Annotated in this window: 152 protein-coding genes, 1 tRNA gene, 1 other RNA gene, 1 pseudogene and 1 riboswitch; of the genes and pseudogenes, 95 read left to right on the top strand and 60 right to left on the bottom strand. The window is 58.6% G+C overall.

Features of this window, described 5'->3' with window-relative positions; all coding sequences use genetic code 11:
- Positions 1 to 7: 7 nt before the first annotated feature.
- Positions 8 to 81: transfer RNA gene (locus tag MK208_RS14710), tRNA-Cys, on the bottom strand.
- Between the two features lie 260 nt (positions 82 to 341).
- On the opposite strand from MK208_RS14710, the gene MK208_RS14705 reads away from it, so the two are divergent.
- The 3 genes from MK208_RS14705 to MK208_RS14695 all read left to right on the top strand — a co-directional run bounded on the left by MK208_RS14705 (position 342) and on the right by MK208_RS14695 (position 3449).
- Positions 342 to 995: a protein-L-isoaspartate O-methyltransferase gene (locus tag MK208_RS14705; RefSeq protein ID WP_294117867.1), complete on the top strand. Its 654-nt coding sequence runs from the start codon at positions 342 to 344 to the stop codon at positions 993 to 995.
- 42 nt (positions 996 to 1037) lie between these two features.
- A complete protein-coding gene (locus MK208_RS14700; RefSeq protein ID WP_294117864.1) occupies positions 1038 to 2450 on the top strand; it encodes a TolC family outer membrane protein in 1413 nt (470 codons plus the stop codon).
- 72 nt (positions 2451 to 2522) lie between these two features.
- Complete coding sequence (locus tag MK208_RS14695; RefSeq protein WP_294117862.1) at positions 2523 to 3449, top strand: hypothetical protein; 927 nt, start codon at positions 2523 to 2525, stop codon at positions 3447 to 3449.
- A gap of 90 nt (positions 3450 to 3539) precedes the next feature.
- Here MK208_RS14695 and MK208_RS14690 read toward each other — a convergent pair whose 3' ends face one another.
- Positions 3540 to 3860: a DUF6280 family protein gene (locus MK208_RS14690; protein ID WP_294117859.1), complete on the bottom strand. Its 321-nt coding sequence runs from the start codon at positions 3858 to 3860 to the stop codon at positions 3540 to 3542.
- A 219-nt stretch (positions 3861 to 4079) separates the two neighbouring features.
- Between MK208_RS14690 and efp the strand changes: the two genes are divergently transcribed.
- Together efp and MK208_RS14680 are read left to right on the top strand one after the other, a co-directional pair.
- On the top strand, positions 4080 to 4643 hold the full coding sequence (gene efp / locus MK208_RS14685; RefSeq protein ID WP_294117858.1) for an elongation factor P: 564 nt from the start codon (positions 4080 to 4082) through the stop codon (positions 4641 to 4643).
- 82 nt (positions 4644 to 4725) lie between these two features.
- The gene (locus tag MK208_RS14680) at positions 4726 to 5199 is read left to right on the top strand and encodes a GNAT family N-acetyltransferase (protein WP_294117856.1); all 474 of its coding nucleotides are present in this window, start codon (positions 4726 to 4728) and stop codon (positions 5197 to 5199) included.
- On the opposite strand, the gene MK208_RS14675 is transcribed toward MK208_RS14680, so the two are convergent.
- Entirely contained in the window at positions 5196 to 5939 is a 744-nt protein-coding gene (locus MK208_RS14675; RefSeq protein WP_294117854.1) for a folate-binding protein, read from the bottom strand. The two genes, MK208_RS14680 and MK208_RS14675, sit on opposite strands and share 4 nt — an antisense overlap.
- 73 nt (positions 5940 to 6012) lie before the next feature.
- Between MK208_RS14675 and MK208_RS14670 the strand changes: the two genes are divergently transcribed.
- The gene (locus MK208_RS14670; RefSeq protein ID WP_294117852.1) at positions 6013 to 6699 is read left to right on the top strand and encodes a TIGR04283 family arsenosugar biosynthesis glycosyltransferase; all 687 of its coding nucleotides are present in this window, start codon (positions 6013 to 6015) and stop codon (positions 6697 to 6699) included.
- Positions 6700 to 6705: 6 nt separating this feature from the next.
- Here MK208_RS14670 and MK208_RS14665 read toward each other — a convergent pair whose 3' ends face one another.
- Positions 6706 to 8580: an ABC transporter ATP-binding protein gene (locus MK208_RS14665; protein ID WP_294117849.1), complete on the bottom strand. Its 1875-nt coding sequence runs from the start codon at positions 8578 to 8580 to the stop codon at positions 6706 to 6708.
- A gap of 158 nt (positions 8581 to 8738) precedes the next feature.
- Between MK208_RS14665 and MK208_RS14660 the strand changes: the two genes are divergently transcribed.
- Positions 8739 to 9935, top strand: a complete 1197-nt coding sequence (locus MK208_RS14660) for an aminotransferase class V-fold PLP-dependent enzyme (protein WP_294117847.1) — start codon at positions 8739 to 8741, stop codon at positions 9933 to 9935.
- Positions 9936 to 9940: 5 nt separating this feature from the next.
- Here MK208_RS14660 and MK208_RS14655 read toward each other — a convergent pair whose 3' ends face one another.
- Positions 9941 to 10126, bottom strand: coding sequence for a hypothetical protein (locus MK208_RS14655; RefSeq protein WP_294117846.1), 186 nt, complete (start codon positions 10124 to 10126; stop codon positions 9941 to 9943).
- Between the two features lie 91 nt (positions 10127 to 10217).
- Positions 10218 to 11321: a pyridoxal phosphate-dependent aminotransferase gene (locus MK208_RS14650; protein ID WP_294117844.1), complete on the bottom strand. Its 1104-nt coding sequence runs from the start codon at positions 11319 to 11321 to the stop codon at positions 10218 to 10220.
- Positions 11322 to 11442: 121 nt separating this feature from the next.
- Here MK208_RS14650 and MK208_RS14645 point away from each other — a divergent pair, with 121 nt between their 5' ends.
- Positions 11443 to 12234, top strand: a complete 792-nt coding sequence (locus tag MK208_RS14645) for a crotonase/enoyl-CoA hydratase family protein (protein WP_294117841.1) — start codon at positions 11443 to 11445, stop codon at positions 12232 to 12234.
- A 15-nt stretch (positions 12235 to 12249) separates the two neighbouring features.
- On the opposite strand, the gene MK208_RS14640 is transcribed toward MK208_RS14645, so the two are convergent.
- The 3 genes from MK208_RS14640 to MK208_RS14630 form a co-directional block, all read right to left on the bottom strand.
- Positions 12250 to 12576 (bottom strand): DnaJ family domain-containing protein, encoded by a 327-nt coding sequence (locus MK208_RS14640; RefSeq protein ID WP_294117837.1) that lies wholly within the window; start codon positions 12574 to 12576, stop codon positions 12250 to 12252.
- Positions 12577 to 12615: 39 nt separating this feature from the next.
- Entirely contained in the window at positions 12616 to 15783 is a 3168-nt protein-coding gene (locus tag MK208_RS14635) for a valine--tRNA ligase (RefSeq protein WP_294117835.1), read from the bottom strand.
- Between the two features lie 328 nt (positions 15784 to 16111).
- Positions 16112 to 16549, bottom strand: coding sequence for an Lrp/AsnC family transcriptional regulator (locus MK208_RS14630; protein WP_294117832.1), 438 nt, complete (start codon positions 16547 to 16549; stop codon positions 16112 to 16114).
- Positions 16550 to 16656: 107 nt separating this feature from the next.
- Here MK208_RS14630 and MK208_RS14625 point away from each other — a divergent pair, with 107 nt between their 5' ends.
- The 3 genes from MK208_RS14625 (at position 16657) to MK208_RS14615 (ending at position 21208) form a co-directional block, all read left to right on the top strand.
- Positions 16657 to 17787, top strand: a complete 1131-nt coding sequence (locus MK208_RS14625) for a type III PLP-dependent enzyme (RefSeq protein WP_294117829.1) — start codon at positions 16657 to 16659, stop codon at positions 17785 to 17787.
- Between the two features lie 78 nt (positions 17788 to 17865).
- The gene (locus MK208_RS14620; RefSeq protein ID WP_294117827.1) at positions 17866 to 20163 is read left to right on the top strand and encodes a xanthine dehydrogenase family protein molybdopterin-binding subunit; all 2298 of its coding nucleotides are present in this window, start codon (positions 17866 to 17868) and stop codon (positions 20161 to 20163) included.
- Entirely contained in the window at positions 20138 to 21208 is a 1071-nt protein-coding gene (locus MK208_RS14615) for a DUF2235 domain-containing protein (RefSeq protein ID WP_294117826.1), read from the top strand. Before MK208_RS14620 ends, MK208_RS14615 begins: the two co-directional genes overlap by 26 nt.
- Before the next feature lie 7 nt (positions 21209 to 21215).
- Here the strand turns inward: MK208_RS14615 and MK208_RS14610 are convergent, their stop codons facing one another.
- From MK208_RS14610 to MK208_RS14580, 7 genes are all read right to left on the bottom strand, one after another.
- Entirely contained in the window at positions 21216 to 21887 is a 672-nt protein-coding gene (locus MK208_RS14610; protein WP_294117825.1) for a nitroreductase, read from the bottom strand.
- Between the two features lie 18 nt (positions 21888 to 21905).
- Positions 21906 to 23012 (bottom strand): TFIIB-type zinc finger domain-containing protein, encoded by a 1107-nt coding sequence (locus tag MK208_RS14605; protein WP_294117823.1) that lies wholly within the window; start codon positions 23010 to 23012, stop codon positions 21906 to 21908.
- 71 nt (positions 23013 to 23083) lie between these two features.
- Positions 23084 to 24223: an SPFH domain-containing protein gene (locus tag MK208_RS14600; RefSeq protein WP_294117822.1), complete on the bottom strand. Its 1140-nt coding sequence runs from the start codon at positions 24221 to 24223 to the stop codon at positions 23084 to 23086.
- A gap of 36 nt (positions 24224 to 24259) precedes the next feature.
- Positions 24260 to 25180, bottom strand: coding sequence for a DUF2927 domain-containing protein (locus MK208_RS14595; RefSeq protein ID WP_294117820.1), 921 nt, complete (start codon positions 25178 to 25180; stop codon positions 24260 to 24262).
- Complete coding sequence (locus tag MK208_RS14590) at positions 25177 to 26373, bottom strand: toxic anion resistance protein (protein ID WP_294117818.1); 1197 nt, start codon at positions 26371 to 26373, stop codon at positions 25177 to 25179. The genes MK208_RS14595 and MK208_RS14590 overlap by 4 nt, the downstream gene beginning before the upstream one ends.
- 35 nt (positions 26374 to 26408) lie before the next feature.
- Complete coding sequence (locus MK208_RS14585; RefSeq protein WP_294117816.1) at positions 26409 to 27287, bottom strand: 5-bromo-4-chloroindolyl phosphate hydrolysis family protein; 879 nt, start codon at positions 27285 to 27287, stop codon at positions 26409 to 26411.
- Positions 27288 to 27485: 198 nt separating this feature from the next.
- Entirely contained in the window at positions 27486 to 28364 is an 879-nt protein-coding gene (locus MK208_RS14580) for a pseudouridine synthase (protein ID WP_294117814.1), read from the bottom strand.
- Between the two features lie 61 nt (positions 28365 to 28425).
- On the opposite strand from MK208_RS14580, the gene MK208_RS14575 reads away from it, so the two are divergent.
- Positions 28426 to 28875 carry a nucleoside deaminase gene (locus MK208_RS14575; RefSeq protein WP_294117813.1) on the top strand — a complete coding sequence of 150 codons (450 nt, stop codon included), beginning with the start codon at positions 28426 to 28428 and terminating at the stop codon, positions 28873 to 28875.
- 4 nt (positions 28876 to 28879) lie between these two features.
- Here MK208_RS14575 and MK208_RS14570 read toward each other — a convergent pair whose 3' ends face one another.
- The gene (locus MK208_RS14570) at positions 28880 to 29575 is read right to left on the bottom strand and encodes a metal-dependent hydrolase (RefSeq protein ID WP_294117811.1); all 696 of its coding nucleotides are present in this window, start codon (positions 29573 to 29575) and stop codon (positions 28880 to 28882) included.
- A gap of 77 nt (positions 29576 to 29652) precedes the next feature.
- Between MK208_RS14570 and MK208_RS14565 the strand changes: the two genes are divergently transcribed.
- The 10 genes from MK208_RS14565 to MK208_RS14520 all read left to right on the top strand — a co-directional run bounded on the left by MK208_RS14565 (position 29653) and on the right by MK208_RS14520 (position 37780).
- Positions 29653 to 30330 (top strand): ceramidase domain-containing protein, encoded by a 678-nt coding sequence (locus MK208_RS14565; RefSeq protein WP_294117809.1) that lies wholly within the window; start codon positions 29653 to 29655, stop codon positions 30328 to 30330.
- Positions 30331 to 30479: 149 nt separating this feature from the next.
- Positions 30480 to 30767 carry an Asp-tRNA(Asn)/Glu-tRNA(Gln) amidotransferase subunit GatC gene (gene gatC / locus MK208_RS14560; RefSeq protein ID WP_294117807.1) on the top strand — a complete coding sequence of 96 codons (288 nt, stop codon included), beginning with the start codon at positions 30480 to 30482 and terminating at the stop codon, positions 30765 to 30767.
- A gap of 65 nt (positions 30768 to 30832) precedes the next feature.
- Positions 30833 to 32320, top strand: a complete 1488-nt coding sequence (gatA, locus tag MK208_RS14555; RefSeq protein ID WP_294117805.1) for an Asp-tRNA(Asn)/Glu-tRNA(Gln) amidotransferase subunit GatA — start codon at positions 30833 to 30835, stop codon at positions 32318 to 32320.
- Between the two features lie 35 nt (positions 32321 to 32355).
- Positions 32356 to 33198: a hypothetical protein gene (locus MK208_RS14550; RefSeq protein WP_294117803.1), complete on the top strand. Its 843-nt coding sequence runs from the start codon at positions 32356 to 32358 to the stop codon at positions 33196 to 33198.
- A 2-nt stretch (positions 33199 to 33200) separates the two neighbouring features.
- Positions 33201 to 33866, top strand: a complete 666-nt coding sequence (locus MK208_RS14545; protein WP_294117801.1) for an N-acetylmuramoyl-L-alanine amidase — start codon at positions 33201 to 33203, stop codon at positions 33864 to 33866.
- Between the two features lie 33 nt (positions 33867 to 33899).
- An RNA gene (gene rnpB / locus MK208_RS14540) (RNase P RNA component class A) lies at positions 33900 to 34275 on the top strand.
- 72 nt (positions 34276 to 34347) lie between these two features.
- Positions 34348 to 35022, top strand: a complete 675-nt coding sequence (locus MK208_RS14535; RefSeq protein WP_294117799.1) for a lysoplasmalogenase — start codon at positions 34348 to 34350, stop codon at positions 35020 to 35022.
- A 48-nt stretch (positions 35023 to 35070) separates the two neighbouring features.
- Positions 35071 to 36165: a signal recognition particle-docking protein FtsY gene (gene ftsY, locus MK208_RS14530; protein WP_294117797.1), complete on the top strand. Its 1095-nt coding sequence runs from the start codon at positions 35071 to 35073 to the stop codon at positions 36163 to 36165.
- A gap of 79 nt (positions 36166 to 36244) precedes the next feature.
- Positions 36245 to 37150 carry a DMT family transporter gene (locus tag MK208_RS14525; protein ID WP_294117795.1) on the top strand — a complete coding sequence of 302 codons (906 nt, stop codon included), beginning with the start codon at positions 36245 to 36247 and terminating at the stop codon, positions 37148 to 37150.
- A gap of 9 nt (positions 37151 to 37159) precedes the next feature.
- The gene (locus MK208_RS14520) at positions 37160 to 37780 is read left to right on the top strand and encodes an inner membrane-spanning protein YciB (RefSeq protein ID WP_294117794.1); all 621 of its coding nucleotides are present in this window, start codon (positions 37160 to 37162) and stop codon (positions 37778 to 37780) included.
- 41 nt (positions 37781 to 37821) lie between these two features.
- On the opposite strand, the gene MK208_RS14515 is transcribed toward MK208_RS14520, so the two are convergent.
- Both MK208_RS14515 and MK208_RS14510 read right to left on the bottom strand, forming a co-directional pair.
- Positions 37822 to 38517, bottom strand: coding sequence for a glutathione S-transferase N-terminal domain-containing protein (locus MK208_RS14515; protein ID WP_294117793.1), 696 nt, complete (start codon positions 38515 to 38517; stop codon positions 37822 to 37824).
- Between the two features lie 36 nt (positions 38518 to 38553).
- Positions 38554 to 39465: an alpha/beta fold hydrolase gene (locus tag MK208_RS14510; RefSeq protein ID WP_294117791.1), complete on the bottom strand. Its 912-nt coding sequence runs from the start codon at positions 39463 to 39465 to the stop codon at positions 38554 to 38556.
- 120 nt (positions 39466 to 39585) lie between these two features.
- Positions 39586 to 39663: riboswitch (SAM riboswitch) on the top strand.
- Between the two features lie 64 nt (positions 39664 to 39727).
- Here MK208_RS14510 and metZ point away from each other — a divergent pair.
- The 4 genes from metZ (at position 39728) to MK208_RS14490 (ending at position 45422) form a co-directional block, all read left to right on the top strand.
- Positions 39728 to 40915: an O-succinylhomoserine sulfhydrylase gene (metZ, locus tag MK208_RS14505; protein ID WP_294117790.1), complete on the top strand. Its 1188-nt coding sequence runs from the start codon at positions 39728 to 39730 to the stop codon at positions 40913 to 40915.
- A gap of 178 nt (positions 40916 to 41093) precedes the next feature.
- A complete protein-coding gene (gene folE2 / locus MK208_RS14500; RefSeq protein WP_294117788.1) occupies positions 41094 to 42194 on the top strand; it encodes a GTP cyclohydrolase FolE2 in 1101 nt (366 codons plus the stop codon).
- A 127-nt stretch (positions 42195 to 42321) separates the two neighbouring features.
- Positions 42322 to 43770 carry a TrkH family potassium uptake protein gene (locus MK208_RS14495; RefSeq protein WP_294117787.1) on the top strand — a complete coding sequence of 483 codons (1449 nt, stop codon included), beginning with the start codon at positions 42322 to 42324 and terminating at the stop codon, positions 43768 to 43770.
- Entirely contained in the window at positions 43770 to 45422 is a 1653-nt protein-coding gene (locus tag MK208_RS14490) for a thiamine pyrophosphate-binding protein (RefSeq protein WP_294117786.1), read from the top strand. The genes MK208_RS14495 and MK208_RS14490 overlap by 1 nt, the downstream gene beginning before the upstream one ends.
- A 73-nt stretch (positions 45423 to 45495) precedes the next feature.
- Here MK208_RS14490 and MK208_RS14485 read toward each other — a convergent pair whose 3' ends face one another.
- Complete coding sequence (locus MK208_RS14485) at positions 45496 to 47277, bottom strand: trypsin-like peptidase domain-containing protein (RefSeq protein ID WP_294117784.1); 1782 nt, start codon at positions 47275 to 47277, stop codon at positions 45496 to 45498.
- A 165-nt stretch (positions 47278 to 47442) separates the two neighbouring features.
- Here MK208_RS14485 and MK208_RS14480 point away from each other — a divergent pair, with 165 nt between their 5' ends.
- A complete protein-coding gene (locus MK208_RS14480) occupies positions 47443 to 48372 on the top strand; it encodes a glycine--tRNA ligase subunit alpha (RefSeq protein WP_294117783.1) in 930 nt (309 codons plus the stop codon).
- Positions 48373 to 48377: 5 nt separating this feature from the next.
- Here MK208_RS14480 and MK208_RS14475 read toward each other — a convergent pair whose 3' ends face one another.
- Positions 48378 to 49016: a MarC family protein gene (locus MK208_RS14475; protein WP_294117781.1), complete on the bottom strand. Its 639-nt coding sequence runs from the start codon at positions 49014 to 49016 to the stop codon at positions 48378 to 48380.
- A 107-nt stretch (positions 49017 to 49123) separates the two neighbouring features.
- Between MK208_RS14475 and MK208_RS14470 the strand changes: the two genes are divergently transcribed.
- The 8 genes from MK208_RS14470 (at position 49124) to glmM (ending at position 59986) form a co-directional block, all read left to right on the top strand.
- Positions 49124 to 49651 carry a DUF6446 family protein gene (locus MK208_RS14470; RefSeq protein ID WP_294117779.1) on the top strand — a complete coding sequence of 176 codons (528 nt, stop codon included), beginning with the start codon at positions 49124 to 49126 and terminating at the stop codon, positions 49649 to 49651.
- A gap of 5 nt (positions 49652 to 49656) precedes the next feature.
- Complete coding sequence (gltS, locus tag MK208_RS14465) at positions 49657 to 50868, top strand: sodium/glutamate symporter (protein WP_294117777.1); 1212 nt, start codon at positions 49657 to 49659, stop codon at positions 50866 to 50868.
- A 9-nt stretch (positions 50869 to 50877) separates the two neighbouring features.
- The gene (glyS, locus tag MK208_RS14460; protein ID WP_294117775.1) at positions 50878 to 53103 is read left to right on the top strand and encodes a glycine--tRNA ligase subunit beta; all 2226 of its coding nucleotides are present in this window, start codon (positions 50878 to 50880) and stop codon (positions 53101 to 53103) included.
- Positions 53104 to 53238: 135 nt separating this feature from the next.
- Positions 53239 to 55731 (top strand): putative PEP-binding protein, encoded by a 2493-nt coding sequence (locus MK208_RS14455; protein WP_294117876.1) that lies wholly within the window; start codon positions 53239 to 53241, stop codon positions 55729 to 55731.
- 147 nt (positions 55732 to 55878) lie between these two features.
- Positions 55879 to 56523 carry a cell wall hydrolase gene (locus MK208_RS14450; RefSeq protein WP_294117774.1) on the top strand — a complete coding sequence of 215 codons (645 nt, stop codon included), beginning with the start codon at positions 55879 to 55881 and terminating at the stop codon, positions 56521 to 56523.
- A gap of 129 nt (positions 56524 to 56652) precedes the next feature.
- Positions 56653 to 57591, top strand: coding sequence for a dihydroneopterin aldolase (locus MK208_RS14445; RefSeq protein ID WP_294117773.1), 939 nt, complete (start codon positions 56653 to 56655; stop codon positions 57589 to 57591).
- A 39-nt stretch (positions 57592 to 57630) separates the two neighbouring features.
- Positions 57631 to 58650: a dihydropteroate synthase gene (gene folP, locus MK208_RS14440; RefSeq protein ID WP_294117772.1), complete on the top strand. Its 1020-nt coding sequence runs from the start codon at positions 57631 to 57633 to the stop codon at positions 58648 to 58650.
- Entirely contained in the window at positions 58640 to 59986 is a 1347-nt protein-coding gene (glmM, locus tag MK208_RS14435; protein WP_294117770.1) for a phosphoglucosamine mutase, read from the top strand. Before folP ends, glmM begins: the two co-directional genes overlap by 11 nt.
- Positions 59987 to 59990: 4 nt before the next feature.
- Here glmM and MK208_RS14430 read toward each other — a convergent pair whose 3' ends face one another.
- The 3 genes from MK208_RS14430 to ilvC form a co-directional block, all read right to left on the bottom strand.
- A complete protein-coding gene (locus MK208_RS14430; protein ID WP_294117767.1) occupies positions 59991 to 60911 on the bottom strand; it encodes a DMT family transporter in 921 nt (306 codons plus the stop codon).
- Positions 60908 to 61261: a hypothetical protein gene (locus MK208_RS14425; protein ID WP_294117765.1), complete on the bottom strand. Its 354-nt coding sequence runs from the start codon at positions 61259 to 61261 to the stop codon at positions 60908 to 60910. Before MK208_RS14425 ends, MK208_RS14430 begins: the two co-directional genes overlap by 4 nt.
- 133 nt (positions 61262 to 61394) lie before the next feature.
- Positions 61395 to 62417 carry a ketol-acid reductoisomerase gene (gene ilvC, locus MK208_RS14420; RefSeq protein ID WP_294117762.1) on the bottom strand — a complete coding sequence of 341 codons (1023 nt, stop codon included), beginning with the start codon at positions 62415 to 62417 and terminating at the stop codon, positions 61395 to 61397.
- 131 nt (positions 62418 to 62548) lie between these two features.
- Here ilvC and MK208_RS14415 point away from each other — a divergent pair, with 131 nt between their 5' ends.
- The 3 genes from MK208_RS14415 to MK208_RS14405 all read left to right on the top strand — a co-directional run bounded on the left by MK208_RS14415 (position 62549) and on the right by MK208_RS14405 (position 64674).
- A complete protein-coding gene (locus MK208_RS14415) occupies positions 62549 to 63004 on the top strand; it encodes an Lrp/AsnC family transcriptional regulator (RefSeq protein WP_294117761.1) in 456 nt (151 codons plus the stop codon).
- Complete coding sequence (locus tag MK208_RS14410; protein WP_294117759.1) at positions 63001 to 63456, top strand: Lrp/AsnC family transcriptional regulator; 456 nt, start codon at positions 63001 to 63003, stop codon at positions 63454 to 63456. The genes MK208_RS14415 and MK208_RS14410 overlap by 4 nt, the downstream gene beginning before the upstream one ends.
- A 99-nt stretch (positions 63457 to 63555) precedes the next feature.
- Entirely contained in the window at positions 63556 to 64674 is a 1119-nt protein-coding gene (locus tag MK208_RS14405; protein WP_294117757.1) for an aminotransferase class V-fold PLP-dependent enzyme, read from the top strand.
- A gap of 106 nt (positions 64675 to 64780) precedes the next feature.
- On the opposite strand, the gene MK208_RS14400 is transcribed toward MK208_RS14405, so the two are convergent.
- From MK208_RS14400 to MK208_RS14385, 4 genes are all read right to left on the bottom strand, one after another.
- On the bottom strand, positions 64781 to 65479 hold the full coding sequence (locus tag MK208_RS14400) for a M50 family metallopeptidase (protein WP_294117755.1): 699 nt from the start codon (positions 65477 to 65479) through the stop codon (positions 64781 to 64783).
- A gap of 3 nt (positions 65480 to 65482) precedes the next feature.
- Positions 65483 to 66685 carry a UbiH/UbiF family hydroxylase gene (locus MK208_RS14395; RefSeq protein WP_294117753.1) on the bottom strand — a complete coding sequence of 401 codons (1203 nt, stop codon included), beginning with the start codon at positions 66683 to 66685 and terminating at the stop codon, positions 65483 to 65485.
- 62 nt (positions 66686 to 66747) lie between these two features.
- A complete protein-coding gene (locus tag MK208_RS14390; RefSeq protein ID WP_294117751.1) occupies positions 66748 to 66954 on the bottom strand; it encodes a hypothetical protein in 207 nt (68 codons plus the stop codon).
- Positions 66955 to 67171: 217 nt separating this feature from the next.
- Positions 67172 to 67816 (bottom strand): pyrimidine 5'-nucleotidase, encoded by a 645-nt coding sequence (locus MK208_RS14385; RefSeq protein WP_294117749.1) that lies wholly within the window; start codon positions 67814 to 67816, stop codon positions 67172 to 67174.
- Between the two features lie 126 nt (positions 67817 to 67942).
- On the opposite strand from MK208_RS14385, the gene MK208_RS14380 reads away from it, so the two are divergent.
- A complete protein-coding gene (locus MK208_RS14380) occupies positions 67943 to 68581 on the top strand; it encodes a GntR family transcriptional regulator (RefSeq protein ID WP_294117747.1) in 639 nt (212 codons plus the stop codon).
- Here MK208_RS14380 and MK208_RS14375 read toward each other — a convergent pair whose 3' ends face one another.
- The 3 genes from MK208_RS14375 to carA all read right to left on the bottom strand — a co-directional run bounded on the left by MK208_RS14375 (position 68582) and on the right by carA (position 71805).
- Positions 68582 to 68731, bottom strand: a complete 150-nt coding sequence (locus MK208_RS14375; protein WP_294117745.1) for a hypothetical protein — start codon at positions 68729 to 68731, stop codon at positions 68582 to 68584.
- A 240-nt stretch (positions 68732 to 68971) separates the two neighbouring features.
- On the bottom strand, positions 68972 to 70537 hold the full coding sequence (locus MK208_RS14370) for a glycosyltransferase family 2 protein (RefSeq protein WP_294117741.1): 1566 nt from the start codon (positions 70535 to 70537) through the stop codon (positions 68972 to 68974).
- Positions 70538 to 70650: 113 nt separating this feature from the next.
- Positions 70651 to 71805, bottom strand: coding sequence for a glutamine-hydrolyzing carbamoyl-phosphate synthase small subunit (gene carA, locus MK208_RS14365; protein ID WP_294117739.1), 1155 nt, complete (start codon positions 71803 to 71805; stop codon positions 70651 to 70653).
- Between the two features lie 182 nt (positions 71806 to 71987).
- On the opposite strand from carA, the gene MK208_RS14360 reads away from it, so the two are divergent.
- Positions 71988 to 72458: a GatB/YqeY domain-containing protein gene (locus tag MK208_RS14360; RefSeq protein WP_294117737.1), complete on the top strand. Its 471-nt coding sequence runs from the start codon at positions 71988 to 71990 to the stop codon at positions 72456 to 72458.
- A gap of 62 nt (positions 72459 to 72520) precedes the next feature.
- Here MK208_RS14360 and MK208_RS14355 read toward each other — a convergent pair whose 3' ends face one another.
- The 4 genes from MK208_RS14355 to MK208_RS14340 form a co-directional block, all read right to left on the bottom strand.
- The gene (locus MK208_RS14355) at positions 72521 to 73111 is read right to left on the bottom strand and encodes a hypothetical protein (RefSeq protein WP_294117736.1); all 591 of its coding nucleotides are present in this window, start codon (positions 73109 to 73111) and stop codon (positions 72521 to 72523) included.
- 88 nt (positions 73112 to 73199) lie between these two features.
- A complete protein-coding gene (locus MK208_RS14350) occupies positions 73200 to 74006 on the bottom strand; it encodes a phytanoyl-CoA dioxygenase family protein (protein ID WP_294117734.1) in 807 nt (268 codons plus the stop codon).
- 64 nt (positions 74007 to 74070) lie between these two features.
- The gene (locus tag MK208_RS14345) at positions 74071 to 74895 is read right to left on the bottom strand and encodes an IclR family transcriptional regulator (RefSeq protein WP_294117732.1); all 825 of its coding nucleotides are present in this window, start codon (positions 74893 to 74895) and stop codon (positions 74071 to 74073) included.
- A gap of 165 nt (positions 74896 to 75060) precedes the next feature.
- Positions 75061 to 76713, bottom strand: a complete 1653-nt coding sequence (locus MK208_RS14340; protein WP_294117730.1) for a long-chain-fatty-acid--CoA ligase — start codon at positions 76711 to 76713, stop codon at positions 75061 to 75063.
- A gap of 191 nt (positions 76714 to 76904) precedes the next feature.
- Here MK208_RS14340 and MK208_RS14335 point away from each other — a divergent pair, with 191 nt between their 5' ends.
- The 3 genes from MK208_RS14335 to MK208_RS14325 are packed head-to-tail and all read left to right on the top strand — an operon-like array spanning position 76905 to position 81253.
- Complete coding sequence (locus MK208_RS14335) at positions 76905 to 78989, top strand: 3-hydroxyacyl-CoA dehydrogenase NAD-binding domain-containing protein (protein WP_294117728.1); 2085 nt, start codon at positions 76905 to 76907, stop codon at positions 78987 to 78989.
- Between the two features lie 4 nt (positions 78990 to 78993).
- Complete coding sequence (locus tag MK208_RS14330) at positions 78994 to 80181, top strand: acyl-CoA dehydrogenase family protein (protein WP_294117727.1); 1188 nt, start codon at positions 78994 to 78996, stop codon at positions 80179 to 80181.
- A gap of 1 nt (position 80182) precedes the next feature.
- A complete protein-coding gene (locus MK208_RS14325) occupies positions 80183 to 81253 on the top strand; it encodes an acyl-CoA dehydrogenase family protein (protein WP_294117724.1) in 1071 nt (356 codons plus the stop codon).
- A 49-nt stretch (positions 81254 to 81302) separates the two neighbouring features.
- On the opposite strand, the gene MK208_RS14320 is transcribed toward MK208_RS14325, so the two are convergent.
- Entirely contained in the window at positions 81303 to 81758 is a 456-nt protein-coding gene (locus MK208_RS14320; protein WP_294117721.1) for a YHS domain-containing (seleno)protein, read from the bottom strand.
- Positions 81759 to 82013: 255 nt separating this feature from the next.
- Here MK208_RS14320 and MK208_RS14315 point away from each other — a divergent pair, with 255 nt between their 5' ends.
- Both MK208_RS14315 and MK208_RS14310 read left to right on the top strand, forming a co-directional pair.
- Entirely contained in the window at positions 82014 to 82202 is a 189-nt protein-coding gene (locus MK208_RS14315; RefSeq protein ID WP_294117719.1) for a hypothetical protein, read from the top strand.
- A 3-nt stretch (positions 82203 to 82205) separates the two neighbouring features.
- Positions 82206 to 82778: a transporter substrate-binding domain-containing protein gene (locus tag MK208_RS14310; RefSeq protein WP_294117718.1), complete on the top strand. Its 573-nt coding sequence runs from the start codon at positions 82206 to 82208 to the stop codon at positions 82776 to 82778.
- A gap of 70 nt (positions 82779 to 82848) precedes the next feature.
- Here MK208_RS14310 and MK208_RS14305 read toward each other — a convergent pair whose 3' ends face one another.
- The 3 genes from MK208_RS14305 to MK208_RS14295 form a co-directional block, all read right to left on the bottom strand.
- Positions 82849 to 84051, bottom strand: coding sequence for an acetyl-CoA C-acyltransferase (locus MK208_RS14305; protein ID WP_294117716.1), 1203 nt, complete (start codon positions 84049 to 84051; stop codon positions 82849 to 82851).
- A 74-nt stretch (positions 84052 to 84125) separates the two neighbouring features.
- Entirely contained in the window at positions 84126 to 84608 is a 483-nt protein-coding gene (locus MK208_RS14300) for a MaoC family dehydratase (protein WP_294117714.1), read from the bottom strand.
- Positions 84609 to 84807: 199 nt separating this feature from the next.
- On the bottom strand, positions 84808 to 85815 hold the full coding sequence (locus MK208_RS14295) for an adenylate/guanylate cyclase domain-containing protein (RefSeq protein ID WP_294117712.1): 1008 nt from the start codon (positions 85813 to 85815) through the stop codon (positions 84808 to 84810).
- A 204-nt stretch (positions 85816 to 86019) separates the two neighbouring features.
- Between MK208_RS14295 and MK208_RS14290 the strand changes: the two genes are divergently transcribed.
- The 7 genes from MK208_RS14290 (at position 86020) to uvrC (ending at position 93418) form a co-directional block, all read left to right on the top strand.
- Positions 86020 to 86532 (top strand): carbon monoxide dehydrogenase subunit G, encoded by a 513-nt coding sequence (locus MK208_RS14290; RefSeq protein WP_294117709.1) that lies wholly within the window; start codon positions 86020 to 86022, stop codon positions 86530 to 86532.
- 164 nt (positions 86533 to 86696) lie between these two features.
- On the top strand, positions 86697 to 87620 hold the full coding sequence (locus tag MK208_RS14285; protein WP_294117707.1) for an ABC transporter ATP-binding protein: 924 nt from the start codon (positions 86697 to 86699) through the stop codon (positions 87618 to 87620).
- Complete coding sequence (locus MK208_RS14280) at positions 87617 to 88378, top strand: ABC transporter permease (RefSeq protein ID WP_294117706.1); 762 nt, start codon at positions 87617 to 87619, stop codon at positions 88376 to 88378. The genes MK208_RS14285 and MK208_RS14280 overlap by 4 nt, the downstream gene beginning before the upstream one ends.
- A 113-nt stretch (positions 88379 to 88491) precedes the next feature.
- The gene (locus MK208_RS14275) at positions 88492 to 89289 is read left to right on the top strand and encodes a S49 family peptidase (protein ID WP_294117704.1); all 798 of its coding nucleotides are present in this window, start codon (positions 88492 to 88494) and stop codon (positions 89287 to 89289) included.
- Positions 89290 to 89461: 172 nt separating this feature from the next.
- Entirely contained in the window at positions 89462 to 90412 is a 951-nt protein-coding gene (locus tag MK208_RS14270; RefSeq protein WP_294117701.1) for a calcium/sodium antiporter, read from the top strand.
- A 17-nt stretch (positions 90413 to 90429) separates the two neighbouring features.
- Positions 90430 to 91182, top strand: a complete 753-nt coding sequence (locus MK208_RS14265; protein ID WP_294117699.1) for an SDR family oxidoreductase — start codon at positions 90430 to 90432, stop codon at positions 91180 to 91182.
- A 361-nt stretch (positions 91183 to 91543) separates the two neighbouring features.
- Positions 91544 to 93418, top strand: coding sequence for an excinuclease ABC subunit UvrC (uvrC, locus tag MK208_RS14260; protein ID WP_294117697.1), 1875 nt, complete (start codon positions 91544 to 91546; stop codon positions 93416 to 93418).
- Between the two features lie 134 nt (positions 93419 to 93552).
- Here the strand turns inward: uvrC and MK208_RS14255 are convergent, their stop codons facing one another.
- Positions 93553 to 93882 carry a hypothetical protein gene (locus tag MK208_RS14255; protein WP_294117695.1) on the bottom strand — a complete coding sequence of 110 codons (330 nt, stop codon included), beginning with the start codon at positions 93880 to 93882 and terminating at the stop codon, positions 93553 to 93555.
- 153 nt (positions 93883 to 94035) lie between these two features.
- Here MK208_RS14255 and pgsA point away from each other — a divergent pair, with 153 nt between their 5' ends.
- From pgsA to MK208_RS14240, 3 genes are read left to right on the top strand one after another with little or no spacing between them, the layout of a single operon-like run.
- Positions 94036 to 94695 carry a CDP-diacylglycerol--glycerol-3-phosphate 3-phosphatidyltransferase gene (gene pgsA, locus MK208_RS14250; protein WP_294117692.1) on the top strand — a complete coding sequence of 220 codons (660 nt, stop codon included), beginning with the start codon at positions 94036 to 94038 and terminating at the stop codon, positions 94693 to 94695.
- A 5-nt stretch (positions 94696 to 94700) separates the two neighbouring features.
- A complete protein-coding gene (moaD, locus tag MK208_RS14245; protein WP_294117690.1) occupies positions 94701 to 94946 on the top strand; it encodes a molybdopterin converting factor subunit 1 in 246 nt (81 codons plus the stop codon).
- A 10-nt stretch (positions 94947 to 94956) separates the two neighbouring features.
- Positions 94957 to 95400 carry a molybdenum cofactor biosynthesis protein MoaE gene (locus tag MK208_RS14240; RefSeq protein WP_294117689.1) on the top strand — a complete coding sequence of 148 codons (444 nt, stop codon included), beginning with the start codon at positions 94957 to 94959 and terminating at the stop codon, positions 95398 to 95400.
- A 138-nt stretch (positions 95401 to 95538) separates the two neighbouring features.
- Here the strand turns inward: MK208_RS14240 and MK208_RS14235 are convergent.
- A pseudogene (locus tag MK208_RS14235) lies at positions 95539 to 96738 on the bottom strand (aminotransferase class V-fold PLP-dependent enzyme).
- 231 nt (positions 96739 to 96969) lie between these two features.
- Between MK208_RS14235 and MK208_RS14230 the strand changes: the two are divergent.
- Positions 96970 to 97299 carry a metalloregulator ArsR/SmtB family transcription factor gene (locus MK208_RS14230; protein WP_294117687.1) on the top strand — a complete coding sequence of 110 codons (330 nt, stop codon included), beginning with the start codon at positions 96970 to 96972 and terminating at the stop codon, positions 97297 to 97299.
- Positions 97300 to 97371: 72 nt separating this feature from the next.
- Here the strand turns inward: MK208_RS14230 and MK208_RS14225 are convergent, their stop codons facing one another.
- The 3 genes from MK208_RS14225 to ubiA form a co-directional block, all read right to left on the bottom strand.
- Complete coding sequence (locus tag MK208_RS14225; protein ID WP_294117686.1) at positions 97372 to 97698, bottom strand: hypothetical protein; 327 nt, start codon at positions 97696 to 97698, stop codon at positions 97372 to 97374.
- Positions 97685 to 99874 (bottom strand): OmpA family protein, encoded by a 2190-nt coding sequence (locus tag MK208_RS14220; RefSeq protein WP_294117684.1) that lies wholly within the window; start codon positions 99872 to 99874, stop codon positions 97685 to 97687. The genes MK208_RS14225 and MK208_RS14220 overlap by 14 nt, the downstream gene beginning before the upstream one ends.
- 61 nt (positions 99875 to 99935) lie before the next feature.
- Positions 99936 to 100901 (bottom strand): 4-hydroxybenzoate octaprenyltransferase, encoded by a 966-nt coding sequence (gene ubiA / locus MK208_RS14215; RefSeq protein ID WP_294117683.1) that lies wholly within the window; start codon positions 100899 to 100901, stop codon positions 99936 to 99938.
- A gap of 12 nt (positions 100902 to 100913) precedes the next feature.
- Here ubiA and MK208_RS14210 point away from each other — a divergent pair, with 12 nt between their 5' ends.
- The 4 genes from MK208_RS14210 (at position 100914) to MK208_RS14195 (ending at position 104654) form a co-directional block, all read left to right on the top strand.
- Complete coding sequence (locus MK208_RS14210) at positions 100914 to 101732, top strand: 16S rRNA (uracil(1498)-N(3))-methyltransferase (protein WP_294117681.1); 819 nt, start codon at positions 100914 to 100916, stop codon at positions 101730 to 101732.
- Positions 101729 to 102568 (top strand): GNAT family N-acetyltransferase, encoded by an 840-nt coding sequence (locus MK208_RS14205; protein ID WP_294117680.1) that lies wholly within the window; start codon positions 101729 to 101731, stop codon positions 102566 to 102568. The genes MK208_RS14210 and MK208_RS14205 overlap by 4 nt, the downstream gene beginning before the upstream one ends.
- A gap of 142 nt (positions 102569 to 102710) precedes the next feature.
- Positions 102711 to 103220 carry a hypothetical protein gene (locus tag MK208_RS14200; protein WP_294117678.1) on the top strand — a complete coding sequence of 170 codons (510 nt, stop codon included), beginning with the start codon at positions 102711 to 102713 and terminating at the stop codon, positions 103218 to 103220.
- A 63-nt stretch (positions 103221 to 103283) separates the two neighbouring features.
- Positions 103284 to 104654, top strand: coding sequence for a glutamate--cysteine ligase (locus MK208_RS14195; RefSeq protein ID WP_294117676.1), 1371 nt, complete (start codon positions 103284 to 103286; stop codon positions 104652 to 104654).
- 26 nt (positions 104655 to 104680) lie between these two features.
- Here the strand turns inward: MK208_RS14195 and MK208_RS14190 are convergent, their stop codons facing one another.
- From MK208_RS14190 to MK208_RS14155, 8 genes are all read right to left on the bottom strand, one after another.
- Entirely contained in the window at positions 104681 to 105121 is a 441-nt protein-coding gene (locus MK208_RS14190; RefSeq protein ID WP_294117674.1) for a hypothetical protein, read from the bottom strand.
- A 124-nt stretch (positions 105122 to 105245) separates the two neighbouring features.
- A complete protein-coding gene (locus tag MK208_RS14185) occupies positions 105246 to 105686 on the bottom strand; it encodes a hypothetical protein (protein ID WP_294117672.1) in 441 nt (146 codons plus the stop codon).
- A 135-nt stretch (positions 105687 to 105821) separates the two neighbouring features.
- Positions 105822 to 106133 (bottom strand): hypothetical protein, encoded by a 312-nt coding sequence (locus MK208_RS14180; RefSeq protein WP_294117670.1) that lies wholly within the window; start codon positions 106131 to 106133, stop codon positions 105822 to 105824.
- A 206-nt stretch (positions 106134 to 106339) separates the two neighbouring features.
- Positions 106340 to 106795, bottom strand: coding sequence for a hypothetical protein (locus MK208_RS14175; protein WP_294117669.1), 456 nt, complete (start codon positions 106793 to 106795; stop codon positions 106340 to 106342).
- 160 nt (positions 106796 to 106955) lie between these two features.
- Positions 106956 to 107411 carry a hypothetical protein gene (locus MK208_RS14170; protein ID WP_294117667.1) on the bottom strand — a complete coding sequence of 152 codons (456 nt, stop codon included), beginning with the start codon at positions 107409 to 107411 and terminating at the stop codon, positions 106956 to 106958.
- Positions 107412 to 107547: 136 nt separating this feature from the next.
- Positions 107548 to 107988, bottom strand: a complete 441-nt coding sequence (locus tag MK208_RS14165; RefSeq protein ID WP_294117665.1) for a hypothetical protein — start codon at positions 107986 to 107988, stop codon at positions 107548 to 107550.
- Positions 107989 to 108095: 107 nt separating this feature from the next.
- Positions 108096 to 110468 carry a 1-deoxy-D-xylulose-5-phosphate synthase N-terminal domain-containing protein gene (locus tag MK208_RS14160; protein WP_294117663.1) on the bottom strand — a complete coding sequence of 791 codons (2373 nt, stop codon included), beginning with the start codon at positions 110466 to 110468 and terminating at the stop codon, positions 108096 to 108098.
- A 69-nt stretch (positions 110469 to 110537) separates the two neighbouring features.
- Positions 110538 to 111752: a methionine gamma-lyase gene (locus MK208_RS14155; protein WP_294117662.1), complete on the bottom strand. Its 1215-nt coding sequence runs from the start codon at positions 111750 to 111752 to the stop codon at positions 110538 to 110540.
- 118 nt (positions 111753 to 111870) lie between these two features.
- On the opposite strand from MK208_RS14155, the gene MK208_RS14150 reads away from it, so the two are divergent.
- Complete coding sequence (locus tag MK208_RS14150; protein ID WP_294117656.1) at positions 111871 to 112326, top strand: Lrp/AsnC family transcriptional regulator; 456 nt, start codon at positions 111871 to 111873, stop codon at positions 112324 to 112326.
- On the opposite strand, the gene uxuA is transcribed toward MK208_RS14150, so the two are convergent.
- Positions 112321 to 113526, bottom strand: coding sequence for a mannonate dehydratase (gene uxuA / locus MK208_RS14145; RefSeq protein WP_294117654.1), 1206 nt, complete (start codon positions 113524 to 113526; stop codon positions 112321 to 112323). The genes MK208_RS14150 and uxuA overlap by 6 nt on opposite strands.
- 663 nt (positions 113527 to 114189) lie before the next feature.
- Here uxuA and uxaC point away from each other — a divergent pair.
- From uxaC to MK208_RS14075, 14 genes are all read left to right on the top strand, one after another.
- Positions 114190 to 115605, top strand: a complete 1416-nt coding sequence (uxaC, locus tag MK208_RS14140; protein ID WP_294117649.1) for a glucuronate isomerase — start codon at positions 114190 to 114192, stop codon at positions 115603 to 115605.
- A gap of 792 nt (positions 115606 to 116397) precedes the next feature.
- Positions 116398 to 117546, top strand: coding sequence for a polysaccharide biosynthesis/export family protein (locus MK208_RS14135; RefSeq protein WP_294117647.1), 1149 nt, complete (start codon positions 116398 to 116400; stop codon positions 117544 to 117546).
- Between the two features lie 3 nt (positions 117547 to 117549).
- Entirely contained in the window at positions 117550 to 118293 is a 744-nt protein-coding gene (locus tag MK208_RS14130) for a 2-C-methyl-D-erythritol 4-phosphate cytidylyltransferase (protein WP_294117646.1), read from the top strand.
- Entirely contained in the window at positions 118286 to 118990 is a 705-nt protein-coding gene (locus tag MK208_RS14125) for an SDR family oxidoreductase (protein WP_294117645.1), read from the top strand. The genes MK208_RS14130 and MK208_RS14125 overlap by 8 nt, the downstream gene beginning before the upstream one ends.
- 3 nt (positions 118991 to 118993) lie before the next feature.
- Positions 118994 to 120295 carry a hypothetical protein gene (locus tag MK208_RS14120; protein WP_294117643.1) on the top strand — a complete coding sequence of 434 codons (1302 nt, stop codon included), beginning with the start codon at positions 118994 to 118996 and terminating at the stop codon, positions 120293 to 120295.
- A 180-nt stretch (positions 120296 to 120475) separates the two neighbouring features.
- Positions 120476 to 121678 (top strand): hypothetical protein, encoded by a 1203-nt coding sequence (locus MK208_RS14115; RefSeq protein WP_294117641.1) that lies wholly within the window; start codon positions 120476 to 120478, stop codon positions 121676 to 121678.
- Between the two features lie 10 nt (positions 121679 to 121688).
- Entirely contained in the window at positions 121689 to 122456 is a 768-nt protein-coding gene (locus tag MK208_RS14110; protein ID WP_294117639.1) for an ABC transporter permease, read from the top strand.
- Positions 122457 to 122458: 2 nt separating this feature from the next.
- Positions 122459 to 123109 (top strand): ABC transporter ATP-binding protein, encoded by a 651-nt coding sequence (locus MK208_RS14105; protein WP_294117637.1) that lies wholly within the window; start codon positions 122459 to 122461, stop codon positions 123107 to 123109.
- A complete protein-coding gene (locus tag MK208_RS14100) occupies positions 123109 to 123966 on the top strand; it encodes an endonuclease/exonuclease/phosphatase family protein (RefSeq protein ID WP_294117635.1) in 858 nt (285 codons plus the stop codon). Before MK208_RS14105 ends, MK208_RS14100 begins: the two co-directional genes overlap by 1 nt.
- A gap of 193 nt (positions 123967 to 124159) precedes the next feature.
- Positions 124160 to 125158, top strand: coding sequence for an aldose epimerase family protein (locus MK208_RS14095; protein ID WP_294117630.1), 999 nt, complete (start codon positions 124160 to 124162; stop codon positions 125156 to 125158).
- Positions 125155 to 126603, top strand: coding sequence for an NAD-dependent succinate-semialdehyde dehydrogenase (locus MK208_RS14090; protein WP_294117628.1), 1449 nt, complete (start codon positions 125155 to 125157; stop codon positions 126601 to 126603). The genes MK208_RS14095 and MK208_RS14090 overlap by 4 nt, the downstream gene beginning before the upstream one ends.
- A 184-nt stretch (positions 126604 to 126787) precedes the next feature.
- Positions 126788 to 127294, top strand: coding sequence for a sulfopyruvate decarboxylase subunit alpha (gene comD / locus MK208_RS14085; RefSeq protein ID WP_294117623.1), 507 nt, complete (start codon positions 126788 to 126790; stop codon positions 127292 to 127294).
- Positions 127291 to 127845, top strand: coding sequence for a sulfopyruvate decarboxylase subunit beta (gene comE, locus MK208_RS14080; protein WP_294117621.1), 555 nt, complete (start codon positions 127291 to 127293; stop codon positions 127843 to 127845). The genes comD and comE overlap by 4 nt, the downstream gene beginning before the upstream one ends.
- 174 nt (positions 127846 to 128019) lie before the next feature.
- Positions 128020 to 129600: an ABC transporter substrate-binding protein gene (locus MK208_RS14075; RefSeq protein WP_294117619.1), complete on the top strand. Its 1581-nt coding sequence runs from the start codon at positions 128020 to 128022 to the stop codon at positions 129598 to 129600.
- Positions 129601 to 129678: 78 nt separating this feature from the next.
- Here the strand turns inward: MK208_RS14075 and MK208_RS14070 are convergent, their stop codons facing one another.
- A complete protein-coding gene (locus MK208_RS14070; protein WP_294117616.1) occupies positions 129679 to 131862 on the bottom strand; it encodes a thiamine pyrophosphate-dependent enzyme in 2184 nt (727 codons plus the stop codon).
- A gap of 265 nt (positions 131863 to 132127) precedes the next feature.
- On the opposite strand from MK208_RS14070, the gene MK208_RS14065 reads away from it, so the two are divergent.
- The 5 genes from MK208_RS14065 to MK208_RS14045 all read left to right on the top strand — a co-directional run bounded on the left by MK208_RS14065 (position 132128) and on the right by MK208_RS14045 (position 135246).
- Positions 132128 to 132628: a hypothetical protein gene (locus MK208_RS14065; RefSeq protein ID WP_294117613.1), complete on the top strand. Its 501-nt coding sequence runs from the start codon at positions 132128 to 132130 to the stop codon at positions 132626 to 132628.
- Positions 132629 to 132754: 126 nt separating this feature from the next.
- The gene (locus tag MK208_RS14060) at positions 132755 to 133450 is read left to right on the top strand and encodes a hypothetical protein (RefSeq protein WP_294117610.1); all 696 of its coding nucleotides are present in this window, start codon (positions 132755 to 132757) and stop codon (positions 133448 to 133450) included.
- An 88-nt stretch (positions 133451 to 133538) separates the two neighbouring features.
- A complete protein-coding gene (secE, locus tag MK208_RS14055) occupies positions 133539 to 133736 on the top strand; it encodes a preprotein translocase subunit SecE (protein ID WP_294117608.1) in 198 nt (65 codons plus the stop codon).
- Positions 133737 to 133918: 182 nt separating this feature from the next.
- Positions 133919 to 134455, top strand: coding sequence for a transcription termination/antitermination protein NusG (nusG, locus tag MK208_RS14050; protein ID WP_294117605.1), 537 nt, complete (start codon positions 133919 to 133921; stop codon positions 134453 to 134455).
- Positions 134456 to 134628: 173 nt separating this feature from the next.
- Positions 134629 to 135246: an isoprenylcysteine carboxylmethyltransferase family protein gene (locus MK208_RS14045; RefSeq protein ID WP_294117603.1), complete on the top strand. Its 618-nt coding sequence runs from the start codon at positions 134629 to 134631 to the stop codon at positions 135244 to 135246.
- A 33-nt stretch (positions 135247 to 135279) separates the two neighbouring features.
- On the opposite strand, the gene MK208_RS14040 is transcribed toward MK208_RS14045, so the two are convergent.
- Positions 135280 to 135858, bottom strand: a complete 579-nt coding sequence (locus MK208_RS14040; RefSeq protein WP_294117602.1) for a TetR/AcrR family transcriptional regulator — start codon at positions 135856 to 135858, stop codon at positions 135280 to 135282.
- Between the two features lie 137 nt (positions 135859 to 135995).
- On the opposite strand from MK208_RS14040, the gene MK208_RS14035 reads away from it, so the two are divergent.
- From MK208_RS14035 to rplA, 4 genes are all read left to right on the top strand, one after another.
- Positions 135996 to 136559 carry a carboxymuconolactone decarboxylase family protein gene (locus MK208_RS14035; protein ID WP_294117599.1) on the top strand — a complete coding sequence of 188 codons (564 nt, stop codon included), beginning with the start codon at positions 135996 to 135998 and terminating at the stop codon, positions 136557 to 136559.
- Between the two features lie 121 nt (positions 136560 to 136680).
- Positions 136681 to 137142: a GNAT family N-acetyltransferase gene (locus MK208_RS14030; RefSeq protein ID WP_294117597.1), complete on the top strand. Its 462-nt coding sequence runs from the start codon at positions 136681 to 136683 to the stop codon at positions 137140 to 137142.
- Between the two features lie 161 nt (positions 137143 to 137303).
- Positions 137304 to 137729, top strand: a complete 426-nt coding sequence (gene rplK, locus MK208_RS14025; RefSeq protein ID WP_294117594.1) for a 50S ribosomal protein L11 — start codon at positions 137304 to 137306, stop codon at positions 137727 to 137729.
- Positions 137729 to 138427, top strand: a complete 699-nt coding sequence (rplA, locus tag MK208_RS14020) for a 50S ribosomal protein L1 (protein WP_294117592.1) — start codon at positions 137729 to 137731, stop codon at positions 138425 to 138427. Before rplK ends, rplA begins: the two co-directional genes overlap by 1 nt.
- Before the next feature lie 65 nt (positions 138428 to 138492).
- On the opposite strand, the gene MK208_RS14015 is transcribed toward rplA, so the two are convergent.
- A complete protein-coding gene (locus MK208_RS14015) occupies positions 138493 to 139122 on the bottom strand; it encodes a hypothetical protein (protein WP_294117590.1) in 630 nt (209 codons plus the stop codon).
- A 141-nt stretch (positions 139123 to 139263) separates the two neighbouring features.
- On the opposite strand from MK208_RS14015, the gene MK208_RS14010 reads away from it, so the two are divergent.
- The 3 genes from MK208_RS14010 (at position 139264) to MK208_RS14000 (ending at position 143453) form a co-directional block, all read left to right on the top strand.
- Complete coding sequence (locus tag MK208_RS14010) at positions 139264 to 139500, top strand: hypothetical protein (protein ID WP_294117582.1); 237 nt, start codon at positions 139264 to 139266, stop codon at positions 139498 to 139500.
- Between the two features lie 319 nt (positions 139501 to 139819).
- Complete coding sequence (locus MK208_RS14005) at positions 139820 to 142195, top strand: methyl-accepting chemotaxis protein (protein WP_294117581.1); 2376 nt, start codon at positions 139820 to 139822, stop codon at positions 142193 to 142195.
- A 223-nt stretch (positions 142196 to 142418) separates the two neighbouring features.
- Positions 142419 to 143453: a fatty acid desaturase gene (locus MK208_RS14000; protein ID WP_294117579.1), complete on the top strand. Its 1035-nt coding sequence runs from the start codon at positions 142419 to 142421 to the stop codon at positions 143451 to 143453.
- 65 nt (positions 143454 to 143518) lie between these two features.
- Here MK208_RS14000 and MK208_RS13995 read toward each other — a convergent pair whose 3' ends face one another.
- Positions 143519 to 144430: an aldose 1-epimerase family protein gene (locus MK208_RS13995; RefSeq protein ID WP_366011077.1), complete on the bottom strand. Its 912-nt coding sequence runs from the start codon at positions 144428 to 144430 to the stop codon at positions 143519 to 143521.
- Between the two features lie 339 nt (positions 144431 to 144769).
- Between MK208_RS13995 and rplJ the strand changes: the two genes are divergently transcribed.
- Both rplJ and rplL read left to right on the top strand, forming a co-directional pair.
- Complete coding sequence (rplJ, locus tag MK208_RS13990) at positions 144770 to 145288, top strand: 50S ribosomal protein L10 (RefSeq protein ID WP_294117576.1); 519 nt, start codon at positions 144770 to 144772, stop codon at positions 145286 to 145288.
- Positions 145289 to 145359: 71 nt separating this feature from the next.
- Positions 145360 to 145737: a 50S ribosomal protein L7/L12 gene (gene rplL, locus MK208_RS13985; RefSeq protein ID WP_093323523.1), complete on the top strand. Its 378-nt coding sequence runs from the start codon at positions 145360 to 145362 to the stop codon at positions 145735 to 145737.
- An 850-nt stretch (positions 145738 to 146587) separates the two neighbouring features.
- Here the strand turns inward: rplL and MK208_RS13980 are convergent.
- Together MK208_RS13980 and MK208_RS13975 are read right to left on the bottom strand one after the other, a co-directional pair.
- Positions 146588 to 147568, bottom strand: a complete 981-nt coding sequence (locus MK208_RS13980; RefSeq protein WP_294117565.1) for a murein L,D-transpeptidase catalytic domain family protein — start codon at positions 147566 to 147568, stop codon at positions 146588 to 146590.
- A 128-nt stretch (positions 147569 to 147696) separates the two neighbouring features.
- Positions 147697 to 148947, bottom strand: coding sequence for a flavin-dependent oxidoreductase (locus MK208_RS13975; RefSeq protein WP_294117564.1), 1251 nt, complete (start codon positions 148945 to 148947; stop codon positions 147697 to 147699).
- Positions 148948 to 149451: 504 nt separating this feature from the next.
- Here MK208_RS13975 and rpoB point away from each other — a divergent pair.
- From rpoB to MK208_RS13960, 3 genes are all read left to right on the top strand, one after another.
- Positions 149452 to 153588, top strand: a complete 4137-nt coding sequence (gene rpoB, locus MK208_RS13970; RefSeq protein ID WP_294117562.1) for a DNA-directed RNA polymerase subunit beta — start codon at positions 149452 to 149454, stop codon at positions 153586 to 153588.
- A gap of 55 nt (positions 153589 to 153643) precedes the next feature.
- A complete protein-coding gene (rpoC, locus tag MK208_RS13965) occupies positions 153644 to 157891 on the top strand; it encodes a DNA-directed RNA polymerase subunit beta' (RefSeq protein ID WP_294117560.1) in 4248 nt (1415 codons plus the stop codon).
- A gap of 164 nt (positions 157892 to 158055) precedes the next feature.
- Positions 158056 to 158937, top strand: coding sequence for a DMT family transporter (locus MK208_RS13960; RefSeq protein ID WP_294117870.1), 882 nt, complete (start codon positions 158056 to 158058; stop codon positions 158935 to 158937).
- On the opposite strand, the gene MK208_RS13955 is transcribed toward MK208_RS13960, so the two are convergent.
- Positions 158913 to 159710 carry a putative rhamnosyl transferase gene (locus MK208_RS13955; protein WP_294117869.1) on the bottom strand — a complete coding sequence of 266 codons (798 nt, stop codon included), beginning with the start codon at positions 159708 to 159710 and terminating at the stop codon, positions 158913 to 158915. The genes MK208_RS13960 and MK208_RS13955 overlap by 25 nt on opposite strands.
- Positions 159711 to 160055: 345 nt before the next feature.
- Here MK208_RS13955 and rpsL point away from each other — a divergent pair, with 345 nt between their 5' ends.
- From rpsL to fusA, 3 genes are read left to right on the top strand one after another with little or no spacing between them, the layout of a single operon-like run.
- On the top strand, positions 160056 to 160427 hold the full coding sequence (rpsL, locus tag MK208_RS13950; protein ID WP_054000841.1) for a 30S ribosomal protein S12: 372 nt from the start codon (positions 160056 to 160058) through the stop codon (positions 160425 to 160427).
- Positions 160428 to 160442: 15 nt separating this feature from the next.
- The gene (gene rpsG / locus MK208_RS13945) at positions 160443 to 160913 is read left to right on the top strand and encodes a 30S ribosomal protein S7 (protein ID WP_132861092.1); all 471 of its coding nucleotides are present in this window, start codon (positions 160443 to 160445) and stop codon (positions 160911 to 160913) included.
- Positions 160914 to 160934: 21 nt separating this feature from the next.
- Positions 160935 to 163052, top strand: a complete 2118-nt coding sequence (fusA, locus tag MK208_RS13940; protein WP_294117537.1) for an elongation factor G — start codon at positions 160935 to 160937, stop codon at positions 163050 to 163052.
- The last annotated feature ends 109 nt before the right edge of the window (positions 163053 to 163161 follow it).

The following is a 163161-nucleotide window of genomic DNA, read 5'->3' as shown; positions in this document are numbered from 1 at the left end:
GTTTTATTGGAGGCGAGTACCGGAATCGAACCGGTGTACACGGATTTGCAATCCGCTGCGTCACCACTCCGCCAACTCGCCATCCGTGGTGCTCTGAAGTGATGCTCCAGAGTGGGCGCATAAATGGTATGAATCTTGGGAAGGTGCAAGCCCCTTTTTGAGGGCGTTTTGCAGACGGGCATCTCAATGACGTTTCGGCAAGGCTGGACCTTAGGCGGGGCAGGGGCTTGATATGGCGCGTAGAGTTGTCACATTCAGGGAAAAGACAGGCGCTGACCGTTGCTGAGCACGCGCGGTTGTGGCAAGAGAACGCAACACGAGTCTGAGCACATGAGAAATCGATGACCGACTATGCCACCCTCCGTACCACTATGGTTGATACGCAGATCCGCCCGTCGGATGTGACCAAGTTCACTGTCATCGAGGCCATGCTGAACGTGCCGCGCGAGGCCTTTGTGCCTAACAGCCAGCGCGACGCGGCCTATGTGGACACCTGCGTGACGCTGGAGAAAGGGCGGGTGGTGCTGGATGCGCGCACCTTGGCAAAGATGCTGGACGCGCTGGATATTCAAAACGACGAGCTGGTGCTCGATGTGGGCGCGGGGCTTGGCTATTCCTCTGCTGTGATTGCGCGGATGGCGGAAGCGGTGATTGCCGTGGAAGACGACGAAGGCCGCGCGTCTGAAGCGCAGATCACGCTGAGCGAGCAAGGTGCGGACAATGCCGTTGTGCATCAGGGGGACCTGGTGAACGGTGCGGCAGAGCATGGCCCGTATGACGTGATCCTCTTGCAGGGCGGGGTTGAGGCGCTGCCTGAGGGGCTTCTGGCACAACTCAAAGAGGGTGGCCGAATTGCCGCGCTGTTTGTGGAAGGCGCTTTGGGGGTTGTGCGCGTCGGCTATAAACTTGATGGTGACATCAACTGGACCTTTGCGTTTAACGCAATGGCCCCCGTGATGCCCGGGTTCGAGAAACACCGGGCTTTCCAATTATAAGGTCCTGATAAGCGGACCAACGACACGCAGGAGGCAGCAGCCATGTTCCAAAAGGTACACAAAGCGGTTCGACACGGTGCGCTGGCACTGACGGTTTCGGCGGTTTCATTTGGAGCGGCGCAGGCGCAGACGCTCTCGGATGCCCTAGCCACGGCTTATGAGCACAGCGGCTTGCTGGAACAGAACCGGGCGCTGTTGCGGGCGGCGGATGAAGATGTGGCGGTCACGCAAGCACTGCTGCGGCCGATCATCAACTGGTTTGGCAACGTCAACTATGATTACGGCCGCTCCACACAATCAAATGCAGCGGGGACCTCAGGTTGGACACCTTATGCCAACATCGGTGTGTCTGCGGATCTGCTGTTGTTTGACAACGGCAACTCCAAGCTGGCCGTGGAAGCCGCCAAAGAGACCGTTTTGGCGACGCGTCAAGGTTTGGTGTCGGTTGAGCAGACCGTGCTGTTCAATGCGGTGCAGGCGTTTATGGATGTTGTGGCCGACGATGAACTGGTGAAGTTGCGGCTCAACAACCTGCGTTTGCTGGAGCGGGAGTTGCAGGCTGCGCAAGACCGGTTTGAAGTTGGTGAAGTGACACGGACCGACGTGGCACTGGCGGAAGCCCGTTTGGCCGGCGCGCGAGCGCAATTGGCGGCGGCCCAGGGTGACTTGGAAGCCAGTAAAGAGTTCTACGCAGCAGCCGTTGGTGAGCGTCCGGGCAACCTTGTGACGCCACGCAGCTTGCCAAAAGCGGCCGGATCTCTGGATCAGGCAAAAACCGTGGCGGTGCGGTCGCACCCACAGATGTTGCAGGCGCAGTACCAGATTTCGGCCTCTGAGATTAACGTGCAGCGGGCGCGGGCGGCAATGGGGCCAACTGTGACTTTGAAAACCAACATTGGTACGCGTCGCGATTTTGATTCGTCGGTCTTTTCAGATTCTGCCCGAGTCGGTGTCGAGTTGGGTGGCCCGATTTATCAAGGTGGCCGTCTGTCGGCTCTTTTGCGCCAGTCCATGGCACGGCGTGATGCAGAGCGGGCGAACCTGCATGTGGTCCGTCACAACATTCGCCAAAACGCGGGTACCGCTTGGGCGCGGTTGATCGCCGCGGGTGCGCAGATCCAGGCGAGTGCCCGTCAGGTGGAAGCAGCGCGGATCGCCTTTGAAGGCGTACGTGAAGAAGCCAAGCTGGGCGCCCGGACCACATTGGACGTATTGACTGCTGAGCAAGATTTGCTGGACGCGGAAGCCGATCGCATTGATGCGCAAGCGGTACAGATTGTGGCGGCCTATGCGGTTTTGTCTTCCATGGGGCTTCTGACCGTGGATCACCTGAACCTGCGGGTGGAGCGTTATGATCCGGAAGCCTACTTCAACATGGTGAAAAACGCACCGGCCCTGCGGTCTGAACAAGGTAAAAAATTAGACCGTGTGCTTAAAGCAATTGGGAAAGAATAACATTTTTCCTATCTGTTGTATGGCTTAGCGGCAGAGGCTACACTCTTCGTGAGGTAAGAGTGGTGAATTTCTATGTCCGATCCAGTGACCAACACGGAAATCGAAGATGTTTTGACGTCTATCCGCCGGCTTGTGTCGGAGAATCGGCCTTTGCCAGACGCGGTTAAAGACCAGGCACCGGCACGTCCCGTGGCCTTTGACACGTCTTCAGCGCAGGACGAAAGTGCAGAAGATGAGACCCCTGTGGCGGAAGCGCCATTGGCTCTGGTGCTGACACCTGCGCTGCGGGTTGAGGACGCGCCTGACGCCGAGGGTGATGTCGATGCTGATGAACCGCAGGACGTTGTCGACGAATCGGATGATTTGGACGAAGTCGAGATTGACCCATCTGTAGATGTCGACCAGGTGGCAGCGAAGGTTGAGCCTGATGCTGTGGAAGCCGTCGACGCCGAGCAAGATCAGGTTTCCGTTGAATCTGAAGAGGTTACGCTGGAGGGTGCCGAGGCCTCACTGGATGAAGTGATGGTCGAGGTGGGCTCTGGAGATGAGGCTGTTGTGTCTGAGGACGAGGCGCCATTGTCCTTTGAGGCAGTGAGCGATACCGCGCCGGAAGAGGCGATGGATGAAGAGCAGCCGTTTGATTTCAAACAGGTGCTGGAAGCCCGGATTCATCAGTTCCGCGATGCCACCTCAACGGACGATGTGACTTATGATCCGGAGGTCGATGCGGCACCGGATATGGCGGATGCGGTGATGGACGAGCTGCGCGCGCATATGCCGGAAGAGATTGCCGACGCAGCAGAGATTGTGGACGCCGAAGCGCTGTCTGAGGCGATGGAAGAAGCCGCCGAAATTGACGAAGCGATGCTGCGTGAAATGGTGGCCGACATTGTGCGCCAGGAGCTGCAGGGTGCGCTGGGGGAGCGCATCACCCGCAATGTGCGCAAGCTGGTGCGGCGCGAAATTCACCGCGCATTGGCGGCGCACGACCTCGGATAGGTTAACGCGGTCGCGGCTATACAGACATTCAGACAACAAAAAACGCGCCCGTTTGGGCGCGCTTTTTGTTAGGCAGCTTGCAGAAAGTGCTTAGGCAGCTTCGGCCTGTGCAGCGGCGTTGCGGCGCTCGCTTTCTTCGCGCGACAGCGCAACAGAGGTGCGGACACCTTTGCCAACAAATTCCATCAGGCCTTCGACCACACGTTCGTTTGGGTCAATACCTGCGCAGGACAGCACTTCGCGACCGTCGCGGGACCGGGCCCAACGGGCAATCTGTTCCGGGCCGTTGCCGTATTTCTTGTCATCCGCAATGGCATCGTCCAAGGCCGCGAGCACCACAGCTGCGAACAGCTTGCGAGCACGGTTGCCTTGTTCATTGTTGTATGCCGCTGCATCAACGAAATGGGTCATCTCGTCGTCCTTGTGTTATTGCTCTTGTATTTTCGGCGTGGCGCTCCTTATGACGCATCCAAGCCGATTCGGATAGTCCTCAGATGCATAGCTTCTATGCGGAATTTGCATAGCATTCTGCGGATTTTTCCCGCGACAGGTTGTCTTGCCACCTGTCGACTGGGCAGATATAGGAGGCTAAACACTCCGATCAACCTTTTTTGCTTAGGTTTTCTTAATATGCCCAAGATCAACGGTAACGAAATTCGCCCCGGTAACGTGCTGGAGCACAATGGTGGTCTTTGGGCCGCTGTGAAAGTGGACCATGTGAAGCCCGGCAAGGGCGGTGCATTTGCACAGGTCGAGCTCAAGAATCTGCGCAATGGATCTAAGCTGAACGAGCGTTTCCGGTCTGCTGACAAAGTGGAGCGCGTGCGTCTGGAGCAGAAAGACCAGCAATTCCTTTATGAGGATGACGGCATGCTGATCTTCATGGACACTGAGACCTATGAGCAGAACCAGATCCCTGCGGACCTTTTGGGTGATCGTCGTCCGTTCTTGCAGGATGGCATGACCATTGTTGTGGAATTCCACGAAGCTGAGGCATTGAATGCGAGCCTGCCGCAGAAAGTGACCTGCAAGATTGTGGAGACCGAGCCTGTTGTGAAGGGCCAGACCGCGGCGAATTCGTTTAAGCCAGCGATCTTGGACAATGGCGTGAAGGTTATGGTGCCTCCGTTTGTGGGCCAGGACGAAAGCATCGTCGTGAACACCGAGACCATGGAATATTCTGAGCGCGCATAAGTCGCGCCCGGACATGTATCCCCGCGCAACTTGCCGGGGATTAGATTGAGAAACCTCCGGTGACATCACTGGAGGTTTTTTTGTGATTAGATTTTTGAGAACGGATGAAGTTGAGAAATTACTGCCCCTGTCGGCGCAGGTGAATGCGCTGCATGAGGAAGAGCATCCGGAGCAATATCGCGGTGATGCTGCGCCGGAAGAGGTGACGGAGTTCTTCAAGCAGCGGCTGGGGGAAGGTGCGCAGGTGTTTGTCGCCGAGGGGCCGGATGGCGGTTTGACTGGTTTCTTGCTCGCCGTGCCTGTGGTGCGAGAGGCGTCGCCGTTTCTGCATCCGGCCCGGTATGTGGAGCTGGATCAGATATGCGTCGATGAAACCTGCCGGGGGCAGGGCGTTGGTAAAGCTTTGGTGGCCGCTTTAGAGGCGTGGATGCGCGACAATGACTTCCAACAATGGAAGTCGATGGTGCATGGCTTCAACATGCACTCGCAACACCTCATGAGCCGGCAGGGCGCAGAGGTGCTGGGGCTGCGCTATCGCAAAATGTTAAGCGACTAGGCCGGGTAGCTGATTTTGGCGTCGCCGGCAGTCATGTCCTCGCCGGCGCGGTCAAAGCGCAGGTAGGCCAGGGCCTTGTCTCCCGCACGGCTGTGTAGGGTGCCAACTGGTCGATCGTCTTTTAGGATCGGAGTGCCGGCCTCAGCGTCGCCGGTGATGCCAACCTGGGCGAGACCTTTGCGAAGCTCAGTTTTGTGCTTCATGCGGGCAGTGACTTCTTGTCCGACGTAGCAGCCCTTTTTGAAGTCGACGCCGTTGAGCCGCTCAAAGCCCATTTCGAGAATGAAGCTGTTTTGGTCGAGCTCTAGCCCGGCGTTGGGCACCTGGTTGGCCACATAGAGTGCGGTCCAGTCCGTGGTGTCGTCTTCCTGAGGCGCGTCGCGGTAGGCGCGCCAGCCAAGGTTTGGGGAGCGTGGGTCGACGGCGCCGTCTTCCGGAATGTCGCCGAAGCCACGATGCAGGTGCAGGGTGGTCGGCTCAATGGTGACATCGGCGCGCAGTTTGTACATGGTCAGGCGCTGTTGCAGCGCAGAGGCCTGTGTTGCGTCGGCGTCCAGCAAAACGGCGTCTCCGTCGCGTTTCAGGAAGAAATCCGCGATGTATTTGCCCTGGGGGGTCAGGAAGGCAGCGTAGAGCAGTCCATCGGTTAGGCGGGTCATGTCGTTGGTGATGAGACCTTGTAAAAAGCTCTCGGTGTCACTGCCGGTAAGGCGGAAAATGCTGCGATCTGACGTGGACATGTCGCTGCTCCTGTTCTTGCGCTCTCCTGTCATATAGAAGCGGTGTCGCCGTGCAACAGGGCTGGAGTAAGAAATGCGTGCACCTGTGAGTGTTGTGATCCCGACATTGAATGAAGAAGCGGGGCTGCCTGCTTGTTTGGGCGCGTTGTTTGAGGGCGTGTCTGCGGGCGTGATCCGCGAGTTGATCGTCGCAGATGGCGGGTCCAGTGATGGCACGCTGGCGATTGCCGAAGAGGCCGGGGCGGAGGTTGTGCGCTGTGCCGCGTCGCGGGGCGGACAGCTGCGGGTTGGCGCGGCCAAGGCGCAGGGCGATTGGCTGTTGTTTGTGCATGCGGACACGGTGTTGTCCGAGGGTTGGAGTGCTGCCGTGGAGGCGCATTTGGCGCAGGCGGATGTGGCTGGATACTTTGCGTTGCGGTTTGAGAAAGGCGGAGTCGCGGGGCGTCTGGTGGCGGGATGGGCCAATCTGCGCAGTGGCCTGTTTGGGTTGCCCTATGGGGATCAGGGGCTACTGATCTCTCAGCGGCTTTACGAGGAAATCGGCGGGTTTGCGGACATTCCCTTAATGGAAGACGTTGCAATTGCGCGGCAACTGGGGCGGGCGCGATTGGCGCCGTTGGACACGCAGGCGATCACCAGCCCGCGCAAGTATCAAGCGCAAGGTTGGCTGCGCCGAGGTGGGCGCAACCTGTGGACTTTGCTGCGGTATCTTCTGGGTATGTCGCCTGAGAAATTGGCGGCAGCGTACCGCCGCCAGTGATCTGCGTTATTCGCGGCCCGCGAGACGGCCGAAGATGCGTGACAGAATGGATCGCTTGGGTTGCGGTAGGGCGGCGTCCAGACCTTCGATTGGCTGCAAGGCGCGGGCCTCGGCGGTTTCGCCTTTGGTTTTGAATTGCAGCTCGTAGAGATCGGCGTAGATGCCGCCACGGGCGAGCAACTCGTCATGGGTGCCTTCGTCCACAACTTTGCCTTTGTCCATTACGAGGATCTTGTCGGCGTTGCGGACGGTAGACAGCCGGTGGGCAATCACCAATGTGGTGCGGCCCGAGGAGAGCTTGTCCAAAGCCGCCTGCACCACGGTTTCGGAGCGTGTGTCCAGCGCGGAGGTGGCTTCGTCCAGCAGCAGGATTGGGGTGTCGCGTAGCAGGGCGCGGGCAATCACCACGCGTTGACGTTGGCCTCCTGAAAGATTGGTGCCGCGTGGCCCCACTTCGGTGTCCAGCCCGTCGGCCAGTTTGGGAAGGAAGTCGGAGACATGAGCGGCTTTGAGCACTTCTTGCAGGCGTTCTTCGCTGACGCCGGTTTGATCGAGCAGGATGTTTTCGCGGATCGTGTCGTCAAATAGCATGGCTTCTTGCGATACGACGGAGAACAGGCCGCGCAGGTCCGGCAAGCTCATGTCGCGGTTGTTGACGGTGTCGATCAGGCTTGTGCCGGTTTGCGGGTCCACAAGGCGGGTGAGCACGTTGAAGATGGTCGACTTGCCAGCGCCCGACGCGCCGACGATGGCGGTGGTTTTGCCGGGTTCCGCGACAAAACTGGTGCCGTCCAGAACTGTCACGTCGCCATAGGCCAGGTTGACCTTGTCCATGGTGATGCCCGGCGTGCCGGTTGGGGCGGGCAACGGATCTTTAGGGGACAGGATGGTGGGAACGGTCTCGATCAGCTCTTTCAATCGTTCGATTGCCGAGGCGGCGACTTGCCAGCGGCCAGAAAGTCCCGCCAGGCGACGAAGAGGTTCAAACATCATGCCAAGCGCAGTGAAAAAGCTCATAAACTGCCCAATGGATTTTTCGCCTGAAACAATTTCGCCGCCGCCATAGATCAGAACACAAAAAAATCCGAGGCCAGCCGTGAAGTCGACCATAGCTGCGATTGAAGCTGTACCCGCAGTTGCGCGGACTTCAGCGCGTACCAATTCGCGGGTTGAGCTTCCGAACTTGGTTGTTTGGTACTTTTCTAGCAGGTTGAGCTTGGTTGGGATGATGCCGTGGAAGGTCTCGTCCAATTGTGTCGCAATTTTTGCACCGAGATCCCGGGCTTCGCGAGCGCGTCTACGTACGAACCGCTGCGCCACCAAAGACGGCAATATGAGAAGAGGTGTGCCCACACAGGCGACAATGGTCCAACGCCAATCGACGCTTACAGCAACACCAACGAGTGCAATAAGTGAGATGAAGTCTCGGCCCGCACCGGTGATAAAGGAGCTCCAGACGCCGTTGATCGCGCCAACATCCGATTGGGTGCGCTGAATGAGATAGCCCGGTGGGTGGGTTTGGTGGAAAGCGTTGTCTTGCAGCATCATCCGGCCCAACAGGTCGATGCGCAGGTCGGCGGAGGTGCGCTGGGCCGCCGTGGTCATCATCACCTTGTGACCGATGCTGGTGATCCCGCGGGTGAAGAAAATCCCGGCAAACACCAGTCCAACGCCCCACAAAGCAGATATGCTGCCTGCCGAGAAGGCAGAGTCAAACATGGGTTCCATCATCCAGGCGATGAGACCCAGCGTGGAGCCTTCGATCGCCATAAGAATGGATGAGCAAATCAGCAGCCACTTGTGACGGTGAAGGTATTTCCGCCAAAGCCAGGACAGCAGATAGCCTTTGTCTTTGGTGGGTTTAACGTCTGTGTCAGTCACGATCTGTGCCTTCTCCGACCTTTGAAGTGACTTTGACCTTTACAGGTGGCCGCGTCGCAAAACCAGAGCCAATGGCGTCGTTTCGCCGGTGCAGACAGGCGATTGACGTTGCATTCCTGCGCGTTAGGGTGCCGTGAGGTGTAGCAGGGGACGCAATTATGAAACTTACACAGGGACAGACCTATCTCGCGATTCCGGGGCCATCTGTGATGCCGGAGGCGGTGTTGCGCGCGATGCATCGGGCTGCGCCCAATATATATGAAGGCGAGTTAATCGACCTGACCTATGGGCTGTTGCCGGACTTGAAGACGGTGGCGGGCACCCAACACGATGTGGCGATCTATATCGGTAATGGTCATGCGGTTTGGGAAGCGGCGCTGGCCAATGTGATTGAACCCGGTGACCGGGTGCTGGTGCCAGCCACGGGCGCGTTTGGTCATGGTTGGGGCGAAATGGCCGCTGGAATGGGTGCGGAGTGCGAGGTGATCGACTTTGGCCGCCGTTCTCCGATGGACCCGGCCAAGGTCGCTGAGGCTTTGGTGGCGGACAAGGACCATTCCATCAAGGCAGTTCTGGCGGTGCATGTGGATACCTCGACGTCGGCGCGCAATGACATCGCGGCCCTGCGCGCTGCGATTGATGAGACTGGTCATCCGGCACTGTTGATGGTCGATTGCATTGCCTCTTTGGGCTGTGACCGATTTGAGATGGACGCCTGGGGTGTGGATGTGATGATCGCAGCCAGCCAGAAAGGGCTGATGGTCCCGCCAGGTGTGGCTTTTGTGTTTTTCAACGACAAGGCGGCCGCGCGTCGAGCGGCGTTGCCGCGGGTGAGCCGCTATTGGGATTGGGTGCCTCGGGCCAAGCCGGAAGCCTATTATCAGCTGTTCTGTGGCACGGCGCCGACGCATCACCTCTACGGCCTGCGCGTTGCGCTGGATATGATCCTGGAGGAAGGGCTGGAGCACGTCTGGCAACGCCATGAGGTGCTAGCGAAGGCGATTTGGGCAGCCTGTGACGCGTGGAGCGCAGACGGTCCACTGGAGCTCAATATGGCGGAGGAGGCGCATCGCAGTCGGGCAGTGACTTCTCTGCGGATTGGCAAGGAGCACGGCACGCGGCTGCGGCGGTGGTGTCAGGATCAAGCGGGTATCACCTTGGGTATTGGTTTGGGCATGGCCACAGAGGACGATCCACAAAGCGACGGATTCTTCCGTTTTGGCCATATGGGGCATGTAAATGCGCAGATGATTATGGGACTGCTGGCGACGGTGCAGACAGGCCTGATCGCGCTGGATATTCCGCACGGTCCAGGCGCCATAGAAGCCGCAGCGCGGGTGATAGCGAAGGCGTAACCTGGCTAAGCGCGTCGATCCAGATGAGAGCGCAGGCGGTCAATGCCTGCGTTCAGGATCACGGCCAGCACCATCACGGCTGGCAAACCCCAGAGTAGAAACACAAGTACAAAAACCCAGAGCAGGTTCACAAAAGCCATGACCAGGCAGGTGGTGGTGTAGTCTTGGACAGGTTGCACAGGGCGGGACATCGCGGACACTCCTCAGTCGCAGGATAGCTCTGATTCGTGTCACAAGACGGAAAAAATTTCGTGAACGGCCCGCGGGTTGCGGGGCGATGTCTTAGGAAAGCTCTGTGAGAACCTCGCCAAGCGCGGCGTCCAGCAGGTCTATTTCTCGTTTCGGGGCGCAGCTGATGCGGATGCAGCGGTTTTGCGGGGCCACAAACGGCATACGTACAAAGATGCCGCGAGACACCAATCCGTCGAGTATGGCTTTGGCGTAGGCCCCATCTTTGCCGCAGTCGATGGCAACAAAATTGGTGGCGGAGGGGAGTGCCTTGAGACCGTGTTTGGCGGCCACCGCTGCGATGTGCTGACGCGAAGCTTCGACTTTGGCGCAGGTGTCCGACAGCCACGATGCGTCGTCCAATGCGGCGAGCGCGCCCACTTGTGCTGCGCGGTTCATGCCGAAGTGATTACGGATTTTCTCAAAAGCACGAATGTTTTGAGCCTCGCCCATGGCGTAGCCTACGCGTGCGCCTGCCATGCCGTAGGCTTTGGAGAAGGTGCGCATGCGGATCACGCGGGGATCGTTGATGGCGATCTCCGGTGCTGTGCCGTCGGGGGCGAGCTCGACGTAAGCTTCATCCAGCAGCAGCACACAGCCGTCCGGGATTTTGTCGAGTTGGGCGACGATGTCTTTGCCAGCGCACCAGCTGCCCATTGGATTGTCGGGGTTGGCGAAGTAGACAAGTTTGGCGTCCACTTCGGCGGCCTTGGCCAGTAGAGCAGGCAGGTTTTCGGCATCGTCACGGTACGGCACTTTGTGCAGCGAACCTCCAAAGCCTGCGACGTGGTAATTGAAGGTGGGGTAGGCGCCCTCAGACGTGACCACCGCGTCTCTTTCGCCAACCAGCAGGCGGACGAGATAGCCGAGCAAGCCGTCGATGCCTTCGCCCACAACCAGGTTGTCGGGCGCAATGCCATGGTGGGCGGCCAAGGCGTGGCGCAGATCGTAGCTTTCTGGATCGCCGTACATCCAGATGTCACCGGCGGCCTTTTGCATCGCTTCAATCGTTTTGGGCGAGGGGCCAAAGATGTTTTCGTTGGCACCGATGCGGGCGGAAAAGGACTGGCCCATGGCGCGCTCTTGTGCTTCGGGGCCGACAAAAGGAACGGTGGCGGGCAGGCTTTCAGCCAGTTTGGTATAGCGAGGTCCGGTCATGCGCGGAAAGTGACGCAAGGACGGTGGCGGCACAAGAGCAAATGCCCTCACGTTAGGGTGGATTTCCCGCCGTAGGGCGCGGAGTGTAGGATCAAGAAAACCCATCTGTGAGGAGGCTGTTATGGCCCGTGTATCGGTAGAGATCAAAGACCACATTGCCCATGTACGGCTGACCCGTGGCGACAAGATGAACGCGCTGGATCAGGCGATGTTTGATGGCATAATCGAAGCTGGTGAAGGCTTGATAGAAAACGACGATGTGCGGGTTGTGGTGCTCTCCGGCGAAGGCAAATCCTTCTGCGCCGGGCTGGATGTGATGAGCTTTGCCGCCTTGGCGGGGCAGGACCCGGTGGCGCGGATTATCCCGCGCACCCATGGCAATGCGAATGATGCGCAGCAGGTGGCGATGGTGTGGCGCAAGCTGAAGGTGCCGGTGATTGCGGCGTTGCAGGGCGTGGCTTTTGGCGGTGGTTGTCAGTTGGCGTTGGGGGCAGACATTCGTTTTGCCGCGCCGGACACCAAGATGGCGATCATGGAGATGAAATGGGGGCTGATCCCGGATATGGGCGGGATGACGTTGCTGCCGCATCTGGTGCGCTCGGATGTGCTGCGGCAATTGACTTATACGGCGGCGCCAGTTGAAGCGGAGCAGGCTTTGGCTTGGGGGCTGATCACCGAGATCGCTGAAGATCCATTGGCGGCGGCGATGACTTTGGCGGAAGAGATTGCAGGCAAGAGCCCTTCGGCTGTGAAAGCGGCCAAGGCGCTGATCGGCTATGCGGAAGAGCATATGGACGATGTGGACGCGGTGCTGCTGGAAGAGAGCCGGGCGCAAGCGCGTTTGATTGGCAAACCGCATCAGATGGAAGTGATTGCGGCGAACATTCAGAAGCGAAAGCCGGTGTTCAAATAAGGAGTTAGCTGAGGCCTACTTCAGGAACTTGCGGTAGGCCTCGCGCTCGACATTGTAGTCGAGTTCCAGTTTTGCAATCTGCGCCATCAGGCGCTTTTTCTCATCTGGATCAGAGGCTTGTTGCCAGTCGCGTTTGGCGGCCTCGAGCTGCTCTTTGAGTTTGAACTCGCGTGGCAGAACCCCGGCGCGCGCCATGATGGAGTGGCCCACGGCGGTGGCCGGGTCTTCAATTTCGTGGCGTTTGGGGAGGGGTTTGCCTTCGCCCTCAAGGCCAGTCAACTGGCCTTCAGCTTCGGCCTTTTTGATCTGACGTTCGATGAGGTTTCGAAAGGAGCGCATCATGCCCCCAATATGGGCATGATGCTTGTGTTTGCAAGGCGCTTAGTCGAGCTCTGCGAGCTTGGCGAGCGCCGCCTTGATCTTGTCCTCTTCTTCCTCGCGGGCGGCGAGGTTTTCCTTGGCTTCAGCCACAACCTCATCCGGTGCCGAGGCGACGAATTTGGGGTTGTTCAGGCGCCCACGCAATCCGCCGAGTTCTTTGGCCAATTTGCCTAAGCCTTTCTCAAGACGTGCTTTTTCGGCGTCGATGTCGATGATGTCCGCCAGTGGCAGGCCAAAGGTCGCGCCGTCGACCGCCACAGTGGCGGTGCCTTTCGGGAAAGTCTCAACCTCTTCCAGCGACACCACGCGGGCGATCTTGAAGATCAGGGCTTCGTTGCGCTTAAACGCTTCGCGGTTCTCATCGGTGATCTGGCTCACCACCACGTCGATTTTGGCACCGGCATTTACCCGCATCTGCGCGCGCACGGAGCGAATTTGGTCGATCACGGAGATCACCCAGTTCATCTCGCGGTCGGCTTTTTCATCCACGAATTCAGCGGCTTGGTAGGTTGGCCAATCGGCGTGCACCAGCATTTTTGCGCGGTCGCCCAGCTCGCCCCAAAGCTCTTCGGTGATGAAAGGCATGATGGGGTGCAGGAGCAGCAGACATTGGTCGATGACCCAGCGCATTGTGGCTTTGGTTTCGGCCACGGCGGCGGCGTCATCGGAGTTGAACAGCGGTTTGGAGAACTCCACGTACCAGTCGCAAACCTTACCCCAGACAAAGGCGTAAAGCGCGTTGGCGGCGTCGTTGAAGCGGTAGCTTTCGAGTGCGGCGTCGACCTCTTCGCGGACCTTGGCGGTCTCGCCGATGATCCACAAATTGGCGGTCTGTTTTACGTCGGTATCGCGTCTGTTTTGCGACAGTGCGGAACTGACCACCACATCGTCTTCAAACACGCCGTTCATCTCGGCAAACCGCGCGGCATTCCAGAGCTTGGTGCCGAAGTTGCGGTAGCCCGCGATGCGTTGCATGTCTAGTTTCAGCACGCCACCCAGAGCGGCCATGGCGGCCGAAGAGAAACGCAGCGCGTCGGCGCCGTATTCGTCGATGATCTCAAGCGGGTCCATCACGTTGCCGGTGGATTTGGACATTTTCTTGCCTTTGGCGTCGCGCACGAGGCCATGCAGGTAGACGGTGTCAAACGGGATCTGATCCACCACGGCGAGCTGCATCATCATCATGCGGGCGACCCAGAAGAACAGGATGTCCTGACCGGTGACCAGCGTGGAGGTCGGGAAGTATTTTTCCAGCTCTGGCGTGTTGTCGGGCCAGCCAAGCGTGCCGATGGGCCAGAGGCCTGAGGAGAACCAGGTGTCGAGCACGTCGGGGTCACGCCAGACTGGGTACACCAGTTTCAGCGGGTCCTGATCCACAACGTATTGCGCGAGGCTCTCGGCCAGCATGTGGATGGCTTCGTGCTTGTCAGCCACCTCAACCACTTTGGCGTGGTTCAGAGGGGACGGAATGTTGGCATTGTCATCGAGGAACTGTTCCACGACGCCGTCAAAGTTCGCAGCACAGTGGGTGACGTTGCCACGGTGCAGCATGCCGCCCTCGCCCAACAGACGGCCCATTTCGACGAGATCCAACGCACCGTTGTTTTCGTCGTCTTTGAAGTCCTCGGCGGAGAGGTCGAGGCCATACCACACAGGAATTTGGTGGCCCCACCACAGCTGGCGGGAGATACACCAAGGCTCAATGTTTTCCAGCCAGTGGAAGTATACTTTCTCGCCGCTTTCCGGCAGGATTTTCACGTCGCCATTGCGCACAGCGTCCAGCGCTGGGCCAACAACTTTTTCAGCGTCCACAAACCATTGGTCGGTCAGCATCGGCTCGATGACCACTTTGGAGCGGTCGCCAAACGGCTGCATGATCGGCTTGTTTTCTACGTAAGGCACGGTTTCAGTAACTTCGGAGGTGTTGCCCTCGTCGTCTTTCACCGTCTTGGTCACTGTGGTCATCACCGCGAGGCCTTCGGCGGTGATTTGCTCCACCACGAGTTTGCGCGCCTCAAAACGGTCGAGACCGCGCAGGTCGTCCGGCACCAGGTTCACGCCGTCGGCTTCGTTTTCCGTCAGGGTGCGCTCGCCTTTGGCCACAGCCATGGCGATGGTGGCGGCGGCGTCGTAGCTGTCGCCGTCCGCGCGCATGGCGCCTTTGGTGTCCATCAGGCGGTACATCGGGATGCCACCGCGCTTGGCGACCTGATAGTCGTTGAAATCATGTGCGCCGGTGATTTTCACCGCGCCGGAGCCGAAGTCCTTGTCCGGGTATTCGTCGGTGATGATCGGGATCAGGCGGCGGTGCTCTTTGGGACCGACCGGGATTTCGCAAAGTTTGCCAACGATGGGCGCGTAACGTTCATCAGACGGGTGTACCGCCACCGCGCCGTCGCCCAGCATGGTTTCCGGACGGGTGGTGGCGATGGAAATGTAATCACGGGTCTCTTGCAGCGTGATGTTCCCGTCTTCGTCCTTCTCGACGTATTCATAGGTCGCCCCCCCTGCCAAGGGGTATTTGAAGTGCCACATGTGGCCGGCAACTTCGATGTTCTCCACTTCGAGGTCGGAGATGGCGGTTTCAAAATGTGGGTCCCAGTTCACGAGGCGTTTGCCGCGATAGATCAGGCCCTTGTTGTACATCTCAACAAAGACTTTCAGAACGGCGTCGTGGAAGTTGCCGCCAGCCACATCTTCGGGTGCGCCGGGCGCGCCGGACATGGTGAAGGCTTCGCGGTCCCAATCACAGGAGGCGCCTAGGCGCTTCAATTGGTTCACAATGGTGCCGCCGGACTCACCTTTCCATTCCCAGACTTTCTCAAGGAACTTCTCGCGGCCCAATTCGGCGCGGGACGGCTGTTGGGTTTCGGCCAGCTTGCGCTCCACAACCATTTGGGTGGCGATGCCCGCGTGGTCGGTGCCCGGCTGCCAGAGGGTGTCAAAACCCTGCATGCGTTTCCAGCGGATCAGGATATCCTGCAGCGTGTTGTTAAAGGCGTGTCCCATGTGCAGAACGCCAGTGACGTTGGGCGGTGGGATCATGATGCAGTAGGTGGAAGCACCCGGTTTTGCATTTGCGCCTGCGGTGAAGCAGCCGGCTTTTTCCCATGCGTCGTAGAGGCGGCCTTCGGCCTCTGCTGCGTTGAAGGTCTTTTCCATCGCCATTGGTGTGATCCCTTGTGTCGGTTCGCGCCCGTTATCAATCGGAGTTGTCTCTATCGAATGCGGAAACAAAGGGGAAGCGGGAAGAGATTGTTTAGCAAGGTGGAGAAAACCTGAATTTATTCACTCAAGTTGGAAAAATTCAAAAAAGATCTGGTTTGTTAAGGTTCTGTTAAGACTTGGCGCGGCATAAGCGGGGTGTGGCGCATGACGCCTCCACGCTAGAAGGCGATGAGATGTACATCCTGCGTGCCAGAACGGCACGCATTCCATCTCCCCCAAACGCAAATTCCCAATCTGTGAGACTGTTTGAGCGTTGTTTTGCGCGGATTTACCCGCGTGGGCGGTCCAGTTTGGTGGACAGGTGGATCAGGCTTTCCGAGCTTTTCACACCCTTGGCCTCACCAATGTTGTCGAGCGTGTCGTCCAGCTCTGAGGTACTGTCCGCAGCCAGTTGCACAATCAGATCAAACCGCCCGGAGCAGGTGTGCACGCTTTCCACGGCAGGCAGGGATTTGAGGCGGTCCAGCACGGTTGGCCCGCTGCGCAGCTCGATCGAAAGCAGCGCGGTGGCGCGCAGCCTTGGGCGGGCGGCATCGCCCAGACGCAGGGTGTAGCCTGCGATGGCGCCGGAGGTTTCCAAACGGTCGATACGGGCCTGGACCGTGGTGCGCGCCAGGCCCAGTTTACGGGCCAATGTGGCCACGGGCGCGCGAGCGTTTTCGCTGAGCAGGGCCAGGAGTTGGGTGTCGGTTTCGTCAAGTTGCATCGTGCTGCCGTCTATATGCCGAGTCTTTCCTGCATTTTTACCAGAGTGCCGCGTGGAATCGACAGGGAAATCCCTCAAGCTGATGAAAAACAGGATTGAGGTAGGACATGCGCAACGATCCGGCCCTTTGGCCGTCCCCTTCTTGGCATCTGACGAAGTTTTCGCCGGACGCGCCGGTTTTGTATTTTGCTCCTGAGGTGCTGCAAGCCACGGCGCGGCGGTTCATTGACGGTTTTGCCGGGCTGGTGACTTATGCGGTGAAGGCCAATGACCATGAGGCGGTGCTGACGAATTTGGTGAACGCCGGGCTGACGGCCTTTGATGTGGCGTCGCCATTGGAGATGGCGCGGGTGCGGCGTGTGGCGCCGGATGCGGTGCTGCATTACCACAACCCGGTGCGCTCGGTGGCGGAGATCACCGAGGCGGTGGGGCACGGCATTGCCAGCTGGTCGGTGGATTGTCCGCGGGAGTTGCAGAAGTTGGCGGATGTGCCGCGCGCAGGCACAGAGATTGCGGTGCGCTTGCGGTTGCCGGTGGCCGGTGCGGCTTATGACTTTGGCGAGAAGTTTGGCGCGGACCCGGATCAGGCGGTGGCTTTGTTAAAGCAGGTGCGGGAGATGGGGTTTGAGACCTCTTTGACCTTCCATCCCGGTACGCAGTGTGCCGATCCGCAGGCCTGGGCGGTGTATATTGTCGAGGCGGCAGATGTGGCGCGGCGGGCTGGCGTGGTCTTGAAGCGGCTAAATGTTGGTGGCGGCTTTGCGGCGCATCGCAATGGTCCTGCACCGGATCTGGAGGCGATTTTTGATCGCATCGCGGCGGAGACAGTACGGGCATTTGATGAGGAAGCCCCCGCGTTGGTTTGTGAGCCGGGGCGGGCGATGGTGGCCGAGGCGTTTACCTTGGCGGTGCGGGTGAAGACTGTGCGCGACACGGCGGTCTTCCTGAATGACGGGATTTATGGCGCGCTGACGGAATTGCGCGACATTGGGGTGCCGGATCGGATTTCTGTGCTGCGGCCTGATGGGGCCGTTGTGGATGGCGACATGGCGCGTAAGGTGGTCTACGGGCCGACCTGTGACAGTCTGGATCGGTTGCCAGATCCAGTGGCGCTGCCTGCGCAAATTGCTGAGGGGGATTTTGTGATGATCAAGGCCATGGGCGCCTACTCGTCCTCACTGTCCACCGGGTTCAACGGCTACGGTCTGCAAGAAATGGTAACTGTCGCGACGTTGTAAGGCACAACGGGCTCTGGACACGTCCGGATTGCACGATAGAGTTCCTCTTCGTAGCGACGCGCAGGGGAGCCAGCAGCCATGGAAAAGTTTGGGAAAAGCCAGCCGGTCAAACGGATTGAAGACACGCGGTTTTTGACCGGCAAAGGCCAATACGTGGACGATATTGCGCCCCAAAATGCGCTGCATGCCTATTTTTTGCGCTCTCCGGTTGCGCATGGGCTTGTGACCGAACTGGATGTTGCGGACGCGCGTGAGGCGGATGGGGTGGCCTGTGTCTTGACGCAGGCGGATTTGCTGGCGGCGGGACTTGAGGCCAATTTGCCAGGCACGCAGGTGGTGAACCGCGATGGCAGCAAAGGTGCCAAGCCGGAACGTCCGCTGCTCGCGGCAGAGCGGGTGCGCTACGTCGGTGAGCCGATTGCCGTGATTGTGGCGGAGAGCATGGATCAGGCGCGGGATGCGGCTGAAATGATCATGTTCGACTATGATGATCTGGACGCGCATCTGGCATTGGCGCGCGGCGGTGAGCAGCTGCATGGCGAAGCGCCAGAGAACCTTGCGTTTGATTGGGGGCTTGGTGATGAGGCCGCGACCGACGCGGCTTTTGAGGCGGCGGCACATGTGGTGAGCCTGGAGGTTGGCGACAACAGAGTGATTGTAAACGCGATGGAGCCGCGTGGTGCCTATGCCGAATGGGATGGCAGCCGGTTGCATGTCGCCAGCAATGGGCAGGGTGTCTGGGGCACCAAGGGGCAAGTCGCCCGTGTTCTGAAGATGAACGAAGACGACGTGCGTGTCACCAACCCGGACACCGGCGGCGGCTTTGGCATGAAGGCGATGATCTATCAGGAGCCTCTGATTGTGGCATACGCCGCCAAGACGCTGGGCAAGCCGGTCCGGTGGATTGCGGATCGAACGGAGTCGATGTTGTCAGACAACGCGGGGCGCGATCTGGTGTCGTTGGCGGAGTTGGCGTTTGACGAGAACCTTAAGGCCACGGCCTATCGCGTGAAGTCTGTCGCCAATATGGGCGCGTATAACTCGCAGTTTGCCCAAGCGATCCAGACGCAGCTGTTTAGCCGCGTGTTGATGGGCGTCTATGATGTGCAGACTACTTGGCTGCAGGTGGATGGGATTTACACAAACACCACGCCAGTGGATGCCTATCGTGGGGCCGGGCGGCCGGAGGCGATTTATGTTCTGGAACGCCTGATGGATCGTGCGGCGCGCGAACTGGGCGTGAGTGGCTACGAGTTGCGGCGGCGCAACTTCATCCCAACCGAGGCGTTTCCGTACAAATCGGCGACGGATGAAACCTATGATGTTGGCGACTTCGATCGAGTGTTGAGCCGCGTGGAGGAGTTTGGCGATGTGGCCGGGTTTGCCGCGCGCAAAGCCGAGAGCGCGAAGGCTGGCAAGCTGCGCGGCGCTGGGCTGTGCTATTACATTGAGAGTATTTTGGGCGACCCAAGTGAAAGTGCGCGGGTGGAGTTCAATGACGATGGCACCGTTTCGATCTATGTGGGCACGCAGTCCAACGGGCAGGGACATGAGACGGTTTATGCGCAGTTCCTGAGTGACCAGACCGGCATTCCCACCGAGATGATTGAAGTGGTGCAGGGGGACAGTGACCGCATCAAGCAAGGTGGTGGTACTGGTGGGTCGCGCTCCGTGACGGTGCAGAACACCGCGACTTTGGCGACCGTGGAAACGATGATTAAAGCCTTTACGCCGTATATTGCAGAGAAGATGGGCGTGGATGCCGCGGATGTGAGCTTTGATGATGAGCAATTCCGGGCAGAAGGCTCTAACTTACACCCGACCTTCCTTGAAGCCGCCGAGTTGGCGCGCGCGGATGGGCGGACGGATTTGATGGTGCATGAGGAGCGCACCACTTTGCCAGCGCGCAGCTTCCCCAACGGGGCGCATCTGGCAGAGGTTGAAGTGGACCCGGAGACGGGGCAGGTCAGCTTGGAGACATACACTGTGGTGGATGATTTTGGTAATCTGATCAATCCGATGCTCGCCGAGGGGCAGGTGCATGGTGGCGTGGCGCAGGGCATTGGCCAGGCACTGATGGAACATGTGGTGTTTGATGATGACGGTCAGCTTTTGACCGCGACCTTCATGGATTACGCCATGCCGCGCGCGAGTGATGTGCCGATGATTGGCTTCGCCACCGAGGCGGTGCCGTCCACTGCGAACATCATGGGCATGAAGGGCTGCGGCGAGGCGGGTACCGTGGGTGCCATGGCTGCAGCAGCCAATGCGGTGCAGGACGCGCTTTGGGAGGCGGGTGTGCGCCAAGCGGATATGCCGTTCACGCCGCATCGCGTGTGGCAGATGTTGAATGAGGCCAAACATACGGCTGGCTAGACGCATATCAGAGTGGCTGACTGGGAAGTTCACCAGCAGCCATACCCCGGCCGGACCGCGCCGGGGGGCGGTCACGCATGTGATTATTCTGGATGGCACCATGTCCTCGCTTGCGCCGGGGCAGGAGACCAATGCAGGGCAGACCTATCAGTTGCTACGAGAGATCGGCGCGGAGGTGTCGGTTTACTACGAAGCCGGGGTGCAATGGCGGTCCTGGCGTCAGACGTTGGACGTGATGATGGGGCGCGGGATCAATCGGCAAATCCGGCGGGCTTACGGCTATTTGGCAAGCCGATATCGGCCTGGAGACAAGATTATCCTGATGGGCTATTCGCGCGGTGCTTTTGCTGTACGCTCATTGGCAGGGGTGATTGACCGCGTCGGGCTGTTGCGCGCGGAATGTGCCACGGAGCGCAATATCCGCACGGCTTATCGGCACTATGAACTGACGCCGGACAGTGCGGCTGCAAGCGCGTTTGCGGCGGCGCATTGTTATGAGCATACAGAGATCGAGATGATTGGTGTGTGGGACACGGTGAAAGCGCTGGGCGCGCGGGTGCCGGTGTTGTGGCGGATCACTGAACGCCGACATGCGTTTCACAACCATCAACTTTCGCCCGTTGTGCGGCATGGGTTTCATGCCTTGGCGCTGGATGAGACGCGGCAGGTGTTTGAACCAGAGTTGTGGCGTTGTCCGGATGATTGGGACGGCCGTGTGGAGCAGGTCTGGTTTCGAGGGGCGCACAGTGACGTGGGCGGACAACTCGTGGGGTTTCATGCTGCGCGACCGCTTGCCAATATTCCGCTGGTCTGGATGCTGGAACGGTTGGAGATGTGTGGCGTACGCTTGCCAGAAGACTGGCGGGATCGCTACGAGACCGATCCGGATGCGCCCATGGTGGGCACCTGGCGGGCGCTCGGCAAATACTTTTTGTTTAGGGCGCCAAGGGTTGTTGGGGCAGATCGGTCAGAGAGCATTCACCCGACCGCGTTGCCCTATGTGACTGCGGGCGACATTAAAGGGCAGGTGTTGCCGCAGACCTAGGTTGGTTTTAATCGCGCCAGTCGACAAACTCGCCTAGCTCCGCGCGGTCTGTGCGAAAGGTGTTGATGGCGGCAGCGTCATCCGGGTAGCCAAAAGAGATGGCCGCAAGAACGTTGCGATCCTCGGAAATGTCGAAGTGTTTGCGGACCACGTCTGAGTAGAGCGAGAGTGCGGCCTGAGGCACGGTGCCGATGCCTTGCGCTTTGGCGGAGAGGCAGAAAGCGGTGATGAAACCGCCGCAATCGAGCACGCCGTAGGGGCCGAGTTCTTTGGGGCAGGTGATGACCGCAACGTGAGGCGCGCCAAACAGGGTGTAGTTCTCCCGCATTTGACGTGCGCGGCCTTCGCGGTCGCCACGACCAATGCCAACGGCTTCATAGAGTTGGAACCCACAGGTGCGGCGGCGTTTGAGATGCGCGCCGGTGTAGGTGTCCGGAAACGGGTAGTCAGGCGCGGGGGCGCCGCCGTCAAAGGCTTGTGCCATGGCATCGCGGAAAGCTTCGGTTTGAGCGCCTGAGGCGACAATCACCTTCCACGGTTGTGCGTTGCACCAGGAGGGGGCGCGGCCAGCATCCAGCAGGATTTGGGAAATAACCTCACGCGGTACGGCACCTGATTTAAACGCCCGGCAGGAGTGACGGGCGTGCAGAAGTTCTTGCAATGCAGCGTGGTGAGACATCGCGGAAATCCCCAACTCTTATTGGTTTTGCGCGATGATATAGCCAATCACGCCGGCTGCAATAGCGGCGAGGAGCACGGCAAAGGCGATCTTCCATTTTGAGTAGGGGCGTTCGCCTTGAACGCGGCCGGTTTGTCCATTGACCACAAAGCGATAGGACTTACCGCGGTATTTGTAAGCGGCCATCCAGACCGGCAGTAGGATGTGTTTGAAGGTCACATCACTGACCGCAGTGGAGACACTGTGAATGCGCTGGCGGTCGCCGCCGATGTCAAAGGCCACGTCGCGGCGGATCACGCGGTCCATACGGTCGCGGGCCTCATCGTAGCCCTCTTCGAGATCGATGGAGTAGCCCTCAGCCTGAAAGCCTGCGAGGAATTCTGGCGTGTAGGGTTCCAGCGCGGAGAGATCCCAGGGCTGCAGGTTGTCAGTGTATTTTTTAGGCAGGGCCTTGGAGCCAAGCACAAGGATGTCGTCAAACCAGCGGGCCACGCGGCCAGAGGCGGGCGACCAGCGGATTTTTTGCACCTGCCGTTGTTCTTGCTTGCCGTCCACCATGACGGTTTCGGCGACGTAGTAGATGGTGCCCCGTTCGCCGCGATAGGAGGATTTGGTATCCGCATCGTAGGTCCAATAGGGGACATAAATGCCGTCCATCTTGCGGCCCTTCTTGGCGTATTCCTGCAGGCCGTTGGGGGCGAACCAGAGCTTGCCCAGCCACTCATTCATGGATTGATGCGCGATCTTTTCCGCGATCTGGAAGGGCAGGACAGCACGCGGCTTGATCAGGCGATGCGTGCCGGTGTCGACCACGACGGGGCTGGCGCAGAAGGGGCATTCGGTGGCGTGGGTGTCGCCCTCAAAAACCACATGGGCGGCGCAGTTGGGGCAGGAGGTGGTGCGGGCCTCGACCATTTCGGCGGCCGGGAGCTGCTCGGCCAAAGCTGCTTTGAAATCCAGCTCGGCAATGGCAGCCTGACGGTCGCCTTGCTCAGTGGCCTCTTCGTGACCGCAGTGATCGCAGATCAGTTTGCCTTCGTTGGGGGCAAAGCGGTAGTCGGCGCCGCATTGGGCGCAGGGGAAACGGGTGGTCTCTTTGGGCGCGGGGGGCGGTGTGGCTGACATGAAATCTGCTTGCTTTGAAATGGCTTGGAAGAATTTAGCAAAGCCCCGGCCAGCAAGCCGGGGCTATTGTTTTAGGCACCAGGGGGCGGGGGCGGCAGGATGGTGAAGAGCTGGGCCAGTTCGGCCACGTCTTCGGCGTGTTTCCAACCGTCCTGGCCTGCGGTCCAGACGTGGGTTTCACGGGTGATCTCCCCAGCGGTTGCCATGCGACCAAGCGCAGCTTTGGAGAACGGGCCTTTGGTTTGGCCGTTTTCGGCGATGTGCCACACATGCTCGACCGGCGGTGGGGGCGGTGGCGCAGCGGCGGCTTGTGGCGCGGGAGCCGCTTGTGGCGCTTGCGCGGCGGGTTGCGCGCCCCATGGGCCGGTTTGCGCCATCTGTTGGGCCATTGCCATGCCCATGCCCATCCCCATGCCAGCGCCCATGCCGGAGTTTGGCGTCTGTGCGGCGGCGGTCATGGCTTCGGCGGCGGAGAACTGTGTGTATTTGCCCAAGTCACCAACGATGCCCATCGAGGTGCGCTTGTCCATCGCGGCCTCAACCGCTGGTGGCAGGGAGATGTTTTCGATGTAGAGCTCCGGGATCGCGAGGCCGTATTCGGCGATGGTGCCGGAGATTTCGGCGGCGACCAGCTTGCCCAGATCGGCGGTATTTGCGGCCATGTCCAGAACCGGAATGCCGGAGCCAGCCACAACGCGGGAGAACTCCTGCACGATGATGTTGCGGATCTGGAAGGAGATCTCATCCATGGTGAATTCGCCGTCTGTCCCAACGATCTCCGTTAGGAAGCGGGCGGGGTCGACCACGCGGATGGCGTAGGTGCCATAGGCGCGCAGGCGCACGGGGCCGAATTCCGGATCGCGCACCATGATGGGGTTTTTGGTGCCCCATTTCAGGTCGGCAAACCGCGTGGTGTTGACGTAGTAGATTTCGGACTTGAACGGGCTTTTGAAGCCGTGGTCCCAGTGCTGCAACGTGGTCATCACCGGCATGTTGTTGGTTTCCAACATGTAGAGGCCGGGGGTGAAGACATCGGCCAGTTGACCTTCGTGCACAAACACCGCTGCTTGGCCCTCGCGTACGGTCAGTTTGGCGCCGTATTTGATCTCATGCCCTTCGCGCTCAAAGCGGAACACCAGCGTGTCGCGGGTGTCGTCAACCCAATGGATGACGTCGATAAATTCGCCAGTGAGGAAATCAAAAATACCCATGAAGTGGTCCTTTCAAAAGGCTGGTCGCGGCAGCGCTCAGAAGTTCTGTGCGGTTTGCTCGCGGGCCAGAATGTAAACAATGGGGCGGGCCTCGTCCACGCTCATACCGATGCCAAGGCGGTCATCATAGAGCATGGAGAGCAGTTTTTCGTCATGCGTGGTGAGCAGCGCAAACTCTTCGTCATCGTTGAAGATTGAAGGGCGGGCTTCGGGACTGTCGTTGGCCAATCCAAGCCCTTGGGCGATCTCTTCGTGGAAGCAGGATTTACGCAGAAGGTCCGGGTGTTCTGCACGCACCAAGGCTACGGCAGAGGTGTAGGCGTTGGGGTTGGTGTCTGAGGCCAAGGCGACCACAAAGCAGTATATGTTCCGTGGTGGATTGGCGAAGAGCGCACGGGTTTTGGGGGAGGCGTTGGGCAGCAGAGTGTCCAGACGCGATTGCACGGTGTCACGGTCATCCGCGCCCATCACCAGCACGTGGAAGTTGGGTTTGTTGGTCGTCAGGCGGATCGGGTGGCCGGTGGCGTTGGCCAAGCGGGGCACATAGGCGGCCACCGTGGCGCGATCGGTGGCGCGTTGGCTTTCCGGCACCGAGGGGCCAAACTCGACGTTCACTTTGACGGGACCGCTCCAGCGGCGCAGTTGGCCTGCTTGGCCCGTGGAGCGCTCCAGCCCGCCGGTGTTGCTGTATTCGTCATAAAAGGCGATGCGTTCAAAGTTGCGCGCCAGCATGTCAGGCGTGAACGGTGTGTCCGGGCCGCCGCCATCGGTGCGCAGCAACCCGCGCGTCAGCAGGTCCGCCTGGACGCTGCTGTAGTAGCTGCGCAGGGCTGCGCTGGCCTCGGACGGGGGCGCGGGCGCAGGGGCGACAACCGGTGGCGCGGTGACGCCGCCGGTGTTGACGCAGGCTGCCAAGGTCGTCAGCAGCCCGAGACCTATGCCCGCAAGCCGCTTCACGCGGTGGGCACAGCGGTCGCGGCGGTGTCACCCAGGCCGTCTTTGCGTGCCTTGGCTGCCGCCAATGTGTCGCGCAATTCGGCTTCCATCTTTTTCATGTCGTCTTCGGCGGCGGCGCGCTTGGCTTTGCCTTCGTCGGCGATTTGTAGCGACTCGTTGATGGTAGCGATCAGCTCTGCGTTGGCGGTTTTCACGGCCTCGATGTCAAACACGCCGCGTTCCATTTCGGTGCGCACCACCTTGTTGGTTTCGCGCAGATTCTTGGCGTTGGCGGTCAGAAGCTCGTTGGTGAGGTCGTTGGCCTCACGCACGGCAGAGGCGGCTTCGGCGGAGCGCTGGATGGTCACGGCCTGCGCCAGCTGGGTTTCCCAAAGTGGCACGGTGTTGACCAAAGTGGAGTTGATCTTGGTGACCAGCGATTTGTCGTTTTCCTGCACGAGGCGGATGGACGGTAAGGATTGCATGGTGACCTGACGGGTCAGTTTCAGGTCATGCACGCGGCGCTCTAGATCGTCGCGTGCGGCGCGCAGGTCGCGCAGTTCTTGTGCCTTCATCACCTGAGCGTTTTCATCGGCTGCGGCCACTTCGGCTTCTTTGGCTGGAATGTCGTTGGCATCCAGCTCGGCAATCTTGGCTTCGCCAGCTGCGATGTAGAGCGCCAGTTCGTCATAGAAGGCGAGGGTCTTTTCGTAGAGTACGTCCAGCGATTTGATGTCCTTGAGCAGGGTGTGCTCGTGGGTCAGCAGGTTGTCGGTGATCTTGTCGATCTGGTCCTGTACCTCTTCAAAACGCGCGGTAAACTTGGCAAAAGGCGCGGCGCGGCCGATCAGCTTTTCCCAGAAGCTGCGTTCGCGGCGGACGTCCAGCTCAGACACGGAGAAACCGCGAATGGTGGTGACGATGTCGCGCAGGCTGTCACCGGCGGGGCCAACGTCTTTGTTGCGCACGTCTTGCAGCATGGCTTGGGAAATGGTCTGCAGTTCTGCCTGAGCACCGGAGCCAAAGGACACAATTGAGTTGGTGTTGCTCATGTCCAGCTCAGCCATGCGCTTGGTGATTTCCGCAGACACAGGCGCGTCCGCCTCGGCCAATGGCACAATGGCGTTGGCCTCTACCGGTTCGGGCAGGGCAACCGTGGCTTCGGTGATTTCCGCCAAAGCGGCTTCGGCTTTTTGTTTTACGATCTCAGACATTTAAATCCACCCTTCCCGGTAGGTCACATGTGTTATCAGCTGTTGCGGCGCAGGCCTTCGCGCTCCAAGCGCTCGCGCAGCACGTCAATTTCGATGGTCAGATCGCCGCGATCTTCCAGCAGGAGTTTCTGCGTGCGGGCGGCGAAGTTTTCTTCCAGATCATCCAGTAGCGCGAGGTAGTCGGCACGGGCTTGGACGTCTTGTGTGCGGCTGTAAATGTCGGCAAATTTCACGGTCGCGTCTTTGGCGCCGAGCAAATAGACGCCAAGGTAGCGGCGTGCCGCGGTGAGGTCGCGCGGGTCTTCTTCCACCGTGCGGAACAGGTCGCGGGCGGTAGATTGGAAGGCCGCGACACGACGTTCGACACTGCGATCTCCGGCGCGAGCGATGGCGTCGCTCATGGCGCGCAAATGCTCTTCGGCTTCTTCCACGGCGCGGGCGACCCGGTCGGTTTGGTGACGGTTGGTGCCCTCCATGCCTTTGTCCGACATCGGGTCGAGACCAAAGGCAAAGCTGTGCAGCAGGCCGCCAACCACGGCGAAGATGCCCGCCTCGATGGGGGCGTGACCGGCAAAGCCTGCGATTGCCAGTCCCAGACCAGTCAACACGGACCCGAGCAGTTTGCGCGGGAGCGCTGGGCGTCGAGCCACCTTGCGGGCGTCATAGGCCTCTTGGGCAAACATGCCTTCACGGGTCATCCATGCGGCGAGAAGCAGGACGCCAAGCGCAATCAGATATTGCGCCATGCCAATTGGGTCAGTGGTGAACGCTTTCCAGATTAGAGGCAGCGGCGCCATGAACAGGAGGTTGACACGCCCGCCCGCGCGGCTGCGCTTGGCATTGCGAAAACCCTCGTCGCTGCTGGCTCCTTGGGCGCCGCCGGGGCTGTATTTGCCGCCAAATTTCTGAGCCATCAGGCGCCTCCCGTGAAAGAGACGTAGAAGATCAACAGAACCAACAGGCCAAAGGCCAGTTTCTGTAACCCGGTTGATGACATACCCACTCCACCCTGCGCTAAGTTATGGAGAAATCTAAGAAGTCTGCCGCGCGAAGGCTAGGGGGAAGTTTTGGGAAAGCGGCGCATTGCCGAGGCAAGACCGCCTTTAAATCAGTTATTTGCGGCGGCGCGTGGGTTTGCGGCGTTTTTCCTCCGGAATCGCGCCGTCCAGGCCGAGTTGGTCGCGCACAACGCGGCGGCGCAATTCTTCGACTTCGCCCTGTTTAAGCTGACCCAATTGGAAGGGGCCGTAAGACACGCGGATCAGGCGGTTCACGGTGAGGCCGATGGCCTCCATGGCGCGGCGGATTTCGCGGTTTTTGCCCTCGCGCAGGCCGACGGTGACCCAGGCGTTGGCGCCTTGTTGGCGGTCAAGTGTGATGTCCATAGGCTGGAAACGTTCGCCGTCGACCTCGATGCCTTTTCGCAGCGGCGCGAAAGTATCTTCAGTTGGGCGGCCGTTGATTCTGACGCGGTATTTGCGCAGCCAACCGGTGCTGGGCAATTCCAGTTTGCGTTTCAGGCCACCATCGTTGGTCAGCAGCAGCAAGCCTTCGGAGTTGAGGTCAAGTCGCCCCACTGTCATCACGCGTGGGAGGTTCTCCGGCAGCTTGTCAAAGATCGTCTCGCGGCCTTTTTCATCGCGGTTGGTGGTCACCAGTCCGGCGGGCTTGTGGTAGAGCCAGATGCGTTCGTGATCCGGCTCGCCAATCAGCTTGCCGTCCACGGTGATGCGGTCTTTGGCGGTGACGTTTAGCGCCGGGCTGTCGAGTTTCTTACCGTTCACCGACACGCGGCCCGCCTCGATCATACGTTCTGCATCGCGACGCGAGGCCACACCGGCGCGGGCCAGGACCTTTGCAATGCGATCCCCCTCGCGTTTGGGCGCGTCAGAGGCCGGTTGCGCCGGCGTCTTGCGCGGCTTGGACGGGCGCGCCTTGGCGGCGTTTGGTTTCGCGTTGGGGCGACGGGAGGAGGGAGGCTTTTGAGACATGTCTCCGTTTACCTGCGAAACGGGGATTGCGAAAGGGGGCTTGGCAGGGCAAGTCTGCCCCATGACCTTTCGGAGCCATATGGACCTTGCGCTTGAAGAAGCGCGCGCCGCTGCAGCGCGTGGTGAGGTGCCCGTGGGGGCGGTGATTGTTGGGCCGGATGGCGAAGTTTTGGCGTCGGCGGGCAACCGGACGCGGGAAGATTTGGACCCAACAGCCCATGCCGAAGTGCTGGCGATGCGCGCGGCCTGTGCCAAGATTGGCAGCGAACGGCTGGTCGGGTGCGACCTGTATGTGACGCTGGAGCCGTGCCCGATGTGCGCCAGCGCGATCAGTCAGGCGCGGATTGCACGGGTATACTATGGCGCAGCGGACCCCAAATCCGGCGGCGTGGCGCAGGGGCCGCGGGTGTTTGCTCATCCGCAAAGCCATCATGTGCCCGAGGTGTATGACGGCCTTGCGGCGGAAGAGTGCGAGGCGCTGCTAAAGGCGTTTTTTGCCGAGCGGCGGTGACGCCTTAAAGGTCGATAGGGACCATTACTTCCGGTTCGATGACGTTTACGTCGGGCAGGGCTGCTGCGAGCACGTTTGCGGATTGCTCCAGGATCAGGAAGGTCTTGTAGTGGCAGGGGATCACGGTTTTGAAGTTGAAATAGCGTTTGGCAGCGTAGGCTGCGCCCGCCATGTCCATGGTGAAATGGCCGCCCGCGGAAAGAATGCCCACGTCGGGTTTGTAGTAATCCCCCATCCAGTCCATGTCCGCCATTATGTCGGTGTCGCCTGAGATATAAAGGCTGCGGCCCTCGGCGCGGAGGATGTAGCCGACTTCCGAGCCTGCGGCCTTGGGGCCTTGGTCCGTACCAAATGTGGAGCTGTGAGAGGCAGGCACCATGGTGAGGTTGACGCCGTCGCCCAGCTCTACAGTGCCGCCCTTGTTGAAACCGACGGTGTTCAAGTGCTCGTGTTCGTTCCAGTAAGACATGAGATCATATTGGCCGACGATGGGACAGGAGAGTTTGCGCGCAAGGGGCAGCATGTCTGCGACATGGTCAAAATGCGCGTGGGTCAAAATCAGATGTGTAGCGCCTGCAACAGCCGCTTCGTGTTGGGCTTCTGGCAGCACCGGGTTGCCGGTGAGCCAAGGGTCGACGAGCAACACCAGATTGCCGGTTTCGATGCGAAAAGAGCCGTGTCCAAGCCAAATCAGTTTCATACTATCTCTCCCTCTCAATTGCCGTCAGAGTAGCACGCAATTGGCCTGGGGGAAGGGCTGGTATGGGAGGGGACGTGATGGATTGGATGGCGCCGATTGACGCCTATTGCGAGCGGTTGGACCCAAGTTTTTGGGCAGAGCCGGTGAATGCCGTGACCAATGCGGCGTTTGTGATTGCGGCGGCGTGGATGTGGGCGCGGTTGCGGTTTCTGCCTGCGATGCCGGGGCGGGGTATCGCAAAAGCCTTGTGCGTCATATTGGCAATGATCGGGCTTGGCAGTTTCCTTTTCCACACCGAGGCGACCGCATGGGCGGCTGCGGCCGATACAACGCCCATTGCGCTCTATGTGGTGCTCTACATTTACGCCGCCAACCGTTATTTCTGGGCGTTGTCTTGGCCAAAGGCGTTCGTCGCGACGGCGCTTTTCTTTCCCTATGCCGCGATAACCATCCCTCTGTTTGCCAAAATGCCGGTGTTGGGCGTTTCCGCGGGCTATATGCCTGTGCCAGTGATGATCCTGACCTATGCGATTCTGCTGCGCTCCCGCCGGCCGGAGGTGGCGCGGGGACTGGCGATTGGCGGCGGGCTGTTGCTGCTGTCCTTGACCTTTCGCTCGTTGGATATGCCGATGTGTCACCACGTGCCAATGGGGACGCATTTCATGTGGCACATTTTGAATGCCGTTATGTTGGGCTGGATGATTGAGGTGTTGCGGCGCCATCTGATTGCGGGGAGGCTCAAGGCGCAGCCTTGAGCCGTGCCCAACAAAAGACAGGCAACTCTATTGCATTTTCTTTTGGCGGGAGATGCAACGATGTGGGGCAAACGGAGGCAAGCGCTTGCACCGCTTTCCCCTGCGCGCTAAAGGCTGAGGGCACGTCCGCAACGAGAGAGTCTTGCCCCATGTCGATTGACGAAAGCACCGCCGCCAAAGTGGCCAAATTGGCCCGTATCAAGGTTGAAGAAGATGCCCTGCCTGCGCTGGCACAGGAATTCAATGCCGTGCTGGGTTTCATTGAGCAACTGAACGAAGTTGACGTCGAAGGCGTGGAGCCCATGGTGTCCGTGACCCCGATGCGTCTGAAGCGTCGTGAGGATGTGGTGACCGATGGCGATCAGCAGGAGAAAATCCTGAGCAATGCGCCGGATGCGCGTGAAGGCTTCTTTGCTGTTCCCAAAGTGGTGGAGTGATCCGGCTTTTATGCCGTTGATCCCCTGACAATAGATTTTGCCCCCATATGAGAGAGGCGCCCGATATGACCGATCTGACCAAACTTACCCTGGCTGAAGCCCGCGATAAGCTGCGTGCCGGGGATGTGACTTCCGTTGAACTGACCGAGACCTTTTTGAAAGCGATTGATGACGCCGATGCGCTGAACGCTTTTGTGCATAAGACGCCTGAGATTGCGCTGGAACGCGCCAAGGCGGCGGATGCGCGGATTGCCCAAGGTGATGCGCCGGACATGTGCGGCCTGCCAATCGGCATCAAGGACCTGTTCTGCACCAAAGGTGTGGCGTCCCAAGCGGCCAGCGGCATTCTGGAAGGCTTTACGCCGGAGTATGAATCCACCGTGTCTCAAAAGCTGGAAGATTCCGGTGCGGTGATGCTGGGCAAGCTCAACATGGATGAGTTTGCGATGGGCTCGTCCAACGAGACCTCTGTCTACGGCAACGCGATCAACCCGTGGCGTCGCGGCAATGATGATGCGGCATTGACCCCGGGCGGGTCTTCTGGTGGGTCTGCGGCGGCTGTTGCGGCGGATCTCTGTCTGGCTGCGACCGGTACGGACACGGGTGGCTCGATCCGTCAGCCTGCGGCGTTTACCGGCATCACCGGTATTAAGCCAACCTATGGCCGCTGTTCCCGCTGGGGCGTGGTGGCCTTTGCTTCTTCGCTCGATCAAGCAGGCCCAATGACCAAAGACGTGCGTGACGCGGCCATCATGCTTGAGGCGATGTGTGGTCACGATGAGAAAGACAGCACCAGTGTTGATCTTCCGGTGCCAAACTTTGAAGCCATGCTGACCGGCGACATTCGCGGCAAGAAAATTGGTATCCCAAAAGAGTACCGCATGGACGGCATGCCGGCCGAGATCGAAAAACTCTGGGCCGATGGCACCGAGATGCTGAAAGCTGCGGGCGCGGAGATTGTCGACATTTCTTTGCCGCACACAAAATACGCGCTGCCTGCGTATTATGTGATTGCACCAGCGGAAGCCTCTTCGAATTTGGCGCGCTATGATGGTGTGCGTTACGGCCACCGTGCCACTTTGGCGGCAGGTGATGGCATCACCGAAATGTACGAGAAAACCCGCGCCGAAGGCTTTGGTCATGAGGTGCAGCGCCGCGTGATGGTTGGCACCTATGTGCTGTCCGCAGGTTTCTATGACGCTTACTACAACCGTGCGCGTCGGGTTCGGACGCTGATCAAGCAGGACTTCGAAAACGTCTTTGCTCAGGGTATTGATGCGATTCTGACGCCTGCGACACCTTCGGCGGCCTTTGGTTTGGGTGAAATGACCGATGCCGATCCGATCCAGATGTATCTGAACGACGTGTTCACCGTGACCGTGAACCTGGCTGGTCTGCCAGGGGTGTCGGTGCCAACCGGTCTGGACAGCCAGGGTCTGCCGTTGGGTCTGCAGCTGATTGGCCGCCCTTGGGAAGAGGGCGATCTGCTGAACACCGCCTACGCGCTGGAGCAAGCCGCAGGTTTTGTGGCCAAACCAGGCAAATGGTGGTAAAGCTGCTGCAAAACTAAGAGCAGTTAAGGCAGATCATGAAACGTAGCATTGGGGCCATTTGTGCGCTGGTCGCGCTGAGCGCGTGCCAGCCGGCCGTGCCAGACAGCGCCGCAGGCGTGTTTTACGACGAGAAAACCGGGGAACATCGGCGGACGGCCTTGCCGCCCGCAAATGCAGTCTCGCAAGAGACCATTCCGGACGCACCGCAGATTGCGACGATCGAACCGGCGCCTGTGGTTGCCACTGTGCCGCCGGCGCAGTCTGTAGCTGCTACGCCCTTGATCACGACCACAACCGCACAGCCGCAAACCGCGGCAGCGGCAGCGAGCACTGTGCCATCCCCGAGCTCCAATGCGTCAGCCGCCAATGATGCGGCGAGCATTGCCAGTGAGACCACGGCTGCTTTGGCGGCGGCATCTGCCAATTCCGGTGTGCAGCCGCTGCACGCAAGCCCCAGCAATCCTGCGCCTCAGGTTTTCTCCAACCCGGGTATTTCGGATGAGAATGACTTTGCGGCTGTAGACGGGCGTCGCTCGATTGAGGCGGACGCCGCACGTCGGGCGCAGAACAAAGCCAACTATACGGTGATCCAACCCACTGCTGTGCCAGTGCGCACGGGAGACGCTGGGCCAAACATCGTGGCTTATGCTCTGGAGACAAAGCACCCTGTTGGCACAAAGGTGTACAGCCGACTGAAGATTGGTGGCGCGTCGCGCTATGAAAAAGCTTGTGCCAAGTTTGGCAGTGACGAGGCGGCGCAGCGGGCGTTTCTGGAAAAAGGCGGCCCTAAAAGAGATCGGCTTGGTGTTGATCCGGATGGCGATGGCTATGCCTGCAAGTGGGACCCGAGCCCGTTCCGCGTGGCCGCTGGCAACTAAGCATGTCTGCTTCCATGGACATTCTACAGCAGCCCTCCCCGAACTTCGGGGAGCGGCGGGATGGACAGCGGCCTGAACTGATCGTGATCCATTATACGGCAATGGACAGCGCGCAGGCGGCGATTGACTGGCTGTGCAATCCCGAAGCGGAGGTGTCAGCGCACTATGTGATTGCGCCAGACGGGCAGATCACACAGTTGGTGGCGGAGGAGATGCGGGCCTGGCACGCAGGTGTTGGCAGTTGGCAGGGTCAAGGGGATGTGAATTCCCGCAGCATTGGCATTGAACTGTCCAACAAAGGCGACCACCCGTTTGCGGCGGCGCAGATGGACGCGCTGGAAGCTCTGCTGGTTGGTATTATGCAGCGTTGGGATATTGGCCCGGACGGCGTGATTGGACATTCCGACATGTCGCCGGGGCGTAAGATTGATCCTGGTCCGAAGTTTGATTGGCTGCGGCTGGCGCGTCAGGGGCTGGCTGTTTGGCCGGATCAAAGGCCTGCGGAGGCCGATTGGGAAAGCTGTGCCGCGCAATTTGGCTACGATTTGGACAACCCTAATTGTTTTGCCGCGTTTCGGGCGCGGTTTCGGCCTTGGGCTGAAGGGCTATGTGACGCCGAGGATGCGCGCATTGCAGCGCGGCTAGTGCAGGCCGCAGGCAGAGATTGACGCTTTTGCAGCAAAGGCCTATTGCGGAGACGCGCAGAGAGCTGGATGGCCGCGGGGGCGTAAGCCCGCGAGGAAAGTCCGGACTCCACAAAGCAACGGTGCCGGGTAACGCCCGGCCGGGGAAACCCGAGGGAAAGCGCCACAGAGAACAGACTGCCCCGATCCGTCGGGGTCAAGGTGAAACGGTGGGGTAAGAGCCCACCGCGCGGCTGGCAACAGCGGCGGCACGGCAAGCCCCACCGGGAGCAATGCCAAATAGGGACCGCGTGTGCGCAAGCACAGGAGCGCTTTGCTCCGAGCAGGTCCGGGTTGGCAGCTTGAGGTGTCTGGTAACAGGCACCCTAGATGAATGGTCATTGAACTGGCTTCGGCCGGGGAACAGAATCCGGCTTATAGGCTCTCTGCGCGTCACCTTCCCATTTTGCACAAGACAAACAGAGGCTTGCCGCCATAGGGTGTTGGCAAAACACATGAGGCTGCCATGAGTATTGTCGAAGAAATTGCCCTGCGCCAAAGCATCCGCTTGGGATTGCTTGTGGTGGGGGTGTTGGCGGCGTTGGTTTATGCGGTGGCGTTTTGTCATCGCCCGCCCAGCGTCTGGAAGACGGTGGTTAAGACCATTCCGATGCCAGCCTTTGCAGCGGCAGTTGCGGTGAGTTTCGGTTCCTGGGCAGTGGTTGTGGCGTTGTTGCTGTCGGCGCTGGGCGATCTGGCACTGTCGCGAGATGGGGAGAAGGCCTTTCTTGTCGGTTTGGTGTCCTTTGCGGCGGCGCATGTAGCCTATGTTGTCTACTTTTGGGACATTGGCGCTGGGCCGTTGGCCATGCCTGTTTTGTTGGCGGCTTTGGTGGTTTTTGCGCTGTCGACAGAGCGTTGGTTGAGTCCGTTCACCGGTGAACTCCGTTGGCCGGTTAGAGCTTATGTGGCGATCATTTGCGCTATGGGGGCAACGGCTTTTGGATTGGTCGATCGGCCTTTGGCGGTGGCTGGGGCATTGTCCTTTATGGCGTCCGATACGCTGTTGGCGATCCAGCTTTTCCGCATGAAACCGGATGCGGCCCTGCAACGCATGGTGTCGATTGCTTTGTGGGTGCTTTATGCCGGTGGGCAGTTCCTGATTGTGGCAGGCGTGGGCTGGGCGACCCCACTCTTTTAAATCCCGTCAAATCAGACTAACTGGAAGCAAGCAGTTCCGGAGACCACCATGGCGTTTTTCTCAAAGCTCAAAGACAGGTTGTTCAAGTCGTCGTCCAAATTGGACGAAGGGCTTGAGGCAATTGTCGAAGATGGCGGCGTAGAGACCGAAGCGGTCGCGGTTGAAAGCCCTCCCGGAGAGCAGCCTGCGCCTGCCGCTGTTGAGGTGGAAGCGGCGCCTGCCGTGGAAGAGAAAGCGCCTGCTGAGGCGCCCAAGTCTGGCATACTGGCGCGGTTGACCGGCCAGAGCCAAAGCGGTCCGGTTGTTAAGCGCGTGCTGGACGATGACATGCTGGAGCAGCTCGAAGAGTTGCTGATTGCCTCCGATATGGGCGTGGACACCGCGCTGCGCGTGACCGCCAATATCGCGGAAGGCCGTCTGGGGCGGCGGGTCTCGACGCAAGAGATCAAAGATATTCTCGCGACCGAAGTGGCGCGGATCATGGAAACTGTGGCGCGTCCGATGCCGCTCTATCCCTCCAAGCCGCAGGTTGTGCTGGTTGTTGGCGTGAATGGTTCTGGCAAGACCACCACCATTGGCAAGCTGGCAAGCCAGTTCCGCGCGGCAGGGAAGTCCGTAGTCATTGCGGCTGGGGATACGTTCCGGGCGGCGGCGGTGGAGCAGCTGCAAGTATGGGGCGAACGCGCAGGTGTGCCGGTTTTGACCGCGCCAGAGGGCTCCGATCCTGCGAGCTTGGCGTATGATGCGATGACCAAGGCGGAAGCCGAAGGGGCGGACCTGCTGATGATCGATACGGCCGGGCGTTTGCAGAACCGTCAGGACCTGATGGAAGAGCTTGCCAAGATCGTGCGGGTGATCCGCAAAAAAGACCCGGATGCGCCGCACAACACGTTGTTGGTGCTGGACGCCACAACCGGCCAAAATGCGATCAGCCAAGTGGAGACGTTCCAAAAACTGGCAGATGTGTCTGGTCTCGTGATGACGAAGCTGGATGGCACTGCAAAGGGCGGCATTCTGGTGAGCCTCGCAGATAAGTTTGGTCTGCCGATCCACGCGATTGGCGTGGGCGAGCAAATTGATGATCTGCAACCCTTTGATCCCGAAGAGTTTGCCGCGGCCCTTATTGGGCTGGAGCAAAACTGATCTTCTTCTTGCCCAAAGTATCCTCCGGGGGTCCGGGGGTGGAAAACCCCTGGTCCAACAGCGCAATTGAGCGCCAATCATGAGCGCTTGGCTGGTCTCTCTGGAGGGAACCGCTTCAGGCCAGCAACTGGCGCTGGCGCTGGCGTTGTTGGCGGCGTTTCTCCACGCCGTGTTCGGCGCACTTCAAAAAGGGCGGCATGATCCCTGGCTGACACGCGGGGCGATTGATTTCAGCTATGCGGCTATGGCGGCGCCCTTTGCTTTGTTCGTGGTGCCGTGGCCTGAGCCACATATGTGGCTGATTTTTCTGGGTGCCTTTGTCATTCACACCGGCTACAAGTTGCTGCAGAGTTGGGCTTATACCAAAGGTGCGTTCACCGTGGTCTACCCCGTTGTGCGCGGGGTGGGGCCGTTTTTCACGGTTATTGGCGCCTATCTGATTTTTGGCGAGACCTTCAGCGGGTTGCAGTGGTTTGGGGTAGCCGTCCTGATGGCGGGTATTCTGGGCTTAGCCGTCTACAACATGGTGTTTATGACCGAGGGGCGGGAGACCTTGCTGGCCGCGATGGTGATTGCGGTATTCACCGGCTTTTTTGTGGCGCTTTACACAACCTATGATGCGTTTGGTATCCGCGCCACGGCGGACCCATTTACCTTTCTTGCGTGGTTCTTCCTGATCGACGGGCTGGTGTTTCCGGTCTTGGCGGCGATGAAGTATCGCGCCATGGCGCACCCGCCCGCCCTTGGCCCGTTGATGACACGCGGCGTCATTGGCGGGTTGGTGGCTTTTGCCAGCTTTGGCTCGGTCATGCTGGCGACACGTTTGGACAATGTGGGCGAGGCAGCAGTGCTGCGGGAAACTTCGCCGGTGTTTGCGGCGCTGATCGGGTGGCTGGTGTTGAAAGAGACGGTGGGTCCACGCCGGATTGCCTTGATGGCATTGATTGCGCTGGGGGCTGTGATAGTGGAAGTGGGCAGGCAATAGGAACGCGCGATGGCTGAAAATTCTTCTGAGAAAAAGATCAACCCGATGCTGAAGATGGGTTTGGAACTGGGCCCCATTATGGTGTTCTTTGTCGCCTATTTGCGGCTGCGGGACCAAACCATTGAAATCGTCGGCACAGCCTATGATGGGTTCATTGTCGCCACTGCGGGATTTATTCCGCTGTTGATCCTGACCACGGGCATCCTGTGGAAACTGACCGGCAAGCTTTCAAAAATGCAGGTGGCCACCTTGGTGCTGGTGATCCTGTTTGGCGGGTTGTCGGTGTGGCTTAATGACGAGCGGTTCTTCAAGATGAAGCCAACCATGATCTACCTCCTGTTTGGTGGGGCGCTTGGTGTGGGGCTGCTGCGAGGGCAGAGCTATTTGAAGTTTGTGATGGAAGAGATGATGCCTCTGAAAGAAGAGGGCTGGATGTTGTTGACCAAGCGGTTGACGGCGTTTTTCATCGGGCTGGCGGTGCTGAACGAGGTGATCTGGCGCACCCAGAGCACGGACACCTGGGTTTACTTCAAGACCTTTGGCCTGACCGCGGCGGTGTTCATTTTCTTCATGACCCAAGGCAAGATTTTCCAGGACTATGCGCTGGAAGAAGAGGTTGAGGAGGGCTGAAGGGCGCCGTTTTTTGCGTTCTTTAAGAGTGCGTTCGCAGACTAAGATCCAAAAAGATCGTCCTGAACCCAGGTGTCGGACCGGTCAGCGCGCAGATCGGCATGCAAGGCCCGCCCGCGTCTCAGGGAGGGGCGTTCCCACAGAGTTTTGAGCCAGCGGGCCATATGGGGTTTGTCCTCCAGCGTCTGCTCTTGCCCTTCCCAAAGGGAGGCCCAACCCCAAGCTGACATATCCGCGATGGAGTAGAAATCGCCTGCCAAGTATTCGTTCTCGGCCAATCGGCGATCCAGCACGCCATAGAGCCGCGCGGTTTCGTCGCGGTAGCGGGCTTTGGCGTAGGCGATGTCTTCAGGCGCGTATTTCAGGAAGTGATGGGTTTGGCCGGCCATTGGGCCAAGCCCGCCCATTTGCCACATCAGCCATTCTTCCACGGCAACTCGCTCCCGTTCTGTCGTGCCCAAAAACGTGCCGGTCTTGCGCGCGAGGTAGAGCAGGATTGCGCCGCTTTCAAAGACCGAGATGGGCTGACCGTCAGGTCCGTTTGGATCAACAATCGCGGGCATGCGGTTATTGGGGGCGATCTTGAGGAAATCGGGCGCAAATTGATCACCCTTGCCGATATTGATCAGGTGCGTGGTGTAGGGCAGCGCCATTTCCTCAAGCGCGATGGAAATCTTCCAGCCGTTGGGCGTGGGCCAGTAATAGAGGTCGATTGGATCAGCGGTAAGCTCGGACATGGGCGCTCCTGTTGTGGTGCCCAAAGCTTGCCTGTTTTAGGCCGTGCCGCAAGGGGGCGGTTTGGGGCCGGTACGGCCGGCCATGGGCAGCGTGTGGCGCGAGAGTTGTGATTTCAGGAGCGAGAGCGGCAAGGATTGGGGGTGCCGCAGCAAGGTGCCATAAAACGCCATTGCGCCAGGCCGCAAGTAAGGCGACCAGTGGCAAAACCAATGCTTGGGGGGCGCGATGGTGTGTCCCATTTCGGCGAGGCTCTCCAAACTGGGCGCATCGCCCAGTCGAATTGTGACGGCGTTGCGGGCTTCAAATCCGCGACCAATGGAGCGATCATGCGCTGGGTTGCGTCCAAGTAGGCGCTCAAACAGGATGTCGTAGAAGGCATTTTCTGAGCTTACGACATTGAACAGCTCTGCAGAGCGCCCAGCTGGCGTGCGCAGCGCCAATGCAACGCAGGGGCGGAACACAGCGCCGTTGAGCAAAACAATACGGCCTACGTCACCGTGTTGCAGGCGGCGCAGCGTACTGAGCGCGACATAGGCGCCCATGGAGTGACCAATCAGGTGGATTTGACGGTCGGGGGCAATGTCACGCAGTTCAGTGATCAACTTTGCGAGCGCGTGAGAGGCACGCAACGCGGAGCGCAGCGCTTGTTTCAGCGAGCCTCGGGCGTTCCAGCCAAAGGCGACCCCGAGGCCGGTGTTGTGCGACGCATCCAAGAATCCCAAGCGTCGCGGCCAACTGATGGCTTTGCCGCATGTGGCGTCGTGCGCGGCAAAGATATGACTGTGTGGGCAATGATCGGGGTCGTTTGGGGCAAACTTATACCCGTGCAGCATGATGGTGATCGGGCCAGTTGAAGGCATCGCCCGGCGCAACGCAGGCCAAAGGGAGGTTTTGGTACTGTGCAGTACCGGGTTTCTGCCTTCTGCGTTGATCCGAATGAGCGCCATGTCGGCTTCCCCTTTCACCTAAAACCCAGTGTTGCGCGAAAATGTGCAGATTGCGTAAAGTCCGCGTCACAGCTTGGTGAAGGGGCCTGTGTGGCTTGACCTTTGATGCGTTCAGGCGTAATTCGCAGGCGTGGCGATTTGTTACCGGATTGCGGGCCACGTTAAAGATGCCGCTAAAGAGGTCAGGACGAAGGAGCCCCTTCCGCTTGGCCGGAACGGGGCTTTTTATTTGGGCCGGTCAGAGAGGCCCGGGAGAGATGACATGAGCGATTGGAACAAACGCACAAAGCTGGTGCATGGCGGTACACGACGCAGCCAATACAAAGAGGTCAGTGAGGCAATTTTCCTGACACAGGGCTTTGTGTACGACAGCGCGGAACAGGCCGAGGCCCGCTTTATCGAAACCGGCGAAGATGAGTTCATCTATGCGCGCTATGGCAACCCAACCGTGGCAATGTTCGAAGAGCGTATTGCGGCGCTTGAGGGGGCAGAGGATGCCTTTGCCACAGCCAGCGGCATGGCGGCAGTCAGCGGTGCGTTGACCTCTATGTTGAAGGCGGGCGATCACGTTGTTTCGGCTAAGGCGCTGTTTGGCTCTTGCATCTACGTATTGCAGGACATCCTGGGCCGATATGGCGTGGAAGTGACCTTTGTCGATGGCACGGATTTGGCCGCTTGGAAAGCGGCGATGCGTCCAGACACCAAAGCGGTATTCTTTGAAAGCATGTCCAATCCGACGCTGGAGGTGATCAACATCACTGCGGTGGCACAGATCGCCCATGAAGTCGGCGCGACAGTGCTGGTGGACAATGTGTTCTCCACACCGGTGTTTTCCAACGCGATTGAGCAAGGCGCGGATGTGGTGATCTACTCGGCGACCAAACATATCGACGGCCAAGGCCGGGCGTTGGGCGGGGTTGTTCTGGGCACCAAAGACTTCATCCGCGGCACGCTTGAGCCCTACATGAAGCACACCGGTGGCAGCATGAGCCCGTTTAATGCCTGGGTGATGCTGAAAGGTCTGGAGACCATTGATCTGCGTGTTCGGGCGCAGGCAGAGAGTGCTTTGGCCATTGCGTCGGCTCTGGAAGGCCATTCGGCCTTGGAGCGCACAATCTATCCGGGTTTGGAAAGCCATGCGCAGGCCGCTTTGGTGAAGAAACAGCTGGGCGGCAAGGGCGGCACGGTTCTGTCTCTCGACATCAAAGGCGGACGCGAAGCCGCGTTCAAGTTCCTAAATGCACTTGAGATTGCGGTGATTTCCAACAACCTTGGCGACGCAAAGTCGATTGCCACGCACCCGGCGACCACGACCCACCAGCGTTTGACGGATGAGGTGAAGGAAGACCTTGGGATCACTCCCGGTCTGGTGCGGTTCTCCGTTGGGTTGGAGGACACTGATGATCTGATCAAGGATATCACCCGCGCAATTGAGGCCTCACAGGCTTAAAGGCGGCGTGACTTCGGAGCAAGATTGGGGCGCGCGACGGACAGGTCGGGCGCCCTTTGCGTCAGTAACTGCGGTGTGAACCAAGGTGTCGTTTTTTGCGTATGTGTTAACGATATTAGCATTTTGTCGGCGGACTGACTAAGTTAGTGAGGCGGCAGCAGGGAAAAGGCGCTTGGCTATGAATGTTCAGACTTCCAAGACCCACACTGAAATGACACGGGAAGAGGCTGCAGAGGCGTTGGCGCGTTTGCGGGCCTGGGCGCAGTCTGCGTCTGTGACCGAGATTGCCGAGCTGGACCCGGCGGTTGCACGGTTGCTGCCGGATCAACCACTTGCGAACTACCCAGATTTGTCGCGCCGATACCCTGAGGATTTTGAGGCCACGCCACAGTATCGCGCGACGCTGCCAGACCTGCAGAACGGTCCGGAGAGCTTGATCAAAGGTGAAAAACAGCAGATCCAGCACGTGGGGATTTCAAACTTTCGCCTGCCAATCCGGTTTCACACACGTGACAATGGTGACATCACGTTGGAGACCAGCGTCACCGGTACGGTCAGCTTGGAAGCCGACAAGAAGGGCATCAACATGTCCCGGATCATGCGGTCGTTTTATAAACACGCCGAGAAGACCTTCAGCTTCAGCGTGATGGAAGCGGCCTTGGCGGACTACATTACCGATCTGGAGAGCTTTGATGCACGGCTGCAGATGCGGTTTTCCTATCCTATGAAGATCAAATCGCTGCGGTCTGGCCTTGAAGGCTATCAGTATTACGACATCGCGCTGGAAAAGGTGCAGCATGGTGAGACCACGCATAAGATCATGCATTTGGACTATGTCTATTCCTCAACCTGTCCATGTTCGCTGGAGTTGAGTGAACATGCGCGGATGTCACGCGGGCAGTTGGCCACGCCACATTCTCAGCGCTCTGTGGCACGTATTTCTGTGGAGATTGTGGACCAACCGCGGGTGTGGTTTGAGGATCTGATTGATCTGGCGCGCGCCGCTGTGCCAACAGAAACACAGGTCATGGTAAAGCGTGAGGATGAGCAGGCCTTTGCAGAGTTAAACGCCGCCAACCCGATTTTTGTGGAAGATGCCGCGCGGCTGTTCTGCGAGAAGTTGAAGGCCGACCCGCGCATTGGCGATTTCCGTGTGATTGCCAGTCATCAGGAAAGTTTGCACAGTCACGATGCCGTGTCGGTTCTAACAGATGGTCCGTTGTTTGCTTCCGAAAGCATCGATCCAAAATTGTTCACCACGCTGTTTCACGTCGGGTAATCTGGCGGCGCAGTTGGGGCGTTTTTTGTCGTTTGCGTAATAGAACAGGGGGGTGCGGACGGCCCGTTGTTGGGGGAGAGTTGGAACGAGCTTGACAGTGGCTGGCGCAAGCGCCAACCCTGCGGCCATGCTGGACTTACGACCCGTTGGATATGTGATCGGCCTTTTGGTGGCGATATTGGGCGTGGCCATGCTGCTGCCCATGGTTGTTGATTTTTGGGATGGCAACGCCCATTGGGAAACATTTTTTGTCAGCGCATTGGTAACGGCTTTGACTGGCGGCATGGTGGCACTGTCCTGTCACAATGGACGCGGTAACGGACTTTCCTTGCAACAAACCTTCTTGCTCACCACGGGGGTATGGGTTGCGCTGCCAATGTTTGGCGCTTTGCCCTTCATGTTGGGCGCGACCGAGGCACGTGTGGTTGATGCGTTTTTTGAAGCGATGAGCGGATTAACGACCACCGGCTCCACAGTGTTTTCTGGACTGGATGCGTTGCCGCGTGGGATGTTGTTGTGGCGTGGATTGCTGCAATGGCTGGGCGGCATTGGTATTATTGTTGTGGCGATGGTGTTTCTGCCGGAATTGCGCGTGGGCGGCATGCAAATTTTCCGTAGCGAAGGCTTTGACACCTTTGGAAAAATCTTGCCGCGGGCCACAGAGATCAGCAGCCGGATTTCGGTGATTTACATCACGCTGACAGTGGCTTGCGCGTTCGCTTACGTCATCACCGGCATGGAGCCGTTTGATGCGGTGGTTCATGCGATGACCACAATCGCCACAGGCGGGTTCGCCAATTACGATTCCTCTTTTGGTGGGTTTTCTATCGGAACCGAGTATGTCGCCGTTGTGTTTATGCTGCTCGCGGCTTTGCCGTTTGTGCGCTTTGTGCAGCTTACGGCAGGTAGTGCGCAGCCCTTGCTGCAGGACTCGCAGATCCGGGCATTCTTTCTGACCGTGGCGGTGATCGTGATCATGCTCACCAGTTGGCAGGTGCTGAGCAATGGATTGGGCAGCGAGGCGGGCTTTCGCAAAGTGCTGTTCAACACAACTTCGATTGTAACCGGCACCGGTTATGCCAGCGCGGACTATATGCAGTGGGGCGGGTTTCCCGTCTCCGTGCTGTTCTTTGCTGGACTGATCGGCGGCTGTGCGGGGTCGACGGCCTGTTCTATCAAAGTCTTTCGCTATCAACTGCTGTTTGCCACGATAAAAACCCAAATCCGCAAAATCCAGCACCCCAGCGGCGTGTTCTCGCCAAGCTTTCAAGGGCGCAAGATTGACGACGATGTGCTGAGTTCTGTGATGAGCTTTTTTGTGTTCTTCACAGTGACATTAGGCGGTTTGGCTGTTCTGTTGGGCATGACCGGGCTCGATTTCACCACGGCTTTGTCCGGATCAGCGGCGGCTTTGGCCAATATTGGCCCCGGATTGGGCGACATCATTGGCCCGGCCGGGAACTTTGCGACACTGAATGATGCGGCCAAATGGCTATTGGCAGCGGGCATGTTGATTGGCCGGCTGGAGCTTTTGGCGGTCTATGTACTCTTTACGGTTCAATTCTGGAGGGCCTGATGGCGGCAATGGATCAGGAGATGCGTCCTTTGGGGGCGCAGATTTCGCACATGCTGAAAGCACGTGGTGTGGATGTTATTTTTGGCATTCCCGGTGTGCACAATGTGGAGATGTATCGTGGCATTGAAGAAGCTGGGATCACGCATGTTCTCGCGCGTCATGAACAAGGCGCTGGCTTTATGGCTGATGGTTATGCGCGGGCCAGCGGCAAGCCCGGCGTGGCCTATGTCATCACGGGACCGGGGGTGTGCAACATCCTGACGCCATTGGGGCAGGCCTATTCCGACAGTGTTTCGGTGCTGACATTGTCGAGTTGTCTCGATGAGCATGTCGGTCATCGTGGCCAGTTGCACCAGATGCGCGATCAGCGCGGGGCGGCGGCGACTGTGTGTGATTGGTCCGAGGAGGCGCGCACACCTCGGGCGGCCTATGATTTGATTGACCGTGCGTTGGTGGAATTTGAGACACAACGCCCACGCCCCAAGCACATCCAGGTGCCGATTGCCCTTTTGGGTGCGATGGCTCCTGAAGCACCAGTAGCACGACCGGGCGCTATGGAGAGCCATGCAGGCTTTGCGGCAGGGGATATGCGCGGTGTGGCGCAGGATTTACTCAATGCGAAGAAGCCGTTGTTCATTTTGGGCGGCGGATTAGCATCCTCCGGCGAGGCGGCGGCTTTGCATATGCGCCTGCTGCTCAAAGAAACCGGCGCTGCGGCCTTTATGACCTATGCGGGGGCTGGCCTTTTGGCGCCGGATGAGGCGATGAGCTTTGGCACCTATCTTGGTCGCGCAGAGAGCAAACGGATCATTGGCGACAGCGATCTGGTGATCGCGATTGGTACCGAGTTGAGTGAATGCGATTTGTGGCGTGATGAGCTTGGCCAAACCGGGCGGCTTGTGCGCGTGGACATCGACCCCGAAGTGTTGGCGGACCGGCATCGGGCAGACACCATGGTGCAAGCGGATGCCTTTTCGTTTGTGATGAAGCTGCGGGCGGATGTCTCCTTTTTGCTGTCGATGAATGATGCGTTGCCGGACGACGCGGTGCCGCCAAAATGGAAGGCGGCAGAGATTGCTGCCGCAAAGAAACGCTTCCGCGCCGAAACTGACGCAGAACGCCCTGGCATTGCCGAGATCTGTGACGTGTTGTCAGAGGTTATGCCGGAGGACGCGATGATCTATTCGGATATGACGCAGTTTGCCTATGTCGCAAAAGAGGTCTGGGACATGGACCGGCCCGGGTTTTGGCACCATCCCAGCGGCTTCGGCACCTTGGGGTATGCGTTGCCAGCCTCGATTGGCGGCGCGATGGCGCGCCGTGGCAAGCCGACGGTCTGCATCGCGGGGGACTACGGGTTCCAATATACCGTGCAGGAACTCGGCGCGGCTGTGGAGATGAAGCTGCCGATCCCAATTTTGCTGTGGGACAACCACAAGCTCAAGGAGATCGAAGACAGCATGGTGGCCAGTCAGATTGCGCCCAATGCAGTGGTGGCGGTGAACCCGGATTTCTGCAAGTTGGCGGAAAGCTATGATTGTTTGGCAACAGAGCCGAAGACGACTGCGGAGTTACAGGCGGCGTTGACGCAGGCTTTTGATGCAGATCGGCCGACGATGATCCGGATGACGGCGGCGCTGTCGACCTCCTGAAAAACGTGATCTTCAAATGAAAAGGGCGGCTCCCAAAAGAGCCGCCCTTTGTTTTTGTGGTGGTGGGAGTTGCTTACCAGCAGCTCACCAGAACCGTCATGTCGCTGGCCTGTTTGGTTAGGTCTTCAGGCGCCATGGCCGCGCCGTTGGAGGACAGGTCGGCCTGGATGCCTTCCTGCGCCAGCAAGGTGCGGATGGCGTCGCTGTTTATGGCGAAGTTCACTTCTTCCGGCAGCTGTTGTGCGGACTGCGCGTCGCGTGGCAGTAGCATACCAAACACGGAACCGCCTGTGTCAAACACAGGGCCACCCCAGTCGCCAGGCTGCACGTTCAGCGCCAGACGGGTGAGCTCTTGCTCGCCGCCCAGGCCCTTTACGTCCGCCAATTGGCCAAAGGTCAGCGTTGGTGCGCCGAGGGCCCCTTCGTAGGAATAGCCCGCAACGGCGACTTCGGATTGAATGCGCGGGGCACCTTCCCGCAGGGTGGCGATGTCAATTGGTGCCAGCGCCGAGGTAGGGCTCAGGATAGCAATGCCAAGCGCTTCGTCGATCACGGATACCTGCGCGTCGTAGTCTTCTTCAATGGTGACTTTGGTGCAGTTCTGAACCGCCTCAGCAGTGGTCACCACGTGGCCTTTGCGGTCGATGAAGAAGCCGGAACGGGACTGTTTCGGCTTGCGCACCTGCAGGCCGGAGATTAGGTCGATGTCCTGTGCTGTGTCGTCCCCGGCGGCTGGGTCCAGCACGCCGCCGATACGGGTGAAGCTGGCCTGCATTTCGCCGAGAATACGGGTGCGGCGCTCTTCATCACCGGCTGGCCACACCAGAGTGAAGCCTTTGATTTGGCCCTCTTTCAGGGTGACTTCGGTGTGGCTGACGATGTTGGCGTTTTGACCTGTCAGAACAAAGCTGGACTTCTTGCGCTCACGTGGGCCGTCCAGTGGGACAATTTCCAGCGTTTGCATGATGTCATAGAGACCAAACAGGGTGTTCTGGTCGCCTTCCTGGCTGATCAGCAGGACCTGCGCCGGGATGTCACCTGAGGCCTGATACCGTACAAATGGATATTCGGAAGCGGCTTTTGCAACAGCGCCCATAGGCACAATCATCTCGATGCCGGCGTCCAGATCGCTGACCAGTTGCAGGTTCATACCTTCCAGTACGGCGAAGTATTGGCGGCGCAGGGTGTCGCGCTGCAGGGTGGTCATCACGCCGGTGACGTCAAAGCCGTTGTCGGCCTGCCAGTTGGACATGGACGCGCGGGTGCCACGACCAAAGGAGCCGTCGATGGCAGAGTTGTAGTACCCCGCCCATTGAAGCCATTCCTGCAAGGTCTTCTTCTCGTCGCGGGTCAGAGCGGCCTCACTAGCTCGGGCTTCGCGGACGGTTTCGTCCGGCTGCTGCGGCACCGGAGCCACTTCGGGTTCCACCGGCGTTTCCACGATCACAACCTGCGTGTCCTGCTGTGCGGTTTGGGTTGGCTGCTGACCGGCAAGGGCGGCTTGTGGGTTTGCCAGTTGGTTGGCACCCACCGGCCAGAACTGGCTGCGGTATTCGCGAGCGGAGGCCAGATAGGCGTCCACGGGAATCACACCTTCCGAGCGGTAAACGCGCAACACGTTTTCCGCGTCCTCGCGGCGGTATGGGCCAACCGCAATGGCGTACCAGCCACCGCCCAGCGTAAAGCCGTTCACATCGTCCATACGCTGGGCGTAGGCGCGGATATTTTCACTGGCTTGCGTCAAGCTGGGTTGGGCTTCGAGCTGTACCCAAACGATGTCATCTGAGGATTGGGCAATGGCGGAGGTGACACTGAAAAGCAGTGCCACAAATAGCGACAGAATAGTGCGCAGCATATTGGTGGTAGTCCCTGAAACGCGTGACAATTGTTAATTAAAGGCTCTTTTATCAGGTTCGGCGCGGCTTGCACTCATAATTTGGTGAGCTTGTGTTGTGGCGCGATGTTGACCCCGTGCAAGCTTGCGCATAAGCAAGACCCGCGTTTGGAAAGGGCTTTCACCATGGCACATAGCGACAGCAAACCGCGTAGCTTCCAAGAGATCATTTTGCGGCTTCAGAATTACTGGGCCGAAAAAGGCTGTGCCGTGTTGCAGCCCTATGACATGGAAGTGGGCGCAGGCACCTTTCACCCGGCGACCACATTGCGCTCCTTGGGGAGCAAAGCCTGGGCTGCGGCCTATGTACAGCCATCGCGCCGTCCGACTGATGGGCGTTATGGTGAGAACCCGAACCGCTTGCAGCACTATTACCAGTATCAGGTGCTGATCAAACCAAGCCCTCCCAACCTGCAGGAACTGTACCTCGGCTCTTTGGAAGCGATTGGCATCGATATGGAGATGCACGACATCCGCTTTGTAGAAGATGACTGGGAAAGCCCAACGCTGGGTGCGTGGGGCCTAGGCTGGGAAGTGTGGTGTGACGGCATGGAAGTCAGCCAGTTCACCTATTTCCAGCAAGTCGGCGGCCACGACTGTCACCCAGTGTCCGGCGAGCTGACCTACGGTCTGGAGCGATTGGCGATGTATGTGCTGGGCGTCGATCACGTGATGGACATGCCCTACAATGATCCGCAGACCGAAATTGCGCTGACCTACGGCGATGTGTTCAAGCAGACCGAGCAGGAATACAGTCGCTGGAATTTTGACGTGGCCAACACCGACGTGCTGCTGAAACAGTTCGAAGAGGCAGAAGCGGAGTGCGAAAAAATTCTCGCGCAGGAGCATGTCGACCCGAAGACCGGCAAGCGTATAATCATGGCGCATCCGGCGTATGACCAATGCATCAAGGCGTCCCACTTGTTCAACTTGCTGGACGCGCGCGGTGTGATCTCCGTGACCGAGCGTCAGGCCTACATTGGCCGCGTGCGCGCGCTGGCGAAACAGTGCGCAGATGCCTTTGTGCAGACAGAGGCCGGTGGCTACGCGGCGTGAGCCGTTTAAGCCAGACCGGGCAACAAGACTTTTGCGCCGTCGGCCACCATGCCGACGGCGATTGCTATCAGGACCATGCCCATCAGGCGGGTCATGATGGTGCGGGCGGTGTTGCTGAGATAACGGCCGATGTTGCCAGCGAAGTAGAACACCGCGGCGATCATCAACAAGACCAGCACAACGCAGCCGGCGTAGATGCCCCAGTCGGAAGGCTGTTGCACCTGTTGGGCATAAAGGATCAGGGTCGTGATTGTGCCCGGCCCCACCAGCATCGGGAAGGTCATGGGGTAGAACGCAATGTTGTCCGCGTCCGAGTCGTGCATGACCTCGCGCTCCCGTTCGGTGCCATGGTGGGCGGTGCTGCGCCGACCATTGAGCATCGTAAAGCCGATTTGCACCAACACCATGCCGCCTGCGACGCGGAAGGCATCGACCGAAACGCCAAAGAACTCGAGGATCGCGGTGCCGGAAATTGCGATGATCACGCAGGACACAGCGGTATAGGTGAGGATCTTGGTGGCGGCGCGGCGTTGTTCAGCTTGATGCAGGTCTTCGGTCAGGCCCAGGAACACCGGCAGGTTGATAAAAGGGTTCATAACGGCGAACAAAGCGCCAAACATGGCGATGGCGAAGCTTTCGGACATTTCCACCCCTTTGAAGGCCTGAAGAAATCACTTAAATCAGCGCCAACTGTGCCGTGGTCTCGTACAACGCGCAATAGAAACAATACCCGTTGGGGGAAGGTAGAGGCATGACTGGAAAATTGCTTGGAGGGCTGATTGTGCTGACAGCGTTGGTTGGCGGCGTCGCCATGTATTGGTTGCAGATCTACGGCTACTACGACGCGGTGCCTGCGTCGGACATGCAAGACGATGTGCAGTTGACCCTTTTGGTGAATGGTCAGGCTGAGCCGATCCTTTACGAGAATTTTGAAGCGATCGACAGTGAGAGCTCACCAATCCGGTTTCGCGCGTGTTTCACCACCACGATGAGCGCCGCGATGCTGACGGAAACCTACGAACTGCTGGAGAAAGCCGAGCCGCGCAATGCGCCCGGTTGGTTTGACTGCTTTGATGCCAAGGAAATTGGTCAATCGTTGGAGAACGGCGAGGCACTGGCGTTTCTGGGACAGAAAGACGTGCTGTATGGCATTGATCGCATTGTGGCGATCCTGCCGGACGGGCGTGGGTTTGCCTGGAATGAAATCAACGCCTGCGGCGAGATTGCTTTTGACGGCAAGCGTTTGCCCGCGCATTGTCCTCCTCGACCAACGGAGTGAGCTTTATGGATCAGGTGTTTGTAGTCCCGGAAATGATCACGGCCACCTTGGGGTTTGCGGTGTTCCTGTTGGGCGCGCGCCTGACTCGCAAAGTTGCGTTTTTGCGGGAGTTCAACATTCCTGAGCCGGTCACAGGTGGCCTGATCGCGGCGGCGATGTTTGCTCTGTTCACGGTCATCTCCGGCGTTGGTTTGAGCTTTGAAACGGGGGGGCGAGACTACTTTTTGGTGCTGTTTTTTGCAGGCATCGGGTTGAACGCACGGCTGTCGGACCTGCTATCGGGCGGTAAGATCCTGGCGCTGCTGTTGGTGCTGACGCTGGGCACCATCATTGTGCAGAGCGTTGTTGGCATTGCCGGCGCCACCATGTTTGGCCTGCCGGCTCAGTCCGGAGTGTTGCTTGGGTCCGCTTCTTTGATTGGCGGTCATGGGACCGCCATCGCCTGGGCGCCCAATGTGGCCGCCGCCACCGGCTTGAACAGTGCGGCGGAACTGGGCGTGGCGATGGCGACACTCGGACTGATTGCGGCCTCGCTTGTGGGCGGGCCGATTGCCAAGTTCTTGGTGGGACGAAACAAGCTGACCTCCACCCACGAAGGGGATGGTGACGTGGTTGGCGTCTCCTTTGAGGAAGAAAATGACGCCACCGAGATCAGTCATGTGAGCCTTATGCGGGTGATGCTGTCGCTCCATTTGGCAATCATCCTAGGTTATGCGTTGCATGAAGTTCTGGAAGAAATTGGGCTGATGTTGCCCTTGTTTGTGCCCTGCCTGATTGTCGGGATCATACTGGGCAATCTGCGTTTGTTGCTTGCGCCCAAGGCACCGCCGGTGGCGCGCACGCCAACCTTGGCAGTGATTTCGGAGTTTGCACTGGGCGTGTTCCTAGCGATTTCTCTGATGACGCTGGATTTCTCCACTCTGAGTGGAGCCGGGCTGGCGATTATGGCAACTGTCGGTGCGCAGACGCTCATTACTGTTGTTCTGGTCATCTTGGTGCTTTTTCCGATCTTGGGGCGTAACTATGATGCGGCCGTGTTGGCGTCCGGTTTTGCTGGATTTTCGCTGGGTGCGACGCCCACGGCCATCGCCAATATGACCGCCGTGACCAAACGATACGGCCCTGCGCCCATCGCTTTTGTCGTTTTGCCCTTGGTTTCAGCCTTTTTTGTCGATATCGCGAACGCGATTGTCATCCAATCCATCGTGAACTTCTAAGGACCCGTCATGCCAGATCTGCTGATCGAACTTTTCTCCGAAGAAATTCCCGCGCGTATGCAGGCGCGGGCTGCTGATGATCTCAAGAAAAAGGTCACGGATGGTTTGGTTGAGGCCGGTTTGACCTATGCCCATGCACGTGCCTTTTCCACCCCGCGCCGTTTGACTCTGGCGATTGAAGATCTGTTGGAGGAAAGCCCCACGGTCAAGGAAGAGCGCAAAGGCCCAAAAGTGGGTGCGCCGGATAAAGCGATTGAGGGCTTCCTGCGGGGGGCCGGTGTGTCCCGCGAAGATCTGGAAGAGCGCGAGACGCCCAAAGGTGCGGTGTATTTTGCCTCCATCACCAAACCTGGCCGCGCGGCGGCGGATATCGTGGCCGAGGTTCTGGAAGACACCATTCGCAATTTCCCATGGCCCAAGTCCATGCGCTGGGGCGCCGGGTCTTTGCGGTGGGTGCGTCCTCTGCATTCGATCCTGTGCATTCTGAGCGCGGAAGATGGGCACACTGTTGTGCCGCTCGATATTGACGGGATCAAATCGGGCGACACCACCGAGGGCCATCGCTTTAAGGGCAGTGGCCGGTTCACCGTGCACGGGTTTGAAGACTATGAGGTCAAGCTGAAGCGCGACCGTGTGATCCTGAACGCTGAGGAGCGCGCCGAAACCATCTGGAACGACGCCACCAATATGGCGTTTGCCCAAGGACTGGAGCTGGTTGAAGATAAAGGTCTGCTGGCTGAGGTCGCAGGTCTTGTGGAGTGGCCGGTTGTGCTAATGGGCGACATTGCAGAGGATTTTCTCGGTCTGCCACCAGAGGTGCTGCAGACCTCGATGAAAGAGCACCAGAAGTTTTTCTCGGTGAAGAACCCAAAAACCGGTCGCATCGAGAAGTTTGTTACCGTTGCCAACCGCGAGACCAAAGACAACGGCGAGACCATTTTGGCTGGGAACCAGAAGGTGCTGTTTGCGCGGTTGTCTGACGCAAAGTTCTTCTGGGAAAACGACATTCGCGTGGCCTCTGCGGGGGCGGACGCGTGGCTTGAGAGCCTGAACAACGTGACCTTCCACAACAAGCTGGGCAGCCAGGGTGACCGGATTGCCCGCATTGCCGCGTTGGCGAGTGAGGTCGCGCAAGTGACCGGGGCGTCCTTTGGTGAGGCCGACAAGGCCGCGCGCTGGGCCAAGGCTGATCTGAGTTCTGAAATGGTCTATGAGTTCCCAGAACTGCAGGGCCTGATGGGGCGGTATTACGGCGAAGCGGCCGGTCATTCGGCCGCGGTGGCCGCGGCTGCGGAAGAACACTACTCGCCGCTTGGCCCGTCTGATGATGTGCCGACCGCGCCGGTGTCGGTGGCAGTTGCGATGGCGGATAAGCTCGATACGCTGACAGGCTTCTGGGCGATTGACGAGAAGCCAACCGGTTCCAAAGACCCGTTTGCGCTGCGTCGAGCGGCGCTTGGCGTGATCCGTTTGGTTCTGGAAAACAACCTGCGCCTGTCGCTGGATGCGCATTTTGATCGTCAACTTCTGCGTCACAAAGCGCATGAGACACAGGACGACAAGCTGGCGGCGGTTCTGGCCAAGGATCTGGAGCAGGAGATTGCGGAGCACGGTGTGCTGGGTGCAGTTGTGCACACGGTCAAAGCCGCCATTGATGGCGAGTTGCCAAAGCACATCGAGGCATTGCGCGAGACTTTGCCGGACACCTCAACAGACTTGCTGTCCTTCTTCCATGACCGTTTGAAAGTCTACTTGCGCGACCAAGGCGTACGCCATGATGTGATCGACGCCTGTATTGCGATGCAGGGCAATGATGATCTTGCATTGCTGGTGGCGCGTGCACGGGCGCTGCAGGACTTTGTCGGCACCGAAGATGGTGAAAACCTGCTGCAAGGTTTCAAACGTGCCAACAACATTCTGAGCCAAGCCGAAGAGAAAGACGGCGTGGAATACTCCTTTGGCGCGGATGTGAAATTTGCTGAAGACGACAGCGAAAAAGCGCTCTTTGCGGCGCTGGATGCAGCGGAAGGGGCGATTGCGTCTGCCATTAAGGCGGAAGATTTCGCCTCTGCGATGGGAACCATGGCGACGTTGCGCGCGCCAATTGATGCGTTCTTTGAAGCCGTTCAGGTGAACAGCGACAACGAAGTGGTGCGCCGCAATCGTTTGAACCTGTTGTCCCGTATCCGTGTGATTTGTTTGCAAGCGGCGGACTTGACCCGCGTCGAAGGCTGACCCTCAAAATCGTCGCGGCGGAACAGCAAAGGCTTGTTTCGCCGCGACGCAGGGCTATGCTGCGATGCACAACAAATAGGTGCCGCAGTGCAGCAGAACGACCCGAACATCACCCTGATCACCCCCGACGCGCCGATGGGTCCTGCCACACATGGTGGGCGGGCCAAATGTTTGCAGCGTTTGGTACGGCTGGACCTGCCGGTGCCAGCAACGGTGGCGCTGTCGTTTGATGCGGTTCATGGCCTGGCTGCGGGAGAGTTGCCGGATATGGCGCGGATGTTGGCGCCGTTTGGGGATGACCAACTGTTGTGTGTGCGGCCAAGCTCCGAAGATCCGGATTGGGGCGGACCCGGTGCCATTCTGAATATCGGGATGAATGATGCGCTGTTGGGCACACTCAGTGAGAGCATTGGGTCAGAGGCTGCCACCAAACTTTATCTGAAGTTCATTCAGTCCTACTCCACCCATGTCGCGCGGCTTGATCCGGACATCTTTGATGATCTGGACAGTGATGATGCGGATGCGGTGTCCGATTATTTGGCGGCGTATGAGGATGAGGCCGAGGAGCCGTTTCCGCAAGCGCTTGAAACTCAGCTGATTGGCGTGTTGCGCTCCATGGCGCGGGCTTGGGAAGGCACGACTGCAAGGTTGCTGCGCCAAGCCAAAGGAGCACCTGCGGATGCCGGACTTGGGCTGGTCATTCAGGCGATGGCTCTTGGGGTTGGCAAAGGCGAAAGCGGAAGTGGCGTGTTGCAACTGGTGAACAGTGACACGGGGTTGCCGCAAATTACGGGCCGCTATTTGAGCCAATCGCAAGGGCGGGATGCGCTGCAATCCGGAGCGGCTGCGCTGTTTTTGCAGCAGGACGAACGCGGGCCTTCGTTGGAGGAAAAAGCACCGCAGGCGTTTGATCAATTGATCGAGTTTTCCATTCTGATGCGCAAACGCCTGCGCGAGGAAATGCAAATCGAGTTCACGTTGGAAAACGGACAGCTCCGCATTCTGGATGGCGTCCGCGTGCAGCGGAGTGCGCGTGCGGCGGTTCGCATTGCGGTGTCCTTGGCGGAGGACAAAATCATCCCGCGTGAAGAAGCGGTGATGCGGGTGGAGCCGCGCGCGCTGAACGAGCTTTTGCACCGTCAGGTAGACCCGGAAGCAGAACGGGATGTGTTAGGCACAGGAATCGCGGCCAGCCCTGGTGCGGCCACCGGCAAAATTGTGTTTACGGCAGCTGAGGCGCAGGCTGCGGCCGCGCGGGGCGAGGCGTGCGTTTTGGTGCGGCGGGAAACCAATCCAGAGGATATTCGCGGCATGCACGCTGCCAGCGCGGCCCTCACAGAGCGCGGCGGAATGACCAGCCACGCGGCGGTGATTGGACGTGGTCTTGGTTTGCCTTGTGTTGTTGGCGCGACGTCTATGCGGTTCCAGATTCGCAAGAAGCGCATTGTGGCGGCGGATGGCCGGATTTTTACCGAAGGCGATGTAATTACGGTAGATGGCACCAATGGGCAGATTTTGGCGGGGGAGCCCAAAATGCTCGAAGCGGCGCTGGATGATTCATTTCAGACCTTGATGGAATGGGCCGACGTAAGCCGAGACATAGGTGTACGTGCCAATGCGGACACGCCTGCGGATGCGAAGACGGCACTGACCTTCCAGGCAGAAGGCATTGGGCTTTGTCGGACGGAACACATGTTCTTTGAGGCGGATCAGCTGATTGCGATGCGCGAGGTGATTTTTGCCAATGGGCCGGAAGATCGCAGCGTGGCTTTGCAGGCGCTTTTGCCGATGCAACGCGAGATGTTTGTCGAGCTCTTTGAGTTGATGGATGGGCGACCGCTGTGCATTCGCCTGTTTGACCCTCCGTTGCACGAATTCCTACCAACCGATCGCGCCGGACTGCGTGACCTTGCCGAGGCGTTGAACTTGCCGTTGTCGGATGTGACGCGACGGGTTGAGGCTTTGGGCGAGTACAACCCGATGCTGGGCATGCGCGGGGTGCGCTTAGGCATTACGGTGCCGGAAATCCTGGACATGCAGGCGCGGGCAATTTTTGAAGCGACCTTGGATGCCTGTGGTGATGATGACCCCGTGGTGCCGGAGATCATGATCCCGCTGGTATCAGCCAAGCGGGAGGTTGAGCTGGTCAAAACCCGTATCGATGCGATTGCCGCAGCGGTAAAAACCGAACGTGGCCGGGAATTTGACTATCGGCTTGGTGTCATGGTGGAAACGCCGCGGGCTGCGCTGCGCGCAGAGGAAATTGCGCCGCATTGTGAATTCTTCAGTTTTGGCACCAACGACCTCACCCAGATGACCTATGGTTTGTCGCGCGACGATGCGGGCCGATTTATGAGCCCTTATGTGCAGCAAGGCGTTTTCCCCGAGGACCCGTTCCACACGCTGGATCAGGAAGGCGTGGGCGAGTTGCTGCGGCTTGGCGCGGAGCGGGGGCGGCGGGCACAGCCCGGTTTAACCCTGTCTGTCTGTGGCGAACATGGCGGTAGCCCCGAATCGATTGCCTTCTGTCGGGAGATTGGTTTGGACTATGTGTCCTGCTCGCCGTTTCGGGTGCCCGTGGCCCGCTTGGCGGCGGCCCAATTGGCCATTGCGGATAAGCTACAATAAACTAAGGAAAATTTTGCTCCAAATTTGCTGAGTTTCTGACGCACCTTTGGTGCGGCATTGTGCATTAGTGGACCATTTAGGCTTTTTCCTTTAAGAGACGCCTCGTTAATAGCTGCCAGGGGCGCCGTGCCCCGCCATGAGGTTCCGATGCGCCAACTGATTGTTAGTGTCATTGCATTTGCTTTGACTGCCGGCCTGGCTTCCGCCGAAGCGACTCCGTCCAACGTCAAAAACAAAGAGAAACCTCGCCAGCTGGTGCTGTTTGACGGCAAGTCCCTGCGCGACATTTTTGGTGCCAAGAAGAAACAGACGCCTACCGAGATCAGCTACAGCCGGGCGTTCATCGATAGCCAGCCAAAGGTTGCGGACGAGCATCGCACTGCCGAGTGGCAATGCCTGTCTGAAGCGCTCTACTTCGAGGCTCGCGGCGAGAGCGTCAAAGGGCAGTTTGCGGTGGCGGAAGTGATCATGAATCGCTCTAGCCATGCGTCCTTTCCGGACAGCGTGTGTGGCGTGATCAATCAAGGGACCGCCAGTGGCCGCAAATACCAGTGTCAGTTCACCTACAACTGTGACGGCATCAGCAACAAGATCCGCGAACATGGTGCCTATGAGCGTGTAGGTAAAGTTGCCCATCTGTTGCTTGATGGTGCGCCAAAGCAGCTGACCGATGGTGCCACACATTATCACACCAAAGCTGTGAACCCGCGGTGGGCGCGTACCTTCCCGCGGACAACAACCATTGGCGTGCATCACTTCTACCGTATGCCGACGCGGCTCTCTCAAAACTAACGCTTTAAGCGAGATTGGGCGTTTCAGCGGCGTATTGCGCCGCTTTCCGCTATGGTTTGAACAGGGCGCGCCTGTTAAAGGCAGCACATCCCTTTTTGTAAGGGACAGGCAACGGCGTGGACCATACCAATGAGCAACGAAATTCGACTGGCATTTGCCCACCCTTCCGAACGTGCGGAGGCGACGTCCGGGTCTGACCCTTTGGACCGTATCTCGTTGCGCGATCATATCGTTGAAGTTGAGATTGGTGCCTTCCAGGCGGAACGCGGCGCAACCCAACGGGTGTGTTTCAATGTCGTGGTCGAGGTTTTGCCGACTAGCGCGGCGGTTGCGGATGATGATGTGGATCGCATCCTGTCTTACGACAAGGTGACCGAAGCCATCGCCTTTGAATTGGCGGCGGAACGTTTGAACCTTCTGGAAACTCTTGCGGCGCGTGTGGCTGATCGGGTGCTTTTGGAACCGCAGGCCCAAAGGGTGTTTGTGCGCATCGAAAAGTTGGACCGCGGACCGGGTGCTTTGGGCGTTGAAATTGTGCGGTCGCGCAAGGCGCATCTGGCACCGGTGGAAACTCTGGTTGAGGAGGAACCGCCAAAGCCTCAAGTGGTCTTTTTGACCAATGAGGCGCGGACCTCTGAAAACTTGTCCGGTTGGATCGATCAGCTGGAGGCCGCTGAAAAACCGTTGATTTTGTGCGTTGGCGCGCCAGATGAGCAGGCGCCACGGACGGGGCAGGAGTTGACACAGCGGCGTGTTGACCTGCTGGCGATTGAGCAAAACGCTTGGATGCTGGCAGCGCGGGACAAACGCTGTGTGGTGGTGGACACGCGTACAGAGTTGGATTGGGCAATGAAGAACGGCCAGATCTGCGTTTGGGCGCCGTCCAAGATTGTGCTGGATGCGGTGGATGGGCCAGATGCGCCGCCAAGCGATGCTCTGGGGCTCGCAGCCTGGTTTGCGACGGAGATGTCGGCGGAAGACTTTTGGGTTGTTGGGGACGTGGCAGGCGATAGCGTTGCGCTTGAAACGGCGACGCGGCAGATCCGTGCCGAGCAGAAAACACTCTGAACTCTTGCTTTTTGTCCCGCGTTTACCCAAGCAGCCGATATGAAGACTTATTATCGCCCCATCGCGCAAACCGACGCTGCACGCCCAGCCAGTGCACTGAAATTGGCAGGCGGGCGGTGCTGGTTTACGCATGTTGAGGTGCTGCGCCGCGGTGAGGCGCCTAAAGTGGAGTCCACGCAGGATGTGCCTAAGGATGTGCTTGCTGGGTTGAGCGCCCCACGCGCATCGATTTGTCGGCTTGATATGAGCAGTCCTCATTTGATGGGCATTTTGAATGTCACGCCGGACAGCTTTTCTGATGGCGGGCAGTTTGCCGGTGTTGCTGCTGCCGTGCAGCAAGCGGAGGCCATGCATGCGGCCGGCGCCAGCTTGATTGACGTCGGCGGAGAAAGTACGCGACCAGGGGCGGATTTTGTGCCGGTAGACGATGAAATCACCCGCACCGCTCCGGCCATTCGCGCGATTTCCAGCAAGTTGGACGTGCCGATCAGTATCGATACCCGAAAGTCTGAGGTTGCGCGTCAGGCGTTGTTGGAGGGCGCGTCTTTGGTGAATGACGTCTCCGGGTTTACCTATGATCCTCAATTGGCTGGCGTTGCCAAAGAGGCGAATGTGCCAGTTTGCGTGATGCACGCCCAAGGTGACCCGGCGACGATGCAGCAAAACCCAACCTATGATGATGTTTTGCTTGATGTTTATGACTTCCTTGAAACACAAGTTGAGCGTCTGACATCTCTGGGCATTGCACGTGATCAGATCGTCGTGGACCCAGGCATAGGTTTTGGCAAAACCCTTGCACATAACCTTGCTTTACTGGCGCGGCTGAGCCTTTTTCATGGCTTGGGCTGCCCTATTCTGTTGGGCGCGTCGCGGAAGAAGTTTATCGGCACCATCGGCAAGGCTTCGCTTGCACAGGAGCGGATGCCGGGCTCGGTGGCAGTTGCGCTTGAAGGCGTGGCGCAAGGCGCGCAAATTGTGCGCGTACATGACGTGGCAGAGACCCGTCAGGCTTTGAATCTGTGGCAGGCAGTGACGACAGGAGACTACAATGGCGCGTAAATTTTTCGGAACCGACGGGGTTCGCGGCACGGCCAATATCTATCCAATGACTGCCGAAATGGCGCTTCGCATCGGGGCCGCTGTGGGACGGTATTTCCGCAATGACGGCACCAATCAGCACCGTGTGGTGATTGGCAAGGACACGCGCCTGTCCGGCTATATGTTTGAGAACGCTCTGACCGCGGGTTTGACCTCTACAGGCATGAACGTTTTCCTGCTTGGCCCGGTCCCGACTCCTGCGGTGGGGTTGCTGACAACTTCCATGCGGGCGGACCTTGGGGTGATGATCTCCGCCAGTCACAATCCCGCGGATGACAACGGTATCAAGTTTTTTGGACCAGATGGGTTTAAGCTGTCCGACGAAGTCGAGTTGGAGCTGGAAAAGCTGATCGAGAGCGGCGTTGAGCCTGCGCAGGCGCAGAACATTGGCCGCGCGCAGCGGATTGATGACGGCCGCTTCCGTTATATCGAGCGGGTAAAAAGCTCGCTGCCGCGGGACCTGCCGTTGCGGGGTGTGAAGGTTGTGATTGATTGTGCCAACGGAGCGGCTTACCGCGCCGCACCAGAAGCACTTTGGGAGTTGGGGGCCGAGGTGATCACCGTGGGTGTGACGCCCAACGGCTATAATATCAACGAAAACTGCGGGTCTACTAGCACGCGCACGGCGCAGGAAACCGTGGTTGCGCATGGGGCGGATGTGGGCATCTGCCTGGATGGCGACGCCGACCGCGTGATGATCATCGACGAAAAAGGCAGAGTTGCCGATGGCGATCAGATCATGGGACTGCTGGCCAGCCAGTGGGCAGAGCAGGGCCGCCTGAAAGGCGGCGCGTTGGTTGCCACTGTGATGTCCAACTTGGGCCTAGAGCGGTTTCTGGAAGCCAAAGGCCTGCGGCTGGAGCGCACTGCGGTTGGCGACCGGTATGTCGTGGAAGCCATGCGCAAGGGTGGCTTCAATTTGGGTGGGGAACAGTCTGGTCACATCGTGATGACCGATTATGCCACCACCGGCGATGGCCTGATGGCAGGCCTGCAGTTCCTGGCGGCCATGGTGGAGACCGGCAAGAAGGCCTCTGAATTGGCGCAGGTGTTTGAGACCGTGCCACAGATGCTAAAAAACGTACGTTATGGCGCGGGGCAGACACCGTTGGACGCGGCGTCGGTCAAAGCCGCAATTGCAGATGCAGAAGCGGCATTGGTTGGGCAGGGGCGTTTGCTGATCCGTAAGTCAGGCACAGAGCCGCTGGTGCGTGTTATGGCAGAATGTGAAGATGCACAGTTGCTGGAGCGCACCGTCGATAGCGTTGTGGATGCGGTTCAAGCCGCTGTGGCCTGAACCCTTAGGTAGGTTTTGAGCCAAACAGGCGCTGTAGTGCCCCAAGTTGGCTCAAAGCGACGCCAGATAAAATTAGCAGCGTTGCCCAGATCATGGAGCCTGGCAGTGGCTCGCCCATGAGTGTCACGCCAAAGACCACAGACCACAGCGGCACCTGGTAGTTTGTCAGGCTCATGAACACAGGACCGGCGCTGCGGATCACAACGATGCGCAACAGGTTGGCGCCTGCTGTGGGGACCAGGCCCAACAAGGCAACCAGTGCCAGCCCTTCCAATGGGGGCATAGGTGGTGGGCCGTGTTGCACAAAGGCGATCGGGATCACAACGAAGCTACCAAAGATCAGGGTTGCTGCAGAAAGGCCAACGGGATCAAGTGGCGGCAGTTTGCGCAGCATAATGGACGACACGCCATAACAGCAAGCTGCGGCGAGGCAGGCAATCCGCCCATAGCCTTCTAAGGGGCTGCCGGTAGAGGCGAAGGCTGCGGGGCCTATCAGGACAACCACACCGGAAAACCCAATAAGAAAGCCCAGCGTTCGGCGCAGGGTCATGCGCTCGCCGGGGACAAAAAAGTGGGCCAATGGCAGAACAAAGAGCGCCACAGCCGCCATCGAGACGCCGGTAAACGCCGAGGTCACATATTGCTGTGCCCAGGCCAGGAACATGAAAGGCACCGCGGCACTAAAGATTGAAACAAAGGCCAGTCGGGGCCAGTCGGTTGCTTCGGTTGTGAACATGCGTCCGCCACGCAGTTGCCAGACCGCAATTGTAATGACGGCGGCAAAGCCGATGCGCCCGGCTGCTACCCAAAAGGGCGGCATATGCCCCAGCGCCAGCTTTTGCACCATAAAGGTGCCACCCCAGATTAACCCAAGCAGAGCGACCATGAGCCAGCTTTTGAGGGTGATGTCCGGTGCGGAGGTCATGCGCCGCTCGTAAAGAGAGATCGCGCCAAGGCTGCAAAGAGGGCGGCGTGACCAATAGTGACCAGAACGCCGGCGATCTTCCACCCCAGAGGCGTTGGCACGCCCGGCTGAGAGCGCGCCACGGCGCGGGTCAAAACCAGTTGATACAACACAAGAAGGGCCGCCAATATTCCCGGGATCGCCTCACTTATTGGCAGGACCAACAGTAGTGCCATCGCTGGCTGGTGAAATAGCGCTGTTCCGTAGTTGCCCACCCAAAAGGTTTCGCCGGTTGGTCGTTCACCGCGCAAGACTGCGCGCAGCCAGTTGGGCGTAAACAGGGTCACACTGTCGTTTTTCTTGTCAGCCATATCCTTGCCTCTCAACGGTTTGGGCGGACCATGCCTAGGGTGGTGGGAAAGGTCAAACCAGTGATCCGAGAATGGTTTGATGTGAAACAAAAAAGGGGAGCCGAAGCTCCCCTATTCCCAAGCAAAGACCCGCTTAGTTTTTTGCTTTGTCGACCATTTTGCCTGCGGAGATCCATGGCATCATGCCGCGAAGCTTCTCGCCAGTGGCTTCGATCTGATGCTCGTCGTTTGCGCGACGGGAAGCTTTCAGAGTTGGCTGACCAACCTGGTTCTCCAGCATGAAGTCACGAACGAACTTGCCTTGCTGAATGTCTTCCAGAACCGCTTTCATGCGCGCTTTGGTTTCTTCGTAAGGCAGGATGCGTGGGCCGGTGACGTACTGGCCGTATTCCGCAGTGTTAGAGATGGAGTAGTCCATGTTTGCGATGCCGCCTTCGTAGATCAGGTCTACGATCAGCTTCACTTCGTGCAGACACTCAAAGTACGCCATTTCAGGGGCATAGCCGGCTTCGACCAGAGTTTCGAAGCCACAACGGATCAGCTCTACCAGACCGCCGCAGAGAACAGCTTGCTCGCCGAACAGGTCGGTTTCGCACTCTTCGCGGAAGTTGGTTTCGATGATGCCGGAACGGCCGCCACCGATGGCGGAGCAGTAGGACAGGCCGATTTCCAGCGCTTTGCCGGTGGCATCGGTGTCAACAGCCACGAGGCAAGGCACGCCGCCGCCTTTGGTATATTCGCCGCGAACGGTGTGACCTGGGCCTTTGGGCGCCATCATGATCACGTCAACGCCTTCTTTTGGCTCGATCAGGCCGAAGTGTACGTTCAGGCCGTGGGCAAACGCGATGGCGGCGCCTGGCTTGATGTTGTCGTGGACGTACTTTTTGTAGGTTTCTGCCTGCAGTTCGTCGGGCATGGTGAACATGATCACGTCACACCACGCAGCCGCTTCGGCAATGCCCATTACTTTCAGGCCTTCGCCTTCGGCTTTCTTTGCGGAAGGGGAGCCTTCGCGCAGAGCAACCACAACGTTTTTCGCACCCGAGTCGCGCAGGTTCAGCGCGTGGGCGTGACCTTGGGAACCGTAGCCCAGGATGGCAACGTTCAGGTCTTTGATCAGGTTAATGTCGCAATCGCGATCGTAATACACGCGCATGGTGGGCGCTCCTCTGATTTGTGTCTGGAGGCAGAATACGAATTTCGCGGCGCAGAGCGACCATGTTTGGCTGGAATTTTTGACATAGTTGGGTGTATTCATTCTTCTAGATGTAAAATTTCGGAAAATTCATGCTGGATGATCTTGATCGGCGCATACTGCGCTATATGCAGGCGGACCCGACTCAGTCCGTGCCTGATTTGGCGGATCGCTTGTCTTTGACAACCTCTCGCCTAACGCGGCGGGTGGAGAAGTTAAAAGAGGCTGGCGTGCTGCGGGGGCAGAGGGCAGTAATTGATTGGCAGGCCTTGGGCTATGCGGTGGAAGTCTCGCTGCGGGTGACGTTGGACAAGACCCAATCGCGGGCGTTTGATGAGTTTATCGAGGCCGCGCGGGACATTCCGGAAGTCACGGAAATTCAAACGTTTCTGGGACGTGTCGACGTGCGTCTGTCGGTGATTGCCAAAGATATGGGGCATTATCAGGAGGTGTATCGCAGTCGTATTCTGACTCTGCCGCATATCGCTGACATTGAATCGCTCATGCATGTGGCGCGGATTAAATCTGATGAAAGCCTGCCGATATGATTGAGTTGGATGAGATTGATCGTAGTCTTCTCAAAGCGTTAGCGGAGGATGCCACCCAGAACGCAGGCGCGTTGGGACGGCGGTTTGGGTTATCACAGCCGGCGACGTGGCGGCGGATCAAGCGGTTGCAAGACAGTGGGGCGCTTGCGGGACGAAAGCTGGATCTGGATTATGAGAAGCTCGGCTTTGGCGTGACGGTGTTTTTGGGGGTGAAACTGGCCACAAAAGGGCGCGTGAGTCTTGAGGATTTTGAGAGGGCAGTGTCGGCCATTCCCGAGGTGCAAACTGTGGAGCACGTGCTGGGGCTGTATGACTACCGCCTGCGGGTTACCGCGCGCGATATATCTGATTTTGAACGGGTTTTGCGGCGTCGGGTGATGACGTTACCGGGCGTGGGCAATGTAGAGGCCAATGTGTTGCTCAGTGAGGAACGGCGGCCGGGACCGCTGTGAACGCTTGATGGAAATGACGAAGGGTCTTGAAGGCTTTGGGTGATTGGTGGGCGCGCCACTTTGCGGTAGACCTTAGGTAACATGATAAGGAGTTTCCCCATGGCACATGATGTCGATCCCGGTGGGTTGAGCGAGTTTTCCGTGGTGTTCACGGATCGGTCTTTGAACCATATGTCCAAATCTTTTCAGCAGGTTATGCGGGATGTTTCCGACCTGTTGAAGGAGGTCTATAACGCAGATGCGGTGGCCTTGGTGCCGGGTGGCGGGACCTATGGCATGGAAGCGGTTGCGAGGCAGTTTGCTGCGGGGCAGAAAACGCTGGTGGTACGCAATGGGTGGTTCTCTTACCGCTGGAGCCAGATTTTTGAGGCTGGCGGATTTGCGGCGGAAAGCACTGTGATGAAGGCGCGGCAAACTGGAAATGGCGTAACAGCGCCGTTTGCGCCTGCGCCGATTGCGGACGTTGTGGCAGAAATTCACAAGCAAAAACCGCAGGTTGTCTTTGCGCCGCATGTGGAAACCAGCGCCGGTGTGATCTTGCCGGATGACTATATCAAGGCCATGGCAGAGGCCGCGCATGAGGTCGGAGCCCTGATGGTTCTGGACTGCATCGCGTCGGGCTGTGCCTGGATCGACATGAAGGCGTTGGGTGTGGATGTGTTGTGCTCTGCGCCGCAGAAAGGTTGGAGCGCGTCGCCGTCGGCGGGGCTGGTGATGATGTCGGATAAAGCCTTGGCCCGGTTGGAAAATACCCAGTCTGACAGCTTTGCACTCGACCTGAAAAAGTGGCGTGACATCGTGGTTGCTTATGAGAATGGCGGCCATGCCTATCATGCGACCATGCCGACAGATGCGCTGCGGGCGTTCCGTGATACGATGCTGGAGACCAAAGAATACGGGTTTGAGAAGCTGCGTGAGGCGCAGTGGGCCCTGGGTGACGGTGTGCGTAACATGCTGAAAGACAAGGGCATTCAGTCGGTTGCGGCAGATGGTTTTGGCGCGCCGGGCGTGGTGGTGAGCTACACCAGTGATCCGGGGGTTCAGAACGGCAGTAAGTTTGCCGCAGAGGGCATGCAGATTGCCGCCGGTGTGCCGCTGGCTTGCGATGAGCCTGAAGGCTTCATGACCTTCCGGCTTGGGCTGTTCGGATTGGACAAATTGTACGACGTAGACGCGACAATAAATCGTTTACGAAATGTGCTCGATACGGTGATTTAGCGCGTCGGTATCGCGTCGGTATTACGACTGTTTTGCGGAGGTGGCGTTTTTGGCGCTGCCTCCGTTTGATTTTGGTGGTTGCTTTGCAGAAATAGCCGTGCGCGGGTCAGCGCGCTGTCTGTCGGCGCAAGGTGATATTGCTGTTTTGTGGCAATCCATAACGCAGAGTTAGGGCGATCACCCCCAGGCTGATTACCAACCAGAGGCCGCCCCAGAACAGTGTTGAGCCGCCAACTTGTTCCGCCAGAATGCGCGCGTCTGAGCGCAGGTGGGCGCGGCGGATGGTGTCGTCAAAAATGTCGAGGGGTGCGTATATGATGCTGCTGATCCCGATGGTGCGCAGAATCATATCGTTGATGTCGAGACTGAGGTAGTGGCTGGCCAGTAGCATCGCCGCGCCGGTGGCAAGTGCGAAGCCAAGGGCAAAGAGATCTCGCACATAAAAGGCTGCCACCAGCAGGGTGATGACGCCGAACACCGCCAAGATGGTCCGGTCCCAATGGGTGCGCAGTGCCAGAACAAAGAGCGCCGCGCCAATCAAGAGTGAGCCGAGGTATCCGGCGGAGGTGATCCAGAATGGGCTGCCGCCGCGAGCGGTGACCAGACCGCCTTCGTTGGGGCTTACTGACAGGCTGAGGACTTCGCCTCCGGTGACTATTGCGGCGACCGCATGAGAGAGCTCATGTAGGAACACCGTGAGAATGCGCAGCGGCAGAAGTACGTCGGTGTTCCACAAGAGCGTGATCAGCAGCGTCAGGGTCAGAAGCTGCCAATGATTCCTGAAGAAGGCATTGGGCGACCGCATGGATCAGCGCACGCCCAGCCCCATTTGCATTAGCGTTTTGCGCACCGGTGCCAGCGAATAGAGTGCGTTGAGGCCTAGCGCGCGGGCGTTGCGTAGCGGTTGCGCTTCGGCCATGGAGGCACGGTTGAGCATGTCGATGCCTTTCACGCGCAGTTTGACCTCGGTGAAGCGTTTGCGGTGGTAGCGTTCCAGCATGCGCTCACTGCCCAGATCGGCGGGGTCGGCTTTGGCGAGTTCCAGCAGGACGCGCATGTCACCCAAACTCATGTTCAGACCTTGCGCGCCGATGGGGGGCACGACGTGGGCAGCCTCAGCCACCAGCGCGAGGCGTTGGCTGTAGAGCCGGTCGGCGGATTGCGAGATGATTGGCCAGATGGTGCGGTTGGACGCCAGCGTGAGGGGGCCAAAGAGAGCGCAGCTGCGCTCTGTCATTTCGGCCTCAAACTCGGCCTTCTCCATTGCGAAGAGTTCTTGGGCACGCGGACCACGTTCCATCCAAACCAGAGCCGACGACGGCATGCCGTTGTGGTCGGGCAGTGGCACCAGAGTGAAAGGCCCGCCGGAGCGGTGGATTTCGGTGGAGACATTGGCGTGGGGGATTGGGTGGGTCACCGCCAGCGCCAGGGCTTTTTGCCCATAGCGCGTGGTTTTGGTGCCGATGCCTGCGGCCTCGCGCATCGGGGAGTTGCGGCCATCCGCGGCGATCACCAGACGGGCACGGGTTTGGCTGCCATCGGAGAGGCCGACGCGCGCTTCATGTGTGCGGGTGAACAGCGTGGTGGTGCCACAGCCCATGCGCAGATCGACATTGGGCAGCTCTTCCAGTCGGGCGATCATTTCGCGGCGCAACAGCCAGTTGGGCAGGTTCCAGCCAAAGGGCTGTTCGGAGATGTCGGAGGCGTCGAAGTCTTTCACGATGCGCGGCTCGGCAACTTCTCCACCGGCATCGACGATGCGCATGATTTGCAACGGGGCGGCGTGGGCATCGAGACGTTGCCAGAGGCCGGCCTCTTCCAGAAGCGTGCGGGCCGGTTGCAGGAAGGCGGTCGTGCGCATGTCCGCACCAGCGGCGTCCCGCTCGGTCACGGGCGGGGCCGGGTCGACGCATTGCACGGAAAATCCGGCAGCGCCAAAGGCGGCGGCGGCAGTCAATCCGGCGATGCCGCCGCCGGAAATCAGGATGTCCACTTGGGGTGTCTCAGTCATGGCAAAGGCCTCCTGCGCGGCACCTTACGCCTGGCTGAAACCGGTTCCAAGGGGATGAAATGTCACCCTCGGGAAATCAGCACCAATGCGAGGTAGATCACAGGGACCAGGGCCACAGCAGGCATGTAGAGCCCGGGAATACCGAACAGGACAATCGAGGTGCCCCAAAGCGCCACGAGCAGGGCGATGCCGGCCCAAACCCAGGTGGCCGGGTCCAGTTTGGTTTTGGTTTTTGGGGTGGAAATGTCAGACGCAGAGGCGAGGCTCATGAGGACAGTCCTTTACAGGGCCCGCGCCGGGGTGGACGCGGGGAACAGGGAGGATAACGCTAAGAGTTAGCACTGTGGGACACGACACTGCCGCGCTTCCCCTGATCCCTCAGATCTGTCAGAAAGGCTCTCCTGCCGCGTGGGTTAGATATGCATCCGGGCTGCATCTTTAAAACTGGCACCTTGTCGCAGTGCGACGAGATGCCCGCCCCGACTTTTAGCGCAGTTTTGACAGAAACGTCGGCAGGTCGTCGGTGTGAAAATGGATGTGGTCGTGGTCCAGCGGTTCCGGGGCGACGTGCACGGTGCGCATGCCCATGTCATGGGGCGCTTGCAGGTTGCGTGGATCGTCTTCGAACATGGCGGCGGTTTTGGTGTCGACGCCGTCTTTCGTGAATATGGTCTCAAAAGCGGCGCGTTCGGGCTTGGGCAGGAAGTTGGCGTGTTCCACGCCGTAGATTGCATCAAACAGCCCGTCGAGGCCGCGCGCGGCAAGCACGCGTTCGGCGTAAGGCGCGGTGCCGTTGGTGTAGACAATGCAACGGCCGGGCAATTCTTTGATGTATTGCGCCAGCAGGCCGTCGGCCTCCAGATGATCGAGCGAGATGTCATGCACGTCGACCAGATAGGGCGCCGGGTCCACGTCATGCTCGCGCATCAGGCCAGTGAGCGTGGTGCCGTAGCGCGCCCAGTAGTCTTGGCGTAGCTGGTTGGCTTTGGGGCGGTCCACGCCCAAGGCCTTCATCACATAGTCGGTCATCCGCACCTCGATCTGATCAAACAGACGGGCTTCAGGCGGGTAGAGGGTGTTGTCGAGATCAAACACCCAAGTGGAGACATGTGAGAAAGACTGCTTTGGCATACGGGCGTGATACGCATGGTGGTGGTCTGACGCAACGGGGAATGGGTTTTTTCAATGTGTCGTTGGGGTTGCATCAATTGGCGCAGCGCGTAGTCTGGCCCGCAGGACAATAAAGGATCGCGCCACATGTCGCAGACGACACGCCCGAACAAAGATGCCTACACGCTGATTTTGGAAGCGATTGATGTGGGCGTTTTTAAGCCGGGGGATCGGCTGGTGGAGAGCGATCTGGCGGAGCGGTTTGGCATGTCACGCACCCCGATCCGGGAGGCGTTGCAGCGGCTGGAGACGCAGTCGCTTTTGGCGCGAGATGGGCGCAGCCTGATTGTGAACTCGTTGGATCACAACCAGATGGCGGAGCTCTATGTCGTGCGGGGCGAGTTAGAAGGGCTGGCGGCGCGATTGGCGGCACATCATGCGACCACAGAAGAGGTCAAAGTGCTGCAAGATATGGTGGATGCGGACAAGGAACGCGTGGACGACTCTTCCGCTCTCGCCCGGTCAAATCGGCGGTTCCACAAGCAAATCCATCTGGCGAGCCACAACCGGTATCTGGTGCAACAGCTGGACCTGGTGCACCGCTCAATGGCTTTGATGGCGACCACCTCGATTGCGGTGGAGGGTCGCGGTGAGGACACGTTGGTGGAGCATCAGGCGATTGTGGATGCGATCACCGCACGCGATGGCGATGCGGCGGATGCGGCCTTGCGCGCGCATATTTCGACGGCTTTTGTGACCCGTCTGAAGCAGGAAAACTCTGACTAGTCAGTCGGTGTTGCTGGCGTGACAGGTGCTGTGGTCGACGGCCTCGGCGGTTTTGCCGTGGCTGGTTTTGTCCCAATAAAATGGCGCGAGTACCATTTCGACCAAGCCCTTGTAGGCGGCCAGTGTGGCAAGCGGGAAGTAGAAGAGCATCGACAAAATCCACGGGTAGAGCCGGGGGCGTTTGCTCTTGTGGACGGCGGTGATCCAGAGCGCGCCGTTGGTGGTGCCGGACAGCAGGAGCGTAGCGACGAGGATCAGCAGGGTTTCTTGTGGCAGCGTGTCGGTCAGAGGATGAGGCAGGCCAAAGGCGGCCCCCCAAAGCAGCCACAGGAAGGGCGCCAGAAGAAACTGGCTGATTGTACAGAGAAAGAGCGTCTGGAAGCCGAGAAATTACCGTGGGCCGAGATCTTGCCATAGCTGGCGCGGGTTGCGCATGTGCACGATGTAGGTGGCCATGTAGCCTTTAAGCCAGCGGGAGCGCTGTCGAATCCATGGGATAACATGGCAGTTCGCCTCTTCTTTGGTTATCGTGGGGAAGAGCTCCGTGCGATAGCCACGTCGAGCAAGGCGGATGCCAAGGTCAGCGTCTTCGGTGACGTTGTGGCTGTCCCAGCCACCGACCTCTTCGATCAGGTCGCGGCGTAGAAACAGCGTGGTGCCGCCCAAGGGAACAGGGAACCCAAGACGGGTGAGGGTTGGTAGGACCAATCGGAACCAGGCGGCATATTCGATGGCAAAGCAACGTGACAGCCAGTTGGTGTAGGGGTTGTAGTAGTCCAGCACCCCTTGCAGGCAGGCCACATCAGAACCGGCGTGGGCAAAGTGATAGGCGACATGCTCCAGCTGATCCGGCGCGGGGGCATCTTCGGCGTCCCAGATGCCAATGATCTCACCGCGGCAAAACGGCAGGGCGTAGTTGAGGGCGCGGGGTTTGGTGGTGATGCCGGAGCCGGTGGGCACCTCGACCACACGCATCCAACGGGGCAGGCGGGTTTGAGCGATGGTGGCTTGGGTGAGCTGGTCTTTCTCTTCGAGGACCAACACCACGTCGAGCAAGGCTCGGGGATAGGTCAGCCGCGTGAGGCGGCGGATCAGGGCGGTGGCGATTTCGGTTTCCCGATATAGCGGCACCATCACGGAGATGCGTGGCAATCGGGCGCGGCGGCCGTTGCGGGTCAGGTTGGCGGGCAACGTAAACGGCGCTGCGGCGGACCAACGCAGCGGAGGGATCGGTGGGGCGCCACCTTTGGGCCAGAGGTGAAAGCAGAGGGCGGCGATGCGCAGGCTGGTGGCGGCCAACAGCGTCACAATGGTCCACCAGTTAAGCAGGTGCAGCGCCAGGTTAGGGATGGGCACGGCGGCAAATACGAGCAGGAGCAACAGGCTGACAAACAGGCAGTGACGCAGAGCGGTGCCATGGGCAAAGCGGCGGCAACTCTCCGCTTCCGGCACAGACGACTCGGCGGCTTCGGTCAGAGCGCGGCGGTGATGTAAGGCGACATGGGCTCGCAGCTGTTTGGCATCGGTGAGCGCAAAAAGCGCCTCGCGCAGATGGGGAGGCAAAACAGCGCGCAGGTCATCGAGATGATCGGCGCGGCCGGTGACCAAAATGACGGTGCCGGAAATTTTGGCCCAAGGCAACACGTTGTGCTTGAGACAGAAGGCGGGCGGCAACAGATGCGCCGCCGACTCTGAGGGTGGCGTGCGGGTCAGATCGACTTGGCGCAGGTCTTCGGTACGGGCTTTGAAGCTGCGGAAAGCCGCATGTGTGACCCAGCCCTGGGCGGTCAGGATTTCGGTGAGGGTGGCATTCCAGGACGATTGGCAACGCAAGGCGAAGAACAACTGCCATGGGGTGACCAAGCCTGCCTCGATCAGCGCGCGGGCCAAAGGCAGCCGCGCCGCGTCCTGCGGATGATGCCGTTGGGGAGACTGCTGAAGAGGCGTGGTGGCCATACCGCACACCTAACTCGCTAAAACATACTGTTTTAGCCTGTGCGTGTATGGTTAATGCAAAGTTAACGTATGGCGAGCGGGTCGCCATACGTCGGGTTTTCCCTACCTGTGGATCAGGCGCGCGCCGCCATGGCGGCGGCGAAGTTCTCAAACAGGTAAAAGCTGTCCTGTGGGCCCGGAGAGGCCTCTGGGTGGTGCTGTACGGAGAACACCGGCTTGTCTGCGAGGCGGATGCCGCAGTTGGAGCCGTCAAACAGGGAGACGTGGGATTCTACCACACCTTCGGGCAGGGTCTGTGCGTCCACTGCAAAGCCGTGGTTCATCGAGGTGATTTCCACCTTGCCAGTGTCGTGGTCTTTCACCGGGTGGTTTGCCCCGTGGTGGCCGTGGTTCATTTTCACGGTCTTTGCCCCCAGCGCGAGCGCCAGCATTTGGTGACCCAGGCAGATGCCAAACACTGGAATGTCGGCTTTCAACACGTCTTGGATCATCGGTACAGCGTATGCGCCGGTGGCCGCCGGGTCGCCCGGGCCGTTGGACAAGAAAACGCCATCCGGGTTGTGCGCGAGCACCTCTTCGGCGGTGGCTGTTGCTGGCAGGACGGTCACGTCACAGCCCACAGAGGCCAGGCAGCGCAGGATGTTGCGTTTGGCGCCAAAATCGACAGCCACAACCTTGTGCTTTGGCTCGGTCAGCTTTGGGTAGCCATCCGGCCAGGCCCAGCGCATTTCGTTCCAGTGATAGCTTTGAGCGCAAGTGACTTCTTTGGCCAGATCCAGACCTTCGAGACCGGAGAAGGCGCGTGCCTTTGCGACCAGCGCTTCGGTGTCAAACGCGCCATCCGGGTTGTGGGCCAGTGCGACGTGTGGCGCGCCTTGTTGGCGGATCGCGCGGGTCAGGCGGCGGGTATCGATGCCGCCAATGGCAATGCGGTTCCGGGACGCGAGCCAGTCAGACAGTGTGTTTACGGAGCGCCAGTTGGATGGCTCGGTTGGGTCCCATTTCACAACCATGCCCTCCGCCACCGGATCGGCGGTTTCATCATCTTCCGGGTTTACGCCGGTGTTGCCGATGTGAGGGAAGGTGAAGGTCACAACCTGGCCCGCGTAAGACGGGTCGGTCATGATTTCCTGATAGCCGGTCATGGCGGTGTTAAAGCAGAGCTCCGCCACTGTTTCGCCGGTGGCGCCAAAGCCACGTCCGTAAAACAGAGTGCCATCAGCAAGAGCGAGGCAGGCGGTCGGGTGATCGGGGGTCGATGCGGTCATGGGCGAGTCTCCGGCTGGCAAATTGGCCGATGCATATGTCGCTGGGCGGCGGGCGTCAAGCAGATGTGTGTTCTCAGTGACCCCTTATTTTAAAGGGTTTGGTCAAAAAACGCGATGGTTGCGAGTCGCGAGGCGTTTATATAAGGTCGCATGCTTATGTTTGACAGCAATTGGCAAGAAGAATGGCACTCAGAGAAGACATCAACAGCGCGCTGAAACAGGCGATGCGTGACCGCGCGGCGGACCGGCTTTCTACTTTGCGTCTGATCATGGCTGCGATCAAAGATCGTGACATTGCGGCGCGTGGCGAAGGCGAAGAAGGCGGCAGCGGTGTGTCGGACGCGGATATCCTGTCGATTCTCGCCAAGATGGTGAAGCAACGACAGGAAAGCGCGCGCACTTATGAAGAGGGTGGCCGTCTGGACCTGGCGGAGCGGGAACTGTCCGAAATCACCATCATCGAGGAATTCCTGCCCAAGCAGCTCAGCGATGACGAGATTGTCGAAGCTGTGAAGGCGGCGGTGGCTGAGGTTGGCGCGGAGTCCATCCGTGACATGGGCAAGGTCATGGGCGCGCTGAAGGCGAAATACACCGGCCAGATGGATTTTGGCAAAGTCGGCCCGATGGTCAAAGATCAACTCGCAAACGGCTAAGATGATCGCTTGAGATTTGAAGCGGCCTCGCCTGAAACGGCGGGGCCGTTTTTTGTTCTGGATTAGTCCACGACGCCCGCGCCGGTGAAGCCACATTCGTCCATGGCTTTCACATAGGACGCGGTGAAGCCGCCCAGGAAAAAGGTGGCGAAGACGTGCCCGCCAACCACGGTGTCGAGTTGGCCGTTTTTGCGCATGGCGCGAAGCACCCATTGGCTGTCTGGGTGGTCAAAACGGAAGGTCGCTTGGGCAAAGCCCTCTTCGTCAAAGTAGCCGGTGACCACGGCGTCCATGCTGTCTTCATCATCAAAGCGGATGTAGATGGCCTGGGCGTCCTGCATCACGGTGGGGTGTCCGCGAAAGGCGCTTTCACGCACTTCGACGCTTGGGAAAAAGTGAGGGGGACCGGCGTCGCCGTTGCTGATTTCCACGCTCAGGGTGGGGTTGCCGTCGCCACCGGTGAAGGCGGTGCAGGTGCGGCGCAGGTCTTCGCCGGTGTCGATGGTTTCCGCAACCACTTGCCAAGAGCCGTAGGACCAGTATCCGCTGTCTACAACAGTGGGGGCGGGCGGTGCTGCACTGGTGGTTGGGGCTTGCGCGGGCGCAGTGGTATTGGCGGTGAAGGCCAGAAGGCCGGCGGCAAAGAGGTTCATAAAAGCGCGTTCCTATGTTGTCAGGCGGCAGGGTTGCAGAGAAACCCTGACAAACCTTTGACGAGAATAGGGCTTTGCGCGTTTTTGCCTAGGATTGTTTCGAGGTGCGGGGCCACAGCATCGGGAACCAGTCTTCGCGCAGCTTTTGGCCTTGTGTCATATCGTGGCCCGGGAACGGTGGAGACGTGGGGCCGGGGCGGTCCACATAGCGGGCATCATCCCCAAGAAGGCGCAGGGAAAAGGCGCGGCGGCGTTGGGTGGCGGTGTTGCCACGCGCGCCGTGCAGGATGTGGTAGTTGAAGGCCACCGCGTCGCCGGGTTCCATTTCCCACTCTAAAACGCGCATGCCTTCGGCGTCGGGATCAGGGATCGGCATGTAGTCGTCTTTGTTGGGGAAGAAGCTTTCCTCGGAAACCCAGCGGGTGGGCAGGACCGGCTTTTCCCATTTGTGGCTGCCTGCGACCATGCGCAGGGTGGCGTCTTTCACCGGATCAAGCGGCGACCAGAAGCTGATGGTTTGCTGGCCTTCGACAAAGTAATACGGCCCGTCGGTGTGCCAGGGGGTGGCCATCGAGGTGCCGGGTTCTTTCACCAGGACATGGTCGTGGAACATTTGGACTGTGTTGGATTGCATCAGTTGCGCGGCGACCTCGGCGGCCTTCGAGGTTTCGATCACCTCTTGGAATTCGGGGATGCGCTGCCAGTTGCAGTAGTCGTCAAAGAAGCGGCCGGTTTGGCCTGCTTTTTCGTTGTTAGACGCATAGGGGCCGGGCTCTGCAAGGTTGCGTTCGACGCCCTTGCGCAGGGTCTCGACGTGATCGGCAAACAATCCCCGGATCAGGACAACGCCGTCCTGTTGGTAGGTGTCGATGTCCTTGGCTGTGATTGTGGCCATGATAGCGCCTCCCCAAAAGTGCGATGGGCACGGTGGGGTGCAATTAGGAAAGCGTCAAGCGGATTTAGATCTGGGTGGCGTGCAGGCGTAAGGCCTTGGCGATCTCGAGCAGGCGCGGGCCGAGGTCGTTTTCCATGCGGTCTCTGGTCAGAAAGGGCGCGGGGCCGCCGAGGTTGAGGGCCATGTCTGGCGCTGCGTCGCTCTCCATGGGGAAAGGCACCGCGACCGAGTGCACGCCTTCGTGCCAGTCGCCGTAGTTCACGTAGAAGCCTTTTTCCGCGATCTGCGCAGCGGCGGTGTTGATGCCGTCGAGAATGGCGGGCCAACGCTCTGGGCCGTGGTGTTCCGCCAAAGCTTCGAGGATTTCGGCGCGTTCCTCCGGCTTGCAGCCCGCGATATAGGCGCGGCCCATGGCGGAGCGGGCCAGCGAAATACGGGAGCCAACGCCCAATTGCAGCGACATCATGCCGTGGTCTGCGCGCGCGCAGGCGAGGTAGGTCACGGTGTGATCGTCGCGCGCACCAAGAGCCACTTGCACGCCGTCGCCCGCATAATCCGCGAGGCGCTGCATGTGGTCTTTGGCAGCGTCGCGGATTGGCATGGAGCCGAGGCAGGCAAAGCCCAGGCTGAGGGCGGGCACGCCGATGCGGTAGCGGCCGGTTTGCTCATCATAAAGCAGGTAGCCGGTTTGCAGCAGCGTGTAGGTTAGGCGCGAGATGGTGGAGTTGGGCAGGCCGGTACGTTCGGCAATGTCGCGATTGGACAGACCCGCGCGGTCGCGGGGGCGGAAGCAGCGCAGCACGTCCAAGCCGCGCGACAAGGCGGTGACAAATTGGCGGTCTGTTTCGGGAGCTGGGGCGTCGCTGGCGACGGAAGTGCGTTTTCTCATTAATTTGGCTCGCGGCAATGCGTTTGAGGGCTGCGCCTGACTGGGTGGGCGCAGAATGCGCCTGCAGAGGGGCAGGCAGGCGCAACCCGGCGGTGCCGGGTAAGGAAAGGCAAGTTCGGGCTCATGGGCAGGCGTCTATTTCCGCATGGTGGAATTTTCTATGCGTCATGAGAGCTCTTTCCACAAGACCTTGCCGACGCCGGATTTCGGCAACGCGTCGATGAACTCTACGATGGTTGGGCATTTGTAGGCGCTCATCTGGGTTTTGCACCACTGGATAATGGCGTCCTCCGTGAGTGTGTCGCGGGACTCGGCTTTGGGCACGACAAAGGCTTTGACACATTCGCCGCGCCGGTCGTCTTTGGCGCCAACAACGCAGCATTCGGCAATGTCGGGATGGTGCAGCATCAGCATTTCGATTTCGGCAGGCCAGACTTTGAAGCCTGCAGCGTTGACCATGCGTTTGACGCGATCGACCATGAAGAAATAGCCGTCTGTGTCGCGATACCCGATGTCACCGGAGCGAAAAAACGGCACGCCGTCAATCTCCACAAAAGCCTCGGCGGTGGCCTCGGGGCGTTGCCAGTAGCCGGTGAAGTTTTGCGGGGCGTGCATGACAATCTCGCCAACTTCGCCATGGGGCAGTTCTGTGTCGCCGCCGATTTCCAACACGCGGCTGTCGACCTCATAGATGGGCTGGCCCAAGCATTGGCGCTTGGGCGCGTCGATAGGATTGATGTGGGTGGCGGCCATGGTTTCGGACAGGCCATAGCCTTCGATGTAGTCTAGCCCGGTCATGCCCTTAAGTCGCTTGGCAATCGAGTCTGGCATGGCGGCGCCTCCGCCGCCGATCATTTCCAAGGTGGAGAGGTCATAGCTGTCAAAATCCGGGTCGTTCACCAGATCAATCGCCATGGTCGCAATCGAGCGCCAGCGGGAGATTTTGTAGCGTTGGATCAGGCCTGCGGCCAGTTTGGAAGACCAGCGCGGCAGGATCACGTTGCGCCCGCCGGTCAGGATCGGCGCGCACATACCGCCAACCATGCCGGTGACGTGGAAGAACGGCAGCGCGGCGAGATGCACGGTGTCCTCATGCGGTGGGTTCCAGATCACGCTGGCGTAGAGAGAGGCCAGAAAGGTGCGATGTGTGTGCATGCAACCTTTGGGCTGGCCGGTGGTGCCGGAGCTGTAGGGAATGACGGCGAGGTCATCGCTGGTGGTGTCGCGGGGGGCGGGCACATGGCCTGCGTCTAGGGCCAATTGGAAGCCGGTTATGCCAAGGGCTGCGGCGTCCTGTTCCGACATAGCCTGTGCCAGGTTGGACGGGATCAGGTCAAAATCTGCTTGTCCCATGTCGGTCATGCGGGTGCCGATCAGCGTGGCTAGGTCGCCGCGCTTGAGGGCGGGTAATATGTGCTCGGACAGCTCCAACGCGCAGATGGCAATCTGGGCACCGGTGTCCGCGACGAGATAGTCGATCTCGGCCTGCTTGTTCATCGGGTTCACGGGCACCACAGCGCCGCCCGCGCGTAGGATGGCAAAGAAGCTGATGATATATTGCGGGCAGTTTTGGGTGTAGAGCAGCACCCGGTCGCCTTTGGTCAGGCCGACGTGTTGCAAATAGCCAGCCAGTGCGTCCACGTGGGTGGCGATGTCACGGTAAGTGTAGTCCGCGCCATTGTAAGTCACGGCGATGTTGTCGCCCCACTTGGCCACGGCTTCATCCATGCTGACATCAATTGGCTGATCTGGTCGGTCAAAGGTCCAGTCTTTGCCAGTGGGCCAGAAATCCGGAATGCGGGCGTTGGGGTGTGGCATGGTGCCGTCCTTTGATCTTGCGTGTCCGCGCGGGGCGTGAGCCAGCCTAGCGTGGCTTTGCGGGATTTCAGCGGGAAATTTTGCGCAAGTGTCGTCGCGTCGTTTTTTGCAGGAAGGCCGCGAAACAGATGTTCGCGTGGCGGAAGCCGCCGTAAACTGGGGCCAACATGTAGATGCGAGGGAGGCTCACGATGGGCGAGAAAAAGGTCACCGTGGAATTTGTGGAAGATGTGGCGCTGATCTGCATTGATAACCCGCCGGTGAACGCCAGCGGTGTGGCTGTGCGGCAGGGGATTGTCGATGCTTTGGAAGAGATCAAGGCGACGGGGTCCTCGAAAGCAATTGGTCTCTACTGCGCAGGGCGGACGTTCATTGCCGGGGCGGACATCACAGAATTTGGCAAGCCGCCATTGGAGCCGGGCTTGCCGGAGGTCTGCAACATTCTTGAGGACAACGAGACACCGATTGTGGCGGTGATCCATGGCACGGCGCTGGGCGGTGGTCTGGAAACTGCGATGGGCTGTCACGCGCGGGTGGCGGTGCCGACGGCGAAGGTGGGCCTGCCAGAGGTGCTTTTGGGGATTCTGCCGGGGGCCGGTGGCACACAACGCGCGCCGCGTTTGTCGGGTGTTGCCAATGCGTTGGACTTGATCCTGTCGGGGCGTCATGTGCCTGCGAAAGACGCGTTGGCGATGGGGCTTGTGGACCGTATCGACGAAGGGGAGCCACGCGCCGTGGCCTTGGCGGCAGCGAAGGATGTTGTGGCGGGCACGTTGGCGACGCGCCGGACGGGGGAGTTGACCACAACGCCGGATTATGCGTCGATTGAGGCGACCATGGCTGCGGTGCAGAAGAAGCACCCGCATCTGATTTCACCGCAGAAATGTGTGGAGTGCGTGGCGGCCTCGACCGGGAATTTCCAAGAGGGGCTGGCGTTTGAGCGGGCGCGGTTTATGGAGTGTTTGCCGTCGCCGCAGTCCAAAGGCTTGATCCATGCGTTCTTTGGCGAGCGGGCGGTGGCGAACATCCCAGAGAAGAAGGCGCAGCCGCGTGATATTGCGTCCATTGGCGTGATTGGCGGCGGGACCATGGGCTCTGGCATTTCGACCTCGGCTTTGATGGCCGGGCTGCCCGTGACGTTGATTGAGGTCTCGCAGGAAGGTCTGGATCGTGGCGTGGCGACGATCACCGGCAATCTGGATGGCTCGGTGAAGCGCGGGAAAATGAGCCAAGAAAAGCGCGATGCGGCACTGGCAAAGCTGACGGCCTCGACCGAGATGGAGAGCCTTGCAGACGTCGATTTGGTGATCGAGGCGGTGTTTGAGAAAATGGAGATCAAGAAAGAGATCTTCACCAAGCTGGACGCGATCTGCAAAGAGGGTGCGGTGCTGGCGTCTAACACGTCTTATCTGGATGTGGATGAAATCGCGGCGATGACCAAGCGGCCGCAGGACGTGTTGGGGCTGCATTTCTTCTCGCCCGCGCACATCATGAAGCTGCTGGAAGTGGTCGTTGGGGCAAAGACCGCGCCAGAGGTGGTGGCGACGGGCTTTGCGCTGGCCAAGAAGATGCGCAAGGTGGCTGTGCGGGCTGGTGTCTGTGACGGGTTCATTGGCAACCGCATTTTGGGGCACTACCTGAAAACCGCGAGCTATCTGGTGCTGGATGGGGCTCATCCCGATCAGGTGGACAAGGCGCTGGAAGGCTTTGGCTTTGCCATGGGGCCGCACCGCGTGGGCGATCTGGCCGGATTGGACATCGGTTACATGACCCGCAAGCGGCGCGAGGCAACCCGTCCGGCGGAGGAGCGCTACAGCGGGGCGATTGCCGACCGGCTGAGCGAAAACGAGTGGAACGGGCGCAAGACCGCCAAAGGCTATTTTGTCTATGAAGGCCGCGAGACGTTGGAGAACCCGGACCTGAACGCCATCATCGACGAAGAGCGTGCCAAAGCGGGCATCACGCCACGTGATTTCAGTGACGAGGAGATTGTCGACCGCTACATGACCGCGATGATTTCAGAGGCCGCGCGGGTGGTTGAAGATGGGATTGCGCTGCGCCCGGTGGATGTCGATGTGGTGTTTCTGATGGGCTATGGCTTCCCGCGTTTCCGTGGCGGACCGTTGCACTACGCGGACACGATTGGTGCGGCGGAGCTTGTGAAGCGGATCGAGGCGTATGCGGAAGAAGATGCGCATTATTGGCAAGTGCCTGCACTGCTTCGGAAAATGGCCGAGGATGGCAGCAGCTTCGCCGATTTGAACAAGGGGAAGTGACAGCATGGACCTGAGTTATTCCAAGGAGGATCTGGCGTTTCGCGATGAGGTGCGCGCCTTTCTTGCCGAGCACCTGCCGGAAGAGATTGCCAGCGCGGTGCGCTCCGGGGGCGAGCTAACCAAGGCGATGATGGAAGAATGGCACGCCATTCTGAACACGCGCGGTTGGCTGGCGACAATCTGGCCCAAAGAGTTCGGTGGTCCAGGATGGAGCCCGGTGCAGAAGCATATCTTTGAGGAAGAATGCTGTCGGGCTTATGCGCCGCGGATTGTGCCCTTTGGGTTGAATATGCTGGGGCCGGTGCTGATCAAATTTGGCTCCAAAGACCAGCAGGCGCATTACCTGCCGCGTATTCTGGACGGCACCGATTGGTGGTGTCAGGGCTATTCCGAACCCGGCGCAGGGTCGGATTTGGCGTCGCTCAAAACCAAGGCTGAGCGGGACGGCGACGAATGGGTCATCAACGGTCAGAAGACCTGGACCACCTTGGGACAGCATGCTGATTGGATTTTCTGCCTGTGTCGCACGGATCCAGACGCCAAGAAGCAGGAAGGCATCAGCTTTATCCTTGTCGATATGGCGACGCCGGGCATTGAGGTGCGCCCGATCAAGCTGATCGAAGGTGGGCATGAGGTGAACGAGGTGTTCTTCACCGATGTGCGGGTGCCGATTGGCAACCTTGTGGGGGAAGAGAACAAAGGCTGGACGATTGCCAAGTTTCTGCTGACCCATGAGCGCACGGGGATTGCCGGGGTGGGCTTCTCGATGCAGGCTTTGGAAGAAGTGAAGGTGATTGCACGTAGCACAATGCGCGGGGGCAAGCCTTTGATCGAAGACCCGCTCTTTGCCGCGCGGATTGCGCAGGCGGAGATTGATCTTGAGGCGATGAAGATCACCAATCTGCGCATGCTGTTCAAAGCGCAGGAGCAGGGCGCGCCGGGGCCAGAGACATCGCTTTTGAAAATCAAAGGCACGGTGATCAATCAGGAACTTAAGGATCTCGCGCGGCGGGCCTTGGGCCCAGCGGCGGCACCGTTCCCCGGCCATGTCACCGAGGGCAACCTGATGTTTGGCCCGGCGGATACTGAGCACAACGCGGCGCGGTATTTCAACAACCGCAAAACCTCGATCTTCGGTGGGTCCAACGAGATCCAACGCAATATCGTGACCAAAACCATGCTGGAGCTTTGAGATGGACTTTAATCTGACCGAAGAACGCCAGATGTTGGCGGACACGTTGGGGCGGTTTCTGAGTGAGCAATACCCTGTCGAGCACCGGATCAAGGTGGCCTATGAGGCGCCGTATCATGATCCTGCGCTGTGGGATCAGTTGGTGGAACTGGGCGCGCTTTATGCGCTGGCGCCTGAGGATGCTGGCGGCATGGGCGGCAGCGGATTTGACATTTCCGTGGTGTTTGAAGCGCTTGGCAAGGCGTTGTGTCCTGAACCTGTACTAGGCGCGCTGATGGCGTCGCGGTTGCTGGCGGCGGCGGGTGCGGATCAGGAGGCGTTGCTGACCGGGGTCACGAGATACGCGGTGGGCATCACCGAGATCGATGCGCCGTATGAGCTGGACCAGATCGCCACGGTGGCCACGGCCAAAGGGGACGGGTTCACTCTGTCGGGGCGTAAGTCCACCGTGTACGGCGGGCAGGTGGCGGATGTGGTGCTGGTTGCGGCGAAACATGGCGACGGGTTGGGTGTGTTTGCCGTGAATGCAAGCGACGCCAATGTGACCGGCTACGGCATGATGGACGGCGGCGGCGCGGCAGAGGTGCTGCTGGATGACACGCCCGCGACGTTGGTTTTGTCGGATGCAGAGGCAGCTTTGCAAGATGCTGTAAACGCAGGGATTGTTGCGCTCTGCGCGGAGGCTGTGGGCGCGATGGAAGTGACCCATGCCACCACCGTAGACTACTTCAAACAGCGCAAGCAGTTTGGCATCCCTATTGGCAAGTTTCAGGTGTTGCAGCACCGTGCGGTGGACATGCTGACCGAGATCGAGCAGGCACGGTCGATCACGATCAAAGCGGCGGCCGAGCTAGGCGGCGATGATGCGTCCAAATATGCGTCGATGGCCAAAAACATGATCGGCCGTGCGGCGCGGTTGGTGGCGGAAGAGAGTATTCAGATGCACGGCGGGATCGCTATGACTTGGGAATATGCGGTGAGTCATTATGCCAAGCGGTTGATTATGCTCGACGCGCAGCTGGGCGATACGGATTATCACTTAAGCCAAGTGATGAAAGGTTACGCGGCTTAAGTTGTTGCCCTATTCAAAAGGCGCGCCCGTGGTGGCGCGCCTTTTGCTATTAACCTAAGATGCCCGGCCAGTTGGCAAGGCCTTTGGTGATGTTGCCGGGAATGTTCTGACGCCAGAGTTCCTGTGCACGCAGGTTGGCGTTGAGGTAGAGTACGTCCTCGTGGATGGTCCAGGCTTTAGGGATGGTTGGTGCGAGGTAGCCTTTGGACGCGGCATAGGCGCAGTATCCGCCAAAACGCGGCGCATAAGTCTCTGGATTGGCTTGAAATTTCGCCGCGTTTTGCGCAGTGGCAAAGCGCCAGGTCGCGCCGTTCCAGTCTACCAGGTTGGCGGGGGAGCCTTCGACCGGTTTTTGCTCGGTGAAATAGGCCACCGGGTCGTATCCATTGATCGCGATGGGGTTTTGGAACACCTCCGGTTCGCGGGCCAAGGCACGTTGCGGGGTGAGCGCGTAGGCAAGTGGAGCGGCGGCAAAAAGGCCAAGGGCGGCGCGGCGTGTGAGCATGGTTGTTCCTCCTGTGTTGGAGGCAATATACGGGTAAGTCGAGATTTAGGGAGCAGGCTTCACCGGGCTGTGATTGCCTGTGAGGGGCAAGTCAAGTGGAAGTTGCTTGGACCAAACCAGGTTTGCCGGTGAGGTCAGTGAGTCCAAATCGACATTCTGTATGAAGCCAAAATCAGAAATAAACATCAATTTAATCCTCCCAGACGAGCGTTTTGTCCAGCTTCGAAACGCTTTCACATCTGGAGGACAAATAAAATGTTGAAACGTGTAGTCTATGCAGCGGCTCTGGCCTGCGCGACGGCAGCGACCGTAGTTACGGCTGCCCCAATCAAGCTGGTTCAGGATGAGGCGTATGCGCCCTACATGGGATTGGAAAACGGCCAACCGACTGGAATTTGGGCTGATTTTATCGATGAAGCCTTGTCTCGCGTCGAAGGAGAGTAAGACGTGGTGTTGGAAGCCGTGCCTTGGTCGCGCGCTGTTAAGTTGGTTGAGACTGGGCAAGCACACGGTTTGATTGGAACCTACTACCGTCCAGAGTCCCGTCCATGGATAGGAACGTATTCGACCTCGCCGGTGACCGAGAAAGTGTCGGTCTATTGTCGAGAAGGCGTAGCCCAATCGGATTGGGCTTATCCAGCAGATTTTGCAGGTTTGACCTTTGGCAACAACGCAGGGTTTGGCACGCCTGGCAAAGCTTTTTTTGACATGGTGGAGGCGGGGACGATCACGTTACAAGAGGCCCAAACCACTGAGCAAAATCTGAAGAAGCTCGAGAAAGGGCGCATTGATTGTTATGTGCAGGAGCAGTTGGCGGCAGAAATGGTGATCAACGGCAAAGGTCTTAAAGGCGTGGTGCGCGTTTTGGATGCCTCTGCAGAGACCGCCCATATTGGGTTTCGCGCGGATTGGCAGGATGAAGAATCCCAAAAATTCATTGCGGACTTCAATGCTGCGTTACAATCCATGATGGATGACGGGACTGTGGCAGAGATTGTGTCACGTACAGTTGGCGGCTGAGACAGTCTTTTCCGACTGTCGAGCGCGGTGCCGGCTGCGGCGCCGCGCTTTTTCTTTTGAAGTTAAGTTGTTACAGAACTTCAAACAGACCCGCGGCGCCCATGCCGCCGCCAACGCACATTGTGCAAACAACATATTTTGCGCCCCGGCGTTTGCCCTCGATCAGGGCGTGGCCAACCATCCGTGCGCCGGACATGCCATAGGGATGCCCGATGGAAATGGCGCCGCCGTTCACGTTTAAGATTTGGTTTGGGATGCCCAACACGCAGGCGGAGTGCAGCACCTGACAGGCGAAGGCTTCGTTGAGTTCCCAGAGACCGATGTCGTCCATTGTCAGGCCGTGCGCCTTGAGCAATTTTGGTACGGCATAGATCGGGCCAATGCCCATTTCGTCCGGCTCCAGCCCGGCTGCCATGACGCCAACGTAACGTCCCAGCGGCTCAAGGCCTTGTTTTTCGGCCATTTTGGCCTCCATGATCACCGAGGCGGAGGCGCCGTCTGACAGTTGGCTGGCGTTGCCGGCGGTGATGAATTGGCCTTCTTTGACCTGCTGGCCGTCTTTGAAGACGGGGTTCAGGCCTTGCAGGTTTTCCATGGTTGTGGAGGGGCGGTTGCCTTCGTCTTTCTCAAGCGTAACCTCTTGGAAAGAGATCTCTTTGGTCTCTTTGTCCATCACGCCCATTGTTGAGGTCAGTGGCACAATCTCATCGTCAAACTTGCCCGCGGCCTGCGCGGCGGCGGTGCGTTGTTGGGATTGCAGCGCGTAGGCGTCTTGATCTTCACGGGTCACTCCGTAGCGGGCGGCGACGATCTCGGCGGTTTCCAGCATGGACATGTAGAGCGCCGGTTTGTGTTCCTTGATCCACGGGTCGACGCGGCGGTCCATGCGCATTTTGTCGTTTTGCACCAGAGAGATGGACTCCACGCCGCCGCCGATGGCGACGTCCATGCCGTCGTGCACAACCTGCTTTGCTGCCGTGGCAATGGCCATCATGCCGGAGGCGCATTGGCGGTCGAGCGACATGCCCGCAACGGTGACAGGCAGGCCCGCGCGGATCACGGCTTGGCGGGCGATGTTGCCGCCGGTGGCGCCTTGCTGAAGCGCGGCGCCGATGATGCAGTCTTCGACTTCATGACCTTCCAATCCAGCGCGGGAGACCGCGTGAGACACCGCGTGGCCGATGAGTTCCTGCGCCTGGGTGTTGTTGAACGCACCGCGGTAAGCCTTGCCAATTGGCGTGCGGGCGGTGGAGACAATGAGGGCGTCGCGCATGGGGAAATGTCCTGATTTTTCACGTCGGTATTGCGTCTGTATCGCGGCTGTTTTGCGGAGGTACGTTTTGAGCCCTAGCTGGCTTGCGCGTAGGTCTCGACGCCTTGCTCAAAGCGCAGGTTTTTCCATTGCGCCACCAGCGCCGGTTTGTCCTCGCCTTTGATTTCGACAGTCACATTCCACTGCATCTCGATCACACCGGGCTGCGGCTCGGAGTATTTTGCCAATGTGAAACGGCCGCGAATTTCGGCGCCTGCTTTGACGGGGGCGACAAAGCGCACGCGGTCAAAGCCGTAGTTGATGCCGGTGCTCTCGGCTTCGGTACGGGGCACGGCGTCGGCGATCATCTGGCTGAGGAGGGAGAGCGTCAGGAAGCCGGGGGCCACGGTGCTGCCATAGGGTGTGTCCTTGGCGGCGTCCGGATCGGTGTGGATGGTTTGCGCTTCGCCGGTGGCTTTGGCGAAGGCGTCGATCATGGCTTGATCGATTTTGACCCATTTGGAGAGGCCAAATTCGCAGCCCACACCGTCTTCGAGTTTGAGAATTCTAGAAATCATGTGACCGGCTCCCAACCCTTGTTTCTCACAATATTCTGCAATGCGAAATTTAGTTTCACTTGTGACTAGGAGACGGGATTCGGAGCGATCTGTCAATATGCGGAAGTTAATTCCGCTTTGCGGAATTTGCTGGGCGGCACGCGAAGGGTGGCCCTCCGAAACGACGGAGAAGGAGCATCGCCTGTGTTGTTTGGTTGGTTTAGGTGCGTTTGCGGGTCCGGCGCATCAGGGCGGCAAACCCCAGAGCACCTGCTGGCCAGATGGCCCAGAAGTATCCATCCCACGAAAACAGATTGATGAGCACCAGTGCTGTGACAACCGCTGCGCCACGGAGCATGGCTGGACTAAACCGGGTGTTGGCCCAAAGGGGTGCCGCTTGAAAAAGCCACGCTGTGAGCAGGGCGAGGCCGGGCCAATGGGCCCAGAGTCCGCGCCCGGAGATCATGTCGATCACACACAACGCGCCAAAGATCAGGGCAAATTGTTTGCCGCGCGTCCGTAGCGCGACTTCGGCGTCGTCGTCCCCTGCGTCGGAGGAGGCAGATTGGGGGCGCTCCTTGTTGAGGACCTCATCAAACTCATCATCAGGCCAAGAGCTTGCTTTGGCTGCGAAGGGCGCGGCGCTTTGCGGCGCAACATTGGGAGTTGCGCGCTCTGGCTCCGGGATGTGCATTTTGGGATAGGCGTTGGCCATGTTGGCGACGCAGTAGACCTGCACACCTTCGGAGAAATTTTTTGGGTGGCGTTCACCGATGTAGTCAAAGCCAACGGTGAGTTTGCCGCGCACTTGGTCGTACACCTGCTGAGAGATCAAAATGCCCCCCGGTTCCGCCATGCTTTGCAGGCGCGCGGCGAGGTTGACGCCTTCTCCAAGTAGGTCCTTGCCATCCACCATGACATCGCCAAGGTGTATGCCAATGCGGAAATTAAGTGCCATTTCAGGGTCTTGCCGCTGATCGCCCAATTCGCGTTGGACCTCGATGGCGCATTGCACCGCTTCGACCACAGAGGGAAATTCGGCAATCAAGCCGTCCCCTGCGGTGTTGGCCACGCGACCATGATGGCGGGCAATGAATTTCTTGAACACGGCACGCGCGGCTTTGAGGGTGCGCAGGCCTTCTTCCTCGTTCAACTCCATCACACGGCTGTAGCCGGCGGCGTCTGCTGCAAGAATGGTTGTCAGCTTTCTTTGGATGTCGGAGGGCATCGGAAACTCTTATGTTAATGCGATTAACTTATCTGGTCGTGATATGGTGTTCTACTGCGTGGGATCAACCCCAGTATACACATGATTGTGTCCCATTTTTGAGAAAGGGTGTCGCGCTTGCGATCTGCTACGACCTTGGTGTGCTTGCAGCGGTTTGTGCATCTGCCTAGGTTGGCGACAACGAGCCACAGGAGGAGAGCCAAAATGCATATGAGTGATCAACGCGAAATCGCGGCCCCGGTGGCGGACGTCTGGGCGGCTTTGCTCAGCGCGGACAGCCTGCTCCATTGTGTGCCAGGTGCAAAAGACGTGACCGGCAACGCCGAGGAGGGTTTTGAGGCCACTGTGGTGCAGAAGGTTGGGCCGGTGAAGGCGACCTTCAAAGGCAAAGTCGAGCTGTCCAATCTGGTGGAGGGTGAAAGCCTGACACTGACCGGTGAAGGCAAAGGTGGCGCGGCCGGGTTTGCCAAAGGTGGCGCGGATGTGACGCTGGCTCCGAGTGAAACGGGTACGCTGCTGAGCTATGAAGTGGACGCCAAGGTGGGTGGTAAGCTGGCACAGCTGGGCAGCCGGTTGATTGACGGCTTTGCCAAAAAGATGGCGGATCAGTTTTTCACCAATTTGCAGACCTCGCTGGAAGGGCCAGCGGATGAGGGCGAAGAGGTGGCGGAAGAGGCCCCGAAAAAGGGTCTGCTGAAGCGGATGACTGGCGGCTAAGCCACGCAAGAAATCCTTTGCATGTAAAACAGATTGCTTCACCGGGCTTGTAGAGCCGTGCGGTGGTGCACATATCCCTCTGAAAATTTGTGCACTTGGCGCGGACCAGCCACCTGATAGGGTGGCGCGCTTACAAAGGTGCAGACCGGAAGAGGGAGCCGGCGGTGATTGTAGACATAAAAGACTTGCGCAAAACCTACAAAGGTGGGTTTGAGGCGCTCAAAGGCGTGACTCTGGGCATCAAGGAGGGCGAAATTCTCGCGCTTCTGGGGCCGAATGGCGCGGGCAAAACCACATTGATTTCCACCATTTGCGGGATCACCAATCCGAGTGCGGGCTCGGTGTCCGTGGGTGGGCACGACGTGGTCAAGGACTACCGCGCGGCGCGGTCGATGATTGGTCTGGTGCCGCAGGAGATCAACTTGGAGCCGTTCAACAAGGTGATCGATGTGGTCACCTATTCGCGCGGTTTGTTTGGTAAAAAGGCCAACCCTGCCAAGATCGAAGAGATCCTCAAGCAGCTGTCGCTATGGGACAAGAAAGACGCGCGGATCATGATGCTGTCCGGCGGTATGAAGCGGCGGGTGCTGATTGCCAAGGCGCTGAGCCATGAACCGCGGGTGCTGTTTCTGGATGAGCCGACGGCAGGTGTGGACGTGGAGTTGCGCAAGGACATGTGGGATGTGGTTGCCAAGCTCAAAGAGCAGGGCGTGACCATCATTCTGACCACGCACTACATCGAAGAGGCCGAGGCGATTGCCGATCGTGTGGGCGTGATCAACGGTGGTGAGCTGCTGCTGGTGGAAGAGAAGGCGGCGCTGATGCAGCGTTTGGGGCAGAAGACCCTGCAAGTGGACCTGCAAGCGCCGGTGGAGAGCGTACCGGAGAGCCTCGCGAGCTATAATCTGGAGATTGCCGAGGGCGGCAATGCGCTGCGCTATCACTATGACACCAGCGGCGAGAGCACGGGCATCACCCGCCTGTTGGGCGAAATCAGTGCGGCTGGCTTGCAGCTCAAAGACATTCAGACGGACCAGTCGAGCCTTGAGGACATCTTTGTCGGGCTGGTGAAGGAGGGCGCGGCATGAATTTCACGGCTGTATGGGCAATCTACTACTCCGAGATGGTGCGGTTCTTCCGCACAATTGCGCAGAGTTTCATTTCTCCTGTGATTTCCACGTCGCTGTATTTTGTGGTGTTTGGCGCCGCGATTGGCAGCCGGATCGATCAGGTCGAGGGCGTGAGTTACGGGGCGTTTATTGTGCCGGGGCTGATCATGCTGTCGGTGATGACGCAGGCGCTCTCAAACGCGTCTTTTGGCATCTATTTCCCGAAGTTCATTGGCACCATCTATGAACTCTTGAGCGCGCCGGTCAGTTTCTTTGAGATTGTACTGGGCTTTGTGGGGGCGGCGGCGACCAAAGCGCTGTTCATTGGTGTGGTGATTTTGGCCACCGCGTCGATGTTTGTCGATGTGCCGGTCACACACCCCTGGGCGATGATCCTGTTTTTGGTGCTGACCTGTGTGAGCTTCTCGCTGTTTGGTTTTATCATCGGGGTCTGGGCGGGCAACTTTGAGCAGCTGCAGTTAATCCCGCTGTTGGTGGTGACGCCGCTGGTGTTCCTTGGCGGCTCGTTTTATTCGATCTCGATGCTGCCGCCGATCTGGCAGAAGATCACGCTGTTTAACCCTGTGGTGTATCTGATTTCCGGTTTCCGTTGGTCCTTCTTTGGCACGGCGGATGTGCCTGTGGGGCTGAGCCTGTTGGCGATCTTCGGCTTCACTGCCCTGTGCATGGGCATCATCTGGTGGATCTTCAAAACCGGTTGGCGCATTCGGGCCTGATTTGCAGAGTGACGCGAGGTGACTCGCGTCACATCAGGATTTTTGATCACAAACATCGCTTTCCTGAGGGGCTTACCTTGTGAAACGACCATGCGCGTTCTACATGCCATGGGATGAAACGCTTGAACCCTTTTGCCAAGAAAGCGCCAACAGTGGCGGTGGTGCGTCTGCAAGGCATGATTGCCGCGGGCGGTCGTGGACAATTGAACGATGCCACATTGGCGCCGTTGCTGGAAAAAGCCTTTGCCAAGGGCAAGCCTGCGGCGGTGGCGCTTGAAATCAATTCGCCCGGTGGCAGCCCGGTGCAAAGCGCGCTGATCGGCAGCCGCATCCGGCGGCTTTCCGAGGAAAAAGAGGTTCCTGTCATTGCCTTTGTTGAGGATGTGGCCGCATCCGGAGGCTATTGGCTCGCGGCGGCGGCGGATGAGATTTACGCGGACGAAAGCTCGGTTGTTGGCTCCATTGGCGTGATTTCAGCGGGCTTCGGCGCGAATGTGTTCCTGTCGCGTCAGGGATTTGAACGGCGGGTTTACACAGCTGGAAAAAGCAAATCGATGCTCGATCCATTTCAGCCGGAAAAGGCCGAAGATGTGGCCCGGCTGAAGCGGATGCTGGAGCAAATTCACCAGAATTTCATCGCCCATGTGCAATCACGGCGGGGCAAAAAACTTGCGGACAATGATGACCTGTTCACCGGAGAAATCTGGATCGGGTCGCAGGCCAAAGAGGTTGGTCTGATCGACGAAATTGGACATTTGGTGCCGGTTTTGAAGGCGCGCTTTGGGGACAAAGTGAAGCTGCGCCGTTATGGCATCAAACGGTCCATGTGGCAGCGTTTTGGGGCTTCACTCGCCCAGGATGCGGTTGCGGGCATTGAAGAACGGGCGCAGTTCGCGCGGTTTGGGCTCTGACGTGCTGGTAAAGATTGTCTCTCTGTTTCTGGTCGGCATGGCGGTGCTCGCGATGTTTGGCAAACTCCGGTTTCCGGGCCAGAAGCAGTTGCAATCAAAGAAATGCCCCAAGTGCGGGCGGTACAAAATTGGCAAGGGGCCATGCCCCTGCGGCAAGGACATGGGGTAGAGCATGGAATGGTTGCTGGTATCGCTGGGTTTGGTGATCCTGCTATTGGCTGGGGACGCGCTGGTACGTGGCGCGGTGAACCTGTCGCTGCGGATCGGGATTCCGGCGTTGATCGTCTCGCTGACGATTGTGGCCTTTGGCACCTCTGCCCCTGAACTGTTGATCTCTATCCAGGCCGCGTTGAAAAACGCGCCGGGCATTGCGATTGGTAACGTTGTTGGCTCCAATATTGCCAACATCCTGTTGGTGCTGGGTATTCCGGCCATTTTGGCGCCGATCCACACCAGCCACTGCAATTCCAGACGCAACTTTGTGATGATGATTGCCGCTTCGGTGCTGTTCATCGCCTTGGCTGCGGATGGTTTCTTCCGCTTTGGCAATGGTTTGGTTTTGCTGGGCGCGCTGGCGTTGGTGCTGGGCAGCGCATTCTATCAGGCGCGGTGCCACAAGAAGGCCGAAGCCGCCATGGAAATGGACGAGGAAGAGGTCGAAGGCGCGGACCCGGACATGCCGTGGTGGCGCATCATTGTCTTCCTTATTCTGGGTCTTGTGGGGCTGCCGCTCGGCGCGGACTTGATGGTGGACAACGCCGAGATCATTGCGCGGCGGTATGGCGTGAGCGACACGGTGATCGGCTTGACGCTGATCGCGCTGGGCACCTCTTTGCCAGAGCTGGCGACCACCGTGATGGCCGCACTGCGCCGTCAGGCGGATGTGGCGCTGGGCAACGTGATTGGCTCTAACATGTTCAACCTGTTGGCCATTATCGGTATCACCTCGATCATTCACCCGATCCGCGTGGACCCGGACTTCTTCGAGTTTGATTTCTGGGTGATGCTGGGCGCGTCCCTGATCCTGATCCCATTTGTTTTCCTAAAAAGAGACATCACACGCATCTGGGGTGTCATTCTCACCGTACTCTATCTAGCTTACATCTTGATAACCCTGACCTAATTTAAGCGGAGACTGATATGGCGCGGGCATTGGTAACTGGCGCCGGACAGCGGCTTGGACAAGCGATGGCTGTGGCATTGGCGCAGCGCGGTTATGACGTGGCGGTGCATTATGCGACCTCTGTTGAAGGGGCTGCGGAGACGGTGGCGGCGATTGAGGCCTGCGGACAGACGAGTGTTGCGGTGCAGGCAGACCTTCTGGATGAGACGCAAACCAAGGCGCTGTTTACCGAGAGTGTTGCGGCTCTGGGTGGGCCGATCACCTGCCTTATCAACAATGCATCAATATTTGAGGATGACTCTGTGCAGTCCTCAACCAGAGAGGGTTGGGACCGCCATATGGAGAGCAACCTGCGGGCGCCCTACGTTTTGACGCAGCTGATGGCGGCGCAGGGCCTCGCGGCGGCGAAAGATGCACAGGGCGAGCCGGTGGCGGCAGGGCTGGTGGTGAACATGCTGGATCAGCGTATCCGCAACCTGACGCCGGAGTTTTCGACTTACACTTTGGCGAAGATGGGGCTTTGGGCGCTGACCCAGACAGCCGCGCAGGGATTGGCGCCGCATATCCGCGTGAATGGCATCGCGCCGGGGCCGACGTTGCAAGGGGCGCATCAGGACGCTGCGGATTTTGCGGCTGAGCGGGCTGGCACAGTGCTTGGTCGGGGCGTTGGCGTGGACGATATTACCGCGGCTTTGGGCTATTTGCTGGATGCCAAAGCTGTGACTGGGCAGGCAATTTGCGTGGATGGTGGCCAGCATTTGCGTTGGTAACGGGCTGAAACAGGCTTCGCCGCAGAGTTGGTTGATTGCGATAACAACGTCGGCGTTTTGCGGCGAAAAGCGCATATCAGAGATAAGTTTTGCACCGGTCACAGTTCCGTTACATAAATTTTACTTTTTCTTAATGATTTCAATAATTTGAGATGTGTTTAAAAAACTTTCGTTTGAAATCAATGGCTTATTTTTATGCCTAATTTTTAGGCAATGCGCCGAAAGCAGCCAAAAACAAGGGAAATCCGCGTGAGGGCAAAAGATATCTTCAGACTTATCCACAGTTTCCGTGGATTTGTTTACTCTTGCGTCAAGGGCGTCAAGATTGCAGCCCGACCAAAAGAATCATATTTGAAAACACATGACCTCTGACAGCGTTGAAAGTCCTGACGGCCCGACGGGACACGAATGTATACAAAACTACCTTAAAACACTGGACGGATCGCCCGGTGTTTATCGCATGCTCGATGCGCAGGCGCGGGTGTTGTATGTCGGCAAGGCGCGGAACCTGCGCGCACGGGTGTCAAACTATGCGAGACCCGCAGGCCATTCAGGCCGGATTGCGCGGATGATCTCCGAAACCAGCTCAATGATGTTTCTGACCACCAAGACGGAAACCGAGGCGCTGCTTTTGGAGCAGAACCTGATCAAGCAGTTGAAGCCGAAGTACAATGTGCTGCTGCGCGACGACAAAAGTTTCCCGCATATTTTTATTTCGTCGGAACACGACTTCCCTCGTATCGAAAAGCATCGGGGCGCCAAAACGCGCAAAGGTAAATACTATGGGCCATTTGCAAGTGCCGGCGCGGTCAATCGCACGTTGAACACTTTGCAGAAGGTCTTTCTGCTGCGCAGTTGCACAGACAAGGAGGTGGAAGCTGGAGATCGGCCTTGTCTGAACTATCATCTCAAGCGTTGTGCTGGGCCGTGTGGTGGCAAAATCAGCAAAGAGGACTATGCCAAGCTTGTTGCGGCGGCGGATGATTTTCTGCGCGGGCGTTCCACCAAAGTTCAGGCGGATCTGGCGGCGGAAATGCAGGTGGCGTCCGACAATCTGGAGTTTGAGAAGGCGGCGGCTTTGCGAGATCGTATCCGGGCGTTGACCCAGGTCCAGAGCGCCCAAGGCATCAATCCGCAGGGCGTGAAAGAAGCTGATGTGATTGCGTTGCATATGGACAGCGGGCAGGCATGTGTTCAGGTGTTTTTTATTCGGGCGAACCAGAACTGGGGCAACCGTGATTACTATCCGCGGGTTGGGCCAGATGTGAGCAAGGCAGAGGTGATGCAGGCCTTTGTTGGCCAGTTCTATGACAGCAAGGATCCCCCGCGGCAGATCATCTTGTCCGATGATATCGAAGACAGCGCGCTTTTGGCGGATGCCTTGAGTGACAAGCTTGGCCGCAAGGTTGAGATACTCGTGCCACAGCGAGGCGAGAAGGCGGAACTTGTCAGCGGGGCGCTGCGCAATGCGCGGGAGAGCCTGGGGCGCAAGATGAGCGAAACCGCGACCCAAGCGAAGCTGTTACGCGGTGTGGCGGAGGCGTTTGATCTGAGTGGGCCACCGCAACGGATTGAGGTCTACGACAACAGCCACTTACAGGGCACCAATGCAGTGGGTGGCATGATTGTCGCGGGTCCGGACGGCTTTATGAAAAACAGCTATCGCAAGTTCAACATCAAAGGCGATGACATCACGCCCGGCGATGATTTTGGCATGATGAAAGAGGTGCTGCACCGACGGTTCTCGCGGCTTCAGAAGGAAGACCCTGATCGGGACAAAGGCATGTGGCCGGACCTGCTGTTGATCGATGGGGGCGCCGGGCAGGTCAGCGCCGTGCATGAGATCATGGTCGAACACGGCGTGGCGGATATTCCGATGGTGGGCGTGGCCAAAGGGGTGGACCGAGACCACGGCAAGGAAGAATTCCACCGCGTGGGCAAAAGCGTGATGGCGCTGCGCCGGAATGATCCGGTGTTGTATTTCATCCAGCGCCTGCGCGACGAGGCGCACAGGTTTGCGATTGGCACACACCGTGCGAAACGCGCCAAAGCAGTGGGCGCAACGCCGCTGGATGACGTGCCGGGCGTGGGCGCGACGCGGAAACGGGCGCTATTGGCGCATTTTGGCAGCGCGAAAGCCGTAAGCCGTGCCAATTTGGCGGATTTGAAGGCCGTGGATGGCGTCTCTGATAAACTGGCGGAGACAATCTACAACTTTTTCCACGATGGAAGTTAAACCCTGCGCGCGGTGGGTGTTGCCTAAAGCGTCCGACATTTGGTCTGAAGCAGAAAAAAGGTCGGGCGCGGCGGAACCCCTCAGTGTCGTGGGCGTCCTGCCAAAAATGAGGATCAGGATTTTGGCAAGACGCCCTAGGCAGGCACCTTGCCGCGTAGCACAAGGTTTTCGACAATCTGCTCGACAAACCCAACCATGCCATCTGGGCCGGAAGAGCGGTCCTTGAGGTGGATCGACAGGTCGGGGCGGCGGGTGGCGATCAGACCAATCAAGTCCCCGCGCGTGTCGTCATCCATGCTGGCGCCCATGATGACGCAGCAAATGCGCGGTTCGGTGTCCAACTGGCGTATGACTTCGCCGTGGTCATGGGCGCCAAGCCATTGAATGGGCAGGTGGTCCAATTGGCGCGGCACGGCGCCAATCACATTGGGCAGTTTTCCAACAAGCAATACAACAGGTTGCATAAGGGCATCTCCTCTCTGACGGTCTGCGCCCGAGGGTTTTGCCTGTGTTGCCTTATGCCAGTGTAGCACAGATTTGTGGGCTCTGGGCCATGGTGGCGGCACCGCGTCACAAACGCGCTTCCCCTGAGAGGGGAGACAGGCTAAGTCAGGGGCATGACCTGGACCATTCCCAACATCCTTTCTGTGATGCGCCTGTTTGCAGCCCCGATGGTTGCTGTGATGTTTCTTTATTTTGAAAGGCCTTACGCGGATTGGTTTGCGCTGATGCTGTTTTTGGTCGCGGCCGTGACCGATTGGTTTGACGGCTATCTGGCGCGGTTGTGGAAGCAGGAAACCAAGCTGGGCGCGATGATGGACCCGATTGCCGATAAGGCGATGGTGATGATCGCGTTGATGGTCATCGTAGGCTATAGCTCCATGTCGCCCTGGCTGGTGCTGCCGGCGACCGTGATCCTGTTCCGCGAAGTGTTTGTGTCGGGCCTGCGGGAGTTCCTTGGCGATACCGCCGGAACGCTGAAAGTGACCAAGCTGGCGAAATGGAAAACGGCGACGCAAATGGTTGCGATTGCGTTCCTTTTTGGCCAGGGGGTGTTTGAGCATTACCTCGGCATGTCGGCTTGGGGCATGGACCAGGCGTTGGTCGATCAGGTGATGCTGGGCGAGGTGGAAGACCTACAGGGGCTGCGTTGGAAACACACCGGGATGGTGTGGAGCGGCTGGGTAGGACTTTTGTTGCTGTGGATTGCCGGCGCGCTGACCGCTATCACTGGGGTGGACTACTTCAACAAGGCGAAGCCGCATCTAAAGGATTGATCGCAATGGATGTTCTCTATTTTGCTTGGGTGCGGGAGCGCATTGGCATCCCGAAAGAAAAGGTGGAGACCAACGCCACAACCGTGATGCAGTTGGTGGAAGAGCTGAAAACCCGCGAAGAGCGGTATGAGGTGGCCTTTTCGGATTTGAGCGCCTTGCGTGTGGCGGTGGATCAAGAATTGACCGACTTTGATGCGAGCCTTGAAGGCGTGCGTGAAGTGGCGTTTTTCCCACCAATGACAGGTGGTTAAGAGGTTTTCCATGCGCGTTGTTGTTCAGGAAGAGCCGTTTGATTTTGGCCGCGAGGCGCAGGATTTCGCCAGCGGGCACAGCAATATGGGCGCGATTGTCACCTTCACCGGTGTGGTGCGCGATGCCGACAAGGGCGGCATGGATCGGATGGTGATTGAGCACTATCCCGGCATGACCCAGAAGGCGCTGGAGAAGATCGCGGCGGAGGCTGTAAGCCGTTGGGATCTTGGGGATGTTTTGGTCATCCACCGCCATGGCGAGCTGCGTCAGGGTGATATGATCATGATGGTCGCCACGGCCTCGCGTCATCGGGTGAATGCCTTTGAGGCGGCGGAATATTTGATGGATTACCTGAAATCCCGCGCGCCGTTTTGGAAGAAAGAATACACTGCGGACGGGGCCGAATGGGTTGCCGCAAAAGACGAAGATGAGGACGCGCTGAGCCGCTGGTGATGCAGCTGCGTTAACCGGTAAAATCCCTTCGTTTGGGACGTCGGTATTTTGTCGGTATCGCGACTGTTTTGCGGAGGTGCGTGGTTTTGCGACCGCGTGGCAGGAAAAGGTAAACCCACCGCGCGGTGCATCGTTGCTTTAGGCAACAGCTTTTGAAGTGAGAACCGCTTTGCGGGCTTTGACAATGGCGGCCACCAGCCGGTCGATGTCCGTGTCTGTTGTGGCCCAGTTGGAGACACTCAGGCGGAAGCCGCTGTGGCCTTGCCAGGCGGCGGCGCCAAACCATGCTTCACCGGACGCCTGGTCCTCCGCCGTGATGGCAGCGCAGAGCTCTGGGCTGTCGGGCAGGGTCACAAACACCTGATTGAAGTGCACGAGATGCGGGACGGTGAAGCCTTCATTGCGTAAGGCGTCTGCGAGGCGGGTGGCTTTGTTGTGAAAGCCAAGGATCATGTCGTTGAGCCCCTCGCGGCCAAGCGAGAGCAGGGCGGCGTAGGTTTCGGCACCTCGGGCGGCGCGGCTGAACTCTGGCGTCAGGTCTGCAGGGGAAGGATCGGTGGGTGGCAGGTAGGCGGCGCCGATGGCCATGGAGGCGCGCATCTCTTCGGGATGGCGGCAGAGGGCCAGGCCGGAGTCATACGGCGCGTTGAGAGTTTTGTGGGCGTCCACCACCCAGCTGTCAGCTTTCTCAAGGCCGGTGAGCGCGTCGGCCAGGTCGGGCACCGCGCGCGCCTAGAGGCCAAAGGCGCCATCGACATGCAACCATGCGCCAGCGGCATGGCAGGCGTCGGCAATCTCGCCAATCGGATCAAACGCGCCGGTGCAGACGTTGCCCGCCTGCGCCAGCATAATGCAGGAGGCGTCCAGCTTGGGTAGCTTGTCGGCACGCATGCGGCCTTGGGCGTCGGTTGGGACACGTTCGATGGTGTCGGAGCCAAGACCAATCAGGCGCAGGGATTTGAGCACGGTGGCGTGGATTTCGGCGCTGGCGATCACGCGCAGGGCAGGCGCGCCGAGCAGGCCTTTGCCGCGTGGGTGGCCGAGGCGGCTCAGCAAGGTGTCGCGCGCGGTGGCCAGCAGGGTCATGTTGGCCATGGTCGCGCCGGTGGTGAAGGCGCCTTCGGTCTGGGCGGGCAGGTTGAGCAGATCGATGATCCAGCGCACGGCGGTTTGCTCCATCTGCATCACCGAGGGGCCGGTGTCGGCATTTGCGCATTGGTCCCAGGCGGCGAGCAAAGCGCGGGCACCAGAAGCGGCGGGTAGTGCGCCGCCGATGACATAGCCAAAGTAGCGGCCCGCGGCGGTGGCGACAGTGCCGGGGCTGCCGGCGTCCTGCATCAGGGAGAGCACGTCGTTGGGGCTATGACCATGTTGGGGGAGTGCGATGTCGAGCGCGGAGAGCTGGGTTGCGTCTGCGTTTACCTAACGGTCGGAGAGCCCGTGCAGGTAGTCTGCGCCAAGTTTTGCGCCTTGAGCGAAGGCTTGGGCTTGGCGGGCGAGGGGATCTGAGGCTAAGGTCATATCGAGATCAGTCTATATAGGGAATCATCTATATTGATATTTGACGATATGCTCGCGGAGTCAACTGAGTCGGTCACGGCGCAGGCGAAAGTCTTTGCCGCGCTGTCCAGCCCTGTGCGCTTGCAGATCATGCTTTGGCTGCTGGACCCGCGCTCGCATTTTGCGCCGCAGGTGGATGGGGACTTGGTGGAAGATGGCGTTTGTGTGGGGCGGATTGTCGACAAGCTGGACCTGTCGCAGCCCACGGTGAGCGCGCATATGAAGAAACTCAGCGCCGCTGGGTTGGTGCGCGGCAAGAAGATCAACAACTGGATTTTCTATAAGCCGCAGCGGGAGGTGCTGAAGGCGTCCGGGGTGGTGTTGGGTACGCCAAAGTAGGAAGCTGAATGCAATCACAAAAAAGGCCAGCCTCTGGAGAGAGACTGGCCTTTGGTGGTTCTAGGGTGCCTGTTACGCCCCGCCCAGACGCTCCACGTGCATGCGCAGTTCTTCGGCTTCCTGGCGGGCGTCGCGGAGGCCGTCCATGGCCGCGCGCAGTTCGGCTTCGGTCTGGGTCAGCTGATTGGTCAGCTCGGCCTCGCGCTGTTGCAGGTAGGTGATGGCCTGATCGCGGGTCTCTTCGGCTTCGTGCAGCTCCTGGGACATGCGCTCCAGTTGGTCGACGTCAGATTGCGCGACGCGGGTGAAGCGGTGCACCAGCCAATTGGCAAACCAGCCCATACAAAAGGCCACAAACAGAATGACGGCGGTGGTCAGGATGAACTCAATTCGTGTCATTGGTCTGGGTCTCCTCGCCGTCTTCCTGCGCGGCGTTGTCTATGGATGTCTCGTCAGAGCCGGCGTCTGCGCCTGTGTCCGCTGCGGCGTCTGCCTCGGAGGCAGGGGCGTCGGCGGTTGTGTCGTCCGTGGCTGCGTCGGCTTCAGTGGCGGTCGTCTCGTCGGTGGTCTCAGTCGCGGTAGCGTCTTCTGGTGCTGCCTCGCCGGTGTCCTCTGACGTGGCTTCGGTATTGTCCGCCTCGGTAGTCTCTGCTTCGCTTTCGCTTGGGGCTGCCTCGGCTTCGGTGGTCTCGGCCTCAGCGTCGGCGGCTTCTGCCTCTGCGTCAGCGGCACCTTCTTCTGCTGTGGCTTCGGCCTGTTCTTCTTCCGGGAGGATGCGGACAAACTCGATGCGGCGGTTGGCTTCGCGGCCTTCGGCGGTGTCGTTGTCAGCAATCGGCTGGCTCTCACCATAGCCAAGGGCAAGGAAACCTTTGGTCAGCACGCGGCGTTCCTGCAGCGCGGTCAGAACCGCCAGCGCGCGGGTTTGCGACAGGGCCTGGTTCATGCTTTCGCGGCCCTGGCTGTCGGTGTGGCCCTGGATTTCGATTTGCAGATCAGGACAAGCGTTGAGCTCTTCTGCCAGCTTGTCGATGATCCCGGCGGCGCTGGCATCCAGCGTGCCGCTGCCGGGTTCAAAGGCAATTTTGGCTTCGTCCTGAAGGGCCTGAATGTTGGCCATGCATTCTTCGTTGGTAGGCAGGCCCGCCAGTGGATCAAGTGCCTCAAGATAGGTGACGTTGATCGCGAAGTGATCGGTCTGGCTCAGTTTGGCGGCCAGCAGCTGCGCGATGCGGGCGTTGGTCTCGGTGTTGCCGGTGTTGCCGGTGACGGAGACGGCCTCGGGCGTCACGATCAGGGAGCCGTTGTTGAGCAGGGAGAGGGCGTCCAGACCGGCCATCACGCGGAAAGGCCAGGTGGGCGGCAGGGTGTCGTCCAAGCGGGTCGCCATATGCACGGTTTCGGTGCCAAAGCGGGCGCGGGCGTAGCTGTCTGTGGTGTCGCGCGCGATGTCGTTGGGCAGGCGGCCGCGCAGTTGTACCAGACCTTCCGGGCTGAGCGTGGCGGTAAATTCCTGCGCGACGGCTTCGTCCTCGGCCTCTGGTGTGGGCGGTAGGGTGGCCAGCAGGGCAAAGGCTTCGGGCAGGGTGCCTTCGAGCTCACCAACAACGCGGTCAAACAGAGCCTGATCGGTGCCCATCAGCGCGATGAGGGTGACGTCGGCATCGGAGAAGGTCAGCGTACCGCCGCCCAGTTCATTGAGGCCGCGAATGGCGGTGGCCACCGCGTCGCCCCAGCTGGTGGAGGGCACGCCAAGGCCAATCACGCAGTCCACATTGCCTTCCAGGCCAGCTGCGCGGGCAGCGGTGAGGATTTTGGCGCGGGCTTTGTCGGTGTCGGCGGAGCAGGCGTCAAAGCGGGTGACGTCGCCGCCTTTGACAAGGCGCAGGGTGAAGGGGGTGATCACCGGGCGGGGGGCGGAGATGTTGAGGTTCACCTCAACGCCATTGGGCGCGCGGCGGGCGAGGTCGATTTCCAGCTCGGCGCGCTGCTCCGGGCTGTCGGCCATGGCGGTTACGTCGACGCGGCCAGCCTGTACCGAGATTTTGGAGCGTGGCAGGTCTTTGAGGGCGGAGACAGCAAAGCGGGAGGCGGCGGACCAGCCCGCGGGGGCAGCGTAATCGGCGGTTTCCAGAAGGTCGGCGACGTCGCCGCTGTCGGAGATGTCTTGTAATTCGCGCAGCAGGCGATCACGCGCGGCGCTTTCCGGGATCAGACCGATCAGCGAGATGCCCGCGTCGTTGCGCAGGATTTCCACGGAGAAGCGAGGTGGAGCAATAGCGGCGGTGGCGGGTACTTCCATGTTGTCGATGACGCGCGCGGCGTCGACGATGCGGCCCGCGGCGGAGATGGCTTTGAAGCGGTCTGCCTCTGACGGGGCCACGCCCGCGAGGAAGATTTGCAGGCCTTCGGCATGCACCTCGGCCCAGTCCATACCGGACTTGGAAAGCTCGAGCTCGACGGAGGACTTGGAGGTGTCTTCGATCAGATCAGCGGAGAGGCTCGCGGCGACAAGGCTTAGAAGCCCCGCCGAGGCGAAGGTAACAAACAGGATAAGGAGGGAAGAAAGTCGCATTCAGAAAGTGTGGTCCGTCCAGTGGTGCATGGTTGATACGGGGTTATGACCCCGCTTGCAATCACAGGAAAAAGGCGGTGGCGAAAAACAGCAGAGGGATAAGGCCGGTGTCGCGGTTGGCGCGGAACAGGCGCAGGAGCACGGCGGGGTCCTCGGTGTCGAGCTGGCGCAGTTGCCATTGCATGTGCCAGCCCATGGTGAGCGGCCCCAAAAGGGCGACGGCCATAGAGGCCGGGCTGCGCTCGATGGTGACCATCAGCACGGCAAAGCCAAAGAGCATGATTGTGAGGGTCAGGAAACCTTGAAGCCATTGCGGGCTGTTTTTGCCGAACAGCCGCGCGGTGGATTTCACACCGATGAGGGCGTCGTCTTCGGTGTCTTGGTGGGCATAGATGGTGTCGTAGAACAGGGTCCAAGCAATGCCTGCGGCGTAGAGGATCAAGGCGGGCCAGGCGAGGCTGCCGGTGTGGGCGGTCCAGGCCAGAAGCGCGCCCCAGTTGAAGGCGAGGCCCAAGAAGACCTGCGGCCACCATGTGAAGCGTTTGGCAAAGGGGTAGACCGCCACCGGCAGCAGGGAGGCGATGCCCAGCAGGATGGCGTTCAGGTTGAAAGTGAACAGGATGGCGGCGGAGATCAGGGTTTGGATCACCATCCAAATAGCGGCTTGTTTGGCGGTCACTTGGCCGGACGGGATTGGACGGGAGCGTGTGCGCGCAACTTGGGCGTCAAACTCGCGGTCGGTGATGTCGTTCCAGGTGCAGCCTGCGCCGCGCATCAGGAAAGCACCAATGGCGCAGCCGACGGCGATCCAGAGATCATGCAGCGAGGCCTGACCATCACTCAGTATCGCCAGCGCTAGGCTCATCCAGCAGGGCAGCAACAGGAGCCAAGTGCCAATGGGACGGTCCGCGCGCGACAAGCGCAGGTAGGGGCGAGACCAGGCTGGAGCCAGATGGTCGACCCAATTGCCTTTCACAGCGTCAGAAACTTGCCCCTTGGGGTCTTCCTTTGCGGGCGTGTCGGCCATATGTCGGTTCCCATGAAACAGGCAAAAGTCAGACTGTATGTAGAGCAGGGCTTGGGGGAAGGGCAAACCATTCCTCTGACCAAAGAGCAGGCGCATTACCTTTTTGGCGTGATGCGCATGGCGGTGGATGATCCGGTGCTGTTGTTTAATGGGCGGGATGGCGAGTGGCGCTGTGCCGTGACTGTGGCGAATAAACGCAATGGGGAACTGGTGTGCGAAGCGCAGACCAAACCGTTGCAGATGCCGCCAGACCTCTGGCTGTGCTTTGCGCCAATCAAGAAGGCGCGGACAGACTTTATTGTCGAGAAAGCCGCTGAAATGGGCGCGGCGCGGATTGTGCCGGTGAACACCGATTTCACCAACAGCGAGCGCATTCGGCAGGATCGTCTGCAGGCCCATGCGGTGGAAGCGGCGGAGCAATGTGGCGGGACCTATGTGCCGGAGGTCAGTGATCTGGTGAAGCTGGATCGGTTGCTGGCGGAGTGGCCTGAAGGGCGTCAATTGATGTTCTGCGATGAGGCCGAAGTGGGAGAGCAGCTTTGGCTGGAAGCGCTGCCCAGCGACCGACCCGAGGGTGGACGCGAAGCGCCCGCCCGTGGGGGCGGATCGGGCGCTGATCGGATCGCTAGCGATCCGATTCCGGGAAAAGACGGTCGGCCTTGGGCCATTTTGATTGGGCCGGAAGGTGGGTTTTCTGAGGCGGAGCGGGACCGGTTGAAGGCCTTGCCGTTTGCGCATGTGGTGAGCCTTGGGCCGCGGATTTTGCGGGCGGATACGGCGGCAGTTGCGGCGATGACCCTGTGGCAGCAGAGCCTGGGAGACTGGCAGTGAGTTGGCGCACGGTCACGGAGGCGGATCTTGCGTGGATTGAGCCGTTCCTGCGGGAGCATGTGCAGAGCTCGATGTTTTTGTTGGGGAACCTTGAGCAGCATGGCTTGGGCAGTGATGCCCCCAGAGGCTTGAAGATTTGGGCCTTGGACGGTGGGAGGCAGGGCCTTTTAGGCGTGACCAATGAAGGCATGGTTTTGCCGCAAGCGCCGATGGTGACCGAGCATGAGTTGTCTCAGATAGGGCCAATTTTTGCTGAGCGCAAGTTGATGGGCTGTTGCGGCGAGGCTGCTCAGGTCGCGCAGGTATTGGCGATTCCTGAGGTGCGCGCGCAGAAGCTGGTGTCTCATGACACGCAGCCGCATTTTGCCCTGTCACTTGAGGAGTTACGTCTGCCCGAGATTGGCGGATTGACCTTGGTTCCGTTGGAAGCTGCGCCTCGGGATCTCGTGTTGTCGTGGCGCGAAGCGTATCTAAAGGAAGTGCCCGGTTTAGCGGTTTCGGATCCGGTTTCGACAGCTCAAAAGGACATTGACGGGTATCTGGAGCGCAACAGCCACCGCGTTGTGATGCGGGGTGATCGCCCTGTTGCGATGGCTGGCTTCAATGCACAGACCTCGGACGTCGTGCAAATAGGCGGGGTGTACACGCCGCCGGACCTGCGTGGGCAAGGATTGGCAAGGGCTGCGGTGGCAATGCATTTGGCTGAAGCGCGCGATGCAGGAAAGGCCCATGCGACCCTGTTTGCGGCCAGTGCAGCTGCAGTTAAGGCCTACCAATCCATTGGGTTTCTGCCATGTGGGCAATTTGCCATGGCGTTTTTTGATACCGAAACATGAGACATGGCATGATTGGTCTGGCGTTTTTGGCATCGAATAGAGGGCCGCGCTTGACCCTGGGAGGAAGCAAAAGCGCCCTCCCGTGGGGAGGGTCGGGCGCTGCCCGGCCTTGCGGCCGGACTAGAGTTTGAAAGGTGGTGACATGACATTCATTCGACCTGAGGCCCGCGCGGCGGTGGCGCAGTGGCGGGAAGCCCTGGTGGGCGGCGTGGTGTTGCTGCTTGGTATTTGGTGGGCCAGTGGCTTTGGCGTGATGAAATGGCTGGGCATTGGCCTCGTCGCCGTGGGCGCGGTGCTGATCGTGAGCGGTCTGCAGCGCGGGCGGTTTCGGATTGGCAAAGGCGGGCCGGGCGTGGTGCAGGTAGACGAGGGCGAGGTGGCTTACTTTGGCCCGCTCAATGGCGGTAGCGTGGCCATTCGCAGCCTGAGCCGCGTGGTGCTGGACGGACGCAGCACGCCACCGGTTTGGGCACTCTATCAACCGGGGCAGGCGCCGTTGCATATTCCGGTGAATGCCGAAGGCTCTGATGCGCTTTTTGATGCCTTTGCGTCGCTGGATGGCATCCGCACGGAAAACATGCTGGCTAGGTTGAAGGCCACACCGGATCAACCGGTTGTGATCTGGGCCAAATCAGACCCCCGGTTGCATTGACACTGCCGGGAATTACCCTCACCACTACTGTCCCAAGCGAGTTTGCAGGAGCGGAGCAAGCCTATGTCTATCCCACAGTCCGGCGGCGGGCCGATTGAGCATCACGACCAACTGGCGGAATACCTCAGCTCTGGCTGCAAACCCAAAGAAGACTGGCGTATTGGCACCGAGCACGAGAAGTTTGGCTATTGTAAAGACACGCTGAAGCCGCTGCCTTATGAAGGCAAACGCTCCATTCTGGCGGTGCTGGAAGGCCTGCGTGATGGCCACGGCTGGTCCCCGCTGGAAGAAGGCGGCAAGCTGATCGGCTTGGAGAAAGACGGCGCCAATGTGAGTCTTGAGCCGGGGGGGCAGCTGGAGCTGTCCGGTGCGCCGCTCGAGAGCATCCACCAGACCTGTGATGAGGTGAACCAACACCTGACCGATGTGAAAGACATCGCCGACAAGATCGGGGTGGGGTTCATTGGGCTTGGCGCGGCGCCGATCTGGAGCCATGAGCAGATGCCGGTGATGCCCAAAGGGCGTTACAAGCTGATGACCGATTACATGGACCGCGTGGGCACCATGGGCAAGGTCATGATGTATCGGACCTGCACCGTGCAGGTGAACCTCGATTTTGCCTCTGAGGCGGACATGGTGCAGAAGCTGCGCGTGGCGCTGGCGTTGCAGCCGGTGGCGAATGCGTTGTTTGCCAATTCGCCGTTTCTGGATGGCAAACCCAATGGGGTGAAATCCACACGGGGGCTGGTCTGGCGCAATCTGGATGACGACCGCACCGGCATGTTGCCGTTTGTGTTTGAAGAGGGTTTTGGCTTTGAGCGTTGGGTGCAATATGCGCTCGATGTGCCGATGTATTTTGTCTATCGCGACGGAAAATACATCGACGCGCTGGGCATGTCCTTCCGCGACTTCCTGAAAGGCGAGCTGCCGGCCCTGCCCGGCGAGATGCCTACCCTGAGCGATTGGGCGGATCACCTGACCACCGCCTTCCCTGAGGCGCGGATCAAGAAATTCATGGAAATGCGCGGCGCGGACGGTGGTCCATGGCGGCGGCTTTGTGCTCTGCCCGCGTTCTGGGTGGGGCTGATGTATGATCAATCCTCGCTGGATGCGGCCTGGGATCTGGTGAAAGGCTGGGATGCGGAGACGCGGGAGGCGCTGCGGGTTGCGGCCAGTGAAGACGGGCTTCAGGCGCAGGTGGGTGGCATCAAGATGCACGATCTGGCGCGGGAGGTGCTGGCGATCTCCGAGGCCGGTCTGGTGGCGCGGGCCAAGCCGGGAGCTGGTGGGTTGGTGCCTAATGAGACCCATTTCCTGAACGCGCTGAAGGAAAGCGTGGAGAGTGGCAAGGTCCCGGCGGATGAGCTTCTGGAGCGGTATCACGGCGACTGGAACGGTGATCTGAGCCAGATCTACGGCGAGTACAGCTACTGATTTCGGTGAACGCGAACGCCGCTGGCTTAAAGCAGGTGGCGTTCGGTGTGGCAGGTTTCAGGGAAGTACTTGAGGCTGTCTTCCGGCAAGTTGAGCACTGCAAATGCCTCTGGGTACCCGGGAAGAACGTGCAAGCGAATTGGGATTTCTTTGGCCGCGATCATGCTTTCGTACATGAGGATTGCTGGTTCAGACACTTTGGTGCTGCCCACCAGACAAATGTCCATGCCTGAGTCCACGCTGCCATGCGTCTGCTTTGAGTGCGTGGTGAATTCATGCACTTCGTCATAGCCAATTTCAAAAGAGGTTACCTGGAAAAAGTCGCTGATTTCGGCCATGCCGGACCGGTATTCCGGCCGTTGATAGCAGGCTTGGGTCTCTTCAAAGAGTTCCTTTGGCGTGACCTGTCCAGAATAAATGATGTGGACGAGATTGAGCTCGGGAATGATCGTTAGGCTGACGGGCATCGCTTTCCTTTTGATTAGTTTGCGATGCATCTTTTGTTAGAGCAACCTTTTCTCACCTTGCACGACAGATTTTGCGGCGTGTTTTCGCAAATTGGGATTTGGGAAAGGCAGAAGGTTTGTTTGCCTAGAACAGGTGACTTTCCTTACGGCAGAAATCTGGGAAATAGGCGAGGCCTGCGGCAGGCAGGTTGAGCAAGGCCAAAACTTCGGGGTAGCCGGGCACGACGGTGACTTCAAATGGGGCGTTGCTGGCGGCGGAGAGGTTTTCATACATCGCCATGGCCGCAGCGGTGATCGGGGTTTCGCCCACCAGAACAAGTTGAATAGGCTCGGTCACATCGCGGTAGGTTTCGGTTGTTTGCTTGGCGTAAGCCATCATTTCATCAAAGCCGATGTCGACCTCGGTCACTTGTGACAGGTCATTGATGCCGGGCATGCCCATTTCAAAGGCTGGGTTCTGGTGCCGTTTGGTTTGCTCGTCATAGAGATCCTGAATGGTCACGCGCCCGGTATAGACGTTGTGTACCACCTGAAGCTCGGGAATGACGGAAACGCTGATCGGCAATCTCAAATCCTTTCCAGAAGTGTGCAGCGCATTGAAACCTATTTCAAGCATTGCGCTAGGAACGCAATTGGGGAGGGCGCGTCTATGGGAGTGTTTCGGCGGCAGGTATTGCCTGGCGAGGTTGGTCCCAAGGGATCAGAGCAGGTGACTCTCTTGCTGGCACGATTCCGGGAAGTGTCGGATAGCCTCGGCAGGCAAATCCAGCAGCGCAAGCACTTCGGGATAACCGTCGGCTGTCTCGATTTTGGCCTTCGGGTCCTGCACGGCGACGAGATTTTGGAACATCTCCACCATCAGGGCGGGCTGTCCGGTGAGGCCGAGAAAGATAACATGTAAAGCCGCGCCCTGGTCTGCGTGCAGCGTTGCCAGCTCTTTGACAAAAGACTGGTGGATGTCGAAGCGGGTGTCGATGAAGCCAACCTGAGACATGTCCGCGATTTCGGGCATGCCGAAGCGATAGTCCGGTTGGGCCTAGCATTTGGTCAGCGCGCCGCGTAGCTCATCTTCGATAAGGGTTCCAGTTCCGACGACGTGAACCAGGGACAATTGCGGGAGGATCGTCGCGGTGACCGGCATCGGGCGTTCCTCAGTGTAGGCATCCTGAGTTAAGGATTGCGCACTAAGAGCGCAGGGTCAAGAAACTCCGGTGACGGTCAAGAGGACAGGCGATTGAGCAGGTGCGCTTCGCTGCGGCAGTCTTCGGGGAAGAGGTCGATGGTGCGGCGGGGCAAATCTAGGATGGCGAGGATGTCGGGGAAGCCCTGCACGATGTCGACGCTGGCGATGCCGTCTTCGAGCTCTGACAAAGAGCGGAACATTTCCGCCAGCCAAATGCTTTGGTCGTTGTTGCAGACAATATAGATATGCACATGTTCGCCGCGCTCGCGGTGGCGCTGCTGGATGCCGGCGGTGAAGGCCTTCATCTCGTCAAACCCCACGTCGAAGTCTTCGAGATTGAGCATATCGAGGATCATATGCATGCCGGGCGTGAAGTCTGGATTGGCATGCAGGGCCTGGGACGACGTGGTGAAGTCCTCAAAAGTGACGCTACCTGTAAAGCGGCTGTACACCAGCGGAGCCGGGGTCAGCAGTTGGCTTTCAATCGGCATGGGCACTCCCTAGTTTGGCGCCGTGTCGGTTTTGCCGTGGTCCAGTCGGCTCACGTTTAGGATGAGTGGCCCATGCGCATGTGTCAAGTGACACAGGCTGCTCCGCTGAGGGTGCTAGGGGAGCGTTAAGGAAGCCTTTTCAGTGAAGACCGGTTTCGTTTCAGGAGCTGCGACGGTTGAGCAGGTGGGACTCGGTTTGACAGTCTTCGGGGAATAGCTTGATGGTGTCCGGTGGCAGGTCAAGCAGGGCGAGGACTTCTGGGAAGCCGTGCAGGATGTCGATGTTGGCCAGGCCGGGTTCCAGGTCGGCCAGGGCGCGGAACATTTCCGCCAGCCAGCGGCCTCGTTCGCTGCTGCAGACAATGAAGATGTGCACCGGTTTGCCCCGGGCGCTGTGACGGTTGCGGGTCAGGGCGGCAAAGTCGCGCATCTGGTCAAAACCGATGTCAAAATCGGTCACGTCGAGCATGTCGACCACGGTGTGGGTGCCCGGCACATAGGCCGGATCGGCGTGCAGCGCTTGGGAGGAGGCGGTCAATTCGGCCATGGTGACATGGCCGGAGAACCGGCGGTAGGCCAGAGCGGCGGGACTGAGGATTTGGTTCTCGATGGGCATGAACACCCCAAGTCTTCAGGCTGAACCCTTTGGTGATACGGAAGCGCGCGCAAGTCACACGGTACCGGTTTCTTCATGGCGATTTATGCCAAAATAACATTCCAAAAATGGAATTCAATAGGAATGAAGCAAAGCCTTAGAGCAGATGGGTTTCATCCTGGCAGTGGGGCGGGAATTCGGCGATCTGGTCTTCGGACAGATCTAGGGCAGCGAAGATTTCTGGATAACCGGGCATCACGTGCAGATCTACGGTGCTGGGCAGGGTTTCTGAAAAGGCCATGAACATCTCGCCGATGGAAAATCCTAGTTGATTTTGGTCGAGCAAAAATAGGGTCAACGGCTCTGCGTTGGCGTTGTGAAACTCGGTGAACGCCTTGGTGAATGTGAGCATGTCATCGTAGCCGGCCTGCATGTCGGTGACGCCGCGAAAATCCCCCACTTCGGTCATGCCGTGGATGTAGCCCGGGTCCTGATAGGCACGCGTGAGGGCGGCCCAGAGTTCGCCGGGCAGGACGGTGCCGTATAATTCGACGTGCAAAAGCGCGGATTTCGGCAGGAGGGTGGTTCTGACAGGCACGCGGGCTCCTTTGTGGCAGGCGAATGAGATGCCTGTGACAAGCATGCGGGCGCGATGTGGCCGGCGTCAAGAGGGGCGCCGCCTGCCGCGGCGGTAGACGTGTGGCGTTACCTTTGCGGCAAAAGGCTGCGGCCCGAGGTCAGCGCGTTGATGCGGGAGACGATGGTGGCGGCGTCCAGCCCGTGGTGCCGGTAGAGGTCGCCGATGGTGCCGGTTTGGCCGAAGTGCTCCACGCCTAGCGGTAGGGTTTGATGGCCCTGCACTGCGCCGAGCCAGCTCAGCGTGGCGGGGTGGCCATCGATCACTGTGAGCAGGCGGCAATGGGGCGGCAGCTCGGACAAAAGCCGCTCGATGTGGCTTTGGGCCGACATTTGCCCCCGCGCGCGGGCACGTTGCGCGGCGGTCCAGCCGGCGTTGAGGCGGTCCGCAGAAGTGACGGCCAAAACGCCGATGTCGCGGCGGTCGTTGGCGATTTGACCAGCGGCTTTGATGGCTTCCGGCGCAACAGACCCTTGGTAGGCAATCACAACCTCGCAGTTGGGGCCGGGTTTGCGCAGCCAGTAGGCACCATCGATTGCGCCCTGTTTGAACGCGTCATCGTTGCGCTTGCCCGGCTGCTCAATCGGGTTGGTGGTCAGGCGCAGATAGACAGAGCCGCCGGTTTCATCGCGCAGCCAGGTGCGCTCGTCGGGATCGCCTTCGCCATCGCGTTGCAGGTAGTCAAAGGCCCATTCCATGATCACGGCTAGCTCATCGGCAAAGGCCGGTTCAAAGGAAGCGAGGCCGTCTTGGGACATGCCGATCAAAGGCGAGGCAATGGATTGATGCGCGCCGCCTTCGGGTGCAAGCGTCACGCCGGAGGGGGTGCCCACCAGCAGGAAGCGGGCGTCTTGATAGCAGGCGTAGTTGAGCGCATCGAGACCGCGGGACACAAAAGGATCGTAGACGGTGCCGATGGGGATCAGGCGTTTGCCAAAGAGGGAGTGGGATAAGCCTGCGGCCCCCAGCAGGAGCATCAGGTTCATCTCGGCAATGCCCAGCTCAATGTGCTGGCCTTCCGGCGTGAACTCCCATTTGGCTGTTGAGGGAATGCGGTGCTCGATAAAGGCGTCGGCCTGGGCCTTGCGGGCAAAGAGCTTGCGGCGGTTGACCCATGGGCCGAGGTTGGTGGTGCCGGTCACATCGGGCGAGGTGGTCACGATGCGCGCGGCAAGGTCGCTGTCGCCTTTGGAGAGGTCATCGAGAATTTTGCCAAAGGCCATTTGCGTGGAAGTCTCGCGGTCACTGTCGAGCGAGATGGCCGGAACCGGGAGTTTGGCGTCGGTAAACCGGCGTGGCCCTTGGGCAAAGAAAGGCACTTCGGAGAGGAAGTCGCGCAGGGCGGCTGGGGCGGCGACGGTGGCCATCGGCTCCCATTCCTGACCTTCGGCCACACCCATGTGTTTTTGCCAAGTCGCCATCTGGGTCTTGTTCATCAACCCGCCGTGGTTGTCCTTGTGACCGGCGATGGGCGTGCCCCAGCCTTTGATGGTGTAGGCCAGAAAACAGGTTGGGCGGTCGTGGTCGATGGCGGCGAAGGTCTCGGCCATGGTTTCCACGCAGTTGCCGCCGAGGTTTTCCATCAGTTCGGCCAACTCGTCGTCGCTGCGCCGATCTAGGAGCGCCGTAACGTCGCCTTGGTCGCCAAGATCGTCCATCAGGTGTTTCCGCCAGACCGCCCCGCCCATGAAGGTCAAGGCGGAGTAGTCTTGGTTAGGGCAATTGTCGATCCAGTCGCGCAACTTGTCACCGCCGGGCTCGGCAAAGGCAGCACGTTGCAGGGCGCCGTATTTCACGCGGACTACGTCCCAGCCAAAGGCGTCAAAGATCTTCTCAACCCGTTCAAACAGGCCTTCGCGCACGATGCCGTCCAAGGATTGGCGGTTGTAGTCGATGATCCACCAGGTGTTGCGCAGGTCGTTTTTCCAGCCCTCTTGCAGGGCCTCATAGACGTTGCCTTCGTCCAGTTCCGCATCGCCCACCAGCGCCACCATACGGCCCTGCGGCGCGTCCGCGCCCCAGTCTTTGGCGGTGATGTAGTCTTGGATCAGCGAGGCGAAGGAGGTGATTGCCACGCCAAGCCCCACGGAGCCGGTGGAGAAATCCACATCGTCGATGTCTTTGGTGCGGCTGGGGTAGCTTTGCACGCCGCCAAAGCCGCGGAAGTTTTCCATTTTCTCGCGTGTCTGATTGCCCATCAGATATTGCATCGCATGGAAGATTGGCGAGGCGTGGGGTTTCACGGCAACGCGGTCTTCAGGCTTGAGCGTGGCAAAGTAGAGCGCGGTCATGATCGAAACCATGGAGGCGGAGGACGCCTGGTGGCCGCCGATCTTGATGCCGTCTTCTTTGGGCCGGATGTGGTTGGCGTTGTGGATCATCCAATGGGACAGCCACAGCAGGCGTTGTTCGATGGTCTTCAGGTGCTGGGTGTCGTTCATTGTCTGGCTCCGGTGGGCAATCGGGGAGAGTGGCCTTGGCGCAAGTGTAGCACGCCAAGGCCGAAGGGCTTATTCCGCTGCGATGCGGGTGGGCAGGGCGTCTAGCGCTTGGGCGAGGTCGGCGAGGATGTCCTCAACCTCTTCAAGACCTACGGACAGACGCACGAGGCCTTCGGTGATGTTGTGCGCGGCGCGCTCTTCGGGCGTGTAGGTGGAATGGGTCATGGAGGCCGGGTGCTGGATCAGGCTTTCGGCGTCGCCCAAAGACACCGCCCGCTGGATGAGGTTGAGGTTGTTCATCAGCGCGATACCCGCGTCGTGGCCTTCGACCAGTTCAAAGGCGATCATCGCGCCGGGTTTGTCCATTTGGCGCTCTGCCAGCTCATGCTGTGGGAAACTCTTTAGGCCCGGGAAGGACACGGATTCAATGGCCGGGTGGCTTTCGAGCCATTCCGCAACGGTGATCGCGGATTGCACATGGCGGTCCAGACGCAGGGCCAGGGTTTTGAGGCCGCGCAAGATCAGCATGGCATTAAACGGCGCCATGACCGCGCCGGTCATGTCTTTCATGCCGACCAGACGGATGTCGGCAATTTGCTCGGCGGTGCCGACCACAAGACCGGCCACCACATCGCCGTGGCCCCCGAGATACTTGGTGGCGGAGTGCAGCACGATGTCTGCGCCCAGTTCGATAGGGCGGGTCAGGTAGGGCGTAGCGTAGGTGTTGTCGACCACCACGGTGGCGTCCACGCTGTGCGCAATTTTGGATGCGGCGGCGATGTCGACCAGACGCATGTTGGGGTTGGCCGGGGTTTCGAAATACACCACGCGGGTTTTGTCTGAGACAGCGGCGCGCAGATTTTCGATATTGGTCATGTCGACATGGGTGATGGTCACGCCCCATTTCGCCAGACCATGCTGCATGAAGGCAAAGGTGCAGCCATACAGCGTTTTGTCGACGATGAGTTCGTCGCCAGGGGAGAGCAGGGTCCAGAGCGTGGCGGTGATGCCGCCCATGCCGGAGGCCAAGGCCAGACCGGCTTCGGCCCCTTCGAGTGTGGCGATGCGCTGCTCCAGCAGATCGCAGGTTGGATTTGAGATGCGCGAATAGATGTGCCCCACGCGGTCACCGGCAAACATCTCGCCACCGGCCTGCGCGGTTTCAAAAGTGAAAGTGGAGGTCAGGTGCAGCGGTGGGGTCAGCGCGCCTTCGTTGTCCTGCGGATCATAGGCGTGGTGGATGGCGCGGGTGGCGAAGCCTTGTGGGGCGTTGCGTTTGGTCATGGGAAGGGTCCTCGCGTGAAACTGTTAAGGTCAGTTTGGGGGAGGTTGCGGGGCATGTGATTGCGAAAAATAGCGCAGTTGGGTAGAATGTTGGCATAATCTGCCAAGGAGTCGCGAGATGGATGCCAAAGATCGTCAGATTATTCGGGCGTTACAGGCCAATGGGCGCATGACCAATCAGGATCTGGCGGAGGCGGTGAATCTGTCCCCCAGTCCCTGTCTGCGACGGTTGCGCAATTTGGAAAGCTCTGGCGCAATCACCGGTTACGGCGCAGAGGTGGATGCCAAAGCCTATGGCCTGCCGGTGACGGTGTTTGTGCGGGTGAAACTGGAGCGGCACAATGAAGAGGATGTGCAGCGGTTTGAGCGCGCGGTGATGTTGATTGATGAGGTGCTGGAGTGCCACGTTCTGACCGGGGCAACGGATTATCAGCTGCGCGTGGTGGTGGCGGATCTGGAGGCTTATGAGGAATTCATCCGCCTGCGCATTCATCCGATTGGCGGGATTGCCAGCATCGACACCACCTTTGCCTATGGCACGGTGAAAAAGACCGGCGTGTTTCCGGCTTTATAGATCGGCGGTGAGCGCGGTCATCACGCCGCGCAGTTCCGCCAGCCCTTTGGTGCGGCCAATCAGCGGGTAACCGGGCAGGGTTTCGCTGTGCAGGTCATATAAGATGTGTTGGCCGTGGTCCGGGCGCATGGGGATGTCCCAATCGCTGCGGCCTTCGGCCTTGCGGCGGGACTCTTCCTTCAGCAGCGCGCGGATGGCGAGGACCATGTCGGTTTGCCCTTCCAGATGCATAGACTCGTGAAAGCTGAGCTTGTTGCCGTCAGATGGTCCTTGGCGCAGGGTGTTGCGCAGATGGGCAAAATGGATGCGTGGGCCAAGACGGGCGATGAAGTCTTCTGTGTCAAAGGCCGGGTTCACGCCAAGGGAGCCGGTGCAGAGTGTTGCGCCGTTGGCGGGGCTGTCGATGGCGGAGAGGATGGCCTCGTAATCTGCCGTGGAGGACATCACGCGGGGCAGTCCTAGCAGAGAGAACGGCGGGTCGTCGGGGTGGCAGCACAGGCGGATGCCGTGTTCTTCGGCCACGGGCACCACTTCGGACAGAAAGTCGATCAGGTTGGCGCGCAGCTGGGAGGCGTCGATGTCTTTATATAGAGCAAGTAGGTCCAGCACATCTGTCAGGGTCCAGCTTTCGGTGGCGCCCGGCAGCCCGGCGACAATGGTGTTCACCAAGCTGGCCTGTGCGGTGTCGTCCAATGCGTTGAAACGGGCACTGGCGGCTTGTTTGGTCTCTGGGCTGTAATCGTCTTCTGCGCCGGGACGGGCCAGTAGGAAGAGGTCAAACAGGGCGAAGTCAACCACATCAAAGGCCATGGCGGTGCCGCCGTGGGACATGCGCGCGGCGAGGTTGGTGCGGGTCCAGTCCAGCACAGGCATGAAGTTGTAACACACCGTCTGGATGCCGCAGCCGGCAAGGTTATGCAGGCTTTCCTTATAAGCGGCAATGTGCGCGGCGTAGCCGGTGCCTTTGGTCTTTATGACTTCGGAAACCGGCAGGCTTTCCACCACCTCCCAGTTGAGGCCTGTGGGTTGTGGCGTTGGTTTGGCGATTTCTGCCTGTCGCTCGCGGATGTCACTCTTGGACCAAGGGGTGCCCGGGGGGATGTGATGCAGGGAGGTGACCACGCCTTGCACGCCCACCTGTGGCAAGTCGTAGATGTCGATCGGGTCAGCCGGACCAAACCAGCGCCATGTCTGCTTCACAGGGAACTCCTAAGTCAGGTCACGCGTGGGCACGGCCGAGCGTTTGGGCGAATGGTGCAACCTGAAGGCGGCCCCGGCAAGGGAAAATTTCGCGCATTTGCAGATGGTTGCTGCTGGGAGATGCTATAATGTTGCCGTTGGGTCATCTTTGCCATGGCGGGCGCCTGAGTTTGCGTCTTTAACGTGCTCTGTGGTCACGTCTTAGGCTGATTTGAGGTCGTTTGGGAGGGACGTTCTGGCCAGCCTTTTGGGAATTTAGGTGGCATTTTATGTTTGTTTTCAGGAGTGTGGTGGTAGTGGGGCGCGCCAAAACGTGCCTCCGAGATGGCGGCGATCACATCCTTGGGTTGATTTCGAAGCAGCGCTTTATAAGAAGTGTTTGTAATTTCATGTGGTTGCTAAAGATGTCGTGAACGTGCAGCTTTTCGTGGCGCTTTGCCTGCACGGCATGGGTGTTTTCTTATCTTGTGAATTTTGAGCTGTGCTTAGGCTGCGCGCGCCAATGTGCCCGACTCGTGCCGTGTGCGTTAGCGGAACATAAATCCCTCTATGTGCCTTTGGCTGGGAATGACTTGGGCCTGTTGTGTACGCATTGCGCGTATACGCGGGGCCGTGTGGGGCGCCCGCGCCGGGGGCTCTGCCAGCACAGAGAGACGTTTGACGATGAGCCAGCCACTGACTTCCTTGACCGGACACACCACGCCGATCCTGACCCTGCCGGATGCGGCGCAGGACATTTATGACGGTGTGCGCGATATGCCGATTATCTCGCCGCACGGCCATTGTGATCCGAGCTGGTTTGCCGAGAACAAGGCCTTTAGTGATCCGGCGGAGCTGTTGATCATTCCCGACCACTACATTTTCCGCATGCTCTACAGCCAGGGTGTGCCTTTGGAGGAGCTGGGCATTGGCGTGCCGCCGGAGAAACGGGATGCGCGGGCGATCTTCCGCATCTTCGCCAATCACTGGCACAAGTTCCGCGGCACGCCCAGTGATGCCTGGTTTGCCACCACCATGGCGCGGACCTTTGGCATTACCGCCACGCTGAATCGTGAAAACGCGGATGTGTTTTATGGCAAGATCGACGCAGAACTGAAGGCGGCGCGGTTGCGGCCGCAGGCGTTGTTGGAAGAGTTCAACATCGAAGTGCTGGCAACAACGGATGGCGCGTTGTCGGACCTTGGTCACCACAAGGCGGCGCGGAAACAGAAGCTGAGCGGCAAGATCATCCCGACCTTCCGCCCAGACAGCATTCTGGATCCCAAGCATCCGGGTTTCAAAAAAGACATCGTTAAGCTGGCCGACATAACCGGGCAGGACACTGAGAAATTTGCCGGATACCTTGAGGCGCTGCGGGATCGGCGGGCGTATTTCATGGCCTATGGCGCGACGGCGACCGACCATTCTGTGGCGAACCTTATGACCTGCTATCTCACTGAGAAGCGCGCTTCAGAGCTTTATGCCAAGGCGCGCAGCGGGAAGATCACGCCAAAAGAGGCGCAGGTGTTCTACGGCCATATGCTGACCGAGATGGCGCAGATGTCGGCTGAGGATGGTCTGGTGATGCAGATCCATGCCGGCAGCAAACGCAACACCAACAAGGCGCTCTATGACAAGTTTGGCGCGCATATGGGGGCGGATATGCCGGTGCGCGTGGATTGGGTGGATGGCATGGAGGCCTTGCTCAATCGCGTGGGCAATGAGCGCGACATGAACATCCTGCTGTTTACACTGGATGAAAGCGCCTATGCGCGTGAATTGGCCCCGATGGCGGGGCACTGGCCAGCCTTGCGGCTGGGTCCTCCGTGGTGGTTCCATGACAGCGCCAATGGCATCGCGCGCTATCTGGATCAGGTGGTGGAGACGGCTGGCTATTGGAACCTAGCGGGCTTCAATGATGACACGCGGGCGCTGATGTCGATCCCGGCGCGGCACGACATGTGGCGACGGGGAGTGAGCCTGCATCTGGCCGCCCAGCGGGGCCGTGGCATTTTGGGGCGCAGTGACGTGGACGAGATTGCCTGTCTGTTGTGTCGCGATCTCGCAATTGATGCCTATAAGTTGGGAAAAGTTGTTTAGCGCGCTTTTGGTGCCTAAAAACAATACCAATTTGCCCGAAGACGCACCCCCGCAGTTGGCGCCGCTGCGGGGATTTTCTGTGTTTTTGGCGGGGGTTAATTGAGGCTGTTTTGCCATAATGGCAGGGCTACGCACAGAAGCTGTTGCTTTTTTACGACTTTGAAACATGCGCGTGAATTTTGCGGCGGAAAGTTGCCGGCGGCCCGAATCTTGAATTTCTGGAGGCGTCTGTATGGCGGTAATGTCTGCAGGAAAGGCATCTTTTCCGGGAGGTAATTTTGAAGATTGAAAAAAAATTCAAGAACTGAGTAACGCTGTTATTTAAGCCGCGCACACGCGTTTCAAGATAGGTTTTGCGACTTATAGAGGGCTGTGAAAATTGGTTATTGAAGATGGTTTCGCCCCATTGTTTTGAGTTTATTTTATTGACTTTCCTTTTGTTTTTCGGCTTTTATCCGCGCAGCGCCCGAGGGCGTCAAAACGAATTTTTGGGCTAATACTCACCATGTATACTCTTACTTGCGCTCAGCCGGAGCCAGGCAGCAACATTCAGTTCTTCAATGGACCAAAGGATCAAACGGACGTCTGCAGCAAAAATTGACGTTGCGGCATTAGAAGATCGGTAACCACTTTCGCAAATACAGTCCCCTCAAGAGCACCCGAACGGGGGCTTCCTTGGCATTGTCCAACAGCATGCTTAGGGAACTGGCGGAATGCCTCTGTATTCGGGGCGACTCCAGCGGTATGAAGGGCGTGCGCTTTGGTGCAAATAACAGGAAGTTGAAGACCAGAATGGTTGTTGAAGCGAAGCTGGGAAAAATGCGGTGGGGCCGGGCGATTGTTGCGGCTGTTTTCGTGTTGGCTGTAGCAGGCTGTTCGACCTTGCCTGGCCAGGGCACCAGCCGGGCGATGATCACGATGACGGATCAGGTGGCAAATGACGAAAATGTCACGCGTGATTTTGCCCTGGTGCCGGTGACGCCAGCGGTGATTGGCAAAGTCGGAGCGCCGGTGAAGGGCGGTTTTGCGGGCAGTCTCAGTTCACGCAGCACGTCAAGTGCCGGTACCCGTATTCGTGTGGGGGATCGTCTGACCGTGCGGATCTGGGAGAGCTCTCCGGAAGGGTTGTTTTCCACCGTTGAGCAGAAGTCTTCTGCGATCCCGGTGATTGTCAGCAACGACGGCAATATCAATATCCCCTATGTCGGAAATCTGCCGGTCATTGGCCTGACTGTAGATCAAGTGCGCTCGCAAGTGGCCGATGGGTTGCGCGGCAAAGCGGTTGATCCCGAGGTCTCCGTCATCCTCGAAAAAGGTGGCGCGCAGAGCGTGACCGTGGTGGGGGATGCACGCGCGCCCGGTCGGTTTGATATTCCCGCTAGCGGATTGCGACTTTTGGATGCGGTGGCCACGGCTGGTGGCGCAACCCAGCCCACCCATGACATGGAAGTGAGCCTGGTGCGCGGCAGTTCCGTCGCCCGCGCGCGTTTGGATGAGGTGATTTCCACCGGCAGCGCCAATGTATGGTTGCAGCCGCGTGACACGGTGCAGCTGCTACACAAGCCGCGCACGTTCTCGGCCTTTGGAGCCGTAAGCAAGCCTTCTCAATACCCTTTTGGCACTGAGACCGTCACCTTGGCGGAAGCGATCAGCAAGGTAGGTGGTTTGGACGATAAGACCGCAGATGACAGCGGTGTATTTCTGTTCCGGTTTGAACACCAGGCGCGGGTGCAGAGCACCGGTGTGAAGCTGCCTGATCGCGCCTATTCTGACGGCGTGCCAACGATCTATTGGGTCGATATGAACTCGCCTGAGGCGATTTTTATGACCCAAGCCTTCGCGATGCGGGACAAAGATGTGCTCTTTGTCGCAAATGCGCCATCGACCGACCTTGCCAAATTCGTCGCTATCGTGGCGGCCACACTAGCGTTAGCGAGCTAAAGAATGAGCCTACATAGATTAACACGCCCACATCCCGAACCGCAGGTTTCCTTCCTGCTGTTGTCGGGTGGTGTGGGCGCGCGATCCAACCATCACGAGCCAAAGCAGTTTTATAAACTGGCAGGCCATCCGATGGTGGCTCACTCGATAATCGCGGCGGTGCGGACCCCAAATGTGGCTGAGATTGTTGTCAATGCTCCTGAAGGCTATGAGGAGCGTACACGTGAAATTATGGAAGCCTATTGCGCAGGCTTGCCATATAAAATTATTCCGGCCGGCGCGACGCGCCAAGAAAGCTGTGAGGCTTTGGCCAAGGCCGCTGATAAAGACATAGTGCTGCTTCACGAGGCGGCTCGTCCTTTTATCAAGGTCGATATGTTGACGGACTTGATTGAGAACTCTGCCGTGAATGCTGGCTATTGTCTGGCTATCTCGTTTTCCATGTGCCGGATCGACTCTGAGACACGCCTTGTTAAGCGCGGTGTGTCACGGGAGAAAGTTTTTGATATACAGTTGCCACAAAAATTTGAGCGGGACACTTTGCTTGCGGCCCATGCAAAGGCCCGAAAGAAAGCCAAGGCTTACAATGAAGACTCGGTCATGGTGGTCAAAATGACCAAACAGCCAGTCCTTTCTTTGGAAGGGTCCAGTCGAAACATCAAAATTACCACACCTGAAGATTTCATTATAGCAGAAGGCATGATGAAGGATTTCCACAGCAAAGGAAAAGTACCTGCCCATGACTAAGACTGTTCTAATTAGCGGTGCTTCAAAGGGCATCGGCCTCGCAACGGCCCGCCGCTTTGCCCGGGGCATGGATGATGTGAGCTGCATTGTCATGGTCGCGCGACAATCTGATACTTTTGACAGCGCGGTGGCTGAGGTGCGGGCGATTTCCGGGAACCGGCAGATCTTTCAAGTGGAAGCAGATCTTTCTGATCCAGAGGCGGTCAAGTGTGTTTTTGATCGCTTGGATGCTGAAAACGTTACGGTCAACTATATCATCAACAACGCGGCGTTCACAAAGCCAGCGTCGATCAACGAAACTCACATGGCCGATTTCGAGCGCACCATGCGGGTGAATGTTTATGCGCCCTTCCGCTTTGTGCAGGAAGCGCTGCTACGAAACCATCCGCTTGAGAAAATCATCAACATTGCGTCCACGGCAGGTATCAACGGGCGTTCCGGCTGGTTGTCTTATTCAACCTCCAAAGCGGCGGTGATCAATATGTCCGAGGTCATGCGGGAAGAATTGGCGCCTTATGGTGTGGACGTGGTGTGCCTGTCGCCAGGTCGTTGCGCCACTGAATTGCGCAAAACCCTTGCACCAGACGAGGATCCAGCAACTATTATGCAGCCAGAACAGGTTGCAGACGTGATTGCCATGATGTCTTCACCTACAGGCAAGATGCTATTGAGTGAAAATTTGGTAGTGCGCACCTAAAACATGTTGAAAGTGCGGGACACGGATAGTTTGGTTACGCGAAAAGAAACCACAGACGACCAGCAGGACGATCCAGCAGGGGACACGCCTGAGGAACGGCCTTCGCCGGTTGCCGTGCGCGATGTGGAAACCGTGCCCAACCAAGCAGTTTATATGGACAGTCCGGTTCTGTCGGCGGTCAATCAAATCCGTCCGTTTTTTGAGAGTGGCGCCTACGGTAAGTCTGACACGCCGTTGCTGTTGCGGCATCGAGCATTGATCCGGATGCAGCGCCTGTTCAGCCGATTGCCCTCCGATTTGGATGTGCGGCCGGTCAGTAGCGGCGCCAATGGTACACGTTTTCCCCTGCGTCCCGGTGGCGTGCTGTTTTACCCGTACAACTCGCAGTCAAATTTAGAAACAGTTGCCAATCGTTCTTTCCGTCACGTGCTCACGTTGCATGGGGAAAGCAACAAGGGGGCGTCCGTCCGACCTGCTGCACGGATGTATGACTACGTTTCCATTGCGGGACCGCTGGCGCGAGATCGCTATTTGGAAGCTGGTATTTTTACCGCATCCGACGTGGATCAGGGCCGGCTCGTGATGATGGGCGATACGTTTGTGCAGTCCATGCCGTGGATCAAGCCTATGCGCATCACGGATACTGCGCCGGTGATCTTTTATTCGCCAACTTGGGAAGGCTATGGCGGAGAAGCAGACAACTACAGTTCTGTTGTGGGGCTGCGAGGCTTTATGGCGGTTCTGAAAGCGGCACGCGCTTTGGATTTGCACCGGGTTGTGGTCAAGCCGCATCCGTACTTGGGTATGCTGCGTCCCGCAATGGTGCGCGAGTTCATTTCTGGCATCCGCCTTTTGCGCCGGTCTGGCTTGCAGGTCGCCGTGGTGTTGCGTAACGCCAGCCTCCAGCTGCGGTTCGGGTGTCACACCCAGTTGAGCCGGTTGGTCACAATTGAAGAGGATGACAGCGCGCCAGTTGCCGTGGCTTTGGCGCTTTGCGATATTTCCGGCATGGAGGCCATTTTCCTCAAACAACGTATCCGCCATATGGTTTTGGCACGGGAAAGCGATGTTCCCAGAGGGTTGGAGACGATCTACGAGCACAAGTCGATTATGTCGCATCAGGATCCAGAAACTGCTGTAATGGACTATCTCAATGGGGCCGACGAAACGGATGCAGCGCATCGCAAGATGGTGTTTGGCTGGCAGAACCCGGAATTGGAAGGCATGTCGGCCAGCTCCGCGCGGCGTTGGATGATTGACTATGTGGGGCGCGATCCTTTCTGGTCTCAGGCCAAGTCAATTTGAGACGGTTTGAGGCTCTTCAACGCATTGAAAGTCTCGGACGTGCTGCAATCTTGTTATAGCAGTTTTCTAGGTTATCTCACACAATGCGCAATATTGCTGTTGCGCGCGCACTTTGCCCCAAGACAGTGGGGGCGTGTGGCAGACACAGGCCGGTGCCAGTAGGCGCATGAAAGGTAAGACATGGCTGAAGCAAAAGTCAAAACGTTGAAGACTGTTAACAAAAAGGCAGACGGTCCAAGCGGTGTGTTGCAGGCACCACCAAAGAGTTCGCCTCTGCGCAATCGGCGCTGGGGGGTGATCTTTTCGTTCCTGCTGTTGTTTGTGACGCCGGTGGCCCTTGGCGGTGCGTATTTTTTTGTGTTTGCGTCTGACCGTTACGCTGCCGGTGCAAGCTTTGTGATCCGAGGACTCGAGGGTGGTGGCACACCTGACTTTGTGACGTCCTTTACCGGTTTGTCCCCCAGCGGTAGCACAACATCAGACAGCTACGTGGTGCGCAACTTCTTAGAAAGCGCGGATCTGTTGCGCCAGTTAGATGCAGAACTGGATTTGCGGTCGCACTACTCGCAGGAGTTTATCGACCCAATCGCGCGCTTTCGGCCGGAAGGGACGTTCGAAGATTTGGTGGATTACTGGCAGTGGCGCATCAACACGACCTATGACAGCACCACAGGCATTGTAACCTTTGAAGTGCAGGCGTTTGATGCGGAAATGGCCGAGGGTCTGGCGCAGCTGGCCTTGGCGGCGGCGGATCGGTTGATCAACGAACTCTCCGAAAAGGCGCGGCAAGACTCGGTTCAGTTTGCTGCCAAGGAAGTTGAGCGGGCCGAGGAGCGGGTGCGCAACGTGCGTTTGCAACTGGTCGACTTCCGCGCAGAACGTGGCGCAGTGGATCCGATGGTTAACGCGCAATTGGACGCTGAGCTGATGGCATCTCTGGAGACCAAGCTGGTGGATATTCAGGCGCGGATCAACGCGTTGTCAGGCTCAGTGGACGCGGACTCGCCGATGTTGGTACAACTCAACCGGCAGGCTGATGCACTGGAAGAGCAGATCCGGCAGCGTCGGGCCTTGATCGGTCAGACGGATGACCCGGACAGTCTTGAAAACACCGCGCAGGCGTTGGCGGCTTATGAAGGTTTGCTGATTGAACAGAACTTTGCGCAGCAAAGCTATGCGTCGGCGATGGTGTCGCTGGAAACCGCCCGCATCGATGCGGACCGCCAGCAGCGGTATCTTGGTGTCTTTGCGCGGCCATTTGTGCCAAATGAGCCAGCCTATCCGGTGCGCAGTCGCGACTTCTTCCTGGTTGTGGTTGCGGCCTTTGCGCTTTGGGCCATTGCCACGTTGATCGCTTATACGATCCGGGACCACATGCGCTGAGGTCCGGCTGATGTTCTACGCCATTTGGTTGCAAATCCGTGTCGTCGCAGCGCTGACCCTGCGGGAAACGCGCATGACGTTTGGGACGTCCCACTCAGGCTATTTCTGGGCCATCTTCCAACCGATTTTTTCGGTGACATTTTTGATGACCCTATTCTACCTGATTGGCAGGCAATCGCCGTTTGGGCAGTCGCTGGCGCTGTATTTTGCCACCGCCGTGTTGACGCTTGAACTATACAATAAGCTATCCGCCTCCTTGATGCGGGCCTTCACCTCCAACAAGTCGCTGCTGTCCTACCCCATGATCAAGGAGCCTGACACGCTGCTGGCGCGGTTGTGTCTGATCGGCTGCACGTTTGTTGTTATCAATGTGGTGTTTTACACTGGCCTATATGCAATGGGGCTTGGTCAGATTCCGGCCCATCCGGAGAGGGTGATCTTTGCCTTTTTAACCACCTGTCTGCTTGGGTTTGGTGTCGGATCGGTCAATGCCATTCTGTATCAGAAGAACAAAGCGTGGCAGCACATCGAGAAGATCTTTGCCCGCCCTTTGTTCTTCCTGTCCGGGGTTTTCTACATTCCATCGAGCATGCCGCCAGAGGCGGTAGCGATCATCAAGTGGAACCCGATTTTGCATGTGGTGGAGTGGAACCGTGAAGGGTTCTACTCAAACTATCGCAGCGATGTTCTTAATATAGCCTATCCTTTGGGCCTTGGCGCGGCTTTGGTGATCGTTGCGTTGTTTGCCGAGCGGATCACCCGCAAACAGAGGGTCTGAGCATGATTGCCTTTGAGAACCTGACCAAAATTTACAACGTAAAAGGTGTCAAAAAAGTCATCTTGGATAACGCGTCCTATCGGTTTGAAAACCGCAAAAACGTGGCTCTGATGGGGCACAACGGGGCAGGTAAGTCCACCATGATGCGGATGATTGCCGGGATTGAGTTGCCGACGTCAGGGCGGGTGCGCCGGACAGAAAAGGTGAGCTGGCCGATGGGCTTTGCGCGTGGGTTTAACGGCACGATGACCGGGGTGGAAAACGTGCGTTTTGTGTCGCGGATTTATGGCTGTCACACCGAGTCTGTTTTGGAGCAGGTGCAGGAGTTCGCGGAGCTGGGGAGTTCGCTGGATCTGCCGATTCAGACCTATTCCAGCGGTATGAAAGCGCGTTTGGCGTTTGGCCTGTCGCTGGCCATCAGTTTCGAGTGTTACCTGATTGATGAAGTCACGGCGGTGGGCGACCGGCGGTTCAAGAGCAAAAGTAAGCGCGCGCTTAAGGACAAGATCAAAGACGCGCGGGTGGTGATGATCTCGCACTCTGAGAAGACCATCAAGGACTACTGCGATTGTGGGGTGTTTGCCTATGGCAGCAAGCTGTATCACTACGACGATATCAATGAATTGCTGAGAGACTATAGGAAATTCTGTTAATGCGACGTTTGGGTGTGGTTGTGGCGTTGCTGGTTGCAGCGCTGGCGGTTTGGGGAGTCTCTGGCGGCTCGGCAGTGCGGGCGGCAGAAACCTGTGGCGATGAGAACGGTAACCTGCGGGTGATGACGTTTAACATCCGTACGGCGCTTGGGACCAAGAACGCAGGCGCAAACCCATTGCACCAGTTGTTTGAGGAACACGACGTTGGACCCATTGTGGCGGCGATTGCGGCGGCCGATCCGGATGTGGTGGCGTTGCAGGAGGTGCTGGGCTGGGGGCAAACCGGCCGGATTGCGCGTGCGTTGGGCATGGAGAGCTCGTTTGCCTTTCACCCAAGCCCGCTGCCCTGGTGGGGCAATGCGGTTCTGAGCAAATGCCCGATGACCAAGACCATGCGTGTTGTGACCAGCCGCGGGCGTGGCAATGGCAAAGCGATGCCGGTGGCCCGTTTGGATGTGGCGGGCGGGGCGGTGTTTGCGACCTCGATCCATCGCGATCGCGAAGACAACACCGGTATTCAGCTGCAACGCATGATGGCGCCGTTTGCACAGACCGATACGCCGGTGCTGTTGATGGGGGATTTCAACTTCAAGCCCAATGACAAGCGGCATGGGGTTGTATCTGGGGTCTATGAAGACAGTGCGTTGGTGGCGCGGGCCGGCGCGGAGTACGTGCTGGAACGGGGCACCTATCCGGTGATTGCCGGCACCAAGAAACACCGCCGGATCGACTACGTCTTTTTGTCTAAAGGGGACTTTGTTGTTTCCAATGTGGCGGTGATCGAAGGCGAGCACGCCGAAGCCTCTGACCATCTGGGCTATGTGGCGGATGTGATGCTGACTCCGCGTGCCAACTAGGTTTATGCGGTTGCGGAGCGAACGGCCTCGCGGTGTTGCCAGGCGTCAAAAAATTTGATCATATTTCGGAGGAACCCTTGCAGGCTGTCGCCGCGCGTGGTTGCATCTGGCGTCAGCATCGCTGGGTTTTGGCTCTACGCCTGCCTGCTCGGTGATGGGAGAGATTGGCGCAAACTGCGGTAAGGGGGCTTGAGTGACAGAGATCTGGGGGCATATGCCGGATGGCCGTGCGGTGCATCGCGTGACGCTGACGGGCGGCGGGTTGACCGCACGTGTGCTGACCTATGGCGCAGTGCTGCAGGACTTGCGTCTGGAGGGACATGACGCGCCATTGGTGCTGGGGTTTCCTGACTTTGCGCCTTACTTGACAGACTCGCCTTACTTCGGGGCCACGGCCGGGCGATTTGCCAACCGTATCCGCGACGGGCATCTGGAGTTGAATGGGGAAACCTATCAACTGGATACCAATGATGGCGGACGGCACACGCTTCATGGCGGGGTTGAGGGTCTGGGTGGTCATCTGTGGGAAATTGAGGAAGCTGCCGAGGATCACGTAACGCTTAGGGCGGTGCTGCCTGATGGGCATATGGGGTTTCCCGGCACGCTGAGCTGCGCGGTGACCTTTGCGCTTTTGGACGGCGGTACATTGGACATCCAGATGCGGGCCGAAACAGACAAGACCACGCTGTGTAGCCTGGCGCATCACAGCTATTTTGTGCTCGATGATACGGACACTGTTTCGGAACATCACTTGCAGATTGCAGCCACGAGCTACACGCCGGTGGAAGACACGTTGATCCCGACGGGTGAGGTTGCACCAGTTGCGGGGACACGGTTTGATTTTCGCGAGGCAGCGCCGCTGAGCCAGGCCCACCCTGTGGATCACAACTTTTGTCTGTCCAACGCTCGGCAACCGTTGCGCCCCGTGGCACGCTTGCAGAGTTTTGCGTCCGGGGTGCGGATGGCGTGTTTGACCACCGAGCCAGGTTTGCAGGTCTATGACGGAGACGGGATTGCCACGGGCGTGCCCGGCCTGCGCGGCCAACAGATGGGCGCCTGTGCCGGACTGGCGCTGGAGCCGCAGGTTTGGCCTGACGCGAATCATCACAATGACTTTCCGCAGGCCGTGTTGCGGCCGGGCGAGACCTATCACCAACACACACAATTTGTCTTTTCGAAAGGTCAGACATGAGCAACTTCAATGGACTGCTGCTGGAATCCAACCTGATTGGCGGCCAATGGGTCGGGGCCGACAATGGCGCGACAACGGAAATCACCAACCCCGCGACAGGCGCGGTGTTGGGCACGGTGCCGGAGGCCGGTGGGGCAGAGACGCAGCGCGCGATTGCGGCGGCGAGCGAAGCCTTCAAGTCTTGGTCCAAGACCAATCTGATGGAGCGCGTTGGTCTGTTGCACAAGCTGCATGACGCCTTGATGGACAATCAGGAAGACCTGGCGCAGCTGCTGACCGCTGAGCAGGGCAAGCCGCTGTTTGAAGCGCGGGGCGAGATTGGCATTGGCGCGGCCTATGTGCGCTGGTTTGCTGAGGAAATCCGCCGCAGCAAAGGCGAGATCATTCCGGCGCCGACCAATGACAAACGCCTGATGGTCACGCATCACCCGGTGGGTGTTGTGGGCATGATCACGCCGTGGAACTTCCCGTCCTCGATGCTCGCGCGCAAGATTGCGCCGGCGCTGGCGGCGGGCTGTACCGTGGTGGCCAAACCTGCGCCGCAGACGCCGTATAGCGGGCTGGTTTGGGGCAAGCTGTGTCAGGATGTCGGCTTCCCGAATGGCGTGGTGAACATTGTGACTGGGGACGCGCCAGCGATTGGCGGGGCGATCATGGAAAACCATGACGTGCGCAAGGTGACTTTCACTGGCTCGACCAATGTCGGCAAGCTGCTCATTCGTCAGTCTGCGGATCAGGTGAAAAAGGTCTCCATGGAGTTGGGCGGCAACGCGCCGTTCATCGTGTTTGACGATGCCGATCTGGATGCGGCTGTTGAAGGCGCGATGATCGCGAAGTTCCGCAATATGGGGCAGACCTGTGTCTGCACCAACCGCTTCTACGTGCAGTCGGGTATCCATGACGCCTTTGTTGCCAAGCTAAAAGAGGCTGTGGCAGCGATGAAGGTTGGCGATGGCACCGAGGATGGCGTGGTGCAGGGGCCGTTGATTGACGAGAACGCGGTCAAAAAGGTCGAAGGCATGGTGGCCGATGCCAAAGCCAAAGGCGGCACCGTGGAGCTGGGCGGCAATCGCCACGCACTCGGGCAGACCTTCTTTGAGCCCACCGTGATCACCGGTGCGACGTCCGAGATGTCGTTCTCTACCGATGAGATCTTCGGCCCGCTGGCGGCGGTTTACAAGTTTGAGGATGAAGACGACGCAGTGGCGGCGGCCAATGCCACGGACTATGGCCTCGCGGCCTATGCTTACACCAAGGACCTCGCACGGGCGTTCCGTATGAATGAGGGATTGGAGTACGGCATGGTTGGCATCAACTCCGGCCTCATCACCACCGTGGAAGCGCCGTTTGGGGGCGTGAAAGAAAGCGGCATGGGCAAAGAGGGCGGCAGCCAAGGTTTGGACGACTATTTGATCACCAAATACACCTGCGTGGCGGGGCTGTAGGTGTAGGTCATAGGACTACTGAAATTTGGAAGGTCCAAGCGGTGCAGATCGCTTGGGCCTTTTGTTTTGCAAACTGGCCCCATCCGTTGCGGCATTCTGGCTGCACTGGCGCAGGTTTCTATGCCCAAAGTGACGAAAGATGGTGCCGGAAAAGGCGCACACCAAGCGAGGGTTGGGAGGACAGATGGCGACAGAAATGGATCATCAGATCGTCAAGGATCTGAAGGCGGCGGGGATTGATTACATCACCTCGGTGCCGTGCAAGCAGTTGGCCGGGGTGATCGAGGTGTTGGACGAGACGCCAGAGATCATGCACATGCCGTCCAACAAAGAAGATGAGGGTATGGGGCTCTGTGCCGGCGCCTTTATGGGCGGGATGAAGCCGGCGATTGTGATGCAGAACACCGCGCTGGGCGTGGTGGTGAACACGCTGGCGACGCTGATCCAGTTCTACCAGATCCCGCTGCCGATGTTGATTTCCTATCGTGGGGAAGTGGGCGAACCGGTGGCCTGTCAGGTGGAGATGGCGCTGCACACAAAGGCAATCCTGAACCAGCTACACATCCCAACTTATCATTTCCACAAACCGGAAGATGCCGCAGAACTGCCCGGCATTCTGGAGTATGCGCAGATGGCCTCCAAACCTGTGGCGATCCTGTGTGACGCATCTTTCTGGAGGGCTTCGGCATGATCCGTAACGACGTATTTCAAACGCTAAAGCCGATCATCAGCGAGCATCTGGTGGTCTGCAACATTGGCGCGCCCAGCCAGGAACTGCACGCGATGGACGATCAGCCGTCCAATTTCTACATGTTGGGCACTATGGGGCTGGCGTCGTCCATTGGCCTTGGTTTGGCAGCGGCGCAGGACAAACCTGTGGTGGCAATTGACGGCGACGGCTCGGTGTTGACCAACCTTGGCACGCTGGCGACCATCGGGAGCAATCCGCACGGCAACTTCACGCTGCTGATTATTGATAACGGCTCTTATGGCTCCACCGGCGATCAACCGACTTATGCGGGCATGAAGACCGATCTGGCAGCAGTAGCCAAAGCCTGCGGGACAGAGAACGTGCAGACGGTTTCGGCGGAGGACACGGCCGCGGCGGTGCAGGCGGCGATTGCCAGTGACGAGATGACAATCATCGTCAGCAAGTGCGAAAGCGGCAATGTGAAGGTGCCGGTGATCAAAACGAATCCGATTGTGATCCGTGAGCGATTTATGGAAGAGGTTCGCCGCTAAGGTGTTTTAACAACTGAACAATTATTCAGTCAGGGCGCCTCTTTTGGCGCCCTTTTGTGTTTTTCTCCGTGGTCCAAACGGGTTAAGTCCGCGCTTTTCCACAGGTTTTGCCTTGATATTCGCGCCGTTGGCGTCAATCATCCCCGCACCAACTTTATCAGGGGAGTGAAATTGATGAAGTTCAAAGCAATGATGCTGGCCACCGCTGCCGTTGTAGCGATGCCAATGCTGGCACAAGCCGAAACCATCCGTTGGGCGCGCGCAGGTGATGCGCTGACTCTGGATCCGCATGCACAGAACGAGGGACCAACCTCCGCGCTTGCGCACCAGATCATGGAAACACTGGTAATGCGTGACCACGCAGGCGCCATGGTGCCATCGCTCGCGACCGAATGGGGTCCGTCCGCAGACAACCCGAATGTTTGGGTGTTCAAGCTGCGTGAAGGCGTGACCTTCCACGATGGTGCGAAGTTTGATTCCGAAGACGTGAAGTTCTCGCTCGACCGCGCGATGACCGAAGACTCTGACTACAAAGAGCTGCTGGCCTCCGTGAAAGAGGTGCGCGCCACCGGCGAGTATGAGATCGAGATCGAGACCAACGGTCCAAACCCGATCATGGCCAACAACCTGACCAACATGTTCATCCTGGACAAGGACTGGGCAGAGGCGAACAACGCCGTGAAGGTTCAGGACTATGAAGGTGGAGAGAACACCTTTGCAGCCAAAAACGCAAACGGCACCGGCCCATACAAGCTGGTGTCCCGTGAGCCGGACGTGAAGACCGTTCTGACGATCAACGAGAACTACTGGGGCAAGGACGAGTTCCCTCTGGAAGTGACCGACATCATCTACACCCCAATCCAGAACGCAGCGACCCGTGTTGCGGCGCTTCTGTCTGGTGAAGTGGACTTCATCCAGGACGTGCCGGTTCAGGACTTGAGCCGCGTGGACACCACCGATGGTCTGGAAGTGCGCACCGCGCCTCAGAACCGCGTGATTTTCTTTGGTATGAACCAAGCTGCGGAAGACATTGCCAATGATGACGTCGATGGTGTGAACCCGATGTCTGACGTGCGTGTGCGTAAAGCGATGTCCATGGCGATTGACCGTGACGCCATCATGAAAGTTGTGATGCGTGGACAGTCTGCGCCAGCAGGCATGATCGCACCTCCGTTTGTGAACGGCTGGAACGAAGCGATGGACAGCTCTTCCTCCACCGACGTGGAAAAGGCGAAGGCGCTGATGGCGGAAGCCGGTTATGCGGATGGCTTTGGCATCACGCTGAACTGCCCGAACGACCGCTATGTCAACGACGAGAAGATTTGTCAGGCGGCCGTTGGCATGCTGGCAAAAATCGGCGTGAAGGTGAACCTGGACGCGAAGCCTAAGGCACAGCACTTCCCGCTGCTGAGCAATCTGGAAACAGATTTCTACATGCTGGGTTGGGGTGTTCCGACTTATGACTCCGAGTACATCTTCAACTTCCTGGCGCACACCAAAGGTGAGAAGTACGGTTCCTGGAACGCAACCCGCTTCAGCAACCCTGATCTGGACGTGAAAATCGAAGCTCTGGCCGGTGAGACCGACCTGGAGAAGCGTAACGGCATGATCAACGACATCTGGCAGGTTGTTCAGGACGAGCAGGTTTACATCCCAATCCACCACCAGGTGCTGAACTGGGGTATGAAAACCAATGTTGGCACCGTTGTGGAGCCGGAAGATTCTCCGAAGTTCAAATACTTCACCATGAAGTAAGTCCTTCGGGTTTCTTAAATAAATGGCCCCCGCAGTTGATGACTGCGGGGGCCTTTTTGTTTGGCGGTGGGTTGTGGCTTATTTGGTTTCCCAGAGTGTCTTGGCCGCCTCCGCGATGCTCGTGCGCGACGGCATGGTGGCCGCATAGGCGGGGCCGGTGGCAATGAAGCTGTCATGCGCCGCGATGCGGGCGTGGGGGAGGGTGGTTTGCTCCTGCAGCAGGGCCATCAGCGCCTCAGACTGGCTGCCAGTGGTGCGGCATTCATCCACGATCAAGACTTTTTTGGCGCCTTTCAAGGCGGCGAGGATGCCGTCGGTTGGCAGAGGCGCGAGCCAGCGCATGTCGATGACGCGAGTGTCGATGCCTTGTGCCTTGAGATCGGCCGCGGCCTGTGTGCTGAGGTAGCGGCCATTGCCGTAAGTGAGGATCGCCAGCGGGCCGTCGCCGTCCACACCCACCTCGCCAAGGGCGATGGATTGGTCGGGCGAAGGATAGGTTGTCATCCAGCCGCTGTCTTTGTCGTCGAGCAGGTCGCGCATCGGATAGAGTGCGATGGGCTCCACCATCACCACCACGCGCTGCTCTTCGCGCGCCAGACGCACACATTCGCGCATCATCTTGGCGGCGTCGTCCCCGCGCGAGGGGCAGGCGATGATCACACCGGGAATGTCGCGCAGTACGGCCAGCGAGTTGTCGTTGTGGAAATGCCCGCCGAAGCCTTTTTGATAGCCCAGACCGGCAATGCGCAGCACCATCGGGTTGGTGAATTGACCGTTGGAGAAAAACGGGAGCGTGGCGGCTTCACCGCGCAGCTGGTCTTCGGCGTTGTGCAGATAGGCCAGGAACTGGATTTCCGGCATCGGTACAAAGCCGTTGTGCGCCATGCCAATCGCGAGCCCCAGAATGGATTGTTCATCCAGCAGCGTGTCGATCATGCGATCCGCGCCAAAGCGGTCCTTGAGTTTTTGCGTGACGCCATAAACGCCGCCCTTGGTGCCGATGTCTTCGCCCATCATCACGATCTCGCCGTGTTCCAGCATTAGATCGGTGAGCGCCCAGTTGAGCAGGCGCGACATGGGCTGCGGGTTGTCCATCTGCTTGAGGTCAGAGCCAAAGGCTTTGGCGCGGGCCTCGTCGCTTGGGCCGTTGGTGGGCGCGCAGGTGCGGACCGGGGGAATCAGCGAGGCCATGACGTCTTCTGCGGTTTTTAGGCGTGGCTGGGACACGGCTTTCTCGGCCAGTGTGGCGCAGCGGTCTTCGCTCTCTTGATAAAGTGCCAGAGCCTGCGCGGGTGTCATCACACCCGCCTGATCGAGCAGCCGCACGGAATGCAGTAGGGGATCGTCCGCTTCCCAGGCCTCAAAGGTGGCTTTTGGCAGGTAAGCCTGTTGTAGGTCGGAACCTGCGTGGCCGTAAAGGCGCACAACGGAGATGTGCAGCAAGGCGGGCTTGCGTTGGGTGCGGACATAATGCGCGGCCTCTTGGGCGACTTTGTAGGCGTCGTAGAGGTTGAGGCCGTCAGCGCAGAAGTATTTCAGTCCGGGGCGGTTGGCATAGCTGGCCTTGATCCAGCCGCTTGGTGTGCGGGTGGAGATGCCGATGCCGTTGTCCTCGCAGACAAACAGCAGCGGCATGGGCGCGGATTGGTAGGCGGTCCAACAGGCGGTATTGATCGCGCCTTGGGCGGTGGAGTGGTTGGCAGAGGCATCGCCAAAGGAGCACATAATGATGCCGTCATCGGGGAGGCATTTGTGTTCTGGCGCGCGGCGTTTGCCCAAACCTAGCGAGTAAGCCGCGCCAACCGCTTTGGGCAGGTGGGAGGCGATGGTGGAGGTCTGAGGCGGGATGTTCAGCGCTTTGGAGCCCAGCACTTTGTGGCGGCCGCCGGACATTGGGTCGTCTTTGGCGGTGCAGAAGCTCAGCAGCATGTCCCAGGCGGCATCGACACCTTCGACTTGCGCGGACCGCATGGTTTGAAATGCGCCATCGCGGTAGTGCAGGAATGCCATGTCATCGGGGCGCAGGGCGGCAGCGACAGCAGCCATGCCTTCGTGGCCGGAAGAGCCGATGGTGTAATAGCCGTTGCCCTCGGATTGCATTTTGCGGGAGCGGCGGTCGAGGTTGCGGCTCAGGCATTGGGCGTCAAAAATCTGTTGGGCCAGCTCTGGCGCAAGGGCGTCATTGGGCGCGCCGCCTGTCGGAAATTCGCCAGTTGCGATGCGCGCGCGAAAGGCGCCATCTACCACGTCTGCTCTGTCCATCTTTGCCTCCCATGATGGTGCTGCCCTTGCGTAGCACTTGTTTTGAGAGAACAACAATCCACCCGACCCCGCGTCAATGTCGTTTGTGATCAAAAGATTCCATGAGGGTGAAAAGACCGGCTTATTGTTGTCCTGAAAGGACCCAGTTTCGCCCCAATCTCAGCCGCGCTCTGGCCGTATTTACCAATCATTAACCAAGTCAACGACTTGCGGAAAACGTGTGCCGCAAGCGCCGCGACAGCGGAAGACGAGTGAGGAGTGGGCTATGAGGCACGAGTTGCGCCTTGGAGATTTTGAACCGGTTCGGCCACAGGCGGATCAGGACGGACAGCCGGAGGCTGCGCCGGATGTGCGTGCGGAAAACCGCCGTCTGATGCGCGAAGCCAAGCGGCGTATGGCGCGACTTTCCAGCAAATCTAAGCCTGTGGAAGAGAGCTCGCCTGTGGCGCAGGCGATGCAAGCTCATGCCCAAGAGCTGCGCTCGGAGAAAGACGTGCGGCGCGCCATTCTGGCAGGGGACGTGAAAAACCGCTGGCCGCGTCCGCGGCTTTTGGCGCTGATTGTGGTGATCACGCTGGCCGCAGTTGTGCCAACGGTGACCCTGCGCTTGCTGATCTGGTCCGTGATCCTGCTGCTGTTGACAGCAGTGTTGCTGGGGCCGGAGCGGGCGCGCGATGCGGTTTATGCGGTGGCCCGTCACATGTCGCATGTGTGGGGGCTGGAAATTGGCATCCTGCGGCGACTGGTGGACCGGATCGCTTCTTAGCGGTGCCAACAACGGCGCCACATTTTTTTCATAATTTGACCTTTGGGATGCCTTGCTGCCCTGCAAGGCTACTGAGTTACATCGCACGTTGCGATGGGGGTGTTTGGGTAAAAATCGGGTTGAGATATGCAAGAGACTGCCACAGCGCCGGAGCGGCTTAAGCCGCCGCAATACGGCCAAGACATCATTGAACCGGGTGAGCCATTCACCGACGCGACACTGGACACGATCCGGTCCCTTTTGGCCGAATCTGATCCGGTGCCCCAGCCAAAGCCGCTGGAAGAGACCGTGCTGTTTGCCCGTCAGCGCAAACGGCGTGAGAAACATCGCGACACCACCCAGCCGGAGATCTACCAAGACGCTCCGGTGGCGGAGACTCCGGACCCGTCGCCATTTCCGGAACTGGCGCCGCCTGAAGAAGAGCCGTTTGAGATCGAGCGGTCCTGGCGCGAGATTGAGGTGACCGAAGGCAGCGCCGGGCGCAGTTTGCGGCGTTTCCTGATGTCACCGCGCATGGTGTCGGTGATCTTCTTGGCGGGCGTTGTCGCCTGGCAGCCGTGGTTTATCCCCATGCTGGCGTTGATGTTTGTGTCCTCGCTGTTGCTGGTTGGTGCGCTGATCGGGCAAGACCGTATGGCCCGGATTGTGCTCTTTATGCTGAAGCGTTTTGTCTGGGCTGATCCATCGCTCGGCCGTTTGATGCAGCGTATCCTGCCAAGTCGTTGGCATCCGGTGCTCTATCGCCCCTCGACTGACGAGGTGGCGTTTGACGGGCCGATCGATCCTAGCTTTGAGGCGCGGCTGGCACGTATTAAATCCTGATCCTGTTGTGATTGCTTTGGTCTTGGGCCTTGAATTTGGCGCAAGGCCCAAGTATGTCGACCTCTGATCAAGGCAGAGAAGAAGCGTCATGGCGAAAACCAATCCGATCACATTCATTCAGCAGGTCCGCGCGGAAGTATCCAAAGTGGTCTGGCCGACCCGTCGCGAGGTTGTGCTGACAACCGTGATGGTGTTCATCATGGCGGCGCTGACGGCTGCGTTCTTCTCGCTGGTGGACATTCTGATCCGCTCCGGCTTGCAGGGCATTCTGGCGCTGTTTGGCTAAGCTGCACGCGGCGGTTGTCTCTTGAAATCAAGGGGCAACGGCGTTAGGCACGGCTTTAGAAGATACGTGGCGTGTGGCGATTCGAGTTGCACGCCGATTTTTTGTTTCTGATAGTCTGTTTGAAGACTGCGAAGATAAACGACACTCCGGCAGATGGCCGGCAATGACGGGAAGACGAACACATGGCGAAACGGTGGTATTCGGTTAGCGTCCTTTCGAACTTCGAAAAGAAGGTCGCCGAGACAATTCGCACATCGGTCGAAGAGCAGGGGCTTGAGGACCAGATTGACGAAGTGCTGGTGCCAACCGAAGAAGTGATCGAAGTGCGTCGCGGCAAGAAAGTGACCACCGAGCGCCGCTTCATGCCGGGTTACGTGCTGGTGCACATGGAAATGAGCGACCAGGGCTATCACCTGATCAACTCGATCAACCGCGTCACCGGCTTCCTGGGTCCACAGGGCCGTCCTATGCCGATGCGTGACGCCGAGGTGCAGGGCATCCTGGGCCGCGTCGAAGAGGGCGAGACCACAACGCCAAAGCTGCTGATCAGCTTCGAGGTTGGCGAGAAGGTCAAGGTCAACGAAGGTCCATTCGAAGACTTCGACGGTATGGTCGAGGAAGTGGACGAAGAGAACCAGCGCCTGAAAGTGACCGTGTCTATCTTTGGCCGGGAAACCCCGGTCGAGCTGGAATACACGCAGGTGACCAAGCAGATGTAAGCGCTGCGCACCGTGACAGATTGAGACGCCGTCCCAAAGGGGCGGCGTTTTCTTTTGGTAACAGGGGCTTGCGCGGCGAGTGTAGCTTGTCACCAGCTTTGGTGCGGTTACAGTGGGCACTGGACCTCACCAGCCCGTTACATTGGCGGGCGTAGACACGACGCTGATTGTTTATGGATCTTCCTACCGCCCTCTCTGACGCACTCCGCCCCTATTTGGCGGGGTTTTTTACCTTTGTGGCGGTTTTTTACACATCCCGAATTGCTTTTCTAAAATCGCGCGAAGGGGCGGAGTTTGTGCTGCCGGGCGCCCGGTTTTGTGCGTCCTGGTGGAACCACATGGTGTTTCGCTTCTTTCGTGTCACGATTTGGGGTGTTTGTCTGGCGCGCGCGATTGATCCGGGGCTGGATGCCTACCTTGGCCTTTGGCCGGCGTGGCAGCGCCCGGTCGTGGTTCTGACAGGGGCGGGGTTATTGACCTTTGGGTTTGCGCTGGCTTTGGTCAGCCATTTTGCCTTGGGGCGGCATTGGCGGTCTGGCTTTGACGGCGGTGTGCCTGAGACGCTTCTGGAGGCCGGGCCGTATCGGTTTTCGCGCAATCCCGCTTTTCTGGGTGTGATGCTTGCGCAGGTTGGGTTTTGGTTGGCGCTGCCGAGTTGCTTTTCCACCGTCTGCCTGATTGTGGGGCTGATCGCTGTGTACCATCAGATGCTGTTGGAAGAGCGACACATGGCGGCAAGGTTTGGCGCGCGCTATGTTGATTATTCACAGCGTGTACGGCGCTGGGTGTAGCGCTTGAGGTGGTTTTGGGAGGCTGCGCCACAGTCAGTGCTGCGTGCGGACACGTGCCGCCAGATCGCCGACCATGTCCTTGATTACCTCAGCATCCTTTTCCCGCAACGCGTAGAAGCACAACCCCGCGAGATCTGCGCTTAGTTGCCGGGCCAGCTTTGCTGCATCGCTGTGTGTCGGCAATTCACCGGCATCGATGGCTTGCTGGAAAACATCGGCAAAGATGGCGTCGTTCTGCATAAGCAGCTCTGACAGTTTGTCTTCAATCGCCTGATTTCCCTGGCTGGTCTCCAGCGTGGCTTTCACCAGATAGCAGACCGGCAGCGGGGCGTTGGCATCCGACAGCGGGTGCGCGCGCAGGATGAACTGGGCCAGCCCTTCCAAAGGAGACCCAGCTTGCGCCTGAAGCTCAGCGCGCAGGTGATTCAAGCGGGTGGCGTAGCGTTCCAGGCTGAGACAGTAGAGCTTCGCCTTGCTGCCAAAGGCGGCGTAGAGCGAGCCAGGGTGCATGCCAGTGGCACGCTCCAGGTCCTTGAGCGACGTGGAGGCGTAGCCCTTGGTCCAGAACAATTCCAGCGCCTGATCGAGTGCTGCTTCTTTATCGTGGCTCACATTCATAGCGCTCTATGTAACGACGGCGTGGGGTAAAGCCAAGGTCACAGTTGAGTGATCGCTCAAAACCCATCTTGAGTGATTGCTCAAGCTGCCCATATGACAGTCACGTTGATGATTTTACAAAGGACACGACGATGACCAATTTTCCCCGCCACACCGCTGAGACCGCACCGGAAGCTGCCAAAGAGCGTTTGATTGCCTCAGAGAAAGCCTATGGTTTCCTGCCGGGTCTCTATCAGGTGATGGCCGATGCGCCGCAGTTGCTGGAGACCTACCAGCGGACCCATGAGGCATTTGTCAGCACCAGCTTTGACAACACCGAGCTGACGGTGGTGTGGCAGTCGATCAACGTGGAGCATGAGTGCCACTACTGTGTGCCGGCCCATACCGGCATCGCGCATTCGATCGGAATCGCTCAGGATGTGATCGACGCGCTGCGGGACGAGACCCCCTTGGCTGATCCAAAGCTGGAAGCGCTGCGGACCTTTACGCTGGCGCTGACGCGTGGGCGCGGCAACGTGACGCCAGCGGAGTTTGAGGCGTTTTATGCGGCAGGCTACGGCTCGCAGCAGGTGTTGGAGATCATTCTGGGTCTGTCTCAGAAAGTGCTGAGCAACTACACCAACCACGTGGCCCAAACCGCTGTGGATCCGGCGTTCCAGCAGTTTGCCTGGAGCCGGACGGATAAGGCGGCCTAAGCGGTCCTAATCAAAGGAGGCCCTCGCAGGTGATTGCGGGGGCTTTTGTGTGTGCATCACCGCTTGCATCTTATGGTTGATTTGGGGATGGTTTCCGGGGAGCAAAAAAGGAGGCGCGCAGATGATCATTCGAGAGGCCAGAGCAGAGGACGCCGCCGAAGTGAGCGCGTTCCTCCAAGCATTGGTGGCGCTGGGGAAGCGGCGCTTGCCAGCGGACGAGGAGTTTGTGCGCGATGTCTACATTGGTCATGCGGACAACATCGCCTGTTCGGTGGCGGAAGATGCGGACGGCAGCCTGCTGGGCATCCAGATGTTGCTGCGGGCCGCGGAAGGCAATCCCTACGGCGTTGTGCCAGGGTGGGGCATTATCGGTACGCATGTGAACCCCAAAGCCGCGCGGCGCGGGGTGGGGCGCAAGTTGTTTGCCACCACGCGGGCTGCGGCCGAGACGGCGGGGCTACAGAAGATCGAGGCCACCATTGGCGCACAAAGCCCGGACGCGCTGGCCTATTATGACTCAATGGGGTTTGAAACCTTTGCGCGGGATGACGAAAAGGTGCGGAAGTGTTTTGAGGTGGAATAACTTCCTCCCCCTTGCCAAGCCATCAAAACAAGCCTAAACGCCCCTCTATCGTCTTCGGGCGAGATTCTCTCGTGGGAGATCTTAGGCATCGCGATGTCGGATCGGACCACGCAACATAACCCGGGCGGAACGCGTTTCGCTCACGTTGAAAGGAAAACCAAATGGCTAAGAAGCTTGCTGGTACAATGAAGCTGCAGGTTCCTGCAGGTCAAGCCAACCCTTCCCCACCCGTCGGTCCGGCGCTGGGTCAGCGCGGCATCAACATCATGGAATTCTGTAAGGCGTTCAACGCCAAGACACAGGACATGGAGCCAGGTGCGCCTTGCCCAACCGTGATCACCTACTATCAGGACAAGTCCTTCACCATGGACATCAAGACGCCACCTGCGTCTTACTACCTGAAGAAGGCTGCCAAGCTGAAATCCGGTGCAAACCTGCCAGGCCGTGAGGTTGTAGGTTCCGTGACTGCCGCTCAGGTGAAAGAAATCGCCGAAGCGAAAATGAAAGACCTGAACGCAAACGACATCGATGCTGCTATGCAGATCATCCTTGGCTCCGCGCGTTCCATGGGCATCGAGGTGAAGTAATGGCTAAGCTTGGTAAACGTACTGCCGCAGCGCGCGAAGCGTTCGCTGGCAAATCCAACCTGACCGTTGAAGAAGCTGTTGCTCTGGTCAAAGGCAACGCCAAAGCGAAGTTCGACGAGACCGTTGAAATCGCCGTTCAGCTGGGTGTTGACCCACGTCACGCAGACCAGATGGTCCGCGGCGTTGTTGGTCTGCCAAACGGCACCGGCAAAGACGTGCGTGTTGCTGTATTTGCTCGCGGTCCAAAAGCCGAAGAAGCACAGGCAGCTGGCGCGGACATCGTTGGCGCAGAAGATCTGATGGAAACCGTTCAGGGCGGCACCATCGACTTTGATCGCTGCATCGCGACTCCTGACATGATGCCGGTTGTTGGTCGTCTGGGTAAAGTTCTTGGCCCACGCAACCTGATGCCAAACCCAAAAGTTGGCACCGTGACCATGGATGTGGCTGACGCTGTGAAAAACGCCAAAGGCGGCGAAGTGCAGTTTAAAGTCGAGAAAGCCGGCGTTGTGCACGCTGGTGTTGGCAAAGCCTCCTTCGACGAAGGCAAGCTGGTTGAGAACGTAAAAGCGTTTATGGACGCGGTTCTGAAAGCCAAGCCTGCTGGCGCGAAAGGTGCCTACGTGAAGAAGATCGCTCTGAGCTCCACCATGGGCCCAGGTGTGACTATCTCCGTGGACAACGCCACCGCACAGTAAGATCACCCGATCTTCAGAGATTTAAGGGCGTCCCTTTGGGGCGCCCTTTTTTATTGCGGTGCAGACTAACGCAAGGCGCGGCGGCGACAGAGCGGTTCTGAGCGAATGGCTTTGCGCTGCACAAATTTCAGGTGGCCGAGAACAGGCCGAAACGCCATGTGTTTGTCAGAGCGATCCATGAAATCTAGAATGCGATAGATGTTGATTGGATGTTTCTGGATCAGCGTCAGGATGCGGTCCTGTGCCTCCTCCCGGGAATAGGTGTCGATTATCTGACAGGCAGCTTGTGTCGGTGTCAGGATGTAAAAATCCTGAGGCCGTCGTGGGGTGTAGCGGATGGCGTCAAATGGGGACTCTCCAAGCGCGCGGAACTTGGGGATGATCATCCGCAGGTCGTGATGTGCGTTTTCAATGACATGCCCAGATACCTGACGGAAGCCAAATGCAGATAACTTCAGTGCAATGTGATTGCGCATTGGGCCGGCCATTATGTCTGCATCAGAACGATCAAATCGCAGATCATCAAAGACCGAGAGTATCTGGCGCTCGATGTCGACCACAGCCAGATAGGGATCTTGGTCGATGGTCTCGAGCATGTCATGAAGGTCAAATTGAGCGGACTGTACCGGTTTCGTGCCATCAGCTGGTTCGTTTGGATTTCGCGCCTTTGAGAGGCGGGTTAGCTTCCAGAGCATTACAGAGCGCCTTTTGCAAATGCAGGTATCGTTTCTGATACGTGGCAGCCGTGGTTGTTGGCTCATTCATGGTTCTTTTGCATCCGCGGGAGCAGCGGCGGCGTAGTTGACAGGAGGCGTGGCAACTAGAAGAGGGCGGACATGACATTACACGAGAAGAGGCAGGATCTGGATGGGGAGAAGCGCAAGGTGTTGTTGCAGCGTCTACTTTCCGAACTCAGTGGCTTAGACCCGAACCTGTATTACCAATCCACCAGCCAAGTCGCGCTGTTGCTGCGAGCCTATATTGATGGGGATGCAAAGTTGGTTCAGGAGGATCGTAAGCTTCTGCAAGGTTTGGCTCCGCGCGATATCGAGGTTTTGCTGAGCTTGCATTGAAGGCAGTGTGCGCGCTCGGTGAAGTGTTTGGGCTTAGACCTTTCGGGGTGGTTTGATCTCGAGGCGCATCGGTTCACAGGTTTACGATTCGGGTTTGTAAACTGCCTAAAGAATAATCAGACCTGATGTTTGGCTCAGGTCGCGGGGCACTGAATTAATTCGTTGCATTGAAAAATTTATGCGTGCGTTGGCGTGAAAGCTGACTCACCTTCAGGGTGTGTTTTGGCGCAAACTCCGTGGGTTATCGGCATTCTTCGGCCTTTATTAAGTCCTTTGGCGCAGTCGTGAGAGCACGTTAGGACAGCCAATAGGACCACTAATGCCACGCTTCAATTCAATCCCGCTTTCTAGGAAGCTGCCGATTTTTATTGTCGGTTTCAGCATCCTGCTCGCGGCTGGACTGATCTCAGCCAGCCTTTTTGCGCTTCAGAAATATGCCTTTACGGCCGTTGAGAACCAAATGTTCTCAACCATCGCAGACCGACGATTTGCGGTGCGTCAGATGTTGAAAGGTGTTGAAGCGGATCTGGAGTCTTTGGCGGTGTCTTCGGCCACGGCCAATGCTTTGGTCGACTTTGAAGAGTCGTGGGGGGCGTTGGGCGGGGACGCGCAGTCTGAACTGACGCTGGCCTATATCGATGGCAACCCAAATGAAGTTGGCTCTAAACATCTGTTGGATCGGGCGCAGGGGGATGCGGCCTATCACACGGATCATGCGCTGTACCATCCAGGTCTGCGGACCCTGATCGAAACCAAGGGTTACTATGACGCCTTCCTGATCAATCCGTCCGGGGATATTGTGTATTCGGTCTTCAAGGAGCTGGACTACGCCACCAATCTTGTGTCTGGCGCCTACAAGGACAGTGGTCTGGCTGATGTGTTCAAATCTGCCGTAAAAGGTGCGGACGGAAGCATGCATTTTGATGACATGCGGCCTTATGCACCCAGTTACGGTGCAGCCGCGGCCTTCATTGCGGCGCCGGTCCGCGGCGCAGACAATGCGCTTCTGGGTGTTGTCGCGTTGCAGATCCCGGTCAATATGATGGGTGAAATCACCAACAGCAGCCTTGGGCTGGGTGAGACCACTCAGATCTATATTGTGGGCGACGATGGTCTTGCCCGGACCACGTCGCGCTTTGAAAGCGGGTTTCAAGTGCTCGACGAACTGCCAATGACACACCACATCGAAGAAGCGCTTGCTGGGCACAGCGTGTTTGAAGTGGATGAAGGGGTAAACGGTCAGCAGGTGGTGACCTATGTCAAACCGCTTGAGCTAGACTACGCCAACTGGGCCATCATCGCCGAGCAAGACGTCAGTGAGACCATGGGGCCCGTTTGGGCGCAGGGGAAGATCCTGATTGCTGTTAGTGTTCTCTTGACGGTGGTCCTGTCTTTCCTTGGCTGGATGTTTGCCCGCACCATTACCCGTCCGTTGAGCGAAATCTGCGGTGACATGGAGCAAATCTCCGGGGGCGACTTTGAAACCGATGTGGCCACCGCAGAGCGCGGGGACGAGATCGGGGATCTGGGCAAAACCCTTGTGGCAATGCGCGGCGACCTGAAGAAAGCCAAAGACGCCGAACAGCAGCGGGCTATCGCGGCCCAGGAACAAGAGGTTGTTGTCGAGAAGCTGAGCGCCGGCTTGGGGCAGTTGTCTCAGGGCGACTTTGCACAAACCATCGACGAGCCGTTTGGCGCAGACCACGATGCGTTGCGTCTGGACTTCAACAAGACTGTGCATCAACTCAACACCACCGTGTCACAAGTGGTGGAGTCGGCGGACAGCATCAAGAGCGGTGCCGCTGAGATCAGCCAGTCGTCGCTGGATCTGTCGCAGCGGACAGAGAACCAGGCAGCAACGCTGGAAGAAACTGCGGCGGCGTTGAAGGAGATGACCAACAACGTGCAGTCGGCCGCCGAGGGCACCCGCAATGTGGAGAACGTTGTAGCTGAGGCCCGCTCCGAGGCGGAAGTCAGCGGCGAGGTTGTGCGCGATGCGGTGAAAGCGATGACCGAGATCGAAGAGGGCTCGCGTCATATCTCCCAGATCATTGGTGTAATCGACGATATCGCCTTCCAGACCAACCTCTTGGCGCTGAACGCGGGTGTGGAAGCCGCGCGTGCCGGTGACGCGGGTCGTGGCTTTGCGGTGGTGGCCTCCGAGGTGCGTGCCCTGGCGCTGAAGTCTTCGGATGCGGCCAGCGAGATCAAGGCTCTGATCAGCGACAGCGCGCAGCAGGTCGAAAGTGGCGTGGATTTGGTTGGCAAAGCGGGTGACGCTTTGAATAACATCACCGAACGGGTCAACAACATCTCCACGCTGATGTCTGAAATTGCCCGCAGCGCGACGGATCAGTCTGCAGGCTTGGCAGAAATCAACGCCAGTGTTGTGCAGTTGGATCAGGTGACCCAAGCCAACGCTGCGATGGTAGAAGAGTCCACTGCGGCAGGGCAGATGCTTGCCAAGGATGCGTCTGAACTGATGGCGATGGTCTCAAGCTTCAAGACCGATGCGTCGGCGGTTGCCGAGGCGCCCGTGGCGGCGCCTGCACCGGTTGCCCCACCGGTACCGGCACCAGCGCCGGCACCAAAGGCTGAGGTTGATGCGCCAGCACCGGCACCAAAGAAGAAAGCGGCCCCGATGGCTGTCGACGGAAATGCAGCGGTGGATATGGAGCTGTGGCAGGACTTCTAATGCCCTGGCTTCGGGCGCAGGCTTGTTGGCATGCGGGCGATGCGCCGAAACCCCTGCACCAGGTGCCGCCGGTCGGGTTTTCCGCCGGCGGCATTCTATTTTGACCGTGGAATGCAGAAATGCGCGAAAAACTGACGCAACGACAGCAATGTGATCAAAAACCAATTGCCAGCCGCGTGCTTTCGTCTATCCACGGCGCAACGAACAAATCATTGGCAGGCACATGGTAATCCACTCCGTTCCGCAACCTGATCAGCCTGTCGAGCGTTCCGCGCGCGAATGGGTTAAAGTCCTCGCACAGTACCGCGAGCCCAACGAGGCGCGCAGCGTCTTGGAACTGTTGGTTACTGTGGTGCCCTTTGTGGCACTTTGGGCTCTGGCGTGGTGGAGCATGTCGGTCAGCCTGTGGCTGACCCTGGGCATTTCTGTGTTGAACGCGCTGTTTCTGGTGCGCCTGTTCACCATCCAGCATGACTGTGGTCATGGCGCCTTTTTCAAAAGTCGTGAGGTGAGTGACTGGCTCGGCCGCGTACTGGGTGTGGTCACCCTGACCCCCTATGACGTCTGGCGGCGCACCCATTCGATCCACCACAGCGCGGCGGGCAATCTCGACAAGCGTGGCATTGGTGATGTTTACACCATGACCGTGGCCGAATATCGGTCGGCCCATCCTTTGCGTCGATTGCAGTACCGCATGGTGCGCCATCCGCTGACCATGTTTGGTCTGGGGCCGTTTTATCTGTTTTTTGTCCAGAACCGGGTGCCGTTGGGGTTGATGGACAGCCGCAAATACTGGCTCAGCGCCATGGCAACCAATCTGGTGCTGATCGCAGTGCTTGCGGGCATCTATTATTTTGGCGGTCTTGCGCCGCTGCTGCTTATCTTCCTGCCAACCACCTTGATCGCCGCGACGGCAGGTGTCTGGCTGTTTTACGTGCAGCACCAGTTTGAGAACACACAGTACGACCAGCACGAAGCGTGGGACCTGCATGAGGCCGCTTTGAAAGGCAGCTCTTACTACCGTTTGCCCGCCGTGCTGCAATGGTTCAGCGCCAACATAGGCATCCACCATGTGCACCACCTCTACAGCCGCATCCCGTTCTACCGCTTGCCGGAAGTGCTCAAGGACTATGGAGAGTTGGCCGAGAACAACCAGATGAGTGTGCGGGAAAGCCTGGCCTGTGCGCGTCTGCATCTTTGGGATGAAAAGACGCGACGATTGCTGTCGTTCCGGGAAGCGAAAGCAATCTACGGATAAGAACAACGCCACCAACTTGGTGGCGTTATTTGTTTGGTAGAGTGTTGGCGTGCCGAAGGCGTTGCCTAGGTTTCTACGGTGACGCTGAAGCCAAATTCCACCGCCTCACCGGCGGGCAGTGACAGGCTGTTGGGGCGTTGAGAAATCTGTGGCCCATCCCCAACCAGAGACGCGGTGCCGTGCCATGGCTCGACACATAGGAATGGCGCGTCGACCGGTTTCCACAGCGCGAGATCAGGCAGGTTGTGGAAGGTGAAAGCCAACCCCGGGCCGTTCTCTGGGCCGTAGCGCAGTGCCTCGGTGCCATTTGGGAACACCAACGCGCCGTCTTTGAACAGGCCTTCCTCAATCTCCAGCACCCCATTGGTAAACGGGCCTTCCACCCGCGTCGGCTCCAGCAGCCCGTCTGGGTGCAGCGGCTGCCGGGCGGGATTGTTGGCTGTCTCCAACTGGACGACATGCCGTTGGGTCTCCGCACCGGGCAGGGGCCAGTTGAAGGCCGGGTGGAAGCCAAAGCCAAAGGGCATTGCGGTGTCGGAGTGGTTCTCCACCCGAGCGGTCACGGTCAGGGTTGCGTCCGCCAAGGCGTGGGTGAGGTGCAGCGCGAAATCGAAAGGGTACAGCGCCCGCGTTTCAGGGGCCGCGCACAAGACGTGGCGGCACTGCGTTGGGCTGTGCTCTTCCAACGTAAAGGTGCGTCGCCGCGCGAAGCCATGTTGCGCCATGTCGGCCCTGTGTGCGCCCACGGCAATCCTGTCGTCTACAGCGCGCCCCACGATGGGGAAGAGCACAGGCGCGCGGCCGGACCAAAAGGCCGGATCACCGTGCCACAGCAGATCCACACCGGCGTGCGTGCGCAGATATTGCATTTCGGCACCAAGCTCCGCGACAGACAGGCTGAGGTGATCGTTGGAAAGAGTACAGTCAGATGTCATGTCAAAGCCTTTGTAACGCCTGCCCCGGAGGAATTCGGCCACACTCTAGCGTCCGGTGTGGGGAAGGGAACCGCCATCTTTGCTGGCTGCAGATTTCTGTGCTTGCAAAGTGGCTGTGTGGGCGGTAAACGGCCCCTGCCCATTCCGAAACGGAGTCGCTTGTCGATTCTATCTTGGGGTGGCCTGTCCAAGACGAAGGGTTCGGATTTCGATCTGAATAATTCCTTTCTGAGATGGGGTAAGAGACAAGAATTCTTAGAAGGCCCCATGGGGCCGTCTGGCGATCTTGGTTCCCAACCCAAAGTATGGACCTAAACGCGTGCCGCATCTGTGGTGCGCAAAACTGAGCCGGGGCGTAAGTCCCATATTTGGAGTAAAACTGTGGATAGAGCACAAAAAGAGAAGTTGGTCGAAGAGCTCGGCCAGATCTTTGAAAGCTCTGGCGTTGTAGTGGTTGCCCACTACGCGGGTCTCACGGTTGCTGACATGCAGGACCTTCGCGCACGTGCCCGTGCAGCGGGTGGTGCTGTTCGTGTCGCCAAGAACAGGCTCGCCAAGATCGCCCTGGACGGCAAACCATGCGAAAGCATCGGTGGCCTTCTGTCGGGTATGACCGTTCTGACCTATTCCGAGGACCCTGTGGCAGCTGCCAAAGTGGCCGAGGACTTCGCCAAAGATCACAAGAAATTTGAGATCCTTGGTGGTGCAATGGGCGAGAACGCTCTGGACCGTGCTGGTGTTACAGCAGTGTCGAAAATGCCTTCGCGCGACGAGCTTATCGCTCAGATCGCAAGCATGCTCGGCGCACCTGCTTCCAACATCGCCGGTGCCATTGGCGCACCTGCTTCGAACATCGCATCCATCCTGTCTACCATCGAGGAAAAGGCAGAGGCTGCGTAAGCAACTTTTTGAGCCGCGTAGGGTGAATGCCCAACGTTGGAACACATACCTAAGAACGGAAAGAGTCTAAAATGGCTGATCTGAAAGCACTCGCAGAAAGCATCGTGGGTCTGACCCTGCTGGAAGCACAAGAACTGAAAACCATCCTCAAAGACGAGTATGGCATCGAGCCAGCCGCTGGCGGCGCAGTTGTAATGGCAGCAGGCGGCGACGCCGGCGGTGCAGCTGAAGAAGAAAAGACTGAATTTGACGTAATCCTGAAAGCTGCAGGCGCGTCCAAAATCAACGTCATCAAAGAAGTCCGCGGCATCACCGGTCTGGGCCTGAAAGAAGCTAAAGAGCTGGTTGAAGCCGGCGGCAAAGCTGTCAAAGAAGGCGTTTCCAAGGACGAAGCGGAAGAGATCAAAGGCAAGCTGGAAGCAGCTGGCGCTGAGGTCGAAGTTAAGTAATTCGGTTTTTCACCGAGTTATTGCAGGCGTCCCTTCGGGGGCGCCTGTTTTTGTTTGGGGAGGGCGTTTTCTGTGTGGTGGGATATTGTCTTTTTCGGCCTAAAGTTGGCTTTTTCTTGCTTTCGTGACTGGCCGCTATCCACAACTAATCAACGATACAGGCCCTGAACGCATCTGATAGGCCTCCTTCTGGACCACTCGGACACTCGAACGCGCAGACTTGAAGTTTCTTGAAATCCGTACTTTGGCTCGCGAGTTCTGATCTTGCTGATCTGCTTAGAAGACCAAAAATTGTTTCGCTATCCGTAGGGTTCTTTGCGTTCAAAAGAGTGTATAACTCCACCGTGATCGCAAGATGTTTTTGTAGGTCCGAAACGTCAGTTCGATTTAGTTCCTCAAGCATCAAAAAAAGAGTTGCCCAATTCGAAGGTCTTCACCCTGAGAAGCGTCAAGAAAAAGCGATCCTGTTGTCAACAATGAACCATATTCCTGCAGCCACCAGTTGGTTTGCTGTTCCATATTTTCGAAGGTGTTGCACGATCCAGGTAAGTTGCTCTGGCTTAAGGTCTGGGAAGGAAGTACCAGGAAAAGAGACGCAATGGCACAGCGTGTTACCGCCAGTGCCTTCGGTGGGGTATTCCTCAATTTTGAAACCTCTTGTCCATTTTTCGGCTTCGCCCAGGTAGCCACAGGAGGGTGTCTACTCGCTACAATCTCTTCCTTCCTGAAAGTGATAGTAGATGTTGGCTGCTCAGTACACACTTTGTGCGGTTGCCTTTTACGGTGTGCGGGGGAGGGACGGTTTGTAGCGCTCGCAAATGAGTATTGGCACCACTTTCTAGGACTATCATTACTTACAAAGCGGCAGCTCCAGCGGTGGCTGTTTCGGCAGTGAGGCGCGCCATTCGTTGATGATGGGCTGCAGGGTTTTCTTGGGCCAGAACTTCGGTATGCCGATGGTTTTGAGGCAAGCGGCATGCCAGTAGAGGCCGGATTGTTGCGGGGATGTCCCGCGTTGGATCGCTTTGGCCACGGCGTTGATGTCTTTTGAGGACGGGTAGATGTAGAGTGTTGTTGGCTTGCCATCGGCGATCTTCAGAATTTGGTCCGTGGCGGGTTTGGACCAGGTGGTGCAGCCGTTGCTGCGCCCTGAGGTGTAGTCTACCAGTTTGCCAAAGGGCACAAAGCCGTCCGCGTCGGCGTGGGTGCTTTGGGGCCGTTCCATCCGGCATTGCCAGCGCAGGAACATGGCGCGGTGCCCGCCGATGGCGCGCTCGCGGGCGTTGCTGGTTTCGCCTTCGCCGTCAAACAACAGGAAGGTGCGGAGGAACGGTTTGGTGCCCGCGCTGCCTTGGTAATAGCCCTTGAAGGATGTGCGGGATTCGGCGGTGACATAGGCGCCACCGGCGGTGAGCTTGGAGCCCTCGGCGTTGCTGAAATTGCGGGCGCATTGGCGGCCATTGGCAAAGTTGGCTTTGGCCAGTTTGCGGCCGTTTCCGTAGCCTGAGGAAACCGCCTTAAACGTCTTTGCGTTCTCGCAGATCACATAGAAGCGGGGTAGAGCGCTGCCGTCATCGGCTGTGCTGGGACGGGTGGCGTCCATTGCGAAGTAACAGGGGTTCTTGACCGTGCCGCTGCGGCGCTTCTCGAGATAAAGCGCGCGGGCGCGGTCGAGCACGATGGGCGCAATTTGGCCTGTTCCTGTGCCGACGTGTTTTTGCAGCCATTTGGGAATGTCTTGGGACGCCTTGGACGCCCAAGTTGGCGCTGCGAGGCCCGAGCAGATCAGGGCGGCGAGGCCCATGGCGCGGAGGGAAAAGGTCAAAAACAAAAGGCAGGCTCCCACATATGACGGACAACACGAACTGGGGTCAGCCTGCCCGAAAAAGGGGGTGCGGGTCTAGGGGGGGGGATAGAGGTTTGGCGGTGGGGCGTCCCTGCAAGGACGTCCGCTGTGTTTTAGGCGATGATCGGCGCTTGTGTGTTGGTGTCTTCCACCCGAATGCGGGCCAGCTTCTTGAAGCTCTCGGCGTGCTCTTGGCGTTCCTGCATTGGCAGCACATCATCAAGCCAGGCGAAGTCACCTGCGCAGCGGTCTTCGGCCATTTGCATGATCGCGTCCGGTCCGCCGTTGCCGCGGTTGGCCAGGGTCACAGCGTTGGCCATGGGCCGCACCTGATCCTCATAGGTCTTGGCGGCGGCATGTCCGGTGCCTTGCGCCTTGATGGCTGCGCCAAGCAGGCGGGCGTCGATGATCGCCTGGCTCGCGCCGCTGGAGCCCACGGGGTAGGTGGCATGGGCTGCGTCGCCAATCAGCGTGACCGCGCCGTCGGTCCAGCTGTCCACCGGTTCGCGGTCCACCATTGGGTATTCAAACACCTCGTTGGCGTTGGCGATCAGTCCGGGAATGTCGATCCAGCCAAAGTTCCACGTGGCGAAGTCCTCGGCAAAGCGGGAGGCGTCCACTTTGCGGTTCCAGTCGCTCTTCTCGATATGGTCGTTGGGGTCCACCTTGGCCTCGGCAATCCAGTTGATCAGCGTCGCGCCGGTTTCGGGATCAGGGGCGGAAATCGGGTAGGTCACAAACCGCTGGGTGTCGTGGCCTGCGAGGATCATCGACGTGCCGCTCAGGAAAGCTGGCGCGGTGGTGGTGCCGCGCCACATTATGGCACCACCCCAGACAGGCGCGCCTTCGTCCGGATACATCTGCGCGCGGATGGCGGAGTGCACCCCGTCTGCCGCGACCAGCATTTTGCCCGCCATGGATTTGATGGTTTCGCCTTCCTGATAGATGACCGCCACACCTTTGTCGGTGTTCGTGTATTGGGTCACGCGGCAGCCAAAGGTGATGCAATCATCGCCACAGCGGTCCAGCAGGGCTTTCAACAGGCCCATCTGCAACTCGCCGCGGTGGACTGAATATTGTGGCCAGTTGTATCCCGCATGGCGCCCGCGTGGTTCGGTCCAGATCTCCACGCCGGTCTTGGTGTAAAACCCGTAATCGCGGGTCTTCACGCCGACCTGGTCCAGCATGTCCTCCAGGCCTAAGGCAAACAGCTCCCGCACACAGGGCGGCTGAAGGTTGATGCCCACGCCCAGAGGCTTTGGGTCTGTTACGCTTTCAAGGATGTGAAAAGGAACGCCAATCTCATGCAGGGTGAGGCCCATGGTCAGTCCGGCGATACCACCGCCAGCAATAATTATGGTCATAGTAAGAGTCAGTCTCTTGTTGTTCGTTGTTTTGTCCTGGAGTATTGTGAAAATTCCTCGGCGGTGCAAATGCAACTGCGCCCGACCAAGGCGATGGTCCCAGAACGGGGCCCTGGCTGATTTGGCGAATGTCAAGCCCCAAGGGGTTGCAAAGGCACGCTTGATTCAATATTCGGTAATCTCTTGCGGTTTCGAGCGATTCGGGGCCGCTTTTGTCCTTTGCGGATTTATTGGATAAGGCGGCGCTGATCTGGGGCACTCTCCCCACACTTTCAAAAGACGACACAAACAAGACAAAGCCTTGAAATACAGGTGAAAACCCCGGCTTGGTAAGCCTCTTGGGTTCTGCGATGCACGCAGCAAGAGGTTTTCCAAGGCAGGATTTTGATCGAGTGACCCCGGTGGGACGGGGGCGAGAATGGATCTGATCCACGCCGTCACTGACGCGACGTGCCGGGGCCCGACGGTATGTTGTTGATGATGAATCGAAAGGTGACATTGACCATGGCTCAAAGCTTCCTTGGCCAGAAACGTCTACGTAAATACTACGGTAAAATCCGTGAAGTTCTGGAGATGCCGAACCTGATTGAGGTTCAGAAATCTTCTTATGATCTGTTCCTGAAATCCGGTGATCAGCTGCAGCCGACAGACGGCGAAGGCATCAAAGGTGTGTTCCAGTCGGTATTCCCGATCAAGGACTTCAACGAAACTTCCGTTCTGGAATTCGTCAACTACGAGCTGGAAAAGCCGAAGTATGACGTTGAGGAATGTCAGCAGCGTGACATGACCTACAGCGCACCGCTGAAGGTGACCCTGCGTCTGATCGTGTTTGATGTGGACGAAGACACCGGCGCCAAGTCGGTTAAGGACATCAAAGAACAAGACGTCTTCATGGGCGACATGCCTCTGATGACCCAGAACGGCACCTTTGTGGTGAACGGCACCGAGCGCGTGATCGTGTCTCAGATGCACCGTTCCCCTGGTGTGTTCTTTGACCACGACAAAGGCAAAACCCACTCTTCGGGCAAACTGCTGTTCGCCTGCCGCATCATCCCATACCGCGGCTCCTGGCTGGACTTCGAGTTTGACGCCAAAGACATCGTTTACGCCCGCATCGACCGTCGTCGTAAGCTGCCTGTGACCACCCTGCTGTATGCGCTGGGCCTGGACCAGGAAGGCATCATGAATGCCTATTACGACACCGTGAACTTCAAGCTGGATAAGAGCAAAGGTTGGGTCACCAAGTTCTTCCCAGAGCGCGTACGCGGCACCCGTCCAACGCAGGATCTGATCGACGCTGCTACCGGCGAAGTCATTGCCGAAGCTGGCAAAAAGGTCACCCCGCGCGCGGTTAAGAAGATCATCGACGAAGGCAAGATTACCGATCTGCTGGTGCCGTTTGAGCACATCGTTGGCAAATTCGTGGCCGAGGACCTCATCAACGAGGAAACCGGTGCGATCTACGTGGAAGCCGGCGACGAGCTGACTCTGGAATACGACAAAGACGGTGACCTGATCGGCGGTACCGTGAAAGACCTGATCGACGCAGGCTTCACCGATATCCCTGTTCTGGACATCGACAACGTCAACGTTGGTCCATACATGCGCAACACCATGGCGGTGGACAAGAACATGAGCCGCGAAACCGCGCTTATGGACATCTACCGTGTGATGCGTCCGGGTGAGCCACCCACCGTTGAAGCGGCGTCTGCACTGTTTGACACCCTGTTCTTTGACAGCGAGCGTTATGACCTCTCCGCGGTGGGCCGCGTGAAGATGAACATGCGTCTGGCTCTGGATGCGGAAGACACCCAGCGGACCCTGCGCAAAGAAGACATCATCTCCTGCATCAAGGCGCTGGTGGAACTGCGTGACGGCAAAGGCGACGTGGACGACATCGACCACCTCGGCAACCGTCGTGTGCGCTCCGTTGGTGAACTGATGGAGAACCAGTACCGCGTGGGTCTGCTGCGTATGGAACGTGCGATCAAAGAGCGTATGAGCTCTGTAGAGATCGACACGGTCATGCCGCAGGATTTGATCAACGCGAAGCCAGCCGCAGCGGCGGTGCGTGAATTCTTCGGCTCCTCGCAGCTGTCGCAGTTCATGGACCAAACCAACCCGCTGTCTGAAGTGACGCACAAGCGTCGTCTCTCCGCGTTGGGCCCAGGCGGTCTGACCCGTGAGCGTGCAGGTTTTGAGGTGCGCGACGTGCACGCGACCCACTACGGTCGTATGTGTCCGATTGAAACGCCGGAAGGTCCAAACATTGGTCTGATCAACTCGCTGGCGACTTTTGCCCGCGTGAACAAATACGGCTTCATCGAAACACCTTATCGTAAGGTTGAGAACGGCGTGGTCACCGATGAGGTGAACTACATGTCCGCAACCGAAGAGCAGCGTCACACCGTGGCGCAGGCCAACGCGTCTCTGGACGAAAACGGCAAGTTCACCAATGAGTTCGTGAACACCCGTCAGTCCGGCGAATACACGCTGGCCGCCTCTGAAAACGTGGACCTGATCGACGTGAGCCCGAAACAGCTGGTGTCTGTTGCGGCCTCTCTGATCCCATTCCTTGAAAACGACGATGCGAACCGCGCTCTGATGGGCTCGAACATGCAACGTCAGGCGGTGCCACTGCTGCGTGCGGAAGCACCACTGGTGGGTACTGGTATCGAGGAAAAAGTGGCGATCGACTCCGGCGCGGCCATTCAGGCGAAGCGCGCAGGTATCATCGACCAGGTGGATGCACAGCGTATCGTGATCCGCGCCACCTCCGATCTGGAGCTGGGCGACGCGGGTGTGGACATCTACCGTCTGCGCAAGTTCCAGCGTTCCAACCAGAACACCTGCATCAACCAGCGTCCGCTGGTGAAGGTGGGTGACACCGTTGCCAAGGGCGAAGTGATTGCTGACGGTCCATCCACCGATATCGGTGAACTGGCTCTGGGTAAAAACGTGGTTGTCGCGTTTATGCCTTGGAACGGTTACAACTACGAAGACTCCATTCTGATCTCCGAGCGCATCGCGCGTGACGACGTATTTACTTCGGTGCACATCGAAGAATTCGAAGTTGCCGCACGTGACACCAAGCTGGGTCCAGAAGAAATCACCCGCGACATTCCAAACGTCGGTGAAGAAGCGCTGCGCAACCTCGACGAGGCCGGTATCGTGTACATCGGTGCGGACGTGGAGCCAGGCGACATTCTGGTGGGTAAGATCACACCAAAGGGCGAAAGCCCAATGACGCCGGAAGAAAAGCTTCTGCGCGCCATCTTTGGTGAGAAAGCCTCCGACGTGCGCGACACCTCGCTGCGCGTGAAGCCAGGTGACTTCGGTACGGTTGTGGAAGTACGCGTCTTTAACCGCCACGGTGTGGAAAAAGACGAACGTGCGTTGCAGATCGAGCGCGAAGAGATCGAACGTCTGGCACGTGACCGTGACGACGAACTGGCGATCCTGGACCGCAACATCTACGCCCGTCTGAAAGACATGATCCTCGGCAAAGTGGCTGTAAAAGGTCCAAAAGGCGTGAAAGCAAACTCGGAAATCTCCGAGGAACTGCTGAACTCCCTGAGCCGTGGTCAGTGGTGGCAGCTGGCTCTGGAAGATGAGAAAGACGCCCAGATCGTTGAGGCTCTGAACGAGCAGTACGAGATCCAGAAACGTGCGCTTGAGCACCGCTTTGAGGACAAGGTCGAGAAAGTCCGTCGTGGCGACGACCTGCCCCCTGGTGTGATGAAGATGGTCAAAGTCTTCATCGCCGTGAAGCGTAAGCTTCAGCCGGGCGATAAGATGGCCGGTCGTCACGGGAACAAAGGTGTTATTTCCAAGGTTGTGCCTATGGAAGACATGCCGTTCCTCGCAGACGGTACGCCGGTTGACTTCTGTCTGAACCCACTGGGGGTGCCTTCGCGTATGAACGTTGGTCAGATCCTGGAAACCCACATGGGTTGGGCCGCACGCGGTCTGGGTGTGAACGTGGACGAAGCGTTGCAGGAATACCGTCGCTCCGGCGATCTGACCCCTGTGCGTGAAGCGATGCGTTTGGCTTATGGCGACGATGTCTACGAAGAAGGCATCACCGGCATGAACGAAGGTCAACTTCTGGAAGCCGCAGGCAACGTCACTAACGGTGTGCCAATCGCGACCCCAGTGTTTGACGGCGCGAAAGAAAGCGACGTGAACAATGCGCTGGTGCGGGCTGGCTTCTCTGAATCTGGTCAGTCGCAGCTGTTTGATGGCCGCACAGGTGAGCAGTTTGCCCGCCCTGTGACCGTGGGCATCAAGTACCTGCTGAAACTGCACCACCTGGTGGATGACAAAATCCACGCGCGTTCCACTGGTCCGTACTCCCTGGTCACACAGCAGCCGCTGGGTGGTAAGGCACAGTTCGGTGGTCAGCGCTTTGGTGAGATGGAAGTCTGGGCTCTGGAAGCTTACGGCGCCGCCTACACCCTGCAGGAAATGCTGACTGTGAAGTCGGATGACGTGGCAGGCCGGACCAAGGTCTATGAAAGCATCGTCAAGGGCGAGGACAACTTTGAAGCGGGCGTCCCAGAATCGTTCAACGTTCTGGTGAAAGAAGTCCGTGGCCTCGGCCTGAATATGGAACTCCTGGATACGGAGGAAGGTGAGTGAGGGCGTTAGCCCTCATCCCATCCACTCTCCTCCCAACCAAATTTGAGGTATCAAAATGAACCAGGAACTGACGAACAACCCGTTTAACCCGCTCGCGCCACAAAAGGCGTTTGACGAGATCAAAGTCTCGCTGGCCTCGCCGGAGCGGATCCTGTCGTGGTCCTACGGTGAGATCAAAAAGCCGGAAACCATCAACTACCGTACGTTCAAACCAGAGCGTGACGGTCTGTTCTGTGCGCGTATCTTTGGCCCAATCAAAGACTACGAATGTCTCTGCGGCAAATATAAGCGCATGAAGTATCGCGGCGTTGTCTGCGAAAAATGTGGTGTTGAAGTTACCCTTCAGAAAGTGCGCCGTGAGCGCATGGGCCACATCGAGCTGGCCGCGCCAGTGGCACACATCTGGTTCCTGAAATCGCTGCCATCCCGCATCGGCCTGATGCTGGACATGACTCTGCGTGATCTGGAACGTGTGCTGTACTTTGAAAACTACGTTGTTATCGAGCCGGGTCTGACCGACCTGACCTACGGCCAGATGATGACCGAAGAAGAGTACATGGATGCGCAGGACGCATACGGCATGGACGCCTTCACCGCCAACATCGGTGCTGAAGCGATCCGTGAAATGCTGTCCATGATCGATCTGGAATCTGAAGCCGAGCAGCTGCGCGCCGATCTGGCCGAAGCAACCGGTGAACTGAAGCCAAAGAAGATCATTAAGCGTCTGAAAGTGGTTGAGAGCTTCATTGAGTCTGGCAACCGTCCGGAGTGGATGATCCTGACTGTGATCCCAGTGATCCCACCAGAGCTGCGCCCGCTGGTGCCGCTGGATGGTGGCCGCTTTGCGACGTCCGACCTCAACGACCTCTACCGTCGGGTGATCAACCGGAACAACCGTCTGAAGCGTCTGATCGAACTGCGTGCGCCTGACATTATCGTGCGCAACGAAAAGCGGATGCTGCAGGAATCTGTGGATGCGCTGTTTGACAACGGCCGTCGCGGCCGCGTGATCACCGGCGCCAACAAGCGTCCGCTGAAATCGCTGTCTGACATGCTGAAAGGTAAGCAGGGTCGTTTCCGTCAGAACCTTTTGGGTAAGCGCGTCGACTTCTCTGGCCGTTCGGTGATTGTGACCGGTCCGGAACTGAAACTGCATCAGTGTGGTCTTCCCAAGAAGATGGCGCTCGAGCTGTTCAAGCCGTTCATCTACTCGCGTCTGGAAGCCAAAGGTCTGTCCTCTACTGTGAAGCAGGCCAAGAAACTGGTGGAAAAAGAGCGTCCCGAAGTTTGGGATATCCTCGATGAGGTGATCCGCGAACACCCTGTCATGCTGAACCGTGCGCCTACGCTGCACCGTTTGGGCATTCAGGCGTTTGAGCCGGTTCTGATCGAAGGTAAGGCGATCCAGCTGCACCCGCTTGTCTGTTCTGCGTTTAACGCCGACTTCGACGGCGACCAGATGGCGGTTCACGTTCCTCTGAGCCTTGAGGCCCAGCTGGAAGCGCGTGTTCTGATGATGTCCACCAACAACGTTCTGTCCCCGGCCAACGGTGCACCAATCATCGTTCCGTCGCAGGATATGATCTTGGGCCTGTACTACACTTCCATCATGCGTGAAGGCATGAAAGGTGAAGGCATGGTCTTCTCCTCCATCGAGGAAGTTCAGTACGCGCTGGACGCTGGCGAAGTGCACCTGCACGCCAAGATCCACGCCCGTATCCCACAGATCGACGAGAACGGTCTGGAAGTTGTGGAACGTGTGGAAACCACCCCTGGTCGTGTGCGCCTCGGCGCGCTTCTGCCGCAGAACAACAAGGCGCCATTTGCCTTGGTGAACAAGCTGCTGCGGAAGAAAGACGTTCAGAACGTGATTGACACCGTCTACCGCTACTGTGGTCAGAAAGAGTCCGTGATCTTCTGTGACCAGATCATGACCATGGGCTTCCGCGAAGCGTTCAAGGCCGGCATCTCGTTTGGTAAAGACGACATGGTGATCCCGGACAACAAGTGGACCATCGTCGACGACACCCGCGATCAGGTGAAAGACTTTGAACAGCAATACATGGACGGCCTGATCACTCAGGGCGAAAAGTACAACAAAGTTGTGGATGCCTGGTCCAAGTGTAACGACAAAGTCACCGACGCGATGATGGGCACCATCTCCGCGGCGCAGACTGACGAGAACGGCGCCGAAGCGGAGCCAAACTCGGTCTACATGATGGCCCACTCCGGTGCGCGTGGCTCGGTCACACAGATGAAACAGCTGGGCGGTATGCGCGGCCTGATGGCCAAGCCAAACGGCGACATCATCGAGACCCCGATTATCTCGAACTTTAAAGAGGGTCTGACCGTTCTGGAGTACTTCAACTCCACCCACGGTGCCCGTAAGGGTCTGTCTGATACCGCGCTGAAAACAGCGAACTCCGGTTACCTGACACGTCGTCTGGTTGACGTGGCGCAGGACTGCATCGTGCGTATGCACGACTGTGGCACTGACAATGCCATCAATGCCGAAGCCGCTGTGAACGACGGTGAGGTTGTGGCCTCTCTGGCAGAGCGTATCCTGGGCCGTGTTGCGGCTGAGGATATCATGAAGCCAGGCACGGATGAGGTGCTGGTTGCACATGGTCAGCTGATCGACGAACGCATGGCGGACTCGATTGACGAAGCTGGTGTGGCCAATGCCCGTATCCGCAGCCCGTTGACCTGTGAGGCTGAGGAAGGCGTCTGTGCCATGTGCTACGGTCGTGACCTTGCACGCGGTACGCTGGTGAACACCGGTGAAGCGGTTGGTATCATCGCGGCGCAGTCGATTGGTGAACCTGGTACACAGCTGACGATGCGGACCTTCCACATCGGTGGTGTTGCGCAGGGTGGTCAACAGTCGTTCCTGGAAGCAAGCCAGGAAGGCAAGATTGTCTTTGAAAACGCCAACACTCTGGAGAACGCCAACGGCGAGATCCTGGTGATGGGCCGCAACATGAAGCTGATCATTCAGGGCGAAGACGGCGACGAGCGTGCCAGCCACAAGGTTGGGTACGGTTCCAAGCTGTTTGTCAAAGACGGCCAGGCGGTCAGCTTTGGCGACAAGCTGTTTGAATGGGATCCGTACACCTTGCCAATCCTGGCGGAGAAAGACGGTAAGGCGAAGTTTGTTGATCTGACCGTGGGTATCTCCCTGCGTGACGAGACCGATGACGCAACCGGCATGACACAGAAGATCGTGTCTGACTGGCGTGCGGCACCAAAAGGCAACGAGCTGAAGCCAGAAGTGATCCTGGTGGATGCCGATGGCGAGCCTGTGCGCAACGATGCGGGCAACCCGGTTCACTACCCAATGTCTGTGGACGCGATCCTGTCTGTTGAAGATCAGCAGGACGTGAAAGCTGGTGACGTTATCGCGCGTATCCCGCGTGAAGGTGCAAAAACCAAAGACATTACCGGTGGTCTGCCACGTGTGGCCGAACTGTTCGAAGCGCGTCGTCCAAAAGATCACGCGATCATCGCAGAAATCGATGGTTACGTGCGCTTTGGCCGCGACTACAAGAACAAGCGCCGCATCGCGATCGAACCGTCTGATGAGAGCCTGGAGACCGTGGAATACATGGTGCCAAAGGGCAAACACATCCCAGTGCAGGAAGGCGACTTCGTGCAGAAGGGTGACTACATCATGGACGGTAACCCGGCACCGCACGACATCCTCTCCATCATGGGTGTTGAAGCGCTGGCGGATTACATGATCGACGAAGTGCAGGACGTGTATCGACTGCAAGGTGTGAAGATCAACGATAAGCACATCGAAGTGATCGTCCGCCAGATGTTGCAGAAGTGGGAAATCCAGGACTCTGGTGAAACCACCCTGCTCAAAGGCGAACACGTCGAGAAGGCTGAGTTTGACGCCGCCAACGAGAAGGCGCTGGCCGAAGGCCGCCGTCCTGCTCAGGGTGAGCCGATCCTGCTTGGTATCACCAAAGCGTCGCTTCAGACCCGGTCCTTCATCTCCGCGGCTTCGTTCCAGGAGACCACCCGCGTTCTTACCGAAGCCTCCGTGCAGGGTAAGAAAGACAAGCTGGTTGGCCTCAAAGAGAACGTTATCGTGGGCCGCCTGATCCCAGCCGGTACCGGTGGTGCGACACAGAAAGTACGTCGTATCGCGTCTGAGCGGGACAACGTGGTTGTGGAAGCGCGTCGTGAGGAGGCGGAAGCCGCCGCACGTTTGGCAGCCCCGGTTGAAGATGTGACTGCGGATGATGTGTTTGACAGCGGTCTGGTGGAAACACCGGAAAGCCGCGAGTTCGACTAAACCATCGACCTAACGCTTTTTGAAAGGGCCCCCGGCAATACGCCGGGGGCCCTTTTGCTTTCGGCGAGGATATTTGGGGAATGAGAAACCGGGGTCTTGGCAAAGCACAGAGGTGGTCCTAGGGTCGCTCGGTTGCATACGGGAAAGGGCGGCACATGGCGGCGATGTCAGACAACACCAAGGGCGCACTCCTGATGATGCTCTCTATGGCGGCGTTTACGTTCAACGACACGTTGGTGAAGTCTCTGGGCACAGATGTGCCACTGTTTCAGATGTTGTTTATGCGTGGAGTACTGGCCTCAGTCTTGATCTGGGGATTGGCCAAGTCTTTAGGCAAGCTGCGCTGGGGCCTGTCACGTCAGGATTGGGCGCTGGTGATTGTGCGCACCGTTGCCGAAATCGGCGCGGCCTATTTCTTTATCACGGCGCTCTACCACATGCCCTTGGCCAATGTGACGGCGATCCTGCAAATCTTGCCTTTGACCGTGACCCTTGGTGGCGCATTGTTTTTTGGTGAGGCTGTTGGCTGGCGGCGGGCCTCTGCGATTGCCGCGGGTTTCTGCGGCATGTTGCTGATTGTGCGGCCGGGGCCATATGGCTTTGACCAATATGCGATCTACGCCATGGTGGCGGTGGCCTTTGTGACTTTGCGCGATCTGTCGACACGCAAAATGTCCGCCAATGTGCCGTCTTTGACGGTGACACTGGTGGCCTCGCTTGGCGTCATGGTGTTTGCCGGAGCGGCCAGCCTGGGCGGCGAGTGGGTCACCTTGGATGTCCGCCAATGGATGCTGCTCAGCGGGGCCGCGCTTTTCATCTTGGGCGGCTATCTGTTTTCGGTCCTGGTGATGCGCGTGGGTGAGGTCAGCTTCATCGCGCCCTTCCGCTACAGCGGGCTGCTCTGGGCGCTGATCCTGGGCTTTGTGGTGTTTGGCGACTGGCCAGACCCCATCACGCTCACCGGGGCGGCGATTGTTGTGGGGGCAGGGGTGTTCACCTTGTTGCGCGGGCGCAAACTGTCTCAGGAAAACGTGGCACGCACCTGATCCACGTCGATCGCAAAGCGGGCTTTGAACTCCGCTTCCTGCTCCGGAGTTAAAGGCTCTACCGGCACTGGTTTGACCTTCTTCTGTCGGCTGTCGTTGTAGCCATTGTGGGTGCGCACCCACATCGGTGTATCGGTGAAAGACACAGTGGGCATGAACTGGTTCATGATGCCGTGGCGGAAGTTCATGATTGTGAGCGGACAGCCCCCACGCACATACATGCCCAGTGAAGCCACATAGAGATTGCGCACGGTATCGGTGGCGGCAATGCCGTCGCCACTCATCTCGGCAATCAGACCACGGTTCCAGTCAAAGGCGACAGAGCGGTTCTCCAGCAGGCCGGGCACAGCGTTCACCGCCGCGCGGAACTTTTCGAAGAAATCCACCGAAATGGCATCATCATCATCATGGCGGAACTGCAGGCAAGGCGCCTTGGGATCCTTGCGCGCGCCGTTGATCAGTTCTTTCATCAGCGGGCGATGTGGCTTTGGTTCATGGGCCACAATTGAGATCTGCGGAATGTCGGCTGTGATGTCGTGTAGACGGTCCACATGGTGCTTGGGCAAAGTGTCGCCAATCACGATGATCATCTCGAAATTTTGGTCGGTCTGCTCGCGCAGACAGGGCAGGGCCACCGTTTCCATCAACTGAAACCGCTCCTCCAGCCGGTCTTCGGCATAAAGGAAGGCAATACGGTCCTCGATGGTCTCATGTTCCACTTGAAATCCGCCCAAAGCTGGATAGGAGAACCGGCACAGACCAATCATCTGCATGTCCCTGCTGTCGATCATGTTTTTGCCTCTCTTATGGTTGGGCGCACATTGGCAGGGGACGCGGACCAGCGCAACAGGGGCAGCTGTTGACAAGGGCTGCGACTCCTCATATACGCGCGAACATCCGGCAATGGGAGAAGTGTACCCTGAGCCGTTTCACACCTGTAGTGGTCAAGTTCCGGTCTACTTTGAAGACCGCAACCTCTGAGACCCCACCGCGTCGTTTGCCTCGGAATGGAAACGATTGCGGTTTTTGCGCTTGTGTCCGCACAAGTTGCGAAAAAACAGATAACCGCGTTGGGCCTCGGCCCGGCGTATAAATGGAAGCAATAGGAAAGAGACCCTATGCCAACGATTCAGCAGCTGATCCGCAAACCGCGTCAGCCTAAAATCAAGCGCTCCAAGTCGCAGCACCTGGAGCAGTGCCCTCAGAAGCGTGGCGTATGTACCCGTGTGTACACCACCACGCCGAAGAAACCTAACTCCGCTATGCGTAAAGTTGCGAAGGTGCGCCTGACCAACGGTTACGAAGTGATCTCCTACATCCCAGGTGAATCCCACAACCTTCAGGAACACTCCGTGGTTCTGATCCGCGGCGGTCGTGTAAAAGACCTTCCGGGTGTTCGTTACCACATCCTGCGTGGTGTTCTGGATACCCAAGGCGTCAAAGACCGTAAGCAACGTCGTTCCAAGTACGGCGCGAAGCGTCCTAAGTAAGAAGGAGAGGCTGATATGTCACGTCGTCACGCCGCTGAGAAACGCGAGATTCTGCCTGACGCCAAATTTGGCGATAAGGTCCTGAGCAAATTCATGAACAACCTGATGATCGACGGCAAGAAATCTGTTGCCGAAAAGATCGTTTACAACGCGCTGGACCGCGTTGAAAACAAGGTGAAGCGCGCCCCTGTTGAAGTGTTCCACGAAGCACTCGACAACATCAAGCCATCGGTTGAGGTTCGCTCCCGCCGTGTGGGTGGTGCCACCTATCAGGTTCCGGTCGAAGTGCGCCCTGAGCGCCGCGAAGCCCTGGCCATCCGCTGGCTGATTGGTGCTGCGCGTGGCCGCAACGAAAACACCATGGAAGAACGCCTTGCAGGCGAACTTCTGGATGCCGTGAACTCCCGCGGTACCGCCGTTAAGAAGCGCGAAGACACTCACAAGATGGCAGAAGCTAACAAAGCCTTCAGCCATTATCGTTGGTAAAGCCCAGAGGACATTAGACCAATGGCACGCGAATATACGCTCGAACATTACCGCAACTTCGGTATCATGGCGCACATCGATGCAGGTAAAACCACCTGCTCCGAGCGCATCCTGTACTACACCGGCAAATCCCACAACATCGGTGAGGTGCACGACGGTGCAGCCACCATGGACTGGATGGAGCAGGAACAGGAACGTGGTATCACCATCACTTCCGCTGCGACGACCACCTTCTGGGAGCGCACCGAAGATGGCCAAACCGCAGACACGCCTAAGCACCGTCTGAACATCATCGACACTCCAGGCCACGTTGACTTCACCATTGAAGTTGAGCGCTCCCTGGCGGTTCTCGATGGTGCCGTTTGTGTTCTGGACGCCAACGCTGGTGTTGAACCACAGACCGAAACCGTGTGGCGTCAGGCTGACCGCTACAAGGTTCCACGCATGGTGTTCGTCAACAAGATGGACAAAATCGGCGCGGACTTCTTCAACTGCGTACGCATGATTGAAGACCGTACCGGTGCAACCGCTGTTCCAGTGGCATTCCCAATCGGTGCAGAAACCGAGCTGGAAGGCCTGGTTGACCTGGTCACCATGGAAGAGTGGCTGTGGCAGGGTGAAGACCTCGGCGCAAGCTGGGTGAAAGCACCTATCCGTGACGAACTCAAAGATCTGGCCGACGAATGGCGCGGTAAAATGATCGAGAACGCCGTCGAGCAAGACGACGACGCCATGGAAGCCTACCTGGAAGGCGAAGAGCCTGACGTGCCAACCCTGCGCAAACTGCTGCGCAAAGGTACCCTGTCTCTGTCCTTCGTTCCGGTTCTCGGCGGTTCCGCGTTTAAGAACAAAGGCGTTCAGCCTCTGCTCAACGCTGTGATCGACTACCTGCCGTCCCCACTGGACGTTGTTGATTACATGGGCTTTGCACCAGGTGATGAAACCGAAGAGCGTAACATTGCCCGTCGTGCAGACGACGACATGGCGTTCTCCGGCCTGGCGTTCAAAATCATGAACGACCCGTTTGTTGGCTCCCTGACCTTTACCCGGATCTACTCCGGTGTGCTGAACAAGGGCGACACGCTCTTGAACTCCACCAAAGGTCGTAAAGAGCGCATCGGTCGTATGATGATGATGCACTCCAACAACCGTGAGGAAATCACCGAAGCGTTTGCGGGTGACATCATCGCGCTGGCAGGTCTGAAAGACACAACCACTGGTGACACGCTCTGCGCCACCAACGATCCGGTTGTTCTGGAAACCATGACCTTCCCGGATCCGGTGATCGAGATTGCTGTTGAGCCTAAGACCAAAGCTGACCAAGAGAAAATGTCTCAGGGTCTGCAGCGTCTGGCAGCCGAAGACCCATCCTTCCGCGTGGAAACTGACCTGGAATCCGGTCAGACCATCATGAAGGGCATGGGCGAACTTCACCTGGACATCCTCGTGGATCGTCTGAAGCGTGAGTTCAAGGTTGAGGCCAACATCGGTGCGCCACAGGTGGCCTACCGTGAGACCATCTCCAAAGGCATCGAGCACACCTACACCCACAAGAAACAGTCTGGTGGTTCCGGTCAGTACGCTGAAGTCAAAATGGAAATCATGCCGACTGAAGCTGGTGAAGGCTACTCCTTCGAAAGCCGCATCGTTGGTGGTGCTGTTCCGAAGGAATACATCCCGGGTGTTGAAAAGGGTATCCAATCTGTTATGGACTCCGGTCCGCTGGCAGGCTTCCCTGTGATCGACTTCAAAGTTGCTCTGATCGACGGTAAGTTCCACGACGTGGACTCCAGCGTTCTGGCCTTTGAAATCGCCGCTCGTATGGCAATGCGTGAAGGCATGAAACTGGCCGGCGCGAAACTGCTTGAGCCAATCATGAAAGTGGAAGTGATCACACCGGAAGAATACACCGGTGGCATCATTGGCGACCTCACCTCCCGTCGTGGTCAGGTGTCCGGTCAGGAACCACGTGGTAACGCTGTAGCGATCGATGCATTTGTGCCTCTGGCCAACATGTTCGGCTACATCAACAACCTGCGCTCCATGTCTTCGGGCCGCGCGCAGTTTACCATGCAGTTCGACCACTACGATCCAGTTCCGCAGAACATCTCCGACGAGATCCAAGCGAAATACGCATAACAAAATTTGGGAAGCGGGCTGCCCGCTTCCCACCTCAACATTAAGGAGGCCATCATGGCTAAGGAAAAGTTTGAGCGCAGTAAACCGCACTGCAACATCGGCACCATTG

This window comes from Shimia sp. (assembly GCF_022448905.1).
Taxonomy (GTDB): Bacteria; Pseudomonadota; Alphaproteobacteria; order Rhodobacterales; family Rhodobacteraceae; genus Shimia.
The sequence above is the reverse complement of the archived record's forward strand: the minus strand, read 5'-3'. Positions and strand labels throughout refer to the sequence as shown.

What these genes read in the sequence shown, in the direction of transcription:
- MK208_RS14705 (WP_294117867.1), top strand. Translation starts at nt 342, where the DNA reads ATGACCGACTATGCCACCCTCCGTACCACTATGGTTGATACGCAGATC.
- MK208_RS14700 (WP_294117864.1), top strand. Translation starts at nt 1,038, where the DNA reads ATGTTCCAAAAGGTACACAAAGCGGTTCGACACGGTGCGCTGGCACTG.
- MK208_RS14695 (WP_294117862.1), top strand. Translation starts at nt 2,523, where the DNA reads ATGTCCGATCCAGTGACCAACACGGAAATCGAAGATGTTTTGACGTCT.
- MK208_RS14690 (WP_294117859.1), bottom strand. Translation starts at nt 3,860, where the DNA reads ATGACCCATTTCGTTGATGCAGCGGCATACAACAATGAACAAGGCAAC.
- efp (WP_294117858.1), top strand. Translation starts at nt 4,080, where the DNA reads ATGCCCAAGATCAACGGTAACGAAATTCGCCCCGGTAACGTGCTGGAG.
- MK208_RS14675 (WP_294117854.1), bottom strand. Translation starts at nt 5,939, where the DNA reads ATGTCCACGTCAGATCGCAGCATTTTCCGCCTTACCGGCAGTGACACC.
- MK208_RS14670 (WP_294117852.1), top strand. Translation starts at nt 6,013, where the DNA reads ATGCGTGCACCTGTGAGTGTTGTGATCCCGACATTGAATGAAGAAGCG.
- MK208_RS14660 (WP_294117847.1), top strand. Translation starts at nt 8,739, where the DNA reads ATGAAACTTACACAGGGACAGACCTATCTCGCGATTCCGGGGCCATCT.
- MK208_RS14655 (WP_294117846.1), bottom strand. Translation starts at nt 10,126, where the DNA reads ATGTCCCGCCCTGTGCAACCTGTCCAAGACTACACCACCACCTGCCTG.
- MK208_RS14650 (WP_294117844.1), bottom strand. Translation starts at nt 11,321, where the DNA reads ATGACCGGACCTCGCTATACCAAACTGGCTGAAAGCCTGCCCGCCACC.
- MK208_RS14645 (WP_294117841.1), top strand. Translation starts at nt 11,443, where the DNA reads ATGGCCCGTGTATCGGTAGAGATCAAAGACCACATTGCCCATGTACGG.
- MK208_RS14640 (WP_294117837.1), bottom strand. Translation starts at nt 12,576, where the DNA reads ATGATGCGCTCCTTTCGAAACCTCATCGAACGTCAGATCAAAAAGGCC.
- MK208_RS14635 (WP_294117835.1), bottom strand. Translation starts at nt 15,783, where the DNA reads ATGGCGATGGAAAAGACCTTCAACGCAGCAGAGGCCGAAGGCCGCCTC.
- MK208_RS14630 (WP_294117832.1), bottom strand. Translation starts at nt 16,549, where the DNA reads ATGCAACTTGACGAAACCGACACCCAACTCCTGGCCCTGCTCAGCGAA.
- MK208_RS14625 (WP_294117829.1), top strand. Translation starts at nt 16,657, where the DNA reads ATGCGCAACGATCCGGCCCTTTGGCCGTCCCCTTCTTGGCATCTGACG.
- MK208_RS14620 (WP_294117827.1), top strand. Translation starts at nt 17,866, where the DNA reads ATGGAAAAGTTTGGGAAAAGCCAGCCGGTCAAACGGATTGAAGACACG.
- MK208_RS14615 (WP_294117826.1), top strand. Translation starts at nt 20,138, where the DNA reads ATGAGGCCAAACATACGGCTGGCTAGACGCATATCAGAGTGGCTGACT.
- MK208_RS14610 (WP_294117825.1), bottom strand. Translation starts at nt 21,887, where the DNA reads ATGTCTCACCACGCTGCATTGCAAGAACTTCTGCACGCCCGTCACTCC.
- MK208_RS14605 (WP_294117823.1), bottom strand. Translation starts at nt 23,012, where the DNA reads ATGTCAGCCACACCGCCCCCCGCGCCCAAAGAGACCACCCGTTTCCCC.
- MK208_RS14600 (WP_294117822.1), bottom strand. Translation starts at nt 24,223, where the DNA reads ATGGGTATTTTTGATTTCCTCACTGGCGAATTTATCGACGTCATCCAT.
- MK208_RS14590 (WP_294117818.1), bottom strand. Translation starts at nt 26,373, where the DNA reads ATGTCTGAGATCGTAAAACAAAAAGCCGAAGCCGCTTTGGCGGAAATC.
- MK208_RS14585 (WP_294117816.1), bottom strand. Translation starts at nt 27,287, where the DNA reads ATGGCTCAGAAATTTGGCGGCAAATACAGCCCCGGCGGCGCCCAAGGA.
- MK208_RS14580 (WP_294117814.1), bottom strand. Translation starts at nt 28,364, where the DNA reads ATGTCTCAAAAGCCTCCCTCCTCCCGTCGCCCCAACGCGAAACCAAAC.
- MK208_RS14575 (WP_294117813.1), top strand. Translation starts at nt 28,426, where the DNA reads ATGACCTTTCGGAGCCATATGGACCTTGCGCTTGAAGAAGCGCGCGCC.
- MK208_RS14570 (WP_294117811.1), bottom strand. Translation starts at nt 29,575, where the DNA reads ATGAAACTGATTTGGCTTGGACACGGCTCTTTTCGCATCGAAACCGGC.
- MK208_RS14565 (WP_294117809.1), top strand. Translation starts at nt 29,653, where the DNA reads ATGGATTGGATGGCGCCGATTGACGCCTATTGCGAGCGGTTGGACCCA.
- gatC (WP_294117807.1), top strand. Translation starts at nt 30,480, where the DNA reads ATGTCGATTGACGAAAGCACCGCCGCCAAAGTGGCCAAATTGGCCCGT.
- gatA (WP_294117805.1), top strand. Translation starts at nt 30,833, where the DNA reads ATGACCGATCTGACCAAACTTACCCTGGCTGAAGCCCGCGATAAGCTG.
- MK208_RS14550 (WP_294117803.1), top strand. Translation starts at nt 32,356, where the DNA reads ATGAAACGTAGCATTGGGGCCATTTGTGCGCTGGTCGCGCTGAGCGCG.
- MK208_RS14545 (WP_294117801.1), top strand. Translation starts at nt 33,201, where the DNA reads ATGTCTGCTTCCATGGACATTCTACAGCAGCCCTCCCCGAACTTCGGG.
- MK208_RS14535 (WP_294117799.1), top strand. Translation starts at nt 34,348, where the DNA reads ATGAGTATTGTCGAAGAAATTGCCCTGCGCCAAAGCATCCGCTTGGGA.
- ftsY (WP_294117797.1), top strand. Translation starts at nt 35,071, where the DNA reads ATGGCGTTTTTCTCAAAGCTCAAAGACAGGTTGTTCAAGTCGTCGTCC.
- MK208_RS14525 (WP_294117795.1), top strand. Translation starts at nt 36,245, where the DNA reads ATGAGCGCTTGGCTGGTCTCTCTGGAGGGAACCGCTTCAGGCCAGCAA.
- MK208_RS14520 (WP_294117794.1), top strand. Translation starts at nt 37,160, where the DNA reads ATGGCTGAAAATTCTTCTGAGAAAAAGATCAACCCGATGCTGAAGATG.
- MK208_RS14515 (WP_294117793.1), bottom strand. Translation starts at nt 38,517, where the DNA reads ATGTCCGAGCTTACCGCTGATCCAATCGACCTCTATTACTGGCCCACG.
- MK208_RS14510 (WP_294117791.1), bottom strand. Translation starts at nt 39,465, where the DNA reads ATGGCGCTCATTCGGATCAACGCAGAAGGCAGAAACCCGGTACTGCAC.
- metZ (WP_294117790.1), top strand. Translation starts at nt 39,728, where the DNA reads ATGAGCGATTGGAACAAACGCACAAAGCTGGTGCATGGCGGTACACGA.
- folE2 (WP_294117788.1), top strand. Translation starts at nt 41,094, where the DNA reads ATGAATGTTCAGACTTCCAAGACCCACACTGAAATGACACGGGAAGAG.
- MK208_RS14495 (WP_294117787.1), top strand. Translation starts at nt 42,322, where the DNA reads ATGCTGGACTTACGACCCGTTGGATATGTGATCGGCCTTTTGGTGGCG.
- MK208_RS14490 (WP_294117786.1), top strand. Translation starts at nt 43,770, where the DNA reads ATGGCGGCAATGGATCAGGAGATGCGTCCTTTGGGGGCGCAGATTTCG.
- MK208_RS14485 (WP_294117784.1), bottom strand. Translation starts at nt 47,277, where the DNA reads ATGCTGCGCACTATTCTGTCGCTATTTGTGGCACTGCTTTTCAGTGTC.
- MK208_RS14480 (WP_294117783.1), top strand. Translation starts at nt 47,443, where the DNA reads ATGGCACATAGCGACAGCAAACCGCGTAGCTTCCAAGAGATCATTTTG.
- MK208_RS14475 (WP_294117781.1), bottom strand. Translation starts at nt 49,016, where the DNA reads ATGTCCGAAAGCTTCGCCATCGCCATGTTTGGCGCTTTGTTCGCCGTT.
- MK208_RS14470 (WP_294117779.1), top strand. Translation starts at nt 49,124, where the DNA reads ATGACTGGAAAATTGCTTGGAGGGCTGATTGTGCTGACAGCGTTGGTT.
- gltS (WP_294117777.1), top strand. Translation starts at nt 49,657, where the DNA reads ATGGATCAGGTGTTTGTAGTCCCGGAAATGATCACGGCCACCTTGGGG.
- glyS (WP_294117775.1), top strand. Translation starts at nt 50,878, where the DNA reads ATGCCAGATCTGCTGATCGAACTTTTCTCCGAAGAAATTCCCGCGCGT.
- MK208_RS14455 (WP_294117876.1), top strand. Translation starts at nt 53,239, where the DNA reads ATGGGTCCTGCCACACATGGTGGGCGGGCCAAATGTTTGCAGCGTTTG.
- MK208_RS14450 (WP_294117774.1), top strand. Translation starts at nt 55,879, where the DNA reads ATGCGCCAACTGATTGTTAGTGTCATTGCATTTGCTTTGACTGCCGGC.
- MK208_RS14445 (WP_294117773.1), top strand. Translation starts at nt 56,653, where the DNA reads ATGAGCAACGAAATTCGACTGGCATTTGCCCACCCTTCCGAACGTGCG.
- folP (WP_294117772.1), top strand. Translation starts at nt 57,631, where the DNA reads ATGAAGACTTATTATCGCCCCATCGCGCAAACCGACGCTGCACGCCCA.
- glmM (WP_294117770.1), top strand. Translation starts at nt 58,640, where the DNA reads ATGGCGCGTAAATTTTTCGGAACCGACGGGGTTCGCGGCACGGCCAAT.
- MK208_RS14430 (WP_294117767.1), bottom strand. Translation starts at nt 60,911, where the DNA reads ATGACCTCCGCACCGGACATCACCCTCAAAAGCTGGCTCATGGTCGCT.
- MK208_RS14425 (WP_294117765.1), bottom strand. Translation starts at nt 61,261, where the DNA reads ATGGCTGACAAGAAAAACGACAGTGTGACCCTGTTTACGCCCAACTGG.
- ilvC (WP_294117762.1), bottom strand. Translation starts at nt 62,417, where the DNA reads ATGCGCGTGTATTACGATCGCGATTGCGACATTAACCTGATCAAAGAC.
- MK208_RS14415 (WP_294117761.1), top strand. Translation starts at nt 62,549, where the DNA reads ATGCTGGATGATCTTGATCGGCGCATACTGCGCTATATGCAGGCGGAC.
- MK208_RS14410 (WP_294117759.1), top strand. Translation starts at nt 63,001, where the DNA reads ATGATTGAGTTGGATGAGATTGATCGTAGTCTTCTCAAAGCGTTAGCG.
- MK208_RS14405 (WP_294117757.1), top strand. Translation starts at nt 63,556, where the DNA reads ATGGCACATGATGTCGATCCCGGTGGGTTGAGCGAGTTTTCCGTGGTG.
- MK208_RS14400 (WP_294117755.1), bottom strand. Translation starts at nt 65,479, where the DNA reads ATGCGGTCGCCCAATGCCTTCTTCAGGAATCATTGGCAGCTTCTGACC.
- MK208_RS14395 (WP_294117753.1), bottom strand. Translation starts at nt 66,685, where the DNA reads ATGACTGAGACACCCCAAGTGGACATCCTGATTTCCGGCGGCGGCATC.
- MK208_RS14390 (WP_294117751.1), bottom strand. Translation starts at nt 66,954, where the DNA reads ATGAGCCTCGCCTCTGCGTCTGACATTTCCACCCCAAAAACCAAAACC.
- MK208_RS14385 (WP_294117749.1), bottom strand. Translation starts at nt 67,816, where the DNA reads ATGCCAAAGCAGTCTTTCTCACATGTCTCCACTTGGGTGTTTGATCTC.
- MK208_RS14380 (WP_294117747.1), top strand. Translation starts at nt 67,943, where the DNA reads ATGTCGCAGACGACACGCCCGAACAAAGATGCCTACACGCTGATTTTG.
- MK208_RS14375 (WP_294117745.1), bottom strand. Translation starts at nt 68,731, where the DNA reads ATGCTCTTCTACTTCCCGCTTGCCACACTGGCCGCCTACAAGGGCTTG.
- MK208_RS14370 (WP_294117741.1), bottom strand. Translation starts at nt 70,537, where the DNA reads ATGGCCACCACGCCTCTTCAGCAGTCTCCCCAACGGCATCATCCGCAG.
- carA (WP_294117739.1), bottom strand. Translation starts at nt 71,805, where the DNA reads ATGACCGCATCGACCCCCGATCACCCGACCGCCTGCCTCGCTCTTGCT.
- MK208_RS14360 (WP_294117737.1), top strand. Translation starts at nt 71,988, where the DNA reads ATGGCACTCAGAGAAGACATCAACAGCGCGCTGAAACAGGCGATGCGT.
- MK208_RS14355 (WP_294117736.1), bottom strand. Translation starts at nt 73,111, where the DNA reads ATGAACCTCTTTGCCGCCGGCCTTCTGGCCTTCACCGCCAATACCACT.
- MK208_RS14350 (WP_294117734.1), bottom strand. Translation starts at nt 74,006, where the DNA reads ATGGCCACAATCACAGCCAAGGACATCGACACCTACCAACAGGACGGC.
- MK208_RS14345 (WP_294117732.1), bottom strand. Translation starts at nt 74,895, where the DNA reads ATGAGAAAACGCACTTCCGTCGCCAGCGACGCCCCAGCTCCCGAAACA.
- MK208_RS14340 (WP_294117730.1), bottom strand. Translation starts at nt 76,713, where the DNA reads ATGCCACACCCCAACGCCCGCATTCCGGATTTCTGGCCCACTGGCAAA.
- MK208_RS14335 (WP_294117728.1), top strand. Translation starts at nt 76,905, where the DNA reads ATGGGCGAGAAAAAGGTCACCGTGGAATTTGTGGAAGATGTGGCGCTG.
- MK208_RS14330 (WP_294117727.1), top strand. Translation starts at nt 78,994, where the DNA reads ATGGACCTGAGTTATTCCAAGGAGGATCTGGCGTTTCGCGATGAGGTG.
- MK208_RS14325 (WP_294117724.1), top strand. Translation starts at nt 80,183, where the DNA reads ATGGACTTTAATCTGACCGAAGAACGCCAGATGTTGGCGGACACGTTG.
- MK208_RS14320 (WP_294117721.1), bottom strand. Translation starts at nt 81,758, where the DNA reads ATGCTCACACGCCGCGCCGCCCTTGGCCTTTTTGCCGCCGCTCCACTT.
- MK208_RS14315 (WP_294117719.1), top strand. Translation starts at nt 82,014, where the DNA reads ATGTTGAAACGTGTAGTCTATGCAGCGGCTCTGGCCTGCGCGACGGCA.
- MK208_RS14305 (WP_294117716.1), bottom strand. Translation starts at nt 84,051, where the DNA reads ATGCGCGACGCCCTCATTGTCTCCACCGCCCGCACGCCAATTGGCAAG.
- MK208_RS14300 (WP_294117714.1), bottom strand. Translation starts at nt 84,608, where the DNA reads ATGATTTCTAGAATTCTCAAACTCGAAGACGGTGTGGGCTGCGAATTT.
- MK208_RS14295 (WP_294117712.1), bottom strand. Translation starts at nt 85,815, where the DNA reads ATGCCCTCCGACATCCAAAGAAAGCTGACAACCATTCTTGCAGCAGAC.
- MK208_RS14290 (WP_294117709.1), top strand. Translation starts at nt 86,020, where the DNA reads ATGCATATGAGTGATCAACGCGAAATCGCGGCCCCGGTGGCGGACGTC.
- MK208_RS14280 (WP_294117706.1), top strand. Translation starts at nt 87,617, where the DNA reads ATGAATTTCACGGCTGTATGGGCAATCTACTACTCCGAGATGGTGCGG.
- MK208_RS14275 (WP_294117704.1), top strand. Translation starts at nt 88,492, where the DNA reads ATGAAACGCTTGAACCCTTTTGCCAAGAAAGCGCCAACAGTGGCGGTG.
- MK208_RS14270 (WP_294117701.1), top strand. Translation starts at nt 89,462, where the DNA reads ATGGAATGGTTGCTGGTATCGCTGGGTTTGGTGATCCTGCTATTGGCT.
- MK208_RS14265 (WP_294117699.1), top strand. Translation starts at nt 90,430, where the DNA reads ATGGCGCGGGCATTGGTAACTGGCGCCGGACAGCGGCTTGGACAAGCG.
- uvrC (WP_294117697.1), top strand. Translation starts at nt 91,544, where the DNA reads ATGACCTCTGACAGCGTTGAAAGTCCTGACGGCCCGACGGGACACGAA.
- MK208_RS14255 (WP_294117695.1), bottom strand. Translation starts at nt 93,882, where the DNA reads ATGCAACCTGTTGTATTGCTTGTTGGAAAACTGCCCAATGTGATTGGC.
- pgsA (WP_294117692.1), top strand. Translation starts at nt 94,036, where the DNA reads ATGACCTGGACCATTCCCAACATCCTTTCTGTGATGCGCCTGTTTGCA.
- moaD (WP_294117690.1), top strand. Translation starts at nt 94,701, where the DNA reads ATGGATGTTCTCTATTTTGCTTGGGTGCGGGAGCGCATTGGCATCCCG.
- MK208_RS14240 (WP_294117689.1), top strand. Translation starts at nt 94,957, where the DNA reads ATGCGCGTTGTTGTTCAGGAAGAGCCGTTTGATTTTGGCCGCGAGGCG.
- MK208_RS14230 (WP_294117687.1), top strand. Translation starts at nt 96,970, where the DNA reads ATGCTCGCGGAGTCAACTGAGTCGGTCACGGCGCAGGCGAAAGTCTTT.
- MK208_RS14225 (WP_294117686.1), bottom strand. Translation starts at nt 97,698, where the DNA reads ATGACACGAATTGAGTTCATCCTGACCACCGCCGTCATTCTGTTTGTG.
- MK208_RS14220 (WP_294117684.1), bottom strand. Translation starts at nt 99,874, where the DNA reads ATGCGACTTTCTTCCCTCCTTATCCTGTTTGTTACCTTCGCCTCGGCG.
- ubiA (WP_294117683.1), bottom strand. Translation starts at nt 100,901, where the DNA reads ATGGCCGACACGCCCGCAAAGGAAGACCCCAAGGGGCAAGTTTCTGAC.
- MK208_RS14210 (WP_294117681.1), top strand. Translation starts at nt 100,914, where the DNA reads ATGAAACAGGCAAAAGTCAGACTGTATGTAGAGCAGGGCTTGGGGGAA.
- MK208_RS14200 (WP_294117678.1), top strand. Translation starts at nt 102,711, where the DNA reads ATGACATTCATTCGACCTGAGGCCCGCGCGGCGGTGGCGCAGTGGCGG.
- MK208_RS14195 (WP_294117676.1), top strand. Translation starts at nt 103,284, where the DNA reads ATGTCTATCCCACAGTCCGGCGGCGGGCCGATTGAGCATCACGACCAA.
- MK208_RS14190 (WP_294117674.1), bottom strand. Translation starts at nt 105,121, where the DNA reads ATGCCCGTCAGCCTAACGATCATTCCCGAGCTCAATCTCGTCCACATC.
- MK208_RS14180 (WP_294117670.1), bottom strand. Translation starts at nt 106,133, where the DNA reads ATGCCCGAAATCGCGGACATGTCTCAGGTTGGCTTCATCGACACCCGC.
- MK208_RS14175 (WP_294117669.1), bottom strand. Translation starts at nt 106,795, where the DNA reads ATGCCGATTGAAAGCCAACTGCTGACCCCGGCTCCGCTGGTGTACAGC.
- MK208_RS14170 (WP_294117667.1), bottom strand. Translation starts at nt 107,411, where the DNA reads ATGCCCATCGAGAACCAAATCCTCAGTCCCGCCGCTCTGGCCTACCGC.
- MK208_RS14160 (WP_294117663.1), bottom strand. Translation starts at nt 110,468, where the DNA reads ATGAACGACACCCAGCACCTGAAGACCATCGAACAACGCCTGCTGTGG.
- MK208_RS14155 (WP_294117662.1), bottom strand. Translation starts at nt 111,752, where the DNA reads ATGACCAAACGCAACGCCCCACAAGGCTTCGCCACCCGCGCCATCCAC.
- MK208_RS14150 (WP_294117656.1), top strand. Translation starts at nt 111,871, where the DNA reads ATGGATGCCAAAGATCGTCAGATTATTCGGGCGTTACAGGCCAATGGG.
- uxaC (WP_294117649.1), top strand. Translation starts at nt 114,190, where the DNA reads ATGAGCCAGCCACTGACTTCCTTGACCGGACACACCACGCCGATCCTG.
- MK208_RS14135 (WP_294117647.1), top strand. Translation starts at nt 116,398, where the DNA reads ATGGTTGTTGAAGCGAAGCTGGGAAAAATGCGGTGGGGCCGGGCGATT.
- MK208_RS14130 (WP_294117646.1), top strand. Translation starts at nt 117,550, where the DNA reads ATGAGCCTACATAGATTAACACGCCCACATCCCGAACCGCAGGTTTCC.
- MK208_RS14125 (WP_294117645.1), top strand. Translation starts at nt 118,286, where the DNA reads ATGACTAAGACTGTTCTAATTAGCGGTGCTTCAAAGGGCATCGGCCTC.
- MK208_RS14120 (WP_294117643.1), top strand. Translation starts at nt 118,994, where the DNA reads ATGTTGAAAGTGCGGGACACGGATAGTTTGGTTACGCGAAAAGAAACC.
- MK208_RS14115 (WP_294117641.1), top strand. Translation starts at nt 120,476, where the DNA reads ATGGCTGAAGCAAAAGTCAAAACGTTGAAGACTGTTAACAAAAAGGCA.
- MK208_RS14110 (WP_294117639.1), top strand. Translation starts at nt 121,689, where the DNA reads ATGTTCTACGCCATTTGGTTGCAAATCCGTGTCGTCGCAGCGCTGACC.
- MK208_RS14105 (WP_294117637.1), top strand. Translation starts at nt 122,459, where the DNA reads ATGATTGCCTTTGAGAACCTGACCAAAATTTACAACGTAAAAGGTGTC.
- MK208_RS14100 (WP_294117635.1), top strand. Translation starts at nt 123,109, where the DNA reads ATGCGACGTTTGGGTGTGGTTGTGGCGTTGCTGGTTGCAGCGCTGGCG.
- MK208_RS14090 (WP_294117628.1), top strand. Translation starts at nt 125,155, where the DNA reads ATGAGCAACTTCAATGGACTGCTGCTGGAATCCAACCTGATTGGCGGC.
- comD (WP_294117623.1), top strand. Translation starts at nt 126,788, where the DNA reads ATGGCGACAGAAATGGATCATCAGATCGTCAAGGATCTGAAGGCGGCG.
- comE (WP_294117621.1), top strand. Translation starts at nt 127,291, where the DNA reads ATGATCCGTAACGACGTATTTCAAACGCTAAAGCCGATCATCAGCGAG.
- MK208_RS14075 (WP_294117619.1), top strand. Translation starts at nt 128,020, where the DNA reads ATGAAGTTCAAAGCAATGATGCTGGCCACCGCTGCCGTTGTAGCGATG.
- MK208_RS14070 (WP_294117616.1), bottom strand. Translation starts at nt 131,862, where the DNA reads ATGGACAGAGCAGACGTGGTAGATGGCGCCTTTCGCGCGCGCATCGCA.
- MK208_RS14065 (WP_294117613.1), top strand. Translation starts at nt 132,128, where the DNA reads ATGAGGCACGAGTTGCGCCTTGGAGATTTTGAACCGGTTCGGCCACAG.
- MK208_RS14060 (WP_294117610.1), top strand. Translation starts at nt 132,755, where the DNA reads ATGCAAGAGACTGCCACAGCGCCGGAGCGGCTTAAGCCGCCGCAATAC.
- secE (WP_294117608.1), top strand. Translation starts at nt 133,539, where the DNA reads ATGGCGAAAACCAATCCGATCACATTCATTCAGCAGGTCCGCGCGGAA.
- nusG (WP_294117605.1), top strand. Translation starts at nt 133,919, where the DNA reads ATGGCGAAACGGTGGTATTCGGTTAGCGTCCTTTCGAACTTCGAAAAG.
- MK208_RS14045 (WP_294117603.1), top strand. Translation starts at nt 134,629, where the DNA reads ATGGATCTTCCTACCGCCCTCTCTGACGCACTCCGCCCCTATTTGGCG.
- MK208_RS14035 (WP_294117599.1), top strand. Translation starts at nt 135,996, where the DNA reads ATGACCAATTTTCCCCGCCACACCGCTGAGACCGCACCGGAAGCTGCC.
- MK208_RS14030 (WP_294117597.1), top strand. Translation starts at nt 136,681, where the DNA reads ATGATCATTCGAGAGGCCAGAGCAGAGGACGCCGCCGAAGTGAGCGCG.
- rplK (WP_294117594.1), top strand. Translation starts at nt 137,304, where the DNA reads ATGGCTAAGAAGCTTGCTGGTACAATGAAGCTGCAGGTTCCTGCAGGT.
- rplA (WP_294117592.1), top strand. Translation starts at nt 137,729, where the DNA reads ATGGCTAAGCTTGGTAAACGTACTGCCGCAGCGCGCGAAGCGTTCGCT.
- MK208_RS14015 (WP_294117590.1), bottom strand. Translation starts at nt 139,122, where the DNA reads ATGCTCTGGAAGCTAACCCGCCTCTCAAAGGCGCGAAATCCAAACGAA.
- MK208_RS14010 (WP_294117582.1), top strand. Translation starts at nt 139,264, where the DNA reads ATGACATTACACGAGAAGAGGCAGGATCTGGATGGGGAGAAGCGCAAG.
- MK208_RS14005 (WP_294117581.1), top strand. Translation starts at nt 139,820, where the DNA reads ATGCCACGCTTCAATTCAATCCCGCTTTCTAGGAAGCTGCCGATTTTT.
- MK208_RS14000 (WP_294117579.1), top strand. Translation starts at nt 142,419, where the DNA reads ATGGTAATCCACTCCGTTCCGCAACCTGATCAGCCTGTCGAGCGTTCC.
- rplL (WP_093323523.1), top strand. Translation starts at nt 145,360, where the DNA reads ATGGCTGATCTGAAAGCACTCGCAGAAAGCATCGTGGGTCTGACCCTG.
- MK208_RS13975 (WP_294117564.1), bottom strand. Translation starts at nt 148,947, where the DNA reads ATGACCATAATTATTGCTGGCGGTGGTATCGCCGGACTGACCATGGGC.
- rpoB (WP_294117562.1), top strand. Translation starts at nt 149,452, where the DNA reads ATGGCTCAAAGCTTCCTTGGCCAGAAACGTCTACGTAAATACTACGGT.
- rpoC (WP_294117560.1), top strand. Translation starts at nt 153,644, where the DNA reads ATGAACCAGGAACTGACGAACAACCCGTTTAACCCGCTCGCGCCACAA.
- MK208_RS13960 (WP_294117870.1), top strand. Translation starts at nt 158,056, where the DNA reads ATGTCAGACAACACCAAGGGCGCACTCCTGATGATGCTCTCTATGGCG.
- MK208_RS13955 (WP_294117869.1), bottom strand. Translation starts at nt 159,710, where the DNA reads ATGCAGATGATTGGTCTGTGCCGGTTCTCCTATCCAGCTTTGGGCGGA.
- rpsL (WP_054000841.1), top strand. Translation starts at nt 160,056, where the DNA reads ATGCCAACGATTCAGCAGCTGATCCGCAAACCGCGTCAGCCTAAAATC.
- rpsG (WP_132861092.1), top strand. Translation starts at nt 160,443, where the DNA reads ATGTCACGTCGTCACGCCGCTGAGAAACGCGAGATTCTGCCTGACGCC.
- fusA (WP_294117537.1), top strand. Translation starts at nt 160,935, where the DNA reads ATGGCACGCGAATATACGCTCGAACATTACCGCAACTTCGGTATCATG.